Genomic DNA, 227,750 nt, shown 5'->3' with positions numbered 1-227,750 from the left:
CGTAGAGAAGCGTGGGCTACTCACCGGTAGTACGACCGGCGGGACAAGCACCGGGCTCGCGCGCGTACGCACGACATCCTCCTCCCCGAGCCTTTACGGAGCCGTCGCCATGGGGCACTACAAGTCGAATCTCCGCGACATCGAGTTCAACCTCTTCGAGGTGCTCGGCCGCGACAAGGTGTACGGCACCGGGCCGTTCGAGGAGATGGACGTCGAGACCGCCAAGAGCATCCTCGACGAGATCCGCCGCCTCGCCGAGAACGAGCTCGCGGAGTCCTTCGCCGACGCGGACCGCAACCCGCCGGTCTTCGACCCCGAGACCAACACCGCCCCCGTACCGGCCACCTTCAAGAAGTCGTACAACGCCTTCATGGAGTCCGAGTACTGGCGCCTCGGCATCCCGGAGGAGATCGGCGGCACCGTCTCCCCCCGCTCCCTGATCTGGGCGTACGCGGAACTGCTCCTCGGCTCGAACCCGGCCATCTGGATGTACTCCTCCGGCCCCGCCTTCGCCGGCGTCCTCTACAACGAGGGCAACGAGGCGCAGAAGAAGATCGCCCAGATCGCGGTCGAGAAGCGCTGGGGCTCCACCATGGTCCTCACCGAGCCCGACGCCGGCTCCGACGTCGGCGCCGGCCGCACCAAGGCCGTCCAGCAGGAGGACGGCTCCTGGCACATCGAGGGCGTCAAGCGCTTCATCACCTCCGGCGAGCACGACATGGAGGAGAACATCCTCCACTACGTCCTCGCCCGCCCCGAGGGCGCAGGCCCCGGCACCAAGGGCCTCTCCCTCTTCCTCGTCCCCAAGTACGAGTTCGACTGGGAGACCGGCGAGCTGGGCGCGCGCAACGGCGTCTACGCCACCAACGTCGAGCACAAGATGGGCCTCAAGGCCTCCAACACGTGCGAGATGACCTTCGGCGACCAGCACCCCGCCAAGGGCTGGCTCATCGGCGACAAGCACGACGGCATCCGCCAGATGTTCCTCATCATCGAGTTCGCCCGCATGATGGTCGGCACGAAGGCGATCTCCACCCTCTCCACCGGCTACCTCAACGCCCTGGAGTACGCCAAGGAGCGCGTCCAGGGCACCGACCTGGCCAACTTCATGGACAAGGCCGCGCCCAAGGTCACCATCACGCACCACCCCGACGTCCGCCGCTCCCTCATGACGCAGAAGGCGTACGCCGAGGGCATGCGCTCCCTCGTCCTCTACACGGCCTCCGTCCAGGACGAGATCGCGATCCAGGAAGCGGCCGGCGAGGACACCAAGGCTCTCCACGGCCTGAACGACCTGCTGCTCCCGATCGTCAAGGGATACGGCTCCGAGAAGGGCTACGAGCAGCTCGCGCAGTCGCTCCAGACCTTCGGCGGCTCCGGCTTCCTCCAGGAGTACCCGATCGAGCAGTACATCCGGGACGCCAAGATCGACACCCTCTACGAGGGCACCACCGCCATCCAGGGCCAGGACTTCTTCTTCCGGAAGATCGTCCGCGACCAGGGCGCCGCCCTGAACACGCTGTCCGAGGAGATCAAGAAGTTCCTCGCGGTCGGCACCGGCGGCGACGACCTGGCCGGCGCCCGCGACGCGCTCGCCAAGGCCGCCGTCGACCTGGAGGGCATCGTCGGCACGATGATCACCGACCTCACCGCCACCGGCGAGGACGTCAAGAACATCTACAAGGTCGGCCTCAACACCACCCGCCTGCTGCTCGCCTCCGGCGACGTCGTCGTCGGCTACCTGCTGCTGCGCGGTGCCGCCGTCGCCGCCGAGAAGCTGGCCGCCGGCGCCACCGGCAAGGATGTCGCCTTCTACCAGGGCAAGATCGCGGCCGCGAAGTTCTTCGCCGCCAACGTCCTGCCCGGCGTCTCCGCCGAGCGCGCGCTCGCCGAGGCCATCGACAGCTCGGTGATGGACCTGGACGAGGCCGCGTTCTAACACGCGCCCACGTCCTGCAGGGAACGGCCCGTCCCCGGGGAGGGGGGCGGGCCGTTTTGCTCTCTTTTCAAGGCTCGGTTCGCCTCCGGGCGCTGAGAGCCGGGGGAACAGGGCCGACCGTGCTCGACCCGCTCGTTCCTCACGGGCCTCCGCGCGCTCGGCCCTGTTCCCCCGGCGCGCCCTTCGGCTCACTCGCCGGGTCCTACCGGTGGACGCGACCGGGCCCCTCCCCGGCGCACCGGCCCGCTCACGAGTGGGCAGGAGTGGTCATCCCGCCACATCACGGGGAGCCCCGCTGCGTAAGGTGAGTCCATGAGCAGCGCAGCTTCCCGTCCTACCGCCGGCGCCTTCGACCGCGGACACACCGACGACCTCATGGCCTTCCTGACGGCCTCGCCCACGCCGTACCACGCGGTCGCGAGCGCCGCCGAGCGGCTTGGGAAGGCCGGCTTCCGGCAGGTCGAGGAGACCGCCGCCTGGGACGGAACGCACGGCGGGAAGTACGTGATCCGCGGCGGCGCGATCATCGCCTGGTACGTGCCGGAAGGCGCCGCCGCCCACACCCCGTACCGCATCGTCGGCGCCCACACCGACTCCCCCAACCTGCGCGTCAAGCCGCGGCCCGACATGGGCGCGCAGGGCTGGCGCCAGGTCGCCGTCGAGATCTACGGCGGCAGCCTCCTCAACACCTGGCTCGACCGCGACCTCGGCCTCGCCGGCCGCCTCACCCTCCGCGACGGAAGCCACCACCTCGTCAACGTCGACCGGCCGCTGATGCGCGTCCCGCAGCTCGCCATCCACCTCGACCGCGGGGCGAACGACGGCCTCAAGCTGGAGCGCCAGCGCCACATGCAGCCCGTCTGGGGCATCGGCGACGTCCACGAGGGCGACCTGATCTCCTTCGTCGCCGCCGAGGCCGGCGTCGACGCCGAGGACGTCAGCGGCTGGGACCTGATGGTCCACGCCGTCGAGGCGCCCGCCTACCTCGGCCGCGACCGCGAGCTCCTGGCCGGCCCGCGCATGGACAACCTGCTCTCCGTGCACGCCGCCACCGCCGCGCTCGCGTCCCTCGCGGGCCGCGACGACCTCCCGTACATCCCGGTCCTCGCCGCCTTCGACCACGAGGAGAACGGCTCCGAGGCCGACACCGGCGCCCAGGGCCCCCTCCTCGGCAACGTCCTGGAGCGTTCCGTCTACGCCCGCGGCGGCTCGTACGAGGACCGGGCGCGGGCCTTCGCCGGCACCGTCTGCCTGTCCTCCGACACCGGCCACGCCGTCCACCCCAACTACGCGGAGCGCCACGACCCGACGCACCACCCGCGCGTCAACGGCGGCCCCATCCTCAAGGTGAACGTCAACCAGCGGTACGCCACCGACGGCAGCGGCCGGGCGATCTTCGCCGCCGCCTGCGAGAAGGCCGGGGTGCCCTGGCAGTCGTTCGTCTCCAACAACGACATGCCCTGCGGCACGACGATCGGCCCGATCACCGCCGCCCGCCACGGCATCACGACCGTCGACATCGGCGTCGCGATCCTGTCCATGCACAGCGCCCGCGAACTCTGCGGCGCGGCGGACCCGTACCTCCTCGCGAACGCGCTGGTCGCCTTCCTGGAGGGCTGAGCCCACCGGGAAGGCGACCGGGCATCGCTCCTCAGTCGTCCATGCCCGCGAGGATCAGGGGGAGGCGGGCGGTACCGGTGGTCGTGACCTTCACCGGAACTCCCCAGTCCTGCTGGTGGACGTGGCAGGCCGGGTACTCGTTGGCAGGGTCGTCGTCGCAGGACGCGGCCATCGCCGAGACGTGCAGGACGCCCTCCGTGAGCTCCGGGTTCAGGTCGAGCTCACGGAAGAGGTCCGTGCCCGTGCCCTCGCCGCCGAGCAGCAGCTCGGGCGGGGTCGAGGAGACCAGGAGCCGCGTCGAGGGGCCGTAGCGCTCGTCCAGCTTCTGGCCCGTGGGGGCCTGGAAGACGACGTCCAGGCGGAGGCGGCCGGGGGCGACCTCGGTGGCCTCGCGCTTGGTGCGGTGGGCGACCGCCTCGACCCGGACGGCCTCCTCGGGGAGCCGCAGCCGGGTCAGCCGGTGCCGGGCGGACTCGACGACCACGATGTCGCCGTCGACGAGGACCGCGTCGCTCGGCTCGCGCAGATCGGTGGCGAGCGTGGTGACCTCACCGGTGGCGGGGTCGTAACGGCGCAGGGCGTGGTTGTACGTGTCGCTGACCGCGACCGAGCCGTCGGGCAGGGCCGTCACGCCCAGCGGGTGCTGGAACAGGGCCTGGCCCGCGGCGCCGTCGCGGTGACCGAAGTCGAAGAGGCCGGTGCCGACGGCGGTGCGGACGACCCCCTCGGGGTCGATCCAGCGCAGGGAGCTGGTCTCGGAGTCGGCGATCCACAGCCGGTCGTCGGTGGCCGAGAGCCCCGAGGGCTGCGCGAACCAGGCCTCGGCGGCGGGCCCGTCGACGAGGCCTTCGTTGGTGGTGCCGGCGGCGACCTCCACCGTCCCGGCCTCGGGGTCGTACGTCCACAGCTGGTGGACGCCGGCCATGGCGATCCACACCTTGCCCTGCCACCAGGCCACGTCCCACGGCGAGGACAGGTCGACGTCGAGGGCGGGCCCGGAGGTCGGGGACCCCTGCCACCACTGCTTCCCGGTACCGGCGACGAGCTCGATCGCGCCGGTCTCGGGATCGAACACGCGCAGGGCGTGGTTCACCGTGTCGGCGACGACGATCCTGCCGTCGGGCAGCTGGGCGAGGCCCTGCGGCTCCCGGAAGACGCCGTCGCCGATCCGCCGCACGACGGTCTCGCCGTCCGCGGCGAGCTCGACGAGCTGGTGCCGGGTGGTGTCGGAGACGAGGAGGTTCCCGGACGGCAGCAGGATCGCCTTGCCGGGGAACCGGAGGTCGGTCGCGACCGGCTCGGGCGCCACGTACGGCCCGTCCCCGCGCCGCAACGTGCCCTTGGCCTCGTGCTCGGCCTCCAGTTCCTCGACGAGCGTCCGGATCGCGTTGGCGTGCCCCTCACCGGCGTGCTGGGCGACGACGTACCCCTCGGGGTCGATCACGACGAGCGTCGGCCAGGCGCGCACGGCGTACTGCTTCCAGGTCGCGAGCTCCGGGTCGTCCAGTACGGGGTGGTGCACCTCGTACCGCTCGACGGCGTCGACGACGGCCTGGTGCTCGGCCTCGTGCACGAACTTCGGCGAGTGCACCCCGACGATGACGAGCGTGTCCCGGTGCTTCTCCTCAAGCTCCCGGAGCTCGTCGAGCACGTGCAGGCAGTTGACGCAGCAAAAGGTCCAAAAATCGAGCAGAACGATCTTTCCTCGCAGGTCGGCGAGGGTCAGGTCGTCTCCTCCCGTGTTCAGCCAGCCCCCCTTGCCGATCAGCTCAGGGGCACGGACACGGGCACGGCGGGGCGGGGTCGCGGGCGTGGAGTCGTTCATGGGTCAAGGGTGCCGTACGGGTGGAAAGTCGGGGCGGGGTGGGGCGGGGCTGCGTGTCCGGGGACGGGGTCGGGGTGGTCGGTGGCCAGCATGGCGGGCATGATGGAGCGCTTTGTCAGATCATCGGACTTTTTGCTGCCGACGGCTACACGGTGGCTTCTGGTGGTGCTGCTTGTTGTGCCCTGTCTGGCCCTGCCCACCACCGCGGCCCGGGCCGGTGGGGTCGGGGACGGGGACCTGCGGGTCACCGTGACCGTGAACGGGCGGGGGCAGACCGGGCGTCGGCCGCCCGCTCTCCGGGCCGGCGGGCAGGTCGTGAAGCGGTACCGCCTCGTGAACCGCGGGGAGGCGCACCTGTACGGGGTGCAGGTCGTCGACCCCCAGGTCCCCTCCGGGTCCGTGCGCTGCCCCGGCGGGCCGCTCACCGCGCTCGGGGAGCTGGAGTGCGTGGCCAGGTTCCGCGCGGCGCCCGGGGCGCACCGCGGGACCGTCCGCGCGGAGGGCGCCGTCCCCTCGCTCCGGCGGCGCCTCACCGCGACCGCCCGCACCGGGTACACCGGGGTCGTCGGGGGCCTCGCGCTCACCGAGCGGGTGACGTTCGGGGCCCCGGGGCGCGGCGGCGCCGGGGCGCCGGGTCGGGCGGCTCCCGGGGCTTCCGGGGCTTCCGGGGCTTCCGGGGCTTCCGGGCGGGGCGCGGCCACCCTCACGTACACCGTGACCAATCGCGGGAACCGGCCCCTTCACGCGGTGCGGGTCGAGGACACCGCCCTCGGGCTGCGCGGCGGTGCCGTGGACTGCGCGGGGCGGCCCGGGACCGTTCCGGTGCTCGCCCCCGGCGCCTCGGCCCGCTGTACGGCCACCGTGCGGCGGCCTCCGGGCACCCACCGGAGTACGGGGCTCGTCTCCGGGAGCGACCGGGTGACCACCTACGGGCCCGGCGGCGGACGCGTACGGGCGCCGACGCTCGTCGCCCGGTCGTCCGTCGTCTTCTCGGTGGCGCCCCACCAGGCTTCCGCACGGAAGCCCGTACCGGGGAGTGGTGGGTCGGTCGGGGACGCTGGCGGCCTTGGCGTGAGGGGTCCCGGGGCCGCCGGGGCTGATGGGGTCGCTGGGGTCGCCGCCGGGGCTGATGGGGTCGCTGGGGCCGCTGGGGCCGCTGGGGCTGCCGCCTTGCCCGAAAGGGTCGCCGGGGTGGGGGCCGGGACCGGGGCCGCCCCGCCTCCCGCTGCAGCACCTCCTCCCGTCGCCGTGGCCCCTGGCGTCATGCCTCAGGGGCCTCCCCTCGACCCGCCCGGCGGCGAGGCCGCGGTCGGCGCCGCCGGGGTCGGCCCTGGCGCCGGCGTGGGGGCCGGCGTGGCGCCTGTTGCGGGGGCCGGGGCCGGCGGTGTCGGTGTCGGCGATGTCGGTGTCGGTGCCGACCGCGCCGCCGACCCTCCCTCCCCTCCCTCCGCCCACCGGGCCGCCGCGCTCGACTCCGAGGGGTTCCTCGGGCGGGTGCGGCGGCGGGGGCGCGAGGCGAGTGAGCTGGGGGTCGCGACGACGCTCCTGCTGCTCCTGATCCCGGCGGCCGTCGCGGCCGCCCTCCTCGGCAACCGGAGAAGCTGACCGTGGTCCTGCTCGAAACGCTCGTCGTCGTCCTCGGCGTCGCCCTCGTCGCCGCCCTCGCCGTCGTCGCCAAGACCCGGCTCTTCCCGCTCGGCGCGGACGAGGAGCCGCGAGAGGACGTCGCCGAGTACATCGCGATGATGGTGTCGGTCCTCTACGCCGTCGTCCTCGGACTCTGCCTGGTCTCCGTCTGGGACACCCGCTCCTCCGCCGCCGACCACGTACAGGACGAGGCGAGCGCCCTGCACCAGACGTACCTGCTCGCGGACGCCCTCCCCGCCGACCGGCGGCAGCCGCTGCGCGACGCGGCCCGGACGTACGCCGGTCACGTCGTGTCCGTCGAGTGGCCGGTGATGGCGGCGCGCGAACCGCTCGACCAGACCGGCTGGCAGCTCCTCGAACGGCTGCGGCAGGCCGGCGAGGTGGGGGAGACCGCGAAGGTGCCCCACCAGATCGCCGCCCAGGAGGTCCTGGCCCAGCTCGGCTACGTCGACGACGCCCGGCGCGGCCGGGAGGCGGCGGCGCAGGAGCGCCTCTCCCCCGTGCTGTGGACGGGCCTCATCATCGGCGGCGCGCTGACGCTGGCGTTCATGTTCCTCTTCGGGATCAGGCGGAGCGCGACCCACGTGGTGATGGTGATGGGCCTGGCCGGTTTCATCGCGTTCACCGTGCTGCTGATCCATCAGCTCGACTCGCCGTTCGGCCCGGTGCTCGGGGCGACGCCGGACGCGTTCACCCGCTACTTCGGGTGAGAAGCACCGCTCGTACGGGCAGGCATACCGGCGTGAAATATCTCGTACGGGACAAGATCTTCGCGATCGGCGACGACTACTGGATCGAGGACGAGCAGGGCCGCCACGCCTTCCTCGTCGACGGCAAGGCGCTGCGGCTGCGCGACACCCTGGAGCTGAAGGACCCCGACGGGCGGGTCCTGATCACGCTGCGGCAGAAGATGTTCAGCCTGCGGGACGCCATGACCATCGAGCGCGACGACCGGCCGCTCGCGTCGGTCCGCCGCAAGCGGCTCTCGCTGTTGCGCAACCACTTCCGGGTGACGCTCGTCGAGGGCACCGAACTGGACGTCAGCGGCCGGATCCTGGACCGGGAGTTCACCGTCGAGTACGAGGGTGAACTCCTGGCCCACATCTCCCGCCAGTGGTTCCACGTCCGCGAGACGTACGCGGTGAACGTGGTCCGCGAGGACGCGGACGCCGCCCTGCTCGTCGCCGTGGCGGTGTGCGTGATCCGGATGGCCGAGCGGGAGCGGGAGGACTGAGCGGGAGGACTGAGCGGAGGCCTTCTTCAGGGGTTACGCGGCCTTCTCCAGCGCCTGTTCCAGGTCGTCCCACAGGTCCTCGACGTGCTCGATGCCGACCGAGATCCGGACCGTGCCGGGGCCGATCCCGGCCGCCGCCAGGGCCGTCGCGTCGAGTTGGTGGTGCGAGGTGGAGGCCGGGTGCATCACCAGGGTCTTCACGTCGCCGAGGGAGACGCTGAGGGCGGCGAGCCGCACCGCCTCGACGAAGACGCGGCCTGCCTCCCGGCCGCCCGCCAGGTCGGCGGAGACGACGCCGCCGCCTCCGCGGGGCAGCAGGCGTGCGGCGATCTCCCGGTCCGGGTGGCTCGCGAGCGCGGGGTGGCGGACGGCTTCGACCGCGGGGTGCGCGGCGAGCCTGGCCGCGAGGTCGGCGGCGCTCGCGCACTGCCGTTCCATGCGCAGGGACAGGGTCTGCATGCCGCGCAGGGTGAGCCAGGCGGCGAACGGGTCGGTGGACGCGCCCTGCTCGACGGCGTGGTGGCGGACGCGCCCGTACAGCTCCGGGTTCCTGAAGACGGCGACGCCGCCGAGGACGTCCGCGTGCCCGGCCAAATACTTGGTGGCGGAGTGGACGACGATGTCGGCGCCGTGGTCGAGGGGCCGGCAGAGGAGCGGCGACGCGAAGGTGTTGTCGACGGCCACCGGGACCCCGGCCCCGGCGGCGACGGCGGCGAGCGCGGGCAGGTCGGAGACGCGGGTGGTCGGGTTGGCGATGGTCTCCAGGTAGAGGAGCCGGGTCGTGGGGCGCAGGGCCGCGCGCACCTCGTCCGGGTCGGTGCCGGAGACGTACGTGACGTCGACGCCCCAGCGGGTGGCGAGGTCGGTGAGGACCGCGTACGTACCGCCGTACAGGCAGGACTGGGCGATGACGTGGTCGCCGCTGGAGAGCAGGCCGAGCAGGACGGCGTTGACGGCGCCCATGCCGGAGGCGAAGGAGAGGGCGGTGGTGCCGCCCTCCAGGCGGGCGACCGCGTCCTCCAGGGTACGGACGGTGGGGTTGCCGAGGCGGCTGTAGAGGAAGGCGTCGCCGGAGGTGAAGGCGGTGGCGAGGGCGTCGGCCGAGTCGAAGGCGAAGACGTGGCCCTGGTGGAGGGGGACCCCGAGGGGCCGGCTGCCCGTGATCTCGACGTGCGGCGGGTGGACGGCGAGGGTCTCGGGGCGGACCCCGGGGCGGACCTCGGCGTGGAGGGTGGCTTCTTCGGAGTCGGCGTGGCTCATGTGATCAGTCTGTGGACGGGCTGTTTGCCTTCCCAGGTCCAATACCGGCAGATTGGTTCGGCAATGGAGCCAATCGACGCGTCCGTCACCGACCTGACCGCCCGGCTCGGCCGCTGGTCGGCCGGACGCGGGCCGCTGTACCTGCTGCTCGCCGCCCGGCTCGCCGCCTGATCGACGAGGCCGCGCTGCCCCCTGGCACCCTCCTGCCGCCCGACCGGCGGCTCGCGCAGGCCCTGTCCGTGGGCCGTACGACGGTGGTCGCCGCCTACGACACCCTGCGCCAGGAGGGGCGGCTCGTACGGCGGCAGGGCAGCGGGACCCGGGTCGCGCGCGCGGCGCTCGCTCCGGAGACGCCCCGGGTGACGGAGACGTCGAACCCGCTGTTCCTGCACCTCCTGGAGGCGCCGGACGACGTGATCCTGCTGAGCTGCGCCGCGCCCACCCAGCCGCCGCCCGCACTGGCGGAGGCGTACCGCACGCTCGTCCTTCCCGACGGCGACATCGGCTATTACCCGGCCGGTCTCGCGGTGCTGCGGACGGCGGTCGCGGCGCGGTACGCGGCGCGGGGGGTGCCGACCGAGCCGGGGCAGATCCTGGTCACCACCGGGGCGCAGCAGGCGCTGTCGCTGCTCGCCCGGCTGCTCCTCGCGCCCGGGGACGGGGTGCTCGTGGAGGCGCCGACGTATCCGGGGGCGCTCGACCTGTTCCGGGAGGCGGCCGCCGTACCGCTGCCGGTGGCGGTGGGGCCCGACGGCCTCGACGTGGCGGAGGCGGTGCGGGTGATGGAGGATCACCGGCCGTCCCTGGCCTTTGTGGTGGCCCGGTTCCAGAACCCCACGGGGACGGTCCTCCCGCCGCTCGCGGGGCGCCGGCTCGTGGAGGCGGCGAACGCGCTGGGGGTGCCGCTCGTCGACGACGAGGTCCTCGGCGACCTGGCGTTCGACGCCGACGCCACCGACGGGGTCCTCGAGTCGTCCCACCCCTCCCTCTCCTCGTACGGCGAGGTGATCGCCGTCGGCTCGCTCAGCAAGGTCGTGTGGGGCGGCCTGCGCATCGGCTGGGTGCGCGGCCCGGCGCCCCTGGTCTCCCGGCTCGCCCGCCTGAAGGCCCTGCACGACCTGGGCTGCGACGTGGCGTCCCAGCTGGTCGCGGCCAGGATCCTCGACGGGTTCACGGCCGTACGGGACGCCCGGCTGCGCGATCTGCGCGCGGGTCACGCCCACCTCCGCGCGGAGCTGGCCCGGCTGCTGCCCTCCTGGTCCTGCGCGCCGGCGACCGGCGGCCAGACCCTCTGGGTGCGGCTCCCGCACGGCGACGGCGTCTCCTTCGCCCAACTCGCCCTCCGGCACGGGGTGGCCGTCCTGCCGGGCGCGACGACCGACGCCCTCGGCGGCAGCGTGCGGCATCTGCGCCTGCACTTCCTGCTGCCGCCCGAGGGGCTCACGGAGGCGGTGGTCAGACTGGCGGCGGCCTGGGCGGAGTACACGCCGGGTCCGGCACCCGTGCGGGCCTCCCTGCGGGGCATCACGCTCTGATCAGGCACGGGAGATCGCACCTTGCGTCTCGGGCGTCGCCACGGAAACATACGGTGCACCTGCAAAGTGATGATCTTTTTTTTCATGGGGGCGCAGCGACATGGGCTTTGACGAGGACTGGGCCGGAATGCGGTCCGGCACGACGCCGCAAGACCCGGTCGGTACGCGGCTGAACCAGCTCGACGGTGGCGGCGGTGGAGGCGGCGGGGGTGCTTCGGGCGGTGCGCCGAACCTCGCCACCGCACCAGCAAAGAAGAAGGCCGCGGCGAACACCATCGAGAACGAGCTGGAGCCGGACACGGCGAAGGCCGCCAAGTGGGCCGACGCCGCCACGACCGCCGCCGTCAGCGGATTCGAGGGCTGGGCCACCGCCGCCGGTCTGAAGACCGTCGAGACCACATGGGACAACCAGGTCAAGAACCTCCTCGCCCGGCTCGCCTCCGAGAAGACCGCCCTGCGCGGCGCCGCCCTCTCGTTCGGCCAGCAGGAGATCGACACCCGCGCCCGTATCGCGGGGGTCCGGCCGACCTCGCGCATCGAGCAGTACTGAGAGGGCCGCGGACATGCTGACGTACTCCGAGATCATGACGACCGACCTGGGCAAGCTCTCCGCCACCGCCGACAAGTGGACCGAGATGGCGGCCGAGCTGCACAAGGTCGAGGAGCGCTACCGCGACAGCGTGCAGTCGCTGACGACGGCGCAGACCTGGCTGGGCGAGAGCGCGACCGCCGCCCACACCAACTTCACGGCGACCCGCTACGAGTACCAGGCTGCCCAGACGCAGGCGAAGGCCACCGGGACGCTGCTGCGCAACGCCCACGAGCAGTTCACCGAGCTGAAGAAGCAGCTGGAGAACGCCCGCGCCGACGCCGTCAAGGCCGGGATGAAGGTGTCCGAGCAGGGCAGGGTGGCCTACGACTACGAGCGGCTCTCGCCGAGCGAGCGCAGCGCGCTGCACCACGACCCGGACGGCGCCAAGAGCGTCCGCGATGCCGAGGCCGCCTGGACCGAGCACCTGGCCGGCTGCGTGAAGGCCTTCGACCTCGCCGACCAGGACCTGAAGAAGGACCTGGAGGCCGTCGTCAAGGACGGCTACGGCAACAAGAACGACGAGACGCTCGGCACCGGGTTCAACGGTGACGCCGGCAAGGTCTCCGCGGCCGACGACAAGGCCAAGGACGACCGGATGAACCTCGCCTGGCTGAAGATGAAGGATAACGAGACGCTCGACGACTACGTCGCACGGCTCCAGCGCGACGGCATCGCCAAGCTCACCGGCAACGAGAAACTGGCCGACCTGGTGGCCGGGTTCACCAAGGGCACCATCACGGCGGGCGCGTTCGCGGGCGCCCTGACATCGGCCGGCCTCTACTCGTACAAGCTGTCCAAGGCGATCCGGCCGCCGTTCGTCCATCCGACCGCGCCCGGCACCTTCCTGTCCAAGCACTTCAACATGCGGCTGGCCGGGGCGGCTCCCGGCAGCATGCTCAGCAAGGTGCCGCCGGGTCTCGCGACCGCGCTGACCGGCTCCGACGAGGCCGCCATGCTCGGCGGGTTCATGCGCAACGGCGCCTTCTTCATGCCGACCGCCGCCGAGGCCAACCTGGTGAAGGTCGCGCAGAACGGCGGACTCGCCAACGCCGCCAAGGCCGCGGGCTGGATCCGCGGCGCCGGTGTCGTCGGCGGTGTGGCCGCCACCGCGTACGGCGTGGCCAACCTCGCCACGTACAACACGGACATGATCAAGGCCGATCCGGCGAAGTTCGCCTCCGACCTCACCGGGACGGCGTTCAGCGCCTCCATGACGGCCCTGACGGTGGCCCCGAACCCGGTCACCCTCGGGCTCGCCGTCGGCACCGGCGTGGCCTACGGTGCCGCGCTGATCTGGGACAACCACGAGGCCATCGGGAAGGGTCTGGATCAGGCCGGCGACTGGATCGGCGACAAGGCCTCCGACGTGGGGTCGGGGATCGCGAGCGGTGCGAAGAAGCTGGGCAGCGCGCTGAACCCGTTCGACTGAGCCCGTTCGACTGAGCCCGTTCGACCGAGCCCGATGCCGGCCGCGCCCGTGACCGTGACCGTAAAGGAATCCGTTCATGCACACCAACGTCACCCCGTTCGAGCTCCAGGCGTGGAAGGAGGGGAACCGGCACGACTACCGCGCGGGCTGGCGGGGCGTCTCGCCGGAGTTCGGCGAGATCGTCCTGACCTGTCCCATGACCCGCACCACGCCCGAGTCGATCGTCTCGGAGGTGCGCGGCGGGCTGCTGCCGACCACCTCCTTCGAGTCGCGCGGGATGCACGCCGAGGGGCTCAAGCTGCCGACCCTGAACCGGTCCACGCTGCGGGTCGGCGACCGGATGGTGTACGTGGACCGGAACCGTTTCGGCGCCACCCTCGAACAGCGCGCCCTGACGATGCGGTACGCGGGCGACCACTACCGGCTCGCGGCCCTCGACAAGAGCGGCTACGTCCTGACCCGCCAGGCCGACGACGAGGACCCCGGGGTCACGATCACCGTCCGCGAGTCCGGACGCGGCAAGAACCGCAGGCTGTCCGTCCAGGTCTCCGGGCGCGCCGAGGGCGGGGACCTGGCCCTCGCCCTGATCTTCGCGGGCGTCGACCGCTCCGTCCTGACACGGGTCGGCGCGGTGAAGGCGGGCATCTCCCGCGCGACCCATTTCTGGACCGAGTCCCAGTACTGAGCCCCATAGGACCCAACGGCCCCACCGGCCCCCGTCCCCACCCGACCTACATGAGTGAGCGACACATGCCTTCCTTCGACGTGACCCGATCCCGTTTCCGGCTGAACGACGACGAGGTCTTCGTCCTCGCCCAGCTGGCGACCGGTCAGCCGGTCCCGGAGTCCATGGCGCCCGCCGCGGCGCGACTGCGGGACTGCGGGCTCACGAACGGGGCGGGGGAGCTGTCCGCGCTCCTGCTGCCCCTGATGCAGACCCTCGTGCAGCCGGCCGTGATCGTCTCCCTCGAGGCGGGCGGCCGGCAGGGCACGCTGCACCACGGGGTGCTCATCGGCGCGGACCACGTCGTCTGCCACGAGACCTGGCCCGGCCAGGAGGAGGCCGAGTACCGGCTCGTCGAACCGCGGACCGTGGTGTGGACGCTCGCCGACCTGATCGGGCTGCGCCGGTCCGGTGCGGCGGAGGCGGGCGGCGAGGTGGTCGAGACGACCGTGGGCGTCCTGGAGGCGGGGCTCGCGGCCCTGGAGAAGGCCGCGTCGGCGCCCGGCGCGGACGAGCGGGTCCAGGTCGCCGAGGCGCTGCGCGCGGCCGGGGCGGCGGACGGTACCGCCGTGCGGCTCGCGGAGCTGATCGTGGAGCTGCGCTCCAACTGGCGCATGACCGCGGCCTGGCAGGGCCGTCAGGACGGGGTGCAGGGGGTGTCGGCCCGCGCGGTCGCCGCCTGGGACTGCGGTCCGCTCGGCTACTGGCTCCGCGAGCTGCCCGCCGAGCCGATGGCGGAGGGCGGGGCGAGCGCGGGCAGCCCGTTCCGGCTGCGCCACGTCGCCCCGAAGGACATCTGGCAGGAGCTGACGGGCCTCCTCCCGGACGAGGGCGAACTCGTCCGGGAACAGGCACCGGCGCAGGCGTGAGGCCCGGCGGGGTCGCCGCAGGCGTGAGGCCCGGCGGCAGCGACGCAGGCGTGAGGCCCGGCGGGGGCGGGGTCTCAGGCCCGCTTCGGCGCCGCGACCCCGAGCACCCGGTCCTTCAGGGCCGGGAACTGCTCGCGGGTCGTGGTGACCTTCGCCGGGTCGAGGACGACCCTCAGGATCTCCTCGTCGGGGCCCGCCTCCGCGAGGACCTCGCCCCACGGGTCGACGACGACGGAGTACCCGGCCTGCTCGACGCCGGCGTGCGTGCCCGCCGTACCGCAGGCGAGGACGTACGCCTGGTTCTCGACGGCGCGGGCCCGCGCGAGCAGGCTCCAGTGGGCGCGGCGGCGGGCCGGCCAGCCGGCCGGGACGACGAAGGCCTGGGCGCCCGCGTCGACGAGCCCGCGGAAGAGCTCGGGGAAGCGCAGGTCGTAGCAGGTGCCGACGCCGAGGGTGAGCTGGGGCAGATCGACGGTGACCAGGTCCTCGCCCGCGGCCATCATCACCGCCTCGCCCTTGTCGAAGCCGAAGCGGTGGATCTTGCGGTAGGAGGCGGCGAGTTCGCCGTCGGGGGAGAGGACGAGCGAGGTGTTGTAGAGGGCACCGCCCTCGGCCTCGACGAAGGACCCGGCGTGCAGCCAGACCCCGGCGTCGCGCGCGGCGGCGGCCATCGCCCGGTGCGTGGGGCCGTTCAGCGGCTCCGACTCGGCGGCGAAGGACTCGTACGCGAAGGCGCCCATGGGCCACAGTTCGGGCAGGATGACGAGGTCGGCGCGGCCGGATTCCGCCCGTACGAGACGGGCCACGCGGGCACGCCTGGCGTCGACCGGTTCGTCCGGGTCTACCGCGATCTGGATCAGCGAGGCGCGCACACTACCACCGTCCTGGCATTCGAGCCGTCAACACAGGCCTACGATCGTCACACGAAAGCACTGCCGGGGTGCCTCCGGGCAGCGTAACTTAGCGTCCGAGCCTCCCACCCAGTCGTGTTTTCAGCCCGCGCACCGAAGAACCGCCGAGGGGTCCCGTGACCGTCCATCCCAGCCTCCAGAACTACGCCGACGCCTGGACCCACTCCATCGAGGCGATAGCCGAGCTGGTGCAGCCGCTCGTGGAGGGCGAGTGGAACCGGCCGACACCGTGCATCGGCTGGTCGGTTCGGGACATCGTGTCCCATGTGATCGGCATGGAGACGGAGATGCTCGGCGATCCGCGGCCGATCCACTCCCTGCCGCGCGATCTGTACCACGTACGCAGTGACTTCGCGCGCTACATGGAGGTCCAGGTCGATGTGCGGCGGCACCACACCGCGCCGGAGATGACCTCCGAGCTGGAGTACATCCTCATCCGCCGGGCCCGGCAGCTCCGCAACGAGAACCGCTCCCCCGAGCATCTGATCCGCGCCCCCCTCGGCGCCGAGCAGTCCCTGGAACTGGCCTACCGGATGCGCGCCTTCGACGTGTGGGTGCACGAGCAGGACCTGCGGGTCGCGCTCGGTGTGCCGGGCAACCTGGACTCGGCGGGCGCGCACGTGACGCGGGACGTGCTCCTGGAGGCGCTGCCGAAGGTGGTCGCCAAGGACGCGGGCGCGCCGCCCTCCTCGGCGGTCGTCCTCGACGTGAGCGGTCCGGTGGAGTTCCTGCGGACGGTACGGGTCGACGCGGAGGGCCGCGGTTCGATCGACGGCGCACCGTCGCTGGGCCCCGCGGTGACGCTCGCGACGGACTGGGAGACGTTCGTACGGCTCGCCTGCGGCCGGGTCCGGCCGGCCGACGTGGCCGACCGGGTCAAGACCGAGGGCGACGAGGGGCTCGCGGCGGCGATCCTCGACAACTTCGCTGTGACGCCCCGCTAGGGCCTGTCGTTTGGATCAGGCCTTGGGCGCTACACGGGGACGTGCACGGCCTCCACGCGGCTGGCGACGAGCCGTTCCCGCTCCCTGCGGTGGGTGCGGGCCTTGAGGCGCAGGATCTGCACGACGCCGACCGCCTCCAGGACGAAGACGGACGAGAACGCGATCCGGTAGTCGTCACCGGTCGCGTCGAGCAGGACGCCGACGGCGAGCAGCGTCGTCATCGAGGCCGTGAAACCGCCCATGTTGACGATGCCCGACGCGGTGCCCTGACGCTCCGGCGGGTTCGCCGGACGGGCGAAGTCGAAGCCGATCATCGAGGCAGGACCGCAGGCGCCGAGGACCAGGCAGAGCGTGACGAGCAGCCACATCGGCGCGTGGTCGCCGGGGTACGCGAGGGTGGCCGCCCACAGCAGGGCGGTGGCCGCGACCGTGCCGAGGGCGAGCGGGGCGCGGGCCGCGTGGTGGCGGGCGATGACCTGCCCGTACGCGAGGCCGACGACCATGTTCGACAGGACGACCAGGGTGAGCAGGCCCCCGGCGGTCGACCGGGAGAGACCCTGCGCCTCGACGAGGTACGGCAGTCCCCAGAGCAGCAGGAAGACCATCGCGGGGAACTGGGTGGTGAAGTGCACCCACATGCCGAGCCGGGTGCCGGGCTCCCGCCAGGACTCGACGATCTGACGGCGGACGAAGGCCGCGCCCGCGTGGGTGGCCGGCTGGGGCTCGTACCCCTCGGGGTGGTCCTTGAGGAAGAGCAGCAGCAGGACGAGGACGACGACGCCCGCGAGGGAGCTGCCGACGAAGGTGGTCGTCCAGCCGAGGCCGTGCAGGGCGCGGGCGATGACGACGGTGGAGACGAGGTTGCCGGCGACGCCGAAGAGCGCGGCGACCTGGCCGATGAGCGGGCCGCGGCGGGCGGGGAACCAGCGGCTGCCGAGCCGCAGGACGCTGATGAAGGTCATGGCGTCGCCGCAGCCCAGGAGCGCGCGGGCGGCCAGGGCCGTGCCGTACGAGGGGGAGAGCGCGAAGCCCAGCTGGCCGATGGTGAACAGGACGACACCGAGGACCAGGACCTTCTTCGTGCCCAGCCGGTCGACCATGAGGCCGACGGGTATCTGCATGCCCGCGTAGACCAGCAGCTGGAGGATGGAGAAGGTGGAGAGCGCGGAGGCGTTGATGTCGAAGCGCTCGGCGGCGTCGAGTCCGGCGACACCGAGCGACGTACGGAAGATGACGGCGACGAAGTAGACGGCGACGCCGACGCCCCAGACGAGGGCGGCGCGGCGGCCGCCGGGCGGGTCGCCGGGGAGGGTGACGGCGGAGCCGTGGGACCTGCTCACCGGTCCTCCCCCCGGACCAGGACCTTGACCCAGGTGAGGTGCTGGCGGACGCAGTGCGCGGCGCCCTCCACGTCACCGGCCTTGATCCGGTCGAGGATCTCGGCGTGCTCGGTGATGTTCTTGGCGACGCGGTCCGGCTGGGACTGCATCACGGCGACGCCCATGCGCAGCTGGCGGTCGCGGAGCTGGTCGTAGAGGCGGGACAGGATCTGGTTCCCGGCGTGGCGGACGATCTCGGCGTGGAAGCAGCGGTCGGTGACGGCGACCTCGGCGAGGTCACCGGCCTCGGCGCGCTGCTTCTGCTCCTCCAGGAGTTCTTCGAGCCGCTCGACGAGCGAGGCGGGCGCGGGCACGGCCCGGCGGACGGCGAACTCCTCGACGAGCAGCCGGGTCTCGACGACGTCGGCGATCTCCTGGGCGGAGACGGCGAGGACGAGGGCGCCCTTCTTGGGGTAGAGCTTCAGCAGCCCTTCCATCTCCAGCTTGAGCAGCGCCTCGCGGACGGGGGTCCGGGACACCCCCACGGCGAGGGCGAGTTCGCCTTCGGTGAGGAAGCTGCCTCCCTCGTAGCGCCGGTCGAGTACGGCCTGCTTGACGTGCATGTAGACACGGTCGGCCGCGGCGGGCGGCTTGACGGGGGCGGCTGGCATGCGCACAGCATAGATACAACAGAGGTGCAACAAACAGGCCCGTCCGCATCGCGGACGGGCCTGTTTCACGTGAAACGGTCTCAACGGCCCCAAGGGGGACTGTTAGGGACTGTTTCACGTGAAACGGTCAGACGGGAGTGTCACGCCCAGGTGATGAGCCGCTTCGGCTGCTCCAGGATCGCGGCGACGTCCGCCAGGAACTTGGAGCCGAGCTCGCCGTCGACCAGTCGGTGGTCGAAGGAGAGGGCCAGCGTGGTGACCTGACGCGGCTTCACCTTGCCCTTGTGCACCCACGGCATGAGCTTGATCGCACCGACCGCGAGGATCGCGGACTCGCCGGGGTTGAGGATGGGCGTACCGGTGTCGACGCCGAAGACGCCCACGTTGGTGATGGTGAAGGTGCCGCCCTGCATCGCCGCAGGGGTCGTCTTCCCCTCGCGGGCTGTGGAGATCAGCTCGCTCAGGGACGCCGAGAGCTCGGGCAGGGTCTGCGCGTGCGCGTCCTTGATGTTCGGCACGAGCAGACCGCGCGGGGTGGCCGCGGCGATGCCCAGGTTCACGTAGTGCTTGAGGACGATCTCCTGCGCCGCCTCGTCCCAGGCCGCGTTGATCTCCGGGTTGCGCCGGACCGCGACCAGGACGGCCTTGGCGATGAGGAGCAGCGGGTTGACCCGCAGGCCCGCCATGTCCTTGCCGGCCTTGAGCTCCTCGACCAGCTTCATCGTGCGCGTGATGTCGAAGGTCACGAACTCGGTGACGTGCGGAGCGGTGAAGGCCGAACCGACCATCGCCGCCGCCGTGGCCTTCCGTACGCCCTTGACGGGCACACGGGTCTCCCGGGCCTCCCGGCCCTCGGCCGACAGGGCGGGCGCGGGCGCCGCGGCCGGAGCCGGAGCCGCAGCCGGAGCCGCCACTGGCGTCGGGGCCGGGGCCTCGACGGCCGGCGCGGGCGCCGGAGCGGCCGCCGCGTGGACGTCCTCACGGGTGATGACGCCGTCCGGGCCGGTCGGGGTGACCGTCGCCAGGTCGACGCCGAGGTCCTTCGCGAGCTTCCGGACCGGCGGCTTGGCCAGCGGCCGCCCGGCGGCCGGCCCGTGCCCGTTGAGCTGCTCCGGTACGGAGACGGCGACGGGCGCCACGGGTACGGCGGCGGCCGGGACCGCAGCCGCCGGGACCGTGCCCGCCGGCGCCTTGCGCGCACGGCGCTTGGTGGAGCTGGCGGCCACGCCGTAGCCGACGAGGACGGGCTGACGGCCCTTCGGCTCCTCGTCCTCCTGGGCCGGCACGGGCGCGGGTACGGGTGCGGCTGCCGGAGCGGCCTCGGCCACGGGGGCCGCGGGGGCCTCCGGGGCCCCGCCGCCGACGTTCACCGAGATGATGACCTGGCCGACGTCGACCGTCGTCCCCTCGGGGAAGCACAGCTCGTGGACGGTGCCGTCGAAGGGGATCGGCAGCTCGACCGCGGCCTTGGCCGTCTCCACCTCGCACACGACCTGGCCGTCGGTGACCGTGTCACCGGGCTGGACGTACCACTTGAGGATCTCGGCCTCGGTCAGACCTTCGCCCACATCGGGCATCTTGAATTCGTGGATCGTCACGGTGCTCTCCTCAGTACGCCAGCGAGCGGTCGACGGCGTCGAGCACGCGATCGAGACCCGGCAGGTACTCCTCCTCCAGGCGCGCCGGCGGGTACGGCGCGTGGTAGCCGCCGACCCGCAGGACGGGGGCCTCCAGGTGGTAGAAGCAGCGCTCCGTGATCCGGGCGGCGATCTCCGCGCCGGAGCCGAAGAAGACGGGCGCCTCGTGGACCACGACCAGGCGGCGGGTCTTTTCGACCGAGGCCTGGATGGTGTCGAAGTCGAGCGGCGAGATGGAGCGCAGGTCCACGACCTCGACCGACTTGCCCTCCTCGGCGGCGACGGCGGCCGCCTCCAGGCAGGTCTTCACCATCGGGCCGTAGGCGGCGAGGGTGAGGTCCGTGCCCTCACGGGCGACACGGGCCTTGTGCAGCTCGCCGGGGAAGGCCTCGGTGTCGACCTCTCCCTTGTCCCAGTAGCGGCGCTTGGGCTCGAAGAAGATGACCGGGTCGTCGCTCTGGATCGCCTGCTGGAGCATCCAGTAGGCGTCGGAGGAGTTCGCCGGGGTGACGACCTTGAGGCCCGCGACGTGCGCGAAGAGCGACTCGGGGGACTCGGAGTGGTGCTCGACCGCGCCGATGCCGCCGCCGTACGGGATGCGGATGACGACCGGCATCTTCACCGTGCCGAGCGACCGGGCCCGCATCTTCGCCAGCTGGGTGACGATCTGGTCGTACGCCGGGAAGACGAAGCCGTCGAACTGGATCTCCACGACCGGCCGGTAGCCGCGCAGGGCGAGGCCGATCGCGGTGCCGACGATGCCGGACTCGGCGAGCGGGGTGTCGACGACCCGGTCCTCGCCGAAGTCCTTCTGCAGGCCGTCGGTGATCCGGAAGACACCGCCGAGCTTGCCGACGTCCAGGCCCATGATGACGACCTTGGGATCGGTCTCCAGGGCCTTGCGCAGCGACTCGTTGAGCGCCTTCGCGAGAGGAAGATTCTGAACAGCCATGATTACTCGCCCTCTCCGGCCGCGAAGGACGCCTGGTAGGCGGCGAACTGCGCGCGCTCCTCGTCGACGAGCGCGTGCCCGTCCGCGTACGTGTGGTCGAAGATCGCCATGTGCTCCGGTACGGGCATGGCGCGGACGACCTCGCGGACGTTCTTGCCGAGCGCCTCGCTCTCCGCCTCCAGCGCCTCGAAGAAGGCCGCGTCGGCGTGGCCCTCGTTCTCCAGGTACGCCTTCAGACGCAGGATCGGGTCCTTCGCCTCCCACTCCGCGCGCTCCGCGTCACGGCGGTAGCGGGTCGGGTCGTCGGAGGTGGTGTGGGCGGCCATGCGGTACGTGAACGCCTCGATGAGGGTCGGGCCCTCGCCACGGCGGGCCCGCTCCAGGGCGGAACGGGTCACGGCCAGACAGGCCAGGACGTCGTTGCCGTCGACGCGGACACCGGGGAAGCCGAAACCGGCGGCGCGCTGGTAGAGCGGGACGCGCGTCTGCTTCTCGATGGGCTCGGAAATGGCCCACTGGTTGTTCTGGCAGAAGAACACGACGGGGGCGTTGTAGACCGCGGAGAAGACGAACGACTCGTTGACGTCACCCTGGCTGGACGCACCGTCACCGAAGTACGCGAGCACGGCGGAATCCGCGCCGTCCTTGGCGATACCCATGGCATAGCCGGTGGCGTGCAGGGTCTGCGAACCGAGAACGATCGTGTACAGGTGGAAATTGTTGCTGCTGGGATCCCAGCCACCGTGGTTCACACCGCGGAACATTCCCAGCAGATTCGTCGGGTCGACGCCCCGGACCCACGCGACGCCGTGTTCGCGATAGGTCGGAAAGACGTAGTCGTCGTCCCTCAGGGCCCGGCCGGAACCGATCTGGGCCGCCTCCTGGCCGAGCAGCGAGGCCCACAGGCCCAGCTCGCCCTGGCGCTGAAGCGAGGTCGCCTCGGCGTCGAAACGACGCGTGAGAACCATGTCGCGGTACAGACCGCGCAGCTCCTCGGCGCTCAGGTCGATGTCGTAGTCGGGGTGCTGGACGCGCTCTCCCTCGGGCGTCAGCAGCTGGACCAGCTCGGGCTCCGTGGCTTCCGCCCCGGCGCGCGTGCTCGTCTTCTTGGTGGTGCTCGTGCTGGCGCTAGCGGTGCGCTTGGTGCCGCTGCTGCGTCGCGTCGTCTTGCGCGCGGCAGTGCTCTCCACGGTCACGTGCGTGCTCCTCCGTCGGTCCGGCCCCCGGGTTCGCCGGGCAAGGCCAGTGCGGCTCTCCGCCTTATCCGTACCCTTCGCACGGGGTGGGTGCGACGCGGCCGGGGTCGGGCGTGACAGGTGCCCCGGCGAGCGCCCTGTCATAGGCACGTTACCCACAGCGCGGCATTACCGCGAAACCCCACTTGACCTGCGATTTTGCTTGGATTTCCAAGTAAATCGAGAAAAGCGGGAACAGCGGCTGGTCAGCGCGTCGGCAACGGCCGAGAGGGCCGCCGGAACATCCGGCACGTTATCCCGCGCACCCCGGGCACGGGAAGAGCCAATATGTGAGACTGACCGCGTGCGCGAAGAAGGAAAAATCCGGGTATTTCTGCTGGACGACCATGAAGTGGTCCGGCGCGGCGTCCACGAGCTGCTCTCCGTGGAGGACGACATCGAGGTGGTCGGCGAGGCCGGGACGGCGGCGGACGCGCTGGTCAGGATCCCCGCGACCCGCCCGGACGTCGCTGTGCTCGACGTCCGGCTGCCGGACGGCAGCGGGGTCGAGGTGTGCCGGGAGATCCGTTCGCGGGACGAGGACATCAACTGTCTGATGTTGACCTCGTACGCCGACGACGAGGCGCTCTTCGACGCGATCATGGCCGGGGCCTCGGGTTATGTCCTCAAGGCCATCCGCGGCAACGAACTCCTGAACGCCGTACGGGACGTGGCGGCCGGCAAGTCGCTGCTCGACCCGGTGGCCACCGCCCGGGTCCTGGAGCGGCTGCGCGACGGCAACAACCCGAAGCGTGACGACAGGCTCGCCAACCTGACCGACCAGGAGCGCAGGATCCTGGACCTGATCGGCGAGGGCCTCACCAACCGGGTCATCGGCGAGCGGCTCCACCTCGCGGAGAAGACCATCAAGAACTACGTCTCCAGCCTGCTGTCGAAGCTGGGCATGGAACGGCGCTCGCAGGCGGCGGCGTACGTGGCACGGCTCCAGGCCGAGCGCCACTGACGGGACGCGGCCCGCATCGCACTGGCGCGGCCCGCATCGCACTGAGGTGCGGGCCGTTTCTTCACCCGTACGGGCCAGCAGAGCCCCTGGGGCCCCATTCGGGACCTACGTCCTTCCGAAGGCGGGGCGGGGGCCCCTTTCCCGACACGGTGTCGCTGGCGGAGAGTGGATGCCATGTCCACCGACGAGATCCGCGCCCTCGAGCTGCTGCACCGCGTCTCCTACGGCCGGGTGGCGACGAGCATGCGGGCGATGCCGTTCGTCGCCCCCGCCCGCCACATCGTGGTCGACGGCCGCGTCCTGCTCCTGATGCACCGGGGGCTCGGCTACCACCGCGCCTGCAGCGGCAGCGTCGTCGCGTACGGCGCGGACAACTTCGACTCCGGCTCCGAGCACCTCTGGTCCGTGCAGTTCACCGGCACCGCCGAGATCGTCGAGCCGACCGAGGAGGAACGCGCGGCCTTCGGTCCCGAGCCCGAGCTCGTGGACGGCGAACCCTTCACCCCGGTCTACATGCGGATCGAACCTCAGTTCGTGACGCTCCACGCGCTCGACTACGCGAGCGAGACCCCGGCAACCCGTCCCGCCGCCCGTTCCGTGCGGCGACACCTCCACCACGTAGCGTGATCTAACATCTGGCGGGTGCCGCGCTCATCTGAAACGCTCGCCTCGCCGGCCGCCCGGCTCCCCGGCGCCCCACCCGCTCGCCCCGGTGCCATCCCACCCGCCCGACCCGGTGCCATCCCACCCGCCCGACCCGGCATCCCAGCCGCCCGGCCGGCCGCCGGACCCGTCCGGCCCGCCGTCACACCGGTCCAGCCCGCCGCGGCACCCGCCGTCCGGCCCGCCGCAGCGCCCGTCCGGCCCGCCGTCCCCGCGCCCGGCAGGGCCCCCCACGCCACACCCGCCCCGCCCGTCGGCGCCCTGCTGCGCCGCCACCGGCACGCCGGGGAGCCCCTGGCGTGCGTACCCGTCGCCGAGGGGCTCCTCAACCGGGGCTTCCGCCTCTCCACCACCCGCGGCACCTACTTCCTCAAGCAGCACCTCGACGCCCCCACCGCCGACCGCGCCACCATCACCCGCCAGCACCGCGCCACCCAGCGGCTGCACGCCCTCGGCCTGCCCGTCGCCCCGCCCCTGCCCGACGCCACCGGGCGCACGGTCGCCGTCATCGACGGCCACTGCTACGCCCTGCACCCCTGGATCGACGGCCGCCACCGCGACGGCACCCAGCTCTCCACCGGCTGCTCCCGGCGCCTCGGCACCCTCCTCGGCCAGGTCCACACCGCCCTGGACCGGGTGATGGAGCCACCGGAGCACCCGGGGCCCGACGGGACGTGCGGGGCCGACGACGGCGGGCGTGCGAGCGCCGACCTCCAGGACACGTTCCTGGCCATCGATGAGCTGATCCGTCTCGCCCGCGCGCACCGCCCCCACGACAGCTTCGACGCGCTCGCCGAGCACCGGCTCAGGGAGCGGCGCAGGCTCCTCGCCCAGCACGCCCACCACCGGCCGCCGCCCGCCGAGGCCGCCGGCTGGGTGCACGGCGACTTCCACCCCCTGAACCTGCTCTACCGGGGCGCGGAGCCCGCCGCGATCGTCGACTGGGACCGGCTCGGCGTCCGCCCCAGGGCCGAGGAGGCCGTCAGGGCCGCCGCCATCTTCTTCGTACGGCCCGGGGGTGAGCTGGCCCTGGAGAAGGTGCGGGCGTACGCGCGGGCGTACCGGCGGGCGACGGGCGCCGACCGCGCCGAGCTGGCGGCGGCGGCGCACCGGGTGTGGTGGGAGCGGCTCAACGACTTCTGGACGCTGCGCTGGCGCTACCAGCTGCACGACCGAAGGGCCGACCCGCAGTTTCCCGCGGTGTCGGCCCTGGCGGTCTGGTGGACCCGTGAGTACGAGGCGGTACGCGACGCCTTCACGGGGTGAGACCGGGCGGGAAGGCCCCGCCCGTACCGGTCATTCGGTGCCGTTGTCGTCGCCCGTCGGGGGCGGGTCCTGGTTGCCGCCGTCGGTGGCGCCGGTCGACGTGCCGGTCGACGGCTCGCCCGTCGGCTCGGTCGGCGGCGCGGTCGTCTTCGTCGGATCGCCCGTGGGGTCGGTGGGCGGCGCGGTCGTGGTCGTCGGCTCGCCCGTGGGCTCGGTGGGCGGCGGGGTCGTGGTCGGCGGCGTCGTCGTCACCGGCGGCGGGGTCGTGGTCCAGGTCTGGTCGCCGGTCCACGTGCCCGGGTCCGACGACGGCTGCTCGGACGGCTCCTCCGAAGGAGCGGGCTCCTCGGAGGCCTTCGAGGGGGTGTTGCTGACGGTCGGCTTGTCGACGCCCGTCTTCGTGCCGTTCTCGCCCGCCTTGTCGAGGGCGAAGAAGACACCGGCGACCACGGCGATCACCGCGAGCGCGGCGAACAGCCACACCTTGCCCCGGCCACCGCCACCACTGCCACCGCCCTGCGGGCCGTAGCCACCGCCGCCCGTACCGCCGCCGTCGTATCCGCCGTACCCGCCGTCGTCCGGGTTCATCGGCGGAAGGAGCGGGCCCTGCGCGGTCTCGCCGTGCATCGGGTGGCCCATGGCGCTCGTCGCGGCCATGCCGCCGACGGGGGTGTGCCCACCCTCGTGCATCACGACGGGTCCGGTGTTCCACGTGCCGGTGTGGCCGCCCTGCTGCTGGAGCATCTGCAGGCCGTACTGGATGAGGCCGCGCATCTCCTCTGCGCTCTGGAACCGGTCGTCCGGGTCCTTCGCGAGCGAGCGCATCACCAGGCCGTCCAGCTCCGGCGGCACGGAGTGCGTGACGTCGGACGGCGGGACCGGTACGTCCTGGACGTGCTGGTACACGACGGACAGCGGGGTCTCACCGGTGAACGGGGGACGCAGCGCGAGCAGTTCGTAGAGGAGGCAGCCCGTCGCGTAGAGGTCGGAGCGGTGGTCGACGGCCTTGCCGAGCGCCTGCTCGGGGGAGAGGTACTGGGGCGTGCCCATGACCATGCCGGTCTGCGTCATCGTCGACTGCGCGCCGTGCAGGGCGCGGGCGATGCCGAAGTCCATGACCTTCACGGCGCCGGCGTGGGTGATGATCACGTTGGCGGGCTTGATGTCGCGGTGCACGATGCCGTGCTGGTGCGAATAGGCCAGCGCCTCCAGGACTCCGGAGACGATGATGAGGGCCTGCTCGGGCCCCGGGGCCTCCGCGCTGAGCAGCAGGTCGCGGATGGTGCGGCCCTCGACCAGCTCCATCACGATGTACGGCACGGGGCGGCCGGCCACCAGGTCCTCGCCGGAGTCGTACACGGCGACGATGGCGTGGTGGTTGAGACCGGCGACGGACTGGGCCTCGCGGGTGAAGCGCGCCTTGGACACCGGGTCCTCGGCGAGATCGGCGCGGAGTAGCTTGACGGCGACCGTGCGCCCGAGGCGTACGTCCTCGGCGGCGAAGACCTCTGCCATGCCGCCGCGGCCCAGACGGTGCGTCAGCCGGTAGCGGCCGTCGCCGACGACGCCGCCGACGCCCCAGGACTCCGCTGACGCGTCCGGCACACCGCCACCTGATCCGGATTCGGGTGCCATCAGTCCTCGCCGTCGTCTGTCGTGCCGTGTCCAGTCGTCACGCTACAGGCTCCGTACGACATCACGGTCCGAGATGGACCGGCCATCCAACCCCGCCCACGTACGCCTGTGCAAATTCGGCGGGTTTCCTCCGCCACTTCGGAAACGGTTCGGCGAAGCTTCCTGTGCGGAGGGTCACGGAACGGGCACCCGGCTTGACGTGTCACTGCCCTGGGGCAGACTTGGCCAGTAAATTCCGGATCAACGCCGCCACGCGCGCCTAGGGGGAAGCACAGATGAGCCAGGACGGCGCACAGGGCCGCTATGCGGGCGGTTCGGTCGCGGGCGGCCGGTACCAGCTGCGCGACCTACTCGGCGAGGGCGGCATGGCGTCGGTGTACCTGGCCTACGACAGCGCGCTCGACCGGCAGGTCGCCATCAAGACGCTGCACACCGAGCTCGGCCGGGAACAGTCCTTCCGCGAGCGCTTCCGGCGCGAGGCGCAGGCGGTCGCGAAGCTGTCGCACACCAACATCGTCTCGGTCTTCGACACCGGCGAGGACACCCTCGACGGCGCCGTCATGCCGTACATCGTCATGGAGTACGTGGAGGGGCAGCCGCTCGGCTCGGTCCTCGCCGCGGACGTGCAGCAGTACGGCGCGATGCCGTCGGACAAGGCGCTCAAGGTCACCGCCGACGTCCTCGCCGCCCTCGAGGTCAGCCACGAGATGGGGCTCGTCCACCGCGACATCAAGCCCGGCAACGTGATGACGACCAAGCGCGGCGTGGTCAAGGTCATGGACTTCGGCATCGCGCGGGCCATGCAGTCCGGGGTCACGTCGATGACGCAGACCGGCATGGTCGTCGGCACCCCCCAGTACCTCTCCCCCGAGCAGGCCCTCGGGCGCGCGGTGGACGCCCGGTCCGACCTCTACTCGGTCGGCATCATGCTCTTCCAGCTGCTCACCGGCCGTCTTCCCTTCGACGCCGACTCCCCGCTTGCCATCGCGTACGCGCACGTGCAGGAGGAGCCGGTCGCCCCGTCCACCGTCAACCGGGCGGTGACGCCGGCGATGGACGCGCTCGTCGCCCGCGCGCTGCGAAAGAACCCGAACGAGCGGTTCCCGAGTGCGGCGGCGATGCGCGACGAGTGCCTGCGGGTGCTCTCGGCCGGTCAGACCGGCGCCCCGGTGATCGTCCAGGGCGGCCCGGTCACCAGCGGCGCGGGCGTCGGATCCGCGGTGTTCCCGCCCGTCGGCCAGACGCCGCCGCCCACCCCGCACGGCGTGCAGCAGCCCTACCAGCCGGGACCGTACGGCCCCGCGACCCCCGCGCCCGCCCCGTCGTACGGCTACCCGCAGCAGGCGCCGACCCCTGTGCCGGCGTACCAGACCTCGGCTCCCGCGCCGGCGCAGTACCAGACCCCGGCGCCCGCCCCGTACGCCCCGGCGCACACTCCCGCCCCGAGCGGCGGCGGCTCCCGGCGGAACACGCCGGTGCTGGTGGGCGCGATCGTCGTGGCCCTCCTCACGATCGGCGGCGTCTTCCTGATCGTCAACCAGAAGGACGACGACCCGAAGGCGGGCGGCACCGGGGGCACGGGCACGACCACGGAGACCCAGACCGCGGCTCCCGGCCACAAGGGCCCGGACCTGACCAAGACCATCGACCCGAAGAAGTGCACCCAGCCGACGGAGTCGAACGACGACCCGGAGAAGTTCGAGGTCCCGAACTTCACCTACAAGAACTTCCAGTCGGTGCAGGCCTGCGTCCAGGCGGCCGGGTGGAAGATCATGGTCCAGACCCCGGTGGACGAGGCGACGTACGGCGAGGGCACGGTCCTGCAGCAGTACCCGCCGGCGGGGGAGGACATCACCGCCAAGGACGCCGAGTTCACCCTCAGCATCTCCACGGGCAACCCGCCGCAGTAGGCCGGACGCCCACCCGGGCCTTCCTCCGCCCCTGCGCGTACACCCGCTGCCGCCGTCCCGGATGCCGGAAATCTCCCGTCATGTGACGCTGAATCGACCAGTCGGCGCCTCGGTACGGGAGGGGGTCACCCGGTGACTCCAGCATTCCGCAGGGCACGAGCGCGGGCTCTCGGCCCCGCGCTCACCTGCGTGTTCGCCTGCGCGTGCACCCTGTACGCCGCGCCCCCCGGACACGGGGAGAGCCCGGCGTACGGGGCGGGGGCGACCGGCACATCGGTGGGAACCACGGCGCCACCGCCACCCATCGGCACCACCCCGGCGGCGCCCTCCTCGCCGCCTCCCCCGTCGCCCTCCGCGCCCCCCTCCTCCGGCGCGCCGTCCGCGACCGCCACCCGCTCCGGGACGCCCGCCGCGACCCGCCCCGGCACGCCCTCGGGCTCCGCCTCTCCCGGGCAGACCGGAGTCACCGGTACGCCTCCGCCCCCGGCGCCCGCGCCGACCGGCACCGGGGCACCCGCCGCGTCCGCGTCGACCGCCGGGCCCAGCGACGCCCCCGCCCCCAGCGGCTCCGCCTCCCTGGCCGGCAGGCCGGCCGGTGAGGGGCGGCCCCGGCCTGGCCGCTCCGTGCCGCCCAGCCCGTCCGAGACCGCCACGGAGCCCTCCGCCGACGCCTCTCGTACCGAAACGGCAACAGACCCCGGCGCCCAGGAGATCGAAGAGGACGAGGCCGAAGCGGTACGCGAGGAGGACCCCGTCCGGACGGAGGCGGTACCCGCCAGCCGGCCCGCCGCCGCGCCGCGCATGGCGGCGGAAGCGACGCCGCCCCTCGTCGACCAGCGGATTCCCGTCCTCACCCTGGGCGTGGGACTGTCCTTGATGGGGCTCGGGATCGGTTTCCTCGGGGTGCGGATGCGCCGCCGCTGAGCCTTCCGGCCCGCCCGGGTCCCCCTTGAGGCGGACCCGCCGCTTCCGTCTCAGGACGGTTGTCGTCGCGGACATACCCGGTATACATACTGAGTATGTCGATCCGCCACGGGCTCCTCGCCCTCCTCGAACACGGCCCTCGGTACGGCTCCCAGCTCCGTACGGAGTTCGAGTCGCGCACCGGTTCCACCTGGCCGCTCAACGTCGGCCAGGTCTACACGACCCTCAGCCGGCTGGAGCGCGACGGCATGGTCGCCCAGGGCGGCGAGGACGCGGCCGGACACGCGCTCTACGCGATCACCGACAGCGGTCGCGCCGAGCTCAGGGCCTGGTTCGAGGAGCCGGTCGACCGCACCAGTCCCGCCCGTGACGAGCTGGCCATCAAGCTCGCCATGGCCGTCGGCGCACCCAACGTAGACATCCGCGACGTCATCCAGTCCCAGCGCCACCACACCGTGAAGGCGATGCAGGACTACACCCGCCTGAAGGCCCAGGCGCTCGTCACCGTCGAGAACGGCGGCGCACAGGAGCGGGGCGACGTGGCCTGGCTGCTCGTCCTGGAGCAGCTGATCTTCCAGACGGAGGCCGAGGCACGCTGGCTCGACCACTGCGAGTCCCGGCTGATCCGCCTGTCCGCGACAGCCGCGAGGACCACGACGACCACTTCGACCGCGGACACCCGGGGCACACCGGCCGCGCCCGCCCCGGCCACACCGCCCGCGGCCGGGGCGCGCTGACCGCACGACGGCGCCCGCCCCGTACCGCTCTCGCACCACCTTCCACCGCTCGTTCCCGTACCCGGCCGACCGCCGGGTGCGTCCAAGGGGGACCCCTCATGTCCGCACAGCAGCCCGTGCTGCAACTCCAGAACCTGACCCGCGTCCACGGCGCGGGTGCCACCGAGGTGCACGCCCTGCGCGGCATCGACCTCGCCGTGTACCCCGGTGAACTCGTCGCCGTCATGGGCCCCTCCGGCTCCGGCAAGTCCACGCTCCTGACCATCGCGGGCGGCCTCGACACCCCCACCTCCGGCCGGGTGATCGTCGAGGACACCGACATCACCACCGCGAGCGTCAAGGAACTGGCCGCCCTGCGCCGCCGCAGCATCGGCTACGTATTCCAGGACTACAACCTCATCCCGGCCCTGACCGCCGCCGAGAACGTGGCCCTCCCCCGTGAGCTGGACGGCACCTCCGCCCGCAAGGCGCGCGTCGAAGCCCTCAAGGCACTGGAGGAGATGGGGCTCGGCCACCTCGCCGACCGTTTCCCCGACGAGATGTCCGGCGGCCAGCAGCAGCGGGTCGCCATCGCCCGCGCCCTCGTCGGCGACCGGCGGCTCGTCCTCGCCGACGAGCCGACCGGTGCCCTCGACTCCGAGACCGGCGAGTCCGTGCTCGCCCTGCTCCGTTCCCGCTGCGACGCGGGTGCCGCCGGTGTCCTCGTCACCCACGAGCCGCGGTTCGCGGCCTGGGCCGACCGTGTCGTGTTCCTGCGGGACGGCGCGATCGTCGACCAGACCGTGCGCAACGACGCCGAGTCCCTGCTGTCGGGCCAGGTGGCCGAAGCGTGAAGACCTGGCTCCACTCCTGGCGGGCCGCGATCCGCATCGCCCGGCGCGACGCCTGGCGTTCCAAGGGCCGCAGCGCCCTCGTCCTGGCGATGATCGCCCTGCCGATCCTGGGTGTCAGCGCCCTCGATCTGACCTACCGCAGCTCCGAACTCTCCCCCGCCGAAAGGGTGGAGCGGTCGATGGGCGCGGCCGACGCGATATTCCGGGACGCCCAGGTCGAGGGCGTTCCGATCCTTCAGGACCCGCAGGGCGAGATGCACACGCCGGCCAAGGACTATAAGGACCAGGCGTGGCCGAACGGCCCCACCGACGTCACCAAGGCGATCCCGGCGGGTTCCACCGTCCTCACGGACCGCTCCGCGCAGGCCAAACTGACCACGGCCCACGGTCTGCTCACGACCGAGGTCCGTGAGCTGAAGGCGTCCGACCCGATCACCCGCGGCATCACGACCCTCCTCTCGGGGCGTTACCCGGAGAAGACCGACGAGGTCATGGCGACCTCGCACTTCCTGGAGGCCAGCGGTCTGTCGGTCGGATCGACCCTTTCCGCCCGCAACTTCGACCGTACGTATCGGATCGTCGGCTCCTACGAACTTCCCGACTCGCTCGCCACCGCCCAGGTCAACGCGCTGCCGGGAGCCTTCCTCGCCCCGTACGCGAAGGCGGTCGAGAAGTCCGGTCTGCCCGCCCCCGGCAACTCCACCGCGTACCTGGTGAAGAAGTCCGGTGGTTTCACGTGGAACACGGTCCAGCAGATCAACACCAAGGGCGTCGCGGTCACTTCCCGTGCCGTCCTCCTCGACCCGCCCGCCGAGTCCGAGGTGCCGCTGTACGCGAAGGACGGCTGGGGGTCCTGGGACTCCAGCCCGGGGGCCGACGCCGCCGAACTCGCCGCCGTCGCCACCGTCGTCGGCCTGGCCATGCTGGAGATCTGCCTCCTCGCCGGACCCGCCTTCGCGGTCGGCGCCCGCCGCTCGCGCCGCCAGCTCGGTCTGGTCGGGGCCAACGGCGGTGCCCGCAGCCACATCCGCGCCATCGTGCTGAGCGGCGGTCTCGTCATCGGCGTGGCCGCGGCCGTCATCGGCACGGTCCTCGCCGTGATCCTCACGCTGGCGTTGCAGCCGGTCCTCGAGGACGTGATGGAGCAGCGGTTCGGCGCCTTCGACGTCCGGCCGCTCGAACTCCTCGGCATCGCGCTGCTCGCCGTCCTGACCGGTCTGCTCGCCGCCATCGTCCCGGCGGTGACCGCCTCCCGGCAGACCGTCCTCGCCTCCCTCACGGGGCGGCGCGGTGTCCGTCGCAGCAGCCGCGTCCTGCCCCTGATCGGCCTCGCGGCCGTCCTCCTGGGCGGCGCGATCGCGCTCTTCGGCTCGATCGCCACGGAGTCGTTCGTCATCGTCGGGGGCGGCTCCGCCATCGCCGAGCTGGGCGTCGTCGCCATGACCCCGGCCCTGGTGGGCCTCTTCGGCCGGACCGGACGCTGGCTGCCGCTCTCGCCGCGGCTCGCGCTGCGGGACGCCGTCCGGAACCGTGGGCGTACGGCCCCCGCCGTCGCCGCCGTCCTCGCCGCCGTCGCGGGCACGGTCGCCGTCTCCACCTTCATGGCCAGCAGCGAGGCACAGAACAGGGCCGCCTACGAGGCCCGCCTGCCGCACGGAGCGGTCTCCACCTTCGTCATGGAGGAAGGCGGGCGGGACGTCCCCGCGGTCCGCGAGGCGGTCCAGCGCTACCTCCCCGTCGACGTCCGCGCCGACGTCGAGCGGGTCTCGGTCGGCAAGCCCGGCTGCGACCCCTGGGGCGGCGGCGGCCAGGGCTGCGGCCGCTACGAGGTCGTGCTTCCCAAGGCGAACGAGTGCCCGCTGTACGCCACCGGCCTGCCCGGCGCCGGCGACCCCAGCGAGAAGTACACCCCCGACCAGCGACGCAAGATGATCACCGAGGACTGGCGGTGCGCCCAGTCCTCCGGCGGTGGCTGGGTCTCCGTCGACGGCGGCCTGCTCGTCGGTGACGCGAAGGTCCTCCAGGTCCTCGGCGTCGACGACCCGGGGGCCGTGAAGGCCCTCGCCGAGGGGAAGATCGTCTCCTTCTCCCGGGCCGAGATCGACAAGAACGGCACCGTCGGGATCAAGCAGGTCACCGACATCGCCGCCGCCGACAAGGCCATGGAGAAGGGCCTGCCCGCACCCGGGAAGGTCAGCTCCGTCCCCGCGTACCTGGTACCCGAGGGGCAGAAGTCCTACGGCGTCCAGCTGCTGATGACCCCGGCCACCGCGAAGGCCGCCGGACTCGCCACCCTGCCGGCGGGTGCGTACTTCAGCACCGAGCGGATGCCGGGCACCGAGGAGCGCCAGAAGCTCGACGGGGAGCTCGCCAAGCTCGGCAGCAACGTCGATCTGCACGTGGAACAGGGCTTCGTCAACGACGACAGCCTCTTCCTGATCGCGCTGGCGATCTTCGCCGGCCTCGTCACCATCGGCGCCGCCGGCATCGCGACCGGCCTCGCCCAGGCCGACGCGGAGGCCGACCTGAAGACGCTCGCCGCCGTGGGCGCCCCGCCCCGGGTCCGCCGTACGCTCAGCGGCTTCCAGTGCGGAGTCGTCGCGGCGATGGGCGTGATCCTCGGATCGGCGGCCGGTGTGCTGCCGGCGATCGGACTCCGGCTCACCGAGGAGCGCGAGGCGATCGGCTTCTACGAGGAGGCGATCCGCCAGGGCTGGGACAACGGCCTGTCGGGCCCGCCCTACGTCCCGATCGTCATCCCCTGGGAGACCCTCGCGGGCCTGCTCGTCGCCGTACCGCTGGGTGCCGCCCTGCTCGCCGCCCTGGTGACCCGTTCGCGCGGCGCGCTGGCCCGGCGCGCGGCGACCTGACGTTCTTCGTTGCCGTCCTGTGCCCCTGTACGAGGGTGGATCACCCTCGTACAGGGGCACACCGTGTGGTGACGCGTATGTACGAGAGAATGGCGGCATGGAGATGCCGAGGAATGACAGGTCGCAGGAGAGCCCCCAGGTCCTCATCGTGGGACAGGACGGGATGGCACTCGGCGGCGTTCAGGGCGACGACGAACCCCGCGAGGTCCCGGTGACGGAAATGGTCGAGCAGCCTGCGAAGGTCATGCGGATCGGCAGCATGATCAAGCAGCTCCTGGAGGAAGTGCGCGCGGCACCTCTCGACGAGGCCAGCCGGGTCAGGCTCAAGGACATCCACGCCAGCTCCGTGAAGGAACTCGAGGACGGGCTCGCGCCCGAGCTGGTCGAGGAGCTGGAGCGTCTCTCCCTGCCGTTCACGGACGAGGCGATCCCCTCCGAGGCCGAGCTGCGCATCGCGCAGGCGCAGCTGGTGGGCTGGCTGGAGGGTCTCTTCCACGGCATCCAGACGGCGCTTTTCGCCCAGCAGATGGCGGCCCGCGCGCAGTTGGAGCAGATGCGCAGGGCGCTGCCGCCGGGCGCGTCCCACGACGATGACGACGACGACCGCGGCAACGGTCACGCGATCCGCTCGGGGCCGTACCTGTAGGACGTCACCCCACGAACGAGAGGGGCCCGGCACCGTGGGTGCCGGGCCCCTTCCTCGTAGCGCCTCAGGGCCTGTCCGACCCTGATCCGCCGGACAGGCCCTAAGGGGCGAGCAGTAGGACCTTGCCGACGTGGGTACCGGATTCCAGGGCTCGGTGGCCCTCGGCGGCGTCCCTCAGCGGCACCGTACGGTCGACGACCGGCCGGACCGTGCCCGCGGCCACCAACGGCCAGACGTGCTCCCGGACGGCGGCGACGATCGCCGCCTTCTCCTGCTCAGGGCGGGACCGCAGCGTCGTGGCGAGCACGGCGGCGCGCTTCGCGAGGAGCGCCCCGAGGTTCAACTCGCCCTTCACGCCGCCCTGGAGGCCGATGATGACAAGGCGGCCGTTCACGGCCAGCGCCTTCACGTTCCGCTCCAGGTACTTGGCGCCGACGATGTCCAGGATGACGTCCGCACCCACCCCGTCGGTCGCCTTGTGCAGCTCCTCGACGAAGTCCTGCTCGCGGTAGTCGATGAGGATGTCCGCGCCGAGATCGGCGCAGCGCGCCAGCTTCTCGGGGCCCCCTGCGGTGACCGCGACCCGTGCCCCGACCGCCTTCCCCAGCTGGATCGCCATCGTGCCGATCCCGCTCGCCCCGCCGTGCACGAGCAGCGTCTCGCCCGGCCGCAGGTGCGCGATCATGAAGATGTTGGACCAGACCGTGCAGGCCACCTCGGGAAGCGCCGCGGCCGTGGCCAGGTCGACGCCCTCCGGCACGGGGAGCAGCTGGCCGGCCGGGACGACGACCTTCTCCGCGTAACCGCCGCCGGCGAGCAGTGCGCACACCTCGTCGCCGACGGACCAGCCGGACACCCCGGGGCCGAGGGCGGCGATCCGGCCCGAGCACTCCAGACCCGGGTACGGGGAGCTGCCCTGCGGCGGGTCGTAGAAGCCCTGGCGCTGGAGCAGATCGGCGCGGTTGACGGCGCTCGCCACCACCTCGACGAGCACCTCGCCCTCGCCGGGTACGGGATCGGGCACCTCGGCCCAGACGAGGGCCTCGGGGCCACCGGGTTCCGGAATCGTGATCGCATACATGGCGGCGAGGCTACTCCCGCCGCCGCGCCGCGGTCCGGTGCCGGGTGCTCAGTCCTCCGGCGGCGTGGTGAGCGGGGTGACGGCGGCGGCGCGCACGATGGTGATCACCCGGTCGGTGAGCTGGAGCGGGCTGGCCGCGGGGTCGTCGTAGCCGAGCAGCCGGTGGCCCCGGAGCACGCTCACCACCAGGTCGCCGGTCTCCCGCACGCTCTTGCCGACCTCGCTCTTGGTCACCGGGCGCTCCACCAGGTCCAGGCCGGAGCCCTGCTGGATGAGGTCCTCCATCACCGTGCCGGCGCTGGGGCTCAGCACGGACAGGCCGAGCAGGCGCCCGGCGGCGCTGGCGCTGGTGATGACCGCGTCCGCGCCGGACTGGCGCAGCAGCGGCGCGTTCTCCTCCTCGCGGACGGCGGCGACGATCTTCGCGCCCCGGTTGAGCTGGCGGGCCGTGAGGGTGACCAGGACCGCCGTGTCGTCGCGCTGGGTGGCGATGACGATCTGCCGGGCCCGCTGCACCTCGGCGCGGAGCAGCACGTCGCTGCGGGTCGCGTCGCCGATGACGCCGACGAACCCGTCCGCGTTCGCCGTCTCGATCACCTTGTTGGAGGGGTCGACGATGACGATCTGGTCCTTGCTCAGCCCGGTCGAGCAGAGGGTCTGGATCGCGGACCGCCCCTTGGTGCCGAATCCGACGATGACGGTGTGGTCGCGCAAGGTGGACCTCCAGCGGTTCAGCCGGAACTCCTCGCGGGTCCGCTCGGTGAGGACTTCGAGGGTGGTGCCGACCAGGATGATCAGAAACAGCACGCGCAGGGGCGTGACCAGCAGGATGTTGGCGAGCCGCGCCGTGTCGCTGTACGGGACGATGTCGCCGTATCCGGTGGTGGAGAGCGTGACGGTCGCGTAGTAGGCGCAGTCGAGGAAGTCGAGCGTCCCGTTGGCGTTGTCGTGGTAGCCGTCGCGGTCGACGTAGACGATGAGGATGGTCAGGAACAGCACGCCGAGCGCCATGAGCAGCCGTTTGCCGACCTGGCGCAGCGGCCTCTCGACGACCCGGCGGGGCAGGCTGACCCGGGGGCCGGCGATCCGCTCGTCCGCGTGGCGTGCCATGACGTCACGACTGGGAAGTTTCACGTGAAACACGCTCCTTGGGCCGGTACGGCCCCCTCTGCCGCCGGCCAGGGAAGGTCGAGGACATCCAGCTCCTGGCCGGGACGTGCTCCGCCCGGCGGGACGACGGCCAGGCCGTCCGCGGCGGCGATGCCCCGGAGCATGGCAGGTCCGTTGTAACGCAGGGGTACGGCCCGTCCGCCGCGGCGGACGACGGGGACGAGCCGCGTGTCGTGCGGATGCCCGTGCACCTCGTCCTGGACGGGTACGCGGGTGACCTCGTTCCCGGGTCCGAACCCCGGCCCGGGTCCGAACCCCGGCCCGGGTCCGGACCCGGCTCCGGGCCCGGCCTCGGCGAGGGCCGTGAGCAGCGGCTCGGCGAGGGTGAGGAGGCCGGAGACGGCGGCGAGCGGGTTGCCGGGAAGTCCGACGAGATGCCGGACGGGGCCGGTTCCGGTGGGCTCGGCGTCGAGGCGGGCGAGCAGCATCGGATGGCCGGGCCGGACCTTCACCCCGTCGACCAGGAGGGCGGCTCCGGCCCTGTCGAGCACCCTGTGGACATGGTCCACGGGCCCGGCGGCGGTCCCGCCGGTCGTGACGACGAGGTCGGCGCCGGAGCCGGTGACGGCGGCGTACAGCGCGTCGGCGTCGTCGCCGATCCGTCGGGTGGCGAGGACGTCGGCGCCGAGCGCCGTCAGCCAGGGGCCGAGCATCGGGCCGAGGGCGTCCCGGATGAGCCCGTCGTGGGGGAGTCCCTCCGTGAGCAGCTCGTCGCCGAGGACCAGGATCTCCACCCGGGGCCGGGACGGTACGGGCAGCTCGTCGTATCCGGCGGCGGCGGCGAGGCCGAGGACGGCGGGGGTCACACGGGTGCCCGGCGGGAGCAGCTCGTCGCCGGAGCGGCACTCCTGTCCACGGGGGCGGATGTCCTGCCCGGGTACCACCTCGCGCAGGGCGTGCAGCACGGTGGCGCCGCTCGCGGCACCCGCTCCTCCCTGTGCGGTCCGGGAGTGCTCCGTACGCACGACGGCGGTGGTCCCGGCGGGGACGGGGGCTCCGGTGGCGATCCGCACGGCCTCGCCGGCGGCCGGCGAGGCGGCGGGCGCGTGTCCGGCGAGCACGGCGCCGTCCTCGCGAACGGTCCACGGGCCCGGCCCGGCGACCGCCCAGCCGTCCATGGCGGAGGTGTCGAAGGGCGGCAGGTCGGTGAGGGCAAGGAGCGGCCCGGCGAGGACCTGTCCGAGCGCCTGGCCGAGCGGAACGCCCAGCGGCGCCCGTCCGGCCCGTGCGGCGGCGCCGGCGCGGACGGCGACGGCGCGCGCCTCCGGCCACGCGGTCGCCCGGTGCGGCTCTCCGGCCAGTGCATCGGCGGCTGTTCCCGGGGCCACCGGGAGGGGATCCTTCAGGTTCATCCGGCCTCGTCCTGCTCGGCCGCCCAGCGCTGGGCGAGCGCGGCGGCCTTGCGGGCGGCCTCCGCGACCGCCTCCGGACCGCCCTCGGCGCCCGCGCGGGCCGCCGCGTACCCGACCAGGAAGGTGGTCAGGGGCGCGGCGGGGCGGGCCACCCCGTGGGCGGCGTCGCGGGCCAGATCGAGCAGCACGTCGGTGTCGACGTCCAGCTCGATGCCCAGTTCGTCCTTGACTGCGGTGATCCATTCATCCAGCACGGTTCCATGCTCCCTGATGCGCGCGCGGGCCGTGGCGATGTCCTCCCAGGTGTCGCAGTCGAAGGAGGCCGATGGTCCGGCGGTGAGCCGGACGGGGCGGAGGACCTGGGTGAGGTGGCGCAACGGCATGTGGGCCAGGCCGCGGTGATCGTGCGTGAGTCGGACCAGCTCCCGGCGCAGCGGTTCCGTCCGGTACGCGGCGACGAGCGGCTGGTCCCGTCCCTCGCTGTCGGTGAGGAGGGCGACGTCCGCCTCGGGTGTCTCGTCGAGCGCCGCGAGGAGGCGCCGGACGGTGTCCCGGTCCAGGAAGGGCAGGTCGGCGGAGAGGACGAGGAGGGTGGCGGCGTCCGTCTCCCGGACTCCGGCGTCGAGGGCGGCCACCGGGCCGCCGCCGGGCGGCTCCTCGCGGGTCCAGCGGACGGGACGGAGCGTGGGGCGCGGATCGCCGACGACCACGGTGATGCCCGCGTCGGGGCAGGCGGCGAGGACCCGGTCGAGGAGGGTCCGTCCTCCGACGCGTACCGCGGGCTTGTCGGAACCGCCGAGGCGCCGGGCGGCGCCTCCGGCGAGCACGACGGCGTCGTATGCGGGGGTCATCCCAGCAGTATGGGGCGCGCGGCCCCACGGCCGCGCGCCCCGTCCCACTCAGAGAGACGGACCGGGCCCGCGGGCCGGAGGGACGGGCCGTCCGGGCCGTCCGGGCCGTCCGGGCCGTCCCTGGAGGGGGCGGCCCGGGCCGGCGTGGGCCGCCGCCGGAGGGACGGACGGGCCGTCAGAGCGTGCGGAGCAGGACCGCGGGCTGCTCGACGCAGTCCGCCACGTACCGCAGGAAGCCGCCGGCCGTTCCGCCGTCACAGACGCGGTGGTCGAAGGTGAGCGACAGCTGCACCACCTGACGGACGGCCAGTTCGCCCTGGTGCACCCAGGGCTTGGGGATGATCCGGCCGACACCGAGCATGGCGGCCTCGGGGTGGTTGATGATCGGCGTGGATCCGTCGACCCCGAACACCCCGTAGTTGTTCAGGGTGAACGTGCCGCCCGTCAGATCGGCCGGGCTCAGCGCCGACTGCCGGGAGGCCTCCGTCAGCCGGGCGAACTCCGCCGTCAGCGACTCCGCCGTGCGCGTCCCCGCGTCCTTGACCACGGGCACGACGAGCCCGCGCGGGGTCTGGGCCGCGAAGCCGAGATGCACGGACGGCAGCCGGACGATCTCCCGGGCTGCGGTGTCCACGGTGGAGTTGAGCTCGGGGAACCGGGCAAGGGCGTGGACGCAGATCCGGGCGAGGAGTGCGAGCAGCGAGATCTTCGGCCCGCCCGCCGCGTTCATCGCCGCGCGCGCGGCCATCAGCTCGGTCGCGTCCGCGTCCACCCAGCAGGTCGCGTCCGGGATCTCCGTACGGCTGCGTGACAGCTTGTCCGCCACGGCGCCACGGACGCCCCGCAGCGGGATCCGCTCACCGGCCGCAGCGGCGACCGACGGCGCGGGGGTGGCGACGGGCGCGGGCGCCTGCGCCACCGCCGGACGCTCCATGGCCGCAAGGGCCAGCTCCACGTCGGCCCGCAGGATCAGCCCCTCGGGCCCTGATCCGCGGACCTCCCGCAGGTCGAGCCCACGGTCCCTGGCCAGCTTCCGTACGAGCGGCGAGATGACCGGCACCGGGCCCTCGTGACCACCGGCACCCACGGCGACGGACCCCGGAGCGGCCACCGGCACGGGCGCGGGAACAGGAGCGGGAGCGGGGGCCGGGGCGGCGGGCGCGCGCTTCTGCGCCACGGCCGGCGCCACGGCCGGGCTCTCGTGCCGTACCCGACGACGGCGGGCGGCGGGCTCCGCCGTGCCGTACCCCACCAGCACGTTGCCCGACTGCTCCGAAGACCCGGAGGAAGCGGACCCCTCGGAGTCGGCTGAGACGGCAGGGGCGGCTGAGGCGGCGGCCCCGGACGCTGCCGTGCCACCCCCCACCGCGACCGTCAGGAGCGGAGCCCCGACGGGCAGTTCGGTGCCCTCCTCGCCGTAACGGGCGGTGACGACACCGCCGTACGGGCAGGGCACCTCGACCATGGCCTTGGCCGTCTCGACCTCGACGACCGGCTGGTCGATGGCGACGACGTCGCCGACGCTGACCAGCCAGCGGACGATCTCCGCCTCGGTGAGTCCCTCACCGAGGTCGGGCAGCTTGAACTCGAGCACCTGAGCCATCAGTTTCCCGCCTCCCACTGCAGCCGCGCCACCGCGTCGAGAACCCGGTCCACGCCCGGCAGGTGGTGGCGCTCCAGCATCGGAGGCGGGTACGGGATGTCGAAGCCCGCGACCCGCAGCACCGGCGCCTCCAGATGATGGAAGCACCGCTCGGTCACGCGCGCGGCGATCTCCGCGCCTGGCCCGCCGAAGCCGGTCGACTCGTGGACCACGACCGCGCGGCCGGTGCGCCGCACCGAGGCACAGACGGTCTCGTCGTCGAAGGGCACGAGCGAGCGCAGGTCGACGACCTCCAGGTCCCAGCCCTCGGCCTGCGCGGCCTCCGCCGCCTCCAGACAGACCGGCAGCGAGGGGCCGTAGGTGATCAGGGTGGCGCCGGTGCCCTGCCGCCGTACGACGGCCTTGCCGATCGGCTCCACGGGCGCGGGCGCCTCGGGGGACCAGTCGGACTTGGACCAGTAGAGCCGCTTGGGCTCCAGGAAGACCACCGGGTCGTCGGACGCGATGGCCGCACGCAGCAACCCGTACGCGTCCTCGACCGTGGCCGGGGTGACGACGTGCAGTCCGGGGGTGGCCGTGTAGTAGGCCTCGGAGGAGTCGCTGTGGTGCTCGACGCCGCCGATCCCGCCGCCGTACGGGACACGGATGACGATCGGCATCGGCATCGCGCCGCGCGTCCGGTTCCGCATCTTCGCCACGTGCGAGATCAGCTGCTCGAACGCCGGGTAGGCGAACGCGTCGAACTGCATCTCGACGACCGGCCGCAGGCCGTACATCGCCATGCCGACGGCCGCGCCGAGGATGCCGGCCTCGGCCAGCGGGGTGTCCGTGCACCGGTCCTCGCCGAACTCCTTGGCGAGCCCGTCCGTGACCCGGAAGACGCCGCCGAGCGTGCCGACGTCCTCGCCCATCACATGGACGGTCGGGTCCTCGGCCATCGCGTCGCGCATGGCGCGCTGGAGCGCCTGCGCCATCGTGGCCGGCTTGGGCTTTCCGGCGCTCGCGGCGGTCCTGCCCGCCGCGGGTCCGGTGGTCGCCGTCGTCATCACGCCTCACCCTCGGCTTCGAGCTCGGCGCGCAGCTGCGCCGCCTGTTCGCGCAGCTGTGTCGTCTGCTCCGCGTAGACGTGGGAGAAGAGGTCCATCGGGTCGAGCACCGGGTCGGCGTTCATCCGTTCGCGCAGCTCCGCGGCCATCGTCTCGGCGGCCTCCGCCGCCGCGCGCCTGCCGTCCTCGTCGAGCAGGCCACGCTCCGTCAGTTCTCTTTCGAGGATCAGGATCGGGTCGTGCGCCCGCCAGGTCTCGACCTCGCCGGCCGCGCGGTAGCGGGTGGCGTCGTCGGCGTTGGTGTGGGCGTCGATCCGGTACGTGATCGCCTCGACCAGGGTGGGGCCGCCGCCGCGCCGCGCGCGGGCCACGGCCTCGGTCAGCACCTGATGGACGGCGACCGCGTCGTTGCCGTCGACGAGCCGGCCGGGCATCCCGTATCCGACGGCCTTGTGGGCCAGCGAGGGCGCGGCGGTCTGCTTGGCGAGGGGCACGGAGATCGCGAAGCCGTTGTTCTGGACGAAGAAGACCACGGGGGCCTGCCAGACGGCCGCGAAGTTCAGCGCCTCGTGGAAGTCGCCCTCACTGGTGCCGCCGTCGCCGACCATGGCGAGCGCGACCACGTCGTCGCCCTTGAGCCGGGCGGCGTGGGCCAGGCCCACCGCGTGCGGCAGCTGGGTGGCGAGCGGGGTGCAGAGCGGCGCGATGCGGTGCTCGTGCGGGTCGTACCCGGTGTGCCAGTCGCCGCGCAGCAGCGTCAGCGCCTGGACCGGGTCGAGGCCGCGGGCGACGGCCGCAAGGGTGTCGCGGTACGAGGGGAAGAGCCAGTCCCGCTCCTCCAGGGCGAGGGCGGCGGCGATCTCGCACGCCTCCTGGCCCGTGGTGGACGGGTACACGGCGAGGCGGCCCTGCTTGGTGAGAGCGGTGGCCTGCGTGTTGTACCGGCGGCCGCGGATCAGCTCCGCGTAGAGCCGGAGCAGCAGCGCGGGGTCGGCGTCGGCCACGGCGTCCGTGCCGAGCACGCGCAGCGGCTCGGCGTCGGGCAGCAGCGGGGCGGGATCGGTACGCGGCTGCCAGGCCGGCGGCGGGGTGGGCCGGTAGGCGGGAACGGCACCGGGCGGCTCTTGGACTGTCGAACTGCGCTGTTGCAACGAGTCCACCTCCTCGTGGGAGCGGGCATAAGACCCGAAGGCGGGTGGCGCGAGTGTGGCGCGCCTCACCTACCGATTGTTCGGTCGTGGAGGCATTTTGGCTACAGGCACCTTCAGCCTGTGGACAAACGGTTCTCCACAGCCTGGGATAGAAGCAGGTCGTCCAGCGGAGAGAGGCGGGGGGACATGGCGGATGAACAAATGGCCGTCGACCGGAGCGGGGTTCCGGGCGACGAACCGGGCAGCACCCTCGGCGGGAGCGACGGAGAAGTGGCCGGCGAGGTCCTGAGCGCCCCCGTCGGCACCCCGACGGGCGCGCTTCCGGCACGCCCGCTGGACGCGATCGACCGGGACATCCTGCGCCTGCTGCAGACGGACGGCCGCGCCTCGGTACGCTCCGTGGCCGAACGGGTCCACGTGTCCCGCGCCAACGCCTACGCGCGCATCAACCGGCTCATCGACGACGGGGTGATCCGCGGCTTCAGCGCCCGCGTCAACCACGAGCGGGCCGGCCACGGCGCCTCGGCCTACATCACGCTCAAGATCGTCCAGAACTCCTGGCGCACGGTCCGCGAGCAGCTCAGGGCGCTGCCGGGCGCCACGCACATCGCACTCGTCAGCGGCGACTTCGACGTGCTGCTGCTGGTCCACACGCCGGACAACCGGACGCTGCGCGAGCTGGTCCTCACCAGGCTCCAGGCGATCCCCGAGGTGCTGTCCACGCGCACGCTGCTGGTCTTCGAGGAGACGGACCTCAACACGGACCCGCGCGCCTGAGCCCTGAAGGGCCGCTCCGGAGCCCGAGCCCTGAAGGACGGGTCTGAGCCCGGAAGGACGGGCCTGAGCGCGGAAGGACCTCGCCTCCGGAGCCGGACGGCCTCAGCGGGCCGTCCGCAGCCCGTCGAAGGCCAGGTGGGCGACGGTCTCGGCGAGCTGCTCGCGCTCCGCCGTCGCGTCCGGATGGGGCCGGTACCACTCCACGAGTGAATTGATCATGCCGAAGAGCAGCCTGGTCGCGAGCCGTATGTCCACATCGGCCCGCAGATCGCCCTCGTCGGCGGCCGCCCGCAGCAGCTCGGACACCCTGTGGTCGAACTCGCGCCGCCGCTCCATCGCCCACCGCTCGGTGCCCGTGTTGCCGCGCACCCGCAGCAGCAGCGTCACGTACGGCAGCTCCGCGATCAGCACCTCGACCGTCCGCCGCGTGACGTACTCGACCCGCTCGACGGCCCGGCCCCGTCCTGCGCCCGGCTCGTCGAGGATCGCGAAGAGCCCGTCGAGCGCCCGGCTGACCGCCCGCCGCAGCAGCTCCTCCTTGCCGGACACGTGGTGGTAGATCGACGACTTGGAGATCCCTGCCGCCTTGGAGAGGTGCTCCATGGAGGTGCCGTCGTAACCGCGCTCGTTGAAGACCCGCACGGCGACCGAGAGCAGCGTCTCGGGGGTGTACGTGTCACGCTTCGCCGTGGTCATCAGGAGTCCTCCCTGCCCTCGGCGTATCCCCGGCGCACGAGGGCGACGCTCGGCGCGTACCGCCCCGTCGGATACCGCTCGTGCAGCTCCCCGAGCAGGCCGCACGTGCGCTGGTAGCCGATCGTTCCGGCCCACTCCAGCGGACCGACCGGATAGTTGACCCCGAGCCGCATGGCCGTGTCGACGTCCTCGGCGGTGGCGACGCCCCGGTCGACCGCGTCGGCCGCGACGTCGGCCAGCATGGCGACCGTACGGGCCACGATCATGCCGGGCACGTCGCCGATCACGGAGACCTTCTTGCCGAGGGCCTGGAAGAGACCCACGGCCTCGGCGAGGGTCTCGGGCGAGGTTCCCTCCCTGGCGGAGAGCACGATCCGGCTCGCGCGCGCGTAGTCGAGCGCGAGGTCGAAGTAGACGATCTCCTCCCTGTGGTACTCGAAGGAGCTCTCGCCGTCCGCGAGGTTGAGCTCACCGCCACCCGGCAGCGTGATGTACCCGCCGTCGCCCTTCTTGCGCCGGACGGTGATCCCGGCCTCCTCGAAGAGCCCCACCAGCGGCTCCGCGGGTCCCAGGTCGCCCCGGACGACGATCTTCGCGGGCGCCTCGGCCGGCGCCGCCGTGTGCGGTTCGGGCCGCTCGGCGCCCTCCGCGTACGCGAACCAGCCCCGGCCCGTCTTGCGGCCGAGCCGGCCCGACTCGACGAGCCGCCGCTGCGCGAGCGAGGGCGTGAACTTCGGGTCCTGGTAGAAGGACTCCCACACCGAGCGGGTGACCGCCTCGTTCACGTCCTGTCCGATGAGGTCGGTCAGCTCGAAGGGGCCCATGCGGAAGCCGCCGCACTCGCGCAGGGCGGCGTCGATGGTGGCCGGGTCGGCCGCGCCCTCCTCGTAGACCCGCAGGGCCTCGGCGTAGAAGGGGCGGGCGACCCGGTTCACGATGAAACCGGGGGTGTCCGCGCAGCGGACCGGCGTCTTGCCCCACTCCTTCACCGTCGCGTACGCGCGCGTGGCGACGTCCGGGTCGGTGGCGAAGCCGCTGACGACCTCGACGAGCGGGAGCAGCGGCGCCGGGTTGAAGAAGTGCAGGCCGACGAACCGGCCGGGCAGCCGCAGCCCGCCGGCGATGGCGGTGACGGAGAGGGAGGAGGTGTTGGTGGCGAGGACCGCGTCGTCGCCGACGACCTTCTCCAGGTCGGCGAAGAGCTGCTGCTTGACGGGCAGCAGCTCGACGATCGCCTCGATGACGAGGGCCGCGTCCGCGAGCTCGTCGAGCCGTCCGGCGGCGTGCAGCCGCCGGACGGCGTCCTCGCGCGCGGGGGCGTCCAGACGCCCCTTCTCGACGAGCCGGTCGAGGCGGGCGGTGAGAGCGGCCACGGCCTCCTCGGCGCGGCCGGGCGCGCTGTCGTAGAGGCGCACGGGGTGGCCGGCGACCAGGGCGACCTGGGCGATCCCCTGGCCCATGGTGCCGGTGCCGACGACGGCGACGGTGCGGTCCCGGCCGACGGCCCGGGCGGCCTCGGTGACCGCCTCGGTGGCCTCGGCGGCCCCTGCGGCTCGGGTTCCTGCGGTCTGCGCGGCGGTGGGCTCACTGGCGGTCACGTCGTCGCTCCCCCTGACGGTCACGTTGGCGCTCATAGGGGTGATCCTCCCCGATGGGTTTTCCACAGGATCGACGGACCCCCTTGTCCCGACCGATCGTTCGGTTACTCTAACTCCGTACGTGTCTCCCTGCCCAGCTCGACGAGGAGTTGGTCCTTCCATGGCCATCGCTCAGCTGACCACCGACCGTCTGGCCGACAAGCACCGGTCCACGCTCGACCAGGCGCTCGACACCATCCGGACCCGCGCCTACTGGTCGCCGCACCCGGAGCACCCGAAGGCGTACGGGGCGGACGGCTCGCTCGACGCCGCGGCCGGTCTCGCCGCCCACCAGGCCGCTCTGAACAGCCGCTTCGAGCTCGACCAGCCCGGTACGGACGGCTGGACCGGCCACGAGACCTCGCCGTACGGCCCGTCCCTCGGCATCGAGTACCCGCACGCCGACATCGACGTCCTGCTCCCCGCGATGCGCGCGGGCATGGGCGCCTGGCGCGACGCCGGGGCCGAGACCCGGGCCCTGGTCTGCCTGGAGATCCTCGCCCGGATCTCCGCCCGCACCCACGAGTTCGCCCACGCCGTCATGCACACCAGCGGACAGGCGTTCATGATGGCGTTCCAGGCCGGCGGCCCGCACGCCCAGGACCGCGGCCTCGAAGCCGTTGCCTACGCGTACGCGGAGCAGACCCGCACCCCCGCCGGGCGGGCCGACTGGTCCAAGCCCCAGGGCAAGCGCGACCCCCTGCAGCTGAGCAAGGAGTTCACCCCGGTCGGCCGCGGCATCGCCCTGATGATCGGCTGCAACACCTTCCCCACGTGGAACGGCTACCCGGGCCTGTTCGCCTCCCTCGCCACCGGCAACCCGGTCCTGGTCAAGCCGCACCCGCGCGCCGTCCTGCCGCTCGCCCTGACCGTCCGCGTCGCCCGTGAGGTGCTCGCCGAGGCCGGCTTCGACCCGAACCTGGTCGCGCTCGCCGTCGAGCGGCCGGGCGAGGGCATCGCCAAGACGCTGGCCGTGCGCCCCGAGATCCGGATCATCGACTACACCGGCTCCACCGAGTTCGGCGACTGGCTGGAGGGCAACGCCCGCCAGGCGCAGGTCTACACCGAGAAGGCCGGCGTCAACACGGTCGTGGTCGACTCCACCGACGACTACAAGGGCATGCTCGCCAACCTGGCGTTCTCGCTGTCCCTGTACAGCGGCCAGATGTGCACCACCCCGCAGAACCTGCTCATCCCCCGCGACGGCATCACCACCGACCAGGGCCCCAAGTCGTACGACGAGGTCGTCGCCGACCTCGCGGCGGGCGTCGGCGGTCTCCTCGGCGACGACGCCCGGGCGAACGGCATCCTCGGCGCCCTGGTCAACCCGGACGTGAAGGCACGCCTGGAGGCCGCCGCGGGCCTCGGCGAGGTGGCGCTCGCCTCCCGCGAGGTGGTCAACCCGGAGTACCCGGACGCGGTCGTGCGTACGCCGGTCATCGTGAAGCTGGACGGCTCGAAGCCCGACGCCCAGGCGGCGTACTTCTCGGAGTGCTTCGGCCCGGTCTCCTTCGCCGTCTCGGTGGAGTCCACCAAGGAGGCCGTGGAGCTGCTGCGCCGCACGGTCCGGGAGAAGGGCGCGATGACGGTCGGGGCCTACACGACGTCGGAGGAGACCGAGCGCGCGGTGGAGGAGGTCTGCCTGGAGGAGTCGGCCCAGCTCTCGCTGAACCTCACGGGCGGGGTGTACGTGAACCAGACCGCCGCGTTCTCCGACTTCCACGGCTCGGGCGGCAACCCGGCGGCGAACGCGGCCCTGTGCGACGGCGCCTTCGTCTCCAACCGCTTCCGGGTGGTGGAGGTCCGCCGCCAGGCCTGACGACGCGCGCGTGGAGGCCCCCCGGGGCCTCCACCTCGTGTCAGGGGCTCTCGATCTCCGCGTAGCGCTGCACCCACGCGTGCATGGCGATCGCGGCGGCCGCCCCCGCGTTGATCGAGCGGGTCGAGCCGAACTGGGCGATCGAGCAGACCATCTCCACGTGGGCGCGGGCCTCCTCCGTGAGCCCCGGGCCCTCCTGTCCGAAGAGCAGCACGCAGCGGCGGGGCAGCACGGTCCGTTCCAGCGGGACGGCGCCCGGCAGGTTGTCGATGCCGATGACCGGGATGCCCTCGGCCGCCGCCCACGAGGTCAGCGACTCGGTGTCCGGGTGGTGCCGGACGTGCTGGTAGCGGTCGGTGACCATGGCGCCGCGCCGGTTCCAGCGCCGTCGGCCCACGATGTGGACCTCCTTCGCCAGGAACGCGTTGGCGGTCCGTACCACCGAGCCGATGTTGAAGTCGTGGCCCCAGTTCTCCACGGCCACGTGGAAGTCATGGCGCCGGGTGTCCAGGTCGGCGACGACCGCCTCCCGCGTCCAGTACCGGTAGCGGTCCACGACATTGCGCCGGTCGCCGCCGGCAAGCAGCTCGGGGTCGTACCGCTCGCCCTCGGGCCACGGCTCCGGGTGCGGTCCCACGCCGATCTCGGCGCCGAAGCCCTCGTCGTACTGGACCGGCTCGGCGGCCCCGGCTCCGGCCTTCTCGTCAGTGGTACTGGTGGTGGTGCTCACCCGACGAGGGTACGGGGGCCGTGCTCCTCACCCGTACGGCGCTGCTCGGGCAGCGTCCCGGCGGGCGCCCGCCGCAGCAGCCGGTCCCTGCTCCGTACGACCCACGCGCCGAGCCCGGCCAGGAACGCCGTCGGCAGGAACACGGCGTCGGCGGAGATCATCGCGAGCGAGAAGACCGGCAGGCCGAGGAGCACGGCGATCCCGGCGTGCTCCAGCATCATCGCGACGAGCAGCACGTTCTTGACCTTGCGGTGGAAGAGCGTGAAGGGGAAGGCGACCTGGACGATCACCGTGCCGTAGGTCACCAGCATCACCATGACCCCGCTGGCGGCGAGCAGGCCGGATAGCGCGGGCCAGGGCGTGAAGTAGTCGAGGTGGAGCGGGTAGAACAGTGCGGTGCCGTCCTGCCAGCGCGAGCCCTGCACCTTGTACCAGCCGGCCGTGGCGTAGATCAGACAGACCTCCGCCATGATCACGAGAAGGGCGGCGTTGTGCGCGAGGTGGGCCAGGGCGTCGAGCAGGGTGCGCGGCTCGCCGGGCGCGAACCGGCGGACCAGCCACCAGAGGCCGTTCCCGAGCCACAGGACCCACAGCAGCACGGGCAGCCACCACTCGCCGGAGACCTCGCTGAACCACGTCGTGGCGAGCAGGAGGCCGCCGAGCACGGTCCACAGCAGCGGGCCCGTGCGATCGGCGCGGGGCAGCCCGCCGGCATGGGCGGCGCGGGCCTCGCGGGCCGCCCGCCGGGCGTCGAGGGACCACACCTGGGAGCAGCGGGTCAGCACGAGGTAGATCGCGGCGAGGTGGAGGACGTTGTCGCCGCCGTCCCCCACGAAGACGGAGCGATTCTGCAGCGAGAGCACCCCGACCATGAAGACCACCGAGACAGCCCGGGTGCGCCAGCCGACCAGGAGGAGCACGGCGGAGAGCGCGGCGAGGCCGTAGACGAGCTCGAACCAGAGCCGGCCGTCCGACCACATGAGCACGCTGAAGGACCGGTTGTCGGCGATCAGCCGGCGGGCCATCTCCCAGGACCAGGGGCTGTCGGGGCCGTACAGCTCGTGCCGGAACGGCAGCTCGCGCAGCAGGAAGAGCAGCCAGGTCAGCGAGAAGCCGATCCGTACGATCGCCGTCTGGTACGGGCCGAGGGAGCGGCTCGTGACGGTCTGGACGGCGCGGGCGAGCCGGCGGTCGAAGGGCTCGCGGGCTGCCGTCGGGGACGGCAGTGGGGTGGGGCCCGGCAGGGGTGCAGGGGATGGGAGGGGTGCAGGGGACGGCTGGGGTGGTGTGGGGGTGGTCATCGGGCCGCCTCCGTACCGCTTCGGTGGGCCCCTGCGGGCCGGTCGGCTTCGGTGACCTGCCACCACGGGAGGTCGCGGTAGGTGGGGGCCGTGTCGGTCTCCTCGGAGCTCCACCGGGGGGCGGCCACGGGCCGGGTGACGGCCCGGAGCTGGACACGCCGCACGTCGCCGGCGAGCGCCCGCCCGTCGGGCCCCCGGAGGGCGGGAAGGGCGTCGAGGCGGTGCATCGCGATCCGGCGCATGTACTCCTCCGAGAGGCGGCCGCGCAGCCCTTCGGGGCGCTCGTCGTCGGAGTGCGAGTGGAGGTAGAAGTCCACGGCCCGGCGGAGTTCGTTCTGCTGGGCGTGGCTGGGCATCGGGTTGTGGCGGATCGCCTCGGTGTCCTGGGCCGTGAGGTCGATCCAGTCGGTGGTGCGCAGGTCGCCGTCCGGGGCGGCGAGCTCGGCACGGACCTCGACGGAGATGTTCTGCTGGAGCGGATTCGGCGCGAACAGCTTCCAGTTCTGTTCGAACTCCGGATAGACCCAGTCGTCGACGGCCTGGCCGTGCCGTTTGGTCAGCGTGTTGGACGGCGCCACGTGCAGGAACACCATCGCCAGGTGCACACAGGCGAACACCCCGGCGACGGCGAGCGCCACCGCGAGAACGACCTGGTAGGGCAGCGAGAGGGCCATGATCCCGGTGGCTGCGCCCTGGGCGTCGGGGGGCGCGTGCGGCGTGATCGCGTGGGGCGCCTGGGGGGTGATCGCCTCCGGGTCCGCCTGGGCTGCCGGACGGTCGTCGTTCACGTCAGCCGCGCCCTTTTCGACGTCCGCGTCCATCCCGCCCCGATCCCGATCGGCCCACTCGGTTATCCACAGGGTTGACACCATACGGGCCGCCGACTCACCATTGAAGTCATTCAACCGAACGATCGGTCGGTAGGGGGTCCGATGACCGCAGTGACGGCAGATACGACAGGGACCACGGGCGTGCCCGGCGTGTCGGACGCGGCCGTGGCGGCGGAGCAGGCCGCTCACGAGGCCGTGTTCGACGCCGCGGTGGCCGCCGAGGAGCGGATCGAGCCGCGCGACTGGATGCCCGAGGCCTACCGCGCCTCGCTCGTCCGGCAGATCGCGCAGCACGCCCACTCCGAAATCATCGGCATGCAGCCCGAGGCGAACTGGATCACCCGCGCGCCCTCGCTGCGCCGCAAGGCGATCCTCATGGCCAAGGTCCAGGACGAGGCCGGCCACGGCCTCTACCTGTACAGCGCCGCGGAAACCCTCGGCACCAGCCGCGACGAGCTGCTCGACAAGCTCCACTCAGGCCGCCAGAAGTACTCCTCGATCTTCAACTACCCCACGCTGACCTGGGCCGACGTCGGCGCCATCGGCTGGCTCGTGGACGGGGCCGCGATCACCAACCAGGTCCCGATCTGCCGCTGCTCGTACGGGCCGTACGCCCGCGCGATGGTCCGGGTCTGCAAGGAGGAGTCCTTCCACCAGCGCCAGGGGTTCGAGGCGCTGCTCGCCCTCTCCCGGGGCACCGAGGCCCAGCACGCCATGGCGCAGGACGCCGTGGACCGCTGGTGGTGGCCCTCCCTGATGATGTTCGGCCCGCCCGACGACGAGTCGACCCACACCGCCCAGGCCATGGCCTGGAAGATCAAGCGCCACACCAACGACGAACTGCGGCAGCGCTTCGTCGACATCGCCGTGCCACAGGCCGAGGCCCTCGGACTCACCCTCCCCGACCCCGACCTCCGGTGGAACGAGGAGCGCGGGCACTACGACTTCGGCGCCATCGACTGGACCGAGTTCTGGGACGTCCTCAAGGGCAACGGCCCCTGCAACGACCAGCGGCTCAGCAAGCGGCGCCAGGCCCACGAGGACGGCGCCTGGGTCAGAGAAGCCGCGGCCGCCCACGCGGAGAAGCACAAGCACACCGGCAAGCACGGGGAGGCACAGGCATGACGAGCGACGGTTGGCCGCTGTGGGAGGTGTTCGTGCGCTCCCGCCGCGGACTGTCCCACACCCACGCGGGCAGTCTCCACGCGCCCGACGCGGAGATGGCCCTGCGCAACGCCCGCGACCTGTACACCCGCAGGAGCGAAGGCGTGTCGATCTGGGTCGTCCCCTCCACCGAGATCACCGCCTCCTCGCCCGACGAGAAGGACCCCTTCTTCGAACCGGCCGCGGACAAGCCCTACCGCCACCCGACGTTCTACGAGATCCCGGACGGGGTGAAGCACCTGTGAGCAGCACCCCCGACACCCACGGGACCGCCACGTCCGCCGGTGCCGCCCTCGCCCTCGGCGACGACGCCCTCATCCTCTCCCACCGCCTGGGGGAGTGGGCCGGCTCCGCCCCCGTCCTGGAGGAGGAGGTCGCCCTCGCCAACATCGCACTCGACCTCCTCGGCCAGGCCCGCGTCCTGCTGTCCCTCGTCGGCGACGAGGACGAACTGGCCTACCTCCGCGAGGAGCGTTCCTTCCGGAACGTCCAGCTGGTCGAACAGCCCAACGGCGACTTCGCCCACACCATCGCCCGCCAGCTCTACTTCTCCACCTACCAGCACCTCCTGTACGGGCAGCTGGCCTCCGGCGACGGACCCTTCGCCGGACTCGCGGCCAAGGCCGTCAAAGAGGTCGCCTACCACCGGGACCACGCCGAGCAGTGGACCCTGCGCCTCGGCGACGGCACCACCGAGAGCCACGAGCGCATGCAGCGCGCCTGCGACGCGCTCTGGCGGTACACGGGCGAACTGTTCCAGCCCGTCGAAGGACTCGACGTGGACCACGCCGCCATGGAGAGCGCCTGGCTCGCGTCCATGACCGACATCCTCGGCAGGGCCACCCTCACCATGCCCTCCGGCCCCCGCACCGGCGCCTGGGCCGCCGGAGCCGGCCGCCAGGGACTGCACACCGAATCCTTCGGCCGGATGCTCGCCGAGATGCAGCACCTGCACCGCAGCCACCCGGGGGCGACATGGTGACCATGACCGCCCTGGAAGAGGAACTCAGCCGGATCGCCGGCGCCGTCCTCGACCCCGAGCTGCCCGTCCTCACCCTGGCTGAGCTCGGCGTCCTGCGAGGCGTCCAGGTCACCGGCCCCGGCAGCGTCGAAGTCTCCCTCACCCCGACGTACACGGGCTGCCCCGCCGTCGAGGCCATGTCCTCGGACATCGAGCGCGCCCTCCACGAACACGGGGTGCCCGACGTCTCCGTCGTCACGGTCCTCGCGCCCGCCTGGTCCACCGACGACATCACCGAGGAAGGCCGCCGCAAACTCGCCGAGTACGGCGTCGCCCCGCCACGCCCCCAGGGCCCGGCCGGCGGCCCGGTACCGCTCACCCTCGCGATCCGCTGCCCCCACTGCGGCTCCACGGACACCGAGCTCCTGAGCCGCTTCTCCTCGACCGCGTGCAAGGCACTGCGCCGCTGCACCACCTGCCGCGAACCGTTCGACCACTTCAAGGAGCTGTAGATGGTGTCCTCAGGCGCCACCGGACGGGCCGGGTTCCATCCGCTCCGCGTGAGCGAGGTCGAACGGCTCACGGACGACTCCGTGGCCGTCACCTTCGCGGTCCCCCCAGAACTCCACGAGGCGTACCGGCACCTCCCCGGCCAGCACCTCGCCCTGCGCCGCACGGGCGAACACGGCGAGGAGATCCGGCGCACGTACTCGATCTGCGCCCCCGCCGCCCCCACCGGCGAGCCCCCCGTCCTGCGCGTCGGCATCCGGCTCGTCGACGGCGGCTCCTTCTCGACGTACGCGCTCAAGGAACTCGCCGTCGGCGACCTCGTCGAGGTCATGGAACCCATGGGCCGCTTCACCCTCACCCCACGCCCCGGCCACTTCGCCGCCGTCGTCGGCGGCAGCGGCATCACCCCGGTCCTGTCGATCGCGGCCACCCTCCTCGCCCAGGAGCCGGAAGCCCGGTTCTGCCTCATCCGGAGCGACCGCACCGCCGCGTCCACGATGTTCCTCGACGAGGTCGCCGACCTGAAGGACCGCTACGCCGACCGCTTCCAGCTGGTCACCGTGCTCTCCCGGGAGGAGCAGCAGGCGGGCCTGCCGTCCGGCCGGCTCGACGGCGAGCGGCTCGCCGAACTGCTGCCCGCGCTGCTGCCGGTCGACACCGTCGACGGCTGGTTCCTCTGCGGCCCCTTCGGCCTCGTACAGGGCGCCGAGCAGGCGCTCAGCGACCTCGGGGTCGGCCGCGGCCGGATCCACCAGGAGATCTTCCACGTCGACGACGGCTCCGCGCCCACCGCGGCCCCCACGGCCGACACCCCCGCGCACGCCACCCTGACCGCGACCCTGCACGGCCGGTCCGGCACCTGGCCGGTCGACCGGGGCGAGACGCTCCTCGAGACGGTGCTGCGCTCCCGAGCCGACGCCCCGTACGCCTGCAAGGGCGGAGTGTGCGGCACCTGCCGCGCCTTCCTCGTCGGCGGAGAGGTGCGGATGGACCGCAACTTCGCACTGGAACCGGAGGAGACCGAAGCCGGATACGTACTGGCCTGCCAGTCCCACCCGGTCACACCCGACGTGGAGTTGGACTTCGACCGCTGACGCGTCCGGAGACCGCCGCCGCCATTCCCTTCCACTAGAACCTGTTCTATCTTGACGGACCGTCATACAGAGCGGGGCTCAGCAACGGGAGGACAGGACAGTGGACTTCACCTTCACCGAGGAACAGCAGGCGGCCGTCGACGCGGCCAAGGCGGTCTTCTCGACCGTCACACCCGACGCGGTACCGAGCCCCGCCCTCACACCGGGCGCCGTCTCCGAGGACCTGGACCGGCCCCTCTGGTCCCGCCTCGCCACCGCCGACCTGCTGAGCCTCGTGGTGTCCCCACGCCACGGCGGCGCCGGACTCGACCCCGTCGCCCTCTGCCTCGTCCTGCGCGAGTCGGCCCGCGTCCTCGCCCGCGTCCCCCTCCTGGAGACCAGCGCCGTCGCCATGACCATCGAGAGGTACGCCCCCGAGCACACCGCCGCCGCACTCCTCCCCCGCGCGGGCCGCGGCGAACTCGTCCTCACCGCCGCCTCCCAGGGCCGCACCGGCCACGACCCGGCCGAACGCGCCGTCACCGCCCACCGTGACGGCACCGACTGGATCCTCGACGGCCTCCAGACCGCCGTCCCCTGGGCCCACGGCGCCGACATCATCGCCGTACCCGCGCACACCCCCGAAGGACGCGCCGTCCTCGCCCTGGTCCCCCGCGCACACGAAGGCCTCGGCCTCGCCGCGCAGTACTCCACCAGCGGCGAACTCCTCGCCGAGCTACGGCTCGACTCCGTACGCCTCGACAGCGCCGACGTCATCGACGCCGAAGACGCCTGGGAGTGGCTGCGCGGAATGCTCACCACCGGCACCTGCGCGCTCGCCCTCGGCCTCGGCGAAGCCGTACTCACCATGACGAGCCAGTACACCGGCAAACGGGAACAGTTCGGCCACCCCGTCGCCACGTTCCAGGCCGTCGCCGTCCAGACCGCCGACCGCTACATCGACCTGCGCGTCATGGAAGCCACCCTCTGGCAGGCAGCCTGGCGCCTCACCGGCGCAACCGAAGCGCCGCTCCCCGCGGCAGGGGACATCGCCGTCGCGAAGATCTGGGCATCCGAAGGAGTACGGCGCGTGGTGCAGACCGCACAGCACCTGCACGGCGGCTTCGGCGCCGACACCGACTATCCCCTGCACCGCTACCACGCCTGGGCCAAGCACCTGGAACTGTCCCTCGGCCCCGCCGCCGCCCACGAAGAAGCCCTGGGCGACCTGCTGGCCGCCCACCCCCTGGGCTGACGGCCGCCGACCGTCAGAGCACGAAGGCCGGGCTGCCGTTCCCCGTCACCATCGGGCGCCCGGCACCGTCCCACGCGAGCATCCCGCCGTCGACGTTCACCGCGTCGAAGCCCTGCTGCACCAGATACTGCGTGACCTGCGCCGACCGGCCACCGACCCGGCACATCACATAGGCGCGACCGCGCTCGGCCATGGCCTCCGTCACCTCACCGAAGCGGGCCACGAAGTCGCTCATCGGCACGTGCAGCGCACCCTCGACATGACCGGCCGCCCACTCGTCGTCCTCCCTGACGTCCAGCACCAGACCGTCGGCCGGCACGGAAGCCGCGTCCACCGAGGGCAGCGGGGAGAAATTCATGGGAACGGCCTTCTCTCGTCAGTACCGCCCGGCGGGAATCCGAGCGCACGGAAAAACCTACTGCACCAGCCCGGCCAGCTCGTTCTCACGCTCGGAGACCTGCGTGAGCAGCTGCTCCGCGATCTCCTCCAGGAGCCGGTCCGGGTCGTCCGGCGCCATCCGCAGCATCGCGCCGATCGCACTATCCTCCAGCTCGCGCGCCAGCGCCGACAGCATGTCCTTGCGCTGGGCCAGCCACTCCAGGCGCGCGTACAGCTCCTCACTCTCGCTGAGCCGCTCCTCGGCCGGCACGGGACCGGCCTCCCACTCCGCGGACAGCTCGCGAAGCAGCGCCTCGTCGCCACGGGCGTACGCGGCGTTCACCCGCGTGATGAACTCCTCGCGCCGCTTCCGCTCGTCCTCCTCGCGGGCCAGATCGGGGTGGGCCTTACGGGCCAGCTCCCGGTAGAGCCTGCGTACCTCCTCGCTGGGGCGGACGCGCTTCGGCGGCTGCACCGGCCGGTCGGTGAGCATGGCCGCCGCCTCGGGGGAGAGGCCGTCGGAGTCGATCCAGTCGTGGAACAGCTCGTCCACGCCCGGCATCGGCAGAACCGCCGCCCGCGCCTCCTCCGCCCGCCGCAGATCCTCGGGGTCACCGGTGCGCGCCGCCCGCGCCTCGGCGATCCGCGCGTCGAGCTCGTCGAGACGCGCGTACATGGGGCCGAGCTTCTGGTGGTGCAGTCGCGAGAAGTTGTCCACCTCGACCCGGAAGGTCTCGACGGCGATCTCGAACTCGATCAGGGCCTGCTCGGCCACCCGCACGGCCCGCTCAAGCCGCGCCTCGGGCCGCTCGTCACCGGGGCGCACGTCGCCGGGCAGCTCGTCGCCGGGGCGCACGTCACCGGGCTCCTCGTTCACACCCTGGTCCTCGGTCACGTCCACGCCCGCCCAGTCCTCGTTCCGCCTCGTCCCACCCAGCCTACGGTCCTCGGGGGGCCTCCCCCCTCCCTCCCCCTCCCCTCCCTCCCCCTCTTGCCCTTCCCCCGGTCATGCCCCTGCCCCTGGTCATGCCCCTGCCCCTGGGCACGCCGTTCTCGCAGCGGTCGGCAGAGCTCGGTTCGGCCGCCGGTCAGGCGCCTGACGCCGCTGGCGTGTCAGACGCCCAGTTCCGCCGGTATGCGGCCCGTGCGGACGGCCGTGAGCAGGTCGGCGTGGTCGGCGGTGGTGCGGTCCGCGTAGGAGACGGCGAAGGTGGCGACGGCGTCGTCGAACTCCTCGTTCTTTCCGCAGTACCCGGCTATGAGGCGCGGGTCGGCGCTGTGGGCATGGGCGCGTGCGAGAAGGGCGCCGGTCATCCGGCCGTAGTCGTCGACCTGGTCGGTGGTGAGCGCGGCGGGGTCGACGCTGCCCTTGCGGTTGCGGAACTGGCGCACCTGGAAGGGGCGCCCGTCCACCGTGGTCCAGCCGAGCAGGATGTCGCTGACGACCTGCATCCTCTTCTGTCCGAGCACGACGCGCCGTCCCTCGTGGCCGGGGTCGGGCACGGTGAAACCCGCAACCGGCAGGTGGGGCAGCAGGGCGGACGGCCTGGCCTCCTTCACCTGGAGCACCAGCGGCTCGCCCCGGTGGTCGAGGAGCAGGACGACGTAGGAACGGGTGCCGACGCTGCCGGTGCCGACGACCCGGAAGGCCACGTCGTGGACGGCGTACCGCGCGAGCAGCGGCAGCCGGTCCTCGGACACGGTCTCCAGGTAGGGGCCGAGGGAGGAGGCGACCGCGGCGGCCTCGGCGTCCGGGATTCTGCGCAGGACCGGCGGTGCGGCCGTGAATCTGCGGCCGCCGCCGTCCGCGTCGGTCAGGGCCTCGGTCGACCGGGCGGCGAATCTGGCGCTGGTGTTGTTGCGGGCCTTGGCGGAGACCCGTTCGAGGGTGCCGAGGAGGTCGCGGGCGTCGGTGTGCGAGACGAGTTCCTCGTCGGCGATCGCGTTCCAGGCGTCGAGGGCGGGCAGCCGGGCGAGGAGCCGCATGGTGCGCCGGTAGGCGCCGACGGTGTCGAAGGCTGCGGCCCGGCATTCCTCCTCGCTCGCGCCCACTTCCCGGCCGGCGAGCACCAGGGAGGTGGCGAGGCGCTTGAGGTCCCATTCCCAGGGGCCGACGACGGTCTCGTCGAAGTCGTTGAGGTCCATGACGAGCCGGCCGCGGGCGTCGCCGTAGAGCCCGAAGTTGGCGGCGTGCGCGTCGCCGCACAGTTGGGCGGCTATGCCCGTGACGGGGGTGTCGGCGAGGTCGTGGGCCATCAGTCCGGCGGATCCGCGGAGGAAGGCGAACGGACTGGCCGCCATCCTGCCGACGCGTATCGGCGCGAGCTCGGGGACGCGGTCGCGGCTCGACTCCTCGACGGCTCGGACGGCGTCAGGGCGGTCGGCGGCGAGGGCCGGCCGACGGTGTGCGGAGCGCGGGATCCGCTCGCGGAGTTCCTTGGCCCATTCCTTGGGTGCGGTCCCGGCGCCGGTGACGGCGCGGTGCGCGAACCCCGGCACGTGCGGCACGCGTACGTCGGCCGGTGCCGCGTCCCTGTCGCGCTGTCCCGGCACCACGACCTGGGTGTCGTCCATGCCTTGCCCTCCCCCGATGCGATGTCCAACATCATCCGGCCCTGACCGTACCGCCGGGTCCGAGGGGCCGTCTCCCCCTGTGGACAGCGCCTGTGGACAACTCTCAGACCGCGACCGCCTCCTCGATCTCCTCCTCCGCCTCCTTCTCTGCTTCCTTCTCTGCTTCCTTCGCGCTCGCGGTGGGGGTCGCTGCCGGGTCGGGCCGGTTGTTCGCGGTCCTCCGGCGGGTCTCGGTGAGCCCGGCGGCGACGACGAGGGCGATTCCGGCGAGGAGCCAGAGGGCGAGGACGAGGACGTGTCCGCCGAGCGCGTGCCCGTCGAAGTACACGTGGGCGCGGACGCCCTCGATGAAGCCCGCGCCGTTCCAGAAGGCGTGGAGCGCGCCGAAGAAGCCGGGCTGGAGTTCGGGTCGGTAGATGCCGCCGGAGCTGGTGAAGTTGAGCATGACGAAGAGCACCATCACGCCGAGGGTGGTCCAGCGGCGCAAGAAGGTGTGGAGGCCGACGCCGACGAGCAGGATGCCGGCCGCGTAGAGCCAGGACAGTGCCCAGACGCCGCCGAGGCCCTGATCGACCAGGTGGAAGAGCGGTCCGGCGAACAGGGTGCCGATGAGGCTGACGACGAGCGACATCCCGGCGGCGAGAAGGGCCCTGATCCGCAGGGGGAGGACGGCTCCGGCTCCGCCGATGACGGCGACCGAGGCGTACGCGCCGATGCTGAGGGCGACGAGCAGGAAGAAGAGGCCCTGTCCTGTGGGGTCGCTGGAGGCGAGGGGTGCCACGTCGGTGACCTTGAGCGGGGCGTCCTGCGCGGCGGCGACCTTGGTGAAGACCTTCTCGACGGCCATGGCGCTGGTGTCGGAGGAGGCCGAGGCGACGAGCAGTTCGGGCTTCTCGCCGGGGACGTAGGCGCCGTAACTGTCCTGCTCGCGCAGGGCGGTGATCGCCGCGTCCCGGTCGGCGACGGTACGGACGTCGAGGGCGCCGGCGCCCTTGTCGTGGAGGGTCTGTGCGAGGACCTGGGCGGTGGGTCCGGAGCCGACGACGTCGACGCGCAGGTCGTGGGCTTCGGGGGCGTGGAAGGCGCCGAGGTAGGCGAGTCCCATGCCGAGGCACATCAGCAGCGGGGTGAGCAGATGTCCGAGGACGTGCCGCAACGCCGTCCCGTAGCTGTTCGGTCCTGTGGGCACTGGAACCTCCATGGTTGGCTTTTACAACTAAATAACCGTTGTACTATACAACCGAAAGTGCGGGACGGGCGAGCCGCCCCAGAACCACGAGGGAGCCCCCATGACCGGCGCCGACCCACAGCAGCCACCGCGCGAGGCATCGGTGGACGTCATCCAGCGCGAGCTGACGGCGTTCGCCCGCCGGGCCCGGGCCGCGGCGGCCCGGGTCCACCCCGAACTGCCGCTCGTCTCGTACACCCTCCTCGCCCACATCGAGGAGCAGCGCGGCTGCCGCGCGACCGACCTCGCGGCCCACTACCTGCTGGACAAGTCGACGGTCAGCCGCCAGCTCGCGGGCCTGGAGAAGCTCGGCTTCGTCGAGCGGCGCCCTGCGCCCGACGACCATCGCGTCCAGGTCCTGCATCCCACCGAGGCCGGGACCAAGGTGCTGGCCACGGCGCAGACCAGCCGGCTCGCGGCCTATCAGGAACGCCTCAAGGACTGGTCCGCCGACGACCTGGCCGGCTTCGCCGCCTATCTGCTCCGCTACAACGCGGAGGGCACGGGCGGCCTCCCGGACCCGCGCCGGTAGCGGCGCCCAGGGCAGGCGCCGAGACCCGCGGCAGGTCGAGCCGCAGGGCCGCGCCCTACAGGCCCGCGTCCCGTGCCAGCAGCGCCGCCTGCACCCGGTTCTCGCAGTCCAGCTTGGCGAGGATCCGGCTCACGTACGTCTTCACCGTGGCCTCGCTCATGTGCAGCCGTCTCCCCGCGTCCGCGTTGGAGAGCCCCTCCCCGAGGAGCGCCAGCACCTCGCGCTCCTTCTCGCTCAGCGCCGCGACCCGCCCCCGGGCCTCCTCGGCACGGGCGGCCTCCCGGCCCCTGGCGAGCCGCTCCACCACGTGCCGGGTCGCCGCCGGCGACAGATACGCGTCGCCCGCCGCGGCCGCCCTGACCGCCCGGATCAGCTCCGCGGGCGCCGTGTCCTTCAGGAGGAAGCCGGCACTGCCGTGCTCCAGCGCCCGCAGCACGTTCTCCCGCTCCCCGAAGGTCGTCAGGACGATCACCCGGGCCTCCGGCACCGCACGGCGGAACTCCGGCAGCGCCGAAAGGCCGTCGAGCACCGGCATCTGGATGTCGAGCAGCACCACGTCCGCGGCGTGCGCCCGCGCCGCCTCGACCGCCGCCCGGCCGTCGGCGGCCTCGCCGACGACCTCGATCTCCGGGTCCGAGATGAGGATCATCCGGATCCCGGCCCTGATCAGAGGCTCGTCGTCGGCGATCACGACCCTGATGGGCTGGCCTGCCACAGCTGTTCCCCCACGGCTTCGGTACGGGCCGGTGCGGCGCTACCGCGCCTCGACCTCGTACGACTTCTTCTCGATCAGCTTGCCGTCCTTGAAGCAGAACCGGAAAACCGGCTCCGTGTCGAAGCTGTCGCCCACCTCCGAGGACATCAGCACCAGGCAGTCGGCGCCGGCCGGCATCGCGGGTCCCTTGCCGTTCAGGCCGGCGGTGGCGATCGTGTCCCCCGACGGGAGCTGCTCGCGGACCTTCTGCTCGGACTCCCCCACCACGATGGCGTCGTACTGCTCCGGGTCGATCATCCCCTTCTGCACCGAACCCATCAGGAAGTAGAGACCGAAGCCCGCCGCCACCACAAGGAGCACGAGGGCCGCGAACGCGATCCCGCAGCCCAGTGCGATCGAACCGCCCGTGCTTCTGCCCCTGCCCCCGTGTACCGCCATCGCAAGCTCCCGCTCCGTGAACGTCCAGTCGGCCGGTCCGACCACGACCGGACGACCATCGCCCGCCAGCGGCTTCGTGGTCTGCTGCCGGAAGTCGTCGGCCGCATCGACCAAAGGCGCCGCGTTCGCGACGGGCGCCGCCCCGTACGGCAGCATCCCGGCCACCCGGAACCCGCCGCCGTCGGCAGGGCCCGCGTGGCACATGCCGCCCACGAGCCGGGCCCGCTCGGCGAGTCCGGTGAGGCCCTGCCCGCCGCTCACCACGTCCTTCGAAGGCCCGCCCACCGGCTGCTCGTTGAGCACCTCGACCACGAAGGTGTCGGGCTCGTACCGCAGCTCGACGCCGATCGGGGCCCCCGGCGCGTACTTGTAGGCGTTCGTGAGAGCCTCCTGCACGATCCTGTACGCCGCGTGGTCGGCCGCCGGTTCCAGTGCCCGCTCGTCCCCCGCCCGTCTCAGCGCGACCGACGTGCCTGCCGCCCGCGCCGCCTCCACGAGCCCTTCGATGCCCGCGATCCCCCGGGCAGCCCTCCCCGTCTCGTCCCCGGCCCGACCGGGGGCCGCCGCGGTCCCGTCGGCGGCCTCGACGCCGTCGCGGAGTATCCCGACGACCTCCCGCAGCTCGTGCATCGCCGTCACCGACGCGTTCCTCAGCACGCCGACCACCTCACGCTGCCGTTCGCCCAGGTCCCGGTCCACCTCCAGGGCCCCCGTGTGCACGGCGATCAGGGCCAGCTGATGGCCGAGGCTGTCGTGCATGTCCTGGGCGATCCGCTGCCGCTCCCGCAGCCGCGCCTGCCAGGCCACCATCGTCCGCTCCCGCAGCAGTTGGGCGTTGCGCTCCTGCAGCGCGTGCAGCAGGGTCCGCCGCTGCGCCCAGTAGCGGTGGGCGAGCGCGGGGGCCAGGGTGGTGCCCAGGTAGTAGAGGGTCGCCATGAGCGCCATGGCGAGCAGCCGCTGACGGTCCCAGGTCTCGACGAGGCTGCCCCCGACGTTCACGACGAAGGCGGCGATGAACGCGGCGAGGGCGTGCCCGGCACCCGCGATGTACCGGCCGGAGGACCAGCCGACCACGAGCAGCAGCGGCCCGAGGCCCGGCACGAAGGGCGCGAGCCCCGCGGTGAGGACGAGCACGCTCGCGGGAAGTCTGCGCCGCACCAGTGACAGCACTGCGGAGGCGGCGGCGACTCCGGCCGGCCGCTGCCAGCCCTCGGCGCCCAGCAGGTCCTCGGTCCCGGCGCCGAGCAGCGCGACGACCGCGGCGAGTGCCACCTCTCCGGTGGTCCTGCGCGCCGACCACTGCCCCGGCACCACGAACCAGGCCCACGCGGCCGCGAGCACCGCCCCGATCCCGTACCGACCCAGACCCTGGTTCCCACCTGGGTCCTGGCCCTGGCCCCGGCCCTTACTCTGACCCCGGCTCCGGGCCCCCGACTTCGACATGACGTCCACGCTCGCACCGTAGGCCGCGCCCCGGCCCCCGGGCTTCCCTCTTTCGTCTCGCCCTCCGACGACGAAAGTCGACGCCGGAGGGGTGAGTTGCCGAGATCACGGACCGCCGGACGAGGTCGTGGACGGCGAGTAGACGAAACGGGCCGGCAGCGACGTCACGCGCAGAGCCATCTCCGGCCCCTCCACCGCGACCGCCGCGGCATGCCGCCCGTCCACGGGGACGTTCGAGACGCACCATCCCGCGGGGGAGGGCGCCCGGCCGGTCTCGCCGAGATAGTCGGCGTCAAGGGCCCGCCCCAGGCCCGTACCGAGTCCCTTGAGGTAGGCCTCCTTGCGGGTCCAGATCCGGGCGAACGTCTCCGGTGAGAACGCGTCGTCGGCGATCTCGCCGCGCTCCAGCGGATGGAGGGACGGCGTGAGATCGCGTACGCCGGCGGCGGACGGAACGGCCTCGACGTCCACGCCGACCGGGCGGGGCGCCATCCCGATCAGCACCATGTCCCCGCCGTGCGAGAGGGAGAAGTGCGGTGCGCCGGCTCTCCCGAGCACGGCCGGCCTGCCGTGGGGCGCCCCGCAGCAGGGGCACGGCTCCCGGTGATAGCCGACCTCGGCGGGCGCCATGCCCAGGCGCGCCGCAAGCAGCCGGCGCAGCGCGACGTGGGCGGTTCCGAACAGCACCCGGTCCTGCGCGCGCTGCAGGCCCTCGAACCGTCCGAGCTCCGCGGCGTCGAGTTCGGAGAGGTCGAGGTCGTTCTCCGTGATCCCGCGCACCCGGATCGACCACAGGTCGACCCCGACCGCGGGAACGCCTCCCGTCGATGCGGCGGCCCGCGGTGTGGACCCGGTCACCGCCACGGAGCGGCGCCCACGATGTCGCGGACCGCGGACAGGTGGTCGTCGAGGTAGAAGTGGCCGCCGCCCAGGACGTGTGCCGCGTAGGGCCCGCTCGTCTCGCTCCGCCAGCTCTCCATCTCCTCGACCGGCACCCGCGGGTCCTTGTCCCCGACGAGGCTGATCAGCGGGCAGGCGAGCGGAGCACCGGGCCGGTACGCGTACCGGCCGAGCATCCTGAAGTCGGAACGGACCACGGGCAGCGCGAGTTCCAGGAGGCCCGGGTGGGCCAGCAGCTCGTCGACGGAACCGCCGAGCAGCCGGAGCTCGTCCACGAGGGCTTCGTCACTCGCTTCGGCCAGCGTGCGGGCCCGAGGGCCGATGCCCGTGGACGAGGGCCCCCGGCAGGCCGAGACGAACAGCGCCGCCGGTACGCGCTCGGCACGCTCCAGCCGACGCGCCGCCTCGAAGGCGAGGAGCGCCCCCATGCTGTGCCCGAAAAGCCCGAACGGCCTGCCGTCCGCAAGGACCGGGAGCAGTTCGCTCCACAGCCCGTCGACCAGTTCTCCCAGCCCGTCGGCCGCCGGTTCCGCGATGCGGTCCTGCCGGCCGGGGTACTGCACGATCAGGACGTCCGTCCGGCTGTCCCCGAGCGACTGCGCCATCGCCCGGTAGGCGCTCGCCGAACCTCCCGCGTGCGGAAAGCAGATCAGCCGCCGGTCGGGCTGCGACACAGGGAAGAACTGCCGTATCCACACACTCATCGCTGCTGCTCCAGGTATGCGTCGTCGTACGCGGTCCGGGAATGCGAAACGGTCGGCATCGTGATCACGATGCCGACCGTTTCGGTACTGCCTGGTGCGCGAGGGGGGAGTTGAACCCCCACGCCCTTTCGGGCACTGGAACCTGAATCCAGCGCGTCTGCCTATTCCGCCACCCGCGCATTGGGTGTGCTCCGGGCTCTCTCACTTGCGGTGCGAGCGCCTGGCGACATCAGAAGATTAGCACGTCGCAGACCGTGGATTCACATCCGTTGTTTCGGCTCCGCTCGGGCAGACCAAGGTGAGGGAGGGATGGAAGGACGGAAACGGGCAGGAGGGAAGGAGCGGGTGGGGACGGAGGAGCGGGACCGGGGGGAGAGACGGCGGAGAGACGGCGGCCGAGGGGGAGGCGGCGGGGGAGGAGAAGGGGGAGGAAGGGGACGGACCGCCCGCCGACCCGGCACCGCGCCCCCGCTCGCACAGCCGGGTGCGGGACACTGTCCACAGGCCGCCTCTACGATCCGTGGGGAAAGCCTGTGAGAGGTGTGACACTCGTCCACAGGGCAGGGAAGGGGAACCAGCCGATTTCCCGACGCGTGGATACGATCAGTAAGCAGTACCAGGACGACAACGACCGAGGAGGTGCCCCATGGGAGTCATGAAGCGTTTCGAGCAGCGTCTCGAAGGTCTGGTCAACGGCACCTTCGCCAAGGTCTTCAAGTCCGAGGTCCAGCCGGTCGAGATCGCCGGCGCGCTCCAGCGCGAGTGCGACAACAACGCGCAGATCTGGAACCGCGAGCGGACCGTCGTCCCCAACGACTTCATCGTGGAACTGAGCACGCCCGACTACGAGCGCCTCAGCCCCTACTCGGGCCAGCTCGGCGACGAGCTCGCCGGCCTGGTCAGGGACTACGCGAAGCAGCAGCGGTACACCTTCATGGGGCCGATCAAGGTCAACCTGGAGAAGGCCGAGGACCTCGACACCGGCCTGTACCGCGTACGCAGCCGCACACTGGCGTCGAGTACGTCACAGCCGCAGCCGCCCGCGGGCGGACCGCAGCACCACCAGCAGCAGGGCCAGGCACAGGGCCGCGGCGGCTACGGGTACCCCCCGGCCGGCGCCCCGCCCATGCCCGCCGCCCCGCCTCCCGGCGCCCCCGGCCACCGGCCGCAGGCGGCGCCTCGTCCGGCGGCCCCCGGCCCCGGTACGCACGGCGGAGCGGGCACCCATGTCCGCCACTGGATCGAGATCAACGGCACCCGCCACCAGATCTCCCGCCCGACCCTGGTCCTCGGCCGCAGCACCGACGCGGACGTGAGGATCGACGATCCCGGCGTCTCCCGCCGGCACTGCGAGATCCGGACCGGAACGCCCTCGACGATCCAGGATCTGGGATCCACCAACGGCATCGTGGTGGACGGGCAGCACACCACCCGCGCTACGCTCCGCGACGGCTCGCGGATCGTCGTGGGCAGCACCACCATCGTTTACCGGCAAGCCGAAGGGTGAAGCGGGGGCAATGTCAGAGCTGACCCTGACGGTCATGCGGTTGGGTTTCCTGGCCGTTCTGTGGCTGTTCGTCATCGTGGCCGTCCAGGTCATCCGCAGCGACCTCTTCGGTACGCGGGTGACCCAGCGCGGTTCGCGGCGCCAGGAGGCGCGACCGCAGCAACAGCAGGCGCGGCAGGCCGCCGCGCCACCGCAGCAGCGCGGCCAGCAGAACACGGGCGGGGGCGGGCGGCAGCGCCGCGGCGCCCCGACCAAGCTGGTCGTGTCCGAGGGCACCCTCACCGGCACGACCGTCGCCCTCCAGGGCCAGACGATCACGCTGGGCCGGGCGCACGACTCCACGATCGTCCTCGACGACGACTACGCGTCGAGCCGGCACGCCCGGATCTACCCCGACCGGGACGGCCAGTGGATCGTCGAGGATCTCGGGTCCACCAACGGCACGTATCTCGACCGGACCCGCCTCACCACCGCCACACCCATTCCGCTGGGCGCGCCGATCCGCATCGGCAAGACCGTCATCGAGCTGCGGAAGTAGTGCTACATCATGAATAGGCGCGAGCGGAGCGAGCGAGACGGGACGGTCCCCGCCAAAGGCCGTGCCGCGCTCCCGACCGGAGCGACTGAGGCGACCGGCGTGACCGGAGCGACCGGAGGGTGGGCAGTGTGGGTCGAGACCGGCCGTACCCCGAAGCAGCGGCGACAGGGCAGGTGCGCATGAGTCTGTCCCTGCGATTCGCCGCGGGCTCCCACAAGGGCATGATCCGCGAGGGCAACGAGGACTCCGGCTACGCCGGTCCCCGGCTGCTCGCCATCGCCGACGGCATGGGCGGCCAGGCCGCCGGCGAGGTCGCCTCCTCGGAGGTGATCTCCACCCTCGTCACGCTGGACGACGACGTCCCCGGCTCCGACATCCTCACCTCGCTCGGTACGGCGGTGCAGCGCGCCAACGACCAACTGCGCATGATGGTCGAGGAGGACCCGCAGCTCGAAGGCATGGGCACCACGCTCACCGCCCTGCTGTGGACCGGTCAGCGTCTCGGCCTCGTGCACGTCGGCGACTCCCGCGCGTACCTGCTCCGCGACGGTGTCCTCACCCAGATCACGCAGGACCACACCTGGGTCCAGCGGCTCGTCGACGAGGGCCGGATCACCGAGGAAGAGGCCACCACCCACCCGCAGCGCTCGCTCCTCATGCGCGCGCTCGGCAGCGGTGACCACGTCGAACCCGACCTCTCCATCCGCGAGGTCCGCTCCGGCGACCGGTACCTGATCTGCTCCGACGGCCTGTCCGGCGTGGTCTCGCACCAGACGCTCGAGGACACCCTCGCCAGCTACCAGGGCCCGCAGGAGACCGTGCAGGAGCTGATCCAGCTCGCGCTGCGCGGCGGCGGCCCCGACAACATCACGGTGATCGTCGCCGACGTCCTCGACGTCGACGGCGGCGACACCCTCGCGGGTCACCTCAGCGACACCCCGGTCATCGTGGGCGCGGTCGCCGAGAACCAGGCCCAGCTGAACGACGGCGGGGCGATGCAGACCCCGGCCGGCCGCGCCTCCGGGCTCGGCCGCCCTGCCCCGCACCAGCAGCCGCCCGCCGGTGGCTTCGGCCCGCCCGGCAGCGGCGACGGCCACGGCTACGGCGGCATGCCCCCGCAGGGTTCCTTCGAGTCGTACACGGACGACGACTTCGTGAAGCCGCGCACCGGCCGCAAGTGGCTGAAGCGCTCCTTCCTCCTCGTCCTCGCCCTCGCCGTCCTCGGCGGCGGCGCCTACGGCGGCTGGCGCTGGACGCAGACCCAGTACTACGTCGGGTCCAAGGACCAGCACGTGGCGCTGTACCAGGGCATCAGCCAGGACCTGGCCTGGGTCTCGCTCTCGAAGGTCCAGAAGGACCACCCCGAGATCGAACTCAAGTACCTCCCCGCCTACCAGCGGAAGCAGGTCGAGGACACCATCACGGGCGGCAGCCTCGGCAAGGCCGAGACGAAGATCGCCGAGCTGGCGGCGCAGGCCTCGGCCTGCAAGAAGACCGAGCAGCGCCGTGCGGCCGCCGAGAAGGCCGCCGACCAGGCGAGCAAGCCGCCGGCGACCCCGAAGCCCGGCGAGACCGCCACCCCTGACCCCAAGCCCACCACAGCCGCTCCGTCCCCGGGTCCCACCCTCACCGCGGAGGAGCAGAAGCTGGCCTCGAACTGCGGCAAGCAGTAAGCACCCGTAGGGGGCCTTTCACCACCATGAGCGTTGTCACCAACACGACCACCATCGGCGCGATCGAGGCGCCGAGCCGCCGCAACACCGAGCTGGCGCTGCTCGCGTTCGCCGTCGTCATCCCGGTGTTCGCGTACCTCAACGTGGGCCTGGCCATCGACGGCAAGGTCCCGGCCGGCATGGCCGGGTACGGGCTGGGCCTCGCCCTGCTCGCGGGCGTCGCGCACCTCGTGGTGCGGAAGTGGGCCCCGTACTCGGACCCGCTGCTGCTGCCCCTCGCGACCCTGCTCAACGGCATGGGCCTGGTGCTGATCTGGCGGCTGGACCAGTCGCCGCGGCTGATCGCCAAGTCGATCAACGACTTCGGCAGCTTCAGCCCGGACGCCCCGAAGCAGATGATGTACTCGGCGATCGGCATCGCCATGTTCGTGGGCGTGCTGCTGCTGCTGAAGGACCACCGGGTCCTTCAGCGGTACACGTACATCTCCATGGTGGTGGCGCTCGTCCTGCTGCTGCTGCCGCTCGTCCCGGGGCTCGGAAGTCCGGTCTTCGGTGCCAAGATCTGGATCAACATCGCCGGCTTCTCCATCCAGCCCGGTGAGTTCGCCAAGATCGTGCTGGCGGTGTTCTTCTCCGGCTACCTCATGGTGAAGCGGGACGCCCTGGCTCTGGCCAGCCGCCGCTTCATGGGGCTCTACCTGCCCCGTGGCCGTGACCTCGGCCCGATCCTGACGATCTGGGCCGTCAGCCTCCTCATCCTGATCTTCGAGAACGACCTCGGTACGTCGCTGCTGTTCTTCGGCATGTTCGTGATCATGCTGTACGTGGCGACGGAGCGGACCAGCTGGATCGTCATGGGTCTGCTGATGTCCATCGCGGGTGCGGTGGGTGTGGCATCCTTCGCGAGCCACGTCCAGGCCCGTGTCGACGCCTGGGCCGACCCCTTCTCCTGCGCGGACAAGGTCAACGCCTGTGACCAGATGACCGAAGTACTGATGTCCTTCGGCTCCGGCGGCATCCTCGGCACCGGCCTCGGCCAGGGCAACTCGGACCTCATCGGCTTCGCCGCCAACTCCGACTTCATCTTCGCCACCGTCGGCGAGGAACTCGGCCTCACCGGTGTGATGGTCTTCCTGCTCCTCTACGGGCTGATCGTCGAGCGCGGTGTCCGCACCGCCCTCGCCGCCCGTGACCCCTTCGGCAAGCTGCTCGCGATGGGCCTCTCCGGCGCCTTCGCGCTCCAGATCTTCGTCGTCGCCGGCGGCGTGATGGGCCTCATCCCGCTCACCGGTATGACGATGCCGTTCCTCGCGTACGGCGGATCCTCCGTGATCGCCAACTGGGCCCTGGTCGGCATCCTGATCCGGATCAGCGACACGGCGCGCCGTCCCGCGCCCGCGCCCGCCCCGTCCCCCGATGCCGAGATGACCCAGGTGGTCCGTCCGTGAACAAGCCGCTGCGCCGGGTCGCGATCTTCTGCGGCCTGCTCATCCTCGCCCTGCTCCTGCGCGACAACTGGCTCCAGTACGTCCGCGCCGACGAGCTGAACACCCACTCGAGCAACAAGCGCGTGCAGATCGAGCGGTACGCCAACCAGCGCGGCAACATCATCGTGGACGGCAAGCCGATCACCGGATCCGCCGACTCCAAGGACCCGTACTACAAGTACAAGCGGACCTACACCGACGGCCCCATGTGGGCCCCGGTCACCGGCTACGCCTCGCAGGCCTACGACGCCAACCAGATCGAGAAGATCGAGGACGGCATCCTCACCGGCAACGACGACCGGCTGTTCTTCGACCGCACCCTCGCCATGTTCACCGGTGAGGAGAAGAAGGGCGGCGACGTCGTCACCACCCTCAGCGGGGCCGCGCAGAAGGCCGCCTTCGAGGGACTCGGGGACAACACCGGCGCGGTCGTCGCCATCGAGCCGAAGACCGGCAAGATCCTGGCGCTGGCCTCCACCCCCTCGTACGACCCCTCCTCCTTCGCCGGCTACTCCGGCAAGGACGAGAAGGCCTGGGTGGCGCTGGAGAAGGACAAGAGCAAGCCGAAGCTCAACCGCGCGATCCGCGAGATCTACCCGCCCGGCTCCGTCTTCAAGGTCGTCACCGCCGCCGCCGCCCTCGAGAACGGCAAGGTCACCGACATCGATGCGGCGACCGACACTCCCGAGGGCTGGAAGATCCCGCTCTCCACCAAGCCGATGGTGAACCACGCCAAGGGCTGCGCCAACGCCAGTCTGAAGCGCGCCCTCGACATCTCCTGCAACTCGGTCTTCGCGAAGCTCGGCGACGATGTAGGCGTCGAGAAGATGACCGAGATGGCCGAGAAGTTCGGTTTCAACGCCGAGCAGTTCACCCCGGTCCGCTCCGCCGCCTCCGTCTACGACAAGAAGGCCGACCGCGGCGGCAACGCGCTCTCCTCCATCGGCCAGTTCAACACCGCGACCACCCCGCTCCAGATGGCGATGGTCACGGCGGCGATCGCCAACGACGGCAAGCTGATGAAGCCGTACATGATCGACCAGCTGCGCGCCCCGAACCTCGACGTCATCAAGCAGAACGAGCCGGAGGAGATGAGCCGCCCGGTCTCCGCGCAGAACGCGCAGCTCCTCCAGCAGATGATGGAGAGCGTCGTCACCAACGGCACCGGCGGCAACGCCGACCTGAACATGGACGGCGTGAAGGTCGGCGGCAAGACGGGTACGGCGCAGCACGGCGACAAGAACGCGAAGCGCCCGTACGCGTGGTTCATCTCGTACGCGAAGACCGCCGAGGGCTCCCCGGTCGCGGTCGCCGTGATCGTCGAGGACTCGGCGGGCACCGACCGCGAGGACATCAGCGGTGGCGGCCTCGCGGCCCCGATCGCGAAGGCCGTGATGAAGGCGGTCATGAAGAACCGCGGCTGACGTTCCGGGCCCGTACCTGCCAGGTACCGGTCGGGTATCAGCTACCGGCCCCGGGTGGATCGTCTTCCCGGGGCCGGTACCGTATGCGCGAACAGCACACACCGCCGGACCACCCATGGGTGCGGTCGGGACAGACGGAGAGGGCTGGATTAGCTATGGAAGAGCCGCGTCGCCTCGGCGGCCGGTACGAGCTGGGCTCGGTGCTCGGCCGTGGTGGCATGGCCGAGGTGTACCTCGGACAGGACACCCGGCTCGGCCGCACCGTCGCCGTGAAGACGCTGCGGGCCGACCTGGCCCGCGATCCGTCCTTCCAGGCCCGGTTCCGCCGTGAGGCACAGTCCGCCGCCTCGCTGAACCACCCGGCGATCGTCGCGGTCTACGACACCGGCGAGGACTACGTCGACGGGGTCTCCATCCCGTACATCGTGATGGAGTACGTCGACGGGTCGACCCTGCGTGAGCTGCTTCACTCCGGGCGCAAGCTGCTGCCCGAGCGCACGCTCGAGATGACGGTCGGCATCCTCCAGGCGCTGGAGTACTCGCACCGCGCCGGCATCGTGCACCGTGACATCAAGCCGGCGAACGTCATGCTGACGCGCACCGGCCAGGTCAAGGTCATGGACTTCGGCATCGCGCGCGCCATGGGCGACTCGGGCATGACCATGACGCAGACGTCCGCGGTCATCGGCACGGCCCAGTACCTCTCCCCCGAGCAGGCCAAGGGCGAGCAGGTCGACGCCCGCTCCGACCTGTACTCGACGGGCTGCCTCCTCTACGAGCTCCTCACCGTCCGGCCCCCGTTCATCGGCGACTCTCCGGTCGCGGTCGCGTACCAGCACGTCCGCGAGGAGCCGCAGCCGCCGAGCAACTTCGACGGCGAGATCACGCCCGAGATGGACGCCATCGTCCTCAAGGCGCTGGTCAAGGACCCCGACTACCGCTACCAGTCCGCCGACGAGATGCGCGCGGACATCGAGGCCTGCCTCGACGGCCAGCCGGTCGCGGCCGCCGCCGCCATGGGCATGGGGATGGGCATGGGGGCGCCCGCGTACGGCGGTGGCTACGGCGGCTACCCGCCGGAGGACCAGCCGACCACGGCGCTGCGCCAGGCCGACCCGGCCGGCCAGACCTCGATGCTGCCCCCGATCAACCCGGACGACGGCGGCTACGGCTACGACGACCGCCCCGACCGGCGTCGCGGCGGCCAGAAGAAGTCGAACACCTCGACGATCCTGCTGGTCATCGCGGGCATCCTGGTGCTCGTCGGCGCGATCTTCATCGGCGTCTCCCTCATGGACAAGAAGGACGGCACCCGGCAGGTCAACGCGCCGCGGCTGGTCGGCCAGACCGTCGAAGCGGCGACGGATCTCGCGACCAACGCCGGCGTGAAGCTGCAGCAGGCCGGCACCGAGCGCTGCGACCAGCCCAAGGACGCCATCTGCCGCCAGGACCCGGCCGCGGACGTGAAGATGGACACCGACGGCACGGTCCAGGTGTTCGTCTCCGAGGGTGCTCCGCTCGTGGAGGTCCCGGACGTCATCGAGCAGTCCCAGGAGCGGGCCGAGGAGAGCCTGAAGGCCAAGGGCTTCAAGGTCAAGGTCGAGCAGGAGGAGTCCGACGAGGAGCCGGGCACGGTCCTGCGGACGAACCCGGACGGCGGCACCAAGGCGGAGAAGAACTCCGAGATCACCATCACCGTCGCGAAGAAGAAGCTGTCCGAGCTGCCCGACCAGAAGGGCCGGACCTACGACCAGGCCGTCCAGCAGCTGACGCAGCTCGGCTTCACGAAGGTGTCCAGGGAGGACGTCGACTCGGAGCAGCCCGCGGGCACCGTGATCGACCAGACCCCGGCGGGCCCGTCGAACCAGCCGAAGGACGTCCAGATCACGCTGAAGGTCTCCAAGGGCCCGCAGCAGCCGCAGCAGGTCCAGCTCCCGACGGGGCTCGCCAACAGGCCGTTCAAGGACGTCAAGGCGCAGCTCGAGGCCATGAACCTGAAGGTCACCCAGGTGGGCTCCGACAAGGACGACGCTCTGGTCGTCGGGACGAACCCGGGCGAGGGCTCGATGGTCACTCCCGGTCAGGAGATCAGCGTCTACACCGTCGGTGGCGGTGGCGGCAACGGCGGTGGCGACAACAACGGTGACGGCGGGGACGGCGGCATCTTCGGCTGAGCCCCACCCCTTCCGGACGTGGGAGAGCCCCGGCATCCAGTGGATGCCGGGGCTCTCCCATGTCCGGATGCCCGACTGTCCGGACGTCCGGATCTCCGGCTGTCCGGATGTCCTGGTCGGGTCAGCGCAGCTCCGCCGGTGGGGTGCGGTCGCGGTCGACCTTCTCCGTGCGCTCCAGTTCGCCCCAGACGATGTAGCGGTAGTCGGAGGTGTACATCGGGGTGCAGGTGGTCAGCGTGATGTAGCGACCCGGCTTGGTCTTGCCGGACTCCTTCGGTACGGGCTGGAGGACGTCCACGTTGTACTTCGTGGTCTCCGGGAGGGTCTTGTAGACCTTGTAGACGTACCAGGTGTCCTTGGACTCGAAGACGATCGCGTCCCCGGTCTTCAACTTGTGGATGTTGTGGAACTTCGCGCCGTGGCCGTCCCGGTGGGCGGCGAGCGTGAAGTTGCCCTTCGCGTCCTGCGGGAGGGCGGACTTGATCGGGTCCGTGTAGTAGCCGGCGACGCCGTGGTTGAGGATCGCGCTGGTCGTGCCCCGCTTGATCAGTATGTCGTCGTCGCCCATGGCCGGCACGTGCAGGAAGCCGATGCCGTCCTTGGTGTCCAGCGCGCCGGGACCGTCGGCCCAGTTGTCGCGGACCTGGGCGCCGTCCTGGTCGGCGGCGCGGTCGGCGAGGACGTTGGTCCACCACAGGGAGTAGACGACGAAGAGGCCGAGCACCACGCCCGCCGTGATGAGGAGTTCGCCGAAGAGGCTGATGATCCCGGCGATCCGATTACGCACGCGTGCCACTAGGTTCGTCCCGTCGTCCCGTCCGGAGGTGTCGGGTCTCAGCCTACGAGCGCTTTCGGCTTTCCCTTGCTGCGCGGGCGTTCCTCGACCAGCCTGCCCCACACGATCATCCGGTACGTGCTGGTGAACTCGGGCGTGCAGGTGGTCAGGGTGATGAACCGGCCGGGTTCCGTGAAGCCCGAGCCCTTCGGCACCGGGTCGATCACGGAGACGTTCGAGGGCGAGGTCTGCGGCAGGATGCTCGCCATCTCGTAGGTGTAGTAGGCGTCCTGGGTCTCGACGACGATCGGGTCGCCGGGCTCGAGCCGGTTGATGTACCGGAAGGGCTCGCCGTGGGTGTTGCGGTGGCCCGCGACCGCGAAGTTGCCCTGCTTGTCGGAGGGCATGGCGGTCTTCAGCTTGCCGTCGGCGTAGTGGCCGACCATGCCCTTGTCGAGGACCTTGGTCTTGTTGATGCCCTCGGCGACGGGGACGACGACGTCCAGCTTGGGGATGTACATGATGGCGAAGCCCTCGCCGGGCTCGAAGGTGTCCGGCTTGCTGTCGCCCTTGGCCCAGGTGTCCTCGATCTGTTCCTTGGCCTGGTCGGTCTCCTGGCCGGCGAGGACGTTCGTCCACCACAGCTGGTAGGTGACGAAGAGGAGCATCACGACGCCGAAGGTGATGAAGAGTTCGCCGACGGCGCGGCTGGCGACGACGCCGACGCTGTCCTTGGCGGCGCGGGCGGCCTGGCGGGCCTCGACGCGGGAGAGCGGACGTCCCGGCGGCGGGGTCGGCGGGGTGCTCGCGGGCGTCTCGGGCTCGGCGCCGCCCCGGTTCCTGCCCCGGCCGCCCTTGGCGGCGCGGCGGCGCTCGGCCCTTCCGGGCCCGGGAGGCGGCTCTACGGCCTGGAGAGCCATCGTCTCGGCCGGGGAGGGCCCCGGGGGCTCCCCGGACTCGGACGGGTCGTACGGGGGCGCGTAGGGGCTCTCCTGGGCCGCGACCTCGTAGGGGGCGGCGGCGGGTGCCTCGTACGTGTACGGCTCGGCCGGGGCGTAGGGCTCCGCGGCGGGGGCGTACGGCTCGGCTCGCGCGTACGCGTCAGCGGGGGCGTACGGCTCGGCCGGGGGGTACGCGTCCGCCGGCGCGTACGGGTCGGCCGGGGCGTACGGGGCCGCGGGTACCGGCTCCGGTGCCGGGGTGTTCGTCGGGTGGTTCGGCGGCTCGTTCGGCGGGTCGTTCGTCGGGCGGAACCACGGAGAGCCCGTCGTCACGCGACGGCCTTGCCCACCACCGGGGCGAGCCCCGCCGACCGTCCGACCGCCCCCTTGTCGCCGCACTGCTCCAGCCAGTTGGCGAGCATCAGGTGCCCGTGCTCGGTGAGGACCGACTCGGGGTGGAACTGGACGCCTTCGACGGGCAGTTCGCGGTGGCGCAGGCCCATGATGATGCCGTCCTCGGTCCGCGCGGTGACTTCGAGCTCGGCGGGGAGGGCGGCGGGCTCGGCGGCCAGCGAGTGGTAGCGGGTGGCGGTGAACGGCGAGGGCAGACCGGCGAAGACGCCCTTGCCCTCGTGCGTGACGGGGGACGTCTTGCCGTGCAGCAGCTCGGGCGCGCGGTCGACGACGCCTCCGTACGCCACGGCCATCGACTGCATGCCCAGGCAGACGCCGAAGACGGGCACGCCGGTGTCCGCGCAGTGCCGCACCATGTCGATGCAGACTCCGGCCTGCTCGGGGGCGCCGGGGCCCGGCGAGAGCAGGACGCCGTCGAAGCCGTCCTGGGCGTGGCTCAGCTCGACCTCGTCGTTGCGGAGGACTTCGCACTCGGCGCCGAGCTGGTAGAGGTACTGAACGAGGTTGAAGACGAAGCTGTCGTAGTTGTCGACGACGAGAATTCGCGCGCTCACTGGCCGTCCACCGTCACATCGTTGAACGGAAGCAGAGGCTCCGCCCAGGGGAACACGTACTGGAAGAGGACGTAGACGACCGCGAGGACCAGCACGATCGAGAGCAGCGCCCGCACCCACGCGTTGCCCGGCAGATGCCGCCAGATCCAGCCGTACATGACGTCGACCGCCCCTTCCGTTCGTTACGGGGACCAGAGTACGGGGCGAGGGGGCCGGGAGGGGTCAGCTGCCCAAAGCCTGTGGACGGCCGTCGGCGACCGGGCGGGTGGCGTCGAGGTGGGCCCAGGCGATCAGGCGGTGGCTGCTGCCCCACTCGGGCTCGCAGGTGGTGAGGGTGAGGTAGCGGCCGGGGCCGTCGAAGCCGGCCGGGTTCCGTCCGAAGGACGTCGGCAGCGGGGCGACGACCCCGACGTCGGTGGGCACGGTCCGGTAGGGCGCGCGGACGATCCGGTACGTGAACCAGGTGGTCCCGTCGGTCAGGACCACCGCGTCGCCCGCGCGCAGCCGGGGGAAGTCCTTGAAGGGGTCGCCGTGGGTGCGGCGGTGGCCGGCGACGGCGAAGTTGCCGGTGGCGCCGAGCCGGGCGGTGGCAGGGTAGTGGCCGAGGCCCTTCTTGAGGACGCCCGGGCCGGTGCCTTCGAGGACCGGCCACCTCCAGTCCCTGCCGAGCCGGGGGACGTACATGACGGCGATGCCCTTGCCCGGGGCGTACGCCGGGGGCGTGGAGGGGTTCCCGGGGGCGGGCGGGGGCTCGACCGGGGTGCTCGTCCACGCGCGCTGGAGGGTGTCGATCTGGTCGGCGCTCGCGCTCCCGGCCTGGACGCCGGTCCAGTACAGGACGTACACGACGAAGAGGACGATCAGGGTGCCGAGGGTGAGGCACAGCTCGCTGAGGGTCCTCACGACGAGACGCAAGCCCCGCAAGCCGCCCTCCCCCTGTCAGCTCACCGGCGGTCTGCTCACCGGCTGTCAGCTCACCGGCTTCGCGTGGTGGAGGTCCACTGTGCCCGAGTAGCCGGGCAGAGTCACCGCCCTGTGCTCGTCGACTTTCCAGCCGAGCCCGTACGCCTTCACGTACAGCTGGTAGTTCTGGATCGCCGGGGAGTTCGCGAGCGCCTTGTTCAGCCTTCCCCGGTCACCTACGGCGGTGATCTTGTACGGGGGCGAGTAGACGCGGCCCTGGAGGATCAGGGTGTTGCCGACGCAGCGCACGGCGCTGGTGGAGATGAGTCGCTGGTCCATGACCCGGATGCCCTCGGCGCCGCCCTGCCACAGGGCGTTGACGACGGCCTGGAGGTCCTGCTGGTGGATGACGAGGTCGTTGGCCTGCGGTTCGGGGTAGCCGGGGGCCGCCTGGGCGTTCGGCGGGGCGTCGTCGAGGGTGACGGTGAGGCCGGAGCCGTCGACCTCCGTCGTGCCCGCCTTCGCCTCCAGTGCGTCGAGTCGCTCGTCCTCCGCGCGGGTGGATCCGTCGTCGCGGGCGGCGAGCGAGTCGACCTGGGAGCGGAGGGCGGACGTGGACTCGTCGAGGCCGGCGTTCTTGTGGCTTCGCTGCTCGATCAGGTCGGAAAGCCGCAGGAGAGAGGCGTCCGTGCGGATGTTGGTGCCCTTGGCGGTGTTGAAACTCGTCACGAAGATCAGGCCTGCGAGGGCGAAAACGGCAAGGGTGAGGACCCGGACGGGGCGCCATCTCGTGGGGCGGCCCGGCCCTTCGGGAGTGCCGTCGGAATTGCTCAACGTACCCTGATCCCCTTCGGTGCCGCGGAACCACTACGCTAACGGACGCCTGGGGGACACAGACGTCCTCCTTCGTCACATCCCGGCGCCAGCCACAGTTCCCTGCGCGGTCACGCAGCGCATCGACAGGAGAGTCCCTCGTGCCGAAGTCACGGATCCGCAAGAAGGCCGACTTCACGCCCCCGCCGGCGAAGCAGGCCACCAGTATCAAGCTGACCAACCGCAGCTGGGTGGCGCCTGTGATGCTGGCGCTGTTCGCCATCGGTCTGGTGTGGATCGTGGTCTTCTACGTCACCGACGGTTCCCTGCCGCTGGAGTCGATCCGGAACTGGAACATCGTGGTGGGCTTCGGCTTCATCGCGGCCGGCTTCGGTGTCTCCACGCAGTGGAAGTAGCTGCTCCGCACAGGGGAAGCAGCCGCTCCACGCAGAGGGACGGCGGCGATGTAGCGCCCTCGCGGGGGCCTCGTCAAGCTCTCCCCTGAACTTATCCACAGCGTTGTGCACAGCACTGGATAACTTACGAAGATCTGTGGATAACTCGCACGAGGTTGACGCCGGTATGACCGGTGTCACCCCCGTCGGAAACCACGACACCCCTCGCCTCCCTGGAGAAACACCAGGTGAGAGGCGAGGGGTGAGGTCTTTCCCCACAGAGGGCGGAGCACCCGCCACGCACTGTGGATAACTCTGGGGAAAGCTCACAGAAGAGCTCGTCCACAGCCCTCCGCGCTCAGGTGAGCGCGGCCGAACGGGCGAGGACGATCCCCAGGTCGATCAGGAACACCAGCCCGCAGGCCCCGTACTGCACGAGGTCCCGGCGGGCCCGCGGCGCGTGCACCAGGACGTAGGTCACGAGGGCGCCCGCGACCAGACCGCCGACATGGGCCTCCCAGGAGATCCCCGGCCGGGTGAACGTCATGAGCAGCGAGAGGGCCACGAAGAGGACCACGGGCCGCATGTCGTGGCGGCGCCGGCGGGCCAGCACCACCCAGGCGCCGATCAGGCCGTAGACGACGCCGGAGGCGCCGAGCGAGGGCTGGTTGGGCGCGGCGACGAGATAGGCCAGCGCGGAGCCGGAGAGACCGGAGAGCAGGCACAGGGTCGCGTACCGGATCCGGCCCAGCTCGGGCTCGACGATGCCGCCGATCACCCACAGGCCCAGCACGTTGAAGAGGATGTGCCAGACCTCCTGGTGGAGGACGGTCGCGGTGAGCAGCCGGTACCACTCGCCGTCCGCGACGCCGACGACCTCGCCGAGCGCCGGACTGAAGGCGTACCCGATGAGCACCAGTTCGTCGACGAGCCGGTCGCCGAGGACCAGTACCGCGAGGTACACGGCGAGGTTGACGCCGATGAGGATCTTGGTGACCAGGTGCTGGTCACTCGCCACCTTGCCGCCCGCGAGCGTCCTGGGCTGGTTCGCGTCGGCGGCGTGGCCGGTCCCCGAGCCGTTGCGCACGCAGTCGGGGCACTGGAAGCCGACCGAGGCGGAGATCATGCACCGGGTGCAGATCGGCTTGTCGCAGCGGGTGCAGCGGATGCCGGTCTCGGCCTCGGGGTGGCGGTAGCAGCGCGGCGGACCGGCGTCCGGGTCCGGGGAGGGTCGCTGGTCCACGGGCGGTTCCGTCCCTTCCACCTCAGCGCTTCTCGATCACCACGGAGTCGATGACGACGTCCTTGAGCGGTCGCTCGGTGTGCGGGTCGGTCGCCGTGGCGGCGATCGCGTCCACGACCGCGCGGCTCGCCTTGTCGGCGACCTCGCCGAAGATCGTGTGCTTGCGGTTCAGCCAGGTGGCGGGGGCGACGGTGACGAAGAACTGCGAACCGTTGGTGCCCGGGCCCGCGTTGGCCATGGCCAGGAGGTAGGGGCGGTCGAAGAACAGCTCCGGGTGGAACTCGTCGGCGAAGGAGTAGCCCGGGTCGCCGGTGCCGTCCCCGAGGGGGTCGCCGCCCTGGATCATGAAGCCCTTGATGACCCGGTGGAAGACCGTGCCGTCGTAGAGCGGGTCGGAGGAGACCTTGCCGGTGGCGGGGTGCGTCCACTCGCGCCCGCCGGTGGCGAGCTCGACGAAGTTCCGGACCGTCTTCGGGGCGTGGAACGGCATCAGCCGCACCTCGATGTCACCCAGGCTGGTCTTGAGGATCGCGTACAACTGCTCGGCCACGGTCGCCTTCCGTCCACGTCATGTCGCGTCATGTCACGTCTGTTCCTGGCGTGACCGATCCTCGCATGCCGTGGATCCACGCTCCGGGCGCATGCCCCGGATGCCCGCCCCGCATGCCGGACCCGGCTCGGGCGGGCATGATTCCGAAAAGGATGGAAAGGTGAAAAACCGACATCGTCGCCACCGAGGAGGAGGAATCCTGTGACCCGCATGGACAGCGTGCGCGCCGCGACAGATTCGGCGAAGGAGAGTGTCATGCACGCCGCGGAAGTGGTGGCGCCGTATGCCGAGACGGCCAAGGACCAGGCCTCGCACTACGCCCACGAGGCGCGCGAGATGATCGCGCCGAAGGTCTCCAAGGCCGCGCTCGTGGCCCGCAAGCAGGCTCGTGCGCAGTACGACTCGTATGTCGCACCGCATGTACCGCCGCGGGTCGACGCGGCCGCACATCGTGCGGCGGTCAAGACCCGCCTGGCCGCCCGTCAGGCGGCCGACTACACCGTTCCGCGTGTCGAGCACGCGGTCGCCGCGACCGGTCCCGTCCTGGTGGAGGCCGGGTCGCGTTCCACGGCGGCCATGGCCGCGCTGCGCGGTCAGGTCACGCCGAAGGAAATCCGGAAGATCGTGAAGAAGCACGAGCGTCGGGCCAGGGCCGGACGCCTCGCCAAGGGCCTCGTGGTCCTCGGCATTCTCGCCGGCGGCGCGTTCGCCGCCTGGAAGTGGTGGGACAAGCAGGCCAATCCCGACTGGCTGGTGGAGCCGCCCGCTCCCACCGACGTGGACGAGGGCGCCGTACTGACGTCCGTCGACGACAGTGAGGAATCGCCCCTCGACCCGGAGGTGGAGGCCAAGGAGACCGAGGCCGACGCCGCAGCCGCAGCCGAAGAGGCCGCCGAGCGCGACGAACGTCGCCGCTGACCGACCGGTGTCCTGCCGGGTTCACGCCGGATCCTGCTGAGCACTGTGGGTGAGGCTGGGTACTGCTGAGTACTGCGGATCCTGCCGGTACTGCGGTGAGGCCGGGTTCTGCCGAGTACCGCGGTGTGGGTTCTGCCGGAGCGTGGGGAGCACGTACGCGTGGTCGTCTCCCCGCGCTCTACGCCGCCGCGGACAGCGCCGGCGCCGCGAGTGCGGCCTGCTCGTCGCTCTCGGCGCCGGCGGTCACGCCGGCCTTGGAGCGGTGCCGGGCGGCCGGGGAGGAACCGTGGGCCTCGGCGGCGATGCGCTGCTTGATGGTGGGCGGCAGGGAGCGGTCCCCGGCGAGCGGCCACCGGTGTGTCCGCTGTGCCGGTACGGAGGCGAGGGCGGCGCGCTCCCTGGCGACGGGGGCGGCGGCGGAACCGGCCGGCTCCTCGGGCTGCTGCACGGCCGTCCGGTTCGCCGCGGCGGCGGTGCCCGTCAGGCCGACGGAGGCGAGCAGGGCGAAGAGGACGGAGATGAAGGCGGTCCAGAACTGCTTGACCTTGGCGGTGGCCATGGCCCCTCACTTTCGTGACGTTCTCGGATGGTTCATTTCGGATTGCGCGCTTTTCGTACCTTCCTCATGATGTGGATGCGCCTCCGATTTCCGGGGAACGTCGCCGCCGCCGCGCAGTTCTTCCGATGAACACCACCCGTCCGGACCAGCGGTCCGGTGATCTCCCAGGTCAGCCGATGCGGGCCAGGCCGCGGGCGTCGCGCCGCCGGGCGCCGCGGGAGACGGCCAGCGGGTCCCAGTCCGCGGCGCGGCCCGGGAGCAGGTCGGGGTCGCCGAGGACCGCGCCCCGGTGGACCTCGGGGAGCAGCCGGCGTTCCAGGATCTGCGCGGCGCAGGCCATGCCGCTGACGGCGGCGCCCGCGATGCCGCTGCCGTACCGGGTGCTGGCGCCGACGACGTGCAGGCCCTCGATGGTGCTGCGGGTGTCGGGGCGGCTGCCCGCGGTCCCCCACCGGGCGAGCCCGTAGGGGGTTCCGCCGGAGGCGAGGGTGTACCGCTCGTGGGTGAGGGGCGTCGCCGTCTCCAGGTGCGTGATGTGGTCGCGCAGCGGGCCGAGCGCGGTCTCGGCCGCGCTGAGGAGGGATTCGGTGAGCTGGGCCTTGCGGTCCTGGTAGCCCTGGTTGCGCCGGTAGCGCTCGCCGGCCGCCGGGCCGGTCTGCGCGCCCCAGTACCCGTAGCCGGGCGGGCAGAGCGTCATCACCTGGAGGTTGCTGTGGCCGGGCGGGCAGACGTTGCGGGCGCCCGGGTCCTTCAGGGAGGCGAAGGAGACGAAGAGGAAGGGCACCGGGCCGGAGCGCTCCTCGGCGAGGCGCCGGTAGGCGGTCTCGATGTCGTCGTCCCTGAACCACCACAGGTTGGCGTTCGGGCGGTCGGGCAGTTCCCGGTCGAGGCCCAGGTAGAGCGTGGCGAACGGCAGCGCCATGCGTGACCGCCGGGTCTTGTCCGCGGTGCGGCGGCCGAGGTGTTCCTCGCCGACGAGTTCGAGGACGGTACGGGTGTAGTCCGCGTTCGACACGACCAGCGGGGCCTTGAGGAGTGCGCCGTCCGTGGTCCCCACGCCGGTGACCCGGCCGTCCTCGACGAGGATGCGCGCCACCCGGCACTTGGTCCGCAGTTCGCCGCCGTGCGCTTCGAGGGCCTCGACGAGCGCGGCCGGGAGGACCTGGCCGCCGCCCTCGGGGTAGTAGGCGCCGCGGAGGTAGTGGTCCGTGACGGCGGCGTGCCGGGAGACGACGGCCTCGTGCGGTCCCATGCCGTAGTTGGGGGACTGGGCGGCCAGTACGGTGCGCACGCGGGGCGGGAGTCCGCAGTGGTCGAAGAGCTCGGCGAGCGTACGGCGTCCCCAGCGGACCGTGACCGCGGTACGGGCGAGGAGTTCGGTGCCGGTCAGGTCGCCGTCCGACAGCATCAGGAAGCGGGCCTCCGCCGCGACGCCGGCGCAGATGCCGGTGAACCGGGTGATGCCGTCCGCGTACTCCGGGAACGCCCGGGTGAGCCGCTCCGTGTACCGCTCCCAGCCGACCGGGACGTCCAGGGTGAGGCCCGGCAGCGTGATCCGGTCGAATCCGTCCCGGTCCATCTCGCGGTAGGTGACGCGGCCGGCGAGGCCGAGTCCGGAGAAGATCGCGGGCAGTACGCCGTCCGGGCCGCAGTCGCCCAGGTAGTGGACGCCGACGTCGAACTCGTAGGCCCTGCGGCGGCGGAAGACGTGGCTGTTGCCGCCGGCCACGTCGTGCTGTTCGAGGACGAGCACGCGGCGGCCGGCGGCGGCCAGGTAGGCGGCGCAGACCAGGCCTCCCATGCCGCTGCCGACGACGATGGCGTCCCACTCGTCCTGCTCGTCCTGCTTCGCCATGCGGTCGACCGTCCTCTTCTCGCGGTTCACGGGTTCGGGTACGACGACGGCCCTTCCGGACCGGGTCCGGAAGGGCCGTCTTCTTCGGCTGAGCCGCGTCACGCCTTCGCGCGGCGGACTCCTTCGAGGGCGGCGACGGTGATGCCGCCAACCAGCAGGTGCATCACGGCGATGGTGATCGCGGTGCCGCCGTCGGTCTTCAGGGTCAGCGGACCGACGAGGCTGACCAGCGTCGTGACGGCGGCCAGGATCTGGGCCACCCGCAGGAAGCCCGGCTTCCACCGCGCGATGAGAAGCGAGGCGGCGATGCCGATGGCCGGCGCGAGCACGGACATGATGACGACGTCGGCCGCGCCGATCTCGTCCGGCTTGCCGTTGAGCTCCAGGACCAGCGAGGCGCCCGCGGCGTCGCCGACGATGAGCACGATCACGTTGACGATGGCGGCGATGACGGCGGCGCAGACCACGGCCAGCCAGGCGGGCAGCCCGCGTCGGCCGTGGACGGATGAGGTGGCGGCGGGGTTGGTGCTGGCCATGGGGCCCTCCGGATGTCGTGTCGCGCCGGGGAGGGGCGTGACCTCCCCCGGTGCGGTGGGTCGATGCGGTGCCCGGCGCCCGAGGGCGTCAGACGCCCAGACGCGCCGCGATGCCGTCGAGGACGCAGTCCAGGCCGGTCTCGAACTGCCACTGCAGGTCGTCCTTGCGGGTGGCCTCCCCGATGTACCGGTTGTACTTCGGGTAGCGGCCGGTGTTCATGAGCCAGGCCATCTGGGACGCGAGGCCCGAGCGGGCCTCCTCGCGGCTCGACCAGCCCCGTACGCGCAGCATCCGCGTCTGGCCGATCTCCAGGTCGACGGCGCCGTGCACGTACGCGGTGACGGTGGTGCAGACCGCCATCGCCGTGTCGGCGTCGAGACCGACGCCGTCGAGCGCGGCGAGCGCGCTCTCCGGCACGGCCAGCTGGTGGGGGGTCGGCGCGCCCCAGCTCACCCGGGCCACCCAGGGGTGCGTGAGCAGCACCTCGCGGATGCGCAGGGCGAGCGTCCGCAGGGCCTCCCGCCAGTCGGCGTCGGCGTCGGGGAGCTTCAGCTCCGCGTAGACGAAGTCGACCATGAGCTCCAGGAGCTCGTCCTTGCCGGAGACGTAGCGGTACGCGGCCATGGGGGCGACGCCCAGCTCGGTGGCCAGGCGTCGCATGGTGACGGCGTCGATGCCCTCGGCGTCGGCGATCCCGACCGCGGCCGTGGCGATCCGCTCGGGGGTGAGCGTCACGCGGGGCGCGGGGGCCGGACGGTCGAGCCGCTCCCACAGGGAGACGCGGTCCTCGTCCTCGCTCGGGGGCTTTCCCTCCTGGGCAAGCATCGCTGGGCTCCTTCCGACGCCTTGTGTACAACGTATCAGAAGCTAGACAGCGTACGCAGGAGATACGGGACAGCCCTCGGCAGCTCCCGGGACCCGGGAGGGCCGCGCCCTCCTCAGCCGCAGGTCAGGCGCTGCGGACACCCGTCCGCAGGGCGCGGTACAAGGTCTCCTCCGGCTGCGTGCCCGTCATCGGCGGCACCCCGTCGACCACGATCACCGGCACTCCGGTCACCCCCTGCCCGCGCACCCGGCCGAGCCGCTCCTTCAGCTCACCCGCGCTGTCACGGGCCGCCTCCTCGTCGGTCCGCACGCCCACCTCGGCCGCGAGCGCGGCCAGTACGTCGGGGTCGCCGATGTGCAGACCGTCGGTGAAGTGCGCCCGGAACAGCCGCTCCGCCATCGGCTCCGCCAGGCCCTGCCTGCCGGCGAGCAGGATCAGCCGGTGCGCCTCGAAGGTTCCGCTGGCCAGGGCGTTCTCGTAGTCGAAGCGCAGCCCGTCGGCGACGGCCCGCTCGGCGAGGGCGAGCGCGTCGGTGACGGCCCGCTCGCCGAAGACGTGCCGCAGCACGGCGAGGAGCGGCTGCCCGGTGGTCGGCGCGCCGGGCGCCAGCTCGAAGGGCAGGACCTCGATCCGGACGTCGACGCCCTCCTCGCGCAGCCGGCCGGCCGCCCGGCCGAGCCGGGTGAAGCCGATGTAGGAGTGGGCGCAGATCACGTCGGCCACGATCTGCACGCGTACGGTCTGCGGGTTGCCGGTCTGAGAGTCGGCGGTCTGCGGGTTGCTGCTGGTCTGAGAGTCGGCGGTCTGCGGGTTGCTGCTGGTCTGCGAGTCGTCGGTCTGCGGGTTGTCGTACTGCGGTGCCATCTGGCGGTCCCCTCGGTGTGTGGACTGACCCGGTCGGTCCACGGTGTCGTGCCCCGGCCCGCGGCCGATCATGCTCCCCGGCCGACGGCGGACCGGCGGACCGCGTCGAGCAGCGCCGCCTGCCGGACCACGGCGGGGTCGGGCGCCGCCCGTTCCCGTACGGCGGTGACGAAGGCGTCGACGGCCGCGGCGACCTGGTCGAAGGGATCGAGCCGGATCCGCTCGACGCCGCCGCCCCGGTGCACGGTGATCTCCGGGACCTGGTCGGCCGGCGGGGTGAAGGCCCGGTCGACGTGGATCTCGCCGTCGCTGCCCCGCAGCCGGTACTCCGAGCGGTACGCGTGCGCCATCCCGAACTCCACCTGGGCGACGACGTCGTCCGGGGTGCGCAGCAGCGCCGCACCCGTGGTCTCGACGCGCCGGCCGGGGCCTGCGGCGAGGTGGGCCCCGACGGTCTCCAGGCCGTCGCCGAGGAGGTGGAGCGCGGCGCGCAGCGGGTAGAGGCCGATGTCGGCGAGGGCGCCGCCGCCCAGTTCCGGTGCGTAGCGGATGTCCCCGTCGGCGGGCGCGGGAATCGTGAACGCGGCCTGCATCGACCGCAGTTCGCCGATCGTGCCGTCGGCGACGAGCTGACGTACCGCGGTGTGGCGCGGGTGGTGGACGAACATCACGTTCTCGACGAGGGCCAGGCCCGCCGACCGGGCCAGGTCGCACAGCCGGGCCGCCGTCGCCGCGTCCGGAGCGGCGGGCTTCTCGACGAGGACGTGCCTGCCGGCGGCGAGGGCGGCCTCCGTCCAGGCGGCGTGCAGGGCGGCGGGGAGCGGGATGTAGACGGCGTCGAGGGTCTCGTCGGCCAGGAGTGCGGCGTACCCGGTGAAGGGTCTGGCGCCGAACCGCTCGGCCGTGCGCCGGGCCTGGTCCGCGTCCCGGCTCGCCACGGCCGTGACCACGGCGCCGGGGTGGGCGGCGAAGGCGGGCAGCATGCGGCGGAGCGCGATGTCCGCGCAGCCGAGCACGCCGATCCGCACGGGGCCGGTCATACGACCTTCTCGGGCAGCGCGTTGAGGATGGCGAGCAGCGTGCGGGCCTGGACGTTCAGGTAGTGGCCGTGCCGCACCAGCGTGGAGAGCTGGGCGGGTGTGGCCCAGGCGTAGCCGGGGGGCGGGTCGGCGGGCGCGGTCTCCTCGTCCGCGTCGACGACGAGGTAGCGGCTCTCCGCGTGGTGGAAACGGCCGCCCTCCTCGGCGTGCAGGGCCTCGTACCTGACGCGCTCGGGACCGGCCGCGAGCACGGTGCCGAGGAAGGCGGGCTGCCGCTCAGGGGGCAGGTGGGCGTGGTTCCCGGGGGTGCACTGGACGGTCGGCCCGAGTTCCACGGTGTCGAGGAAACCGCCCTCCACGCGCGCGTGCACGAGGACGTGCGGCACCCCGTCGAACTCCCGCGTCAGGAAGGCGGTGACGCCCCGGCCGACGGGGGCGAACAGCGGCTGGGTCCAGCCGGACACCTCGCGGCTGTCCGCCCGTACGTCGACGGCGACGACCTCGAAGTACCGGCCCTCGTCGTGGCCGATGGCGTCGTCGCGGAGCGTCCAGCCGGGCAGTCCGGCGAGCGGGACGGTCTCGGCGCGGACGTGGTGCCGGGACCGCTCGCCGGTGAGCCAGGAGAGCAGTTCGGTGTCGCCGAGCAGGGCTGACGCCTCGTGCGCGGCCGGGCCGCCGAAGAGGGTGGGGTACGAGGCCGGCGGCAGGCAGGCCAGGACGGTGCGGGAGTCCATGTTGACGGTGTTGTCGCGGTGCAGCAGGGCATGCAGCTGACCGAGGGTCAGCCAGCAGAAGTCCTCGTGCGGCTCCACGTCGCCGAGCGCCTCCACCACCATGTTGCGGTTGGACTTCCGGAAGAACCAGGAGCCGTGCTCCGACTGAAGGCTGTCGACGAGCACCCTGCCCCGGCCGGGCCCGAAGAAGTGGTCGATGTGGCGGACGGCGGCGCCCCGGTGGGCCTTGGTGTAGTTGCTGCGGGTGGCCTGCACGGTGGGCGAGAGCTGGAGCAGGTTGGGATTGCCCGGCTCCATCTTCGCCTGCATGAGGAAGTGCAGCACGCCGTCGAACTCCTTGGCCAGGATGCCGAGGAGGCCGACTTCGGGCTGCCGGATCGTCGGCTGGAACCACTCGGCGGCGGGGCCTTCGCCGTGCGGCTCGCCCTTCTCCGTGACGTGCAGGCCCTCGACGCTGAAGAACCGGCCGGTACGGTGCCGCAGATTGCCCGTCACTTCCTCGAACGACCAGCCGTCGAGCGCCGCGAAGGGGATCCGTTCGACCCGGAAGGCGTGCTCGCGGCCGCGGCCGTCCAGCCAGCCGGTGAAGTCCGCGGTGCGCAGGTGCGATCCGTCGGGGGCCGCGGCGGAGGCGGCGAGGCGGTCGGCGAGCGTCCTGTCCTCGCGCGGCTTGAGCCCGGTGCGGACGAGGGTCCGGATGGTCCGGTGCGGCATGGGAGCTCTCTCCTGGGGTTCGGGAGGTGGCGGGCGGGACGGGTGGGACCGGTGAGACCAGTGGGACGAATCGCTGAAACGTGTGAGACGGGTGGGACGGGTGCGGCGGCCCGCGGGTCAGACGGGGACCGTCGCCGTGTACGCGTCGAGGACCCCGCGGAAGTAGTCGGGCCCGGCCCCCGGGGTGTCGGCCCCCGGCAGGAGCCGGTGCAGCTTCGCGACCGAGACGGTGTGCGCGTGGATCGGTCCCGCGTCCACCTGGTCGACGCGCGCGGACCCGTTCAGGCGCAGCCGGAGGTGGTCGACGATCTCCATGACGGGGACGGCCGTGCCGGAGGCGACGTTGACGGTGCCGGAGCGCAGACCGAGCCCGAGCAGCCGGTCGATGACCCTGATCACGTCGTCGACCGCGATCAGGTCCCGGGTGGCGCCCCTGTGCACCTGGACGACGCCCTCGCGCAGGTGCCGGACCAGGGTCGGCAGCAGCTGGTGCTCGGGCTGGCCCGGGCCGACGAGGTGGCTCAGGCGCAGGATCAGGTGGTCGGCTCCGCTCGCCCGCAGCAGCTCCTCCTGGGCGAGCTTGTGGGCGCCGTAGGCCGTCGAAGGGGTCGCCGGCCCGTCCTCGCGGGCCGGGCGGTCGAGGGGACCGTAAAGACCGGCGGAGGAGGTGGAGAAGAAGAGGAGGCGCCGGCCGGTGTCGGCGCAGCGGCGGGCGGTGTCGGCGAGCAGCGCGCGTTCCCGGGCGAACTCCTCCTCGGAGACGCAGCTCGCCCAGGAGACGCCCGCGGCGAGGACGACGGTGTCGGGATGGCGGTCGGCTAACGGCTGCAGGCTCCGGGCGAGGAAGCCGTTCCCCAGGATGTGCATTGCGCTGGCTCCTGTTCCTGTGCGGGAGGGTCGGAGGCGGGAGCCCCCGTACGGGAGGCCGGGGCGTCGGGGGTCAGGCCGTGCCCCGCGGCGGGCGTCAGGCCGTGCCGTGCTCCGCCCGGTGCTTGGCGGGCTTCCACCATTCCGGGTGGTCCCGGTACCAGTCGACGGTGTCGGCGAGGCCCCGGGCGAAGTCGATCGCCGGCGCGTAGCCCAGCTCCTCGCGGATCTTCGTCTCGTCGACCGAGTAGCGCAGGTCATGGCCCTGCCGGTCGGCCACCCGCCGGATCATCTCCGGTCCCGCGCCGAGCAGTTCGAGCAGCTGGTGGGTGATCTCCAGGTTGGTGTGCTCGTTGCCGCCGCCGATGTTGTACACCTCGCCCGCCCGGCCGCCGTCGAGGACGAGCGCGATGCCGCGGCAGTGGTCGTCGACGTGCAGCCACTCGCGGACGTTGCGCCCGTCGCCGTACAGCGGGACCGGACTGCCTTCGAGCAGGTTCGTGACGAACAGCGGGATCAGCTTCTCGGGGTGCTGGTACGGCCCGTAGTTGTTGGAGCAGCGGGTGACCGACACGTTCAGGCCGTGGCTGCGCCAGTAGGCGCGGGCGACCAGGTCCGAGGACGCCTTGGAGGCCGCGTACGGCGAGTTGGGCAGCAGCGGCATGTCCTCCGTCCAGGAGCCCTCGGCCAGCGAGCCGTACACCTCGTCGGTGGAGACGTGGACGACGCGGGGCGTGCCCGCGGCGACGGCCGCGTCGAAGAGGGTCTGCGTACCGAGGACGTTGGTGCGGAAGAAGTCCGTGGCGCCCTGGAGGGACCGGTCCACGTGCGACTCGGCGGCGAAGTGCACGACGGCGTCGTGGCCGGGCAGCAGGTCGCGCAGCAGCGCGTGGTCGCAGACGTCGCCGTGGACGAACTCCAGGCGGGGGTGGGACGCGGGCAGGTTGTCGCGGTTGCCGGCGTACGTGAGCTTGTCCAGGACCGTGACGTGCGCGTCCGCCCAGCGCGGGTAGTGGTTCGCGAGCAGCCCGCGGACGAAGTGGGAGCCGATGAAACCGGCGCCGCCGGTGACGAGGATCCTCATGAGGCCACCTCCACGCGCGTGTGGTCGCCGACGACGAGCCGTACGTGGTCCGCGCCGCCGCCGGTCGGGCCGACCGAGGCGGACCGGCCGATGACGGAGTGCCGCAGGCTGCGGATGCCGGTGACGGAGGCCCCGTCGAGGGCGATGGAGTCCTCCAGGCGGCTGCCCACCACCAGGCAGTCGCGGCCCACCGAGGTGTACGGGCCGAGGTGGCTGTCCCGGACGACGGATCCCGCGCCCACGACGACCGGCCCCGTGACGCGGGAGCGCACGATCCGCGCGCCCTCCTCGACGACGACCGGGCCGATGAGTTCGCTGCCCTCGTCGACGTGGCCCGCGACCGAGCCGCGTACGGCGTCGAGCAGGTAGCGGTTGCAGTCCAGGACGTCCTCGACCCGGCCGGTGTCCTTCCAGTAGCCGGCGTAGTGGTGGGCGCGGACGGGGGCGCCCGCGCTCACCAGCCACTGCACGGCGTCGGTGATCTCCAGTTCGCCGCGCGGGCCGGGCTTGATCGCGGCGACCGCCTCGTGCACGGCGGAGGTGAAGAAGTACACCCCGCACAGGGCGAGGTCGCTCCGCGGGTCCTGCGGCTTCTCGACCAGGCCCAGCACCTCGCCGTCCGGGCCGAGCTCGACGACGCCGAACGCGCGCGGGTCGGCGACCTTGTGCACGAGGACCTGCGCGGCGGGCCGCCGTGCGGTGAACTCGGCGGCCGCGTCGGCGATGCCGTCGGGGAGCATGATGTCGCCGAGGTACATCGCGAAGTCGTCGTCGCCGAGGAAGTCACGGGCGATGGCGACGGTGTGGGCGAGGCCGCGCGGCGCGTCCTGCCGCAGGTAGGTGACGCGCGCGCCGAACCGGGAGCCGTCGCCGACGACCGCCTCGATCTCGGCGGCACGGTCGCCGACGACCACGCCGATCTCGGTGACGCCCAGGTCGGTGATGTTGCGCAGGACGTGGACGAGCACCGGGGTGTTGGCGACCGGGATCAGCTGTTTGGGCATCGAGTAGGTGAAGGGGCGCAGGCGCGTGCCTGACCCGCCTGAGAGCACCAGGGCCTTCATAGGGGTGGTCCTTTCGCTTCCGGCGTCAGTCGCGCAGGAGTCGTTCGAGTGCGGGGACGAGGGCCGCGGGGGACGGCATCCCGGCCACCTCCGCGGCGAGCTCGCCCGCCCGCGTGCGGTAGGAGGGCTGCTCAAGAAGGTTGTGACACGCCTCGGTGACCGCGGCGGGGGTGTCCTCGCCGGGCAGCAGGGTGACGGCCGCGCCCTGGTCGGCGACGCGCTGCGCCGGGACGCAGAGCACGGCGCCCTTGGGGATGAGGAGCTGGGGCACGCCCGCGGTGAGTCCGGTGAGGGTGGAGACACCGCCGGCGTGGTGCACGAACAGGTCGCAGGTGGGCGCGACGACGTCCAGCGGCAGCCAGCCGAGGCGTACGCCGGGCAGCTCGGGGCGCAGCGCCTCGGCGACGGCCTCGGGGGCGGCGACGACCAGCTCGGCGTCCCAGCCGGCCAGGTCGCCGGCGAGGGTGCGCAGGAACTCGAAGTTGTGGTCGTAGCTGTCCTTGGCGACGCGGCTGCCGGAGGTGACGAGGATCCTGGGGCGGTCGCCGCGCGTGTACATCCACGGTTCGAGGCGGCCTGACTGCCGGGTGACGGAGACGTGCCGCATCGGCAGGGCGGGGGCGGCGTCGGCGGGGCGGAGGCTGGGCGGGCAGATGTCGATGAGCAGGTCGGGCGTGGACAGCCCGTCGAGGCCGAGGTCCGGCAGGTCCGAGACGAGTTCCGCCTCGGCGCCGCGGTGGATCTCGTCCGAGTCGACGCCGTCCCAGGTCTGCCGGACGTGCGGGACGCCGAGCCGGGCCGCGAGCAGCGGCGCGACGTAGCTGAGGGTGCCGCCGACGACCACGTCGGGCCGCCACTGCTCCGCGAGCGCCGTGAGCCGGTCCAGGCCCGCGAGGGCCATCCGGGCGAACCAGGCGCCGGTGAAGTGCGCCTGCTCCAGCGGGTCGGCGGGGATGTCGAGCGGCTTCCCGTGGCGGTCGGTGGTGATGAAGTGGCGGATGGGCAGGTCGGTGGTCGGGACGCCGGGCAGGGCCATGGACGCGACGACGGGCATCATGTCGTCGTTGGCGGCCATGATCACCTGGTGACCGGCATTGCGCGCCGCGGTGGCCAGCGGTGTCAGGGCGAACACCGTGGCGGGGCTGCCCGCGGCCACGAAGAGGATCTTCACGCTGTTTCTCCTGAGGGGCCTGAGGGTTTCTTGGAGACGGGCGGGCGGTCCGCTCGGTCGCCGCGCAGTCCGGTGAGGGCCGTGAGGACGCCGGCGGCGGCGAGCGCCGTGAGCAGCGCGAGCGGCGCCCGCAGTCCGTCGCCGACCGTGGAGAGGACGGCGACCGCCGGCAGGACGAGGACCACGCCGAGCTGCACGCCCGCCTGGTACAGCGGCACGGCCGCCGGGCGCTGCGGCGCCGGAACCGAGGCCAGGGCCTGCAGGTTCAGCGCGGCGAAGGAGAGCACGAACGCGGCGCCGATCAACAGCAGGCCGGGCAGGACTCCGGCCGCGTAGTCGTCCAGGGCGCCCGGCCGCAGGTGGAGCGCCTGACCGAGCAGCGCCGCCGCGGCGCCCGCCGCGACGAGCCGGGCGGCCCCGAACCGCTCGACGAGCCGCCCGGCGAAGGGCAGCGAGAGCACGAGCGGCAGGCAGGCGGGCAGGAAGGCGAGGGCCGTCCGCCAGGCGTCCCAGCCGAACCGGGCCTGGAAGTGGAGGGTGAGCAGGACGAGCAGGCCGAGATAGGTGCCGTTGAGGAGGGCGGCGCCGACCGCCGAGCGGAGCAGCGGGCCGTGCCGCAGCAGGGCTGTCGTCGGGCGGGGGCCGTTGCGTACGGACGCGTCGTCCGCCGGGAGCAGCCGGAGCCCGAACAGCAGCAGGACCAGGGCGACGGGCCCTGGCAGGACGACGTCCCACCGCCAGCTCAGGCCGGTGAGGGCGCCGGCCGAGAGCAGCCCGATGGTGAACCCGGCGGCCCCGAACAGGGAGTAGACGGAGACGGCCCTGCGCCGCTCCGCCCCTTCGGGGAAGGCCGTGCTGATGATGGCGAGGCCGGTGGGCGCGGTGAGCGCCGCGCAGGCCCCGGTGACCACCCGGGCGGCGATCAGGACGGCGCCGTCCTCGGCGAGCCCGCCCACCACCGAGGCGGCGGTGAACACCGGGAGCGAGAGCAGGTAGACACGGCGCCGGCCCCATCGCGCGGTGATGCGCGGGCCGAGCAGCAGCAGCGCGGCGAAGCCGAGGGCGAAGCCGCTCATCACCCCCTGCGCCTGCCACACCGCGAGTCCGAGGTCGGCGCGGACGGCCGGCAGGGCGACGAGTACGACGGAGACCTCGAGCGCGTCGATGAGCATGTTGCCCGCGAGGACGAGCAGCAGGGCCCGTTCGCGCAGCCGCCACCGGGGGGACGCGGCCGCCGGCGGGGCCTCGGCGGGACGGACGGTCGTCGGCATCCGGGAGTCACCCTCCTCGGGCGGGGTCGGGGGATCGGGGCGGACGTCCCCGGGGCGCCACGCCCCAGGGGTGTGAGCGTTTCAACCGAGCAGCGTGCCGCCGCTCGCGTCCAGGTAGGAGCCGGTGATCCAGCGCCCGTCGGGGCCGGCGAGGAAGGCGACGACGTCGCCGACGTCGGAGGCCTCGCCGACCCGGCCGAAGACGGAGTACGAGGACATCTGCTCCACGGCCTCCGGGTTGTCGAAGATCGCCGATCCGTTGTCGGTGATGCCGGGACCGACGCTGTTGACGGTGATCCGGCGCGGCCCCAGGTGCTTGGCGAAGTGCAGGGTGAGCTGGTCGATCGCGCCCTTCGTCATCGCGTAGGCGATCTCCTGCGGGTTGGCGACGCGGGTCAGGCCGGAGGAGATGTTGATGATCCGTCCGCCGTCGGGGATGAGGCTCAGGGCGCGCTGCACGATGAAGTACGGCGCCTTGGCGTTGACGGCGATGAGCCGGTCGAACCCGGCGGGCGTGAGGTCCTCGGGGGCTACGCCGCCCATCACGCCGGCGTTGTTGACGAGGATGTCGAGGGTGGTGGAGCCGGTGCGCTCCTTCAGGCCCTGCTCCAGGCCGAGGAAGAGGGCGTGCACGTCGCCCGCGACGCCGAGTTCGGCCTGTACGGCGAAGGCGCGGCCGCCCTCCTTCTCGATGGTGGCGACGGTCTCGTCGGCGGCTTCCCGGTGCTGCGAGCAGTGGACGGCGACCAGGGCCCCCTCACGGGCCAGGCGGATGGCGGTCGCACGGCCGATGCCGCGGCTGGACCCGGTGACGAGCGCGGCCTTCCCGCTGAGCTTGCCCATGGTGTTGCTCCTCCTGCGTCGCTTCGTGTGGTCGGTGGTACGTGCGGGGGCGGCGGCGCCTGTGCCGGTGCCGGTGCCGGGGGCGGCCTGCAGGGGCCGGTCGAGGCCGCTGATCATGGCGGCCAGGTGCCGTCGGGCCGCGGGCAGTTCGAGCAGCTCGCCGACGAGCCGCCGCATCGGGTCCAGTCCGGAGGGACCGAACAGCAGCAGCGCCTGGGCCCGGATGTTGCCGAGCACCCGGGCGGCCGCCGGACGGCACTCGGCGTCGTACGCGTCGAGGACGTCGTGCGCCTCGGCGAGAGACCCCCCGGCGCTCCCGGTCGCGACGGCCGCGAGCCGGCCGCCGAGTGCGACGGCCTCCTGGAGGGCGAGGTTGAGCGCCTGTCCGCCGACGGGCAGCTGGACGTGCGCGGCGTCCCCGGCGAGCAGCACCCGGCCCTCCCGGTAGCGGGTGACCTGCCGGCAGGCGTCGTCGAAGGCGTCGATCCACAGGGCCCGCCCGCCGGAGAGGTCCTCCCCGGTGATGCGGGCCCACAGGGCGCACACCTCGGCGAAGTCCGGCGGCCGGACGCGGGCCCCGGGGTCGGAGCCGTGGGCGTGCAGCATGAGCCGGGTGACGCCGTCCGGGCCGCGGCGGGCGTTCGCCACGCCTTGCGGGTGCCGTTCGAAGCGGCGGTCCGCGATGTCGACGCCCGTCAGGTCCACGCGGATCAGTTCCCGGCCGGCGTCCTCGCCGGGAAAGGCGAATCCGGCCAGGTCACGGACGGTGCTCCGCATGCCGTCGCAGCCCACCGCGTACGCGGCGCGGAACACGCGCGTGGCGCCGTCCGGGCCGCGCGCCTCGACGCGTACCCCGTCGGGACCGTCGTCCAGGCCGGTCACGGTGTGGCCGCGGAGCACGGTCGCGCCGAGCCCGGCGGCCCACTCCCCCAGCACCTTCTCGACGAGGGTCTGCGGCGCCTTCCACAGTCCGGCGTACGGGCTGTCGCCGGCTTCGGCGAGGTCGAGGCGGAGGCCGCCGAAGTGGCCGGGGCCGACGTTCGGCGGCGGTCCCAGGCGGCCGAGGAGCCCCCGCGCGTCGAGGAGTTCCATCGTGCGCGCGTGCAGCACCGACGCCCGGGACTCGTCGGTGGCGGCGGTCAGCCGCTCCAGGACCGTGACCCGGGCCCCGCCGAGGCGCAGTTCACCGGCGAGCATGAGGCCGGCCGGACCCGCACCCACGACGAGCACGTCGGTGTCACGCACACCGGTGTCACGCACCCCGGTGTCACGCCCGTCGGTGTCCCGTACAGCGGAGACGCGCACCTCGGAGCCGCGCGGCTCGGTCCCGGAAGAGCCTCCCGTCGCGGCCACGGTTCAGCGCCGCGCTTCCGCGTACTCCTTGGCGTACCCGAGGGTCGCCCGGCTGTTGCCGCCGAGGGCCTCGCGCAGGAAGGCGCGCGCCTCGGGCACCCCGGCGTCGGCGCCGAGGATGCGGGTGATGTTCTCGGTGTTGACGACGACGGTGTGGTGGGAGGTGACGGTGGTGGTTCCCTCGCCGTCCTCCTCGACCGTCCAGAGCCCGGTGTGCAGGTTCATCAGGGCGGGCAGCGTCGTCTGCTTGTACGCGATGCGGCTGTGCGGGAAGCAGACCCGGACGGACTCGGTGGTGTGCGAGTCGCCGTTCTTGGTGAGCGTGTCCATCCGCAGCGTCTGGAGCCCGGGCGAGGTCTCGGTGAGGACGACCTTCGCGACGTGCGGCAGGCGCTCCTTCCAGAGGTCCGCCTCGTTCAGGAAGTCGTAGACGTCCTTCGCGGCGCCCCGCACGGTGACGGCGTCGGCGAAGGAGAACCGCAGCTCGTCCTCGGCGGCGACGCGCTCGACGTTGGCCTTCAGGGCGGCCAGCTCCGAGCGGCTGTTGCGGTCGACGGCCTCGTCGATCCATGCGAGCTTGGCCGGGTCGTCGTCGATCGCCCGGTAGTCGTGCAGCAGCCGGACCCGGCAGGCGTCCGCTCCGGCCGGCTCGATGACCCAGGCGCCGCCCATCGCGGCGACCGGCTCGGCGGGCACCTCCTGGCGGAAGGTGATCCGCCGGGCCTCGGCGTCGAGGGTGCGGCGCGAGGTCCAGTTCTTGACGTCGTCGTTGGCGGTGGCCCAGATGCGGATGCGCTCCTCGCGCTCACCGCGCTCCACGTGGTCGACGTAGATGGTCGGCGGGAAGATCAGCGGCCAGTTCTCGACCTCCGCGATCAGCTGGTAGACCCGCTCGACCGGGGCCGCGACGGTGATCTCGTGTTCCACTTCGCGCACGGTCATCGATGCCATGCCTCCTTGATCCGGGTGGGGTGTACGGGGTGGGTGGAAGGGTGCGGGGCGATCAGAAGTTGCCGAGGCCGCCGCAGACGTTGAGCGCCTGCGAGGTGATGGAGGCGGCGGTGTCGGAGGCCAGGTAGCCGACGAGACCCGCGACCTCCTCCGGGGTGGAGTACCGGCCGAGCGGGATCTTGGCCTGGAACTTCTCCAGGATCTGGTCCTCGGTGGCGTCGTACGCGGCGGCGTAGCCCTGCCGGACCCGCTGCGCCATGGGCGTCTCGACGTAGCCGGGGCAGACGGCGTTCACGGTGATGCCGGTCGGCGCGAGCTCGTTGCCGAGGGCCTTGGTGAAGCCGACGACCCCGTGCTTGGAGGCGGAGTAGGGGGCGCCGAGGACGACGCCCTGCTTGCCCGCGGTGGAGGCGATGTTGATGATCCGGCCACTGGTCTTGCCGGACATGCCGCCGGCGTTCAGCACCTCGCGGGTCATCCGGAAGACGCTGTTGAGGTTGGTGTCGATGACGTCGAGCCACAGCTCGTCGTCGATGCCGGCGGTCGGCCCGCCGCCGCTGCGCCCCGCGTTGTTGACGAGGACGTCCACGGTGCCGAAGCGCTCCACGGCGAGCCGCACGAAACGCCGGACGTCGTCGACGGAGCGGACGTCGCAGGCGGCGCCGTCGACGTCCAGGCCCTCCTCGCGCAGCTCCTTGACGGTCTGCGTGACCCGCTCCTCGTCACGGGCGCAGAGGAAGACGCGGTGCCCGTTCGCGGCGAGCAGCCGGGTCACGGCGAGGCCGATGCCGCTGGTCGCACCGGTGACGAGGGCGGTTCTCGGGTTCTGCTGGGTCATGGGGGACTACTCCTGTGGGCGTGGACGTGTACGGGGGCGTGAGCCGAGACCGACGGTCGTGGCTCGTGCGGGGCCAGGAGGCGCCGGACACCGACCAATAGGTCAGCCGGTCGGTAAGTCAGCCGACCAGTAGGTCAGTCGGCCAGTAGGTCAGCCGGTCAGTCGGTCCGGGCGTGGGCCAGCTGCGCGCCGACGGCGTCGATGAGCTGCCCGGGCGTACCGGCGCTGGCCAGGATGTCGTCGTCGAGGGTGATGCCGTACTCGCGCTCGATGCGGCCGATCGTCTCCAGCAGGGCCAGCGACTCGTAGCCGAGGCTCTCGAAGTCGGTGTCGCGGATGTCGCCGCCGAGGTCGGCGGACTCGTCGGCGCCGGCGCCCTCGCGCAGGATGTGGACGAGGTTGTCGAGGGTGAACTCAGTGGAGGACACGGGGTGTTCCTTTCGTGTGCGACCTGGGTCGGTGCTCAGGGGCGGGCGTTCCAGTCGTAGAAGCGCTGGGCCATGGCGTCGGCCGGGGACCGCCAGGTGGCCGGGTCGTAGGCGGTGATGAACGGCTTGAGGTCCTCGCTGATGCCGACGAAGCGCGGGTCCGTCTTGGCCTGCTCGATCCGCTCGCCGCCGTCCTCGCCCGCGAAGTCCTGGAGGTGGAAGTAGAGACCCCGGTAGGAGAAGAGCTGGCGGCGGAGCGTGCCCATGCGGTGCGGCATCTCCGTCTCGTCGAAGGCGCCGAAGAGCTTGGCCACGTCCACGGCCGAGCCGGGCTCCATCCGGGCCACGATGAGGGTGCTGTGCATGTCCGTCTCCTATCGGTCCGACTCGTGCCGGGACGGTCCGAACCACCGGCCGAGCGCCATGGGAAGGTCGTGATGGCTGCCGGGCGCGACCCAGGCCACGTGCCCGTCGGGCCGCACCAGGACGGCCGAGACGCCGGCGAGCGGGCCGGCCGGGTCGACGCCGTGCGGCGCGGCGGTGACCAGGTCGACCCGGTCGGTCCAGCCGTCGGCGCGGCGCCGCAGCTCGGCGTTGTCCTCCAGGTCGAGGAGGATGCCGCGGCCGGCGTGCAGCAGCGCGGTGCTGCTGGTCTTGGCGGTGTCCGACACCAGCTCCAGGTGCGGCATGCGCAGGCCGAGGAGCGGGTTGGTGCCGGTCCCGACGTCGTAACGGATCTCCAGGCCGCTCACCATGCCGGAGAGGTGCCGGGCGACCTCCTCGTGCGTGAGGAGTTCGCCGATCACGTCGCGCAGCGGCTGGATCTCGGGGCCGCCGAGGAACAGCAGACCCTGCGCCCTGGTGTTCATCATCAGCCGCTGCCCGACCGGGTGGCGCTCGTCGTGGTACGTGTCGAGCAGCGCCTCGGGGGCGGTGCCGCGGACGACGGCGGCGAGCTTCCAGCCGAGGTTGACGGCGTCCTGGATGCCGGTGTTCATGCCCTGACCACCGGCCGGCAGGTGGATGTGCGCGGCGTCGCCGGCGAGCAGTACCCGGCCGCGGCGGTACTCGGTGACCAGCCGGGTGGCGTCGCCGAAGGCGCTGACCCAGACGGGCTCCGCGTGTGAGATGTCGATGCCGGTGAGGCGCTCCCAGGCGGCGGCGACCTGCGCGTACGGCGGCGGGGCGTCGCGCCGCTGGGGCGGGGTGCCGCGCTCGCAGACGATGATGCGGTTCACGCCGTCGCCGAGCGGGCCGACCATGACCATGCCGCCGGGGTACGTCTTGCCGATCAGCTGGGGTTCGAGGTCCACGCCTCGGATGTCGGCGAGGTACATCTCCAGGGTGGCGGCGGTGCCGGGGAACTCGGACCCGATGGCCTTGCGGACGAGGCTCCGGCCGCCGTCGCAGCCGACCAGCCAGCGTGCGGTGAGCGTCTGCCGCTCGCCCTCCGGATCGCGTACGTCGATCTCGACGCCGTCGCCGGTGTCGCGCAGCGCGAGCAGTTCGGTGCCGCGGCGCAGGTCGACGCCGAGATCCGTGGCCCATTCCTCCAGGACCGCCTCGGTGACGTGCTGCGGGACGGACTTCGCGGCCTGGTGGTTGCTGCCGAGGATGCCGAAGTCCATCGGGAGGCCGCCGAAGTGGCCGGCGTTGCTCGTCACCATGTCGCCGAAGCGGGGCAGCAGGCCGCGCTGGTCGAAGACCTCCATGGTGCGGATGGTGAAGCCCAGGCCGCGGGACTCGCCCGTGGGCTCGGCGAGGCGCTCGACGACGATGACGTCGACGCCGGCGAGCCGCAGTTCCGCGGCGAGCGCGAGACCGGTCGGACCGGCGCCTGCGACGATCACGGAAGCATCCATGTACCTCTCCTTCAAAGGGACTTGCCGACGTGCCACGGGTCCGGCGGATCTGGTGGTCCGGTGGGTCCGGTGGATCACTGCGGCGGGTTGCCGTGCTTGCGGTGGGGAAGTTCCGCGTGCTTCGCGGCGAGCATGGTGACCGCCCTGCAGAGCACGGCCCGGGTCTCGCGCGGGTCGACGACGTCGTCGACGAGGCCGCGTTCCGCCGCGTAGTACGGGTGGACCAGTTCCCGGCGGTACTCGTCGATCTTCTGCGCGCGGACCGCGTCGGGGTCGTCGGCGGCGGCGATCTCGCGCCGGAAGACGACGTTGGCGGCGCCCTCGGCGCCCATGACGGCGATCTCGTTGAGGGGCCAGGCGAGGGCGATGTCGGCGCCGATGGAACGCGAGTCCATGACGATGTAGGCGCCGCCGTACGCCTTGCGCATCACGACGGAGATGCGGGGCACGGTCGCGTTGCAGTAGGCGTAGAGCAGCTTGGCGCCGCGCCGGATGATGCCCTCGTGTTCCTGGTCGACGCCGGGCAGGAAGCCGGGCACGTCCACCAGGGTGACGAGGGGGATGTTGAACGCGTCGCAGAACTGGACGAAGCGGGCACCCTTCTCGCTCGCCCGGATGTCGAGGACACCCGCGAAGGCCGCGGGCTGGTTCGCGACGAAGCCGACGACGTGCCCGTCGAGGCGGCCGAGCGCGCAGACCAGGTTCGGCGCCCAGTCGGCGTGCACCTCCATGAACTCGCCGTCGTCCGCGAGCTCCTCGACGACGCCGCGGACGTCGTACGAGCGGTTGGCGTCGGCGGGTACGAGGGAGAGCAGGCGGTCGTTCGCGCGGTCAGCCGGGTCGCCGCTCTGGACGACGGGCGGCAGGTCGCGGTTGTTGGACGGCAGCATCGACAGCAGGTAGCGGACGTCGGCGAGGCAGGACTCCTCGTCGTCGTGGACGAAGTGGGCCACACCCGAGACGCCGCCGTGGACGTCGGCGCCGCCGAGACCGTTCTGGGTGATCTCCTCACCCGTGACCGCCTTGACGACGTCCGGTCCCGTGATGAACATCTGCGAGGTCTCGCGGACCATGAACACGAAGTCGGTCAGGGCCGGCGAGTAGGCGGCGCCGCCGGCGCACGGGCCGAGCATCACGCTGATCTGCGGGATGACGCCGGACGCCTTGGTGTTCCGCTGGAAGATCCCGCCGTATCCGGCGAGCGCGGAGACGCCCTCCTGGATACGGGCGCCCGCGCCGTCGTTGAGGGACACCAGCGGCGCCCCGGCCGCGATGGCCATGTCCATGATCTTGTGGATCTTGGCGGCGTGCGCCTCGCCGAGGGCGCCGCCGAAGATCCGGAAGTCGTGCGCGTAGACGAAGACCGTACGGCCGTCGACCTCGCCCCAGCCGGTCACCACCCCGTCCGTGTAAGGACGGTTGGACTCCAGACCGAAGCCGGTCGCCCGGTGCCGCCGCAGCGGTTCGATCTCGCAGAAGCTGCCCTTGTCGAGCAGCAGCTCGATCCGCTCGCGCGCGGTCAGCTTGCCCTTGGCGTGCTGGCGTGCGGTCGCCTCGGGGTTGGGGCCCTCGTCGGCCAGCGTCTTGAGCCGCTGGAGTTCGTCGAGCCGGGCCCCGGTCTCGGCGTCGGGGGGAACGGCTGCCGTCATGGCATGTCCCTTCCTGTTCGCTGGGTGGGTGAAGGCGGGTCGGCGGGTCGTGTTCGCCCGGGGGACGAAGGCGGGTCGGTGGGTCGCAGGCAGTCCTCGGCGAAGGCCAGGGCCCGCAGGTGGTAGGCGCGGGCCGCCCAGCCGAGGCTGATGTTGTGGCCGGCCTGCGGCTGGCGCTCGACGAGCACGCGCGGCGCGGCCGTGAACGCCGACGCCAGCTCGGCCAGCTCGGAATCGTCCTGCCTCCACCACGCCTCGTGGGCGGCGAACGTCAGGCGTACCGGTACGCGGACGCGCTCCGCCACGCCGGGAAACAGGTCCGCCCAGGCACCGGCGTCGCCCCGCTCGCGCTCCGGCACCGGCCCGACCAGCGTCTGGCTGGAACGGAACGTGTCCGGCGGATAGCAGCGCAGGGGGCCCCAGTGCCGGGCGGTCCTGCGCAGCGAACCCTCCGGCGGGACCGGGTCGACGGCCAGGCGCCGGCCGCAGCCCGAGACGTCCACACCGAGCAGCGGCACGCCGGAGGCCGTGCCACCGCCCGCCAGGCCGTCGGCGGCGGCCGTGAGGGCGAGCATCCCGCCGTACGAATGCCCCAGCAGGAACATCCCGGCGCCGGTCTCGTGGGTCGCCGCGAACTCCGCGAGGGCGGCGCGCAGCAGGGCGGACTGCTCCTGGCGGTCGCAGCCCCGGGGCAGTACGGGAGCGGAGTCGCCGTAGCCGGGGCGGTCGACGGCGAGCACGGCATAGCCGAGGCGCGCGCCGAGTCCGAGGAGCGAGGCGTCCGGGTGCGCGGAGCCGTCGAAGTAGCCGCCGCTCATCCCGGCGCCGTGCAACGCCACCACGGTGGCGCGGGGCGGGACGTCGTCGGGGAGCGCGAGCAGCGCGGACAGCGGGACGCCCGCCCCGTCGAGGACGGTGCGACGGGCGGCCGTCCGGGGGAGCCGGTTCGGCAGGGTGGCCGTCATGGTCGGTGGGGGCCTCTCGGGGTCGGACGGATGGCGGCGGGCGCCGCGCGCGTCAGCCGGGCGGCCCGGGGCCCGGGCCGGGGGCACGGCCGGTGGGTCACGGGGGCCGTGAGGACCGCGAGGGCCATGTGGGTCACGGTCCCGAGGTGGGTTTCTGGCCCCACGTGGGTCACTGGCGCCATGTGGGCCACTGGCCCCACGTCGGTCACTGGCTCCGTGTGGGCCACTGGCCCCGCCTCGGTCACTGGCGCCATGTGGGCCACTGGCCCCGCCTCGGTCACTGGCGCCATGTGGGCCACTGGCCCCGCGTCGGTCACTGACCCCACCTCGGTCACTGGCTCCGTGTGGGCCACTGACCCCGCGTGGGTCACGCCGGTCACTGCGCGCTCTTGATCTCGCACACGGGCGCACCGGAGGTGAGCGCGCCGCCGACCTGCGCCGAGAGCCCGGTGACGGTGCCGGACTTGTGGGCGTTGAGGGGCTGTTCCATCTTCATGGCCTCCAGGACGACGATGAGATCGCCCTCCTCGACCGTCTGCCCCTCCTCGACCGCGACCTTCACGACCGTGCCCTGCATCGGTGAGGCGAGGGTGTCGCCGGAGGCGGCAGGACCGGACTTCTTCGCCGCACGGCGCTTCGGCTTGGCCCCCGCGGCCAGGCCCGTTCGGGCCAGCGCCATGCCGAGCGAGGACGGCAGGGAGATCTCCAGGCGCTTCGCCCCGACCTCGACGACGACCGTCTCGCGGCCCCGCTCCTCGTCGTCCTCGCCGTCGCCGGGGACCGTGAAGGGCGGGATGCCGTTCGCGAACTCGGTCTCGATCCACCGGGTGTGGACCGTGAACGGACTTTCGTCACCGCCGAGTTCCGGCGCGAACGCCGGGTCGGCGACCACCGCGCGGTGGAACGGTACGGCCGTCGCCATGCCCCCGACCTCGAACTCCGCCAGGGCGCGGGCGGCCCGCTGGAGGGCCTGCTCGCGGGTGGCTCCGGTGACGATCAGCTTGGCGAGGAGCGAGTCCCACGCCGGGCCGATGACCGAGCCGGCCTCGACACCGGCGTCGACGCGGACGCCGGGGCCGGTCGGCGGCTGGAAGACGGTGACGGTGCCGGGGGCGGGCAGGAAGCCCCGGCCCGGGTCCTCGCCGTTGATGCGGAACTCGAAGGAGTGGCCGCGTACCACCGGGTCGCCGTCCTGGAAGTGCGGCGAGGCGCCCAGCTCCTCGCCGTCGGCGATGCGGAACATCTCACGGACCAGGTCGATGCCGGTGACCTCCTCGGTGACCGGGTGCTCCACCTGGAGACGGGTGTTGACCTCCAGGAAGGAGATCGTGCCGTCGGCGCCGACGAGGAACTCGCAGGTGCCCGCGCCGACGTAACCGGCCTCCTTCAGGATCGCCTTGGAGGCGTCGTACAGGTGCTTGACCTGCACGTCCGTCAGGAACGGCGCCGGAGCCTCCTCGACCAGCTTCTGGTGGCGGCGCTGGAGGGAGCAGTCGCGGGTGGAGACGACGACGACGTTGCCGTGGCTGTCGGCCAGGCACTGCGTCTCGACGTGCCGGGGCTTGTCGAGGTAGCGCTCGACGAAGCACTCGCCGCGCCCGAAGGCCGCGACGGCCTCGCGCACGGCGGAGTCGTACAGCTCGGGGATCTCCTCCATCGTCCGGGCGACCTTCAGTCCGCGCCCGCCGCCGCCGAAGGCCGCCTTGATCGCGATCGGCAGACCGTGCTCCGCGGCGAAGGCGACGACCTCGTCGGCCCCGGAGACCGGGTCGGGGGTGCCGGCCACGAGCGGGGCACCGGCGCGCTGGGCGATGTGCCGGGCGGCGACCTTGTCGCCGAGGTCCCGGATGGCCTGCGGCGGCGGGCCGATCCAGGTGAGACCGGCGTCGATCACGGCCTGCGCGAACTCGGCGTTCTCGGAGAGGAACCCGTAGCCCGGGTGGACCGCGTCCGCCCCCGACTCCCGCGCGGCCCCGAGCACCTTGGCCATGTCGAGGTAGCTGGTCGCGGGGGTGTCACCGCCCAGGGCGAACGCCTCGTCGGCCATCCGGACGTGCAGGGCGTCCCGGTCGGGCTCCGCGTAGACGGCGACGCTCGCGATCCCGGCGTCCCGGCAGGCACGGGCGACACGAACAGCGATTTCGCCACGGTTGGCGATGAGCACCTTGCGCACGACGGCTCTCCCTTTCGGCGGGTGTGGGACGGGACGGTCTCGGCCCTTGCTTCGCGGGGGCGGCCGGGGGATCTCCCCACCGCCCTCCGGTTCGTGGTGCGCGACGCTCAGCGCTGTCGCTGCCGCTGCCAGCTCCGCGGCCCGCCGAAGCCGCGGGACCTTTCGAGCCGGGCCCAGCGGGCCCCGGCCTCGTCAAGGCCGCGCGAACCGTCCGGGTCCGCGGGGCCCGCCTGGGTACGGGTGAGGAGGACGGCGACGAGGGCGGCGGCCTCGTCCTCGTCGAGGCTGCCGCGTTCGACGCGGATCAGGTGGGGGAGGGTTCCGGCGTTCATCAGCTGCTCCTTCGGTCGATGGCGGGCCCGGGCCGTTCGATGACGGCCACGGGCCGGTCGATGGCGGCCACGGGCCGTTCGATGACGGGCACGGGATTCGGGCCGTTCGACGACGGACCCGCCGTTCCACGACGGACCCGGGTCGTCGGCTCGTACGCTCCGGGGCGCGTGACGGGGAAGGCCCCCTCACGCCGCAGCCGGGAGGGCCGCCCCCGGCAGGTCGGCGAGGGCCACCGCGGCGGCGTGCCCCGGGGCGCACGGAACGTCGAGGACCGCCCAGCCGGCGGGGCGGCCGGGCCTTCCGGGCCCGCCGTCGCCCAGGTAGTCGGCGTCCAGGGCCCGCCGGAGGCCGGTGCCCAGGCCCTTGAGGTACGCCTCCTTGCGCGCCCAGAGCCGGGCGAAGCCCTCCGCCCGGTCGGCGGGCGGCCGGGCGGCGAGTTCCGCCCGCTCGGCCGGGTGCAGACGGCGACCGCACAGTTCCGCCGTCGTCACTCCGGGCACGAGCTGGACGTCCACGCCGACCGGCCGCCCGGCGATACCCACCAGGGCCAGGCCACCGCTGTGCGAGAGGGAGAAGTGCACAGCGGCCTGCCCGGCCACCACCGGCCGCCCGCCCGCCTCGCGGCGCAGCGGCACGTCCTCGGGAAGGACGCCGAGGCGCTCTCCCAGGAGGTGGCGCAGGGCCGCATGGACGGAGACGTACAGCGCGGCCTGCGCCGGACGGCGGAACGCGGCGGCGCGCCGGCGTTCCGCCGCGTCCAGGACGGCGACCTCCGCCGCGCCGGGCGGCTCACCGGTCCTGACCAGCCACAGCTCCACGTCTTCCCGCACGGGGAACGGCAGCCGTACGGCGCCTGGCTCACGTGCGAGAAGGGGAAGCCGGTCGTCAGTCCGCACGGGTGACGACGAGGGCGGAGTTGAAGCCGCCGTAGCCGCGCGCCAGGACGAGCACGGTGCGCAGCGACGTCTCGCGGGGCCGCCCGGTGACGAGGTCCAGGCCGTGGCCGGGGTCCGCCTCCACGTGCACGGTCGGCGGGATCACCTGGTCCCGGAGGGAGAGCAGGGCGGTGGCCACGTCGAGCGGCCCCGCGCCGGAGTTGAGCCGGCCTGTCATGGTCTTGGGCGCCGTGACGGGCACCCCTCGTACGCCGAAGAGGTCGCGCAGGGCGGCCGCCTCCGTCTCGTCGAGTTCGGGAACCGCGGCGGCGTCCGCGAAGACGACGTCGACGTCCGCCGCGGTGACGCCCGCGTCGGCGAGCGCGAGGTCGATCGCGCGGCGGAGCCCCGGTTCGCGGCCGCTGCCAGGGCGCGGGTCGAAGGTGGTGCCGTAACCGGCGATCCGCCCGTAGGTGCGGGCGCCGCGGGCCGCCGCGCTCGCGGCGTCCTCGACGATGAGGAGCGCCCCGCCCTCGCCGACGACGTGCCCTGCGGCGTCCGGGTGGAACGGCCGGTAGGCGGTGGCCGGGTCGGGGTCGGTGCTGAGCCGGCCGCTGGTGAGCAGGGCGGCCCAGCCCCACGGGCAGATCGAGGAGTCGACGCCGCCGGAGACGACGAGCGGCGTGCCGTTGCGGATCAGCCGCCGGGCCTGGGCGAGGACGTCGAGGCCGCCCGCCTGGTCGGCGACGAGGACGCCGCTGGGGCCGCGCATGCCGTGCCGGATGGAGATCTGGCCGGTGTTGACGGCGTAGAACCAGGCGAAGGACTGGTAGGCGCTGACGTACTTGCTGCCCTGGCTCCACAGGGCCTTCAGCTCGTTCTGGCCGAAGGCGAAGCCGCCGGCCGAGCTGGCCGTGACGACGCCCATGCCGAACGAGTCCGTCTCGCCCGGTTCCACCTGGGCGTCGGCGAGGGCCCAGTCGGCCGCGACGAGCGCCATCCGGGTCATGTGGTCCGTCTGCGGAAGCAGCCGGCTGGGCAGGTGCTCGGTGGCTTCGAAGTCGCTCACCTCGCCGGCGAGGCGCGCCGGGTAGGAGGCCGGGTCGAACCGCTCGATGGGGCCGATGCCGCTCCGGCCTTCGAGGGTGGCCGCCCAGAAGGCCTCGGTGCCGAGGCCGTTGGGGGCGACGATGCCGAGGCCCGTCACGACGGCGCTCGCGCGCGCGGCGGTCGTCGTCTCGGCGGGCAGGGTGACGGCGGTGGTCATCGCGGGCTCCTCTCCGGCCGGCTGAGCACGATGGCGCTCTGGAAGCCGCCGAAGCCGCTGCCGACGCTGAGCACGCTGTCGAGTCGCCGTTCCCGGGCGGTCAGGGGGACGTAGTCGAGGTCGCACTCGGGGTCCGGGGTGTGCAGGTTGGCCGTCGGCGGTACGACGCCGTACTCCATGGCCAGCGCGCACGCCGCGATCTCGATGGAGCCGATGGCGCCGAGCGAGTGACCGACCATCGACTTGATGGAGCTGACCGGCGTGCGGCGGGCGTGCTCGCCGAGGCTGAGCTTGAACGCCGCCGTCTCGTGCCGGTCGTTCTGCTTGGTGCCGGAGCCGTGGGCGTTGACGTAGTCGATCGCCTCGGGGGCGAGGCGGGCCTCGTCGAGGGCGATCCGGATGGCCTCCGCCATCTCCAGTCCGTCCGGCCGCAGTCCGGTCATGTGGAAGGCGTTGCAGCGGGAGCCGAACCCGGCTATCTCCGCGTAGATGTGGGCGCCCCGCCGCCGGGCGGACTCCAGCTCCTCCAGGACGAACACGGCCGAACCCTCGCCGAGGACGAAGCCGTTGCGGGTCCCGTCGAAGGGCCGGGAGGCGTGCGCCGGGTCGTCGTGGCGGGGCGTGGTGGCCTTGATCGCGTCGAAGCAGGCCATGGTGATGGGCGAGATCGGCGCGTCGGTGGCGCCGGCGATCATCACGTCGGCGCTGCCCTCGCGGATCAGCTCGGTGGCGTGGCCGACGGCGTCGAGGCCGGAGGTGCAGCCGGTGGAGACGACGGTGGCGGGTCCCTCCGCGCCGGTGGCCCAGGCGACCTCGACGGCGAACGAGCTGGGCACCAGGTGGTTGTACAGGTGGGGCACCGCGTACTCGTGGTCGACGAGCTCCAGGCGCCCGTCGTCGCTGACGACCCGGTACTCCTGGTCGAGGCCCATGGTGGCGCCGACGGCGCTGCCGAGGCAGACACCGGTGCGGTACGGGTCGCCCTCGGCCATGTCGAGGCCGCTGTCGGCGAGCGCCTCCCGGGCGGCCACCACCGCGAACTGCGCGGCGCGGTCCATGCGGCGGATCTCCTGGGGCCGCAGACCGTGGTCCGCGGGGTCGAAGTCGATCTCGGCGGCGACCCGCGAGCGGAACGGCGAGGGGTCGAAGAAGGTGATGCCGCGGGTGGCGGTACGGCCCTCGCTGAGGAGGCTCCAGAAGTTCTTGGCACCGATGCCACCGGGAGCGAGGACGCCGATGCCGGTGATGACGACGCGCCGCTTCATCGTGTCCGGCTGCGTCGAGGGTCGGGGTGTGCTGTGCATGATCGGGGTCTCCTAGGGGAATCGCGGGCCGGGGCGCGCGGCTCAGATCGAGAGTCCTCCGTCGACCGTGAGGACGGTGCCGGTGACGTACTCCGCGGTCAGGAGGTAGGCGACGGCGTCGGCGACCTCCTCCGCGCGGCCGAATCGGCTCAGGGAAATGCCTTTCCGCGCCTTCTCCCGGTGGTTTTCGGAAAGCCCGGACACCATGTCGGTGTCGATGAATCCGGGGGCCACCGCATTCGCGCGGATCCCGTACCTGCCGACCTCTTTGGAGAGGGCCTTGGTGAATCCGATGATTCCGGCCTTGGTGGCGGAGTAATTGGTCTGCGTCGCGTTCCCGTACAGACCCGCGACGGAGGAGAGGTTCACGACGCAGCCGGATTTCCGCTTCATCATGCCGAAGACGGCCGCCCGGGTGACGTGGAAGGTGCCGGTCAGGTTGACGTCGACGACGTCCCGCCAGTCACCGTCCTCCATCATGACGAGCGGCGTGTCGCGGACGATGCCGGCCGAGTTGACGACGACCTCGATCGGCCCGAGTTCCGCCTCGGTCCGCTGCACCCAGGCCTTGACCTGCGCGGCGTCGGTGACGTCGACCTGGCTCGCCACGACCGTGGCGCCCAGCTCGGCGGCCTCCTTCTCCAGGCTCCGCGCGGCCTCGGACGGAGTCTGGTGACAGAAGGCGACCTGGTGGCCGTCGCGGGCCAGCCGCAGCACCACGGCGCGTCCTATGCCCCGCGATCCGCCGCTGACGAGCGCGGTCCTCCGGTTTTCCTGAGCCATGTGGATACTCCCTGAAAAAGGCCTCGGCCGCGGCGGACACACACCACCGGAGCCTGGTGAAATCATTCTTCGGAATGCCGGTTAAGTTCAATGCGCTACCGGCTAAGTTTGCGCTAAATGCTTTCCGCCACGACGGGATCGACCCCCGCCTTCCGGTCCGTTCCCTCTCCGGGTACGGGCACCCGTGGCCGCAGCAGCCACGCCGCGGCGCAGCCGATCGCGGCCAGGACGCCGGCGCCGATCACCAGGCCGTGCAGTCCGTCCACCGCCGCCTCGCGGAAGGCCGCGAGGGACGCGGCGGGCAGCTGCCGCAGCGCCTCGGGGTCGAGATGCTGGCTGGACGCCGCGAGGGCGCGGGCCTCCGCGGCGCCGAGCCGCTCCGTCAGGGTGGACTCGGACACGGCGGTGTAGACGGAGCCGAGCAGGGCGACGCCCAGCGAACCGCCCACGGCCCGGAAGAGGTTGAGCAGCCCGCTGGCGACGCCGATGTCGCGCTCCTCGGTGCTGCCGAAGGTGATGACGAGGGTGATCTGGAGCACCAGGCCGATGCCGAAGCCGGCCACCACGCAGACGGACGCGGCGAGGCCCGCCGAGGTGCCGGTGTCCAGGAAGGTCAGCAGGGCGAGCCCTGCGGTCGCCGTGGCGGAGCCGGCGAGCGCCGGCAGGCGGATCCGTCCGCTGCTCAGCACGAGCCGGGCGGCGAGGAGCTGCGCGGTGATCATGCCGCCCATGAAGGGCAGGAGCAGGAGGCCGCTGATCGTGGGCGACACGCCCTGCACGGTCTGCAGGTAGAGGGGGAGGTGGACCATGACGGCGAGCTGGCCTGCGGCGAGCAGCAGACCGAGGACCTGCGCCAGGTTGAAGTCCCGCGAGCGGAACAGCCGGGGCGGCAGCATCGGTTCGGCCGCGTGGCGCTCGACCCGGACGAGGACCGCCAGGGCCGACGCCGCGACGACGGCCAGGCCGATGATCTGCCAGGAGCCCCAGGCGTACCGCGTACCCGCCCATCCGGCGAGCAGGGTCACGGCGACGACCGCGACCGTGAGCAGGGCGGCGCCGATGTAGTCGATACGCGCCTTGGCGCCCCGCGCGACGGCGGGGACGCCGAGGGCGGTGGCGGCGAGCGCGACGGCGCCGACGGGCACGTTCAGGTAGAACGCCCAGCGCCAGTCGGCGTGTTCGGTGAGCACGCCGCCGAGCAGCGGTCCTCCGACGAGCGCGACGGGGATGACGGCGCCGATCACGGACTGCACCTTGATCCGCCCGGCGGGATCGCGGACGAGGTCCCCGACGAGGCCGAAGGCGCCGACGAACAGACCGCCGGCGCCGAGCCCCTGGAGGGTGCGGAAGCCCACGAGCTGCGTCATGTTCTGGGCGAGGCCGGCCGCCATCGAGCCGACGAGGAAGATGCCGATGGCGGCCATGAAGGTACGGCGACGACCGTAGAGGTCGCCGAACTTGCCCCAGAGCGGGGTGGTGACCGCGGTGGCGAGGCCGTAGGCAGTGACGACCCACGGCAGGAGGCTGAGGCCCCCGAGTTCGCCGACCATGGTGGGCAGAGCGGTGCCGACGATCACCTGGTCGAGGACGGCGAGCGTGATGCCGAGCACGAGCGCGAGCACCCCGAACCCGACCCGGCCGCCCCTCTCGGGGGTCTCCTCCGGCATGACGCTGTTCTCGCTTTCCACGATCAGGAACGGACGGCGTCGACAGCGACGTCGGCGGAGTCGATGTCCACACCCGAGTCCGCGTCCGAGTCCGAGTCGGCCGGATAGTGACCGAGCACGACGATCGCGTTGTTGCCCGCGAACGCGAGCCCGTTGTTCTGCACCACACGAAGCCGCGCCGGGACCGACTCGTTCGGCACGCAGTCGATCTCGCACTCGGGATCCGTCTCCCGGTGGTTGATCGTCGGCGGGATGAACCCCTCCGTGAGCGCCACCGAGCAGGCCACCGCCGCCAGCGCACTCGCCGCGCCCATCGTGTGACCGAGCATCGACTTGAGCGAGACGGTGCGGGGCGGGGCGCTGTCGTACACGTCCCGGATGGCCCGCGACTCGGTCACGTCGTTCGTCCGCGTTCCGGTGCCGTGCGCCGAGATGAGGTCGACGTCCTGCGGGGCCACGCCCGCGTCGTCGAGCGCCAGTTGCATACAGCGGGCGATGCTCGACTGGTTGGGCTGCACCGGGTGGTGGGCGTCGCAGGTCAGCCCGTATCCGAGCACCTCGGCGTGGATCCGCGCGCCGCGCGCGAGGGCCGAGTCGAGGCGCTCCAGGACGAGGACACCGGCGCCCTCGCCGGTCAGGATGCCCTGCCGGTCCTTGTCGAACGGCCGGCAGAAGTCCGGTGCGATGGTGCCGAGCCGGTAGAAGGCCGAGAAGGACTTCTGGCACATGGCGTCGGCGCCGCCGCACAGGGCGATGTCCGCGTCGCCGACCCGCAGGGCGTCGAGCCCCATGCCGATCGCGTAGTTGCCGGCCGAGCACGCGGTGGCCAGGGTGACGGCCTCGCTGTCGGTCAGGCCGAACTCGGAGGCCACGGCGGCCGAGAGGCGGCCCGCGCCCACGCGCCGGGCGGTTTCCGGGTCCCAGGTCTCGGGCCCGGCGGCGACCCAGTCGGCGGCCAGCCGGTCAAGGTCCTGCGATTCGCCGTCCGTGGTGCCGACGGCGACCTGGACGCGCCGGGCGCGCAGCTCCTCGTCGGTGAGACCCGCGTCGGCGACGGCCATCCGCGCCGCCGCCACGGAGAACTGGGCGGTACGGCCCAGCTCGTCCTGCTTCCACCGGCGCAGCCACGGCGTGGGGTCGAAGTCCCGTATCTCGCAGCCGTTGGCGTGGTCGAAGCCGGTGGTGTCGAAGGCGGTGATCGGCGAGACGCCGTTCCGCCCGGACCGCAGTCCGTCGGTGAACTCCTCCACCCCCACGCCGATGCTGGAGAACACGCCGAGGCCGGTCACCACCACGCGGTCGTACGCGGGCCGCTGCCCGCCCGCCGCACTCACGTCATCCATGTCGAGCTTCCTCTTCCTCGGTGCTGCCCGCAGGCGGTTCGCTTTCGTCGTCCAGGTCACGCAGTACTGCGAGGTGGCCGGTGCCGGTGGCCGTGTCGACGGCGCACAGCGCGACCGTGGCGTACCGGCCCCGCCAGGACTCCGCCTCCTGGGCGAGGAGTCGCCACACGGCGGTGCAGGAGCTGTCCGCCGGTGCCGTACGGACGTCGGTGCGCTCGGCGGGGGCGGCTCCCGGGTCGGTGCCGGGCCCGAGGACGAGCAGCAGCCGGCCCTTTTCGGGTACGAGCTCCGCCCACGCCCCGGCGAGCCGGTCGACGGGCACTGCCACCGTGTCGGCCAGGGCGAGTCCCCCGCGCCCCTCGGGTCCACCAGATCCACCGGGCCCGTCGGATCCACCGGGTCCGTCGAGTCGGAGCAGGACACCGGACGCGGCACTCGCCCCGGCCGTGCCGCCGCTCTCCACGACGGCCACCAGGGGCGCGGTGCCCCGGCCGGTCCTGGCGTACGCGCCGGCCACCCGCAGCGCGATGAACGGACCACCGACGCCCTGGTCGGTCAGGGCGAAGCCGTGCGCGGCACCGCCGGTGCGGTGGTTGAGGTGCGAGGCCGTGGTCTTGTGGCCCTGGGGGTCGGCCACCGCGTAGACCAGGGCCACCAGGTCGGGGGCCGGTGCGTCCGGCTCCTCCGGTACGCGGGCGAGCAGCCGTTCCACGAGTTCCGTGTGCTGCGGCGGTGCCGCGTCGGCGGCGGGCGTCTCGACGTGCTCCACGGCGGAGCGCAGGCGCAGGCTCATCGGGCCACCGCCCCGTGCTCCGTCCCGGGGACGACGACCATCGCGGAGAAGGTCATCCCCACGCCGATGGCGACGAGCATGACCGGCCGGTCCGGTTCAAGGCGTTTCTCCTCGCGCAGGGTCGCGTAGTTGGCCAGGACGTCGGCGGCCAGGCAGTGGCTGTAGCGCGGGATGTTGTCGAGGAAGAAGCGCGCCCGCAGCTCGTCGTCCGGGACGGCGTCCTGCCAGAACACCAGGTTGGGGCTGGGCGGGACGAACCACTGGACGTCGTCGAGCGTGCAGCCGGCGCCCCGTACGGCCTCCTCCATCACTTCCGCGAGCACCCGGGGCCGCGCCTCGGCGGCGGCCCGGAAGGTCTCGGGGGTGGAGAGGACACCGTCGGAGAACTGCCCGAGGGTGCGGGTGGCGAAGGAACGGACGGGGACACCGGGCCCGTCGTTCGCCACGAGCGCGGCTGCGGTGCCGTCCGCCACGACGCAGGTGTTCATGATGAGCTGCGCCTCCTGGGTCAGCGGCTTGTCGCCGACGACGACGAGCGCGCGTGCGGCCGGATCCTGCTCGGCCTGGAGCAGCGTGCCCGCGATGTCGAGCGCGGACATCGACACGGCGCAGTTCTGCTGGGTGACCGCGAACGCGTTGGCGTGCTCCAGGCCGAGGCGACGGGCGACCTCCCGGAGGGTGTCGGGCGACAGCTGGTCGGCGCCGTGCAGGGCGTGGGCGAAGACCAGGTGGCGTACGGCGGCCGGCGAGGTGCCGGCGAGGGCCCGTTCGGCCGCCGGCACCAGCTGGTCGACGATGCCGAGGGAGGGCTCGTACCGCATGCGGTCGATTCCGAAGTGGCGGCGGAACATGTGCGTCTGCTCCGCGGTCAGACCGAGTTCGGCCGCGCGGTCCTCGACCGAGACCGTGCGTGCGGGGAAGTGGGACTCGATCGCTTCCAGGGTGATCATCGTGCAGACCTCTTTCGTTGCCGCGACGACCCGGAAACCGTCCTGGGGGTGTCCCTGTCGATCGGCTCGGGACCGCGCCCGGCGTGATCGGCGGGACACCCCCAGGGGGACCGGTGGTTTCTCAGTGGTGCCGCAGCAGTGCGGCGGCGACGGTGCCGGCCTCGTCGGTGGTGGTGACGAGGGAGAGACGGCCGGTGGACCGTTCGTCGGTCTCGGCACGGCTCAGTACGGCGGCCAGCTGGAACGCGGCGGAGGCCGCGTGGCCCTCGCCGACAAGAGGGGCGACCGGCATCTCGATGCCGCCGGCCGCGGCCAGCTCCTCCGCGACGGCCTGCTCCGCGTCGCCGCCGGGGCCCGCGGCGCCCGACGGGCTGACCGCCCAGACGTCGGTCGGCTTGGCTTCCGCGTCGCGCAGCACCTGCTCGACACAGCGCCGGACGACCGCGGCCCAGTTCCCGTCGCTGCACGTCATGGCCTTGACGCCGACGAGCGACGCGGGCGCGGGCGGGGCGTCCGCCGGGGCGGCGGCGAGCGCGAACATCGCGCAGCCCTCGCCGAGGAGCGGTTCGCCCGCGGCGGGGTCGGCGGTGTGCCGGGCCAGCCACGCTCGGGCGGTCGAGTACTCCTCGGCGGCGCCGCAGAGCACGACCCCGGCCCGGCCGGTGAGCAGCAGCCGCCGCGCGTAGCTCAGGGCGAGCACTCCGGCGGAACGCCCCGCGGCCAGGGTGGCGTTGGGGCCCTTCAGCTCGTGCCAGATGGCGACCTGTCCGGCGGCCCCGTTCATCACGCTGTACGGGATGAGGCCTGGTTCCACGTGAAACGGCCGCTCGCCGGAGAGGGAGCCACGGGTCAGGTCCAGGGTGCTCTGCACGCTGCCACCGGTGGTGCCCAGCACCATGCCGGTGGTCTCGGGCGTGAGCGCCGACCGGTCCATGTCGGCGAGCAGCTCGCCGACCGTGCCGACGGCCAGTCCGGTCACCCGGTTCATCATCCGGGTGCCCTTCTTGCCGAGCACCGCGCGGACGTCGAAGTCGGGGACCAGGCAGGCGCGACCGGCCGGAACCTGCCACTGCTCGTGGTCGAGGGCCGTCGCGGTGGCCCGGCCCTCGCGCAGCCCCTCGGCGAAGGCGGACCGGCCGATGCCGTACGGCGAGGTCGCCGACCAGCCGATGAGGTCCAGCCGGGGACGCCTTTTATCGCCGGTCATCGATTGGATTCCGAAACGACCTCGTACACGCCGGCCAGATTCACCATCCGCGCCATGTCGGCCTGCTCCAGGGTGACCTTCAGATTAAGTTCGAGTGAGGAGAGTATTTCAATCAGACGCATGGAGTCGGCGTCGTGCTCCTCCACAAAGAGACTCGTCTCCGTGATTTCATCCTCCTCCAGTTCGAGGATGTCACAGACGATCTTCTTGATCTGCTGCCTGTCGTCCGTCGTGATCGCAGCCATCTGTCGCCTCCGCTTGTCCGTCGACCCGTTCCCGGAATCAATTCACGGGACATTACGCAGTAGCTTCTTCGGCGGCCGCGCAAAGAACAAGCAGCTCTTTTCTATGTTTTCACTAGGTTCCGGCGACCAAGCGCTGAACGGCGCCGACGGAAGGCCCGGAAACGCGGACGGGCGAGGGTGCCGCCGTGTCACGGCGCCACCCTCGCCCACCTGCCATGAGACCCGGCTCAGACCCGGCTCAGACCCGGCTCGGCACTCTGCCCGGCCACCTGGCCAGCGACCTGCCCGGCGACCTGTCCGGCACCGGCGCCGACGCGGGCCGGCCGCGTCACGCTCAACCGGAAGCCGATGCCGCGGACCGTCTCGACCAGCGACGCGATGCCCAGTTTCCGCCGCAGCCCGACCATGTGCACACCGAGCGTCCTGGTGTCGCCGGCGCCGTCATGACCCCAGACCTCCCGCATGATGTCCTCCCGGGTGAAGACCCGTCCCGGGGCGGACGCGAGAAGCGCCAGGATGTCGAACTCCTTGCGGGTGAGCGCCACTTCACGCCCGTACACCGCGACGACCCGGCTGCGCAGACCGATCCGCACCGCACCCAGGTCGCTGACCTGTTCGCTCTGCGCGGCCACGCCCTTCCAGGGCTGCCAGGTGTCGCCGACCCGCCGGACGACCGCTTCCAGCCGGACCACCAACTCCCGCGTGGTGCACGGCCGGACGACGTAGTCGTCGACGCCGAGCTTGAAACAGAGCACGCGGTCGAATTCGTCGTCACGCACATCGGTGACGATGAGTGGCACCGAGGATGCGGAACGTATCGCCCGGCACACCTCGAAGCCTTCGGTTCCGGATAAGCTCAGATCGAACAGGACGGCGTCGACGTCCTGCGAGCGGGCGAGCACCGCGCCGAGCCCGTCCGCCTTCTCCACCCTGTGGCCGCCGCTCTCCAGATCCCTGGTCACCTCGACGGAGAATTCTCTGTCTCCCGCCACCACCAAAATCAGCATCTAGGCCCACTCTCGTCCAGATCCCTGCACTTGGAATGCACCGGAAACGGCATGACCCGTCGCCATGCCACAGGAAAAGGGGAGAGCACGGAAACACTTCGTTGTTTTTCCGCACAGAGCGCGCATGTGCGGGTTTGAAATGGATGCGCCACACAAGCCCCCGTTCGCTAGCACAATCGGAGTCTAGGCGAGTGCCCAATCAGCCATCAAGATGGCTGGTGTGAGCTGCATCACTCAGAGTATGTCAATCGGAATATTTCATACCGCTCCCCTGAACAGGACGTCGTCAAAGGAGCGCACCACGATATCGGACAGGTGCCGCACGGCCCTCATGGCTTAGTGAAAGCTTAGAACTGAGCGCATTGTCGGGGCCCGAGCGGGCTGCCTACCGTCGGACCATGGACACGCCTCACGTGGAACGGAAAGCGGCGGTACGGCTCTGCGGCGGAGCCGGGTGCGCGGCCCGCGAACCCCGCCCCGCCCTCGGAAGAAGCCGGCTGTGCCACGTCTGCGCACAGCGGCTGGCCGCCGACCTGGAGCGGCTCCCCGGCCTCTACGGCTCCTGCGAGTCGGTGCTCGAGAACAGCCGTGGCGGCGCCATGACGGCAGGCAGCCGCGGCACCGGCGGCCCGGCGCCCGGCATCCGCCTCAACATCCGCGCCACCGAGGTACGGGCGTCGATCCTCTCGGTGCTCGGCTCGTGGGGCGGCCTCGTGGCGCACGAGCGTCGGGTCGCGCCCCCGTCCCGCACGGTCCCGGCCCTCGCCGGCTTCCTCCGCCTGCACGTCACCTGGCTGGCGGCGCACGACACGGCGGCCGACGCGAGCGGCGAGCTGAGCCGGCTGGTCCACGCCGCCCGCCGGATCGTCGAACCGGAGCCGGTCCGCCGGCTCGAGGTCGGCACGTGCGCCGAACCCGACTGCTCCGGCAGCCTGGTGGCGCGGGTCCACACCGGCGGCGGCGCCGCCCTGTCGGACATCGTGTGCACCGCGACCCCCGCACACCGCTGGCCCGCGGCGGAGTGGACCCGCCTCGGCCGCCGCCTCGACGCCGAGAGCCGCCCGGAAGGCACGAGCACGGGCACGGAGACGAGCACGGGCCCCACGGACGGCACGGGCCGGCCCGTGCCCGCCCGCCACCCGCTGGGCGCCCGGCGGGCCTCGGAGTGGCTCAGCCCCGCCGAGGTGGCCCATCTGCGGGGCGTCCCCTCCGGCACCGTGTACAGGCTCGCCAGCGAACAGCGGTGGCGCCGCGAGAGGCGGGGCGGCCGGACCTACTACTGGGCCGAGGACGTGGAGCGGACGTTCCACGCCGTCGGCAGGGCGCCCCGGTGACCCCCACGGCAGGCACGGCCGCCACGGTGCGGACCGGCTCACCCGCGAGGCCCGCCCACCTCACGATCGGCGAACTCGCCGCCCGCAGCCGCGTACCGACCTCCACGCTCCGCTTCTACGAGCGCCGCGGCCTCATCACCAGCGAACGCACCCTGGGCAACCAGCGCCGCTACCCGCGGGACGTCCTGCGCCGGGTCACGTTCATCCGCATGTCCCAGCAGCTGGGCATCCCGCTGGCGGAGGTACGGGCCGTCCTCGGCCTCCTCCCGGAGGGCCGGACGCCGACGGCGGAGGACTGGGCACGGATCTCCCGGTGCTGGCGGAAGGACCTCGACGCCCGGCTGGGCCGCCTGACGGAGCTGCGGGACCGCCTTGAGGAGTGCATCGGCTGCGGCTGCATGTCCTTCAGCGGCTGCCTCCTGGCCAATCCCGACGGGGTCCGGCCCGGCCCGGCCGGGCCCGACCGGCCGGGGACCGACCGGGCCGATCCCGCCGGAGCCGACCCGGCCGACCCCGGCGGGGCCTGATCCGTCACACCGTGTACGGGCTGACGGCGCGCGCCTCGCTGAGCGCCACCGCCCACCACCGCAGCCGGTCGATCATCAGCTTGGCCGCGCTGCCACAGCTCTCCGCGTCGGTCGGCGCGCCGTCCGCGTCGAACTGCGACCAGGCGTTGTGGAAGCTGACGGTGTCCCGGACGGTGACCGCGTGGACCTCGGCGAAGACGGGGCGGAGCTGCTCGACGGCGCGCAGACCACCGGCCATCCCGCCGTAGGAGACGAAGCCGACGGGCTTGGCGTGCCACTCGACGTTGTGCCAGTCGATGAGGTTCTTCACCGAGGCAGGGAAGCTGTGGTTGTACTCGGGCGTGACGACGACGAAGGCGTCGGCCGCCGCGAGCCGTCCGCGCACCGCCTCGGCGGCCACGGCGGTGTCCCCGGCCGGCTGGGCACCGAACGCGGGGAAGGCCATCGGCAGCCCCACCTCGGCGAGGTCGATCGTGTCCACCTCCAGGTCGGCGTGCTCGCCCAGCTGGTCGACGAACCAGCGCGCGACGACCGGCCCGAACCGTCCCTCCCGGACACTGGCGATGACGACGGCGATACGCAGGCGCTTCTCGGGCACGGCTGTTTCCCCCATGAGGTCGGCGGTTCCGACGACTTCTCGACTGGGCAGCACGCTAGGAGTTGAACCAAGGTTCAGGTCAAGCCAGGTCTGGCCCCTGACACGAAAAATGCCCTCTGAACTGCGTTTTCGCAGTTCAGAGGGCATTCACCGGTGGAGCCTAGGGGAGTCGAACCCCTGACATCTGCCATGCAAAGACAGCGCTCTACCAACTGAGCTAAGGCCCCGGAACGAGGACAGCGTACCGGGTCACCCCCCATGTCCGGCAAAAGGATTGGGACTCCCGGTCAGCGACCACTCTCCGTAAGATGCTGATCGAGGTTCGCAGTGGCGAACCGCAGGGATGGGGAGAAGTGATGGACGCAGCGCAGCAGGAAGCCACGGCTAGAGCCAGAGAGCTTCAGCGCAGTTGGTACGGAGAGCCGCTGGGGGCGCTCTTCCGCCGGCTGATCGACGATCTCGGGCTCAATCAGGCCAGGCTCGCGGCCGTGCTCGGGCTGTCCGCGCCCATGCTGTCCCAGCTGATGAGCGGCCAGCGCGCCAAGATCGGCAACCCGGCCGTCGTCCAGCGCGTCCAAGCCCTCCAGGAGCTCGCCGTGCAGGTCGCCGACGGCACTGTCAGCGCCGCCGAGGCCACCGACCGCATGGACGAGGTCAAGAAGTCGCAGGGCGGCTCCGTCCTCACCAGCACGGTTAACACCAGCACCGGCTCCGGCGCTCCGACCGTCCGCCGGGTGGTCCGCGAGATCCAGTCGCTGCTGCGCTCCGTAGCGGCGGCGGGCGACATCATCGACGCGGCCGACTCCCTCGCCCCCGCCCACCCGGAACTGGCAGAGTTCCTCCGGGTGTACGGCGCCGGGCGCACCGCGGACGCGGTCGCGCACTACGAGTCGCACCAGAACTGACGCGGTCGGCGGCCGGCCGGCATCGCCGAGAGACGAATCGACGGGGAGCGGGCGCAGCACGATGGGTGAGGTCTTCGCCGGACGGTACGAGCTGGTCGATCCGATCGGGCGGGGCGGGGCGGGCGCGGTATGGCGTGCCTGGGACCACCGGCGCCGCCGCTACGTGGCGGCCAAGGTGCTGTTGCAGAGCGACGCGCACACCCTGCTCCGCTTCGTCCGCGAGCAGGCGCTGCGGATCGATCACCCGCACGTCCTGGCCCCGGCCAGCTGGGCCGCCGACGACGACAAGGTCCTGTTCACCATGGACCTGGTCGCCGGCGGCTCTCTCGCCCACGTCATCGGCGACTACGGCCCGCTGCCGCCCCGGTTCGTCTGCGTCCTGCTCGACCAGCTGCTCTCGGGCTTGTCCACGGTGCACGCCGAGGGGGTCGTGCACCGGGACATCAAGCCCGCGAACATCCTCATGGACGTCACCGGCACCGGACGGCCGCACCTGCGGCTGTCCGACTTCGGCATCTCCATGCGCAAGGGCGAGCCGCGCCTGACCGAGACCAACTACGTCGTGGGCACGCCCGGGTATTTCGCGCCCGAGCAGCTCCTCGGCGCCGAGCCCGACTTCACCGCCGACCTCTTCGCCGTCGGCCTGGTCGCGCTCTACCTCCTCCAGGGCCGCAGGCCGGACTCCCAGGCCCTCGTCGAGCACTTCCGCGCGTACGGCACTCCGAGCGCCCCCGAGGGCATCCCGGAGCCCCTGTGGCAGGTCATCGCCGGACTGCTCCAGCCCGACCCGCAGGCCCGCTTCCGGACGGCCACGGGCGCGCGCAAGGCGCTGACCGCCGCCGTCGAGATGCTCCCCGAACCGAGCGCCGACGAGCAGCCGGTCGAGATCTTCGACCAGCTCGGCCCCCTCCCGCCGGGCTTCGGCCCCCAGGGCCCCACGGGCCCCTCCGACGCGGTGGCCCCCGGTGCCGCTCAGGCCGCCCAGGGCCGGCCCCCGGCCGCCGTACCGTCGACGCCACCCACGCCGCCCGCACCGCCCCGGCAACAGCCCCCACAGCCGCAGTACCAGGCCAAGCACGGCCCCTCGGAGACGGGCAGCTTCCATCTGCCCCCACCGGTCACCCACCCGACCCCCTCCTTCGAACAGACCCCCACCGCGGGAGTTCCGTACGGACAAGCCCCCACTTATCCATACACCGCTCACCCCGATCAGGTTCCCGGGCAGCCCACCCCACCCGCCCCGGTACGCCGACCGGGACCGCCCCCGAAGGTGACGATCCCGGTCCTCCTGCTCGCCCTTGCGTGCTTCGCGGTCGGCTTCTGGGCCCTCGGCCAGACCTGAGCCCCGCGCGAGCGATCCGCCCGCGGCCCCGCGAAAGGCCCCTACGCCGCCCGCAGCCCCGCGAAAAGGCCCTACGCCGCCCGCCGCCGCGCCACCAGCGTCCACGCGCCGAGGCCGAGCAGCAGCACCGTCCCGCTGCCGATCCCGGCCATCGCGACGACCTCCATGGAGCCGTTCCGCTCCGCCGCACGCGCCCCACTGGCGCCGTTCGCGGCGGCCTCCTTGTCGTCGGCGGTCACCTTGAACGGCCCCGGGTCCCCGTCGTAGCCGGGTCCCGGCTTCGCACTGCCCCGTACGGAGACCCGCAGGGTCAGCGGCACCGCCTTGTCCCCGTACTCCGCGGCGATCTCCGGGCTGAGCGTGGCCGCCAGGTAGTACCAGCCGGCGAACCGCATGCCGCTGGTGGCGTCCTGGTACGAGGTGCGGTTCTCGTGGGCCACCGGCCGCAGCGCGTCCAGCTCCAGGGTCGAGGGCTTCCCGTCGTAGCTGGCGGTCTTCTCGTCGACGTGTCCGAGCGCCGGGTTCTCCAGGGAGAGGACCAGGGCGTTGCCGACGTACTCGTCACCGCTGGCGCTGCTGCCGAGTTCGGCGCTGGCGAAGAGCTGCTGCCCCCAGTCGACCGGCACCCGGTAGAACAGCGTCTGTCCCGGCCGGATGTCGGACCGCCACTCGCCCTGCGTCAGCGAGGTGGCGTCATGGATCCCGGAGCCGCCCTGCCGCTTCACGGGCTCGCTCGCGGGCGGCGCGGGCGTGCCGGAGGCCCAGACCTCGGGCAGTTCGGTCGGCCCGGCCTTCTTCAGGCCGGGCTCGGCCGCGTACCGGATCTCCAGGTCCCAGTCCTCCTGGCCGGAGGTCGGCTTCGACTCCCGCTCGACGAGCACGTAGTAGGCGCCCGCGCGCTGGCAGCTGGAGCTGTCGGCGTCGACGATCCGGCGGGCGTACGCGGCGAGCGGCCGGGTGTACTCGGCCGAGGAGAAGTTCACCTGCTGGTAGCCGCATTCGGTGCCGGAGCCGTCCTGCATGCTGATCTTGACGCCGTCGCCGTACTCGACCTTGCCGCCGCTCCTGGGGACGGCGACCACGGAGACGTACGCGTTCCGCTTGTCGTCGAGGTCGACCCGGTAGTAGACCTTGCCGTCCTTCCTGAGCGTGTCGCGGTAGGTCTGCCCGGTCTTCAGCGGCACGGCGTCGGAGCTCGAAACGGCCCCCTGGACCCGCTGCGCCGCACTGTCGAAGGTGTACGGCGGCAAAGGGGCCCCTTCAACGGACAAGGCCCTCCCCGGCGCCGCCACCTGACCGGGCAGCGCCACCGCCTGACCGGGCAGCGCCGCGACCGTTCCCACCGCCGCGGCCGCCGTGATCAGGGCCCCCGCCCTCCGACCGATCCCGGCCTGCGTCTTCACGCGCCCTCCACCCCTTCACTTAAGCAAGTCGACAATTTGCTCAGGCAAAGCAAAGCCCCGGCCCGCTCACGCGCGGCCGGGGCTTCACCCACAGACGGTCTTCGTCTCAGACACCCGAACCTGCGGGCACGGAGTCGGTCGCCTCCGTCCACAGGTCCTGCTCGGCGCGATCCGCCTGGATCTGGCGGTACACGAGGAGCCCGCCGATGGCGGCCAGTGCGACCAGGAGCAGCTTCTTCACCGCGCGACCTCGTCTTTCGTTGACGTAGGAGACTTCTGACGCCCACTCTACACATCGACCGATACCGATCGGTGACCTGTGCGAGCTTCAAACCCCCGACGCGCCCCGGAGGTCACCGACCAGGCCCGGGACAAACGAAATCGACCCGGACGGAGTAACCGTCCGGGTCGATCGATACTGTGGGGCTAACAGGATTTGAACCTGTGGCCTCATCCTTATCAGGGATGCGCTCTAACCAACTGAGCTATAGCCCCGCCGCGCTTTGCGGTGTGTGTCCCGCGCGCTGACTCCTGAAGATTAGCGCACGTGGGGGCCAGTCCCAAAATCCGTTCCCGGACCGGCCCCGCGCGTCCTACTCGTCCTCGGCGAGCGTGAGCTCCACACCGCCGACGAAGCCGGCCGACAGGTTGTAGATGAACGCGCCCAGCGTCGCCAGGGCGGTCATCAGGACCACGTCGATCACGGCGATCACCGAGGTGAACATCAGGACCCGGGGCAGCGAGAGGAACGACTGCAGGTCGAAGCCGTTGGACTCGTTCGAGCCCGTGGCCTCGCTGATCGTCCCGCCGACCGTCGAGAACACGCCCATGGCGTCCATGACCATCCACAGCACCGCCGCGGCGACGACCGTGCAGATGCCCAGCGCGATGGAGAGCAGGAAGCTCACCTTCATCACCGACCACGGATCCGCCTTGGCCACCCGCAGCCGCGCCTTGCGCGTACGGGGCGTCGTGCTCGCCCCCGTACGCGGCCGGCGTACGGCCCCGGTCTGGCCGCCCGCCGTGCCGCCCGGCGCCTGAGCGCCGTACGCCTGCGGCGGGTGATACGGCCCGCCCGGCTGCTGCGTGCCCGCACGCTCGCCGGGCAGCGGCCCGTTGTAGGTCTCGTACGAGGGCTGCTGCCCTCGAGTGTCCGTCACCGCAACCCCCTGGGAGTCCGTGGCGGGGCCACGGGCGCCGTTCGCTCCAGCACCAGCAGAAGCTCCGGCGGCCGCCGATCCGGCGCCCGTGGCTCCACTCACGCTCTTACTCCTCGTGCTCCCCGGCCGAGGGCTCCGTGCCCTCGACTGCCTCGGTCCCGACCGCCTCGGTCTCGACCACCACGTCCTCGGACGCCTCCACGGCGTCTTCGGCGCCGCCGATCTCGTCCGCGTCGTCGGCGTCCTCGTCCTCGCTGCCGGCCTCGGCGTTCCGTGCGATGCCGACGACGGCATCGCGCTTGCCCAGGTTGATCAGCTGGACGCCCATGGTGTCACGGCCGGTCTCCCTGACTTCGTTGACTCGCGTACGAATCACACCGCCGGACAGCGTGATGGCGAGGATCTCGTCCGTCTCCTCGACCACCAGCGCGCCCACGAGAGAGCCACGGTCCTCCACGATCTTGGCGGCCTTGATACCGAGGCCGCCACGGCCCTGGACGCGGTACTCGTCGACGGGGGTGCGCTTCGCGTACCCGCCGTCGGTCGCGGTGAAGACGAACGTACCCGGCCGGACGACATTCATCGAGAGCAGTTCGTCGTCGGCGCGGAAACTCATCCCCTTGACACCCGAGGTGGCGCGTCCCATCGGACGCAGCGCGTCGTCGGTGGCGGTGAAGCGGATCGACTGCGCCTTCTTGCTGATGAGCAGCAGGTCGTCCTCGGCCGAGACCAGTTCCGCGCCGATCAGCTCGTCGTCGCCGCCGTCCTCCGTCTCCCGGAGGTTGATCGCGATGACACCGCCCGAACGAGGCGAGTCGTAGTCCTTCAGCGCGGTCTTCTTGACCAGGCCGGCCTTGGTGGCGAGCACCAGGTACGGCGCGGCCTCGTAGTCGCGGATCGCCAGGATCTGGGCGATCTGCTCGTCCGGCTGGAAGGCGAGCAGGTTGGCCACGTGCTGGCCGCGCGCGTCCCGGCCGGCGTCGGGCAGCTCGTACGCCTTGACCCGGTAGACCCGGCCCTTGTTGGTGAAGAAGAGCAGCCAGTGGTGGGTCGTGGAGACGAAGAAGTGGTCGACGATGTCGTCCTGCTTCAGCTTCGTGCCCCGCACGCCCTTGCCGCCGCGCTTCTGCGAGCGGTAGTCCTCGGTCTTCGTCCGCTTCACGTAGCCACCGCGCGAGATGGTGACGACGATGTCCTCCTCGGCGATCAGGTCCTCGATGGACATGTCACCGTCGAAGGGCACGAGCTTGGAGCGGCGGTCGTCGCCGAACTTCTCGACGAGCGCGGCCAGCTCCTCGCTGACGATCGAGCGCTGGCGCTCCGGGGAGGCCAGGATCGCGTTGTACTCGTTGATCTTCGCCTGGAGCTCGTCGTGCTCGGCGACGATCTTCTGGCGCTCCAGGGCGGCGAGCCGGCGGAGCTGCATCTCCAGGATCGCGTTGGCCTGGATCTCGTCGATCTGCAGCAGGTCCATCAGGCCGCCGCGGGCGATCTCGACGGTGTCGCTGCGCCGGATGAGGGCGATGACCTCGTCGATGGCGTCGAGAGCCTTGAGCAGACCGCGCAGGATGTGGGCGCGCTCCTCGGCCTTGCGCAGCCGGAACTTGGTCCGGCGGACGATGACCTCGATCTGGTGCGTCACCCAGTGGCGGATGAACGCGTCGAGCGAGAGGGTGCGCGGCACGCCGTCGACGAGCGCCAGCATGTTCGCGCCGAAGTTCGTCTGCAGGTCGGTGTGCTTGTAGAGGTTGTTCAGTACGACCTTGGCGACGGCGTCGCGCTTGAGCACGATGACGAGGCGCTGGCCGGTCCGGGACGAGGTCTCGTCGCGGACGTCGGCGATGCCGCCGATCTTGCCGTCCTTCACCAGGTCGGCGATCTTCTGCGCGAGGTTGTCCGGGTTGGTCTGGTACGGCAGCTCCGTGACCACCAGGCACTGGCGGTTCTGGATCTCCTCGACCTCGACGACCGCGCGCATCGTGATGGAGCCACGGCCGGTGCGGTATGCCTCCTCGATGCCCTTGCGGCCGACGACGAGCGCGCCGGTGGGGAAGTCCGGGCCCTTGATCCGCTCGATCAGGGCGTCGAGGAGCTCCTCGTGGGTGGCCTCGGGGTGCTCCAGGGCCCACTGGGCGCCGGCCGCGACCTCGCGCAGGTTGTGCGGCGGGATGTTGGTCGCCATACCGACGGCGATGCCGGCGGAGCCGTTGACCAGCAGGTTAGGGAACCGGGCCGGCAGGACGGTCGGCTCCTGGTTGCGGCCGTCGTAGTTGTCCTGGAAGTCGACGGTCTCCTCGTCGATGTCCCGGAGCATCTCCATCGACAGCGGGATCATCTTGCACTCGGTGTACCGCATGGCGGCGGCCGGGTCGTTGCCCGGGGAACCGAAGTTGCCGTTGGAGTCGACGAGCGGCATCCGCATCGACCAGGGCTGGGCGAGGCGGACGAGCGCGTCGTAGATCGAGGAGTCGCCGTGCGGGTGGTACGTACCCATGACGTCACCGACGACGCGGGCGCACTTGTAGAAGCCCTTCTCGGGCCGGTAGCCGCCGTCGTACATCGCGTACAGCACGCGACGGTGGACGGGCTTGAGGCCGTCCCGTACGTCGGGCAGCGCGCGGGACACGATGACGGACATCGCGTAGTCGAGGTACGAACGCTGCATCTCGGTCTCGAGCCCGACGGGCTCGATGCGGACCACGGGGCCCTGCTCTTCGGTGGTGCCGGGAGTGATTTCGTCGGCCATTGCTGGTCGTCAGTCCTTTCGTACGGTCAGCTGAGACCGACTCAGATGTCGAGGAAGCGAACGTCCTTGGCGTTGCGCTGGATGAACGAGCGCCGCGCCTCGACGTCCTCGCCCATCAGCACCGAGAACAGGTCGTCGGCCTGCGCCGCGTCGTCCAGGGTGACCTGGCCGAGCACGCGGTGCTCGACGTCCATGGTCGTGACGCGCAGCTCCTCGGCGTTCATCTCACCGAGACCCTTGAAGCGCTGGATCGAGTCTTCCTTGATCCGCTTGCCGTTCTGCTTGCCGAGCGTGACGAGCGCGTCCCGCTCCCGGTCCGAGTACGCGTACTCGAAGTCGTCCCTGCCCCACTTGATCTTGTAGAGCGGCGGGCGGGAGAGGTAGACGTGACCGGCCTCGACCAGCGGGCGCATGAAGCGGAAGAGGAAGGTGAGCAGCAGGGTGTTGATGTGCTGACCGTCGACGTCGGCGTCCGCCATCAGGATGATCTTGTGATAGCGGAGCTTCTCGATGTCGAAGTCCTCGTGCACACCGGTGCCGAAGGCCGAGATCAGGGCCTGGACCTCGGTGTTCTGCAGGATCTTGTCGATCCGGGCCTTCTCGACGTTCAGGATCTTGCCTCGGATCGGCAGGATGGCCTGGTACATCGGGTTGCGGCCGGACTTGGCCGAGCCGCCTGCGGAGTCACCCTCGACGATGAAGATCTCGCACTTGGCGGGGTCGTTCGACTGGCAGTCGGACAGCTTGCCCGGCAGCGAGGCCGACTCCAGGAGCCCCTTGCGGCGGGTCAGGTCGCGCGCCTTGCGGGCGGCCACGCGCGCGGTGGCGGCCTGGATCGACTTGCGGATGATGTCCGCGGCCTCGACCGGGTTGCGGTCGAGCCAGTCGTTGAGGTGCTCGTAGACCGCCTTCTGGACGAAGGTCTTCGCCTCCGTGTTGCCCAGCTTGGTCTTGGTCTGGCCCTCGAACTGCGGCTCGCTCAGCTTGACCGAGATGATCGCGGTCAGACCCTCGCGGATGTCGTCGCCCGTGAGGTTGTCGTCCTTCTCGCGGAGGAACTTCTTGTCGCGCGCGTACTTGTTGATCAGCGAGGTCAGCGCCGCACGGAAACCCTCCTCGTGCGTGCCGCCCTCGTGGGTGTGGATGATGTTGGCGAAGGAGTACACGCCCTCGCTGTAGCCGCTGTTCCACTGCATCGCGACTTCGAGGGAGAGGGCCTTGTCCTTGTCCTCGGCCTCGAGGTCGATCACGGTGGGGTGGATCAGCTCGCCCTTGCGCGAGTTGAGGTACTTCACGAAGTCGACGATGCCGCCCTCGTAGTGGTACTTCACCGTGCGGGCGGTGGGCTCGGCGGCCTCCGCCTCGGGGTCGTCCGCACCGACCGTGGCCTTCGCCGACTCGCGCTCGTCCGTGAGCGTCAGGGTGAGGCCCTTGTTGAGGAAGGCCATCTCCTGGAAGCGGCGCGCGAGCGTCTCGAAGGAGTACTCGGTGGTCTCGAAGATGTCCGGGTCGGCCCAGAAGGTGACCGAGGTACCGGTCTCCTCGGTCGCCTCGTGCTGCTCGAGGGGCGCGGTGGGGGCGCCCATCTTGTAGTCCTGGGTCCAGCGGTGGCCGTCGGTCTTGATCTCGACGGCGATCTTGGTGGAAAGGGCGTTCACGACGGAGACACCGACACCGTGCAGACCGCCGGAGACCGCGTATCCGCCGCCGCCGAACTTGCCGCCCGCGTGCAGCACGGTCAGGACGACCTCGACGGCCGGCTTGCCCTCGGACGCGACGATGCCGACGGGGATACCGCGGCCGTTGTCGACGACGCGCACGGCGCCGTCGGCCAGGATCGTCACGTCGATGGTGTCCGCGTGACCGGCCAGGGCTTCGTCGACCGAGTTGTCGACGACCTCCTGCACCATGTGGTGCAGACCGCGCTCGCCGGTCGAGCCGATGTACATGCCAGGGCGCTTGCGCACCGCATCCAGGCCTTCGAGGACCTGGATGTTGCTGGCGGTGTACTGGTTGTTCTCGTTGGGGTTGCCGGAATCGGCCACGAAGCGCCCTTTCTGGCACAGCACAAGCCGTTCTCCGGGCATACGGGAGCGGCTGCGTCGTTCGACATGTTCCGCAGGGTGGCGGGATTGTCTCCCAGTCTACCGGTAGCTCCGACACTCATGGGGGTTTGCCGGTCCCTGAGTCCGCATGTGCCGCCCTGTCCGGGAGCGAGACGACTCCCCATATCCGGACAGGGGCTTCAGAGCCCTCTGACGGCCACCCAGCGCTTCGACCCGTAGCGCGCTGTGCGGACCCCCGACACCGACTTCCGACCACGTCGCGGATCCGTTCGCCCCACGTCGTGGGCACGCGTTCCGAACCCACGTTGTGGGCATGCGTTCCGCCGGGGCGATGGGGGTGCCCCCTGCTCGAGCGAAGCCGAGAGCTTGGGGGAGGGTGGGCACAACGCCCCTAGCGCAGCGCCCTCTGCTTGCACCCGCACCCCATGCACCGTCACCCCGTACCGCCCGCACGCACCGCTCGGCACCCCTGCGGCCCGGCGCTCTAGCCGTACGTATCTCCGGGCCCGACAGACCCCGGCGCCCTGAGCGGCCCGTACCCCCGCCGAGGCGCCCCCGGCCCCAGCACCTTGATCACCCGCACCGTCCCGTGCCCGAGGTCCTCGTTGAGCCGGGCGACGAGCCGAGGCGCGAGCAGCCGCAGCTGCGTGGCCCAGGCCGTCGAGTCGCACTGCACGGTGAGCACCCGCGCGTCCGGCTCCTCGTCGTACTTCAGCGGTACGCAGTGCTTCGCAAGGTCCTCGCCGACGATCTGCGGCCAGCGGCCCATGACCCCGCCGACCGCCGCCGGCGTCTCCCAGCCCCGCTCGGTGATGAGCCGGTTGATGGCCGCGCCGAGCGCCATGGGGTCGCGCCCGTCGGCGCGCGCGCCGGAGCGCAGTCCGCCCCCGCGCCGGGCCTGCTTCTTCTGCTGGGCGGCCGCGCCCCTGGCCTTGGCCTGTTCCTTGGCGGCGCGCAGCGCGACCCGTGCGAGATCGACCCCCGAGGACTCGGCGATCTGCGGAGCCGCCGGCTTGTCCACAGGCTGGGGAAGCTGTTCGTCGCTCATGCCCGCTCCACCGTCCCTCCGGCGACCGTGTACCGCGTCCCCGCGAGCACCCCGGGTACGTCGTCGTCCACAGCAGCCGTCACGAGGACCTGCTCGCCGCCCGCCACCAGCTCCGCGAGCCGTTCGCGCCGCCGCGCGTCCAGCTCGGCGAACACGTCGTCGAGGACGAGGACGGGTTCGTTGCCCTCGGAACGCAGCAGGTCGTACGAGGCGAGCCGCAGCGCCAGCGCGTACGACCAGGACTCGCCGTGACTGGCGTACCCCTTCGCCGGCAGGTCGCCGAGCTTGAGCAGCAGTTCGTCGCGGTGCGGTCCGACCAGCGTGACGCCCCGCTCGATCTCCTGCTTGCGCACCTCCGCGAGCGCGGCGATCAGCTGCTCGTACAGCTCCTCGCGGGTGTGCCCGGTGCCCGGCGCGGAGGGCCGGTACTCCAGCAGAATCGGTCCGCCGGCCGGCGCGAGCTGGTCGTACGCCTTGTCGGCGAGCGGCTGCAGTACGGCGATCAGGTCGAGCCGCTGGGCGAGCAGCTCGGCTCCGGTCCGCGCCAGGTGCTGGTCCCAGACGTCGAGCGTGGACAGGTCCATGCCGCGCCCGCCGTGCCGCCGTGCCATCGCGGCCGACTTCAGAAGTGTGTTGCGCTGCTTGAGCACGCGCTCGTAGTCGGAGCGCACGCCCGCCATCCGCGGCGTGCGGGCCGTGATCAGCTCGTCGAGGAAGCGCCGGCGCTCGCCGGGGTCGCCCTTGACCAGGGCGAGGTCCTCGGGCGCGAACAGCACGGTCCGCACGATGCCGAGCACGTCACGCGGCTTGACCTGCGAGGACCTGTTGATACGGGCCCGGTTGGACCGGCCGGGGTTGAGTTCGAGCTCGACCAGCTGGGAACGCTCGCCCTGGGTGACGGCGGCTCGGATGACCGCGCGCTCCGCCCCCATCCGGACGAGCGGGGCGTCGGAGGCGACGCGGTGGCTCGAGAGGGTCGCGAGATAGCCGACGGCCTCGACCAGATTGGTCTTCCCCTGGCCGTTGGCGCCCACGAAAGCGGTGACGCCCGGGTCGAGCGGGACCTCGACCCGGGCGTAGGAGCGGAAGTCGGCCAGCGAGAGATGCGTGACGTGCATGGTTGGGCGCCGACCTTCTTCCCCCGGCGGCTGCGCACCGCGGGGTGCACAGCCTGTGGATTACTTCTTGGACTCGACCGCGTGGCCGCCGAACTGGTTGCGCAGCGCGGCGATCATCTTCATCTGCGGGGAGTCGTCCTGACGCGAGGCGAACCGCGCGAACAGCGAGGCGGTGATCGCCGGCAGCGGTACGGCGTTGTCGATGGCGGCCTCGACGGTCCACCGGCCCTCGCCGGAGTCCTGAGCGAAGCCGCGCAGCTGGTCCAGGTGCTCGTCCTCGTCCAGCGCGTTGACCGCGAGGTCCAGCAGCCAGGAACGGATGACCGTGCCCTCCTGCCAGGAGCGGAAGACCTCGCGCACGTCGGTGACGGAGTCGACCTTCTCCAGGAGCTCCCAGCCCTCGGCGTAGGCCTGCATCATCGCGTACTCGATGCCGTTGTGGACCATCTTCGCGAAGTGGCCGGCGCCGACCTTGCCCGCGTGGACCGAGCCGAACTCGCCCTCGGGCTTGAGGGCGTCGAAGATCGGCTGGACCTTCGCCACGTCCTCGGCGGAGCCGCCGTACATCAGGGCGTAGCCGTTCTCCAGGCCCCAGACACCGCCGGAGACGCCGCAGTCGACGAAGCCGATGCCCTTGGCCGCCAGCTCCTCGGCGTGCTTCTCGTCGTCCGTCCAGCGCGAGTTCCCGCCGTCCACGACGATGTCGCCGGGGGAGAGCAGGTCGGCCAGCTCGTCGACGGTGGACTGGGTCGCGGCACCGGCCGGGACCATCACCCACACGACGCGCGGACCCTTGAGCTTGCCCACAAGCTCTTCGAGGCTGTGGACATCGGCGAGGTCCGGGTTGCGGTCGTATCCGATGACGGTGTGGCCTGCGCGGCGGATGCGCTCACGCATGTTGCCGCCCATCTTGCCGAGACCGACGAGACCGAGCTCCATCAGAGATTCCTTAAGCGTCGTGTGCGGTTTACCCGGGTCCGAGCCTACGCCCGGACCCCGGCGCACACCTGTGGGGTCAGCCGCTCAGGCGATGCCCCGAAAACCGCCTCAGCCGGAGAGTCGCACCGGCATACTGCGGCCTTCCCGGGGGGCGACCCCCGGACCCCCGGGGTAGACAGCCAGGGCCTCAGCCGGAGAGTCGCACCGGCATGATCAGGTACTTGTAGGCCTCGTCCGCCTCGGCGTCCACGGCCGGCTTGCCGCTGAGCAGCGCCGGCTTGGTGGAGGTCGTGAAGGAGAGCTGGGCGACCGGGGAGTCGATCGCGCTCAGACCGTCGAGCAGGAAGGTCGGGTTGAAGGCGATCGAGATGTCGTCACCCTCCAGCTGCGCGTCCACGCGCTCCACAGCCTGTGCGTCGTCGCTGGAGCCGGCCTCCAGGATCAGCACGCCCTGCTCGAAGCTCAGCCGGACCGGGGTGTTGCGCTCGGCCACCAGGGCCACACGCTTCACGGCCTCGACGAAGGGGGCGGTCTCGATCACCGCGACCGAGTTGAACTCGGTGGGGAAGAGCGTCCGGTACTTGGGCAGGTCGCCTTCGAGCAGCCGGGTGGTGGTGCGGCGGCCCGCGCCCTCGAAGCCGATCAGGCCCTCGCCCTTGCCGGAGCCCGAGAGCGCCAGGGTGACGGTGTCGCCGCTGGTGAGCGCCTTTGCGGTGTCCAGGAGGGTCTTCGCGGGCACCAGGGCGACCGCGGAGGCGTCCGGGGACTCCGGCTTCCACAGGAACTCGCGGACCGCGAAGCGGTAGCGGTCGGTGGAGGCCAGGGTGACCGTGTCGCCCTCGATCTCGATGCGCACACCGGTGAGGACGGGCAGCGTGTCGTCACGGCCGGCGGCGATGGCCACCTGGGCCGCGGCGGAGGCGAAGACCTCACCGGGGACGGTGCCGGTCGCGGTGGGCATCTCCGGCAGCGCCGGGTACTCCTCCACAGGCAGGGTGTGGAGGGTGAAGCGGGAGGAGCCGCAGACCACGGTCGCCCGTACACCGTCTGTGGAAATCTCCACCGGACGGTTGGGGAGGGCGCGGCAGATGTCGGCGAGCAGCCGGCCGGAGACTAGGACGGTGCCGTCCTCCTCGACCTCCGCCTCGACGGAGACGCGGGCCGAGACCTCGTAGTCGAAGCTCGAGAAGCTCAGCGCGCCGTCCTCGGCCTTCAGCAGAAGGCCCGCGAGAACGGGCGCCGGCGGACGGGCCGGAAGGCTACGGGCCACCCAGGCCACCGCCTCCGCGAGTACATCGCGCTCCACCCGGATCTTCACCGGAACCGCCTCCTGCTGTTGCTGGCTCTTCGTCGACTGCGGGAACCAGTCTGACGTACGCCGCCGACACTCGGTGCGGCTCGGGGTCAAGTCGCGACGAGGGCGCGTCGGAGTTCCGGCGCCGAGTTGTGCACAGGCCCCACTTCGAAGCGGATTCCTAGCTAACTCTAAGTGGGAGTAGTAGTAGGGCCTGTGGAAACGGTGGATAACGTCGTTTTCGCAGGTCAGGTCCTGTTTTTTGTCCACCGAGCCTGTGGGTGGAGCCGGTGGACAACTGGGGTTCTCTGTGGACACCCGAAAGTTCTGCACACCCGGTACACAGGCCATGGGGAGTTCTCCCCAGCGCTGTCCCCAGCTTTCCCCAGGTTCCCCACAGCCCAAACGTCTCCCTTGGTGTGACCGCTTTCACTCGGGCCGGTGAGCGGGGGTGTTTCGTTGCCGAACAGTGGACAGCGGTGTGGAGAAGCTGTGGGCAACCTGCCCTTCCCTGTGGGTTGCCGGTGGACAACCGCGGGGGCCCCCTGTGGACGAAAAGTTCATCCACAGCCTGTGGAGATCTTTTACCAACAATTCCACAAGGGCCTGACCTGGGGTGATGATCTGTCAGGAGGCCAGCCTGTGGACACGTTCCGGATAACTCGACAGTCCCCACCCTGTGGACGGGAGATCATCCCCCAATCTGTGGAGAACCCGCCACCGAAACGGAGTAATCGAACAGCCCGATCGGCGTACAGGCGCAGGGGAAGGCCCGCGGAGCCGCCGAGCAGCCCTCCGTGAGGGCCGAAACGGGCTCCTCGCTCACGGCCCGGGAACGCCGAAGGGCGCCCCGGGAGGTGTCCCGGGGCGCCCTTCGGGGGCCGCTGAAGCGGTCCGTCAGCCGTTCTTGATGCGGTTGGTCAGCTCGGTGACCTGGTTGTAGATGGAGCGCCGCTCCGCCATCAACGCGCGGATCTTCCGGTCCGCGTGCATCACCGTCGTATGGTCACGGCCGCCGAACTGCGCGCCGATCTTCGGCAGCGACAGGTCCGTGAGCTCGCGGCACAGGTACATGGCGATCTGCCGTGCCGTCACCAGGACCCGGCTGCGCGAGGACCCGCAGAGGTCCTCCACCGTCAGACCGAAGTAGTCGGCCGTCGCCGCCATGATCGCCGGCGCCGTGATCTCCGGCGACGAGTCCTCGCCCCCCGGGATCAGGTCCTTGAGGACGATCTCGGTCAGACCCAGGTCCACCGGCTGCCGGTTGAGGCTCGCGAAGGCCGTCACCCGGATCAGCGCGCCCTCCAGCTCACGGATGTTCCGCGAGATCCGGGACGCGATGAACTCCAGTACCTCCGGCGGGGCGTTGAGCTGCTCCTGCACCGCCTTCTTGCGGAGGATCGCGATGCGCGTCTCCAGCTCGGGCGGCTGCACATCGGTGGTGAGCCCCCACTCGAAGCGGTTGCGGAGCCGGTCCTCCAGGGTCACCAGCTGCTTGGGCGGCCGGTCCGAGGAGAGCACGATCTGCTTGTTCGCGTTGTGCAGGGTGTTGAAGGTGTGGAAGAACTCCTCCTGCGTCGACTCCTTGCTCGCGAGGAACTGGATGTCGTCGACGAGCAGGATGTCCACGTCGCGGTAGCGCTTGCGGAAGGCGTCGCCCTTGCCGTCGCGGATCGAGTTGATGAACTCGTTCGTGAACTCCTCGGAGCTCACGTACCGCACGCGCGTACCCGGGTAGAGGCTCCGCGCGTAGTGCCCGATCGCGTGCAGCAGGTGGGTCTTGCCGAGGCCCGACTCCCCGTAGATGAAGAGCGGGTTGTACGCCTTCGCCGGCGCCTCGGCCACCGCGACCGCCGCCGCGTGCGCGAAGCGGTTCGAGGAACCGATGACGAAGGTGTCGAAGAGGTACTTGGGGTTCAGCCGCGCGTGCTGCTCACCCGGGGCGCCGGAGCCCTGCCCGGAGGACTGCGAACCGTGGCCGCCGCCCGGGACGCCCCCCGGCCGCTGCCCGGGACCGCCCGGCCGGGGACCGGGACGGGCGCCGTGGCCCTGCGGGTCGGAGTGATCGCCGCGCTCGGGGCGCTGCTGCTCGTATCCGCGGGGCGGCTCGTCGTACCGCGACTGCCGGGGCTGCTCGGGACCGGTGTACGGAGCCCGCTCCTGGTAGCCGCCCATCCGGGGCTGCTGCCAGGACAGGTCCTCCTGGGTGCGCGGCCAGGCGCCCGGGTCGGGACGCTGCTGCTGCGGGTAGTCCGGGTAGGCCGGGCGTGCGGTGGGCAGCCCGTCGTCGGGCATCGGCCGGTGGCCGTACCCGTCGTACTTCTCGTACGGCTCGGGCTGCGCGCGCTCGTCGTAGCGGGACTGCTGCGACTGCTGCAGCGGCGGCGCGGGAGGCGTCGGCTCGCCGACGGAGTCGTCGACGGTGATCGCGATGCGGATCGGGCGACCGCACTCACGGCTCAGGGTCTCGCTGATCAACGGCGCGAGCCGTCCTTCGAGGACGCGCTTGCCCCATTCGTTGGGCACGGCGAGCAGCGCCGTGTCGGCGACCAGGGCGAGCGGCTGGCAGCGCTCGATCCACTGCTTGTCCTTCGGCTCGATCCCCTGCTGGCCCTCGGCGAGAAGGTGCTCGATGACCCGTGGCCACACTGCGGCAAGATCGGCAGGTACGTCAGCCACGGGGCACGCTTTCTCGCAGGTCCCACGATGGTGTGGTTCTCGGGGACGGTGGGTCGGTGTCCGTGAGGACAGGTCCGTGAGGACAGGTGAGGACAGAACGGAAAAGATGTGGAGTCCGTCCACGGTAGTCGTGGCGGCTGACGTGGTTCAAGTTTTGTCCACAGCCTGTGCACAATGGAGGCTGGCGACAGGTCGGTTTGACCGGATGGCGTAGCCGCGCGTACCGTAACCAGGTCGAGTTGTCGATGGCTGCTGCCGCCTGCCTCCGATGGGCAAAGATCACGATCTGTGGTCGCGAAGCGGTGCACTCGGGCGAATGCGAGCTACTCGTGGGCGCACGGTGACAGCCAGGCGATGTCCCGCCACCACCCGAATCATTTCTGGAGCCCCCGAGTGAGCAAGCGCACCTTCCAGCCGAACAACCGTCGTCGCGCGAAGACCCACGGCTTCCGCCTGCGCATGCGCACGCGTGCCGGTCGAGCCATCCTTGCGAACCGCCGTTCCAAGGGTCGCTCTGAGCTGTCCGCCTGATCCGCTTAAACGGGTCATGACGTGCTGCCTACCGAGAATCGGCTGAGGCGGCGCGAGGACTTCGCAATCGCGGTACGCCGAGGGCGCCGGGCCGGTCGCCCGCTCCTCGTCGTCCACCTACGCAGCGGTGCAACGGACCCGCACGCGCCTGGGGAGAGCGCTCCCCCGGCACGTGCGGGTTTCGTCGTGAGCAAGGCCGTGGGCGGTGCGGTCGTACGCAACCAGGTGAAGCGACGTCTGCGCCATCTCGTCCGCGACCGGCTCTCCGCGCTGCCCCCCGGTAGCCTGGTGGTCGTACGGGCGTTGCCCGGAGCCGGCGACGCCGACCACGCACAGCTGGCCCGAGACCTGGACGCCGCTCTTCAGCGGCTGCTGGGAGGGGGCGCGCGATGAAGTACCCGCTGCTGGCTCTCATCAAGCTGTACCAGTGGACGATCAGCCCGCTCCTGGGCCCCGTCTGCCGGTACTACCCGTCGTGTTCCCACTACGGATTCACGGCCATCGACCGGCATGGCGCGATCAAGGGCACGGCCCTGACCGCCTGGCGCATCCTGCGGTGCAACCCGTGGTCGCCCGGCGGTGTGGACCATGTCCCCCCGCGTAAGCGCCCCCGCTGGCACGAAATGCTGAGGAACGCGCTGCGCGGCGACAAGGGCGGGTCCACCGCCGAGACGAGCCCGGCCGCAGAGACCTCGCCCAATGCTCAAGGAGCCTGATTAGTGGACACGATTGCCAGTTTTTTCAGCTTCATCACCACACCTGTCTCATGGGTGATCGTCCAGTTCCACAAGCTGTTCGGGGCGATCTTCGGGCCTGACACGGGCTGGGCCTGGGGCCTGTCGATCGTGTGCCTGGTGGTGCTGATCCGTATCTGTCTGATCCCGCTGTTCGTCAAGCAGATCAAGTCGACGCGGAACATGCAGGCGCTCCAGCCGAAGATGAAGGCGATTCAGGAGCGCTACAAGAGCGACAAGCAGCGTCAGTCCGAAGAGATGATGAAGCTGTACAAGGAGACGGGCACCAACCCGCTCTCCTCGTGCCTTCCCATCCTGGCGCAGTCGCCGTTCTTCTTCGCCCTGTACCACGTGCTGTCTTCGATCGCCTCGGGCAAGGAAGTCGGTGTCATCGACGGCCCGCTGCTCGCCAGCGCCCGTCAGGCCCACATCTTCGGTGCCCCGCTCGCCTCGAAGTTCACGGACAGCGCCGCCTCCGTCGCCGCGCTCGACGCCTCGATCACGTCGGTCCGCATCGTCACCGCGATCATGATCATCATGATGTCGGCGTCGCAGTTCTTCACCCAGCGCCAGCTGATGATGAAGAACGTCGACCTCTCGGTGAAGACCCCGTACATGCAGCAGCAGAAGATGCTCATGTACATCTTCCCGGTGATCTTCGCCGTCATGGGCATCAACTTCCCCGTCGGCGTCCTCGTCTACTGGCTGACCACCAACGTGTGGACCATGGGCCAGCAGATGTACGTGATCAACCAGAACCCGACCCCGGGCAGCAAGGCGCAGGACTCCTACCTCCAGCGTCTGCTGAAGAGCATCACCACCCACGGCGAGGTCCGCGGCCGGCGCCGCAAGACCATCGTGAAGGTGATCGTCGCCAAGAGCAGCAGCGACCGCAACGAGAACGAGCGCCGCTTCTTCTCGGGCCTGACCAAGGCCGGCTTCGCCGCCCAGCCCGACGGCACCGTGATCAAGAGCGACACGATCGAGGCCGAGGCCGAGGGCGGTGCCGCCGCACGGCGTCAGCAGCCCAAGCGCCAGACCAAGGCCCAGCGCCAGGCCGCCGCTGCCCAGCAGGCCGCGGTGAAGGACACCGAGGAGGACTCCGAGCCGGCCGCCGAAACGGCGACCACCTCGCTCGAGAAGAAGCCCCAGGGCCCGGCCAAGACCGCCGCGAAGGACGAGACGAAGGACGAGGCGGGCGACAAGCCGGCGCGTCCGAGCCGTGCCAACTCCGGAGGCTCCCGCCAGGGCAAGTCCGGTCAGCGCAAGGGCCAGCAGCGGCCCAAGCACCCGTCCTCCAAGAAGTAAGCCTCCAGGCCTCCAGGCCTCGCCGAAGCAAGAAGGAGTCCATCCGTGACGGAAGGCACCACCTCCGCCGCCGCCTCCGCCGCCGCCGAGGGTGGCGACACCCTGACCCGCCTGGAGCAGGAGGGTGAGATCGCGGCCGACTACCTCGAGGGTCTGCTCGACATCGCCGACCTCGACGGCGACATCGACATGGACGTCGAGGCGGACCGGGCCGCGGTCTCGATCATCAGCGACGCCAACAGCCGTGAGCTGCAGAAGCTCGTGGGCCGCGACGGTGAGGTCCTGGAGGCCCTCCAGGAGCTCACCCGGCTGGCCGTGCACCGGGAGACCGGTGACCGCAGCCGTCTGATGCTCGACATCGCCGGCTTCCGCGCCAGGAAGCGCACCGAGCTCGCCGAGCTGGGCGCCAATGCCGCGGTCGAGGTGAAGTCCACCGGTCAGCCGGTGAAGCTGGACCCGATGACGCCGTTCGAGCGCAAGGTCGTGCACGACGCGATCGCCGCCGCCGGTCTGCGCAGCGAGTCCGAGGGCGAGGAGCCGCAGCGCTTCGTCGTTGTTCTCCCGGCCTGAACCCTCACGTAGTGTCGGCCCCGTCTGCTCGCAGGCGGGGCCGATCTTTGTCAGCCCGATAGTCAGCCACCACAGTGCGCTCGCACGCGATGCGTGCGGTACGGAAGGACGGTTCCCGTGACGGAGGCAGCGGAGCTCCCCGAGGCTCCGGAGCAGGCACGCACAGTCTTCGGTGAGTACTTCCCGGAGGCCGTGCGGTATGCGGAGCTTCTCGCGGACGCGGGTGTGAAGCGCGGCCTGATCGGCCCGCGCGAGGTCCCGCGACTGTGGGAGCGCCACCTCCTGAACTGCGCTGTCCTCGCGGAAGCCGTCCCCGAGGGCGTCACCGTCTGCGACGTGGGCTCGGGAGCCGGCCTTCCCGGCATCCCGCTGGCTCTGGTCCGGCGTGATCTGAAGATCACGCTCCTGGAACCGCTCCTTCGCCGGACGAACTTCCTCCAGGAGGTCGTCGAGCTGCTCGGCCTCGACCACGTGACCGTGGTCCGAGGACGTGCGGAGGAGATGCTCGGCAAGATCACCCCCGTGCACGTGGTGACCGCTCGCGCGGTGGCTCCCCTTGACCGGCTGGCCGGCTGGGGTGTCCCCCTGCTCCGCCCCTACGGCGAGATGCTGGCGCTCAAGGGCGACACCGCGGAGGAGGAGATCAACGGTGCTCGCGCCGCGCTCTCCCGGCTCGGTGTGGTGGAGACCTCGGTGCTCCACGTGGGCGAGGGGATCGTCGATCCACTGACCACGGTGGTCCGGGTGGAGGTCGGTGAGAGCCCGGGTGGCGTGCGGTTCGCGGCGAAGCGCGCCAAGGCGGCCCGGACGAGCAAGACCCGCCGACGCCGCTGAGCGTCCCATACGTACCATTTCGGAGTGTCGAACGGTCCTGGCCGGGCAGCAGGGGCATGGTGTTTCACGTGAAACGTCGCTCACTGCTGCAGGGGATCATCAGCCGCGGTCGCGCGGCTGCCACGCCCCGGGACCGTCGACCCCGCGTGAAGCCACCCGCGAGGGTTACGGAGATGTCCACAGAGGTGGATTCACCCACAGAACCACCGGCCTCGCTGGTTCACGACCCCGAAAGCATGGCAGGCTCTCCCCATCGCGAGCCTGAAGCCGAGGAGAGTGAATCCTTGCGGTCCAACGCCAACATCGCGGGACCGATGACCGATCCGGTCCCCGGTCCCCGAACCGAATCGGCGGGGGAGGATGTTTCACGTGAAACACCGCCCCCGATGGACGACACCCCCATTGGTCGTGCTGCCCAACTGGCAGTAGAAGCCCTGGGTCGTGCCGGTGAGGGACTTCCCCGCCCGGCTCAGACTCGCGTGATGGTGGTCGCCAATCAGAAGGGCGGCGTGGGCAAGACGACCACGACGGTCAACCTTGCCGCGTCCCTGGCCCTGCACGGGGCCCGGGTCCTGGTCATCGACCTCGACCCGCAGGGCAACGCCTCCACGGCGCTCGGTATCGACCACCACGCCGAGGTCCCTTCGATCTACGACGTGCTGGTGGACAGCAGGCCGCTCTCCGATGTGGTCCAGCCCGTCATGGACGTCGAAGGCCTCTTCTGCGCCCCCGCGACCATCGACCTCGCGGGTGCGGAAATCGAGCTGGTGTCGCTGGTGGCCCGCGAGAGCCGTCTGCAGCGGGCCATCCAGGCCTATGAGCAGCCGCTGGACTACATCCTGATCGACTGCCCGCCCTCGCTCGGCCTCCTCACGGTCAACGCCATGGTGGCCGGTGCAGAGGTACTGATCCCGATCCAGTGTGAGTACTACGCGCTGGAGGGACTCGGTCAGCTCCTGAGGAACGTCGACCTGGTCCGGGGGCACCTGAACCCCGCACTCCATGTCTCGACGATTCTGCTCACGATGTACGACGGCAGAACGAGGCTCGCGTCCCAGGTCGCGGACGAGGTGCGGACCCACTTCGCCGAAGAGGTGCTGCGGACCAGCATCCCGAGGTCCGTCCGGATCTCCGAGGCACCGAGCTATGGACAGACGGTCCTCACCTATGACCCGGGCTCCAGCGGCGCCCTGTCGTACCTCGAAGCGGCCCGGGAGATCGCCCTGCGGGGGGCGGCCGTGCACTACGACCCGCAGCACGCCCATGGAGGGCACGCCCCCGCCGGGCACGCCCCCGTGGGGCACCAGAACAACCAGCGCAGCATGTCGGAGGGGATCCAGTGAGTGATCGACGTAGGGGACTGGGGCGTGGGCTCGGTGCGCTGATCCCCGCTGCTCCCCAGGAGCGTCAGGCGTCGACGGTCGGCGCTGGGGCGGGTCTGGCCTCCCCCGGCGCGGTCCCGGCCCTGCCGGCGGACCGAGGTGTGGCCGCCGCCAAGCTGGCGACGCTTCCGCAGAGCGCGCAGTCCCCGGAGTCCACGGTGTCGTGGAACGCATCCGAGGGCGGGGTCCGGCCGGAGCCGCCGGCGGGTGCCTACTTCACCGAGCTTCCGATCGAGTCCATCGTTCCGAACCGGCATCAGCCGCGTGAGGTCTTCGACGAGGACGCCCTGGCGGAGCTGGTCGTCTCCATCACGGAGGTCGGCCTGCTGCAGCCCGTGGTCGTGCGCAAGGTCGATGATGAGAGCTACGAGCTCGTCATGGGTGAGCGTCGTCTTCGAGCGTCCAAGACGGCTGGTCTGGAACGGATTCCGGCGATCGTCCGGGACACCGACGACGAGAAGATGCTCCTGGACGCGCTCCTGGAGAACCTTCACCGTGCCCAGCTGAACGCGATCGAAGAGGCCCACGCCTACGAGCAACTGCTCAAGGACTTCGGCTGCACCCACGACCAGCTCGCGGAGCGAATCGGGCGTTCCCGCCCGCAGATCTCCAACACCCTGCGTCTCCTGCGGCTCTCGGCGCCGGTGCAGCGGAGGGTCGCCGCCGGAGTGCTGTCCGCCGGCCACGCGAGGGCTCTGCTCGGTGTGGAGGACCCGGAGGCCCAGGACAAGCTGGCCTACCGGATCGTCTCCGAAGGCCTCTCGGTGCGCACGGTCGAGGAGATCGTCAGTGTCATGGGCTCCGAGGAGTCCGCCGGTACGGTCAAGCCGAAGGGCCCGCGAGCGGGTGGCCGCGTCTCGCCCGCGCTCACGGACCTCGCCTCCCGGCTCTCGGACCGCTTCGAGACCCGGGTGAAGGTCGACCTGGGGCAGAAGAAGGGCAAGATCGTCGTCGAGTTCGCTTCGCTGGAGGATCTGGAGCGGATCCTGTCGACCCTGGCCCCCGGTGAGGGACGGGTCATGGACCAGAAGAACGCCGAGAAGGGCGCGGAGGGCTGATCCTCCGTCCTCTGAGGCCGCCCAGGGCGGGCCGTGCTCCGGTCTTCACCGGAACGCGGCCCGCCCTTTGCCTGTGAGCGGTGTCCTCCCGATCGCCCGATCGATACGATCGAAGAGGCCTATCCGTTCAAAAAGCACGGTCGTGCTCGATGGCGAGGGAAGTGAGGAGCGGACGTGGGGCGTCGGCTCGTACCGCTCACGCTGGACAACCTTCCGGACCTGCCCAAGCGGTGTCGCTCCTGTGTCTTCTGGGAGCTCGATCCGGTCAGCGGAGAGGCCGCGGTGAAGGCGGGCCGCCCGGAGCTGGAGAAGGAAGCCTGGATCTCCGGAGTCCTCCTGGAGTGGGGATCCTGCGGCCGGGTGGTCTATGTCGACGACGTACCGGTCGGCTACGTCCTCTACGCTCCCCCGGCTTATGTGCCGCGCTCGACCGCCTTTCCGACGAGCCCTGTGGCCGCCGATGCGGCGCAGTTGATGACGGCCTGGATCATGCCCGACTACCAGGGGCAGGGGCTGGGCCGGGTGATGGTGCAGACCGCAGCCAAGGATCTGCTGCGGAGGGGGTTCAAGGCCATCGAGGCGTTCGGCGACGCCCGGTGGAAGGAGCCCGCCTGCATGCTGCCGGCCGACCATCTGCTGGCGGTGGGCTTCAAGACCGTGCGGCCGCATCCGGCCTTCCCCCGTCTGCGGCTGGAGCTCCGGACGACGCTCTCCTGGAAGGAGGACGTCGAGATGGCCCTGGACCGCCTTCTCGGCGCGGTACAGAAGGAGCCCGCCCTGCGCCCCCTCTGATGCCAGGACACGAGAACGGCCCGCCCCTTCCGGGGCGGGCCGTTCACTGTTTCACGTGAAACAACGCTGCTGTTTCACGTGAAACAGCAGCGGAGCATCAGGCCTTGCTCGGCTCGACGAAGTCCGCGAGGTCACGCAGGATGGCGGCCTTGGGCTTGGCGCCGACGATGGTCTTCACGACCTCGCCGCCCTTGTAGACGTTCAGCGTCGGAATGGACATGACGCCGTACTTGGCAGCCGTGGCCGGGTTCTGGTCGATGTTGAGCTTCACGATCTCGATCTCACCGCCGTGCTCGGCGGCGATGGCCTCGAGCGACGGGGCGATCTGGCGGCACGGGCCGCACCACTCGGCCCAGAAGTCCACCAGGACGGGCTTGTCGCTCTTGAGGACATCCTCTTCGAAGGAAGCGTCAGTCACAGTCTTCAGGGCCACAGCGGCCTCCTTGATCTCGCGGGGTGTGGGGTGGGGAGTGGGACGGGTCAGACCGCGGGGGTCTCGGCCAGCTTCTCGCTGTCGGCGAGGGCGGCCAGGAAGCGCTCGGCGTCCAGCGCCGCGGAGCAGCCGGTGCCGGCGGCCGTGATGGCCTGGCGGTAGGTGTGGTCGACGACATCGCCGGCGCCGAAGACACCCGTGAGGTTCGTGCGCGTCGAGGGGGCGGCCACCTTGAGGTAGCCCTCCTCGTCGAGGTCCAGCTGGCCCTTGAAGAGCTCGGTGCGCGGGTCGTGGCCCACCGCGATGAAGAGGCCGGTGACGGCGAGCTGACGGGTCTCGCCGGTCTTCGTGTCCCGCAGGGTCAGACCGCTGAGCTTCTGCTCACCGTGGATCTCGGTGACCTCGCTGTCCCAGGCGAAGGAGATCTTCGGGTCGGCGAAGGCGCGCTCCTGCATGGCCTTCGAGGCACGCAGGCTGTCGCGGCGGTGGACGATCGTGACGGACCTGGCGAAGCGCGAGAGGAAGGTGGCCTCCTCGATCGCGGTGTCGCCGCCGCCCACCACGGCGATGTCCTGGTCCTTGAAGAAGAAGCCGTCGCAGGTGGCGCACCAGGAGACACCGCGTCCGGAGAGCACGTCCTCGTTCGGCAGGCCGAGCTTGCGGTGCTGGGAGCCGGTGGTGACGATGACGGCCTTGGCGCGGTGCACGGTGCCGGCGGTGTCGGTGACGGTCTTGATGTCACCGGTCAGGTCCACGGCGATGACGTCGTCGGGGACCAGCTCGGCGCCGAAACGCTCGGCCTGGGCCCGCATGTTGTCCATCAGGTCCGGGCCCATGATGCCGTCACGAAAGCCGGGGAAGTTCTCGACCTCGGTCGTGTTCATCAGGGCGCCACCGGCGGTGACGGCTCCCTCGAAGACCAGGGGGTTCAGCGACGCCCGGGCCGTGTAGAGCGCAGCGGTGTAACCCGCGGGCCCGGAGCCAATGATGATCACGTTACGGACGTCGCTCACGGGTGTCTTCCTCGTCTCTGCAGACTGCCACTGCCTACGGGGGCGGTTGTCTCGGTCGCTCTCACCCCACCCAACGGATCCTAAGGGGCGTACATTCCCGGGACCGCCGCGCGGCACCGTGGCCGCGCGGGGAGCGAGGTCAGGAGCGGGGGTAGGTCTGACTGAAGAGGAGCTCGGCGGCCGGGCTTCCGCTTCCCGTGGTCCGGTCCGCGCAGGAGGCGTCGAGCACATAGGCCTGGACCCGGGTGCTGTCGGCGGGGTCCGCCAGGACGACCAGATAGGCGGAGGTCCCCTCGTATTCGCCCCGCTCCTGTCCGAGCGTCGCATCGGTGCGGCCTGTGCCGGCCAGCACACAGGCGGGGACGGCGGTGTCCCTGTTCCGCTGGGGAGACGGGGTGGCAGCCTCGGCTGACATCGACTCGGGTCCGACACCTCGGGGCGTCGTGAGGGTGCTCTCGTCGGCCAGGAGTGCCTGGACCCTGTCCTCGACCGGAGAGCCGGAGAAGGGGCTCAGAGCCGTCTTGGCGGCGTCGGCCTTCATCGTGTCCCCCGCCGGGTCGCCGGCCTGCATGGTGCCCGTCTGGCTGAGGTAGAGGCTCGTTCCCAGGACCACGGCACCGAAAGCGGCGCCGATCGTGGACAGCAGAGCGAGCCTGCTGCGACGGCGGGGCCGTCCGGTCCGGCCGGGGCCGGTAGCGGCGCCGGGGCGGCCCGCAGGGCGGTCGGCGACGGGGGTACGGGCCGGGGAGGGAACGGTCTCGGATGGCGCGGGCGATGTTTCACGTGAAACGGGGGCGTCGTTCTCCGGCGTGGTGGAGTCGAGGAGGGCTTCGGCGGCGAGGGCGGCGTCGATCCGGCCGGCGATCTCGGCAGGCATACGGGGCGGGCCGGGCAGGGTGCCCAGGAGACCGCGGATCTCCTCCAGGGAGGTCCGTACGTCGGCGCAGAGCGGACAGGAGTCCAGGTGGCGGCGTACGGCGGCGGAGCGGCTCGGCGAGAGCAGCCCCTCGGTCAGATCGGAGATCTCCGAGACGTCCGGGTGCTGTGTTGTGTCGGCCTTGCCGGTCGTGGAAGTCACGCGCGCCCACCTCCGCCCTTCACAGCAGCTGGATCAGTCGGTCCGGTGTCCGTCGGCCCCGGCACCGGTGGGACGGATGTCCCCGGCGTCCGGTTCCTTCCCCCATCGGGGGCCTCGTTACCCACCGTATCGACGCGCAGATGAGTGACCATCGGCAGCAGGCGTGCCCGCCCGCGCGCGCAGCGGCTTTTCACCGTGCCGGTGGGAACGCCGAGGATACGGGCGGCCTCCGCGACCGGATAACCCTGCATGTCCACCAGGACAAGGGCGGCGCGCTGGTCTGCGGGGATCGCGGCGAGTGCGGCAAGGACCTCCCGGTGGACGTCCTGCCGTTCCACGGGCGCCTCGGCCGACTCGTGGGGTTCGAGGAGCTGCTCGAACCGGTCGGTGTCGTTGACGGGCGAGGTCCTGCGGGAGGCGGTCTTGCGCGCCCGGTCGAGACAGGCGTTCACGGTGATGCGGTGCAGCCAGGTGGTGACGGCCGACTGGCCCCGGAAGGTGTGGGCGGCCCGGAAGGCCGAGACGAGGGCGTCCTGAACGGCGTCAGCGGCCTCCTCGCGGTCCCCCAGGGTCCGCAGGGCCACAGCCCAGAGCCGATCCCGATGCCGCCGCACCAGCTCACCGAAGGCGTGGGGATCCCCGGCGACGTGACGTGCCAGAAGGTCGTCGTCCGTCGCCGTCCGGGAATCGTCAGCCGCAGGTGCCACGGTTCCCCTCCTTGCTCGGCAGCCGTGCAGGCATTCAATCCGGTCCGTGCCCGGAAGTAAATGAGCGCCGAGCTGGGCTCGGCGCTCATCGGTGAGGCGTGGTCGGTGGCTAGGGTGCGGTCCCCTGGAACGACACGTCGGTGATGGCCTGCTTGTAGCCGGCCCCGAAGTACTGGTCACCGCCGGAGTACGGCACCGAGGTCATCCAGAGGAGGACGTAGCGGGTCTTGACCGGTGTCTTGGTCGCCGGCTTCGCCGTCGTGTCCGAGGTCTCGACCGTGGCGATCTTCTTCATGGAGTCCGGGGTGCCGGAGGGCGAGGGCGAGTCCGCCGCGTACAGCGTGACCGTGGTGTTCGGCCCGCCGTAGCGGAGCGCTATGGAAGCCGACGCGACGTTCTGCTCGCTCCCGAGGTCGTAGACGATGCCGACGCCCTGCTTGTACGGGGCAAGGACGGGCCCGTCGACGAAGGTCTTGGTACGCCAGTACGTCGAGCCGTCGCTGTCGTAGGTGTCGCCCACTCCCTGGCGGTTCTGCGGCAGGCCGTCAGGTGCGTACTCCTCGGCCGACCGGACCGTGAGCGGCTTGGGCGGCTCGGGCTTCTCGTCGTCGATCGTCGGAGACGGGGTCGGGGTCTCGGTCGTGTTGTCCTGGCCGAGGAGACGGTCCGCGATCTGCCAGCTGCCGAGGCCCAGCGCGGCGATCAGGAGGGCCGAGACGGCCCACTTCAGGGCCCTGCCGGTGCGGCTCTGCAGCGGAGGCGGCGGGATGACCACCGGCTGGGTGGCCTGGGGGCGGAGCTGGGGGCGGCCGTACGTGCCCTGTTGGTACGTCGTGCGCTGGTACTCGGGCGGCGCGGCGAACTCGGGCTCCGGCGGCTTCACCCGGGGCATCGCGGCGACGGCCTTGGCCAGCTCGTCCGGAGTGGTGCAGGGCGGCTCCTGGCGCGAGGCGGTGGCCCCGTCGTTGGCCAGGGCGCGCATGGCGATCTCGGAGAGGCCGCGGTGGACTCCGGCACGGACCTGGTCGGGCGCGAGCAGCCCGACGCCCTTGGGGAGGCCGGAGAGCCCGTAGGCGTCGCTGTCGTACGGCCAGCGCTGGGTGAGCGCGGCGTACAGGAGCGCGCCGATGGCCTCGGTGTCGCTGCGCTGCGGACGCTCGGCGGTGATGCCGCGCAGGGCCGCGTTCACGGCCAGGCCGCGGATCCGGTACTGGCCGGTGGAGCTGCGCAGGACGGCGCTGGGGGTGAGCCGGAGGTGGGCGAGGCCTTCGCGGTGGGCGGCGGCCATGGCCTGGGAGACCTGGCTGACGAGCTGGTAGGCGTCGTGGGGCTCCAGCGGGCCGGCCGCGAGCAGCGCGGTCAGCTCGGTGGAGTCGGGCAGCCATTCGTGCACGACGTACACGAGGTCGTTCTCCTCGACGGCGTCGAGGACCTGGACGAAGCGGGGGTCGCCGAGGAGGGCCGAGGAGCGGGCCGCGGCGAGGACCGAGCGGGCCCGCGGGTGGTCGGCGGGCAGGAGATGGACCCCGACGGCACGCCGCAGTTTCTCGTCGACGGCACGCCAGCTGCTGAAGCCGTCCAGACGGGTGACGCACTCCTCCAGCCGGTAGCGTCTGGCCAGCTTGTGGCCGCTGTGCAGTTCCGGTGCCGTGAGGGAGGGCTGTTCGCCGCTCTGTCGTTCGACCGCCTTCTTGTCCGTGCCTTCGGCGGACGTGTCCGCCGTCTTCTGCTCTTCCGCCACCCCGTCGGTCGCGGCCGTGCCCGCCTTGGCGGTCAGCGGGTCGTCACCGCTGTTGTCGGCCACGTCGACGGCAGCCGTGCTACGTTCCGCCACCGTCGTTCCTGCCTCCCCATCCGTTGCGCCACATCCAACAGCCAAGCCAATTGTGCCCACAGTCGGACGCTATGCACGACACGCGGTTCCCCCCGATGGTTGTGCGGGGCCCGCAGGTTCAGCGTCCCAGGCGTCCGCGGACCATGCCGACCAGGGTGTTCAGTTCCGCGATCCGCATGCGCTTGGCCGCGATGAAGAAGACCCCGAGGAGTACCGCTCCGCCGACGAGGAGGGCGACGAGTGAGCCCAACGCGCCTTCGCCCAGGAGCTTCAGCAGACCGAAGCCGACGGCGCCGGAGACGACCGCGGCAGGTACGGAGGCCATGCAGAGGCGCGCGTAGGTCCGCATCACATGGGTGCCGTCCAGGTCGCCGCCGAGGCGGGTGCGCAGGCGGCGCCACGCGATGCCGACACCGACGGCGTAGGCGAGCCCGTACGAGGCGGCCATGCCGACGACGGCCCACTGGGCGGGGAGGACGACATAACAGAGGGCCGACGCCGCCGCGTTGACGGCGGCGACGATGACCGTGTTGTAGAAGGGCGTCCGGGTGTCCTCGTAGGCGTAGAAGCCGCGGAGCACGACGTACTGGACGGAGTAGGGGATCAGGCCGAGGCCGAAGGCCATCAGGATGAAGCCCATGCCCCGGGCGGCCTCCAGGCCGCTGGAGGCGTACAGCAGGGTGGACATCGGGACGCCGAGCGCCAGGAAGGCGAAGGAGACCGGGACGATGGCGACGGCCGAGTTGCGCAGACCCTGCGAGATGTCGTCACGTACGGCGCCGGGGTCGCCGTCGTGGGCGGCGCGGGAGATCCGCGGCAGCAGCGCGGCCATGACGGAGACGGTGATGATGGCCTGCGGCATGCCCCAGATCAGCTGGGCGTTCGAGTAGGCCAGGAAGCCGGCGCCGTCCTTGCCCGACTCCGCGCCGGCGGCCGTGGCGAGCTGGGTGACCACCAGGACGCCGGCCTGGTTGGCGAGGACGAAGAGGACGGTCCACTTGGCGAGCTTGACCGTCTTGCCGAGCCCGTGGCCCTTCCAGTCGAAGCGAGGGCGGAAGCGGAAGCCCGTCTCGCGGAGGTACGGGATCATCGCCAGGGCCTGCACGACGAGACCGAGCAGGGTCCCGATGCCGAGCAGGCGGATGCCGTCGTCCGGGATGGTCTGCACACCCATCTGGGACTCGGCGGAGGTGCCGTAGACCCAGATGAAGAGACCGAAGGTGACGATCATGACGATGTTGTTGAGGACCGGCGTCCACATCATCGCGCCGAACTTGCCCCGCGCGTTGAGGATCTGACCCATCACCACGTGCACGCCCATGAAGAAGATCGTGGGCAGGCAGTAGCGGGCGAAGGTCACGGCCACGCTGTTGGCCGCGGCGTCGTCGGCGATGGTGCTCGACATCAGCCGGATGAGCACCGGCGCCGCGAAGACGGCGAGGACCACGATCGCGCCGAGCGCCACCATGACCAGGGTGAGCAGACGGTTGGCGAAGGCCTCGCCGCCGTCCTCGTCGTTCTTCATCGAGCGGACGAGCTGGGGGACGAAGACCGAGTTGAGGCCGCCGCCGACGGTGAGGATGTAGATCATCGTCGGCAGGGTGTAGGCGATGGTGAAGGTGTCACCGAGCAGGGCCGCGCCGAGGGCGCCGGTGATCACCAGGCTGCGGACGAATCCGGTGAGCCGGGAGACCAGGGTGCCCGCTGCCATCAGCGCACTCGACTTCAGCAGCCCGGAGGCACGGCCGGACTTCTTGGGGGCGGGGGCGGGCATGGGGTCCGGCTCCGGGGCGGGGGGCGGTACCTGGCCGGGCGTCTGCTGGTCCCGGTAGAGGTGCGCGAAGGCGTCCGGCTCCGGCTGTTCGTCGCCGGCCCGGGTCACCAGGTCGTCGACGCCGGTGAACTGGACCGTCCGGGCGTCGTCGCCGTACGGAAGGTGGCGCGAGGTGCCGTCGGGCTCCGGTGCGGGGGTCTGCGCCCACACCCGGGGGTCGGGCGCGTGCTGGGGCGCGGCGGGCTGCTGGTAGAGCGGCTGCGGCTCCTGGTAGGTGCCGGGCGGGGGCGGTGGATGCGCGGCGCGGTCGTAGAGCGCCTCGCCCACCGGATCCTGCGCGGAGAGGTCCTGGGCCCGGTACGGGTCATGGGTGAAGACGTCCTGGACGTAGGGGTCCTGGGCGTACGGGTTCTGCGGGTGGACACCCTGTGCGTAGGGGTCCTGTCCCTGCGGGCCGGGCGTGTCCTGCTGGGGCGGCATCGGCGGGTAGCCGGAACCGGGGGGTGCCGAGGGCGTCCCACCGGACGGCGCGGGGCCGCCCGCGCCCTGGCCGCGGTCACCGTCGTACGGCGCGTTCATGGTTACCCCACCTCATCGTCCCCGGCCGACCGGCCACGACATCGCTCAACGGTCCACTTTCTCACCCGTGCCCGACGGGTCGCCGCTTTCGGGCCCGGTGTCCGGTGTCGGGTCACTCGGCTGCTCGGGTTCGTGCCCGCCGGCCTCCGGCTGCGGCGCCGTCGCCTCCGTACCCGCCGCCGCCCCGGTCTCGTCCGGCTCCGTGTCCGTCGCCGCCGCCTCGGCCTCGGCCTTCCGCGCGGCCACCCGCTTGCGCTGGCTGTACATCCGGACACCGGCAAGGACGAGGAGGAGGACGCCGCCGGCGATCACCAGCATCACCGTGGCGGTGATCTCGGAGACCTTCACGTTGAAGGTCATCGGCTGTCCGTACGGGGTGCCGTCCTCGGTGTAGAGCTGGGCCGTCATCGGCACCTGGCCGTTGACGTTGGCCGAGGCCTCGAACTTCACCGACTGGCTGTGCCCGCCGTTGACCTTCACCGGCAGTTCGGAGAAACCGTCGCCGTTGAGCTGCAGCCGGTTCTTGTTGCCGGAGGTGAGCCGCAGCACCAGATGCACGTCCTGCAGCAGCTGATTCTGGACGGTCACGGGGATCGTGGCGCTGCGGCCGGAGAGCACGAGGTCCGACTTGTCGACGAGCTGGACGCCCTCGGTGAGGGTCTGCAGGTAGTCCAGGACGTCGCCGCGGTAGATCGCGGCCGCCCGGGCCTGGCCGCGCCACGAGGTCGACATCTCGCGGTTGATCGCGTTGCCGAACGGGGTCACGACGCGGTCCGGCGCGGTCAGGATGACCTTGAAGTCGTCGAGCTCGTCGCGGGTGGTCTTCATGTCCCGGAAGGCCTGGACCGGCAGTTCCTGGTCGCGCAGCTTCTTCGGGTACCGGGAGCTGCCGGGTACCGCGGTGGACGCGTCCGGGTCGGGCTTGGCCGCCGCGGCCACCAGGAGGTCGACGGGCTGGCTCCAGCGCCGGGCGGAGAGGCCGTGCAGGGCGGTCGCCATGGTCTGCGCCTGGGCGACGGTGGGCACCCGCTGGGGGGCGACCACGATGCTGCGCTGTTTCTCCGGCTGTTCCAGGGTGATCGCGAGGGACTGGGCGAGGAACTCCTGGACCGCGAGCGTCGAGTTCTCCGCGCGCACCATGTCGCCGTCGAAGGCGGTGGACAGCAGCGCGTCGCTCACCACGGCCGTGGTGCTGCCGTCGCCGAAGGGGCGGGCCGCCGTCGGCGTGTAGGGCAGGTCGTCCCGGACGCTGTCGCTGCGGGCGATCACCTTGTCGGCGCCGGCCGAGGTCGCCACCGCCACGATCGAGCGGTCGACGGCGCCGTCGGCGGGCCAGGCGAAGTCGGTGGACGGCTGGACGTGGAGGACGGTCTCCACCGTCCCCGCGGCGAGGGCGGTCGCCGACTGGAGGTGTCCGAGCGAGCCGGGGACGTCCTTGCCGCGGTGGGCGAGTGAGGCGAGGTCGGGGTCCGCGAAGGGGAGGGCGACGACCTTGCGGCCCTGCACCGCCTTCTCCAGCGTGTTCAGCCACCGCTCGGCGACGGCCTGGTTCTTGCCGGGGACGTCCAGGGTGCCGTCCTTGACGCGGTAGCCGTTCGCCATGGCGTCGACGGAGGCCAGCAGGTCGGGGTCCACCACCCAGGTGACCGGGAGGTCCTTGCCCAGCGAGACGAGCTGATCGAGCCGGCCGCCCGGCTTCAGCTCGGCCGCCAGGGTGTCGTCCTCGAAGACCGGCGTCTGCTGATCGTCCGTGCCCGTCTCCGCCGAGACGTGCGAAGAGGAGATCAGCGGCCAGAGGTAGGTGAGCTGGGTCTTCTTCTCGGTGGGCTCGGGCTGGTACGGCACGAAGGTCCGCTCGATGCCCAGCACCCGGTCATAGGGCTTGTCCGAGGTCTTGCCGGTGAGGGAGACACCCAGCTGGTAGACGCCCGCCTCGTCGAGTTCGAGTGCGGAGACCGGCACGGAGAGGGAGAACTCCGCGCTCAGGCCGGCGCCCAGCCGGGCGATCTCGACGGTGGGGGCGTCTTCGAGGGGCGCGGGGTCGCTGTCGCTCCGGAAGCCGGTACGCCCCGTCACCTGCTCGATCTCGCTGCGGCTCGTCATGCGCGGTCCGACGCGGAGGTCCACGGACGCGTCGGTGATCGTCTTCTTGCCGCGGTTGGTCACCGTTCCCGTGACGGTGACGGTGTCCCCTTCGACGGGGGTGCTCGGAGCCAACGTGTCGAGGGACACATCGACGGTCTTCGATCCGGTGGCCTCTTCGGCGGCGACCGCCGGGGAGGTGGCGGCCGGGGCCTGGAGCAGCCCGGCGAGGAGCGGCGCCCCGAAGGCGACGGTGATTGTGCGCCGCAGCCATCGGCGGGCAGGTGAGGGACCGGTTCCCTGGGTTTCTGCCGCCTCGGCCACGCGTTCGCCCGTCCTCGTCGTTGTCTCTGGTGCCAGTGGTGTAGGTGGTTCCCGGTTGCTGTGTCCAGGCATGGTAACGAGGCACGCTGGGGCCAAGTGCCGGGGACTGCTCCAGCCGATCTCCCGCCGACTCCTCGGCGGACGGCTGCGGACGCCCGGCCCACCGGAAAACGGGGACGTCACGGGGGGCCGGGGCACGTACCCTTTTCTGTTGTGCCGAACGCCAACGAAGACACCCCGACTGCACTGAGCCAGGTGCAACGCCGCGCGGTCAGCGAACTGCTGCGTGTGTCCCCTGTCGCCGACGACCTCGCCCGCCGTTTCCAGGAGGCCGGGTTCAGCCTCGCGCTGGTCGGCGGCTCGGTACGGGACGCGCTGCTCGGCAGGCTCGGCAACGACCTGGACTTCACGACCGACGCCCGCCCCGAGGACGTTCTCAAGATCGTCCGTCCGTGGGCCGACGCCGTGTGGGAGGTCGGCATCGCCTTCGGGACGGTCGGCTGCCAGAAGGACGCCCACGTCGGAGACGCTGTCCAGCGCTTCGAGATCGAGGTCACCACGTACCGCTCGGAGGCGTACGACCGGACCTCGCGCAAGCCCGAGGTCTCCTACGGCGACTCGATCGACCAGGACCTCGTCCGGCGCGACTTCACGGTCAACGCGATGGCCGTGGCTCTGCCCGAGAAGGAGTTCATCGACCCGTACGGCGGCCTTGAGGACCTCGCCGCCCGCGTGCTGCGCACACCGGGTACGCCGGAGGAGTCGTTCTCCGACGACCCCCTGCGCATGATGCGGGCCGCACGGTTCGCCGCCCAGCTGGACTTCGAGGTCGCCCCCGAGGTCGTCACGGCGATGAAGCAGATGTCCGGCCGGATCGAGATCGTCTCCGCCGAGCGGGTCCGGGACGAGCTCAACAAGCTGCTGCTCTCGGCCCACCCCCGGAAGGGCCTCGGGCTTCTCGTGGACACGGGGCTCGCCGACCATGTGCTGCCCGAGCTGCCCGCGCTCCGTCTGGAGAGCGATGAGCACCATCGCCACAAGGACGTCTACGAGCACTCCCTCACGGTGCTCGACCAGGCGATCGACCTGGAGGAGGACGGGCCCGACCTGGTGCTCCGCCTCGCCGCCCTGCTCCATGACATCGGCAAGCCGCGCACCCGCCGCTTCGAGACGGACGGCCGGGTCTCCTTCCACCACCACGAAGTGGTCGGCGCGAAGATGACCAAGAAGCGCATGACCGCGCTCAAGTACTCCAACGAGATGATCAAGGACGTCTCGCGGCTGGTGGAGCTGCACCTGCGCTTCCACGGGTACGGGACCGGCGAGTGGACCGACTCGGCCGTGCGCCGGTACGTCCGTGACGCCGGACCGATGCTCTCGCGTCTGCACAAGCTGACCCGCTCTGACTGCACCACCCGCAACAAGCGCAAGGCGAGCGCGCTCTCCCGGGCCTACGACGGCCTGGAGGACCGCATCTCCCAGCTCCAGGAGCAGGAGGAGCTCGACGCGATCCGCCCTGATCTCGACGGCAACCAGATCCAGGAGATCCTGGGCATCGGTCCCGGTCCCGCCATCGGCCAGGCGTACAAGTTCCTGCTGGAGCTCCGGCTCGAGAACGGCCCGATGGAACACGACCGGGCTGTGGCCGCGCTCAAGGAGTGGTGGGCCACGCAGAGCTGAGCCGCGTCTCGGCGCAGCGATGTTTCACGTGAAACAGCGCGGCCGACGACAGCTGTGAGGGGTGGTGTTTCACGTGAAACATCACCCCTTTGCGCGTTCCCGTCGCAACGCCAGCGCGATCACCGCGTAGATCACGGCGACGAGCCCGATCAGCAGCGGGGACCGCCCGTCGGGCGGCAGCATCAAGGCCGCGAGGCCTGCCGCTGCCACGAAGGCGACGTTGAACAGCACGTCGTACAGCGCGAAGACCCGGCCTCGGAAGGAGTCGTCCACGGAGGTCTGCACCACGGTGTCCGTCGCAATCTTGGATCCCTGCGTGATGAGCCCGAGGACGAAGGCGGCGACGAGGAAGGGAGCGGGGGCGAAGGTCAGGCCGAGCGTCGGCTCGAGCACCGCCGCCACGGTCGCGCAGATCGTCATCCAGCCGAAGGGCCCGAACCGTCCCACCGCCCACGGGGACAGGACGGCGGCTGCGAAGAAGCCCGCTCCGGAGGCCGCGACGGCGAGTCCGAGGAGCCCGAGTCCCTCGGACTCCGTGGAGCTCCAGGCGTAGCGGCTGAGCATGAGCACAGTGACGAGCAGGGCGCCGTAACAGAAGCGCATGAGGCCCACCGCGATGAGCGCACGAGCGGCGGGTCGCCGCTCGGCGAGGTGGCGCAGCCCGGCGACCAGGCCCCGGGCGGTCGAGGCGAGCGCGGAGGTGATGCGCTGCGGCACGAGGTCCGGGTCGGGACCGAGGAGCTCCCGGGACATGCGCAGGGAGGCGAGGGCGGCGCAGAGGTAGAGGACGGCCCCGAAGGTCACCACTGCCGCGTCGGAGTCGGCCCCGATGAGCTGGATGCCGAAAGCGAGTCCGCCGCCCGCGGTCGCGGCGAGGGTGCCCGCGGTGGGCGAGAGCGAGTTCGCCACGACCAGCCGTTCGTCGTCGACGACCCGGGGGAGGGAGGCGGAGAGCCCCGCGAGGACGAAGCGGTTGACGGCCGTGACGGAGAGCGCGGAGGCGTAGAAGAGCCAGTCGGGGACGGAGACCAGCACGAGCACGGCGGTGCCTCCGGCGAGCAGGGCGCGCAGGAGATTGCCGTACAGGAAGACCTGGCGCCGCTGCCAGCGGTCGAGGAGGACGCCTGCGAACGGGCCGACGAGCGAGTACGGCAGCAGCAGGACCGCCATGGCGGAGGCGATCGCGGCCGGAGAGGTCTGCTTCTCGGGGGAGAAGACGACGTACGTGGCGAGGGCCACCTGGTAGACGCCGTCGGCGCACTGGGAGAGCAGCCGGACGGCGAGCAGGCGGCGGAAGTTCGTCAGGCGCAGGAGTACGCGCAGATCACGTACGACGGACATGGCAGCAAGACTCACATACGAAGAGGGCCCCCGGGCAGTGCCTCGGGGACCCTCGATCGACAAGCGTGGCGAGCCTTAGCGCTCGACCTCACCCTTGATGAACTTCTCGACGTTCGCGTAGGCCTCGTCGTCGAAGTACTGCACCGGCGGGGACTTCATGAAGTACGAGGACGCGGAGAGGATCGGGCCGCCGATGCCGCGGTCCTTGGCGATCTTCGCGGCGCGCAGGGCGTCGATGATGACACCCGCCGAGTTCGGGGAGTCCCACACCTCGAGCTTGTACTCGAGGTTCAGCGGGACATCGCCGAAGGCGCGGCCCTCGAGGCGCACGTACGCCCACTTGCGGTCGTCCAGCCAGGCCACGTAGTCCGACGGACCGATGTGGACGTTCTTCTCGCCCAGCTCACGGTCGGGGATCTGCGAGGTGACGGCCTGGGTCTTGGAGATCTTCTTGGACTCCAGGCGGTCGCGCTCCAGCATGTTCTTGAAGTCCATGTTGCCGCCGACGTTGAGCTGCATCGTGCGCTCAAGACGGACACCACGGTCCTCGAACAGCTTCGCCATCACACGGTGCGTGATGGTCGCGCCGACCTGCGACTTGATGTCGTCGCCGACGATCGGGACGCCCGCCTCGGTGAACTTGTCCGCCCACTCCTTGGTGCCGGCGATGAAGACCGGAAGGGCGTTGACGAAGGCGACCTTGGCGTCGATGGCGCACTGGGCGTAGAACTTCGCAGCCGCCTCGGAACCCACCGGCAGGTAGCAGACGAGAACGTCGACCTGGCGGTCCTTGAGGACCTGGACGACGTCGACCGGCTCCTCGGCGGACTCCTCGATGGTCATGCGGTAGTACTTACCGAGACCGTCGAGCGTGTGACCACGCTGGACCGTGACGCCGCTGTTCGGGACGTCGCAGATCTTGATGGTGTTGTTCTCGCTGGCGCCGATGGCGTCGGAGAGGTCGAGGCCGACCTTCTTCGCGTCGACGTCGAAGGCGGCGACGAACTCGACGTCACCGACGTGGTACTCGCCGAACTGGACGTGCATCAGGCCGGGCACCTTGGCCGCCGGGTCGGCGTCCTTGTAGTACTCGACGCCCTGCACCAGCGAGGCGGCGCAGTTGCCCACGCCGACGATGGCTACGCGAACCGAACCCATTCCGGTTGCTCCCTGTGTGATCTTGGAAGCCCTGCTGTAGCAGGGTTTCACTTGGCGGTGTCGTCGGACGGATCCGGCCGGGTACTGCCCCCGTGCCGGGGCAGGCCGCCCGTTTCTCCAGAATCGTTGTCGTGCTGAGCGGGGGCGTCGGAGCCGGATCGCTGATCCCGTCCTGCCCGCTCGCTCTCGATGAGCTCGTTCAGCCAGCGCACTTCGCGCTCCACGGACTCCATGCCGTGGCGCTGCAGCTCAAGCGTGTAGTCGTCGAGGCGCTCGCGGGTCCGGGCCAGGGAGGCGCGCATCTTCTCCAGACGCTCCTCCAGCCGGCTGCGGCGTCCTTCGAGGACGCGCATCCGCACCTCACGCTCGGTCTGTCCGAAGAAGGCGAAGCGTGCGGCGAAGTGCTCGTCCTCCCAGGCGTCCGGGCCGGTGTGGGAGAGGAGCTCCTCGAAGTGCTCCTTGCCTGCGGCCGTCAACCGGTAGACGATCTTGGCTCGGCGTCCTGCGAGTGAAGCGGCGAGGGCCTCCTCGGGTGCGCTGCCCGGTTCCTCGATCAACCAGCCGTTTGCGACCAGCGTCTTGAGGCAGGGGTACAGCGTTCCGTAGCTGAAGGCCCGGAAGACGCCGAGCGAGGTGTTGAGCCGCTTCCGCAGCTCGTACCCGTGCATGGGGGCCTCGCGCAGCAGGCCGAGAACGGCGAACTCGAGGATGCCGGAGCGTCTGCTCATTCGTCGTCTCCTCCTCCGCTCTCGGGGCCCTTATGCCGCTCTGATGTATCGACTCGATACATCAGCACGATAGAACGGCCCGTCTGTCTCGACAAGTGGGACCGCCGTGACCGGCGTCACATCGTCAATTCACAGCGAACGACTTGCCTGATTTGGGGTGAACTCCGGCCCTAGGTGGGTTTTGGCCGTGCGTAGTCTGTGCGGCATGCAGAACACCGGGAACCGAGAGATGCCGTGGGGCGTCAGTGCTCGGGGTGACCGGCTGCGGTACGGAGGGGCCTCCGATGGGGCTTCGTCCGTGCGCATTTCGGGGGGACCGGAACTCAACTGCCGCTTCCAGGCGCCTGTGCGCCTGCCCGAGGAGTAGTCGTTCGATGAGCGAGCATCGTCGCAAAATGCCGCCGCAGCAGCCGCCGACGGGCGGTCGCGCGGCGGCACGGCGCGCTGCCCAGCAGCCGGTGGGCCGCAGGTCGGCCCCGGCCCAAGACGTCGGTACGGGGGCCCCTTCGGCCTCGTACGGGCCTGCTTCCTCCCACGGGGAGGAGCAGCGGCCCTACGGGGGCCGCGCGGAGGCCCGCAGGGCCGCCCAGCGCGGCACCCGCCGGAAGGGGGCGGATGTCGGCCCCGGGGGCCCCGGCGGTCCCGGAGGCGGACGGCGCGGAGGTGGCGGAGGCGGCCGGGGCAGTGGTCCCGGACGTGGCTCCGGCGGGCCCCCGCCCGGCAAGAAGCGCGTCATCGACTATCCCCGTTACGGAAAGTACGGCTGGCGTCGCTGGATGCCGTCGTGGAAGCTCGTGACGGGCACGTTCCTGTTCTTCACGGCGGGCCTGATGGGCGCGGCCGCGATCGCGTACTCCCGCGTGGAGATCCCCAACGAGGCCCTGACCGCGACCTCGCAGAACAACATCTACTACTGGGCCGACGGCACCCGCATGGTCGCGACCGGCAGTGGCCAGAACCGCCAGATCGTGCCGTTCGCGGAGATCCCGAAGTCCATGCAGAACGCGGTGATCTCCGCAGAGAACAAGACGTTCTGGGACGACTCCGGAATCGACCCCATGGGCATCGGCCGCGCCGTGTGGAACATGGCCAAGGGCGGCGATACCCAGGGTGGCTCGACCATCACCCAGCAGTACGTGAAGAACAACCGTCTTGACGACCAGTCGCAGACCGTCACCAGGAAGGTGAAGGAACTCTTCATCTCCATGAAGGTCGGCGATGAGGTCGATAAGGACGACATCATGGCCGGATACCTGAACACCTCGTACTACGGACGGGGCGCGTACGGCATCCAGGCGGCGGCCCGTGCGTACTTCAACAAGGACGCCAAGAACCTCGACCCCAGCCAGTCGGCGCTTCTCGCCGCGGTGCTGAAGGGTGCGACGTACTACGACCCCGCCGGCTACCCCGAGGTCGACCCCCGGGCCACGCGCGAGGCGAACACCAAGCGGGCCACCGACCGGTGGAAGTGGATCCTCGACGAGATGCAGAAGGACGGGCATCTCACCGCCGAGGAGCGCGCGAAGTACTCCGCCTTCCCCAAGGTGCAGGGTCCTCGGAAGAGCGCCAACCTGAGCGGTCAGATCGGCTACCTGGTCAGCACCGCCAACCTGAACATGCAGAACCAGTTCGGCATCACCGAGAAGGAACTGGAGCGCGGCGGCCACGAGATCTACACCACCTTCGAGAAGCCGAAGGTGGACGCGATGGAGGACGCGGTCCAGAAGATCATCAAGGAGAACATCGACCCGGAGAAGCGTCCGAACGACGACACGCACGTCCAGTTCGGCGGCGCTTCCGTAGACACGGCGACCGGGAAGATCGTCGCCATCTACGGCGGTGTCGACGCCACCAAGCACTTCAGGAGCAACGCCGACACCACCGGTGCCCAGGTCGGATCGACGTTCAAGCCCTTCGTGCTCGCCGCCGCGATGAAGGACGGCGTACGGGACCCGGATCTCGGGCCGGATCAGGACGCCTCCCAGCGCACGATCGTGGACCCGGACAAGAGCCGTTACTCCGGCAAGAACGATCTGACGGTCCGTAGGTACAACGGCGAGATCTGGCGGGATGAGGACGGTGACGAGTGGAAGCAGAGCAATGACGAGAACGCCGACTACGGCCCCATCTCCCTGCGCTACGCCATGATCAAGTCGGCCAACTCGCCGTACGTGCAGCTCGGCATGGACGTCGGCATCGACAAGGTCCGCGAAGCGGCCATCAGCGCCGGCCTCCATGAGGGCTCCCTCGTCAAGGGTGAGGTGCCCTCCTTCTCCCTCGGTGTCTCCAGCCCCAGCGCCATCCGTATGGCCGGCGCGTACGCCACCTTCGCCAACCAGGGGGAGCAGAACGACCCCTACTCGGTCGAGAAGGTGAAGAGGAGCGGCGTCGTCATCGCCAAGCACGAGGCCAAGGGCAAGGTGGCCTTCAGTCCGGCCATCGCCAGCAACGTGACCGACGTGCTGCGGGACGTCGTGGACGACGACCGCGGCACCGGCACCAAGGCGCGGATCCCGGGCCGCGCGGTTGCCGGCAAGACCGGTACGACCGACGACAACATGTCGGCCTGGTTCGTCGGCTACACCGCGCAGCTGGCGACCGCCATCGACATGTACCGCTTCGACGACGACGAGACCAAGAAGAACCGCGAGTTCCTGGAGATGTACGACACCGGTGGCCAGGAGAAGATCCACGGTTCGTCGTTCCCCTCGCGGATCTGGAAGGACTACATGACGGACGCCGTGGCCGGCATGCCGGTCGTGGACTTCCCGAAGCCGGAGAAGCTGGAGGGCGCCGAGCCCGTCTTCGGTGGCGGTGCGCCGAGCCCGACGCCGACCCCGACGGCCACGCCGACGCCCACCGAGACCACGCAGATGCCGACGACGACTCCCCCGGCCACCGCGACGACCACGCCTCCCCCGGCGACCAAGACGCCGAAGCCGGGCAAGACGACCTGCAGCGTCTGGGACCTGGACTGCTACAACACGGGGGAACCGGGCGGCCCCGGTGGCAACACCGGGGAGCCCACCACCACGCCGCCCCCCAGCAGCACCACACCGACGCCGTCCACATCGTCGTCGGACGACGGGAACGGCCCTGGCGGCAAACCCGGTGACCAGGCCTGGATGCCCTGATCCCGGACTGATTCCGGACTGATTCCGGACTGATCTGGGACTGATCCTGACCCGGGAACTTCCTGAGGGCCGCCGCGTCCGCTCCGTACCTTCCGTACGGACCAGCCGCGGCGGCCCTCGCCGTTTTCCCGGGGACGTACGGCAGGATGTCCCCCATGCCGAGCCTCCAGAAGACGAGCGCGCCGCAGGACCGGTCGCAGGGCCGCCAGCGGACGGTCATCCCCACCCACCGGGACAAGGTGGCCGCCGCGGGCAGCGAACTGATCGGCGGCCCGTACGGCCGCCGGGCCTCGACCGGCACCGGGCAGCTGACGCCGGTGCGGGTGATCGCCCTCGTGGCCATCGGCATGTTCGCGCTCGGCATGGTGCAGAAGCTGCCCTGCTACAACTGGGCCTGGTTCCGGGGCACGACCTCCCAGTACACCCACGCCTGCTACTCGGACATCCCGCACCTCTTCTCGGGGCGGGGCTTCGCGGACGGCCTGGTGCCCTACTTCGACCGGCTGGGCGGCGACATACCGTTCCTGGAGTACCCGGTCCTGACGGGGCTCTTCATGGAGGTCGCGGCCTGGCTGACGCCGGGCGGCGGCGACACGATGCAGCAGGAGCAGGCGTACTGGCTGGCCAACGCGGGCCTGCTGATGGTCTGCGCGGCCGTCCTCGCGGTCTGTGTGGCCCGTACGCACCGCCTGCGCCCCTGGGACGGGCTCCTGGTCGCCCTGGCACCCTCGGTCGCGCTCACCGCGACGATCAACTGGGACCTCCTGGCCGTCGCGCTGACCGCCGCCGCGGTCCTGATGTGGTCGCGCGGGCGGCCGCTGGCCTTCGGCATCCTGCTGGGTCTCGCCACCGCCTCCAAGCTCTATCCGGTGCTGCTCCTCTGCCCGTTGCTGATGGTCTGCTGGCGGGCCGGGAAATGGCGGGAGTACGGGACCGCGGTGCTCGGAGCGGGCAGCGCGTGGCTGGTGGTGAACCTGCCGGTGATGCTGCTCGCGCCGGAGGGCTGGAAGCAGTTCTACGTCTTCAGCAGGCAGCGGAACGTCGACTTCGGGTCGGTCTGGCTGCTGGTCAGCCAGCGGACGGGCATCGCGATCCCGCCGGACCGGGCCAACCTGTACGCGCTGCTGCTGATGCTGGCCGCGGTGGCGGGTCTCGCCTACCTGGCGTTCACGGCACCGCGCCGGCCGCGCTTCGTCCAGCTGGCCTTCCTGATCGTCGCCGCGTTCGTGCTGACCAACAAGGTCTACTCACCGCAGTACGTCCTGTGGCTGGTCCCGCTGGCAGTCCTCGCACGGCCGCGCTGGCGCGACTTCCTGGTCTGGCAGGCGTGCGAGGTCATGTACTTCGTGGGCGTGTGGATGTACCTGGCGTTCACGACCAGCGGCAACAAGCAGGGCCTGCCGGTGGACGGCTACCAGTTCGTGATCGTCCTGCACCTGGCCGGCACCCTGTACCTGTGCGCGATGGTCGTGCGCGACATCCTGAGGCCCGAGAAGGACCCGGTCCGGCAGGACGGCGCCGACGACCCCTCGGGGGGCGTCCTGGACGGCGCGGAGGACGTCGTCGTGGCGGGCAGGGCCGCCCATCCGGCCCGGCACGCGGCCCCGGCCGTCGACGACGGGCCGCGGGTGGAATGGGGCACCCCCGGAGAGCAGAGCTCCCGGGGGTGAAGGAAGGGCCGGCCGGTGTACGGCAGGGTCGGCCGGTGTACGGATAGGGCCGGCCGGAAGGGAGACAGACCGGCAGGCTCAGCGCCCGGTGCCGGCGCTCAGCGCTCGACGAGCCGGTCGAACTGCGTCGTGGTGTGACGCAGATGGGCCACGAGTTCGTCGCCGACCCGGGGCTCCTCGGCGTCGGCGGGCACGAACAGGATCGACACCTGCATGTGCGGCGGCTCGGCGAACCAGCGCTGCTTCCCGGCCCAGACGAACGGCGACAGGTTGCGGTTGACGGTGGCGAGACCGGCCCGTGCGACGCCCTTGGCCCGCGGCATGACACCGTGCATCGCCTTGGGGGCCTCCAGGCCCACGCCGTGCGAGGTGCCGCCGGCGACGACGACCAGCCAGCCGTCCGACGCGGCCTTCTGCTGGCGGTAGCCGAACCGGTCTCCCTTGGCGACCCGGGTCACGTCGAGGACCGCGCCCCGGTACTCCGTGGCCTCGTGGTCGCCGAGCCACAGCCGGGTGCCGATCCGGGCGCGGAACCGGGTCTGGGGGAACTGCTGCTGGAGCCGGGCCTGTTCCTGGGCCCGCAGGTGGCTGACGAACATGGTGTGAAGCGGCAGCCGGGCGGCCCGCAGCCGGTCCATCCAGCCGATGACCTCCTCCACGGCGTCGGTGCCGTCCGGGCGGTCCAGGGGAAGGTGCAGCGCGAAGCCCTCCAGGCGGACGTCCTCGATGGCGGAGTGGAGCTGCGGGAGCTCCTCCTCGCGGACGCCGTGCCGCTTCATCGAGCTCATGCACTCGATGACGACACGGGCCCCCACCAGGGCGTGGACGCCGTCCACCGAGGACACCGAGCGGACGACCCGGTCGGGCAGCGGAACCGGTTCCTCACCCCGTCGGAAGGGGGTGAGGACCAGCAGGTCGCCGCCGAACCAGTCCTTGATTTTCGCGGCCTCGTACGTGGTCCCCACGGCGAGCATGTCGGCCCCGAAGCGGGCCGCCTCGTCGGCGAGGCGCTCGTGCCCGAAGCCGTAGCCGTTGCCCTTGCAGACCGGGATGACCCCCGGGAACTGGTCGATCACGGTCTTCTGGTGCGCGCGCCAGCGAGCGGTGTCGACGTAGAGGGAGAGCGCCATGGCCGGCCCGGAACCTTTCTGATGGCAGCGGTGTATCAAAGGTATGTACGAGACTACGGAAACTTCAGCGACGGGACACGCGTCAGCGGTACGTCATGCGTCGGCGGCGCGACACGCGTCAGCGGCGCGACATGTAGATGTCGAGCGCCTTGTGCAGAAGCTTGTTCAGCGGGAAGTCCCACTCGCCGACGTACTCGACGGCCTCGCCGCCCGTGCCCACCTTGAACTGGATGAGCCCGAAGAGGTGGTCGGTCTCGTCGAGCGAGTCCGAGATGCCCCGCAGGTCGTAGACGGTCGCACCCATCGCGTACGCGTCGCGGAGCATCCGCCACTGCATCGCGTTCGAGGGCCGGACCTCACGGCCGATGTTGTCGGAGGCGCCGTAGGAGTACCAGACGTGCCCGCCGACGACGAGCATCGTCGCCGCGGAGAGGTTCACGCCGTTGTGCCGCGCGAAGTACAGCCGCATGCGGTTGGGGTCCTCGTTGTTGAGGACGGTCCACATGCGCTGGAAGTACGACAGCGGGCGCGGCCGGAAATGGTCGCGGACGGCCGTGATCTCGTACAGCCGCTGCCACTCGGCCAGGTCCTCGTAGCCGCCCTGGACGACCTCGACACCGGCCTTCTCGGCCTTCTTGATGTTGCGGCGCCACAGCTGGTTGAAGCCCTTGAGGACGTCGTCCAGGGAGCGGTTCGCGAGCGGGACCTGGAAGACATAGCGGGGCTGCACGTCGCCGAAGCCGGCGCCGCCGTCCTCGCCCTGCTGCCAGCCCATCTTCCGCAGCCGGTCCGCCACTTCGAAGGCACGCGGCTCGACGTGGGAGGCCTGGACGTCCTTGAGGCGCTTGACGTCCGGGTCCTGGATGCCGGACTTGATGGCGGCCGAGTCCCAGCGGCGGATGACGACCGGCGGGCCCATCTTCACCGAGAAGGCGCCCTGCTGCTTGAGGTGCGCCAGCATCGGCTGCAGCCACTCGTCGAGGTTGGGCGCGTACCAGTTGATGACCGGGCCCTCGGGCAGGTAGGCCAGGTAGCGCTTGATCTTCGGCAGCTGGCGGTAGAGCACCAGGCCGGCGCCGACCAGCTCGCCGTTCTTGTCGAACCAGCCGAGGTTCTCCGAGCGCCACTCCGTCTTCACGTCAGCCCACGCCGGGACCTGGCAGTGGCTCGCCGAAGGCTGGCTCTGGATGAATCCCAGATGCTGCTCACGGCTGATGGTCCTCAGGGTCAGGCTCATGCGGGGCGCTCCTCGGCAGGTGTGTCCCCATCGGTCAGGGGCTCCGGCTCTCGCGCCGAAGCCTACTGTGACCGGGGAGCGCCCCGGATGGGCATGTGCGCCCTGACGTGCCGCTCGGCTCAGCCGGCGACGCCGCCGAAGAGACCGCCCTGGGCCATGCCGAGGTAGAAGCCCAGTGCTGCCGCGCCGAGTCCGACGATCAGAGCGAAGCGTTCCCGGGTCGTCACGGAGATGAACTGGCCGTAGGCACCGGTCAGGATGCCGATCAGGCCCGACCAGGAGCTCAGCAGATGCAGGTTGTGGAACTGCGCGGTGACGAAGGCGAGGATGCCCAGCACCAGTGTCACTCCGACCAGGGTGTCCTGGAGCGGATGGGGCTTGCCATCGGTTGCGAAGAGCGAGTGGCCCGGGCCGGGTCGCATTGCCTGTGCCATGGAGCACCTCCTGGCTGCCTGCGGGACGGCGGCGCATCCTGGCGCCGCCGACATCCGATGTGTACAGATTGCGTCCCCTCACCAGTGGATTTCAACCGCAGGCCGATGAGCAGGTACTCTGTACGGTCTGCAGCGGTGTCTGCCCTGGTCCTTCCTGGATCCCGGCGGTGTCCCTCGTTCGTCGAGGGGACTGTCAGTGGTGGCGGATACCGTTGTTAACGCATCACGACCCTCCTGCCACGGAACGACCGTGGCCGCTGAGTCCAAAGGAGGTGGGTTCCACATGCGTCACTACGAAGTGATGGTCATCCTCGACCCCGATCTCGAGGAGCGCGCTGTCTCCCCGCTGATCGAGAACTTCCTTTCTGTCGTCCGTGAGGGCAACGGAAAGGTCGAGAAGGTCGACACCTGGGGCCGTCGTCGTCTGGCCTACGAGATCAAGAAGAAGCCCGAGGGCATCTACTCGGTCATCGACCTGCAGGCCGAGCCTGCGGTCGTCAAGGAGCTCGACCGACAGCTCAACCTGAACGAGTCGGTCCTCCGGACCAAGGTCCTCCGTCCCGAGACCCACTGAGCTTCTAGCTCAGTGGTCATCGGGTCCGAGTAGCAACACAGCAGCCAGAAGCAATCCCGCCGAGAGGTTCCCCCATGGCAGGCGAGACCGTCATCACGGTCGTCGGCAATCTTGTCGATGACCCCGAGCTGCGCTTCACCCCGTCCGGTGCGGCGGTCGCGAAGTTCCGTATCGCGTCCACCCCCCGCACCTTCGACCGTCAGACCAATGAGTGGAAGGACGGCGAAAGCCTGTTCCTCACCTGCTCGGTCTGGCGTCAGGCGGCGGAGAACGTCGCCGAGTCGCTTCAGCGAGGCATGCGCGTCGTCGTGCAGGGCCGACTGAAGCAGCGGTCTTACGAAGACCGTGAGGGCGTCAAGCGCACGGTCTACGAGCTGGACGTCGAGGAAGTCGGCCCCAGTCTCAAGAACGCCACGGCCAAGGTCACCAAGACCACCGGTCGCGGCGGTCAGGGTGGGGGCTTCGGCGGCGGTGGCGGCGGCCAGCAGGCCGGCGGCGGTGGCAGCTGGGGTGGAAACTCCGGCGGTGGCCAGCAGGGTGGTGGCGGTGCTCCCGCCGACGACCCGTGGGCGACCGGCGGTCCCTCCCCCTCCTCCGGCGGCGGTCAGCAGGCCGGCGGCGGTGGCGGCTGGGGTGGGAACTCCGGCGGCGGCTACTCGGACGAGCCCCCCTTCTAAGGCGCAAGCCCTCGAAGCAGCTCGTACCCCCACTTCTTGATCACACAGGAGAAACACCATGGCGAAGCCGCCTGTGCGCAAGCCTAAGAAGAAGGTCTGCGCGTTCTGCAAGGACAAGACCGTGTACGTGGACTACAAGGACACGAACATGCTGCGGAAGTTCATTTCCGACCGCGGCAAGATCCGTGCCCGCCGCGTCACCGGCAACTGCACGCAGCACCAGCGTGACGTCGCCACGGCAGTCAAGAACAGCCGTGAGATGGCGCTGCTGCCCTACACGTCCACCGCGCGATAAGGGAAGGGTGACCGAAAAATGAAGATCATCCTCACCCACGAGGTCTCTGGCCTCGGTGCCGCTGGCGACGTCGTTGACGTCAAGGACGGCTACGCTCGCAACTACCTGGTCCCGCGTGGTTTCGCGATCCGCTGGACCAAGGGTGGCGAGAAGGACGTGGCGCAGATCCGCCGCGCCCGCAAGATCCACGAGATCGCGACCATCGAGCAGGCCAACGAGATCAAGGCCCGCCTCGAGGGTACGAAGGTGCGCCTGGCCGTTCGCTCCGGCGACGCCGGCCGTCTCTTCGGCTCCGTGACCCCGGCCGACATCGCCTCGGCGATCAAGTCCGCGGGTGGCCCCGACGTCGACAAGCGTCGCGTCGAGCTCGGTTCGCCGATCAAGACCCTGGGCTCGCACCAGGTGTCCGTGCGTCTGCACCCCGAGGTTGCCGCGAAGCTCGGCGTCGAGGTCGTCGCCGCGTAACGCTGCCCTTGGCAGTCTGCGCTCAGCAGTGAGGAAGGGCCGCACCCCTCGGGGTGCGGCCCTTCCGCCGTTCTCGGTCAACCGGCGGAACCGGGCGTTTCACGTGAAACATTCACCGTGTGGCGCCTGTGACGATCCAGCGGCCGGAGCGGGAGCGGAGCCAGAGCGTCGCCATCCGGACCGCCATCATCAGCGTCATGGCCCACCAGAGTGCCGTCAGCCCGCCGCCGAGCGCCGGGATGGCGAGGGCCACCGGGGCGAAGACCGCGAGAGTCAGCAGCATGGCCCACGCCAGATAAGGGCCGTCCCCAGCACCCATCAAGACGCCGTCGAGGACGAAGACGACACCGGAGATCGGCTGTGAGAGCGCGACGACGAGCAGGGCAGGAAGCAGCGTGTCCTGGACCGTGGTGTCGCTGGTGAAAAGCGGGATGAACAGCGGCCGGGCAACGATGACAAGGACGCCGAGGACCACTCCGGAGACCACACCCCACTGGACCATGCGGCGGCAGACCTGGCGGGCGCCGTCGGCGTCCTCCGCGCCGAGGTAGCGGCCGATGATGGCCTGACCGGCGATGGCGATCGCGTCGAGGGCGAAGGCCATCAGGCTCCACAGGGACAGGATGATCTGGTGGGCGGCGACCTCCGCGTCGCCGAGACGGGCCGCGACGGCCGTGGCGATCAGCAGAACCGCGCGGAGCGAGAGCGTACGGACGAGGAGCGGGGCACCGGCCTGGGCGGACGCACGGATGCCGACCGCGTCAGGGCGGAGGGAGGCCCCGTGGCGCCGGGCGCCCCGTACGACCACGAAGAGGTAGGCGGCGGCCATGCCGCACTGGGCGATGACCGTGCCCCAGGCGGATCCCGCGATGCCGAGGCCGGCCCCGTAGACGAGTCCGATGTTGAGCGCGGCGTTGGCCGTGAAGCCGGCGATGGCCACGTAGAGCGGCGTACGGGTGTCCTGAAGGCCGCGCAGGACGCCGGTGGCGGCCAGGACCACCAGCATGGCGGGGATGCCGAGGCTGGAGATGCGGAGGTAGGTCACGGCGTAGGGGGCGGCGGTGTCGGAGGCCCCGAAGAGGCCGACGAGCCATGGTGCCGCGGGGAGCGTCAGGGCGACGACGGCGGCGCCGAGGAGGAGGGCGAGCCAGATGCCGTCCATGCCCTGGCGGATCGCGGCCGGAAGGTCGCCGGAGCCGACGCGGCGGGCGACGGCGGCCGTGGTGGCGTAAGCGAGGAAGACGAAGACGCTGACGGCGGTGGACAGCAGGGCCGCGGCGATCGCGAGACCCGCGAGCTGGGGCGTCCCGAGGTGTCCGACGACGGCGCTGTCGACCATCAGGAAGAGCGGCTCGGCGACAAGGGCGCCGAAGGCCGGCAGGGCGAGGGAGACGATCTCGCGGTCGTGCTGCCGACGGACGGCCTTGGGGGTCGCGGGGGCCTGGGTCATGAGAGCAATCTAATCTTCCACAGGTAAGAGATGCAATGCCTATGGAGTCCTTACTTGCTGAGGGTAAGGGGCTTCGGGTGTGGGTCGTTTGTTCTGATCTTGGTCCAGGGTGAAAAGTTTTTCTCCCCCACAGCCCGTGGAAGCTAAAAGCCGAGGTCACGCGGGTGGAGGCGGAGGGTCTATGAGTTTGTCCACATGGCTGTCCCCCGCTCCGTGCACAGGTTCCGGGGAGTTCTCCACAGCATCTGGCCCTTCACCCACAGGCCCTGTGGATAACCGGATTGGCTGACGCCCCCGGCGGGCCTACCGTGGACCGGCGCCCGACGCGCCAGAAGCGGTCGCGAAGCCACTCTTTGATGAAGGCCGTGGCGTAAGAAAGAGTGGCATGGCGAGGTCCGCGGAGCGGACGGGAGGAGGTGGCTTGGTGAGCGTTACCGAGCCCTTGGACGACCCCTGGGCCGACAGCGGACCGAGCGACCGGCTGCCCGCCCGCACACGCGGCGACGGGCGCGGGCGCGGCAGGGGAAGGGACGACCAGCACGAGCGGGGCGGCGACGGTCCCTGGGACGGCGGTCTCTCCGGCTTCGAGCGTGTTCCCCCACAGGACCTCGACGCGGAGCAGTCCGTCCTCGGCGGCATGCTGCTCTCCAAGGACGCCATCGCGGACGTCGTGGAGATCATCAAGGGCAACGACTTCTACAAGCCCGCCCACGAGACGGTCTACGCCGCGATCCTCGACCTATACGCCAAGGGGGAGCCGGCTGACCCGATCACGGTCGGCGCCGAGCTCACCAAGCGCGGCGAGATCACGCGTGTCGGCGGCGCCTCGTACCTCCACACCCTCGTCCAGTCCGTACCGACCGCGGCAAACGCCTCGTACTACGCGGAGATCGTCCACGAGCGGGCCGTCCTGCGCCGCCTCGTGGAGGCCGGTACCAAGATCACGCAGATGGGCTACGCGGCCGACGGGGACGTCGACGAGATCGTGAACTCGGCGCAGGCCGAGATCTACGCGGTCACCGAGCAGCGCACCACCGAGGACTACCTGCCGCTCGGCGACATCATGGAGGGCGCGCTCGACGAGATCGAGGCGATCGGCTCCCGCAGCGGCGAGATGACCGGAGTGCCCACCGGCTTCACCGACCTCGACTCGCTCACCAACGGCCTGCACCCGGGTCAGATGATCATCATCGCGGCCCGTCCCGCCATGGGTAAGTCGACGCTCGCCCTGGACTTCGCCAGGGCAGCGTCCATCAAGCACAACCTGCCCAGCGTCATCTTCTCGCTCGAAATGGGCCGCAACGAGATCGCGATGCGTCTGCTCTCGGCCGAGGCCCGGGTCGCGCTGCACCACATGCGCTCCGGCACGATGACCGACGAGGACTGGACCCGCCTCGCCCGCCGGATGCCGGACGTCTCGCAGGCCCCGCTCTACATCGACGACTCCCCGAACCTGTCGATGATGGAGATCCGGGCGAAGTGCCGCCGGCTCAAGCAGCGCAACGGCCTCAAGCTCGTCATCATCGACTATCTGCAGCTCATGCAGTCCGGTGGCTCCAAGCGGCAGGAGAGCCGCCAGCAAGAGGTCTCCGACATGTCGCGAAACCTGAAGCTCCTCGCCAAGGAGCTGGAGCTGCCCGTCATCGCGCTGTCCCAGCTGAACCGTGGTCCCGAGCAGCGCACCGACAAGAAGCCGATGGTCTCCGACCTCCGCGAGTCCGGCTCGATCGAGCAGGACGCCGACATGGTGATCCTGCTGCACCGCGAGGACGCCTACGAGAAGGAGTCCCCCCGGGCAGGCGAGGCGGACATCATCGTGGGCAAGCACCGTAACGGCCCCACGGCCACGATCACCGTGGCCTTCCAGGGCCACTACTCCCGCTTCGTTGACATGGCCCAGACCTGACCGCATTCCTGTGGGATCTCATTTCCCGTGTCGGAATCTCACGGTCGATGTCGGATCGGAGTCGGATCCGACATCGACCGCGAGACAGCGCATGTCCTGTCGCAGCGCAGCTGGCAGATTCTGACTCGGTCTCATCCGAGCCGCCAGATTCTCACCGCGTCACGGTCGGCCGCCGGTTCGTCTCGTCGAACGCCGGGCGTACCACCTCTCCTACCATGGGGACATGAGTTCGAATACAGGCGCTGAGACGCGACCAGAGCTGAGTGCGGCGTTGAGCGGGGACGAGTTGTCCCGCTGGTACTGGACGCTGGCCGAACTGACCGTACTTGCCCGCGAGCTCGGGGTGCCGCGGGGCGGTGGGAAGGCGGCACTGACGGAGCGGCTACGGGCCGCATTGGACGGCGTCGCCCCGTCGGCCGCGCCACCCCGGACGCGCAGCGCCGGCCGCCAGCTCGCCGCGCCAGTGAACGGGTTCACCGTGATCCCCGAGGGCCAGCGGTGCAGTCAGGTGCTGCGGGAGTACTTCCGCCGCGAGATCGGCCAGGGCTTCCACTTCGACGCCTCCATGCGGACATTCGTAGCCGAAGGTGCAGGGCGCACCCTGGCCGATGCCATCGCCCACTGGCACGCCACGCGCCAGGCCGCTGCCCAGCTTCAGGAGATCGGCTCGCAGTTCGAGCTCAACCGCTTTCTGCGTGACTGGTATGCCGAGCATCCGGCTGGCAGCCGTGCCGAAGCGCTCGCCGCCTGGCGCGCTCAGCGCGACCGGCCTCGTCGCCCGGCCGCGGGATGACCGGTCCACAGCTATGTCTGGGCGCCGACTGCCTGGGAATCGGATCCGCGCCGCGCGATTCCTTCCGAGAAGGCCAACTCGTCTGAGAATGACACAGGACCGCATTACCAGGCCATCTGGCAGCCCCGCAGGTCAGAGCCGCACCACCTGGCAACTGGAATGCGACAGGACAGCGCAGTTCAGCGGGTCGCGCCGTCGCCATCAGTCGGCGGCGCCTTCGATTTCCGACACGGAGCTGAGACACCGAGCGTCCGACACGGCGTGAGACAGCGGACGAACCCGCAGGTCATGGGGCCGACATCCGACACGGGCCACGAGACCCCGCATTCCTGCCCCGCCCAGTCGTCGGGCCGTCCGTGGGAAAAGCGGGAAGCTTCGCGGAGGACCATCGAGTTGGATGGCCCTCATGACGACATCTTTCGAAGCCCTGTTGCCCGGCACCGAGCGGGCTCTGCTGCACCGCGTCGCGGTCGCCCAGTCCGAGGGGCGGTCGCCTTCCTTCGTGGGGGCGGTGGTGCGCGACGGAGCGCTGGTGTGGAGCGGTTCGCGCAGTTGCGTGGACGGGCACGCGCCGGACGCCGACACACAGTTCAGGATCGGCTCTCTCACCAAGGTGTTCACCGCCGTGCTGGTGATGCGGCTGCGGGACGAGGGGCTCCTCGGTCTTGACGACCCGCTGGAGCGGCACCTCAAGGGCACGGGCGCGGGGGAGGTGACGATCGCTCAACTCCTCACTCACAGCGGTGGTCTCGTGGCCGAGGCGCCCGGCGTCTGGTGGGAACGTTCGTCCGCCTTGCTGCGGCCGGAGCTCTCCGACGTACTGGGGGAGCAGCCCTTCCTCCAGACTCCCGGGCGTCGGCACCACTACTCCAACCCCGGTTACACCCTGCTGGGTTCGCTGGTCGAGACCGTGCGAGGTGTGTCCTGGGAAGAGGCGCTGCGACGCGAGATCCTGGAGCCCCTGGGGATGGGCCGTACGACGGTCGATCCGGTCGCCCCGCACGCCGGCGGCTGGGCGGTGCATCCCTGGGCCGACGTGATGCTGCCCGAGCCGTCCGAGTCGCTGGGGCTGATGGCACCGGCGGGGCAGCTCTGGTCGACGGCGGCGGATCTCGCCCGGTTCGCCGCGTTCCTGGCGGCCGGAGACGAGCGCGTGCTCGCCGTGGCCTCCGTGGAGGAGATGCGGGCTCCGGCTTCCCCGGCAGGGGAGGGGGACTGGGAGGGGAGCTATGGGCTCGGCCTCCAGCTGCTGCGCAAGGACGGCCGGACCCTGATCGGTCACACCGGCTCGCTGCCCGGCTTCGTCGCCGCCCTGTGGGTGAGCGTGGAGGACGGTCTTGCGGCGATCGCCCTCGCCAATGCCACTTCAGGGCCGCTGACGTCGGTCGTGGCCGCCGATCTCGTGCGGATCGTGGCGGAGGCGGAGCCGAGGTTCCCGGAGCCCTGGCGCCCGCTTCCGGAGGCCGAGGTCGACGAGGAGCTCCTCGCCCTGACCGGTACCTGGTACTGGGGTACGTATGGCTACGGGCTCCGGCTCGGATCCGAGCGGGGCGTGGTGCTGGAACCTCTGACGGGAGTCGGCCGGCGGGCCCGTTTCCGGGCGCTCCCCGACGGTGGCTGGGTCGGGCTGAACGGCTACTACGCGGGGGAGACGCTCCGGGTGGTCCGGCGCCCCGACGGCAGTGTGAGCCATCTCGACCTCGGCTCTTTCGTCTTCACGCGGGAGCCGTACGCGCCGGCGGACGCGGTGCCTGGTGGGGTGGACGAGGCAGGCTGGCGCGGTCTCTGAGCCGCTCTTGGGTGTTTCACGTGAAACGCGTGACCGGCGCGCCGGGGCCTGTGTCCCGGCGCGTGGCCGCCCCGTCCCGCGTCCGCCCTGTCCGAGGCGCCCGCCCCGCGCCCGCCTCGCTCCCCCGCCTCAGAGGTTCATCTTGAAGCCCAGGTGGGAGGCCTCGAAGCCAAGTCGCTCGTAGAAGCGGTGGGCGTCGGTACGGGTGGCGTCGGAGGTCAGCTGTACCAGTTGGCAGTTCTGGCGCCGGGACTCCGCGACGGCCCACTCGATGAACTGGGTTCCGAGACCGCTGCCGCGCTCATCGGCGTGGATGCGGACGCCCTCGATGACCGAGCGTGTGGCGCCCCTGCGGGAGAGTCCGGGAATGATCGTCAGCTGGAGGGTGCCGACGACCTTGTCCTCGCGGACGGCGACCACGACCTGCTGGTTGGGGTCGCTCGCGAGGCGCTCGAAGGCGGCGAGATACGGGCCGAGGTCGTCCGGGGACTCGCGCTGCGCGCCCAGGGGGTCGTCCGCGAGCATCGCGACGATGGCTTCGAGGTCACCCGTGGTGGCGGGGCGGATTTCAAGATCGCTCATGCCCGGCAGGGTACGCGGGTGCGCTCAAGAGGCCACCCGCGTCCGTTCCGGTCGCCGGTCAGGCGGGAACGCTCACGCCTTCCACGACCTGGACCAGCGGGGCCAGCTCCGGGTTCTTCGCGGCCTCGTCCAGGGCCTCGCGCAGCGCGGTGTCGTTGGTGGGGCGGGCCTCTTCCAGGAGCTTCTGGCCTGCCTCGGTGACATCGGTGTAGATGCCGCGACGGTCGGTGGCGCAGAGGTACCGGGTGAGCAGACCGCGGTCTTCGAGCCGGGTGACGAGCCGGGTGGTGGCGCTCTGGCTGAGCACGACGGCGTCGGCCACCTGCTTCATCTGAAGGTGGCCGCCGGGGCCGCTGTGCTGGCGGCTGAGGACGTCGAGGAGCGAGTACTCCCGAACGCTCAGACCGTGACGAGCCTCCAGCGCACGCTCGATGTGGGACTCGATCCTGCCGTGCAGCAGAGAGAGGGCGCACCAGCGCTGGGAGAGCGCGGTGAGTGCGGGGTCCGTCGCGGTCATGGTCTCTCCTCGATCTCTCCTCGGCACCGGAGTGGCTCTCGGCCCCAGGGTAGACGATGCGACGCAATAATGCGCGTGTGCAAGTAAATCGGGCTCTCGCTCTCCGTTGCCTCTCGCTCTCCGGGAGGCCCCCGGATGTGCCGGGGTTACCCGGCCGCGACCGTCAGAGGGGCGAAGCGGCGTCGCCAGTCGCCGGGAAGGTCGGGGAGGGAGCGGACCATCAGTGAGGTGGTGGCGATCGAGTCGATGCCGTTCTCCTTCGCCCACCGCAGCAGGGCGGTGTGCCGCACGTCGATGTCCGTCCGCAGCGGACGGTCACTGGCCGCTGCCAGCGAGGCGAAGAGGGCCTGAGCCGTGGGGGTGTCCCGGGCGACCAGCGGTCCGATGACATGCGTGTCCATGTTGGGCCAGGCCGCCGCGAAGCCCGTGATCTCGCCGTCCTCCTCCGCGACCCGGAGATGGTCCGCGAACGCGGGGAGCCGGGTGATCATGTGGGTGCGGTCGAGGCCGAAGATCTCGTGGTCCAGGCGCAGGACCGCCTGGAGGTCGTCCGCCGTCGCCGGGCGCACCGGAACGGCGGGGGCGGGCGTGCTGAAGGTGAAGTGCCCCCGCACCATCTCCGCCCGGGTCGTCTCCGTGAAGCCCAGCTGTTCGTACAGGGGCTGCCCGTTCGCCGTGGCGTACAGGGTGAGCGGTGTGTCCCCGGCTTCCTCGACGACGTGCTGCATGAGATGCCGTCCCACCCCTTGGCGTGCGTACCGCTCGGCGACGAGCACCATGCCGATCGCGGCGAGCCCCGGGCCGTACGACGTGACCACGGAGCAGGCGGCCAGCCCGGTTCCGGAGGGGTCGTCGATGCCGTAGCCGGTCCCGGCGGTGAGCAGCAGGCCCCATTTGTACTCCTCGCGGTACCAGCCCCGGTTCTCGGAGAGGTCGGCGCAGGCGAGGAGGTCGTCCGAGGTGAGACGCCGGATGGGGAGCTGTGCGAGGGGGGAGGAGATCGGCATGCTGTCAGGCTCTCCGACGCGGTGATCGTCCGTCCACCGCTTTACCGGATCTGGCCGATACCCGAGAGGGCGTTGCTTCCACCCCCTGGCATGGGGACGATGTTTCACGTGAAACCGCGTAGACAGCGACTGCACCTCTTCGATCTCGACGGCACCCTGATCCGGGGATCGGCGGCAGCCGTCGAGATCTCCCGGCAGCTGGACCTCGTGGACGAGATCGCCGCCCTGGAAGAGGGCTTCCTGCGGGGGCTCAGCCCGGACGAGTTCGCCGTCCAGGCCCGCGAGCTGTGGACCGCGCTCACCCTGGATCATGTCGCGGCCGCCTTCGAGGGGGCGCCGTGGCTGGCCGGCATTCACGAGGTCTGGGCCGACATCAGGGCTCGGGGTGACCGCTGTGCGGTGATCTCGCTCTCTCCCGACTTCTTCGTCGAGCGTCTTCTCGACTGGGGTGCCGACGCGGCACACGGTTCACGCTGGCCGTCGGTTCCTTTCACCGAGCCCATCCACCGGCCCGGCATCCTCGACGCGAGGGCGAAGGTACGGATCGCGGGGCGACTCTGTGCGGACTTCGGGGTGGATCCGGCCGACTGTGTCGCGTACGGGGACTCGATGTCCGACGCGGAGCTCTTCGCGATCGTGCCCGACAGCGTGGCCGTGAACGCGGACCACCATCTCGCCGGGCTCTCCCGTCACAGTTACACCGGCGGAGATCTCCGCGAGGCCTACGCCCTGGTCCAAAACCGCGCAGCTTAGCCAGAAACCCGGCCCTATGGCCCGAGAACGCCGCTTTCCGTCCGAAGCGGTGATCGGAGGGGTCATCCTGCGACCACGGAAGCCGGCCAGCGCGAGGGCGAGGCACATGATGGATGCTCCGACCACCACGAAGGCAGCGGAGGACGCGGACGGCCGCGAGCCGGGGGCGACGGACACGTACGACACCCGGGTGCCGGGCGGGAAGCACCTTCCGTCGGCGGGTGAGAAGAAGTCCGCGACGGCGGACGAGAACGAGCCTCGAATATCCGAGGGAGGGTCCGCCGACGCGGTGCTCGTGCGCCGCACCCTGGCGGAGATCGCCCCGGTCGCCGACCGGGTGACCTCGTACTTCTACGCGCTGCTCTTCATCCGGAACCCCGAGCTGCGCGAGATGTTCCCGGTGGCCATGGACACCCAGCGGGACCGGCTTCTGAAGGCCCTCCTCACCGCGGCGGAGCACATGGACGACACACCGGTGCTCACCTCGTACCTGGAGAACCTCGGCAGAGGGCACCGCAAGTACGGCACCCACTCCGCCCACTATCCGGCCGTGGGCGAGGCGCTCATCGGGGCGCTCGTCCGGTACGCGACGGCGACCTGGGACGAGGAGACCGAGGCGGCCTGGGTCCGTACGTACACGACGATCTCCCAGATCATGATCGACGCGGCGGCGGCGGACGAACGCTCGGCGCCTGCCTGGTGGCAGGCCGAGGTGGTCTCGCACGATCTGCGGACCCCGGACGTCGCCGTCGTCACGCTCCGGCCCGACCAGCCGTATCCCTTTCTCGCGGGGCAGTACACGACGCTCGAGACCCCGTGGTGGCCGCGGATCTGGCGCCACTACTCCTTCGCGTCGGCGCCCCGGCCCGACGGACTGCTCTCCCTCCACGTCAAGGCGGTTCCAGCGGGGTGGGTGTCCAACGCGCTGGTCCATCGGGCCCGCCCGGGTGACGTGCTGCGGCTCGGCCCGCCGGCCGGCTCCATGACGGTCGACCACGCCACGGACACCGGCCTGCTCTGTGTGGGCGGCGGCACCGGAATCGCGCCGATCAAGGCCCTGGTGGAGGACGTCGCCGAGCACGGGGACCGACGCCCGGTGGACGTCTTCTACGGAGCGCGCAGCGGGCACGACCTCTACGACATCGACACGATGCTGCGGCTTCAGAAGACCTTCCCCTGGCTCTCCGTCCACCCGGTCACCGAGGAGCAGGGGAAGCTTCCGGAGGCCGTCTGCCGCTTCGGTCCCTGGGGCGAACGCGACGCCTACCTCTCCGGCCCGCTCGGCATGGTCCGCCGCGGGGTGGACGCGCTCCGGGGAGCGGGTGTCCCCGCGGAGCGCATCCGGCACGACTTCCTGTCGGAGCTCGCCCCGACGCCCTCGGATCAGCCCAGGTCGGGGGCGTGCATGGCGCGGACGCCCTCGATGTTGCCGTCGAGGTAGTGGCGCAGGGAGAGCGGAACGAGGTGCACGGCGGCGATCCCCACCCGGCTGAAGGGCACCCGGACGATCTCGTACTCGCCGACCGGGTCGTCCATCTCGGGGCCGTGCCGCAGCGAGGTGTCCATGGAGCCGAGCCGGCACACGAAGAAGTGCTGGACCTTCACCCCGGAGACCCCGCCGTCGACGATGTGCTCGACGGTGTCGACGAAGCAGGGCACCACGTCGGTGATCTTGGCGCCGAGTTCCTCGTGCACCTCGCGGTGCAGGGCCTCGACGACGGTGGCGTCAGAGGGTTCCACGCCGCCACCGGGCGTGAGCCAGTAGGGATCCATCCCCGGCTTGGTGCGCTTGATGAGGATCAGGTCGTCCCCGTCGAGCAGGATGGCGCGTGCGGTGCGTTTGATCACGGGCCGTTCGTTCATGGGAAGAAAATGGCCCGTCCGAGGTGTCCTGAAACTCACCAGGGCGCGGCGGCCCGCAGCAGTTCCTCGTGAGCCCGCGCGATGGGCGACAGCGCCAGCGTGCCGGTGCGTACGACGAGGAAGTAGGTCCGCAGCGGAGGGACCGGCGGGTCGAGCAGTGCCACGAGCCGGCCTTGGGCGAGGGCCTCCTCGCAGAGGTAGCGGGGCAGGACGGCGAGCCCGGCGCCGGAGGCGGCGGATTCCCGTACGGCGCGCAGGTCGGGGGCGATCACCGTGGCGGCGACCGCTGGCTCGGTCTCGAAGACGCTCGCCCAGTAGCGGGCGACGAACGGCAGCGACTCGTGCACCTCGACCACCGGGAGCTGCTTGAGGACCACCGCGCCCTTGCGGAGGAGAATCTCGGGGGAGAGCCGGGCCGCCCAGCGCGGTGCCGCGACCAGGACGTGTTCCTCGTCGCAGAGCGGGGTGGCGACGAGCAGGCCGCCTCGGGGACGGGCGGTGGCGACGGCCAGATCGTGATGGCCCGCGGCGAGGCCGTCGAGGATCTCCTCCGTGTTGCCGAGGAACGACGCCCGTACGGCGAGCCCCTGGCCGACCAGGGGGGTCAGGGCCGGCAGGACGCGAAGAGCGGTGAACTCGGGGGGCCCGGCGACATGGAGGGTACGGAGACCGCTCTCCTCGTCGAGGCCGGTCTCGGCGATCTCGACGAGGGCGTCCAGATGGGGGGCGGCTCGGTGGGCGAGCTCGTCGCCGATGCTCGTCGGGGTGACCCCGCGGGCCTGTCTGAGGAAGAGGGGCCGCCCGAGTTGTCGTTCGAGGGTCCGGATCTGGCTGGTGACGGCGGGCTGGGAGAGGCCGAGGAGCGCGGCGGCGCGGGTGAAGGAGCCGGCCCGGTGCACCGTGACGAACGTGCGCAGCAGGGCAAGATCCATGCCCGCCCCCTCCCGGCCGTGCGGCCGTCCGGCTCAGGCGGTCGGCTGACTGCGCCTCAGGACCGTCCAACTATAAATAAGTCGATAGGTCGCTGTCGCTACCGTGATTGGACACTGACGCTCAGTCAACTAGCCTTGTTCAGGCGGTCTCCGCGCGTGGAACCGGGGGCGCTCCGAGCCACGAGGGGGGAGGCTCGGAGCGCCCCTTTCCGCGTGCACGCGGCGGTGGCGCCGGCCTCAGCCGGCGGATCCGGCCTCGTCGAGGGCCCGCAGCACGTCGGCGATCAGGTCCTCGGGGTCCTCGGCGCCGACCGAGAACCGGATGAATCCCTCGGCGACCGCGTCCCCGCCCCAGCGCCCACGCCGCTCCGCCGTGGAGCGCACACCGCCGAAACTGGTGGCGTCGTCCACGAGCCGCAGCTCTTCGAGGAACCGCTCGGCCCGCTTCCGGTCCACCAGCTCGAAGGAGACCACCGGCCCGAAGCGCCGCATCTGCCGGGCGGCCACCGCGTGCGAGGGGTCGTCGGGCAGTCCCGGATAGCGCAGCCCGGTCACGTCCGCGCGTCCGGCGAGCGTCCGCGCGAGCGTGAGGGCGGTGGAGCACTGCCGGTCGATACGCAGCTGGAGCGTGGCGAGCGAGCGGTGGGCGAGCCATGCCTCCATGGGCCCGGGGATGGCTCCGACGACCTTGCGCCAGCGCCGTACCTCCGCGGCCCGCTGGGGATCGCGGCAGCTGACGTGGCCGAGCAGGATGTCCCCGTGCCCGGTCATGCCCTTGGTGTCGCTGGCGACGGAGAAGTCCGCGCCCAGTTCGAGGGGGCGCTGGCCGAGGGGGGTGGAGAGGGTGTTGTCGACGGCCACGAGCGCCCCCGCCGCATGCGCCTCGCGCACCAGGCGCCGGATGTCGCAGACGTCGAGCCCGGGGTTGGACGGGGTCTCGATCCACAGGAGGCGGGCCCCGTCGAGGACGGCGAGCTGGCCGTCGTCGGCGGTCGGCGCGGTGCGGACCTCGATGCCGTACGCGCGCAGCTGCTCGTGGAGCAGGGGCAGGGCCTGGTAGCCGTCGGCGGGCAGCACGACCGCGTCGCCCGCCTTCAGCTGGGAGAGGAGGACGGCGGAGATCGCGGCCATGCCCGAGGCGAAGACCAGCGTCTCGACGTCCTGCTCCCCCGGCGCCTCCAGCTCGCCGATGGCCCGTTCCAGGTGGGTCCAGGTGGGGTTCTCGTCGCGGCCGTACGTGTACGGGCCCGTCGGTTCGCCCGGCAGGTGGAAGTGCGCGGCGAAGACCGGCCCCGGCAGGGTCGGCTCGTACTTCACGGGTTCGGGAAGTCCCGCCCGTACGGCGCGCGTGCCGTCTCCGTATGACTCGTCGGTCACGGTGTCCGCTCCTCGATCTCAAGGCGTACGGCCGTGAGCAGTCCCTCGCCTGCGGCCTTCACCATCTCCAGGCACTCGTCGAAGCCCTCGCGGCCCCCGTAGTAAGGGTCGGGGACGTCGAGCCGGTCCCCCGCGGCGGGGTCGTAGGAGCGCAGGAGCCGTATCCGCGCCGCCTCCTCGGGCGTGCGGGCGAGCTCGCGCAGCTCCCGCAGGTGCCCCTCGTCCAGTGCGATCACCAGGTCGAGATCGGAGAACCAGGAGGCCCGGAACCGGCGCGCGACGTGTGCGGAGGTGTAGCCGTTCTCGTCGAGGACGGCGACGGTGCGCGGGTCGGCGCCGTCCCCCTCGTGCCAGCCGCCGGTGCCGGCGCTGTCGACCTCCACCGCCGCGCCGAGGCCGGCGTCCTCCAGCTGGCTGCGGAAGACGTGCTCGGCCATCGGCGAGCGGCAGATGTTGCCCGTGCAGACGAAGCAGACGCGGTAGGTCATGGTCCCCACTCAGTCGTTGTCGGGGAGCACGACGTTCAGGGCCCACGACACGACGGAGATGATCAGGCCGCCCAGGACGGCGGTCCAGAAGCCCTCGACGTGGAAGCTGAGGTCGAACAGGTCGGCAAGCCAGGACGTGAGGAGCAGCATCAAGGCGTTGATCACGAGGGTGATCAGACCGAGCGTCAGGATGAAGAGCGGAAGCGCCAGCAGTTTGACGATCGGCTTGACCAGGAAGTTCACCAGTCCGAAGACCAGGGCGACGAGAATGAGGGTCAGGGCCTTCTCGCCGGTGCTCTCACCGGTCAGGCTGATGTCCGGTGAGAGCAACCAGACGGCGACTCCCAGGGCGCCCGCGTTGGCGAGCGTCTTGACTACGAAATTCATCATGTGTCTGATCGTGGCAGACATGATCGGACAGAGGCAGGGGCGGACGGGCGATGAAGGCATTCCGACTGGACGAACTCGAGGCGGAGCGCGCCGCGAACAAGGGCGCGTACCTCCAGTTCCTGCGGGAGCGGAACATGTCGGTGGGCCTGTACGCGCTGGACGCGGGGGAGCTCGACCCGCAGCAGCCGCACCGCCAGGACGAGGTGTACTTCGTGGTGAGCGGCCGGGCGGCGATCACGGTCGGGACGGAGACGACGCAGGTGGCGCGCGGCAGCGTCGTCTACGTGCCGGCGGGGGTGGAGCACAAGTTCCACCACATCAGCGAGGACCTGCGCGTGATGGTGGTCTTCTCGCCGCCCGAGAGCTGAGCGCCGCGGGCCGGGCCTGGTCCGCGTCGACCCCCTAGGGGTCGGATCAGGGGAGAGCGGGGGCCGTGGGGCCCCTGTGGGCCTCTTCGGGCCCCTAGCCTTGAAGTTGTTCGGCGCGGAGTGCGCGGAACGGATCTTCGAGAGCGAGGTAGGGACGATGGCCGTACGAGAGATTCTCGCGGGGATGCCCTGGTGGGTGAAGTGGGTCGCCATACCGGCGCTCGCCCTGCTCGTCTTCGGCGGACTGATCACCAGCGTCCTGGCCTTCGTGGTCGGGCTGCTCTTCAAGGTGCTGCTCTTCGTGGCCCTCGTCGCCGGACTGATCTACGTCGTGCGGAAGTTCAGCTCCTCCGACCGTCCTCGCGAGGACTGGTAGCACAAGCTACTGATCGGTATGAGGCCCATGGAGGCTATTAGCCCGCCTGGGGGAACGCGCCCGGCTAATCAGGGCGCGCGCCCTGGACCTGCCACTAGAGTGGAATCTCTCCGCCGCGTTGGGGACTACAGGCGTAGACCTCCGTACTGACCAGCGGTTTCCCAGGCCTGGCGGGCGCGCGGGGGCGGCCCCCGCGGGCGGGTGCAGTGCATCCGTCGTCACGCCTGGGGGTGACCTTTGGCCACGGCTACGCAGACGGCTGCGCCTACCCTGATCGGCTCGGTGCAGCGGGCGCTGAGACTCCTGGAGGCCGTGTCCTCCCACGCGGACGGCGCTCCCGCCAAACAGCTCGCCCGTGAGACGGGCCTTCCGCTGCCCACCACGTACCACCTGCTCCGCACCCTGACGCACGAGGGCTATCTGCGCCGTGAGAAGGGTGTGTTCGTGCTGGGTGAAGCCGCCGTCCGACTGGCCGGCGGCGAAGCTGTGCAGAATCGTCGCATCAAGATCGAAGACTCTCTTGCCCGCTGGCGGGACGAGATCGGTGTGCCGGTCTATTTCGCCCTCTACCGCGAGGGGGAGATCGAGCTCGTCGCCGTCGCCGACACCCCTTCCGCCCCCGCCGTGGAGGAATGGGCCGACTTCCGGCAGACCGCCCACGCCCACGCGATCGGGCAGTGTCTGCTGAGTCAACTCGATCCGAAATCCCGTCAAGACCACCTCGACCGTCATCCGGTGGAAGCGATCACGCCGTTCACCGTGCGTAATCGCCGTACGCTTTTGGAGCGTTTGGACGGTTTGGGGCGAATGGAGCCCCTGGTCGAGCGTCAGGAATATGCGCTCGGCACGGTCTGTGCCGCGATCCCCATCACCGCGGGCTCCGCAGCGGGTGCAATGGCCATTTCCCTCCCCCTCCACCAGGAAGAACGGTTGCTCCCGGCAGTCGAGCGACTACGCACAGAGATCGGAAGGCTCTTCAGCTCGCTCGCTTTCTCTATCAGTATCTGAAAAATCACTCCTTGTGATCTGCTAGCGCTTACAGCACGATTGCGTCAAGAGGGCCACGGGGGATCATTCCTGGCCGTTTCGGTCACAGCTTTCAGCAGCTGTGTTCACACAACTGCTTCATCTACTGCGGGGTACACGATGCGAGAGTCCGTTCAGGCCGAAGTCCTGATGAGCTTCCTCGTCTCCGAGGAGCTCTCCTTCAGGATCCCGGTCGAACTGCGGTATGAGTCCCGGGATCCCTACGCGGTGCGGATGACCTTCCACCTCCCCGGAGACGCGCCGGTCACCTGGGCGTTCGGCAGGGAGCTGCTGCTCGACGGAATCAACCGGCCGAGCGGGGACGGCGATGTGCACATCGCCCCGACCGAGCCGGAGGGTCTCTCGGACGTCTCCATCCGACTCCAGGTCGGCGGCGACCGTGCCCTCTTCCGGGCGAGCGCACCCCCGCTGGTCGCCTTCCTGGACCGCACGGACAAACTGGTCCCGCTCGGTCAGGAACGGACACTCGGCGACTTCGAAGACCACCTGGAGGCCGCACTGGGCCGGATTCTGGCCGAGGAGAACGCGGGCCCGGCCTGACGCGCCGGGCCCCTACGTCACTTGGCGCGGCGCCGACGCCCGCCCCGTACCGCCGCGGGTCGCTGTCCTTCGGACGCCGGCCGGTCGGCGGAGACCACCAGTGCCGCGAGTGCCGTGGTGACCGGCACGGAGGCGACCAGACCGATCGACCCGACCAGGGTGCGCACGATCTCCTCGGCGACGAGTTCGCTGTTGGCCACCGTCCCCATGCTGCTCTGAGCGATGGAGAAGAGCAGCAGCAGCGGGAGGGCGGCACCCGCGTAGGCGAGCACCAGGGTGTTCACGACCGAGGCGATGTGGTCGCGTCCGATGCGGATGGCGGCCCGGTAGAGCCCGCGCGGCCCCATGCCCGGATCGGCCTGGTGCAGCTCCCAGACCGCTGAGGTCTGGGTGACCGTCACGTCGTCGAGGACACCGAGCGAGCCGATGATGATTCCGGCCAGAAGCAGGCCCGACATGTCGATGCTCGGGTACAGGCCGTGGATCAGGCCGGTGTTGTCGTCGGTGTTGCCGCTCAGCGACGCCCAGTCGATGAAGACCGAGCCGAGCAGTCCGATCAGCAGCAGGGAGATCAGCGTCCCCAGCACCGCCACCGAGGTGCGCGCCGAGAGGCCATGGCACATGTAGAGCGCGATCAGCATGATCGCGCTCGACCCGACGATCGCCACGACCAGCGGATTCGACCCCTGCAGGATCGCGGGCAGGATGAAGAACGTGAGCACGAGGAAGCTCGCGACGAGGGCGATCAGCGCCATCACGCCCCGCATCCGGCCGACGAGCACGACGACGAGGGCGAAGATGCCTGCGAGCACCGCCAGCGGGATCTTGCGGTTCACATCGGTCACCGAGTACTGGAGGTCACGCGGCGCGTCGGGAGCGTACGCGACCACCACCCCCTGGCCCTCGTCCAGTTGGCGCGGTGCGTCCGGCTGCACGATCTCGGTGAACCTGCGCCCCTTCTCCGGGCCGCTGGTGACCTCGATGGTCGCCTTCTCGCACTGTCCCTGCTGGGCGTTGACCGCCTCGCGCCCCTGAGGGGTGGAGGTGTCGCCGGTCGGCGGGACCTGCGCGGCGTTCACGTCCGCGCAGTCGACCTGCTCGACGGCGACGACCTTGCCCTGCTCGGTCTGCCGGTCGAAGCCGACCCCGGTGCGCTCATGGGGCGGGGCGCCACCGGGCCACAGCACCATGAGCCCCACCACGACGGCTGTGGCGAAGGGGATCAGGACCGCGGCGATGACCTTGCGCAGATGCCGGGACACCGGTGCGGCGGGCCCGTGGTTGTGGCTGTGGCCGTGCCCCTGGGCGTGGCCGTGGGAAGGGCCTGGACCGTGGTCGTGGCCGTGCGGCTCGGGAGTCTGCTGGGGGGAAGTCACCGACCGATCATCGCAAGAACGGCGGGGGCCCACTGTTCAGCACGCCAGGGATGACGCTAGCGTGGTGGCACCTTTGCACACGCGGGAGCTCGGAGCACCGGGCTGAGAGGGCGCTGATCACCGTACGCACGTACGGGAGGAGGCTGCGCCGACCGCCGAACCTGTTACCGGGTAATGCCGGCGTAGGGAGATCGGTCTCATGACCATTCAGGATGCACGCACGCCTGCCTCCGACCAGGACGGCACCTCTGTCGACGGTGAGCGCACACCGGGCTGGCACAAGGGGTACGTCCAGGGCTCGCGGCCCGACCTCCGGGTGCCGGTCCGTCAGGTACACCTCACCAACGGCAAGGACGTCACGCTGTACGACACGTCCGGCCCGTACACCGACCCCACCGTCGACACCGACGTACGGCGGGGCCTCCCGCCGCTGCGCGAGAACTGGATCATCGGCCGCGGCGACACGGAGGAGTACGCGGGCCGCCCGGCCCGTCCCGAGGACGACGGCATCAAGCACACCTCGCCGCGCGGCGGCGGGCTGAAGAACCTCGACGCCGTCTTCCCCGGCCGTCCGCGCCTGCCGCGCCGCGGCCGCGACGGCCAGGCGGTGACCCAGCTCGCGTACGCCCGCCGGGGGGAGATCACCCCGGAGATGGAGTACGTCGCCATCCGCGAGAACGTCTCCCCCGAGGTCGTACGGGAGGAGATCGCCGCAGGTCGCGCGGTGCTGCCGGCGAACGTCAACCACCCGGAGATCGAGCCGATGATCATCGGCAAGCGGTTCCTGGTGAAGGTCAACGCCAACATCGGCAACTCCGCCGTCACCTCCTCCATCGAGGAGGAGGTGGAGAAGATGACCTGGGCGACCAAGTGGGGCGCCGACACGGTCATGGACCTGTCCACCGGCCGCAACATCCACACCACCCGCGAGTGGGTGCTGCGCAACTCCCCCGTCCCGATCGGCACCGTGCCGCTCTACCAGGCCCTGGAGAAGGTCGACGGCAGGGCCGAGGACCTGACCTGGGAGATCTACAAGGACACGGTCATCGAGCAGGCCGAGCAGGGCGTGGACTACATGACCGTGCACGCCGGCGTACTCCTGCCGTACGTGCCGCTCACCGCGCGCCGCAAGACCGGCATCGTCTCGCGCGGCGGCTCGATCATGGCCGCGTGGTGTCTCGCGCACCACAAGGAGAACTTCCTCTACACGAACTTCGAGGAGCTCTGCGAGATCCTCGCGACGTACGACGTCACGTACTCGCTCGGCGACGGCCTGCGTCCCGGCTCGATCGCGGACGCCAACGACGAGGCCCAGTTCGCGGAGCTGCGCACGCTCGGCGAGCTGAACACGATCGCCAAGCGCCACAACGTCCAGACGATGATCGAGGGCCCCGGGCACGTCCCGATGCACAAGATCAAGGAGAACATCGACCTCCAGCAGGAGATCTGCGAGGAGGCGCCGTTCTATACCCTCGGCCCGCTGACCACGGACGTCGCGCCCGCGTACGACCACATCACCTCCGGCATCGGCGCGGCGATGATCGCCTGGTGGGGCACGGCCATGCTCTGCTACGTCACGCCCAAGGAGCACCTCGGGCTGCCGAACCGGGACGACGTGAAGACGGGCGTCATCACGTACAAGATCGCGGCCCACGCGGCCGACCTCGCCAAGGGACACCCGGGCGCGCAGGAGTGGGACGACGCGCTCTCGGACGCGCGGTTCGAGTTCCGCTGGGAGGACCAGTTCAACCTGGCGCTCGACCCGGTCACCGCCCGCGAGTTCCACGACGAGACGCTGCCCGCGGAGCCCGCGAAGACCGCGCACTTCTGCTCGATGTGCGGTCCGAAGTTCTGCTCGATGAAGATCTCGCAGGACATCCGTCGTGAACACGGCGGTACGCAGCAGGAGATCGAGGCCGGCATGGCGGAGAAGTCCAAGGAGTTCGCCGAGAGCGGCAACCGCGTCTACCTGCCGCTGGCGGACTGACCCCCACCGGCGCTCGGCCGGCCCGCGACCCCGGGGGAGTCGCGGGCCGGCGGTGCGTCACGGCTGGGGCGTCGGCGGTGGGCCCGCGGGGGGCGCGGTGGCCGCGAGGGCGTCGCGCAGGAAGGGGAGGATCCCGCGTTCGAGAAGGGCGCGGCGCCAGGCCTCCCGGGCGCGGGACAGTTCGTCGTCCGGCGCGGACCCCGTGTGCACGGCGGCCGGACTGTTCCGCAGGGCCGTCATGAGGAGTCCGACGGCCGCGCCGAGCAGCCCGGCCGCGGCCACGGCGCCGAAGACCAGACCGGCCGTGAGGAGCGTCGCCCCGAACACCAGGGTGGGGGCGAGCGCGCGCAGGACCGCGCCGACCAGCAGGAAGATGACGGCGGCCGTGCCCGCGAGAACGGGCACCATGACGGTGAGGATCGCGACGACGCCCGGGCCGGGGCCGGGGCGGTCGGAGTTCTCCGCGGGTCGGGCCCCGAGGGTCGCGCGGTGCTGTTCGCGGACCTTCACGAAGTGGTCGTACTCGCTCGCCGCCGCGCTGGTGACCAGTGTCGTCGCGTTCAGCGTCATGGCGCGCAGCTGCGCGAGCGTGAGACGCGTGCCGGCTCCGGCGAGATCCGGACGTGCGTGGGCGGTGCTCAGTGCGTCGTCGAGGACCCGCTCGTACTCGGCGCGGTCCTCGGTCAGCAGGTGCGGAGCCACGTTCATGTGCATCCCCCGATGCTCCGTAGGCCCTGATCTGCCGTGGCAAACGGTCGGTTGGGCGGAAACGGAGGAGAGCCTGCTACGGATGGACCCCGATGGTATTGCGGTCGTGCCACGCGCTGACAGGGTGTTTCCGGAATTCGCCTTCCCCGGATGCGCAGCGTTATGCGTCAGCCGTTCAGGGGGAGTTGGACGACCAGCAGCTTTCCGGCCATGGTCACTCCGCCGTCCATGGCGATCGCCAGACCGTCCGCGTACACGTGCGGTCCGTCGACGACCGGGCCCGCGCTGTCCTCGCCCTCCTCCGCGCCGACCTGGCCGAGGAGGTACGGGATGGGGCTGTGGCCGTGCACGATCCGGTGGCCGCCGTAGGTGGAGAGCAGCTCCTGGACGGCCTGCGGGCCGCCCTCGTCCCGGAAGGCGAAGCGCTTGGTGAACTTGCGGAAGACGTCCCAGACCTCGTCGGCGTCGTTCCGGTTGAGGATCTCGTGGACCGTGTCGTTGACGTCCTCGATGGTCGCGCCGTAGTCGAGGTACGCGGTGGTGTCGGAGTGCACGAGGAGGTGGTCGTCCTCCCGGACGACGGCGTCGAGCCGGGACATCCACTGGAGGTGGACGTCCTGGAGGCGGTCCATGTCGTGCTTCTGGCCGCCGTTGAGCAGCCAGGCGGCCTGGAAGGTGGCGGTTCCCGCCCCGGAGTTGACCGGGGTGTCGCCGAAGCGCTTGGCGCCGATGAGCAGCAGCTCGTGGTTGCCCATGAGGGCCTTGCAGTAGCCGCCGGCGGCGGCGGCCTCGGCGGACAGCCGCATGACGAGGTCGATGACGCCGATGCCATCGGGGCCCCGGTCGGTGAAGTCGCCGAGGAACCAGAGGCGGGCGTTGCCCGCGGCCCAGCCGCCGTTCTCGTCGATGAGCCCCTGGGCGCGCAGGGCGGCGACGAGTTCGTCGAGGTAGCCGTGGACGTCGCCGACGACGTAGAGCGGGCCGGGTCCCTCGCCGCTCGCGGCGGCGGGCTCGGCCGCGGTGGCGGGTTCGGGGGTGACCGGGACCTGGACGGTGTCGCCGCGCTTGATGACCGGGAGGTCGCGCTCGGTCGGGGTGTACCCGTCCGGCATCCCGGCGCCGGGGAAGGCGTTGCCGGGGTGGCCGGTGGCGACGGAGACGATGGAGGAGCCGGCCGCCGCGGGGTACGCGGGGCTGGGACGGTGTCCCAGGTGGAGCGTCGGCTCGGCGGGCATGGGCGCGGTGGGCGCGGGCGGGCCCGCGGGCACGGCGGGTGCGGCCTGCGGCGGCACGGGCGCGGCGGCTGTCGCGGGTGCGGCGGGTGCCGCGGGTGCGACAGGGGCGGCAGGTGCCGTTCGCGGTGGTGCGGGAGCGGGTGGGTGCTCGGTCGGCGCGGGCACCGGCAGAGGCTCCGTGGACGTCGGTTCTGTGGCATGGCCCTGCTCGGTGGCATGGCCCTGTACGGGCACGCGGGCGTACGGCGGTACGCGGAAGTCACGCAATGTCGCCGTGCGCACCACGGGCTCCTGCCCGGCCCCCTGAGTCATGGACCCCTCCACCACCGTCGCGATGCCCTGCACATCGCGGACCGGCCTGGTCGGGGAGGTCCGCGGTGTCGTGCGCCCATCATAGGAATGAGGGTCCGCCTGTGTGACGCACCAGGGGTGGTGAATCCGGGTCCACTCCGGGTTCACCGGTTGTTTCGCCCGAATTGAGAAGGTCGAGTCCAGGGTTGAGGCCGGTTCGGTGGCTGGTTTCGCCGTCCTCGCCCACGGGCAGGGGCGGGGACGGCGGAACCGGTGAGGCGTGTCGGGCGGGATCAGTCCTTCGCGGGTTGGCGCGGTGGGCTGACCGTCGTGCGGGGCGGACGGCGCTGCGAGGAGGTGCGGATGATGAGTTCGGTCGGTATCACCTGCTCGACCGGGCCGTCGGTGTCGATCCCCTCGATGGCGTCGATGAGGAGCTGGACGACGGCCGTGCCGATCCGGCGCGGTTTGAGCGAGAGCGTCGTGATGGGCGGTTCGGTGGTGGCGTAGACGGTCGACTCGCTGCAGCAGACCAGCAGCAGGTCGTCCGGGACGCGCAGTCCGTAGCGGCGCGCGGCCGCGAGGAGGTCGGTTCCGTTGGGGTCGAAGAGGCCGTACACGGCGTCGGGCCGGTCCGGTCGGGCGAGCAGCCGGTCGGCCGCGACGGCGCCCGCGCACGGGTCGTGCGCCGGGTAGGCCTCGTAGACGGGGTCCTGGCCCACGCGTTCGCACCAGTTCAGGTACGCGGTGGTGGACAGGCGGGTGTAGGTGTCGGTGGTGGTTCCGGTGAGGAGGCCGATGCGGCGGGCGCCGGCGGCGGCGAGGTGGTCGAGCAGGTCGAGAACGGCGGCTTCGTGGTCGTTGTCGACCCAGGCGGTGACCGGAAGGGTGCCGGCGGGACGCCCGTCGGAGACGACGGGCAGGCCCTGGCGGACCAGTTCGGTGACGACCGGGTCGTGGTCGGAGGGGTCGATGACGACGGTGCCGTCGAGGGCGACGTTCGACCAGACGTCATGTCGGGAGGTGGCGGGGAGGATGACCAGGGCGTAGCCCCGCGCGAGCGCCGCCGATGTGGCTGCTCTGGCCATCTCCGCGAAATACGCGAATTCGGTGAAGGTGAAAGGTTCATCCCCGTACGTGGTCACGGTCAGGCCGATGAGTCCCGACTTCCCGGTGCGGAGCGTCCGGGCCGCCGCGGATGGGCGGTAGCCCAGCCGGTCGGCGACCTCGCGAACGTGACGTCGGGTGGCGTCGGGGAGTCGGCCCTTGCCGTTGAGCGCGTCGGAGACAGTCGTGATGGAGACCCCGGCGGCGGCGGCCACGTCCCGGATGCCTGCCCGGCCCTGCCGGCTTCCCCGGGTCTGTGCCCGGCTCACCTGGTGCTTCCCTGCTGCTGTCATGGCGAGCCGATAGTAGGGCGATGAGGGGCGGTCGAGACGGTCGCATATGCAGGCGTTGACAGGCACGTTTCTGCATGGCAACTCAGGCTCAATGGCCGGTGAATCCAAGGCAGTTAAGGCTTTCGGCATGGGGTCTGAGGCTGTCGAACGGTGTCGACCTGGCGAGGGGGCGAGGTCTCGAAGAGGTCTCAACTCACCTCTACGGGGGATGCGCGCCACCGCGCTCGCCACCGGCGCGCGCCACCCAAGTGCGCGCTCCCCCCTCTCCGGGCCGCTTCGGGCGGCCGTGTCCACAGCGTGTCCCTCCTGTTGTCCACAGCCCATTCGCAGCGGAGGGGAATCCTCTTAAGGTGAGGAGTATTGGCGGTATGGACGGTCGAGGAGGCCACACTGTGAGCGAGACCAGCGGGACGAGCACGGGCCCGAAGCTGCGCGCCGAGCTGGACGGCGTCCCCACGTACAAGCCGGGCAGGCCGGCGGCCGCGGACGGTCCCGTGGCCTTCAAGCTGTCCTCCAACGAGAATCCGTACCCGCCGCTGCCGGGCGTCATGGAGAGCACGCTGGCCGCGGCCGCGAACTTCAACCGGTACCCCGACATGGCCTGCACCGGTCTGATGGAGGAGCTGGCCGACCGTTTCGGCGTGCCGGTCTCCCACCTGGCCACGGGCACCGGCTCCGTCGGTGTCGCGCAGTCGCTGCTCCAGGCGACCTCGGGCCCCGGCGACGAGGTCATCTACGCCTGGCGTTCCTTCGAGGCGTACCCGATCATCACGCAGATCAGCGGGGCCACCTCGGTGCAGGTGCCGCTCACCGAAGGCGAGGTGCACGACCTCGACGCGATGGCCGAGGCGATCACCGACCGGACGCGGCTGATCTTCGTCTGCAACCCCAACAACCCCACGGGTACCGCGGTGCGCCGGGCCGAGCTGGAGCGCTTCCTCGACCGGGTGCCGTCCGACGTCCTGGTCGTGCTGGACGAGGCGTACCGCGAGTTCGTCCGTGACGCCGATATCCCGGATGGCATCGAGCTCTACCGTGACCGGCCGAACGTCGCCGTGCTGCGTACGTTCTCCAAGGCGTACGGCCTTGCGGGTCTCCGGGTCGGCTTCGCGGTCGCTCATGAGCCGGTGGCGGCGGCGCTGCGCAAGACGGCGGTGCCGTTCGGCGTGAGCCAGCTGGCGCAGGACGCGGCGGTGGCGTCGCTGCGGGCCGAGGACGAGCTGCTCGGCAGGGTCGGCTCGCTGGTGGCGGAGCGCGAGCGCGTCCACGCGGGGCTCGTGGAGCAGGGCTGGACCGTGCCGGACACCCAGGCGAACTTCGTCTGGCTGCGGCTCGGCGAGCGGACGGCGGCCTTCGCCGCTGAGTGCGAGCGGCACGGTGTGATGATCCGGCCGTTCGCGGGCGAGGGCGTGCGCGTCACGATCGGCGAGACCGAGGCGAACGACCTGTTCCTGAAGGCGGCGGAGGGCTTCCGCAAGGAAGGCTGACCCCTACGCGTCCGAGACCCCCGCGAGCCCTGTGCCCGCGGGGGTCTTTCCATGGGGGGACCCCGGGACCTCATACGGATTTCGTATGAGTGATAATAGCTTGTGAATGTGAACGCGTTCACAAGCGTGTCCCGGTTCGTCCCCTAATTTGTGGGATTAACGGGGCAAACTGCCGATGTGACCACGGCGATGTAAGGAGAAAACGAGGTGGACCTCGCTCTGGCGCCAGAGACCTTGGCGCGCTGGCAGTTCGGCATCACCACCGTCTACCACTTCCTCTTCGTCCCCCTGACGATCTCGCTCGCCGCGCTCACGGCCGGGCTTCAGACCGCCTGGGTGCGAACGGAGAACGAGAAGTACCTCAGGGCGACCAAGTTCTGGGGCAAGCTCTTCCTGATCAACATCGCCATGGGTGTCGTCACCGGCATCGTGCAGGAGTTCCAGTTCGGCATGAACTGGTCCGACTACTCCCGGTTCGTCGGTGACATCTTCGGCGCACCGCTCGCGTTCGAGGCGCTCATCGCCTTCTTCTTCGAGTCGACCTTCATCGGTCTGTGGATCTTCGGCTGGGACAAGCTCCCGAAGCGGATCCACCTCGCCTGCATCTGGATGGTGTCGATCGGCACCATCCTCTCCGCGTACTTCATCCTCGCGGCCAACTCCTGGATGCAGCACCCGGTGGGCTACCGCATCAACGAGGAGCGCGGCCGGGCGGAGCTCACCGACTTCTGGCAGGTGCTCACCCAGAACACCGCCCTCACCCAGTTCTTCCACACCATGACGGCGGCCTTCCTGGTCGGCGGTGCGTTCATGGTCGGCATCTCCGCCTTCCACCTGGCCCGCAGGAGGCACATCCCGGTGATGCGGACCTCGCTGCGGCTCGGTCTGATCACCCTGATCATCGCCGGCCTCGGCACCGCCATCAGCGGTGACATGCTCGGCAAGGTCATGTTCAAGCAGCAGCCGATGAAGATGGCCGCCGCCGAGGCACTCTGGGACGGCGAGGCGCCCGCACCCTTCTCGATCTTCGCCTACGGCGACGTCGAGAAGGGCCACAACACGGTCGCCATCGAGGTCCCCGGGATACTGTCCTACCTCGCCAACGGCGACTTCGACTCGTACGTCCCCGGCATCAACGACATCAACAAGGCCGAGCAGGAGAAGTTCGGCCCCGGCGACTACCGGCCCAACATCCCCGTCGCCTACTGGGGCTTCCGCTGGATGATCGGCTTCGGCATGGCCTCGCTGACGATCGGCATGATCGGCCTCTGGCTGACCCGGAGGAAGTTCATGCTGGCGCCCGGGATGCGGACCGGTGAGGACGAGGTGCCGAACCTGGTCCTGTTCAAGCGGAAGGCGCTCAGCCCCCGCCTGGGCAAGTGGTACTGGATCATCGCCCTCTGGACCATGGCGTTCCCGCTCATCGCCAACTCCTGGGGCTGGATCTTCACCGAGATGGGCCGTCAGCCCTGGGTCGTCTACGGCGTGCTGCGCACCCGGGACGCGGTCTCCCCCGGCACCACGACGGGCGAGGTGCTCACCTCGATGATCGTCTTCACGGCGCTCTATGCCGTCCTCGCCGTGATCGAGGTCAAGCTCCTCGTGAAGTACATCAAGGCGGGACCGCCGGAGCTCACGGAGGACGACCTCAACCCGCCCACCAAGATCGGCGGGGACTCTCGGGACCCCGACCGCCCCATGGCCTTCTCGTACTGAGGCTGAGGAGATCGAGGCATGGAACTCCACGACGTCTGGTTCGTACTCATCGCCGTCCTCTGGATCGGCTACTTCTTCCTCGAAGGGTTCGACTTCGGGGTCGGCGTCCTGACCAAGCTGCTCGCCCGTGACCGGGCCGAGAAGCGGGTCCTCATCAACACCATCGGACCCGTCTGGGACGGCAACGAGGTGTGGCTGCTCACGGCCGGCGGCGCCACCTTCGCCGCGTTCCCCGAGTGGTACGCGACGCTCTTCTCCGGCTTCTACCTGCCGCTGCTGATCATCCTGGTCTGCCTGATCATCCGGGGCGTCGCCTTCGAGTACCGGGCGAAGCGGCCGGAGGAGAACTGGCAGCGCAACTGGGAGCAGGCGATCTTCTGGACCTCGCTGATCCCCGCGTTCCTCTGGGGTGTGGCCTTCGGCAACATCGTCCGGGGCGTGAAGATCGACGCGGAAATGGAGTACGTCGGCGGCTTCTGGGAGCTGCTCAACCCGTACGCGCTCCTCGGCGGGCTGGTCACGCTCACCCTCTTCACCTTCCACGGTGCGGTCTTCGCCGCGCTCAAGACGATCGGTGACATCAGGACGCGGGCCCGCGCGCTCGCGTTCCGGCTGGGCCTCGTCACGGCGGTGCTCGCGCTCGGCTTCCTGGTCTGGACCCAGCTCGACACGGGGAACGGGTGGAGCCTCGCGGTGATGCTCGTCGCCGTGCTGGCCTTGGTCGGCGCGATCACGGCGATCAAGGCGGGGCGCGAGGGCTGGTCGTTCGGGCTCTCGGGGGTCACCATCGCCGCGGCCGTGGCGATGCTCTTCCTCGCGCTCTTCCCGAACGTCATGCCGTCTTCGCTCAACCCCGAGTGGAGCCTTACCGTGACGAACGCGTCGTCGAGCCCGTACACGCTCAAGATCATGACCTGGTGCGCGGCGGTCGCGACCCCGCTGGTGCTGCTCTACCAGAGCTGGACCTACTGGGTCTTCCGCAAGCGGATCGGCACCCAGCACATCGCCGACGCCCACTAGGGCCCCTCGTTGGGATCATGCCGGGCTCGCGGGGCCTGATCCAAGCGAAAGACCCTAGGACACATCCGGCGGATCACGGCAGCGGCTGTGGCCGTGATCCGCCGGGCACGCCCCGGCCGGCCCTCCACAGGGGAGCATGTTTCACGTGAAACCGATCGATCCACGCCTGCTCCGGTACGCCAGGGCCACCCGTGTCTTCCTGATCGCCGTGGTGCTCCTCGGCCTCGTCGGGGCGGGTCTGGTCATCGCCCAGGCGATGCTCATCGCCGAGATCGTGGTGGGGGCCTTCCAGAAGGGCCAGGCGGTTTCCGACCTGACCACCGCGGTGCTGCTGCTCGCGGGCGTCGCGGGTGCGCGGGCCCTCGTCTCCTGGCTCACCGAACTGGCCGCCCACCGGGCGAGCGCGGCGGTCAAGTCCGAACTCCGTGGCAGGCTCCTCGACCGGGCGGCCGCGCTCGGTCCTGGCTGGCTGAGCGGCCAGAAGGCCGGCTCGCTGATCGCCCTCGCGACGCGCGGCGTGGACGCCCTCGACGACTACTTCGCCCGCTATCTGCCTCAGCTAGGTCTCGCGGTGGTCGTGCCCGTGGCGGTCCTGGCCCGGATCGTCACCGAGGACTGGGTCTCGGCCGCGATCATCGTCGTCACCCTGCCGCTCATCCCGGTCTTCATGATCCTCATCGGCTGGTACACCCAGGCCCGGATGGACCGGCAGTGGAAGCTGCTCTCCCGGCTCTCCGGCCACTTCCTGGACGTCGTGGCCGGGCTTCCCACCCTCAAGATCTTCGGCCGGGCGAAGGCCCAGGCCGAGTCGATCCGCGAGATCACCTCGGAGTACCGCCGGGCGACGATGCGCACGCTGCGGATCGCCTTCCTCTCCTCCTTCGCCTTGGAGCTCCTCGCGACGCTGTCGGTCGCGCTCGTCGCCGTGAGCATCGGCATGCGGCTCGTGCACGGCGACCTGGACCTGTACACCGGGCTCGTCATCCTGATCCTGGCCCCCGAGGCGTACCTGCCGTTGCGACAGGTGGGAGCGCAGTTCCACGCGGCGGCGGAGGGACTCGCGGCGGCGGAGGGGATCTTCGACGTCCTGGAGCAGCCCGTACGCGAGGGTGGCACGGGCGCCGCCCCGGACTCCCTCAGGCTGGAGCTCGAAGGGGTGACGGTGCGGCACGCAGGGCGGGCCGCACCCTCCCTCGACGCGGTGACGCTGACGGTCGAGCCTGGCGAGACGGTGGCCCTGGTCGGCCCGAGCGGGGTCGGCAAGTCGACCCTGCTCGATGTGGTCCTCGGGTTCGCGGTGCCGGAGGACGGCGGTTCGGTACGGGTCGGGGGTGTCGACCTGCGGTCGCTGGACCTGGAGGAGTGGCGGTCCCGGATCGCCTGGGTGCCGCAGCGCCCGTACCTCTTCGCGGGAACGGTCGCCGAGAACGTACGGCTCGCCCGCCCGGACGCCACCGACGAGGCCGTACGGGAGGCCCTGCGCGACGCAGGGGCGGACGGGTTCGTCACGGGGCTGCCCCTGGGGCTCGACACGGCCCTGGGCGAGGACGGTGCCGGACTCTCGGCGGGACAGCGGCAACGCCTCGCGCTGGCCCGGGCCTTCCTGGCCGACCGGCCGCTGCTGCTGCTCGACGAGCCGACGGCCGCACTCGACGGCGAGACCGAGGCGGGTGTGGTCGACGCGGTCCGCCGCCTCGCGGCGGGGCGGACCGTGCTCCTGGTCGTACACCGGCCGGCGCTGCTGGCGGTCGCGGACCGGGTGGTCACCCTGGAGTCGGACGGTGCGCCGCAGGACGCGGGGACGGTCCGGCCGGAGACGCCCGGTGTGACCCTCCGGCGCGGCGCCGACACCGGCGCGGACGGGCGAGCCGACGCGCGCCCGTACACAGCGCCCCTCGCGGAACAGCCGCCCACGACCGGCGGGCCGCTCCTCACCCGCGTGCGCCGCATGGCCGGGGAGCTCAAGGGGCGGATGGCGCTCGCGCTGCTGCTCGGCAGCCTCGCCCTCGGCTCGGCCGTCGGGCTCATGGCCGTGTCCGGCTGGCTCATCTCACGCGCCTCCGAACAGCCGCCCGTGCTCTACCTGATGGTGGCCGTCACCGCCACGCGCGCCTTCGGTATCGGGCGGGCCGTCTTCCGGTACGCCGAGCGGCTCGTCTCGCACGACGCCGTCCTCCGCATGCTCGCCGAGCTCCGCGTCTCCGTCTACCGACGCCTGGAGCGGATCGCCCCGGCCGGGCTGCGCCGCACGCGCCGCGGCGACCTGCTCGCCCGGCTCGTCCAGGACGTCGACGCACTCCAGGACTACTGGCTCCGCTGGCTGCTCCCGGCGGGCGCCGCGCTGGTCGTGGGCGTCGCCTCCGTCGGGTTCACCGCCTGGCTGCTGCCCGAGGCGGGCGCCGTTCTCGCCGTGGGCCTGCTGGCCGCGGGGGTCCTCGTACCGGCCGCCGGTGGGGCGCTCGCCCGCCGGGCCGAGCGACGGCTCGCGCCCGCGCGCGGCGCCCTGGCGACCGCCGTGGCCGATCTGCTCCACGGCTGCGCCGAGCTGACGGTGGCCGGTGCGCTGCGGGACAGGACGGACCAGGCGCGGACCGCCGACCGGGCCCTCACCGGCATCGCCTCCCGGCAGTCCGCGGCCACCGCGCTCGGTGCCGGGCTGTCCGCTCTCGTCTGCGGCCTGACGGTCGTCGCCGCCGCGGTCGTCGGCGTCCAGGCCGTACGGGACGGGCGGCTCGACGGGGTGGCCCTCGCCGTGGTCGTCCTCACGCCCCTCGCCGCCTTCGAGGCCGTCACCGGGCTGCCGCTCGCCGTGCAGTACCGGCAGCGCGTCGAGCACAGCGCCGAGCGGGTCTTCGAGGTGCTCGACGCCCCCGTACCCGTACACGAGTCGGCCACGCCCGAGACTCCCCCGGCGAGCCCGTTCCCGTTGGAGCTGGCCGGGCTCTCCGCCCGTCACGCCGGGCAGGAGCGGCCGGCGCTGGCCGACTTCCGGCTCACCCTGGAGGCCGGGCGCCGGGTCGCGGTCGTCGGTGCGTCCGGCTCGGGCAAGACCACCCTCGCCCAGGTGCTGCTGCGGTTCCTCGACGTGGAACAGGGCATGTACCGGCTCGGTGGAGTGCCCGCCTGGGAGCTCGACGGCGACGCGGTCCGGCGCCTCGTCGGTCTCTGCGCGCAGGACGCGCACCTCTTCGACAGCTCGGTCCGCGAGAACCTGCGGCTCGCCCGCACCGGAGCGAGCGACGAGGAACTGCGCGAGGCGCTGCGCAGGGCCCGGCTGCTCGACTGGGTGGACGGACTTCCGGAGGGGCTCGACACCCTGGTGGGCGAGCACGGTTCCCGGCTCTCCGGCGGTCAGCGGCAGCGCCTGGCACTCGCGCGTGCGCTCCTCGCCGACTTCCCGGTCCTCGTCCTCGACGAGCCGGCGGAGCACCTGGACCTGGCCACCGCCGACGCGCTCACGGACGATCTGCTCCGCGCCACCGAGGGCCGTACGACCCTCCTCATCACCCACCGGCTTCACGGTCTCGACGCGGTCGACGAGGTACTGGTCCTGGACGAGGGCCGCACCGTGCAGCGCGGCCCGTACGCGGAACTGGCCGAAGCGGACGGCCCGCTGCGCCGGATGCTGGAGCAGGAGCGGGAGACCGACCTGCTCGCCACCTCCACGAAGGCCGGCACAGGACGGCCGACTTTTCTCGCCAAATAGGACTTACTAGGCTCAAGGTCATGACCGCCGCAGCGTCCGACGCCCCGGACCCCCTGGAAGCCGCCACCCAGGCCACCCGCAGCCTCCAGGGGCTGTCCACGGAGCTCACCGCCCGCGTACCGCAGCTCCTGGAGGCCATGCGCTCGGTCGGAACCGGGCTCGAACTCCACTCCACCCTCGACCGCATCTGCGAGACCGCCGCCGAGCTCTCCGACGCCCGCTACGCCGCGATCGGCGTCGTCGACGAGGAGGGCAAGGGCCTCTCCGACTTCGTCACCTTCGGCGTCGGCGAGGACGTGGCCCGCCTGATCGGGCGCCGCCCCGACGGCCATGCCGGGCTCCTCGGCGCGCTGATCCGCGAACCCCGGACCATCCGGCTCGCCGACCTGTCCACCGATCCACGCTCGACGGGCTTCCCGCCGGGACACCCCCCGATGCGGACCTTCCTCGGCGTCCCCATCCGGGTCCAGGGCGAGATCTTCGGCAATCTGTACCTCGCGGAGAAGCGCGGCGGCGGCGAGTTCAACGACTACGACCTGCACATGGTCCGCGTGCTGGCCACCGAGGCCGGGATCGCCATCGGCAACGCCCGTCTCTACGAGGCCGCCCGGCAGCGCGAGCGGTGGATCGACGGCTCGGTCGCCGTCACCACCGCACTGCTCTCCGGCGGTGACGCGGACGACGCCCTCACGGTCGTCGCCGAGCAGGCCCGCCGCCTCGCCGCCGCGGACGCGGGGATCGTGCTGCTGCCCGCAGAGGACGGCGGCCTGGAGATCGTGGCCGTGTCCTCACCCCGGCCCACGAAGTCGCTGGGCGTGGTGATCCCGCCCGAGAGCGCGGTGGTGCGACAGCTCCTGGAGGGGGACGCGGTCTTCGTGGCGGACGCGTCGACGGACCCCCGCATGATCAGCCGGCTGACCTCTCCGTACGGCCCGAGCATGATGCTGCCGCTGCAGAGCGGCGGTCGGGTGCTCGGCGCGCTCGCCACGCCACGGGTACGGGGCGCCCGTCAGTTCTCGGAGGCGGAGCGGACGCTCGCCACCCAGTTCGCCTCGCAGGCGGCGCTCGCCCTGATGATGGCCGACGCACAGCGGGACCGGGAACGCCTCGCCGTGTACGAGGACCGCGACCGGATCGCCCGCGACCTGCACGATCTCGTCATCCAACGTCTCTTCGCCACCGGCATGATGCTGGAGAGCGCCCAGCGCAGGTCGATCGTGCCGGCCGTGCGCGAGGGCGTGGGCAAGGCGGTGGACGAGCTCGACGTGACGATCCAGGAGATCCGTACGGCCATCTTCGCGCTCCAGCAGGGACCCGCCGAGGCGCCGTCGGGGCTGCGTACCCGCGTCCTGCGGGAGATCAACATGGCCGCCGTGCCGCTCGGCTTCAAGCCGGCGCACCGCTTTCTCGGCGCGATCGACTCGACGGTCGGCGACCTCACCGGCAAGAACCTCATCGCCGCCCTGCGCGAGGCGCTCTCCAACGCCTTCCGGCACGCGGAGGCGAGCCGGATCGAGGTCGCCGTCGACGCCGGCGTCACCCTGCCGGACGGCTCCGCCGGAGTACGGCTCTCGGTCGCCGACGACGGCATCGGCCTCCCGGCGGGCGGGCGGCGCAGCGGTCTGCGCAACCTGGCGCGACGGGCCGAGTCGCTGGGCGGCGCGAGCTGGTGCGGGCCGGGGATCGGGGAGGACGGGGGCGGTACGACGGTGGTGTGGGAGGCCCCGCTCTGAGACCGGCAGGCGGCTGAACCGGTCAGGAGCCGTGGTGCGTCCTAAAGCCGGTCGGTCCGGTCGTCGGCGGCGTTCAGCGCCTCGGCGACCAGCTGCTCGATGACGACGGCCACCCCGTCCTCGTTGTTGCCGGCCGTACGGCCGGAGGCGGCGGCGAGCACGTCGGGGTGGGCGTTGCCCATCGCGTACGAGCGGCCCGCCCAGGTCAGCATCTCGATGTCGTTGGGCATGTCGCCGAAGGCGACGACCTCGTCCGCCGTGATGCCGCGCTCGGCGCAGCACAGGGCCAGGGTGGAGGCCTTGGAGACACCGAGCGCGCTGATCTCGATGAGGGCGTTGGGGCTGGACCTGGTGAACGAGGCCCGCTCCCCGGCGGCCGCCCTGGCCATCGACAGGAACACGTCGGGGTCGAGCTCCGGGTGCTGGGCGAGCAGCTTCAGGACCGGGGCCGCGGCTCCGGGCGCCTCCTCGAAGAGGAGCTTCTCGGCGGTGGCGACTGTGGCGCCGGGGTCGAGGAAGAAGGGCGGGTACTGCGGCTCGTAGTGGATGCCGGTGGTCAGCTCGACCGCGAAGGACGTCCCGGGCGCGGCGGCGCGCAGTGCCCGTACGACGTCGAGGGCGATCGGCCGCTCCAGCGGATGGACCTCCAGGAAGGTGCCTCCGGCGTGCAGGTCGACGACGGCGGCGCCGTTGGCGCAGATCGCCAGACCGTGGCCGTGGACGTGGTCGCTGACGACGTCCATCCAGCGGGCCGGGCGGCCGGTGACGAAGAAGACCTCGATTCCGGCCTGCTCGGCCGCGGCGAGGGCGGCGACCGTGCGCTCGGAGACGGACTTGTCATCGCGCAGCAGCGTGCCGTCGAGGTCGGTGGCGATCAGCCGGGGCGCCGGGGCGGAGGTGCGCGGGGCACGGGGAGAGGTCACCGCACCATTCTTCCGCACCGGACGCACGGGCGTGCGGGGAGCCGCACATATGAGTGAGCGGACAATGCCGGTCGATCCCGCCGTGGTGTCGTGTCCGCGGCCGGTGTGTACGCCCCGACGTGGCCGTAAACGTCCGTTCGTTTTCGGAACGACGGGGAAGATCCCTGAGAGCTGATGGCTTCTCGAGGGGGCGGGGCATGGGCTCGGGCCGGCGAAGCGATGAATGCGACTCCTGCGGCGCGCCGTACGGGACGTGGGTCGCGAGCCTCGGCATGTTCCTGTGCCCGGGCTGCGAGGGGGTCGGAGCGGGGTTGCCGGCGCGTGACCCGGTGCTCGTGGGAGACGTTCTGGCAGGCCTGGTCGACCCCGTGACCTGCGCGGTTCGCCACCCTGGCGTCCCGGTGCAGAGGGCGCGGTCCGTCGACGTGGCGCCTCCGGGCGGCGCTGCTTGTCGGCGGTGCGGGGCGCGCGCCGAGTGGCACCGCACCGTGCGGGGCCGCTGGATCATGATCGAGCCCGGAGAGCTGAGAGCGGGTGTCGTCCCGGCGGGGAGCCGCTGGCGCGTCGCGGGGGACGGAACCGCGGTCAATCTGCGGTCCGCCGTGCCGTCCGACACGTGCCGGGTCAGCCACTTCGACGTCTGTGCGGCTGGTCCGGAACCGGTCGGCTCCCCGGTCCTGCTGGCCCTGTGGCGGGGCCATGCCCGGCGGATCGCCTGATCCGCCGGGCGGTGGGCGTGCGGGGCCCGTCATGCCGGGGCCACCGGCCCGGGGCAGTTCCTGCGCTCAGCCCAGCTGGGCGAGCGACTCGGTGGCGATCCGCTCGAAGACGGCCTGGTCGGCGGCGAAATCGGAGTCCGGGATCGGCCAGTGGATCACGATCTCGTCGAAGCCCAGCTCGCGGTGGCGTCCGGCGAAGTCGACGAACGCGTCCACGGACTCCAGGGGCCTGCTCCGGTCCGGGGTGAAGCCGGTCAGCAGGACCTTGTCGAGATCGTTCACCTCGCGGCCCGTCTCGGCGCACGCCTTGCCGAGCTTCTCGATCTGGGCGGCCAGCGCCGCCACCGACTGTTCCGGAGTGCCCTCGTCGAACAGCTTCGGGTCACCGGTCGTCACCCACGCCTGCCCGTAGCGGGCGGCCAGCTTCAGCCCGCGCGGCCCGGTCGCGGCAACGGCGAACGGCAGCCGGGGGCGCTGGACGCAGCCGGGGATGTTCCGCGCCTCGTCCGCCGCGTAGTACGTGCCCCGCTCCGTCACCGCTTCCTCGGTGAGGAGCCGGTCGAGCAGCGCCACGAACTCGCCGAACCGGTCGGCCCGCTCCTTCGGCGACCACGGCTCCTGACCCAGCGCGGTGGCGTCGAAGCCGCTGCCGCCCGCGCCGATGCCGAGTGTGATCCGCCCGTCGGAGATGTCGTCGAGCGACATCAGCTCCTTGGCGAGGGTCACCGGATGCCGGAAGTTCGGCGAGGTCACGAGCGTTCCGAGCCGGATCCGCTCGGTGGCCGTCGCCGCCGCGGTGAGCGTGGGCAGCGCCCCGAACCACGGGCCGTCCCGGAAGGTCCGCCAGGACAGGTGATCGTAGGTGTAGGCGGCGTGGAAGCCGAGTTCCTCGGCCCGCCGCCACTTCTTCTGCCCCTCGCTCCATCGGTGGATGGGGAGGATCACGGTACTCAGACGCATCTCGCCACAATACGCGCGCCGGTGTATGGCACCAGCCCGCGAGGACGGGCGATCAGCGGACCCGGCTGTTCATCCAGCCGGTGAGTGAGGCGCCTGGGACGAGTTCCTTGTACGTCTCGTCGCCGGGCAGGGGAACGATCAGCCACCAGCCGGGCGGGAAGAAGCGGCCCTTCACATGGGCGAGGCCGCCGTGGACCGAGCGGAGGAACGCGGGGACGGCGTCGCACGGTACGTCCGCGAACTCGATGCCGTCGACGGTGATCCTGGCATCGTCCTCGGGAAAGACCTGGACCGTGACGGAGGGGGATCCGCCCAGTTCGACGTAGGCCTCATGCGGCAGCGAGCCGTCCGGGTCGAGAACGGCGAACGCGCCGGAGGAGGTACGCCGGGACGTCCGGTCCGCCCCGATGTCGTCGGTCACCGTCATCTCCAGGCCGAACTCCTGGGCGATCTCGCGGATCGCGGTGACGGCGGCTTCGGTGCTCGGCAGGTGGGAGTGTGCCATGCGGACGATCATGCCGTATGGCTCGTCCGGGCAGGGCTCATTCCGGGCAGCGCAGGAACTCCGGGGGGACGGCGTCGGCCAGCCAGACTCCGTTGGCGCTGACGCGGAAGACGTGTCCGGCCCGGTGCATGGCGCCGGCGTCGACGCCGAGGACGACCGGCCGTCCGCGGCGCGCGCCGACCCGGGTCGCGGTCTCGCGGTCGGGGGAGAGGTGCACATGGTGGCGGGCCATGGGGCGCAGGCCCTCAGCCCGGATCGCGGGGAGGTGGGCCGCGACCGTACCGTGGTAGAGGTACGCGGGTGGTTCCGCGGTCGGCAGGTCCAGGTCCACGTCGACGGTGTGGCCCTGGCTGGCCCGGATGCGGGTGCCCTCGATCGCGAAGCGCTTCTTGTCGTTGGTCGCGACGACGTGGTCGAGTTCCTCGCGGGTGATCGGGAAGCCGTGGCGTGCCGTGGCGCCGAGCAGGGCGTCGATCTCGGTCCAGCCGTGGGCGTCGAGCACGAGGCCGATGCGCTCGGGCTGATGGCGCAGGTGCTTGGAGAGGTACTTCGAGACTTTCACCGTGCGGCGCTCGTCCGGCGGTTGTTGTCGGGTCATTCCGTCAGGATGCCGGAGCCCGGATCTTCCGACCATTGATTTTGGTACACAGGTTTGGTCCACAACCAAAGCGACTTATCCACAGGCCAGTTGGCGATTCTGTGGACAACGAGGCTTTGATATCAGGTGGATTGACCAAGCTGGTCCACTATTGGCCTATTTGAGACAAGGGTGTCCAATGCCCTTTTGTGAACCTCTCGTTCCGCAGCGGCCGCGACGAAGGACGCGACTCCTTCCGGACCCACCAGATCCTGAACTGCCCGTACGGTCGCGGCCGGAAGGGGGACCGGACGCGGCTCGTCGTCCTTCACCTCCGTCGCTTCCGGGGAGAGATGGAGCTGCAGATGCCGTGTGGCCAACAGGCGCATGGCCCGGGCCAGTTCCGCGTCCACCGTCTGTTGGGCGAGCGGCCGGAGCCGTCGCACCATGGTCGCCGCCTCGGCCGCGTCCGCGTCCGTCGGCGGCCGGTGCTCCAGATAGCGCGCGAAGACGTACTCGGTCGTGAACTCCAGGAAGCGGGACGCGATGTGCTCCACGTGATCGCGAAGCTCCCGCAGATGGCCGGTGATTGCCGCGAGCGGAACCCCCGCCGCATACAACTCGGCAGCCACCGCGAGCTCCTGGGGGCTCGGTACGAGGTACTCCTCCGTCTCCCGGTCCGGAAGGCGCTCCAGTACGCCCAGCTCGACGGCCTCCCGGATGGCCTCCTCGTCCGGCGTGCCGCCGAAGCGGGCGTCCAGCTCCGCACGGGAGATCCGGTCCGCCTCCTCGTCCGTCCACGGCCCGTGGACCTCCGCGACCAGACCGAGCACCCCGCCGAGACCGCGACCGGTGTCCCAGGCCTCCAGAAGCTCCTTGATCGAGGCCAGGGTGTAGCCCCGGTCGAGGAGGTCGGCGATCTGCCGGAGCCGCGCGAGGTGCGCGTCCCCGTACACGTTCGACCTGCCCCGGCGCTCCGGGCGGGGCAGCAGGCCGCGGTCCTGGTAGGCGCGGATCGTCCGGACCGTGGCCCCGCTGTGATGGGCGAGATCCTCGATCCGGTACTCCGGCTGTGCTGACTGCTCGGACAAACCCGCTCCCACCGACCGCTCGCTCCACCCCGCCGGCGCGGGGCCCCTCCTGGGAGGGATCGTACGGCCGCCACCCCGAACTCAACCCGACCCGAACCCAACCGCACCTGACGCGCCCGCTCCCTACGCCGGCGGCTGCCAGCGTGCGAGGGCCCGCAGTGCTCCGGGGCTCAGCCGGGACAGGAAATGGGCGCCCCGGGCCTCCGGCGTCACCGGTACGACCGCGCGGTCGTGCAGGACCGCCCCCAGGATCGCGTCCGCGACCTTCTCCGGCGGGTAGTTCCGCAGGCCGTACAGCCGCGACGCCTTCTTCTGGCGACGCTTCTCCTCCGCCTCGTCGGTGACCCCGGCGAACCGCGCGGTCGCCGTGATGTTGGTGTTGACGATGCCGGGGCATATCGCGGACACCCCGATGCCCTGGTCGGCCAGTTCGGCGCGCAGGCACTCGCTGAGCATCAGCACCGCCGCCTTCGACGTGCTGTACGCGGGAAGGGCCCGGGAGGGCTGGAACGCCGCGGCGGACGCGGTGTTCACGATGTGGCCGCCCTGGCCGCGCGCGGTCATCTGCGCCCCGAAGACACGGCACCCGTGGATCACACCCCACAGGTTGACGTCGAGAACGCGCTTCCACTCCTCGCTCGTCGTGTCGAAGAAGGAGCCGGTGAGCCCGATGCCCGCGTTGTTGACGAGCACGTCGACGGTCCCGTAGTCGCTCGCCACCTTGGCGGCCAGCTTCTCCATCGCCTGCTCGTCGGCGACGTCGACGGTCTCGCCCCAGGCCTCCGGCGCGCCGATCAGCCGGGCCATCTCCGCCGTGCGCACCGCGCCCTCGCCGTCCCGGTCCACGGCCACGACCCGGGCGCCGGCCTCCGCGAAGGCGAAGGCGGTGGCCCGCCCGATGCCGCTGGCCGCGCCGGTCACCAGGACCAGCTGGCCGCCGAACCGCTCCGCGTACTCCGGCTTCACCCCGTTCTTCGCCGCCGTCGCCGTGACGGGTCCCGGCGCCTTGGCCGCCGGTTCCTCGTTGGCCCTGACGAACGCGCCGATCCAGGCGGACAGCTGGTCCGGCCGGGTGCGCGGCACCCAGTGCTTCGCCGGCAGCGTGCGCCGGGTCAGGTCGGGCACCCAGGTAGCCAGGTCGTCGTAGAGCCGCTCGGAGAGGAAGGCGTCACCGGTCGGCGTGATCAGCTGCACGGGCGCGTGCGCGTACGCGTCCGTGCGCGGCCTGCCGAGCCGCGCGCGGACGTTGTCCCGGTAGAGCCAGGCGCCGTGCGCCGCGTCGCTCGGCAGCGACGGCGTCGGATAGTCACCGGCCGGCACCTTCTCGACGCGCTCCAGGATCTTCGGCCAGCGCCTGCCGAGCGGCCCGCGCCAGGCGAGCTCCGGGAGCACGGGCGTGTGCAGCATGTACACGTACCAGGACTTGGCGCCCTGGCCGAGGAGCTGGCCGACCCGGCGCGGGGTGGGCCGGGTCATCCGCTGCTTGATCCAGTGCCCGAAGTGGTCGAGGGAAGGTCCCGACATCGAGGTGAAGGAGGCGATCCGGCCCTCGGTGCGCGGGACGGTCACGAACTCCCACGACTGCACCGAACCCCAGTCGTGGCCGACGAGGTGCACCGGGCGGTCCGGGCTGACGGCGTCGGCGACCGCGAGGAAGTCGTCCGTCAGCTTCTCCAGGGTGAAGCCGCCGCGCAGCGGGGCCGGCGCGGTCGAGCGGCCGTGGCCCCGGACGTCGTACAGCACCACGTGGAAATCCTCGGCGAGCCGGCCCGCGACCTCCGACCAGACCTCCTTGGAGTCCGGGTAACCGTGCACGAGGAGGACGGTCGGCCTGTCCGTCTCGCCGAGCTCCGCGACGCACAGCTCGATCCCGCCCGTACGGACCCAGCGCTCCCGCGCGCCCTTGAGCCCCGTCGGTCCCGCCTGCCCCGTCTGGCTCGTCTGTCCCGTTCGGCCCGTCGGTCCCGTCACTCCACCGAACTCCGCCATCAGACCGTCCCCTCGTTCCAGCGCCGCACGTGCGGCAGATCGTCGTCCAGCCAGAACGCGCTCTGCTCGGGGTCCCTGGAGTCGGTGACGACCAGGATCTCCTCGAACTTCGCGCCCGTCCCCCGGAATCCGAGGTGCGGCTCGACCGCCCACAGGCCGGGCTTCGGCGGGTGGTCGGAGAACTTGTACGGCGACCAGAGCGGCGACCAGCCGTCCCGATGGCCGTGGATGGTGTCGCTCGCGAGGCCCTTCAGCGCCTGTGTCCCGAACCCGAAGAGCGTCGGGGACCACCGGCGCTCCTTCACCCGGTCGATCTTGTGGGCGATGACGCCGAAGGGATAGGCGCGGTGCCGGTTCGCGTATCCCTGGCGGACCATGAGCCGGTCCACGTCCTGGTAGATCTCGCGAAGGGTGCGGCGCTCGCGCACCTCGCGCAGGATCAGCTCGCGGTGGTCCTTGAGATCGGCGAGCAGCTTGTCGTGCAGGGGGTTCAGGCCCAGACAGCCGCTGTAGCCGATGTCGGCCGTGTATCCCCGGTGGACCGGAGCCATGTCGAGGATGAAGGGCATCCCCGCCTCAAGGCGCCGGTTCGTCGGGAAGAACTGCAACGGGATCCTGAAGTCCACGAAGGCCGTGCGGTCGCCGAACCAGGCGAAGGGCCGGTGGAACCAGTCCCGCACCCCTCTCTCGTACAGCCACTCCCGCTGCATCCGTGCGGCCTCGCGCTCGGTCACGCCAGGCTTGAGCTGCCCCGCGACGGCTTCCGCACACTCGTAGGAGAGCCGCTGTACTTCCCTGAAACCCCGCAGCTCCGCGGAGAGTTCCCCTGTCACTGCCGAGGCCATGCCACCCGCCGTCCCGTGTGAGCGCCTGATCGCACTACGCGTCCGTAACCTGCCATCGATGAATGTGACAATGCCCGACGGCTACGTCAAGGGGTCGGGCGCGGGCCTGTGGAAAAGTCCGGCGGCCGACCTCGGGGAAAGACTTTCGTCTCGACTCCCCTACTGGCTTGTACTCCTATGGTCGGAGACGGATCGAGCCGTTGGGCTGACGACCGCTGTGGCGCACACCACTACCGTCGAAGGCGTGACTGTGATCGCGACCGAAAGCCTCAGCAAGCGGTTCCCCCGGGTGACCGCTCTTGACCGGCTCTCCCTGGACATCGGGCCCGGTGTGACCGGACTCGTGGGTGCCAACGGAGCCGGCAAGTCCACCATGATCAAGATCCTGCTCGGCCTCTCCCCCGCCACGGAGGGCCGCGCCGAGGTCCTGGGCCTGGACGTCCAGACGTCCGGCGCCGAGATCCGTGAGCGTGTGGGATACATGCCGGAGCACGACTGCCTCCCACCGGACGTCTCGGCCACCGAGTTCGTCGTCCACATGGCGCGGATGTCCGGGCTGCCCCCGACCGCCGCCCGCGAGCGGACGGCCGACACCCTGCGCCACGTCGGTCTGTACGAGGAGCGGTACCGCCCCATGGGCGGCTACTCGACCGGCATGAAGCAGCGGGTGAAGCTCGCCCAGGCCCTGGTCCACGACCCGAAGCTGGTGCTCCTCGACGAGCCGACCAACGGTCTGGACCCGGTCGGTCGCGACGAGATGCTCGGACTGATCCGCCGGGTCTGGACCGACTTCGGCATCTCCGTCCTCGTCACCTCGCACCTGCTCGGCGAGCTGGAGCGCACCTGCGACCACGTCGTCGTCATCGACGGCGGGAAGCTGCTCCGCTCCAGCTCCACCAGCGACTTCACCCGGACCACCACGACGCTCGCGGTCGAGGTCACCGACTCCGACACCCACGCCGACGGCACGGCGGCGCTCCGCGCGGCCCTCGCCGAAGCGGGCGTCACGATCCACGCGGGCGTGGAGGAGGGACTCCCCGGCGCAGGCCACATCCTGCTCCTGGACGCGCCGGGCGAGGAGACGTACGACCTCGTGCGGGACACCGTCGCCGGCCTCGGCCTCGGACTCGTCCGCATGGAGCAGCGCCGCCACCACATCGCCGAGGTCTTCCGGCCCGAGGCGTCCCCGCAGCACGAGGAGGTGCCGGCCCGATGAGCACCCAGACCCCCCAGCCCTCCCAGGCCGCTCCCGACACGACCCAGATCCACAACATCGGCTATCGGAGCTACGACGGCCCGCGCCTCGGCCGGGCGTACGCGCGCAGGTCGCTGTTCTCGCAGTCGCTGCGCGGCGCCTACGGACTCGGCCGCAGCGCCAAGTCCAAGGTGCTGCCGATGCTGCTCTTCGCGGTGATGTGTATCCCGGCGCTGATCATCGTCGCGGTCGCCGTCGTCACCAAGCAGTCCAAACTCTCCATCGAGTACACGCAGTACGCGATCTTCCTCCAGGTCGTCATCAGCATCTACCTGGCCTCGCAGGCGCCGCAGTCGGTCTCCCGCGACCTCCGGTTCAGGACCGTGCCGCTGTACTTCTCCCGGCCGATCGAGCGCGCGGACTACGTGCTCGCCAAGTTCGGCGCGATGGCCTCGGCCCTCTTCATCCTCACCGCCACCCCGCTGCTGATCCTCTGGATCGGCTCGCTGCTCGCCAAGATGGACTTCGCCGAGCAGACCAAGATGTTCGGCCAGGGGCTGGTCTCCGTTGCGCTGCTCTCGGTGCTCTTCGGCGGCATCGGACTCGTCCTGGCGGCCCTCACCCCGCGCCGCGGCTTCGGCGTCGCCGCCGTGATCGCCGTCCTGACCGTCTCGTACGGCGCGGTCTCCACCCTCATGGGCATCGCCTTCGCGACGGACAACACGGGCGCCATCCAGTGGCTCGGCCTCTTCTCACCGATGACACTCATCGACGGCGTGCAGAGCACCTTCCTGGGCGCCCCTCCCGGCTTTCCCGAACTCGGGGGTCCGAGCACCGGTGCCGGCGTGATCTACGTGCTCGTCGTCCTCGCGCTCATCGCCGCCTCGTACGGCATCCTGATGCGCCGCTACCGAAAGGTCGGGCTGTGACCACGCTCCACATCGACCACGCCTCCCGCTGGTTCGGAAACGTCGTGGCCGTGAACGACGTCACGATGACGGTGGGCCCCGGGGTCACCGGCCTCCTCGGGCCCAACGGCGCCGGGAAGTCCACCCTGATCAACATGATGGGCGGCTTCCTCGACCCCTCCACCGGCACCGTCACCCTCGACGGGCAGACGATCTGGGGAAGCGAGTCCGTCTACCGCGAGATCGGCGTCGTGCCCGAGCGGGAGGCGATGTACGACTTCCTCACGGGCCGCGAATTCGTCCTGGCCAACGCCGAACTGCAGGGTCTCGGCGCCAAGGAGGCCCAGCGGGCCCTGGCCACCGTCGAGATGGAGTACGCGCAGGACCGCAAGATCTCCACGTACAGCAAGGGCATGCGGCAGCGCGTGAAGATGGCCTCGGCCCTCGTCCACGAGCCGTCCGTGCTCCTGCTCGACGAGCCGTTCAACGGCATGGACCCGCGCCAGCGCATGCAGCTGATGGACCTGCTGCGGCGGATGGGCGCGGACGGCCGCACGGTTCTGTTCTCCTCGCACATCCTGGAGGAGGTCGAGCAGCTCGCCTCCCACATCGAGGTGATCGTCGCCGGACGTCACGCGGCCTCGGGAGACTTCCGGAAGATCCGCCGGCTGATGACGGACCGGCCGCACCGCTACCTCGTCCGCTCCAGCGACGACCGGGCGCTCGCCGCGGCGCTGATCGCCGACCCGTCCACGGCCGGGATCGAGGTCGACCACGGGGACGGCGGTCTGCGGGTCCAGGCGGTGGACTTCGGACGGTTCACGGAGCTGCTGCCCAGGGTCGCGCGGGAGCGGGGGATCCGTCTCCTGACGGTCTCGCCCTCGGACGAGTCCCTCGAATCGGTCTTCTCGTACCTCGTCGCGGCCTGAAAGGAGCCTGACCGATGTACAACCCCACAGTCGCCCGGCTCACCTACCGGGCCCTCCTCGGCCGCCGCAGGGCCCTGATCCTCTTCCTGCTGCCCGCCATGCTGCTGGTCATCGCGGCGGCCGTGCGCGCCTTCAACGGCGCGGACGACCAGGTCGCGGCCGATGTCCTCGGCGGCTTCGCGCTGGCCACGATGGTGCCGCTGATCGGCGTGATCGCCGGAACGGGCGCGATCGGGCCGGAGATCGACGACGGCTCCATCGTCTACCTGCTGTCCAAGCCGGTGAAGCGCTCCTCGATCATCTTCACGAAGCTGATCGTGGCCATCGCCGTGACCATGGTCTTCTCGGCGGTGCCGACGTTCCTCGCCGGGTTCATCCTCAACGGCAACGGGCAGCAGGTGGCCGTGGCCTACACGGTCGCCGCCCTGGTGGCCTCCATCGCGTACAGCGCGCTGTTCCTGCTGCTCGGCACGGTCAGCCGGCACGCGGTGGTCATCGGCCTGGTCTACGCACTGGTCTGGGAGACCCTCTTCGGCTCCCTGATCGCGGGTGCGCGGACCCTCAGCGTCCAGCAGTGGGCACTGGCCCTCGCGCAGAAGGTCACCGGCGACGGCCTGATCACCTCCGACGTCGCGCTTCCCACAGCGGTGGCGCTCCTCGCGGCGGTCACGGTCGTGGCGACCTGGTTCGCCGGCCACAAGCTCAGCAGACTCACCCTGGCCGGCGAGGAGTAGAGGCGGGGCGCAGCACAGCAGGGAAGAACCACGATGCGGTACGACTCCGCGGGCCGACGCCCCTCCCCGGGAGCCCCACCCCGGAGCCGTACCGCAACCCCTTCCCCCCGGACCGCCCGATCCCGAGCCGCCTCGGCCCCCGACAGACACCGGACTACTGTGGGGCCGTACGCGGACCGAACACCCTCATCACCCTCGGGAGTCAGTCATGTCAGACCGCTTCGACGTCGTCGTACTCGGAGCTGGCCCCGGCGGCTACGTCGCCGCCATCCGCGCCGCCCAGCTGGGCAAGCGGGTCGCGGTCGTCGAGGAGAAGTACTGGGGCGGTGTCTGCCTGAACGTCGGCTGCATCCCCACCAAGGCGCTGCTGCGCAACGCCGAACTCGCCCACATCTTCAACCACGAGGCGAAGACCTTCGGCATCAAGGTCGACGGCACCGTCACCTTCGACTACGGCGACGCCTACCGCCGCAGCCGCTCGGTCGCGGACGGCCGCGTCAAGGGCGTCCACTTCCTGATGAAGAAGAACGGGATCACCGAGTTCACCGGCCGGGGCACGTTCCTCGACGCGAACACCCTCCAGGTGGCCAAGGCCGACGGCACCTCGGAGACGATCAGCTTCGACAACTGCATCATCGCCACCGGCGCCACCCCGCGACTGCTGCCGGGCACCGCCCGCAGCGAGCGCGTCGTGTCGTACGAGGAGCAGATCCTCGCCGAGGACGCCCCGAAGTCGATCGTCATCGCAGGCGCCGGCGCCATCGGCATCGAGTTCGCGTACGTCCTCAACAACTACGGCACCAAGGTCACGATCGTCGAGTTCCTCGACCGGATCGCCCCGCTGGAGGACGAGGAGGTCTCCAAGGAGCTGGCGAAGCAGTACCGCAAGCTCGGGATCGACGTCCTGACCTCCACCCGCGTCGAGACCATCGACGAGTCCGGGCCGCAGGTCCGCGTCACCGTCACCGGCAAGGACGGCGCCCAGAAGGTGCTGGAGGCCGACAAGGTCCTCCAGGCCATCGGCTTCGCGCCGAACGTCACCGGCTACGGCCTCGAGGCGACCGGCGTCGCCCTGACCGAGCGTGGCGCGATCGACGTCGACGGACGCTGCCGCACCTCCGTGCCGCACATCTACGCCATCGGTGACGTCACGGCGAAGCTGATGCTCGCGCACACCGCCGAGGCCATGGGCGTCATCGCCGCCGAGACCATCGGGGACGCCGAGACCATGGAGCTCGACTACCCGATGATCCCGCGCGCCACCTACTGCCAGCCGCAGATCGCCAGCTTCGGCTGGACCGAGGCGCAGGCCCGCGAGAAGGGCTTCGACGTCAAGGTCGCCAAGTTCCCCTTCGTGGCGAACGGCAAGGCGCACGGTCTCGGTGACGCCACCGGCTTCGTCAAGATCATCGCGGACGGGACGCACGGCGAGATCATCGGCGCCCACCTGATCGGCCCCGACGTCACCGAGCTGCTGCCCGAGCTGACCCTGGCCCAGCAGTGGGACCTCACCGTCCACGAGGTCGCGCGGAACGTCCACGCGCACCCGACGCTGGGCGAGGCCGTGAAGGAAGCGATCCACGGCATCGCCGGACACATGATCAATTTCTGAGGTTCTCCCGGCTTCAGGTGATAGGCACGGTCCCGTGCCTCCTGAGACCTCCCCGGGTGGCGAACCGTCCCGACCGATCAGGTCGTGGGTGCGTTCGTCACCCGGTACTCATCTCTGGCTGGCGATCATCGCGATCACCAGTCTCGTCATCGCGCTGTCCCCCGACGGCCTCGACACCTATCTCCTCCACCGCAACAGCAGCAATCTCCACCAGCTGTCGCACCACCCGCTGCGTGCCCTGCTCGGCAGCGCGTTCTGGATCGAGAACCCGGCCGACCTCCTGCTGTACGCGGCGCTCTTCGAGCTGATCCACGCCCCGGTCGAACGCTGGCTCGGCACCCCGACCTGGCTCTTCACCGTCGCCACCGCGCACATCGCGGCGACCCTCATCAGCCAGCAGGTCGTCCTCCTGGCCATCCGCGAGCACGACGTGCCGCGCAGCATGGCGCACGTCGTCGACATCGGGGTCAGCTACGGCCTCGCCGCCTCGGCGGGCATCCTCACCTACCGGCTGGCCCGCCCCTGGCGCCTGATCTACCTCGTGGGCGTGGTGGCCTTCTTCGTCGTACCGCTCCTCTGTGACCGCACGTACACCGACCTCGGGCACGCGATCTCCCTGGCGACCGGTCTCACCTGCTATCCGCTGACCCGCGGAAAACCAGTCGCTCACGAACGGCGGCGCGGCGCACACTAGTTGTACGGGGGAAACGGGGGATCTCCCGTCAGCGGCCGCTTCGAGCGCGCAGGACGTACGTCCGCGCGAGGCCGTGCACGGCGAAGGCCCGCTCCGGAGGGAGCGGGCCTTCGTACGCTTGCCAGGAGGCGGATTCAGGAGCAGAAGGCCGGTTCAGGCGGCCAGCAGGCGCTCCAGGACGAGCGCGATGCCGTCGTCCTCGTTCGAGGCGGTCACCTCGTCCGCGACCGCCCTCAGCTCCTCGTGCGCGTTGCCCATGGCCACGCCGTGGGCCGCCCAGCCGAACATCGGGATGTCGTTCGGCATGTCGCCGAAGGCGATCGTCTCCGCGGCCTTCACACCCAGCCGGCGCGCCGCGAGCGACAGACCGGTCGCCTTGCTCAGCCCGAGCGGAAGGATCTCCACGATGCCGGGGCCGGCCATCACGACGTCCACGAGACCGCCGACCGTCTGGCGGGCGGCCAGCGTCAGCTCGTCGTCCGTCAGCGTCGGGTGCTGGAGGTAGAGCTTGGTCAGCGGCGCCGCCCACAGCTCCGCCGGGTCCTCGTACGGCACGTAGGGCAGGGGCCCTTCATGGGCCTGGTAGCCGGGACCCATCAGGACCTCGCCGTCCAGGCCGTCGCGGCTCGCGGCCAGCGCCAGCGGGCCGACCTCCGCCTCGATCTTGGAGAGCGCGAGCCCCGCGAGCTGCCGGTCAAGCGTCAGCGAGGTGAGCAGCCGGTGCTCCCCCGCGTGGTAGACCTGCGCACCCTGCCCGCACACCGCGATCCCCTCGTAGCCGAGGTCGTCCAGGATGTGCCGGGTCCAGGGCACCGCCCGGCCGGTGACGACGATGTGCGCGGCACCCGCCGCCGTCACGGCGGCGAGCGCGTCACGCGTACGGCCCGAGATGGACTCGTCGGACCGCAGCAGCGTGCCGTCGAGGTCCGTCGCGACGAGGCGATAGGGGAAGGAGCTCACTTGGCGATCGGCTCCAGGACCTCACGGCCGCCGAGGTAGGGCCGCAGCATCTCCGGCACCCGCACCGAGCCGTCGGCCAGCTGGTGGTTCTCCAGGATGGCCACGATCGTGCGCGGTACGGCGCAGAGCGTGCCGTTCAGGGTGGCCAGCGGCTGCACGGTCTTCTTGCCGCCCTGCTCGTCGCGCATCCGGACGGAGAGGCGGCGGGCCTGGAAGCTGTTGCAGTTCGAGGCCGAGGTCAGCTCGCGGTACTTGCCCTGGGTCGGGATCCACGCCTCGCAGTCGAACTTGCGGGAGGCGGAGGCGCCGAGGTCACCGGTGGCGACGTCGATGACCTGGAACGGCAGCTCCAGACCGGTCAGCCACTGCTTCTCCCATTCCAGGAGCCGCTTGTGCTCGGCCTCGGCGTCGTCCGGCGCGACGTACGAGAACATCTCGACCTTGTCGAACTGGTGGACGCGGAAGATGCCCCGGGTGTCCTTGCCGTACGTGCCGGCCTCGCGGCGGAAGCACGGCGAGAAGCCCGCGTACCGCAGCGGCAGCTTGTCGGCGTCGATGATCTCGTCCATGTGGTACGCCGCGAGGGGCACCTCGGACGTGCCGACGAGGTAGTAGTCGTCCTTCTCCAGGTGGTACACGTTCTCCGCGGCCTGGCCGAGGAAGCCGGTGCCCTCCATGGCGCGGGGACGGACCAGCGCCGGGGTCAGCATGGGGATGAAGCCGGCCTCGGTGGCCTGGGCGATCGCCGCGTTGACCAGGGCGAGCTCCAGGAGCGCGCCGACGCCGGTCAGGTAGTAGAAGCGCGAGCCGGAGACCTTGGCGCCCCGCTCCACGTCGATGGCGCCGAGCGCCTCGCCGAGTTCCAGGTGGTCCTTGGGCTCGAAGCCCTCGGCCGCGAAGTCGCGGATGGTGCCGTGCGTCTCCAGGACGACGAAGTCCTCCTCGCCGCCGACGGGCACGTCCGTGTGGACGATGTTGCCGAGCTGGAGAAGGAGCTGCTTGGCCGTCTCGTCGGCCTCGTTCTGCTCGGCCTCGGCGGCCTTGACGTCGGTCTTGAGCTGCTCGGCCTTCTGGAGAAGCTCGGCGCGCTCCTCGGGGGTGGCCCTGGGGATCAGCTTGCCGAGCGCCTTCTGCTCGGATCGGAGCTCGTCGAAGCGGACGCCGGACGACCTGCGCCGTTCATCGGCGGAGAGCAGGGCGTCGACGAGCGCGACGTCCTCTCCACGGGCGCGCTGGGAGGCGCGAACACGGTCGGGGTCCTCACGGAGCAGGCGAAGGTCAATCACCCCACCAGGCTACCGGTGCGCGTTCGCCCGCCCCCACCGGATAACGTCACGCGTGTTGTTTTGCCCGAATTGGCACCCGGTGAATTGGTGTGATCCAGGCCCGCGCATTCAGTTATCCACAGGCTGTGCGGAAGATCTGTGGACTACGGGGAAGATCGCGTGGATTACCCGCTCCGCGCCTGGGAATTCCGTGATCAAACGTCATTGAGGCACTCATTTGGGTGGGAATTGCTCGCTCCAAAGAGTTGGTCGAGCGGAGTGAGCTGACGGTGAAGCCCCTAGACGCTGTGGACAGGCGCGATGCGGCAGGGGAGTGGCTAGGGCGATTTGTCGACCTTGTCGGGGCGGGCTGTCGACTTGTCCCCAGGCTGCGGGGAGCCCCTGTGGATAACTGCTGTGGGTAACTGAAAAAAATGCAGGTAGGACTATCGGTCCGCACCTGTGGACGAACGCTCCCGGCGAAGGGAGCGTTCCGTCACCATCGGGTCAGGCCCGACCGTCCTGGGCCCTCGCCAGCCAGTCGGAGGCCGCCATGAACTCCCCGTCCGAGGTGCCGCGCCGCAGCGCCCGTACGTCCCCGACCGCCACGCCCGCCCTCGGATACGAGCCGAGGAAGCGCACCTGGGGGCAGATCCGCTTGAGCCCCATCAGCGCCTCGCCCACCCGCCGGTCCGAGATATGGCCCTCGGCGTCCACGGCGAAGCAGTAGTTCCCGATCCCCGCCCCCGTGGGCCGGGACTGGATCAGCATCAGGTTCACCCCGCGCACCGCGAATTCCTGGAGCAGTTCGAGGAGGGCACCCGGATGATCGTCACCCAGCCACAGCACCACCGAGGTCTTGTCCGCGCCGGTCGGAGCCGCCGGCCTTGCGGGCCGTCCCACCAGCACGAACCGTGTCTCGGCGTTCTCCGCGTCGTGGATCTCGGTGACCAATGCTTCGAGGCCGTACGTGGCCGCCGCGAACTCCCCCGCGAAGGCGGCGTCGAAGCGGCCCTCCTGGACCAGCCGGGCGCCGTCCGCGTTGGACGCGGCCGACTCCCACAGGGCCTCGGGCAGGTTCGCCCGCATCCAGTTGCGGACCTGCGGCTGGGCCACCGGGTGACCCGTCACCGTCTTGATGTCCGACAGCTTGGTCCCCGGCCGCACGAGCAGCGCGAAGGCGATCGGCAGCAGCACCTCACGGTAGATCATCAGCGGCTCGCCGGAGGCCAGCTCGTCCAGGGTCGCGGTCACCCCGCCCTCGACCGAGTTCTCGATCGGTACGAGCGCGGCGGCGGCCTCCCCGTTCCGTACGGCGTCGAGTGCGGCCGGGACCGAGACCATGGGGACGAGTTCCCTCGTCGCGGCCTCAGGCAGCGTACGCAGCGCGGCCTCGGTGAAGGTGCCCTCGGGGCCGAGATACGTGTACCGGGTGGCGGACATACCGTCACCCTAATGGGCGCCGGGGTCGCGGGCCGCCCCTCCGAGGGGTCACGACTCCAGAAGCCGCTGCCCCACGTACTCGCCCTCGGCGGGGCCGCCCGGGACGGCGAAGAGGCCACTCGACTCGTGACGGATGAACGCGGACAGCGCGTCGCCCCGGTCGAGCTTGCGCTGCACGGGGACGAAGCCCCTGAGCGGATCCGCCTGCCAGCAGACGAAGAGAAGGCCGGCGTCCGGCGTCCCGTCGGGGCCGATGCCGTCATGGAAGGAGAACGGCCTGCGCAGCATCGCCGCCCCGCCGTTCTGTTCGGGGGCGGAGATCCGGGAGTGCGCGTTGTCCGGGATGACCAGCTCCCCGTCGGGACCGAACTTGTTCAGGTCCAACTCGGTGGTCTCCGTGCCGCCGGTGAGCGGAGCCCCGTCGGACTTCCGGCGCCCGATCACCTTCTCCTGCCGGTCGAGCGGCAGCTTCTCCCAGTCGTCCAGCAGCATCCGGATCCGGCGCACCACCGCGTACGAGCCGCCGGCCATCCACTCTTCCGCGCCGGTGGCACCGGCCGGTACGAAGATCCGCCGGTCGAAGTCGGGATCGGTCACCTTCGGGTTGCCGGTGCCGTCGACCTGGCCCATGAGGTTGCGGGCGGTCATGGGCTTCGCGGTGGCGCCGGCCGAGCGGTTGAAGCCGTTCATCTGCCAGCGCACCCGGGCGGCGTCGCCCGCGTCCTTCTGCAGCGCGCGCAGCGCGTGGAAGGCGACGAGGGCGTCGTCGGCACCGATCTGCACCCACAGGTCGCCGTCCGAGCGCCGGGGATCCAGGGCATCGGCGGAGAACGCGGGCAGCGGGTCGAGCTTGGTCGGGCGGCGCGCCGTGAGGCCGGTGCGGTCGAAGAACGTACGGCCGAACCCGAACGTGACCGTGAGGGACGAGGGACCCGCGTCGAGCGCGATACCGGTGTCGCCGGTCGGAGCCTTGCCCGACATCGCGGCCTTCGCCGTCGCCGACCAGCGGCGCAGCAGAGCGACGGCCTCCTTGCGGCCGGCGCCCGGCGTGAGGTCGAAGGCGATCAGATGGCCGCGCGACTGGAGGGGTTCGGTGATGCCGGCCTGATGTTTCCCGTGAAACATCACCTCGGTCGCACCGACCGTGGTCAGTGCCGGGGCGCCGCCCGCGCCGGTCCCGGCGGCGGTGTCCTCCCCCGACACGGCCGAGGCGACTCCGACGCCACCGGCCGCGCCGATGACGAGCCCGGCCGCGCCCGCGGCGCCGACGGTGCCGAGCAGGCGGCGTCGGGAGATCTCAAGGTTGTCGTTCTCGGTCACGGGTCAGCCGATCTTCACGTTCTTGTCGATGGTGGTCTGGTCGATCTCGGAGGTACGGACGGTCACCTGGATCCGCCACTCGCCCGACATCGGGATCTGGACGCCGCCGGCGGTCCAGTGGCCGGTCTGGATCCGGTCGGGGACCACGGGGAGCGGGCCGACGTTCTTCGCCTCCAGGGTGAAGGCGACCTTGATCTCGGGAACGTCCAGGGGCTTGCCGTTGGGGCGCTCGACGAAGAGGTGGAGCGCGTTGGCGCCGGTGCGGCCGGGGTCGAGGCTGAGCCGGACGACGCCCTTGCCGTCGACGCCGCCGGTGTCGAAGGGCATCCGGATGTCGACGGGCCGGTCGGGTACGGCGGCGGGACCGGAGGCGGCGGTGCCCTGCGCGGCTTCCTCCTCGGTGCGGCCGGGCTCGGTCGAGGTGAGGACGGTGGTCACGGCGAGGAGCACGACGGCGACGGCCGCCTCGGTCAGCACGGAGCGGCGCAGACCGGCCCGCTCGGGGTCGGCGTCCCGCTCCCGCTTGCGGCGCGCGGTGGCGACGGCGGCGCGCTGCCGGGCGAGTTGAGCGGCCCGTCGGGGGTCGACGGCTTCGGCCCCCGAGGCCGCCTCGTCGTCAGCGTCGTCAGCCTCCTGTGCCTCCTGTGCCTCCTGGGCCTCCTCGGCTTCTTCGGACGCTTCGGACGCTTCGGACGGCGTCGGGTCGGCGAGGCGCTGGATCCAGCGGCGCGAGATCCACGCGAGGCCGAGGAGGACGCACATCAGGCCGATCTTGACGAGCAGCAGTTGCCCGTAGCGCGTACCGGTCAGCGCCGACCAGGAACCGACCTGGCGCCAGGACTGGTAGAGCCCGGTGGCCGCGAGGACGGCCACCGCGCCGAAGGCCACCTTGGAGAAGCGCTCGACCGCCGAGCGTTCGACGGACGGCGCCCGGTAGAGGGACACGAGCAGCACCGTGAGACCGCCGAGCCAGGCGGCGACGGCGAGGAGGTGCAGGATGTCGACCGGCATGGCGATGCCCGGCTGGAGACCGGTCGAGGCGTGCTCGGCCAGCGCCCAGGTCCCGGCGATACCGGCCGCGACGACGCTGCCGCCGATGGCGAGTCCGAAAGTGAGGTCCTTCTTCTCCTTCGGGTCGGTGCGCCGGGCGTAGGCGCCGAAGAGGACGGCCACGAAGAGCGCGGCCGCGCCGAGCAGCAGCAGCCGGGAGGTGAGCGCGGCTCCGGTCTTGGTCTCCAGGACGGCCTTCAGGCCGGCCAGGTCGAAGGCGTCGGAGAGCTCGCCGGAGCCGGTGTACGGGTTGCGGAGCAGCAGCATGGCGAGGGTGGCGCCGGTGAGGGTCAGCCAGCCCCGGACGACCGTCTGCTGGACGGGCCGGACGCTCGCCCCGCGCGGCCAGCAGGCCAGGACGAAGGCGCCGCCGCCGACGAGGACGGCGAACCCGGCGTACGAGAGGTAGCGCGAGATGCCGTAGAGCGCGCCGACCAGGCCGCCGCCCGCCGTCCGGTCGGGCAGCGCGACGGAGGTCGTGGAGGGGGCGCCGATGGAGAAGGTGAAGGCGCCGGAGATGGGGTGGCTGTCGGCAGAGACGGTCTGCCAGGCGACGGTGTACGTGCCGTCGGGCAGACCGGCGCGGAGCCCCACCCCGTACCGGACGACGGAGCCGCTGCACAGGTCGCGTATCTCGCCGGTGTCGGCCCGGCGGCCCGCCGGGTCGAGGACCCGGATGGAGTCGGCGCTCATGGCGACCTGTTCGGAGAAGGTGAGGTTGACCTCCTTGGGCGCGGTGGCGACCACCGCCCCGTCCTTCGGATCGCTTCCGGTCAGCGCCGCGTGCGCGGACGCGGGGGCGGCACCGGCGAGCAGCGTGCCGAGCAGCGCGGCCGCGAGGATCAGCAGCCGGGCCACGGCGGTACCGAGGCGCGGGGCGGTGGTTGTCATCTCTGGGTCACTCCGTCAGTTCTGTCTGCATTCCGTCAACGCAGTCAGTGCGCTCAGTGCTGCCGCGGGTTGTGGTTGGCGGCTTCGACGGGAAGGTCGACCTTGATGGGGTCGGACTTCTCGAAGTGGAGCTCGATGCTGACCTTCTCGCCCTGCTTCGGCTTCTCCTTCAGCTCCATGAACATGATGTGGTTGCCGCCCCGTTCGAGGGAGAGCGCACCGTTGGCAGGGATGTCGAAGGACTCCACCTCCTGCATCTTCTGGTTCTTCGTCTCGTGGATCGTGACGTCGTCCGAGATCGGGCTGCTGACCGAGGTGAGCTTGTCCGCCGTGCCGCTGCTGTTGGTGATGGTGAGGAAGCCACCGGCCATGTCCATCACCGGCTGGGGCATGAACGCGCCGCTGACCTTGAGCTCGGGCTTGTCGCCACCCGACGAGGACGAACACCCGGTCAGCGCGAGAGCGGCGGCGAGCGCCACGGTGGCGGACAGGGCGGTGGTGCGGCGGTTCACGGGTTCTCCCCCTTGATGAGCTTCGGCAGGTCCTTGGCGTAGTCGTCGACGGTCGCGTCCTCGCCGTACAGGACGTAGCCCTGGTCGGTCGTGGGCGAGAAGGCGATCACCTGTGCTCCGTGCATGGAGATGACGGAGCCGCCCTTCCCCTTCTTCGGCGGGTCGATGCCGATGCCGATCTGCCGGGCCCCGGCCTGGATGGCGGAGAAGTCGCCGGTGAGACCGGTGAAGGAGGGGTCACCGGCGGCGGGCAGCCACTTGGCGAGCTCGGCGGAGGTGTCCCGCTCGGGGTCGGTGGTGACGAAGACGACCTGGAGCTTGTCCTGGTCGGCCTTGGGGAGCTGCTTCTTGGCGATGGCGATGTTGCTCATCGTCATGGGGCAGACGTCGGGGCAGTGGGTGTAGCCGAAGTAGATGAGCGTCGGCTTGCCCTTGGTCCGCTCGCGCAGGTCGTACTTCTCGCCCTTGGTGTCGGTGAGGACGAGCGCGGGCTTGGTGAAGGGCCGGTCGAGGACGGTGGCGGCCTTGGTGGGGTCGGTGCCCCCTGAGACCTCCGCGACCGCGCTGGAGCCGGTGCCGGAGGGCTTGTCGTCGTCGCTGCCGAGGCTGACGGCGGCGGTGATACCGAGGGCGGCGATGATCGCGACCGCGGCGACGATCAGCGGGGTGCGCCGCCCGGGACGGGCCGTGTCCGCCCCGGGCGTCTTCTCTGCAGACATGGTGCTTCTTTCGGGTTTCTCGGGTGGGTGCGGCCGTCAGAACGCGCGGCGACGACCGGCCAGGACGCCGAAGGCGACGCCGGCGACACCGACGAGGATGCCGATGACGCCGAGGATCCGGGCCGTGGTGTCGGAGGAGTCGGCGGCGGTCTCCTTGTGCGAGGCCGTCTTGTCCTCGTGACCGGCCTTCTCGTCCGCGGAGGCGGACGCGGACGCGGTCGGGGCGGCCGAGGCGGCCGCGTCCGGAGCGGCGGCGCCGCCGTGGTGGTCGGCGGAGGCGGCGGAGAGCTTCAGGACGGGGGCGGGGTTCTGCGGCTCCTCCGCACCCTCCTTCTGCTCCTCGATCCAGCGCACGACCTCCTTGTTGTCGTACGTCTGGATCGCCTTCAGGACCAGCTGGTCGGTGTCCTCGGGCAGCTGGCCGAGGGAGAGCGGGAACTGCTGGAACTGGCCGGGGCCGATCTTCGAACCGTCGGCGGTCCAGGTGACCTTGGAGACGGCCTCGTTGATCGTCTTGCCGTGCAGCTCCAGCGGCTTGCTGAGCTTGCTCCTCGTCACCTCGGCCTTCCAGCCGGGAACGGGCTGGGGCATGACGGAGGCGAGCGGGTGGTCGAGCGGGAAGTTGACCTCGACCTTCACGGTGGAGGCGTTGTCGCGTTCGTTCGGGACCTTGATGTTGACGGTCGCGTAGCCGCCCTTGGCGGCCTCACCCTGCGGCTGCACGCTCACGTGCGCGAAGGCCGTGCCGGACAGCAGCACGACGGAGGAGAGGGCGATGCCACCGGCGAGGGCGACACGGGAAGCCGAGGCACGGGAAGCGGAGACACGGAATACGGTCATGGCAGAAGACACTCCAGCTCGGAGAAGGACGGTGGGTTCCGGCACGCCGACGGAGGGAGAACTCCGAGACGTGCGGACGTGCGGACGAGCGCGGCCCCTGTTCCCGTCGAGCGGACCGCGCGCGATGGCTGCGGCGGACTCGGGCGGGCGCGGAGGACTGCGTCAGCCTGGTCAGGCTGCGAGGACGCAGTCGGCGGCGGGCGGGCCGCGCCTGATCACCGTGTTCTTGAGAGCTTCGGCCACCGGCGGAGATGACGCGTCGGAGGCCGTGAGGACCGTTCGCACCGGCCCCGTGTGCTGCGCCGTCGACAGCCCGCCGAGCAGCGCCCGTACGAGACGGAACGCGGCCCGCAGGGAGCGGACGAGGGTGCACTCGGCGAACTCCGTGGCGCCCTGCCCGGAGAGTTCGACGAGGCGGCTCAGAGCGCGGTCGCCGCGCCGCAGCAGCCAGCCCGTGGCGAGCGCGGCGAGCAGGTGGCCGAGGAGCATGGGCAGCCCGGGCAGCAGCTCACCGGCGGGCGCGGTCGCCGAGGCGGCCGTGTGTCCCGCGTGGGCCTGGGCGGCGGCCGTCCCCGCGGCGGCCGGGTCGAGACCGGCGTCGCGGACGATCCGGGCGGCGTCGGCCGAGCTGAGGGAACCGGTCCCGGCTCCGCACACCAGCCGGGCCGCCATCCGGACGAGGGCGTCGTCGGCCTGGGCGCTCAGGGCGAGTGACCGTTGGCCCAGGCCGAAGAGGACATGCAGGCCGAGCTGTCCACCGGCGAGGGCGCCGACGACGAAGCCGAGGGAGCGGTCCCGTCCGGTGAGGAGGAGGGTGATGCCGAAGACGCCGAGGAACCCGGCGAGCAGGGTCCACAGGGCGATGCCCGCGCAGGCGGCGATGGCGTGCCCGAGCGCGGCCAGCACGACGCAGACCGCGGTGAACACCGCGGCCCTCAGCAGCCGTGGAGCGAGCGCGGGGGCAGTCATGGCGGGCCCATCATCGCACCAGGGACCCCACCGGCATGAGGCAGGTCCATAAGGTCGCTCTTGGCCGCCTTCGGGCCGACATGCACCGGCGTTCGGCCCGACATACACCTCCCCCGGACCCGGTGCATCCGCCGAACGAGCGCTCTTGTCGCCTCCGGGCGCTTACGAAGCGTTCTGTCCGGCAATAGGTATCGGTATGTCGAGCCGCTGCCGGGAGGCTGGAGTATGAGCATCTGGTGGTCACTCCATCTGCGGCGCGAGGCCGCGAGCGTGCCGCTCGCCCGGCGGCTGCTGCTGGGCACGATGGAGACGGCGGGCGTCGACCCGGACGTGTCCTACGACCTGTCGGTCGCGCTGACCGAGGCCTGTGCGAACGCCGTCGAGCACGGCGGCGGCGGGCGCGGCCGGCCCCAGGGCGCGCCGACGGGGGCGTACCGGGTGACGGCGTACCTGGACGGTGAGACCTGCCGGATCGAGGTGGCGGATTCGGGGCCGGGCTTTCCCGGCGCCGAGGTGCCGACGGCTTCGGCGGACGCCGAGAACGGCCGGGGGCTGCGGCTGATCGAGGAGCTGGCGGACCACGTGCACTTCGGCAACCGCTCGGGCCGGGGCGGCGCCGTGGTCAGCTTCGACAAGATCCTGAAGTGGAAGGACACCCCTTCCCTGCTCATGGCGTGAGCCCGGCGGGTGGCGAAGGGGAAAGCGAAAGCGAAGGAAGAGGAAGCGAAGGGGGAAGGGCCCCCGCCGGTCGGTCGGCGAGGGCCCTTCGGTTCCAACGTACGCGGAGATCAGCCCTTCAGCGCGGCCATCCACGCCTCGACCTCGTCGGAGCGGCGCGGCAGCGCGTCCGAGAGGTTCCGGTTGCCGTCCTCGGTGACGAGGATGTCGTCCTCGATCCGGACGCCGATGCCGCGGTACTCCTCCGGCACGGTCAGATCGTCGGCCTGGAAGTACAGACCCGGCTCGACGGTCAGGCACATGCCCGGCGCGAGGGTCGTGTCGACATAGGCCTCGGTGCGCGCGGCGGCGCAGTCGTGGACGTCCATGCCGAGCATGTGGCCGGTGCCGTGCAGGGTCCAGCGGCGCTGGAGGCCCAGCTCCAGGACGCGCTCGACCGGGCCCTCGACGAGGCCCCACTCGACGAGCTTCTCGGCGAGGACGCGCTGGGCAGCGTCGTGGAAGTCGCGGTAGGCGGCGCCGGGCTTCACCGCGGCGATGCCGGCCTCCTGCGCCTCGTACACGGCGTCGTAGATCTTGCGCTGGAGCTCGGTGTACCGGCCGTTGATCGGCAGGGTGCGGGTGATGTCGGCGGTGTAGAGCTCGTTGGTCTCCACGCCGGCGTCGAGCAGCAGCAGGTCGCCGGAGCGCACGTCGCCGTCGTTGCGCACCCAGTGCAGGGTGGTGGCGTGCGGTCCCGCGGCGCAGATGGAGCCGTAGCCGATGTCGTTGCCCTCGACGCGGGCGCGCAGGAAGAACGTGCCCTCGATGTAGCGCTCGCTGGTGGCCTCGGCCTTGTCGAGGACCTTGACGACGTCCTCGAAGCCGCGGGCGGTGGAGGCGCAGGCCTTCTCCAGCTCCGAGATCTCGAAGGCGTCCTTGATGAGACGGGCCTCGGAGAGGTAGACGCGGAGTTCCTCGTCGCGCTCGGCGGTGACCTTGTCGGTCAGCGCGGCCTCGATGCCGGCGTCGTGGCCGCGGACGTTGCGCACCGGGCCGGTGGCCTCGCGCAGCGCCCCGGCCAGCTCGCGGACGTCCTTCGCGGGGACGCCGAGGAGCTGCTCGGCCTCGGTGAGGGAGTGGCGGCGGCCGACCCACAGCTCGCCCTGGCCGTCGAGCCAGAACTCGCCGTTCTCGCGGTCGGAGCGCGGCAGCAGGTAGATCGTCGCCTCGTGGCCGTCGGCCGTGGGCTCCAGGACCAGGACGCCGTCCTGGGTCTGGTCTCCGGTGAGGTAGGCGTACTCGGTGGAGGCGCGGAAGGCGTACTCGGTGTCGTTCGACCGGGTCTTCAGGTTGCCGGCGGGGATCACCAGGCGCTCGCCCGGGAAGCGGGCGGAGAGCGCGGCGCGGCGCGCGGCGGTCTTGTCGGCCTGGGCGATCGGCTCGAGGCCGTGCAGCTCCGTGTCGGCCCAGCCGGACTTCATGTTCTCGGCCAGCTCGTCGGACACGCCCGGGTACAGGCCGTTCTTCCGCTGCTTGATCGCCTGCTCTTCGGTCGTCTCTTCCGGGGTCTCCGGCGTGAGCTCCTCGGCCACGGGTCTGCCTCCTCTTGGTACGACACTGAACCCCCACCATCGTACGGTCGTACGGAAGGGGGCCCAGGGCCGGAAGACCCATTACCGGAATGTCACGCTCCGCTTAGTGGGGTTCACTCGAAACGTGCGGCCAGGAGGACCACGTCCTCCTCGTCCACGGCGGTGTCGAGGCCCTCGGGCAGCAGGGTCCGCAGGACGTGGTCGGCGACGGCGCCCGGGTCGCCCCGGTCGGCCTTCGGCACGCTCGCGGCCGCCGCGTGGAGGCGGGCGAAGGCGCGGTCCGTGGCGTCGCCGGTACGGCGCAGCAGCCCGTCGGTGTAGAGAAGCACCGTTTCTCCAGGTGCCGGGGACAGCTCCACGCTCGGAGCCTCCCAGCAGGAGAGCATCCCGAGCGGCGCCGAGAGCGAGGTCTCGACGAACTCGGTGCGGTGCTCGCCGATGATCAGCGGCGGGGCGTGCCCCGCCCCGGCGAGGACGATCCGGCGCTGCGCGGGTTCGGCGTAGGCGAAGAGCGCGGTCGCCGAGCGGGCGGGCTCGGTGAGCCGGAGGAGGAGTTCCAGGTCGGAGAGGACGGCGACGGGGTCCTCGCCCTCCATCACCGCGTACGCCCGGAGAGAGGCGCGCAGCCTGCCCATGGCGGCGAGCGCGCTGGGGCCGGTGCCGGAGACGGAGCCGACGGCGAGCCCGAGCGCGCCCTCGGGCAGCGGCAGCGCGTCGTACCAGTCGCCGCCGCCCCGGGGGTTGGTGCGGTGGCGGGCGGCGAGCTGTACGCCGGGGACGCGGGGGAGCCGGCTCGGGAGCAGCTCCTCGGCGATGGTGGAGACCTGGACGCGGGCGCGCTCGACCTGGAGGAGGCGGGCGAGGTGCTCGGTGGCGAAGCGGCCGTAGAGCCCGATGAGGTGGCGCTGGCGGTCGTTGGGTTCGGCGGGCTCGTCGTAGAGCCAGACGGCCGCGCCGAGCCGGCCGGCCTCCTCGGTGGCGAGGGGCAGGGCGTAGCTGGCGGCGTAGCCGAGGCGGGCGGCGACCTCGCGGTGGCGCGGGTCGAGGCCTTCCTCGGTGCGTACGTCGCGGATGGCGATCGGATCGGGGACGCGCTCGGGGTGGCCCGGATCGGGGAGGCCGTCGAGGAGGCGGCCGTAGCTGCTGGTGCCGCGCGGGACGGTCTCGATGGTGCCGAGGTCGGAGTGGGCGAGGCCGAGGCCGATGGTGGCGGCCGGGCCGAGTCCGTCGGCCGGTTCGAGCACGGCCATGCCGCGGCGGGCGCCGACGAGGGCGGAGCCGGCGCCGAGCACCTCGCGGAGGGCCTCGTCGAGGGAGGCGGTCCTGATGAGGCGTTCGGTGAGTTCGTGGAGGGTGGTGAGGTCGGAGACCCAGGTGGCGAGTCTGTCCTGGATCAGTGCCCCCGGTGGGGGGACGGTGTCGGAGGGGGGCGCCGCCGCGGGTACCCCGGGGCGGGGCGCCGTAGTGTGCGGGGGCCCGGGAACCGTGGAATCGATTCCAGCCACTTTCGGCATGTGTGGGGCGCTCATGTCAGTCGGCTTTCCGACCGGTGCGTTTGACGCCATAGCATCGCAAACCCCCATGTCATTCTGCGCCGCTCGATGCATCCACATGTACACGCACAAGAGGAGCGATGTCCAGCATTGTCCCCATGGGACTTGTGGTGTCCGTGGGGTTGTTCATGAGGTGAGACGCAAGGGTTGAAGTACGCGGCAAGTTGGCCGAAAATTGTCCCCGGTGTGCACCATTTGCGGTCGACTGGCGTCGTTTGAAAGCGCGTCATTCCGAGCGTGCTGGGTACGTAATCGATGACAGGCAGGGGCAGTTGGAGCTGCCCCGGAACGTGAAGCGAAAC

At 71.2% G+C, this 227,750-nt stretch carries 206 protein-coding genes, 3 tRNA genes and 1 riboswitch; of the genes, 81 read left to right on the top strand and 128 right to left on the bottom strand.

Annotated elements, in window-relative coordinates; translation table 11 throughout:
* The first annotated feature begins 109 nt into the window (after nt 1–109).
* Entirely contained in the window at nt 110–1,939 is a 1,830-nt protein-coding gene (locus ACIA8N_RS19135; RefSeq protein ID WP_365784355.1) for an acyl-CoA dehydrogenase, read from the top strand.
* 312 nt (nt 1,940–2,251) lie between these two features.
* On the top strand, nt 2,252–3,559 hold the full coding sequence (locus ACIA8N_RS19130; RefSeq protein ID WP_365787031.1) for a M18 family aminopeptidase: 1,308 nt from the start codon (nt 2,252–2,254) through the stop codon (nt 3,557–3,559).
* A 31-nt stretch (nt 3,560–3,590) separates the two neighbouring features.
* On the opposite strand, the gene ACIA8N_RS19125 is transcribed toward ACIA8N_RS19130, so the two are convergent.
* Nucleotides 3,591–5,384 carry an NHL domain-containing thioredoxin family protein gene (locus ACIA8N_RS19125; protein WP_365787029.1) on the bottom strand — a complete coding sequence of 598 codons (1,794 nt, stop codon included), beginning with the start codon at nt 5,382–5,384 and terminating at the stop codon, nt 3,591–3,593.
* 1,263 nt (nt 5,385–6,647) lie between these two features.
* Here ACIA8N_RS19125 and ACIA8N_RS19120 point away from each other — a divergent pair.
* Genes ACIA8N_RS19120 through ACIA8N_RS19110 form a run of 3 tightly spaced genes read left to right on the top strand, consistent with a single transcriptional unit; the run spans nt 6,648 to nt 8,265 of the window.
* Nucleotides 6,648–6,989: a hypothetical protein gene (locus tag ACIA8N_RS19120; protein WP_365787027.1), complete on the top strand. Its 342-nt coding sequence runs from the start codon at nt 6,648–6,650 to the stop codon at nt 6,987–6,989.
* A gap of 2 nt (nt 6,990–6,991) precedes the next feature.
* A complete protein-coding gene (locus ACIA8N_RS19115) occupies nt 6,992–7,741 on the top strand; it encodes a hypothetical protein (RefSeq protein ID WP_365787025.1) in 750 nt (249 codons plus the stop codon).
* 32 nt (nt 7,742–7,773) lie between these two features.
* Entirely contained in the window at nt 7,774–8,265 is a 492-nt protein-coding gene (locus ACIA8N_RS19110; protein WP_365787023.1) for an LURP-one-related family protein, read from the top strand.
* A 33-nt stretch (nt 8,266–8,298) separates the two neighbouring features.
* Here ACIA8N_RS19110 and ACIA8N_RS19105 read toward each other — a convergent pair whose 3' ends face one another.
* Nucleotides 8,299–9,525 (bottom strand): aminotransferase class I/II-fold pyridoxal phosphate-dependent enzyme, encoded by a 1,227-nt coding sequence (locus ACIA8N_RS19105; protein ID WP_365787021.1) that lies wholly within the window; start codon nt 9,523–9,525, stop codon nt 8,299–8,301.
* A gap of 167 nt (nt 9,526–9,692) precedes the next feature.
* Between ACIA8N_RS19105 and ACIA8N_RS19100 the strand changes: the two genes are divergently transcribed.
* The 5 genes from ACIA8N_RS19100 to ACIA8N_RS19080 all read left to right on the top strand — a co-directional run bounded on the left by ACIA8N_RS19100 (nt 9,693) and on the right by ACIA8N_RS19080 (nt 14,674).
* A complete protein-coding gene (locus tag ACIA8N_RS19100) occupies nt 9,693–11,060 on the top strand; it encodes a PLP-dependent aminotransferase family protein (protein ID WP_365787040.1) in 1,368 nt (455 codons plus the stop codon).
* A 100-nt stretch (nt 11,061–11,160) separates the two neighbouring features.
* A complete protein-coding gene (locus tag ACIA8N_RS19095) occupies nt 11,161–11,610 on the top strand; it encodes a hypothetical protein (protein WP_365787019.1) in 450 nt (149 codons plus the stop codon).
* 13 nt (nt 11,611–11,623) lie between these two features.
* Entirely contained in the window at nt 11,624–13,081 is a 1,458-nt protein-coding gene (locus ACIA8N_RS19090; RefSeq protein ID WP_365787017.1) for a hypothetical protein, read from the top strand.
* Nucleotides 13,082–13,157: 76 nt separating this feature from the next.
* A complete protein-coding gene (locus ACIA8N_RS19085) occupies nt 13,158–13,766 on the top strand; it encodes a hypothetical protein (protein ID WP_365787015.1) in 609 nt (202 codons plus the stop codon).
* Between the two features lie 50 nt (nt 13,767–13,816).
* Nucleotides 13,817–14,674: a histidine kinase gene (locus ACIA8N_RS19080; protein ID WP_365787013.1), complete on the top strand. Its 858-nt coding sequence runs from the start codon at nt 13,817–13,819 to the stop codon at nt 14,672–14,674.
* A gap of 74 nt (nt 14,675–14,748) precedes the next feature.
* Here ACIA8N_RS19080 and ACIA8N_RS19075 read toward each other — a convergent pair whose 3' ends face one another.
* Nucleotides 14,749–15,546, bottom strand: coding sequence for a carbon-nitrogen family hydrolase (locus tag ACIA8N_RS19075; protein WP_365787011.1), 798 nt, complete (start codon nt 15,544–15,546; stop codon nt 14,749–14,751).
* 155 nt (nt 15,547–15,701) lie between these two features.
* On the opposite strand from ACIA8N_RS19075, the gene ACIA8N_RS19070 reads away from it, so the two are divergent.
* A complete protein-coding gene (locus ACIA8N_RS19070; RefSeq protein ID WP_030210256.1) occupies nt 15,702–16,529 on the top strand; it encodes a maleylpyruvate isomerase family mycothiol-dependent enzyme in 828 nt (275 codons plus the stop codon).
* A gap of 29 nt (nt 16,530–16,558) precedes the next feature.
* Here the strand turns inward: ACIA8N_RS19070 and ACIA8N_RS19065 are convergent, their stop codons facing one another.
* The 5 genes from ACIA8N_RS19065 to pdhA (ACIA8N_RS19045) all read right to left on the bottom strand — a co-directional run bounded on the left by ACIA8N_RS19065 (nt 16,559) and on the right by pdhA (ACIA8N_RS19045) (nt 22,304).
* Nucleotides 16,559–17,869 (bottom strand): MFS transporter, encoded by a 1,311-nt coding sequence (locus ACIA8N_RS19065; RefSeq protein WP_365787009.1) that lies wholly within the window; start codon nt 17,867–17,869, stop codon nt 16,559–16,561.
* Complete coding sequence (locus tag ACIA8N_RS19060; protein WP_365787007.1) at nt 17,866–18,519, bottom strand: GntR family transcriptional regulator; 654 nt, start codon at nt 18,517–18,519, stop codon at nt 17,866–17,868. The genes ACIA8N_RS19065 and ACIA8N_RS19060 overlap by 4 nt, the downstream gene beginning before the upstream one ends.
* Before the next feature lie 140 nt (nt 18,520–18,659).
* Nucleotides 18,660–20,096, bottom strand: coding sequence for a dihydrolipoamide acetyltransferase family protein (locus ACIA8N_RS19055; protein ID WP_365787037.1), 1,437 nt, complete (start codon nt 20,094–20,096; stop codon nt 18,660–18,662).
* Between the two features lie 31 nt (nt 20,097–20,127).
* On the bottom strand, nt 20,128–21,108 hold the full coding sequence (locus ACIA8N_RS19050; protein ID WP_030555741.1) for an alpha-ketoacid dehydrogenase subunit beta: 981 nt from the start codon (nt 21,106–21,108) through the stop codon (nt 20,128–20,130).
* A 2-nt stretch (nt 21,109–21,110) separates the two neighbouring features.
* Entirely contained in the window at nt 21,111–22,304 is a 1,194-nt protein-coding gene (gene pdhA / locus ACIA8N_RS19045) for a pyruvate dehydrogenase (acetyl-transferring) E1 component subunit alpha (protein ID WP_030210270.1), read from the bottom strand.
* Nucleotides 22,305–22,647: 343 nt separating this feature from the next.
* Here pdhA (ACIA8N_RS19045) and ACIA8N_RS19040 point away from each other — a divergent pair, with 343 nt between their 5' ends.
* The 3 genes from ACIA8N_RS19040 (at nt 22,648) to ACIA8N_RS19030 (ending at nt 25,236) form a co-directional block, all read left to right on the top strand.
* On the top strand, nt 22,648–23,307 hold the full coding sequence (locus ACIA8N_RS19040) for a response regulator transcription factor (protein ID WP_365787005.1): 660 nt from the start codon (nt 22,648–22,650) through the stop codon (nt 23,305–23,307).
* A 174-nt stretch (nt 23,308–23,481) separates the two neighbouring features.
* Nucleotides 23,482–23,934, top strand: coding sequence for a pyridoxamine 5'-phosphate oxidase family protein (locus tag ACIA8N_RS19035; RefSeq protein ID WP_365787003.1), 453 nt, complete (start codon nt 23,482–23,484; stop codon nt 23,932–23,934).
* Nucleotides 23,935–24,231: 297 nt separating this feature from the next.
* Entirely contained in the window at nt 24,232–25,236 is a 1,005-nt protein-coding gene (locus tag ACIA8N_RS19030; protein WP_365787035.1) for a phosphotransferase, read from the top strand.
* 30 nt (nt 25,237–25,266) lie between these two features.
* Here ACIA8N_RS19030 and ACIA8N_RS19025 read toward each other — a convergent pair whose 3' ends face one another.
* Nucleotides 25,267–26,871, bottom strand: a complete 1,605-nt coding sequence (locus tag ACIA8N_RS19025) for a protein kinase (RefSeq protein WP_365787001.1) — start codon at nt 26,869–26,871, stop codon at nt 25,267–25,269.
* Nucleotides 26,872–27,146: 275 nt separating this feature from the next.
* On the opposite strand from ACIA8N_RS19025, the gene ACIA8N_RS19020 reads away from it, so the two are divergent.
* The 7 genes from ACIA8N_RS19020 to ACIA8N_RS18990 all read left to right on the top strand — a co-directional run bounded on the left by ACIA8N_RS19020 (nt 27,147) and on the right by ACIA8N_RS18990 (nt 34,791).
* Nucleotides 27,147–28,781: a protein kinase gene (locus ACIA8N_RS19020; RefSeq protein ID WP_365786999.1), complete on the top strand. Its 1,635-nt coding sequence runs from the start codon at nt 27,147–27,149 to the stop codon at nt 28,779–28,781.
* A gap of 203 nt (nt 28,782–28,984) precedes the next feature.
* Nucleotides 28,985–29,380, top strand: a complete 396-nt coding sequence (locus ACIA8N_RS19015) for a hypothetical protein (protein WP_399416703.1) — start codon at nt 28,985–28,987, stop codon at nt 29,378–29,380.
* Between the two features lie 25 nt (nt 29,381–29,405).
* Nucleotides 29,406–29,705: a hypothetical protein gene (locus ACIA8N_RS19010; RefSeq protein ID WP_399416701.1), complete on the top strand. Its 300-nt coding sequence runs from the start codon at nt 29,406–29,408 to the stop codon at nt 29,703–29,705.
* Nucleotides 29,706–29,800: 95 nt separating this feature from the next.
* On the top strand, nt 29,801–30,442 hold the full coding sequence (locus ACIA8N_RS19005; protein WP_365786994.1) for a PadR family transcriptional regulator: 642 nt from the start codon (nt 29,801–29,803) through the stop codon (nt 30,440–30,442).
* Nucleotides 30,443–30,540: 98 nt separating this feature from the next.
* Nucleotides 30,541–31,275: an ABC transporter ATP-binding protein gene (locus ACIA8N_RS19000; RefSeq protein WP_365786992.1), complete on the top strand. Its 735-nt coding sequence runs from the start codon at nt 30,541–30,543 to the stop codon at nt 31,273–31,275.
* Nucleotides 31,272–34,145 (top strand): FtsX-like permease family protein, encoded by a 2,874-nt coding sequence (locus ACIA8N_RS18995; protein ID WP_365786990.1) that lies wholly within the window; start codon nt 31,272–31,274, stop codon nt 34,143–34,145. Before ACIA8N_RS19000 ends, ACIA8N_RS18995 begins: the two co-directional genes overlap by 4 nt.
* A gap of 97 nt (nt 34,146–34,242) precedes the next feature.
* Entirely contained in the window at nt 34,243–34,791 is a 549-nt protein-coding gene (locus tag ACIA8N_RS18990) for a bacterial proteasome activator family protein (RefSeq protein WP_030210302.1), read from the top strand.
* Nucleotides 34,792–34,891: 100 nt separating this feature from the next.
* Here ACIA8N_RS18990 and ACIA8N_RS18985 read toward each other — a convergent pair whose 3' ends face one another.
* The 7 genes from ACIA8N_RS18985 to pdhA (ACIA8N_RS18955) form a co-directional block, all read right to left on the bottom strand.
* Entirely contained in the window at nt 34,892–35,872 is a 981-nt protein-coding gene (locus tag ACIA8N_RS18985; protein WP_365786988.1) for an NAD(P)H-quinone oxidoreductase, read from the bottom strand.
* A 48-nt stretch (nt 35,873–35,920) separates the two neighbouring features.
* Entirely contained in the window at nt 35,921–36,982 is a 1,062-nt protein-coding gene (locus tag ACIA8N_RS18980; RefSeq protein WP_365787032.1) for a potassium channel family protein, read from the bottom strand.
* A gap of 20 nt (nt 36,983–37,002) precedes the next feature.
* On the bottom strand, nt 37,003–38,394 hold the full coding sequence (locus ACIA8N_RS18975) for a molybdopterin molybdotransferase MoeA (protein ID WP_365786986.1): 1,392 nt from the start codon (nt 38,392–38,394) through the stop codon (nt 37,003–37,005).
* On the bottom strand, nt 38,391–39,245 hold the full coding sequence (locus tag ACIA8N_RS18970) for an NTP transferase domain-containing protein (protein ID WP_365786984.1): 855 nt from the start codon (nt 39,243–39,245) through the stop codon (nt 38,391–38,393). The genes ACIA8N_RS18975 and ACIA8N_RS18970 overlap by 4 nt, the downstream gene beginning before the upstream one ends.
* 175 nt (nt 39,246–39,420) lie before the next feature.
* Entirely contained in the window at nt 39,421–40,848 is a 1,428-nt protein-coding gene (locus ACIA8N_RS18965) for a dihydrolipoamide acetyltransferase family protein (protein ID WP_365776832.1), read from the bottom strand.
* Nucleotides 40,848–41,894, bottom strand: coding sequence for an alpha-ketoacid dehydrogenase subunit beta (locus tag ACIA8N_RS18960; RefSeq protein WP_365776830.1), 1,047 nt, complete (start codon nt 41,892–41,894; stop codon nt 40,848–40,850). Before ACIA8N_RS18960 ends, ACIA8N_RS18965 begins: the two co-directional genes overlap by 1 nt.
* Nucleotides 41,894–43,054, bottom strand: coding sequence for a pyruvate dehydrogenase (acetyl-transferring) E1 component subunit alpha (pdhA, locus tag ACIA8N_RS18955; protein WP_030210319.1), 1,161 nt, complete (start codon nt 43,052–43,054; stop codon nt 41,894–41,896). Before pdhA (ACIA8N_RS18955) ends, ACIA8N_RS18960 begins: the two co-directional genes overlap by 1 nt.
* Nucleotides 43,055–43,231: 177 nt before the next feature.
* On the opposite strand from pdhA (ACIA8N_RS18955), the gene ACIA8N_RS18950 reads away from it, so the two are divergent.
* Complete coding sequence (locus tag ACIA8N_RS18950) at nt 43,232–43,822, top strand: Lrp/AsnC family transcriptional regulator (protein WP_365776828.1); 591 nt, start codon at nt 43,232–43,234, stop codon at nt 43,820–43,822.
* A gap of 102 nt (nt 43,823–43,924) precedes the next feature.
* Here the strand turns inward: ACIA8N_RS18950 and ACIA8N_RS18945 are convergent, their stop codons facing one another.
* Nucleotides 43,925–44,518 (bottom strand): TetR family transcriptional regulator, encoded by a 594-nt coding sequence (locus ACIA8N_RS18945; RefSeq protein ID WP_030210323.1) that lies wholly within the window; start codon nt 44,516–44,518, stop codon nt 43,925–43,927.
* Nucleotides 44,518–46,152 (bottom strand): 3-hydroxyacyl-CoA dehydrogenase, encoded by a 1,635-nt coding sequence (locus ACIA8N_RS18940; RefSeq protein ID WP_365776826.1) that lies wholly within the window; start codon nt 46,150–46,152, stop codon nt 44,518–44,520. The genes ACIA8N_RS18945 and ACIA8N_RS18940 overlap by 1 nt, the downstream gene beginning before the upstream one ends.
* 124 nt (nt 46,153–46,276) lie before the next feature.
* On the opposite strand from ACIA8N_RS18940, the gene paaN reads away from it, so the two are divergent.
* On the top strand, nt 46,277–47,974 hold the full coding sequence (paaN, locus tag ACIA8N_RS18935) for a phenylacetic acid degradation protein PaaN (protein WP_365776824.1): 1,698 nt from the start codon (nt 46,277–46,279) through the stop codon (nt 47,972–47,974).
* Nucleotides 47,975–48,014: 40 nt separating this feature from the next.
* On the opposite strand, the gene ACIA8N_RS18930 is transcribed toward paaN, so the two are convergent.
* Genes ACIA8N_RS18930 through ACIA8N_RS18920 form a run of 3 tightly spaced genes read right to left on the bottom strand, consistent with a single transcriptional unit; the run spans nt 48,015 to nt 50,826 of the window.
* On the bottom strand, nt 48,015–48,704 hold the full coding sequence (locus tag ACIA8N_RS18930; protein ID WP_365776822.1) for a TrmH family RNA methyltransferase: 690 nt from the start codon (nt 48,702–48,704) through the stop codon (nt 48,015–48,017).
* The gene (locus ACIA8N_RS18925; protein ID WP_365776820.1) at nt 48,701–50,005 is read right to left on the bottom strand and encodes an HTTM domain-containing protein; all 1,305 of its coding nucleotides are present in this window, start codon (nt 50,003–50,005) and stop codon (nt 48,701–48,703) included. Before ACIA8N_RS18925 ends, ACIA8N_RS18930 begins: the two co-directional genes overlap by 4 nt.
* A complete protein-coding gene (locus tag ACIA8N_RS18920; protein WP_365776818.1) occupies nt 50,002–50,826 on the bottom strand; it encodes a DUF5819 family protein in 825 nt (274 codons plus the stop codon). The genes ACIA8N_RS18925 and ACIA8N_RS18920 overlap by 4 nt, the downstream gene beginning before the upstream one ends.
* 111 nt (nt 50,827–50,937) lie before the next feature.
* On the opposite strand from ACIA8N_RS18920, the gene paaA reads away from it, so the two are divergent.
* The 6 genes from paaA (at nt 50,938) to ACIA8N_RS18890 (ending at nt 55,798) form a co-directional block, all read left to right on the top strand.
* Entirely contained in the window at nt 50,938–51,960 is a 1,023-nt protein-coding gene (gene paaA / locus ACIA8N_RS18915) for a 1,2-phenylacetyl-CoA epoxidase subunit PaaA (protein WP_365776816.1), read from the top strand.
* On the top strand, nt 51,957–52,244 hold the full coding sequence (gene paaB, locus ACIA8N_RS18910) for a 1,2-phenylacetyl-CoA epoxidase subunit PaaB (protein ID WP_365776814.1): 288 nt from the start codon (nt 51,957–51,959) through the stop codon (nt 52,242–52,244). Before paaA ends, paaB begins: the two co-directional genes overlap by 4 nt.
* The gene (paaC, locus tag ACIA8N_RS18905) at nt 52,241–52,981 is read left to right on the top strand and encodes a 1,2-phenylacetyl-CoA epoxidase subunit PaaC (RefSeq protein ID WP_365776812.1); all 741 of its coding nucleotides are present in this window, start codon (nt 52,241–52,243) and stop codon (nt 52,979–52,981) included. Before paaB ends, paaC begins: the two co-directional genes overlap by 4 nt.
* Nucleotides 52,975–53,472 (top strand): 1,2-phenylacetyl-CoA epoxidase subunit PaaD, encoded by a 498-nt coding sequence (paaD, locus tag ACIA8N_RS18900; RefSeq protein WP_365776810.1) that lies wholly within the window; start codon nt 52,975–52,977, stop codon nt 53,470–53,472. Before paaC ends, paaD begins: the two co-directional genes overlap by 7 nt.
* Nucleotides 53,473–54,564, top strand: a complete 1,092-nt coding sequence (locus ACIA8N_RS18895; RefSeq protein ID WP_365776808.1) for a 2Fe-2S iron-sulfur cluster-binding protein — start codon at nt 53,473–53,475, stop codon at nt 54,562–54,564. It begins immediately after the preceding gene.
* A 100-nt stretch (nt 54,565–54,664) separates the two neighbouring features.
* Nucleotides 54,665–55,798: an acyl-CoA dehydrogenase family protein gene (locus ACIA8N_RS18890; protein WP_365776806.1), complete on the top strand. Its 1,134-nt coding sequence runs from the start codon at nt 54,665–54,667 to the stop codon at nt 55,796–55,798.
* Nucleotides 55,799–55,811: 13 nt separating this feature from the next.
* On the opposite strand, the gene ACIA8N_RS18885 is transcribed toward ACIA8N_RS18890, so the two are convergent.
* The 4 genes from ACIA8N_RS18885 to ACIA8N_RS18870 all read right to left on the bottom strand — a co-directional run bounded on the left by ACIA8N_RS18885 (nt 55,812) and on the right by ACIA8N_RS18870 (nt 59,951).
* Nucleotides 55,812–56,156, bottom strand: a complete 345-nt coding sequence (locus ACIA8N_RS18885) for a rhodanese-like domain-containing protein (protein WP_365776804.1) — start codon at nt 56,154–56,156, stop codon at nt 55,812–55,814.
* Nucleotides 56,157–56,213: 57 nt separating this feature from the next.
* Nucleotides 56,214–57,032, bottom strand: a complete 819-nt coding sequence (locus tag ACIA8N_RS18880; protein ID WP_365777625.1) for a hypothetical protein — start codon at nt 57,030–57,032, stop codon at nt 56,214–56,216.
* A gap of 257 nt (nt 57,033–57,289) precedes the next feature.
* Nucleotides 57,290–58,750, bottom strand: coding sequence for a DUF2252 domain-containing protein (locus ACIA8N_RS18875; RefSeq protein ID WP_365776802.1), 1,461 nt, complete (start codon nt 58,748–58,750; stop codon nt 57,290–57,292).
* A gap of 103 nt (nt 58,751–58,853) precedes the next feature.
* Entirely contained in the window at nt 58,854–59,951 is a 1,098-nt protein-coding gene (locus ACIA8N_RS18870) for a hypothetical protein (protein WP_365776800.1), read from the bottom strand.
* 88 nt (nt 59,952–60,039) lie between these two features.
* On the opposite strand from ACIA8N_RS18870, the gene ACIA8N_RS18865 reads away from it, so the two are divergent.
* Nucleotides 60,040–60,510: a MarR family winged helix-turn-helix transcriptional regulator gene (locus ACIA8N_RS18865; protein WP_365776798.1), complete on the top strand. Its 471-nt coding sequence runs from the start codon at nt 60,040–60,042 to the stop codon at nt 60,508–60,510.
* Between the two features lie 55 nt (nt 60,511–60,565).
* On the opposite strand, the gene ACIA8N_RS18860 is transcribed toward ACIA8N_RS18865, so the two are convergent.
* From ACIA8N_RS18860 to ACIA8N_RS18840, 5 genes are all read right to left on the bottom strand, one after another.
* Complete coding sequence (locus tag ACIA8N_RS18860) at nt 60,566–61,225, bottom strand: response regulator transcription factor (protein ID WP_365776796.1); 660 nt, start codon at nt 61,223–61,225, stop codon at nt 60,566–60,568.
* Nucleotides 61,226–61,264: 39 nt separating this feature from the next.
* A complete protein-coding gene (locus tag ACIA8N_RS18855) occupies nt 61,265–63,004 on the bottom strand; it encodes a histidine kinase (protein ID WP_365776794.1) in 1,740 nt (579 codons plus the stop codon).
* Between the two features lie 207 nt (nt 63,005–63,211).
* The gene (locus ACIA8N_RS18850; RefSeq protein WP_365776792.1) at nt 63,212–63,964 is read right to left on the bottom strand and encodes a 4'-phosphopantetheinyl transferase superfamily protein; all 753 of its coding nucleotides are present in this window, start codon (nt 63,962–63,964) and stop codon (nt 63,212–63,214) included.
* Nucleotides 63,961–64,710 (bottom strand): alpha/beta fold hydrolase, encoded by a 750-nt coding sequence (locus ACIA8N_RS18845; protein ID WP_365776789.1) that lies wholly within the window; start codon nt 64,708–64,710, stop codon nt 63,961–63,963. The genes ACIA8N_RS18850 and ACIA8N_RS18845 overlap by 4 nt, the downstream gene beginning before the upstream one ends.
* A gap of 92 nt (nt 64,711–64,802) precedes the next feature.
* Nucleotides 64,803–64,889: transfer RNA gene (locus ACIA8N_RS18840), tRNA-Leu, on the bottom strand.
* Nucleotides 64,890–65,356: 467 nt separating this feature from the next.
* On the opposite strand from ACIA8N_RS18840, the gene ACIA8N_RS18835 reads away from it, so the two are divergent.
* From ACIA8N_RS18835 to pknB, 6 genes are all read left to right on the top strand, one after another.
* Nucleotides 65,357–66,217, top strand: a complete 861-nt coding sequence (locus ACIA8N_RS18835; protein ID WP_030205215.1) for a DUF3662 and FHA domain-containing protein — start codon at nt 65,357–65,359, stop codon at nt 66,215–66,217.
* Nucleotides 66,218–66,227: 10 nt separating this feature from the next.
* Nucleotides 66,228–66,755, top strand: a complete 528-nt coding sequence (locus tag ACIA8N_RS18830; RefSeq protein WP_030205213.1) for an FHA domain-containing protein — start codon at nt 66,228–66,230, stop codon at nt 66,753–66,755.
* A 179-nt stretch (nt 66,756–66,934) separates the two neighbouring features.
* The gene (locus tag ACIA8N_RS18825; RefSeq protein WP_030549816.1) at nt 66,935–68,428 is read left to right on the top strand and encodes a Stp1/IreP family PP2C-type Ser/Thr phosphatase; all 1,494 of its coding nucleotides are present in this window, start codon (nt 66,935–66,937) and stop codon (nt 68,426–68,428) included.
* Nucleotides 68,429–68,454: 26 nt separating this feature from the next.
* Nucleotides 68,455–69,876 (top strand): FtsW/RodA/SpoVE family cell cycle protein, encoded by a 1,422-nt coding sequence (locus ACIA8N_RS18820; RefSeq protein WP_365776786.1) that lies wholly within the window; start codon nt 68,455–68,457, stop codon nt 69,874–69,876.
* Nucleotides 69,873–71,339: a penicillin-binding transpeptidase domain-containing protein gene (locus tag ACIA8N_RS18815; RefSeq protein WP_365776784.1), complete on the top strand. Its 1,467-nt coding sequence runs from the start codon at nt 69,873–69,875 to the stop codon at nt 71,337–71,339. Before ACIA8N_RS18820 ends, ACIA8N_RS18815 begins: the two co-directional genes overlap by 4 nt.
* 155 nt (nt 71,340–71,494) lie before the next feature.
* A complete protein-coding gene (pknB, locus tag ACIA8N_RS18810; RefSeq protein ID WP_365776782.1) occupies nt 71,495–73,513 on the top strand; it encodes a Stk1 family PASTA domain-containing Ser/Thr kinase in 2,019 nt (672 codons plus the stop codon).
* A gap of 121 nt (nt 73,514–73,634) precedes the next feature.
* Here pknB and ACIA8N_RS18805 read toward each other — a convergent pair whose 3' ends face one another.
* The 6 genes from ACIA8N_RS18805 to ACIA8N_RS18780 form a co-directional block, all read right to left on the bottom strand.
* A complete protein-coding gene (locus ACIA8N_RS18805; RefSeq protein WP_030549812.1) occupies nt 73,635–74,309 on the bottom strand; it encodes a class E sortase in 675 nt (224 codons plus the stop codon).
* 38 nt (nt 74,310–74,347) lie between these two features.
* Nucleotides 74,348–75,562 carry a class E sortase gene (locus ACIA8N_RS18800; RefSeq protein ID WP_365776780.1) on the bottom strand — a complete coding sequence of 405 codons (1,215 nt, stop codon included), beginning with the start codon at nt 75,560–75,562 and terminating at the stop codon, nt 74,348–74,350.
* A complete protein-coding gene (locus tag ACIA8N_RS18795; RefSeq protein ID WP_365776778.1) occupies nt 75,559–76,197 on the bottom strand; it encodes an aminodeoxychorismate/anthranilate synthase component II in 639 nt (212 codons plus the stop codon). Before ACIA8N_RS18795 ends, ACIA8N_RS18800 begins: the two co-directional genes overlap by 4 nt.
* Nucleotides 76,194–76,355 (bottom strand): hypothetical protein, encoded by a 162-nt coding sequence (locus tag ACIA8N_RS18790; RefSeq protein WP_017240377.1) that lies wholly within the window; start codon nt 76,353–76,355, stop codon nt 76,194–76,196. The genes ACIA8N_RS18795 and ACIA8N_RS18790 overlap by 4 nt, the downstream gene beginning before the upstream one ends.
* Before the next feature lie 64 nt (nt 76,356–76,419).
* A complete protein-coding gene (locus ACIA8N_RS18785; RefSeq protein WP_365776776.1) occupies nt 76,420–77,112 on the bottom strand; it encodes a class E sortase in 693 nt (230 codons plus the stop codon).
* 54 nt (nt 77,113–77,166) lie between these two features.
* Nucleotides 77,167–77,934 (bottom strand): DUF881 domain-containing protein, encoded by a 768-nt coding sequence (locus ACIA8N_RS18780; protein ID WP_365776774.1) that lies wholly within the window; start codon nt 77,932–77,934, stop codon nt 77,167–77,169.
* A gap of 140 nt (nt 77,935–78,074) precedes the next feature.
* Here ACIA8N_RS18780 and crgA point away from each other — a divergent pair, with 140 nt between their 5' ends.
* A complete protein-coding gene (gene crgA / locus ACIA8N_RS18775) occupies nt 78,075–78,329 on the top strand; it encodes a cell division protein CrgA (protein ID WP_030205181.1) in 255 nt (84 codons plus the stop codon).
* Nucleotides 78,330–78,666: 337 nt separating this feature from the next.
* Here crgA and ACIA8N_RS18770 read toward each other — a convergent pair whose 3' ends face one another.
* On the bottom strand, nt 78,667–79,551 hold the full coding sequence (locus tag ACIA8N_RS18770; protein WP_365776772.1) for a rhomboid family intramembrane serine protease: 885 nt from the start codon (nt 79,549–79,551) through the stop codon (nt 78,667–78,669).
* Between the two features lie 22 nt (nt 79,552–79,573).
* Nucleotides 79,574–80,101, bottom strand: a complete 528-nt coding sequence (locus ACIA8N_RS18765; protein WP_030549806.1) for a peptidylprolyl isomerase — start codon at nt 80,099–80,101, stop codon at nt 79,574–79,576.
* Nucleotides 80,102–80,302: 201 nt separating this feature from the next.
* On the opposite strand from ACIA8N_RS18765, the gene ACIA8N_RS18760 reads away from it, so the two are divergent.
* On the top strand, nt 80,303–81,019 hold the full coding sequence (locus ACIA8N_RS18760; protein ID WP_365776770.1) for a DUF5324 family protein: 717 nt from the start codon (nt 80,303–80,305) through the stop codon (nt 81,017–81,019).
* A gap of 178 nt (nt 81,020–81,197) precedes the next feature.
* Here the strand turns inward: ACIA8N_RS18760 and ACIA8N_RS18755 are convergent, their stop codons facing one another.
* The 33 genes from ACIA8N_RS18755 to ACIA8N_RS18595 form a co-directional block, all read right to left on the bottom strand.
* Nucleotides 81,198–81,578 carry a DUF6344 domain-containing protein gene (locus tag ACIA8N_RS18755; RefSeq protein ID WP_365776768.1) on the bottom strand — a complete coding sequence of 127 codons (381 nt, stop codon included), beginning with the start codon at nt 81,576–81,578 and terminating at the stop codon, nt 81,198–81,200.
* A 169-nt stretch (nt 81,579–81,747) separates the two neighbouring features.
* Entirely contained in the window at nt 81,748–83,433 is a 1,686-nt protein-coding gene (locus tag ACIA8N_RS18750; RefSeq protein WP_365776766.1) for an NAD(P)/FAD-dependent oxidoreductase, read from the bottom strand.
* Nucleotides 83,434–83,531: 98 nt separating this feature from the next.
* The gene (locus ACIA8N_RS18745; RefSeq protein ID WP_365776764.1) at nt 83,532–83,969 is read right to left on the bottom strand and encodes a DUF6069 family protein; all 438 of its coding nucleotides are present in this window, start codon (nt 83,967–83,969) and stop codon (nt 83,532–83,534) included.
* An 88-nt stretch (nt 83,970–84,057) separates the two neighbouring features.
* The gene (locus ACIA8N_RS18740) at nt 84,058–84,795 is read right to left on the bottom strand and encodes a TetR/AcrR family transcriptional regulator (RefSeq protein ID WP_365776762.1); all 738 of its coding nucleotides are present in this window, start codon (nt 84,793–84,795) and stop codon (nt 84,058–84,060) included.
* A gap of 124 nt (nt 84,796–84,919) precedes the next feature.
* Nucleotides 84,920–85,660, bottom strand: coding sequence for a DsbA family oxidoreductase (locus tag ACIA8N_RS18735; protein WP_365776760.1), 741 nt, complete (start codon nt 85,658–85,660; stop codon nt 84,920–84,922).
* 68 nt (nt 85,661–85,728) lie between these two features.
* Nucleotides 85,729–86,700 carry a Gfo/Idh/MocA family oxidoreductase gene (locus tag ACIA8N_RS18730; protein WP_365776758.1) on the bottom strand — a complete coding sequence of 324 codons (972 nt, stop codon included), beginning with the start codon at nt 86,698–86,700 and terminating at the stop codon, nt 85,729–85,731.
* Complete coding sequence (locus tag ACIA8N_RS18725; protein WP_365776756.1) at nt 86,697–88,148, bottom strand: NDP-hexose 2,3-dehydratase family protein; 1,452 nt, start codon at nt 88,146–88,148, stop codon at nt 86,697–86,699. The genes ACIA8N_RS18730 and ACIA8N_RS18725 overlap by 4 nt, the downstream gene beginning before the upstream one ends.
* A gap of 117 nt (nt 88,149–88,265) precedes the next feature.
* Complete coding sequence (locus ACIA8N_RS18720) at nt 88,266–89,015, bottom strand: NAD-dependent epimerase/dehydratase family protein (protein WP_365776754.1); 750 nt, start codon at nt 89,013–89,015, stop codon at nt 88,266–88,268.
* Nucleotides 89,016–89,112: 97 nt separating this feature from the next.
* Nucleotides 89,113–90,099: a dTDP-glucose 4,6-dehydratase gene (gene rfbB / locus ACIA8N_RS18715; protein WP_365776752.1), complete on the bottom strand. Its 987-nt coding sequence runs from the start codon at nt 90,097–90,099 to the stop codon at nt 89,113–89,115.
* On the bottom strand, nt 90,096–91,163 hold the full coding sequence (locus tag ACIA8N_RS18710) for a glucose-1-phosphate thymidylyltransferase (protein ID WP_365776750.1): 1,068 nt from the start codon (nt 91,161–91,163) through the stop codon (nt 90,096–90,098). Before ACIA8N_RS18710 ends, rfbB begins: the two co-directional genes overlap by 4 nt.
* A gap of 25 nt (nt 91,164–91,188) precedes the next feature.
* Entirely contained in the window at nt 91,189–92,334 is a 1,146-nt protein-coding gene (locus ACIA8N_RS18705) for a nucleotide disphospho-sugar-binding domain-containing protein (protein ID WP_365776748.1), read from the bottom strand.
* The gene (locus ACIA8N_RS18700; protein ID WP_365776746.1) at nt 92,331–93,605 is read right to left on the bottom strand and encodes an MFS transporter; all 1,275 of its coding nucleotides are present in this window, start codon (nt 93,603–93,605) and stop codon (nt 92,331–92,333) included. Before ACIA8N_RS18700 ends, ACIA8N_RS18705 begins: the two co-directional genes overlap by 4 nt.
* An 81-nt stretch (nt 93,606–93,686) precedes the next feature.
* Complete coding sequence (locus ACIA8N_RS18695; RefSeq protein ID WP_399416735.1) at nt 93,687–95,708, bottom strand: SDR family oxidoreductase; 2,022 nt, start codon at nt 95,706–95,708, stop codon at nt 93,687–93,689.
* Nucleotides 95,709–95,804: 96 nt separating this feature from the next.
* Nucleotides 95,805–96,743, bottom strand: coding sequence for an aromatase/cyclase (locus tag ACIA8N_RS18690; RefSeq protein ID WP_365777621.1), 939 nt, complete (start codon nt 96,741–96,743; stop codon nt 95,805–95,807).
* A gap of 61 nt (nt 96,744–96,804) precedes the next feature.
* The gene (gene fabG, locus ACIA8N_RS18685) at nt 96,805–97,590 is read right to left on the bottom strand and encodes a 3-oxoacyl-ACP reductase FabG (protein ID WP_365776744.1); all 786 of its coding nucleotides are present in this window, start codon (nt 97,588–97,590) and stop codon (nt 96,805–96,807) included.
* A 158-nt stretch (nt 97,591–97,748) separates the two neighbouring features.
* Nucleotides 97,749–98,018: an acyl carrier protein gene (locus tag ACIA8N_RS18680; protein WP_365776742.1), complete on the bottom strand. Its 270-nt coding sequence runs from the start codon at nt 98,016–98,018 to the stop codon at nt 97,749–97,751.
* 35 nt (nt 98,019–98,053) lie between these two features.
* The gene (locus tag ACIA8N_RS18675; protein ID WP_030205126.1) at nt 98,054–98,383 is read right to left on the bottom strand and encodes a TcmI family type II polyketide cyclase; all 330 of its coding nucleotides are present in this window, start codon (nt 98,381–98,383) and stop codon (nt 98,054–98,056) included.
* A 9-nt stretch (nt 98,384–98,392) separates the two neighbouring features.
* The gene (locus ACIA8N_RS18670) at nt 98,393–99,880 is read right to left on the bottom strand and encodes an FAD-dependent monooxygenase (protein WP_365776740.1); all 1,488 of its coding nucleotides are present in this window, start codon (nt 99,878–99,880) and stop codon (nt 98,393–98,395) included.
* A gap of 74 nt (nt 99,881–99,954) precedes the next feature.
* Complete coding sequence (locus tag ACIA8N_RS18665; protein WP_365776738.1) at nt 99,955–101,529, bottom strand: acyl-CoA carboxylase subunit beta; 1,575 nt, start codon at nt 101,527–101,529, stop codon at nt 99,955–99,957.
* Complete coding sequence (locus ACIA8N_RS18660) at nt 101,526–102,494, bottom strand: alpha/beta fold hydrolase (protein ID WP_365776736.1); 969 nt, start codon at nt 102,492–102,494, stop codon at nt 101,526–101,528. The genes ACIA8N_RS18665 and ACIA8N_RS18660 overlap by 4 nt, the downstream gene beginning before the upstream one ends.
* A 376-nt stretch (nt 102,495–102,870) precedes the next feature.
* Entirely contained in the window at nt 102,871–104,667 is a 1,797-nt protein-coding gene (locus ACIA8N_RS18655; RefSeq protein ID WP_365776734.1) for a biotin carboxylase N-terminal domain-containing protein, read from the bottom strand.
* 107 nt (nt 104,668–104,774) lie between these two features.
* Nucleotides 104,775–104,999, bottom strand: a complete 225-nt coding sequence (locus tag ACIA8N_RS18650; protein WP_365776732.1) for an acyl-CoA carboxylase subunit epsilon — start codon at nt 104,997–104,999, stop codon at nt 104,775–104,777.
* 186 nt (nt 105,000–105,185) lie between these two features.
* Complete coding sequence (locus tag ACIA8N_RS18645) at nt 105,186–105,830, bottom strand: 4'-phosphopantetheinyl transferase superfamily protein (RefSeq protein ID WP_365776730.1); 645 nt, start codon at nt 105,828–105,830, stop codon at nt 105,186–105,188.
* Nucleotides 105,831–105,885: 55 nt separating this feature from the next.
* Nucleotides 105,886–107,142, bottom strand: a complete 1,257-nt coding sequence (locus tag ACIA8N_RS18640) for a ketosynthase chain-length factor (RefSeq protein WP_365776728.1) — start codon at nt 107,140–107,142, stop codon at nt 105,886–105,888.
* On the bottom strand, nt 107,139–108,446 hold the full coding sequence (locus ACIA8N_RS18635; protein WP_365776726.1) for a beta-ketoacyl-[acyl-carrier-protein] synthase family protein: 1,308 nt from the start codon (nt 108,444–108,446) through the stop codon (nt 107,139–107,141). Before ACIA8N_RS18635 ends, ACIA8N_RS18640 begins: the two co-directional genes overlap by 4 nt.
* 42 nt (nt 108,447–108,488) lie before the next feature.
* Nucleotides 108,489–109,229: a 3-oxoacyl-ACP reductase FabG gene (gene fabG / locus ACIA8N_RS18630; RefSeq protein ID WP_030205090.1), complete on the bottom strand. Its 741-nt coding sequence runs from the start codon at nt 109,227–109,229 to the stop codon at nt 108,489–108,491.
* Nucleotides 109,230–109,342: 113 nt separating this feature from the next.
* Nucleotides 109,343–110,917 carry an MDR family MFS transporter gene (locus tag ACIA8N_RS18625; protein WP_365776724.1) on the bottom strand — a complete coding sequence of 525 codons (1,575 nt, stop codon included), beginning with the start codon at nt 110,915–110,917 and terminating at the stop codon, nt 109,343–109,345.
* 2 nt (nt 110,918–110,919) lie between these two features.
* A complete protein-coding gene (locus ACIA8N_RS18620; protein ID WP_365776722.1) occupies nt 110,920–112,239 on the bottom strand; it encodes a beta-ketoacyl-[acyl-carrier-protein] synthase family protein in 1,320 nt (439 codons plus the stop codon).
* Entirely contained in the window at nt 112,232–113,032 is an 801-nt protein-coding gene (locus tag ACIA8N_RS18615) for a hypothetical protein (protein WP_365776720.1), read from the bottom strand. Before ACIA8N_RS18615 ends, ACIA8N_RS18620 begins: the two co-directional genes overlap by 8 nt.
* Nucleotides 113,029–113,982 carry a 3-oxoacyl-[acyl-carrier-protein] synthase III C-terminal domain-containing protein gene (locus ACIA8N_RS18610; RefSeq protein ID WP_365776719.1) on the bottom strand — a complete coding sequence of 318 codons (954 nt, stop codon included), beginning with the start codon at nt 113,980–113,982 and terminating at the stop codon, nt 113,029–113,031. The genes ACIA8N_RS18615 and ACIA8N_RS18610 overlap by 4 nt, the downstream gene beginning before the upstream one ends.
* A gap of 121 nt (nt 113,983–114,103) precedes the next feature.
* Nucleotides 114,104–115,189, bottom strand: a complete 1,086-nt coding sequence (locus tag ACIA8N_RS18605; protein WP_365776717.1) for a beta-ketoacyl synthase N-terminal-like domain-containing protein — start codon at nt 115,187–115,189, stop codon at nt 114,104–114,106.
* On the bottom strand, nt 115,186–115,434 hold the full coding sequence (locus ACIA8N_RS18600; RefSeq protein ID WP_030205071.1) for an acyl carrier protein: 249 nt from the start codon (nt 115,432–115,434) through the stop codon (nt 115,186–115,188). The genes ACIA8N_RS18605 and ACIA8N_RS18600 overlap by 4 nt, the downstream gene beginning before the upstream one ends.
* 227 nt (nt 115,435–115,661) lie before the next feature.
* The gene (locus ACIA8N_RS18595; protein WP_365776715.1) at nt 115,662–116,441 is read right to left on the bottom strand and encodes a response regulator transcription factor; all 780 of its coding nucleotides are present in this window, start codon (nt 116,439–116,441) and stop codon (nt 115,662–115,664) included.
* A gap of 398 nt (nt 116,442–116,839) precedes the next feature.
* On the opposite strand from ACIA8N_RS18595, the gene ACIA8N_RS18590 reads away from it, so the two are divergent.
* Nucleotides 116,840–117,775 carry a hypothetical protein gene (locus ACIA8N_RS18590; RefSeq protein ID WP_365776713.1) on the top strand — a complete coding sequence of 312 codons (936 nt, stop codon included), beginning with the start codon at nt 116,840–116,842 and terminating at the stop codon, nt 117,773–117,775.
* Nucleotides 117,772–118,302 carry a redox-sensitive transcriptional activator SoxR gene (gene soxR / locus ACIA8N_RS18585; protein WP_399416677.1) on the top strand — a complete coding sequence of 177 codons (531 nt, stop codon included), beginning with the start codon at nt 117,772–117,774 and terminating at the stop codon, nt 118,300–118,302. The genes ACIA8N_RS18590 and soxR overlap by 4 nt, the downstream gene beginning before the upstream one ends.
* A gap of 4 nt (nt 118,303–118,306) precedes the next feature.
* Here soxR and ACIA8N_RS18580 read toward each other — a convergent pair whose 3' ends face one another.
* Both ACIA8N_RS18580 and ACIA8N_RS18575 read right to left on the bottom strand, forming a co-directional pair.
* Nucleotides 118,307–118,915 carry an NAD(P)H-dependent oxidoreductase gene (locus ACIA8N_RS18580; RefSeq protein ID WP_365777617.1) on the bottom strand — a complete coding sequence of 203 codons (609 nt, stop codon included), beginning with the start codon at nt 118,913–118,915 and terminating at the stop codon, nt 118,307–118,309.
* 139 nt (nt 118,916–119,054) lie between these two features.
* Nucleotides 119,055–119,127, bottom strand: a tRNA-Ala gene (locus ACIA8N_RS18575).
* 129 nt (nt 119,128–119,256) lie between these two features.
* On the opposite strand from ACIA8N_RS18575, the gene ACIA8N_RS18570 reads away from it, so the two are divergent.
* Together ACIA8N_RS18570 and ACIA8N_RS18565 are read left to right on the top strand one after the other, a co-directional pair.
* Complete coding sequence (locus tag ACIA8N_RS18570; protein ID WP_365776711.1) at nt 119,257–119,805, top strand: DNA-binding protein; 549 nt, start codon at nt 119,257–119,259, stop codon at nt 119,803–119,805.
* A 61-nt stretch (nt 119,806–119,866) separates the two neighbouring features.
* Nucleotides 119,867–121,147 (top strand): serine/threonine-protein kinase, encoded by a 1,281-nt coding sequence (locus ACIA8N_RS18565; protein ID WP_365776709.1) that lies wholly within the window; start codon nt 119,867–119,869, stop codon nt 121,145–121,147.
* A gap of 71 nt (nt 121,148–121,218) precedes the next feature.
* Here the strand turns inward: ACIA8N_RS18565 and ACIA8N_RS18560 are convergent, their stop codons facing one another.
* The 11 genes from ACIA8N_RS18560 to dnaA form a co-directional block, all read right to left on the bottom strand.
* Nucleotides 121,219–122,550: a hypothetical protein gene (locus tag ACIA8N_RS18560; RefSeq protein ID WP_365776707.1), complete on the bottom strand. Its 1,332-nt coding sequence runs from the start codon at nt 122,548–122,550 to the stop codon at nt 121,219–121,221.
* Between the two features lie 106 nt (nt 122,551–122,656).
* Complete coding sequence (locus ACIA8N_RS18555; RefSeq protein ID WP_003958712.1) at nt 122,657–122,791, bottom strand: DLW-39 family protein; 135 nt, start codon at nt 122,789–122,791, stop codon at nt 122,657–122,659.
* A gap of 180 nt (nt 122,792–122,971) precedes the next feature.
* Nucleotides 122,972–123,045 (bottom strand) — tRNA-Ile (locus ACIA8N_RS18550).
* A gap of 98 nt (nt 123,046–123,143) precedes the next feature.
* A complete protein-coding gene (locus ACIA8N_RS18545; RefSeq protein WP_365776704.1) occupies nt 123,144–123,710 on the bottom strand; it encodes a DUF3566 domain-containing protein in 567 nt (188 codons plus the stop codon).
* Nucleotides 123,711–123,816: 106 nt separating this feature from the next.
* Nucleotides 123,817–126,456: a DNA gyrase subunit A gene (gyrA, locus tag ACIA8N_RS18540; RefSeq protein ID WP_365776702.1), complete on the bottom strand. Its 2,640-nt coding sequence runs from the start codon at nt 126,454–126,456 to the stop codon at nt 123,817–123,819.
* A 41-nt stretch (nt 126,457–126,497) separates the two neighbouring features.
* Nucleotides 126,498–128,525 (bottom strand): DNA topoisomerase (ATP-hydrolyzing) subunit B, encoded by a 2,028-nt coding sequence (gyrB, locus tag ACIA8N_RS18535; RefSeq protein WP_365776700.1) that lies wholly within the window; start codon nt 128,523–128,525, stop codon nt 126,498–126,500.
* A 481-nt stretch (nt 128,526–129,006) separates the two neighbouring features.
* Nucleotides 129,007–129,570, bottom strand: a complete 564-nt coding sequence (locus ACIA8N_RS18530; protein WP_365776698.1) for a DciA family protein — start codon at nt 129,568–129,570, stop codon at nt 129,007–129,009.
* Nucleotides 129,567–130,688: a DNA replication/repair protein RecF gene (gene recF / locus ACIA8N_RS18525; RefSeq protein ID WP_365776696.1), complete on the bottom strand. Its 1,122-nt coding sequence runs from the start codon at nt 130,686–130,688 to the stop codon at nt 129,567–129,569. Before recF ends, ACIA8N_RS18530 begins: the two co-directional genes overlap by 4 nt.
* Nucleotides 130,689–130,748: 60 nt before the next feature.
* Nucleotides 130,749–131,627, bottom strand: a complete 879-nt coding sequence (gene gnd, locus ACIA8N_RS18520; RefSeq protein WP_031127006.1) for a phosphogluconate dehydrogenase (NAD(+)-dependent, decarboxylating) — start codon at nt 131,625–131,627, stop codon at nt 130,749–130,751.
* 187 nt (nt 131,628–131,814) lie between these two features.
* Nucleotides 131,815–132,945, bottom strand: a complete 1,131-nt coding sequence (gene dnaN, locus ACIA8N_RS18515) for a DNA polymerase III subunit beta (protein ID WP_030205035.1) — start codon at nt 132,943–132,945, stop codon at nt 131,815–131,817.
* 873 nt (nt 132,946–133,818) lie between these two features.
* Nucleotides 133,819–135,600, bottom strand: coding sequence for a chromosomal replication initiator protein DnaA (gene dnaA / locus ACIA8N_RS18510; RefSeq protein ID WP_365776694.1), 1,782 nt, complete (start codon nt 135,598–135,600; stop codon nt 133,819–133,821).
* A gap of 393 nt (nt 135,601–135,993) precedes the next feature.
* On the opposite strand from dnaA, the gene rpmH reads away from it, so the two are divergent.
* From rpmH to ACIA8N_RS18465, 9 genes are all read left to right on the top strand, one after another.
* Nucleotides 135,994–136,131 carry a 50S ribosomal protein L34 gene (gene rpmH / locus ACIA8N_RS18505; protein ID WP_030205020.1) on the top strand — a complete coding sequence of 46 codons (138 nt, stop codon included), beginning with the start codon at nt 135,994–135,996 and terminating at the stop codon, nt 136,129–136,131.
* Nucleotides 136,132–136,152: 21 nt separating this feature from the next.
* Nucleotides 136,153–136,524, top strand: a complete 372-nt coding sequence (gene rnpA, locus ACIA8N_RS18500) for a ribonuclease P protein component (RefSeq protein WP_365776691.1) — start codon at nt 136,153–136,155, stop codon at nt 136,522–136,524.
* Complete coding sequence (yidD, locus tag ACIA8N_RS18495) at nt 136,521–136,847, top strand: membrane protein insertion efficiency factor YidD (protein WP_015034858.1); 327 nt, start codon at nt 136,521–136,523, stop codon at nt 136,845–136,847. Before rnpA ends, yidD begins: the two co-directional genes overlap by 4 nt.
* 3 nt (nt 136,848–136,850) lie before the next feature.
* Nucleotides 136,851–138,173 (top strand): membrane protein insertase YidC, encoded by a 1,323-nt coding sequence (gene yidC, locus ACIA8N_RS18490; protein ID WP_365776689.1) that lies wholly within the window; start codon nt 136,851–136,853, stop codon nt 138,171–138,173.
* A gap of 45 nt (nt 138,174–138,218) precedes the next feature.
* Nucleotides 138,219–138,743, top strand: a complete 525-nt coding sequence (locus tag ACIA8N_RS18485) for a R3H domain-containing nucleic acid-binding protein (protein WP_365776687.1) — start codon at nt 138,219–138,221, stop codon at nt 138,741–138,743.
* A gap of 117 nt (nt 138,744–138,860) precedes the next feature.
* Nucleotides 138,861–139,577 carry a 16S rRNA (guanine(527)-N(7))-methyltransferase RsmG gene (rsmG, locus tag ACIA8N_RS18480; RefSeq protein ID WP_365776685.1) on the top strand — a complete coding sequence of 239 codons (717 nt, stop codon included), beginning with the start codon at nt 138,861–138,863 and terminating at the stop codon, nt 139,575–139,577.
* Nucleotides 139,578–139,813: 236 nt separating this feature from the next.
* A complete protein-coding gene (locus tag ACIA8N_RS18475) occupies nt 139,814–140,920 on the top strand; it encodes a ParA family protein (protein WP_365776683.1) in 1,107 nt (368 codons plus the stop codon).
* Nucleotides 140,917–142,017 carry a ParB/RepB/Spo0J family partition protein gene (locus tag ACIA8N_RS18470; RefSeq protein ID WP_365776681.1) on the top strand — a complete coding sequence of 367 codons (1,101 nt, stop codon included), beginning with the start codon at nt 140,917–140,919 and terminating at the stop codon, nt 142,015–142,017. Before ACIA8N_RS18475 ends, ACIA8N_RS18470 begins: the two co-directional genes overlap by 4 nt.
* Nucleotides 142,018–142,191: 174 nt before the next feature.
* The gene (locus ACIA8N_RS18465; RefSeq protein WP_030549759.1) at nt 142,192–142,809 is read left to right on the top strand and encodes a GNAT family N-acetyltransferase; all 618 of its coding nucleotides are present in this window, start codon (nt 142,192–142,194) and stop codon (nt 142,807–142,809) included.
* Between the two features lie 97 nt (nt 142,810–142,906).
* On the opposite strand, the gene trxA is transcribed toward ACIA8N_RS18465, so the two are convergent.
* The 7 genes from trxA to ACIA8N_RS18430 form a co-directional block, all read right to left on the bottom strand.
* Nucleotides 142,907–143,242, bottom strand: a complete 336-nt coding sequence (trxA, locus tag ACIA8N_RS18460) for a thioredoxin (RefSeq protein ID WP_365776677.1) — start codon at nt 143,240–143,242, stop codon at nt 142,907–142,909.
* Between the two features lie 47 nt (nt 143,243–143,289).
* Entirely contained in the window at nt 143,290–144,255 is a 966-nt protein-coding gene (gene trxB, locus ACIA8N_RS18455; RefSeq protein WP_365776675.1) for a thioredoxin-disulfide reductase, read from the bottom strand.
* A 139-nt stretch (nt 144,256–144,394) separates the two neighbouring features.
* Entirely contained in the window at nt 144,395–145,333 is a 939-nt protein-coding gene (locus tag ACIA8N_RS18450; protein WP_365776673.1) for an anti-sigma factor, read from the bottom strand.
* A complete protein-coding gene (gene sigM / locus ACIA8N_RS18445; protein WP_365776671.1) occupies nt 145,330–146,040 on the bottom strand; it encodes an RNA polymerase sigma factor SigM in 711 nt (236 codons plus the stop codon). Before sigM ends, ACIA8N_RS18450 begins: the two co-directional genes overlap by 4 nt.
* Nucleotides 146,041–146,149: 109 nt before the next feature.
* Nucleotides 146,150–147,874, bottom strand: coding sequence for a protein kinase family protein (locus ACIA8N_RS18440; RefSeq protein WP_365776669.1), 1,725 nt, complete (start codon nt 147,872–147,874; stop codon nt 146,150–146,152).
* A 118-nt stretch (nt 147,875–147,992) separates the two neighbouring features.
* Nucleotides 147,993–150,227, bottom strand: a complete 2,235-nt coding sequence (murJ, locus tag ACIA8N_RS18435) for a murein biosynthesis integral membrane protein MurJ (protein WP_365776667.1) — start codon at nt 150,225–150,227, stop codon at nt 147,993–147,995.
* A gap of 45 nt (nt 150,228–150,272) precedes the next feature.
* The gene (locus ACIA8N_RS18430) at nt 150,273–152,633 is read right to left on the bottom strand and encodes a DUF6049 family protein (protein ID WP_365776665.1); all 2,361 of its coding nucleotides are present in this window, start codon (nt 152,631–152,633) and stop codon (nt 150,273–150,275) included.
* Between the two features lie 213 nt (nt 152,634–152,846).
* On the opposite strand from ACIA8N_RS18430, the gene ACIA8N_RS18425 reads away from it, so the two are divergent.
* Entirely contained in the window at nt 152,847–154,313 is a 1,467-nt protein-coding gene (locus ACIA8N_RS18425; protein ID WP_365776663.1) for a CCA tRNA nucleotidyltransferase, read from the top strand.
* Nucleotides 154,314–154,394: 81 nt separating this feature from the next.
* On the opposite strand, the gene ACIA8N_RS18420 is transcribed toward ACIA8N_RS18425, so the two are convergent.
* The 3 genes from ACIA8N_RS18420 to ACIA8N_RS18410 form a co-directional block, all read right to left on the bottom strand.
* Complete coding sequence (locus tag ACIA8N_RS18420) at nt 154,395–155,654, bottom strand: MFS transporter (protein WP_365776661.1); 1,260 nt, start codon at nt 155,652–155,654, stop codon at nt 154,395–154,397.
* 75 nt (nt 155,655–155,729) lie between these two features.
* Complete coding sequence (locus ACIA8N_RS18415; protein WP_030204977.1) at nt 155,730–156,812, bottom strand: inositol-3-phosphate synthase; 1,083 nt, start codon at nt 156,810–156,812, stop codon at nt 155,730–155,732.
* 47 nt (nt 156,813–156,859) lie between these two features.
* On the bottom strand, nt 156,860–157,540 hold the full coding sequence (locus ACIA8N_RS18410) for a PadR family transcriptional regulator (RefSeq protein WP_030549751.1): 681 nt from the start codon (nt 157,538–157,540) through the stop codon (nt 156,860–156,862).
* A 374-nt stretch (nt 157,541–157,914) separates the two neighbouring features.
* On the opposite strand from ACIA8N_RS18410, the gene ACIA8N_RS18405 reads away from it, so the two are divergent.
* Together ACIA8N_RS18405 and ACIA8N_RS18400 are read left to right on the top strand one after the other, a co-directional pair.
* Nucleotides 157,915–160,674 (top strand): transglycosylase domain-containing protein, encoded by a 2,760-nt coding sequence (locus tag ACIA8N_RS18405; protein ID WP_365776658.1) that lies wholly within the window; start codon nt 157,915–157,917, stop codon nt 160,672–160,674.
* 155 nt (nt 160,675–160,829) lie between these two features.
* The gene (locus tag ACIA8N_RS18400; protein ID WP_365776656.1) at nt 160,830–162,344 is read left to right on the top strand and encodes a glycosyltransferase 87 family protein; all 1,515 of its coding nucleotides are present in this window, start codon (nt 160,830–160,832) and stop codon (nt 162,342–162,344) included.
* A 98-nt stretch (nt 162,345–162,442) separates the two neighbouring features.
* Here the strand turns inward: ACIA8N_RS18400 and ACIA8N_RS18395 are convergent, their stop codons facing one another.
* The 3 genes from ACIA8N_RS18395 to ACIA8N_RS18385 form a co-directional block, all read right to left on the bottom strand.
* Nucleotides 162,443–163,474: an alanine racemase gene (locus ACIA8N_RS18395; RefSeq protein ID WP_365776654.1), complete on the bottom strand. Its 1,032-nt coding sequence runs from the start codon at nt 163,472–163,474 to the stop codon at nt 162,443–162,445.
* 118 nt (nt 163,475–163,592) lie between these two features.
* A complete protein-coding gene (locus ACIA8N_RS18390; RefSeq protein ID WP_030549747.1) occupies nt 163,593–164,711 on the bottom strand; it encodes a peptidoglycan bridge formation glycyltransferase FemA/FemB family protein in 1,119 nt (372 codons plus the stop codon).
* Between the two features lie 119 nt (nt 164,712–164,830).
* Entirely contained in the window at nt 164,831–165,145 is a 315-nt protein-coding gene (locus ACIA8N_RS18385) for a hypothetical protein (protein WP_365776651.1), read from the bottom strand.
* A 283-nt stretch (nt 165,146–165,428) separates the two neighbouring features.
* Here ACIA8N_RS18385 and rpsF point away from each other — a divergent pair, with 283 nt between their 5' ends.
* The 4 genes from rpsF to rplI all read left to right on the top strand — a co-directional run bounded on the left by rpsF (nt 165,429) and on the right by rplI (nt 167,156).
* On the top strand, nt 165,429–165,719 hold the full coding sequence (gene rpsF, locus ACIA8N_RS18380; protein ID WP_015034882.1) for a 30S ribosomal protein S6: 291 nt from the start codon (nt 165,429–165,431) through the stop codon (nt 165,717–165,719).
* Nucleotides 165,720–165,793: 74 nt separating this feature from the next.
* Entirely contained in the window at nt 165,794–166,396 is a 603-nt protein-coding gene (locus ACIA8N_RS18375) for a single-stranded DNA-binding protein (protein WP_365776648.1), read from the top strand.
* Between the two features lie 58 nt (nt 166,397–166,454).
* Complete coding sequence (gene rpsR / locus ACIA8N_RS18370) at nt 166,455–166,691, top strand: 30S ribosomal protein S18 (RefSeq protein ID WP_003956534.1); 237 nt, start codon at nt 166,455–166,457, stop codon at nt 166,689–166,691.
* A gap of 18 nt (nt 166,692–166,709) precedes the next feature.
* Nucleotides 166,710–167,156 (top strand): 50S ribosomal protein L9, encoded by a 447-nt coding sequence (rplI, locus tag ACIA8N_RS18365; RefSeq protein ID WP_030204953.1) that lies wholly within the window; start codon nt 166,710–166,712, stop codon nt 167,154–167,156.
* Between the two features lie 112 nt (nt 167,157–167,268).
* On the opposite strand, the gene ACIA8N_RS18360 is transcribed toward rplI, so the two are convergent.
* Complete coding sequence (locus ACIA8N_RS18360) at nt 167,269–168,606, bottom strand: MATE family efflux transporter (RefSeq protein WP_365776645.1); 1,338 nt, start codon at nt 168,604–168,606, stop codon at nt 167,269–167,271.
* A 424-nt stretch (nt 168,607–169,030) separates the two neighbouring features.
* Here ACIA8N_RS18360 and dnaB point away from each other — a divergent pair, with 424 nt between their 5' ends.
* The 3 genes from dnaB to ACIA8N_RS18345 all read left to right on the top strand — a co-directional run bounded on the left by dnaB (nt 169,031) and on the right by ACIA8N_RS18345 (nt 173,094).
* A complete protein-coding gene (dnaB, locus tag ACIA8N_RS18355) occupies nt 169,031–170,512 on the top strand; it encodes a replicative DNA helicase (RefSeq protein WP_078623357.1) in 1,482 nt (493 codons plus the stop codon).
* A 223-nt stretch (nt 170,513–170,735) separates the two neighbouring features.
* Nucleotides 170,736–171,305 carry a DUF6434 domain-containing protein gene (locus ACIA8N_RS18350; RefSeq protein WP_365776642.1) on the top strand — a complete coding sequence of 190 codons (570 nt, stop codon included), beginning with the start codon at nt 170,736–170,738 and terminating at the stop codon, nt 171,303–171,305.
* Nucleotides 171,306–171,711: 406 nt separating this feature from the next.
* Nucleotides 171,712–173,094, top strand: a complete 1,383-nt coding sequence (locus tag ACIA8N_RS18345) for a serine hydrolase domain-containing protein (protein WP_365776640.1) — start codon at nt 171,712–171,714, stop codon at nt 173,092–173,094.
* A gap of 129 nt (nt 173,095–173,223) precedes the next feature.
* On the opposite strand, the gene ACIA8N_RS18340 is transcribed toward ACIA8N_RS18345, so the two are convergent.
* From ACIA8N_RS18340 to ACIA8N_RS18330, 3 genes are all read right to left on the bottom strand, one after another.
* On the bottom strand, nt 173,224–173,676 hold the full coding sequence (locus ACIA8N_RS18340; protein WP_365776638.1) for a GNAT family N-acetyltransferase: 453 nt from the start codon (nt 173,674–173,676) through the stop codon (nt 173,224–173,226).
* A 58-nt stretch (nt 173,677–173,734) separates the two neighbouring features.
* On the bottom strand, nt 173,735–174,193 hold the full coding sequence (locus ACIA8N_RS18335; protein ID WP_365776636.1) for a MarR family transcriptional regulator: 459 nt from the start codon (nt 174,191–174,193) through the stop codon (nt 173,735–173,737).
* 146 nt (nt 174,194–174,339) lie between these two features.
* A complete protein-coding gene (locus ACIA8N_RS18330; RefSeq protein WP_365776634.1) occupies nt 174,340–175,200 on the bottom strand; it encodes a GNAT family N-acetyltransferase in 861 nt (286 codons plus the stop codon).
* Nucleotides 175,201–175,299: 99 nt separating this feature from the next.
* Here ACIA8N_RS18330 and ACIA8N_RS18325 point away from each other — a divergent pair, with 99 nt between their 5' ends.
* A complete protein-coding gene (locus tag ACIA8N_RS18325) occupies nt 175,300–175,953 on the top strand; it encodes a haloacid dehalogenase-like hydrolase (RefSeq protein WP_365777615.1) in 654 nt (217 codons plus the stop codon).
* 109 nt (nt 175,954–176,062) lie between these two features.
* Nucleotides 176,063–177,394: a globin domain-containing protein gene (locus tag ACIA8N_RS18320; protein WP_399416734.1), complete on the top strand. Its 1,332-nt coding sequence runs from the start codon at nt 176,063–176,065 to the stop codon at nt 177,392–177,394.
* Here ACIA8N_RS18320 and ACIA8N_RS18315 read toward each other — a convergent pair.
* The 5 genes from ACIA8N_RS18315 to ACIA8N_RS18295 all read right to left on the bottom strand — a co-directional run bounded on the left by ACIA8N_RS18315 (nt 177,337) and on the right by ACIA8N_RS18295 (nt 181,003).
* Nucleotides 177,337–177,816, bottom strand: coding sequence for an NUDIX hydrolase (locus ACIA8N_RS18315; protein ID WP_365776630.1), 480 nt, complete (start codon nt 177,814–177,816; stop codon nt 177,337–177,339). The genes ACIA8N_RS18320 and ACIA8N_RS18315 overlap by 58 nt on opposite strands.
* Nucleotides 177,817–177,851: 35 nt before the next feature.
* Nucleotides 177,852–178,748, bottom strand: coding sequence for a LysR family transcriptional regulator (locus tag ACIA8N_RS18310; protein ID WP_365776628.1), 897 nt, complete (start codon nt 178,746–178,748; stop codon nt 177,852–177,854).
* Between the two features lie 237 nt (nt 178,749–178,985).
* On the bottom strand, nt 178,986–180,125 hold the full coding sequence (locus ACIA8N_RS18305; protein ID WP_365776626.1) for a cystathionine gamma-lyase: 1,140 nt from the start codon (nt 180,123–180,125) through the stop codon (nt 178,986–178,988).
* Complete coding sequence (locus ACIA8N_RS18300) at nt 180,122–180,613, bottom strand: low molecular weight protein-tyrosine-phosphatase (RefSeq protein ID WP_365776624.1); 492 nt, start codon at nt 180,611–180,613, stop codon at nt 180,122–180,124. Before ACIA8N_RS18300 ends, ACIA8N_RS18305 begins: the two co-directional genes overlap by 4 nt.
* A gap of 9 nt (nt 180,614–180,622) precedes the next feature.
* Nucleotides 180,623–181,003 (bottom strand): phage holin family protein, encoded by a 381-nt coding sequence (locus tag ACIA8N_RS18295; RefSeq protein ID WP_365776622.1) that lies wholly within the window; start codon nt 181,001–181,003, stop codon nt 180,623–180,625.
* Between the two features lie 50 nt (nt 181,004–181,053).
* On the opposite strand from ACIA8N_RS18295, the gene ACIA8N_RS18290 reads away from it, so the two are divergent.
* From ACIA8N_RS18290 to ACIA8N_RS18275, 4 genes are all read left to right on the top strand, one after another.
* Nucleotides 181,054–181,371, top strand: a complete 318-nt coding sequence (locus ACIA8N_RS18290; protein WP_030204915.1) for a cupin domain-containing protein — start codon at nt 181,054–181,056, stop codon at nt 181,369–181,371.
* Nucleotides 181,372–181,528: 157 nt separating this feature from the next.
* The gene (locus ACIA8N_RS18285; RefSeq protein WP_365776619.1) at nt 181,529–181,747 is read left to right on the top strand and encodes a DUF5326 family protein; all 219 of its coding nucleotides are present in this window, start codon (nt 181,529–181,531) and stop codon (nt 181,745–181,747) included.
* A gap of 237 nt (nt 181,748–181,984) precedes the next feature.
* Nucleotides 181,985–182,755 (top strand): helix-turn-helix domain-containing protein, encoded by a 771-nt coding sequence (locus ACIA8N_RS18280; protein ID WP_365776617.1) that lies wholly within the window; start codon nt 181,985–181,987, stop codon nt 182,753–182,755.
* A gap of 138 nt (nt 182,756–182,893) precedes the next feature.
* The gene (locus ACIA8N_RS18275; RefSeq protein ID WP_030204907.1) at nt 182,894–183,334 is read left to right on the top strand and encodes an SsgA family sporulation/cell division regulator; all 441 of its coding nucleotides are present in this window, start codon (nt 182,894–182,896) and stop codon (nt 183,332–183,334) included.
* A 17-nt stretch (nt 183,335–183,351) separates the two neighbouring features.
* Here the strand turns inward: ACIA8N_RS18275 and ACIA8N_RS18270 are convergent, their stop codons facing one another.
* Nucleotides 183,352–184,710, bottom strand: a complete 1,359-nt coding sequence (locus ACIA8N_RS18270) for a YibE/F family protein (protein ID WP_365776615.1) — start codon at nt 184,708–184,710, stop codon at nt 183,352–183,354.
* Between the two features lie 71 nt (nt 184,711–184,781).
* A riboswitch (TPP riboswitch) is annotated at nt 184,782–184,916 on the top strand.
* Between ACIA8N_RS18270 and thiC the strand changes: the two genes are divergently transcribed.
* Nucleotides 184,910–186,697, top strand: coding sequence for a phosphomethylpyrimidine synthase ThiC (gene thiC, locus ACIA8N_RS18265; protein ID WP_365776613.1), 1,788 nt, complete (start codon nt 184,910–184,912; stop codon nt 186,695–186,697). It overlaps the preceding riboswitch by 7 nt.
* Before the next feature lie 57 nt (nt 186,698–186,754).
* Here the strand turns inward: thiC and ACIA8N_RS18260 are convergent, their stop codons facing one another.
* From ACIA8N_RS18260 to ACIA8N_RS18250, 3 genes are all read right to left on the bottom strand, one after another.
* The gene (locus ACIA8N_RS18260; RefSeq protein WP_365776611.1) at nt 186,755–187,411 is read right to left on the bottom strand and encodes a hypothetical protein; all 657 of its coding nucleotides are present in this window, start codon (nt 187,409–187,411) and stop codon (nt 186,755–186,757) included.
* A gap of 161 nt (nt 187,412–187,572) precedes the next feature.
* Nucleotides 187,573–188,952, bottom strand: coding sequence for a metallophosphoesterase (locus ACIA8N_RS18255; protein ID WP_399416658.1), 1,380 nt, complete (start codon nt 188,950–188,952; stop codon nt 187,573–187,575).
* Nucleotides 188,953–189,224: 272 nt separating this feature from the next.
* Complete coding sequence (locus ACIA8N_RS18250; RefSeq protein WP_365776609.1) at nt 189,225–190,331, bottom strand: LacI family DNA-binding transcriptional regulator; 1,107 nt, start codon at nt 190,329–190,331, stop codon at nt 189,225–189,227.
* 392 nt (nt 190,332–190,723) lie between these two features.
* Between ACIA8N_RS18250 and hisC the strand changes: the two genes are divergently transcribed.
* From hisC to ACIA8N_RS18225, 5 genes are all read left to right on the top strand, one after another.
* Nucleotides 190,724–191,818, top strand: coding sequence for a histidinol-phosphate transaminase (gene hisC, locus ACIA8N_RS18245; RefSeq protein ID WP_365776607.1), 1,095 nt, complete (start codon nt 190,724–190,726; stop codon nt 191,816–191,818).
* A gap of 207 nt (nt 191,819–192,025) precedes the next feature.
* Nucleotides 192,026–193,534, top strand: a complete 1,509-nt coding sequence (locus ACIA8N_RS18240) for a cytochrome ubiquinol oxidase subunit I (protein ID WP_365776605.1) — start codon at nt 192,026–192,028, stop codon at nt 193,532–193,534.
* Nucleotides 193,535–193,552: 18 nt separating this feature from the next.
* Complete coding sequence (gene cydB / locus ACIA8N_RS18235) at nt 193,553–194,554, top strand: cytochrome d ubiquinol oxidase subunit II (RefSeq protein WP_365776603.1); 1,002 nt, start codon at nt 193,553–193,555, stop codon at nt 194,552–194,554.
* A gap of 145 nt (nt 194,555–194,699) precedes the next feature.
* On the top strand, nt 194,700–198,260 hold the full coding sequence (gene cydD, locus ACIA8N_RS18230; protein ID WP_365776601.1) for a thiol reductant ABC exporter subunit CydD: 3,561 nt from the start codon (nt 194,700–194,702) through the stop codon (nt 198,258–198,260).
* A gap of 20 nt (nt 198,261–198,280) precedes the next feature.
* Nucleotides 198,281–199,993 (top strand): GAF domain-containing protein, encoded by a 1,713-nt coding sequence (locus ACIA8N_RS18225; protein WP_365776599.1) that lies wholly within the window; start codon nt 198,281–198,283, stop codon nt 199,991–199,993.
* Nucleotides 199,994–200,034: 41 nt separating this feature from the next.
* Here ACIA8N_RS18225 and ACIA8N_RS18220 read toward each other — a convergent pair whose 3' ends face one another.
* Nucleotides 200,035–200,916 (bottom strand): Cof-type HAD-IIB family hydrolase, encoded by an 882-nt coding sequence (locus ACIA8N_RS18220; protein WP_365776597.1) that lies wholly within the window; start codon nt 200,914–200,916, stop codon nt 200,035–200,037.
* 197 nt (nt 200,917–201,113) lie between these two features.
* Here ACIA8N_RS18220 and ACIA8N_RS18215 point away from each other — a divergent pair, with 197 nt between their 5' ends.
* Entirely contained in the window at nt 201,114–201,635 is a 522-nt protein-coding gene (locus ACIA8N_RS18215) for a DUF6083 domain-containing protein (protein ID WP_365776595.1), read from the top strand.
* 66 nt (nt 201,636–201,701) lie between these two features.
* Here ACIA8N_RS18215 and ACIA8N_RS18210 read toward each other — a convergent pair whose 3' ends face one another.
* The 6 genes from ACIA8N_RS18210 to ACIA8N_RS18185 all read right to left on the bottom strand — a co-directional run bounded on the left by ACIA8N_RS18210 (nt 201,702) and on the right by ACIA8N_RS18185 (nt 207,602).
* Nucleotides 201,702–202,595 (bottom strand): LLM class flavin-dependent oxidoreductase, encoded by an 894-nt coding sequence (locus ACIA8N_RS18210; protein ID WP_365776593.1) that lies wholly within the window; start codon nt 202,593–202,595, stop codon nt 201,702–201,704.
* Nucleotides 202,596–202,647: 52 nt separating this feature from the next.
* Nucleotides 202,648–203,100, bottom strand: a complete 453-nt coding sequence (locus tag ACIA8N_RS18205) for a hypothetical protein (protein ID WP_365776591.1) — start codon at nt 203,098–203,100, stop codon at nt 202,648–202,650.
* A 37-nt stretch (nt 203,101–203,137) separates the two neighbouring features.
* Nucleotides 203,138–203,698 carry an RNA 2'-phosphotransferase gene (locus ACIA8N_RS18200; RefSeq protein WP_365776589.1) on the bottom strand — a complete coding sequence of 187 codons (561 nt, stop codon included), beginning with the start codon at nt 203,696–203,698 and terminating at the stop codon, nt 203,138–203,140.
* Between the two features lie 122 nt (nt 203,699–203,820).
* Nucleotides 203,821–204,768, bottom strand: a complete 948-nt coding sequence (locus ACIA8N_RS18195) for a MerR family transcriptional regulator (RefSeq protein ID WP_365776587.1) — start codon at nt 204,766–204,768, stop codon at nt 203,821–203,823.
* A 123-nt stretch (nt 204,769–204,891) separates the two neighbouring features.
* On the bottom strand, nt 204,892–206,757 hold the full coding sequence (locus ACIA8N_RS18190) for an SDR family oxidoreductase (protein WP_365776585.1): 1,866 nt from the start codon (nt 206,755–206,757) through the stop codon (nt 204,892–204,894).
* On the bottom strand, nt 206,757–207,602 hold the full coding sequence (locus ACIA8N_RS18185; RefSeq protein WP_365776583.1) for a M24 family metallopeptidase: 846 nt from the start codon (nt 207,600–207,602) through the stop codon (nt 206,757–206,759). The genes ACIA8N_RS18190 and ACIA8N_RS18185 overlap by 1 nt, the downstream gene beginning before the upstream one ends.
* 250 nt (nt 207,603–207,852) lie before the next feature.
* On the opposite strand from ACIA8N_RS18185, the gene ACIA8N_RS18180 reads away from it, so the two are divergent.
* From ACIA8N_RS18180 to ACIA8N_RS18155, 6 genes are all read left to right on the top strand, one after another.
* Nucleotides 207,853–208,818: an ABC transporter ATP-binding protein gene (locus ACIA8N_RS18180; protein WP_365777611.1), complete on the top strand. Its 966-nt coding sequence runs from the start codon at nt 207,853–207,855 to the stop codon at nt 208,816–208,818.
* Nucleotides 208,815–209,726: an ABC transporter permease gene (locus tag ACIA8N_RS18175; protein ID WP_365776581.1), complete on the top strand. Its 912-nt coding sequence runs from the start codon at nt 208,815–208,817 to the stop codon at nt 209,724–209,726. The genes ACIA8N_RS18180 and ACIA8N_RS18175 overlap by 4 nt, the downstream gene beginning before the upstream one ends.
* A complete protein-coding gene (locus ACIA8N_RS18170) occupies nt 209,723–210,634 on the top strand; it encodes an ABC transporter ATP-binding protein (RefSeq protein WP_030549710.1) in 912 nt (303 codons plus the stop codon). The genes ACIA8N_RS18175 and ACIA8N_RS18170 overlap by 4 nt, the downstream gene beginning before the upstream one ends.
* 14 nt (nt 210,635–210,648) lie before the next feature.
* Nucleotides 210,649–211,368, top strand: coding sequence for an ABC transporter permease subunit (locus ACIA8N_RS18165; protein WP_365776579.1), 720 nt, complete (start codon nt 210,649–210,651; stop codon nt 211,366–211,368).
* A gap of 208 nt (nt 211,369–211,576) precedes the next feature.
* Nucleotides 211,577–212,980 (top strand): dihydrolipoyl dehydrogenase, encoded by a 1,404-nt coding sequence (gene lpdA / locus ACIA8N_RS18160; protein ID WP_365776577.1) that lies wholly within the window; start codon nt 211,577–211,579, stop codon nt 212,978–212,980.
* Between the two features lie 88 nt (nt 212,981–213,068).
* The gene (locus ACIA8N_RS18155) at nt 213,069–213,674 is read left to right on the top strand and encodes a rhomboid-like protein (protein WP_399416650.1); all 606 of its coding nucleotides are present in this window, start codon (nt 213,069–213,071) and stop codon (nt 213,672–213,674) included.
* Nucleotides 213,675–213,827: 153 nt separating this feature from the next.
* On the opposite strand, the gene ACIA8N_RS18150 is transcribed toward ACIA8N_RS18155, so the two are convergent.
* The 9 genes from ACIA8N_RS18150 to ACIA8N_RS18110 all read right to left on the bottom strand — a co-directional run bounded on the left by ACIA8N_RS18150 (nt 213,828) and on the right by ACIA8N_RS18110 (nt 223,643).
* Complete coding sequence (locus ACIA8N_RS18150) at nt 213,828–214,634, bottom strand: HAD family hydrolase (RefSeq protein ID WP_365776573.1); 807 nt, start codon at nt 214,632–214,634, stop codon at nt 213,828–213,830.
* Nucleotides 214,631–215,920, bottom strand: a complete 1,290-nt coding sequence (serS, locus tag ACIA8N_RS18145) for a serine--tRNA ligase (protein ID WP_030204835.1) — start codon at nt 215,918–215,920, stop codon at nt 214,631–214,633. The genes ACIA8N_RS18150 and serS overlap by 4 nt, the downstream gene beginning before the upstream one ends.
* Nucleotides 215,921–216,406: 486 nt before the next feature.
* The gene (gene pheA / locus ACIA8N_RS18140; RefSeq protein WP_365776571.1) at nt 216,407–217,342 is read right to left on the bottom strand and encodes a prephenate dehydratase; all 936 of its coding nucleotides are present in this window, start codon (nt 217,340–217,342) and stop codon (nt 216,407–216,409) included.
* A gap of 48 nt (nt 217,343–217,390) precedes the next feature.
* Complete coding sequence (gene efeB / locus ACIA8N_RS18135; protein WP_365776569.1) at nt 217,391–218,662, bottom strand: iron uptake transporter deferrochelatase/peroxidase subunit; 1,272 nt, start codon at nt 218,660–218,662, stop codon at nt 217,391–217,393.
* 3 nt (nt 218,663–218,665) lie between these two features.
* Entirely contained in the window at nt 218,666–220,603 is a 1,938-nt protein-coding gene (locus tag ACIA8N_RS18130) for a copper resistance protein CopC (protein WP_365776567.1), read from the bottom strand.
* Between the two features lie 53 nt (nt 220,604–220,656).
* On the bottom strand, nt 220,657–221,115 hold the full coding sequence (locus ACIA8N_RS18125) for a copper chaperone PCu(A)C (RefSeq protein WP_365776565.1): 459 nt from the start codon (nt 221,113–221,115) through the stop codon (nt 220,657–220,659).
* On the bottom strand, nt 221,112–221,834 hold the full coding sequence (locus tag ACIA8N_RS18120; protein ID WP_365776563.1) for an SCO family protein: 723 nt from the start codon (nt 221,832–221,834) through the stop codon (nt 221,112–221,114). The genes ACIA8N_RS18125 and ACIA8N_RS18120 overlap by 4 nt, the downstream gene beginning before the upstream one ends.
* 36 nt (nt 221,835–221,870) lie before the next feature.
* Entirely contained in the window at nt 221,871–222,674 is an 804-nt protein-coding gene (locus tag ACIA8N_RS18115; RefSeq protein ID WP_365776561.1) for a YcnI family protein, read from the bottom strand.
* A gap of 171 nt (nt 222,675–222,845) precedes the next feature.
* Entirely contained in the window at nt 222,846–223,643 is a 798-nt protein-coding gene (locus ACIA8N_RS18110) for a hypothetical protein (protein ID WP_365776559.1), read from the bottom strand.
* Nucleotides 223,644–223,868: 225 nt separating this feature from the next.
* On the opposite strand from ACIA8N_RS18110, the gene ACIA8N_RS18105 reads away from it, so the two are divergent.
* Nucleotides 223,869–224,321, top strand: a complete 453-nt coding sequence (locus ACIA8N_RS18105) for an ATP-binding protein (protein ID WP_030549697.1) — start codon at nt 223,869–223,871, stop codon at nt 224,319–224,321.
* A 110-nt stretch (nt 224,322–224,431) separates the two neighbouring features.
* Here the strand turns inward: ACIA8N_RS18105 and ACIA8N_RS18100 are convergent, their stop codons facing one another.
* Both ACIA8N_RS18100 and ACIA8N_RS18095 read right to left on the bottom strand, forming a co-directional pair.
* Nucleotides 224,432–225,895 (bottom strand): aminopeptidase P family protein, encoded by a 1,464-nt coding sequence (locus ACIA8N_RS18100; RefSeq protein ID WP_365776557.1) that lies wholly within the window; start codon nt 225,893–225,895, stop codon nt 224,432–224,434.
* A 113-nt stretch (nt 225,896–226,008) separates the two neighbouring features.
* A complete protein-coding gene (locus tag ACIA8N_RS18095; RefSeq protein WP_399416645.1) occupies nt 226,009–227,460 on the bottom strand; it encodes a PP2C family protein-serine/threonine phosphatase in 1,452 nt (483 codons plus the stop codon).
* Nucleotides 227,461–227,750 lie beyond the last annotated feature (290 nt).

Source organism: Streptomyces sp. NPDC051822, assembly GCF_044452745.1.
Lineage (GTDB): Bacteria > Actinomycetota > Actinomycetes > Streptomycetales > Streptomycetaceae > Streptomyces.
The sequence above is the reverse complement of the archived record's forward strand: the minus strand, read 5'-3'. Positions and strand labels throughout refer to the sequence as shown.

Coding starts and splice junctions, on each gene's coding strand:
- ACIA8N_RS19135 (WP_365784355.1), top strand. CDS start 110: ATGGGGCACTACAAGTCGAATCTCCGCGACATCGAGTTCAACCTCTTC.
- ACIA8N_RS19130 (WP_365787031.1), top strand. CDS start 2,252: ATGAGCAGCGCAGCTTCCCGTCCTACCGCCGGCGCCTTCGACCGCGGA.
- ACIA8N_RS19125 (WP_365787029.1), bottom strand. CDS start 5,384: ATGAACGACTCCACGCCCGCGACCCCGCCCCGCCGTGCCCGTGTCCGT.
- ACIA8N_RS19120 (WP_365787027.1), top strand. CDS start 6,648: ATGCCTCAGGGGCCTCCCCTCGACCCGCCCGGCGGCGAGGCCGCGGTC.
- ACIA8N_RS19105 (WP_365787021.1), bottom strand. CDS start 9,525: ATGAGCCACGCCGACTCCGAAGAAGCCACCCTCCACGCCGAGGTCCGC.
- ACIA8N_RS19095 (WP_365787019.1), top strand. CDS start 11,161: ATGGGCTTTGACGAGGACTGGGCCGGAATGCGGTCCGGCACGACGCCG.
- ACIA8N_RS19090 (WP_365787017.1), top strand. CDS start 11,624: ATGCTGACGTACTCCGAGATCATGACGACCGACCTGGGCAAGCTCTCC.
- ACIA8N_RS19085 (WP_365787015.1), top strand. CDS start 13,158: ATGCACACCAACGTCACCCCGTTCGAGCTCCAGGCGTGGAAGGAGGGG.
- ACIA8N_RS19080 (WP_365787013.1), top strand. CDS start 13,817: ATGAGTGAGCGACACATGCCTTCCTTCGACGTGACCCGATCCCGTTTC.
- ACIA8N_RS19060 (WP_365787007.1), bottom strand. CDS start 18,519: ATGCCAGCCGCCCCCGTCAAGCCGCCCGCCGCGGCCGACCGTGTCTAC.
- ACIA8N_RS19055 (WP_365787037.1), bottom strand. CDS start 20,096: ATGCCCGATGTGGGCGAAGGTCTGACCGAGGCCGAGATCCTCAAGTGG.
- ACIA8N_RS19050 (WP_030555741.1), bottom strand. CDS start 21,108: ATGGCTGTTCAGAATCTTCCTCTCGCGAAGGCGCTCAACGAGTCGCTG.
- ACIA8N_RS19035 (WP_365787003.1), top strand. CDS start 23,482: ATGTCCACCGACGAGATCCGCGCCCTCGAGCTGCTGCACCGCGTCTCC.
- ACIA8N_RS19025 (WP_365787001.1), bottom strand. CDS start 26,871: ATGGCACCCGAATCCGGATCAGGTGGCGGTGTGCCGGACGCGTCAGCG.
- ACIA8N_RS19020 (WP_365786999.1), top strand. CDS start 27,147: ATGAGCCAGGACGGCGCACAGGGCCGCTATGCGGGCGGTTCGGTCGCG.
- ACIA8N_RS19005 (WP_365786994.1), top strand. CDS start 29,801: ATGTCGATCCGCCACGGGCTCCTCGCCCTCCTCGAACACGGCCCTCGG.
- ACIA8N_RS19000 (WP_365786992.1), top strand. CDS start 30,541: ATGTCCGCACAGCAGCCCGTGCTGCAACTCCAGAACCTGACCCGCGTC.
- ACIA8N_RS18990 (WP_030210302.1), top strand. CDS start 34,243: ATGGAGATGCCGAGGAATGACAGGTCGCAGGAGAGCCCCCAGGTCCTC.
- ACIA8N_RS18985 (WP_365786988.1), bottom strand. CDS start 35,872: ATGTATGCGATCACGATTCCGGAACCCGGTGGCCCCGAGGCCCTCGTC.
- ACIA8N_RS18980 (WP_365787032.1), bottom strand. CDS start 36,982: ATGGCACGCCACGCGGACGAGCGGATCGCCGGCCCCCGGGTCAGCCTG.
- ACIA8N_RS18975 (WP_365786986.1), bottom strand. CDS start 38,394: ATGAACCTGAAGGATCCCCTCCCGGTGGCCCCGGGAACAGCCGCCGAT.
- ACIA8N_RS18970 (WP_365786984.1), bottom strand. CDS start 39,245: ATGACCCCCGCATACGACGCCGTCGTGCTCGCCGGAGGCGCCGCCCGG.
- ACIA8N_RS18965 (WP_365776832.1), bottom strand. CDS start 40,848: ATGGCTCAGGTGCTCGAGTTCAAGCTGCCCGACCTCGGTGAGGGACTC.
- ACIA8N_RS18960 (WP_365776830.1), bottom strand. CDS start 41,894: ATGACGACGGCGACCACCGGACCCGCGGCGGGCAGGACCGCCGCGAGC.
- ACIA8N_RS18950 (WP_365776828.1), top strand. CDS start 43,232: ATGGCGGATGAACAAATGGCCGTCGACCGGAGCGGGGTTCCGGGCGAC.
- ACIA8N_RS18945 (WP_030210323.1), bottom strand. CDS start 44,518: ATGACCACGGCGAAGCGTGACACGTACACCCCCGAGACGCTGCTCTCG.
- ACIA8N_RS18940 (WP_365776826.1), bottom strand. CDS start 46,152: ATGAGCGCCAACGTGACCGTCAGGGGGAGCGACGACGTGACCGCCAGT.
- paaN (WP_365776824.1), top strand. CDS start 46,277: ATGGCCATCGCTCAGCTGACCACCGACCGTCTGGCCGACAAGCACCGG.
- ACIA8N_RS18925 (WP_365776820.1), bottom strand. CDS start 50,005: ATGACCACCCCCACACCACCCCAGCCGTCCCCTGCACCCCTCCCATCC.
- ACIA8N_RS18920 (WP_365776818.1), bottom strand. CDS start 50,826: ATGGACGCGGACGTCGAAAAGGGCGCGGCTGACGTGAACGACGACCGT.
- paaA (WP_365776816.1), top strand. CDS start 50,938: ATGACCGCAGTGACGGCAGATACGACAGGGACCACGGGCGTGCCCGGC.
- paaB (WP_365776814.1), top strand. CDS start 51,957: ATGACGAGCGACGGTTGGCCGCTGTGGGAGGTGTTCGTGCGCTCCCGC.
- paaD (WP_365776810.1), top strand. CDS start 52,975: ATGGTGACCATGACCGCCCTGGAAGAGGAACTCAGCCGGATCGCCGGC.
- ACIA8N_RS18895 (WP_365776808.1), top strand. CDS start 53,473: ATGGTGTCCTCAGGCGCCACCGGACGGGCCGGGTTCCATCCGCTCCGC.
- ACIA8N_RS18885 (WP_365776804.1), bottom strand. CDS start 56,156: ATGAATTTCTCCCCGCTGCCCTCGGTGGACGCGGCTTCCGTGCCGGCC.
- ACIA8N_RS18875 (WP_365776802.1), bottom strand. CDS start 58,750: ATGGACGACACCCAGGTCGTGGTGCCGGGACAGCGCGACAGGGACGCG.
- ACIA8N_RS18870 (WP_365776800.1), bottom strand. CDS start 59,951: ATGGAGGTTCCAGTGCCCACAGGACCGAACAGCTACGGGACGGCGTTG.
- ACIA8N_RS18865 (WP_365776798.1), top strand. CDS start 60,040: ATGACCGGCGCCGACCCACAGCAGCCACCGCGCGAGGCATCGGTGGAC.
- ACIA8N_RS18845 (WP_365776789.1), bottom strand. CDS start 64,710: ATGAGTGTGTGGATACGGCAGTTCTTCCCTGTGTCGCAGCCCGACCGG.
- ACIA8N_RS18835 (WP_030205215.1), top strand. CDS start 65,357: ATGGGAGTCATGAAGCGTTTCGAGCAGCGTCTCGAAGGTCTGGTCAAC.
- ACIA8N_RS18830 (WP_030205213.1), top strand. CDS start 66,228: ATGTCAGAGCTGACCCTGACGGTCATGCGGTTGGGTTTCCTGGCCGTT.
- ACIA8N_RS18825 (WP_030549816.1), top strand. CDS start 66,935: ATGAGTCTGTCCCTGCGATTCGCCGCGGGCTCCCACAAGGGCATGATC.
- ACIA8N_RS18820 (WP_365776786.1), top strand. CDS start 68,455: ATGAGCGTTGTCACCAACACGACCACCATCGGCGCGATCGAGGCGCCG.
- pknB (WP_365776782.1), top strand. CDS start 71,495: ATGGAAGAGCCGCGTCGCCTCGGCGGCCGGTACGAGCTGGGCTCGGTG.
- ACIA8N_RS18790 (WP_017240377.1), bottom strand. CDS start 76,355: ATGTACGGCTGGATCTGGCGGCATCTGCCGGGCAACGCGTGGGTGCGG.
- ACIA8N_RS18755 (WP_365776768.1), bottom strand. CDS start 81,578: ATGGCCACCGCCAAGGTCAAGCAGTTCTGGACCGCCTTCATCTCCGTC.
- ACIA8N_RS18750 (WP_365776766.1), bottom strand. CDS start 83,433: ATGGCGAAGCAGGACGAGCAGGACGAGTGGGACGCCATCGTCGTCGGC.
- ACIA8N_RS18745 (WP_365776764.1), bottom strand. CDS start 83,969: ATGGCCAGCACCAACCCCGCCGCCACCTCATCCGTCCACGGCCGACGC.
- ACIA8N_RS18740 (WP_365776762.1), bottom strand. CDS start 84,795: ATGCTTGCCCAGGAGGGAAAGCCCCCGAGCGAGGACGAGGACCGCGTC.
- ACIA8N_RS18735 (WP_365776760.1), bottom strand. CDS start 85,660: ATGGCACCGCAGTACGACAACCCGCAGACCGACGACTCGCAGACCAGC.
- ACIA8N_RS18730 (WP_365776758.1), bottom strand. CDS start 86,700: ATGACCGGCCCCGTGCGGATCGGCGTGCTCGGCTGCGCGGACATCGCG.
- ACIA8N_RS18725 (WP_365776756.1), bottom strand. CDS start 88,148: ATGCCGCACCGGACCATCCGGACCCTCGTCCGCACCGGGCTCAAGCCG.
- ACIA8N_RS18720 (WP_365776754.1), bottom strand. CDS start 89,015: ATGCACATCCTGGGGAACGGCTTCCTCGCCCGGAGCCTGCAGCCGTTA.
- rfbB (WP_365776752.1), bottom strand. CDS start 90,099: ATGAGGATCCTCGTCACCGGCGGCGCCGGTTTCATCGGCTCCCACTTC.
- ACIA8N_RS18710 (WP_365776750.1), bottom strand. CDS start 91,163: ATGAAGGCCCTGGTGCTCTCAGGCGGGTCAGGCACGCGCCTGCGCCCC.
- ACIA8N_RS18700 (WP_365776746.1), bottom strand. CDS start 93,605: ATGCCGACGACCGTCCGTCCCGCCGAGGCCCCGCCGGCGGCCGCGTCC.
- ACIA8N_RS18690 (WP_365777621.1), bottom strand. CDS start 96,743: ATGACCGTGCGCGAAGTGGAACACGAGATCACCGTCGCGGCCCCGGTC.
- fabG (WP_365776744.1), bottom strand. CDS start 97,590: ATGACCCAGCAGAACCCGAGAACCGCCCTCGTCACCGGTGCGACCAGC.
- ACIA8N_RS18675 (WP_030205126.1), bottom strand. CDS start 98,383: ATGCACAGCACCCTCATCGTGGCCCGGATGGAGCCCGGCTCGGCCGTG.
- ACIA8N_RS18670 (WP_365776740.1), bottom strand. CDS start 99,880: ATGGATGCTTCCGTGATCGTCGCAGGCGCCGGTCCGACCGGTCTCGCG.
- ACIA8N_RS18665 (WP_365776738.1), bottom strand. CDS start 101,529: ATGACGGCAGCCGTTCCCCCCGACGCCGAGACCGGGGCCCGGCTCGAC.
- ACIA8N_RS18660 (WP_365776736.1), bottom strand. CDS start 102,494: ATGACGGCCACCCTGCCGAACCGGCTCCCCCGGACGGCCGCCCGTCGC.
- ACIA8N_RS18650 (WP_365776732.1), bottom strand. CDS start 104,999: ATGAACGCCGGAACCCTCCCCCACCTGATCCGCGTCGAACGCGGCAGC.
- ACIA8N_RS18640 (WP_365776728.1), bottom strand. CDS start 107,142: ATGACCACCGCCGTCACCCTGCCCGCCGAGACGACGACCGCCGCGCGC.
- ACIA8N_RS18635 (WP_365776726.1), bottom strand. CDS start 108,446: ATGCACAGCACACCCCGACCCTCGACGCAGCCGGACACGATGAAGCGG.
- fabG (WP_030205090.1), bottom strand. CDS start 109,229: ATGGCTCAGGAAAACCGGAGGACCGCGCTCGTCAGCGGCGGATCGCGG.
- ACIA8N_RS18620 (WP_365776722.1), bottom strand. CDS start 112,239: ATGGATGACGTGAGTGCGGCGGGCGGGCAGCGGCCCGCGTACGACCGC.
- ACIA8N_RS18615 (WP_365776720.1), bottom strand. CDS start 113,032: ATGAGCCTGCGCCTGCGCTCCGCCGTGGAGCACGTCGAGACGCCCGCC.
- ACIA8N_RS18610 (WP_365776719.1), bottom strand. CDS start 113,982: ATGATCACCCTGGAAGCGATCGAGTCCCACTTCCCCGCACGCACGGTC.
- ACIA8N_RS18605 (WP_365776717.1), bottom strand. CDS start 115,189: ATGACCGGCGATAAAAGGCGTCCCCGGCTGGACCTCATCGGCTGGTCG.
- ACIA8N_RS18600 (WP_030205071.1), bottom strand. CDS start 115,434: ATGGCTGCGATCACGACGGACGACAGGCAGCAGATCAAGAAGATCGTC.
- ACIA8N_RS18595 (WP_365776715.1), bottom strand. CDS start 116,441: ATGCTGATTTTGGTGGTGGCGGGAGACAGAGAATTCTCCGTCGAGGTG.
- ACIA8N_RS18590 (WP_365776713.1), top strand. CDS start 116,840: ATGGACACGCCTCACGTGGAACGGAAAGCGGCGGTACGGCTCTGCGGC.
- ACIA8N_RS18580 (WP_365777617.1), bottom strand. CDS start 118,915: ATGGGGGAAACAGCCGTGCCCGAGAAGCGCCTGCGTATCGCCGTCGTC.
- ACIA8N_RS18570 (WP_365776711.1), top strand. CDS start 119,257: ATGGACGCAGCGCAGCAGGAAGCCACGGCTAGAGCCAGAGAGCTTCAG.
- ACIA8N_RS18565 (WP_365776709.1), top strand. CDS start 119,867: ATGGGTGAGGTCTTCGCCGGACGGTACGAGCTGGTCGATCCGATCGGG.
- gyrA (WP_365776702.1), bottom strand. CDS start 126,456: ATGGCCGACGAAATCACTCCCGGCACCACCGAAGAGCAGGGCCCCGTG.
- ACIA8N_RS18530 (WP_365776698.1), bottom strand. CDS start 129,570: ATGAGCGACGAACAGCTTCCCCAGCCTGTGGACAAGCCGGCGGCTCCG.
- recF (WP_365776696.1), bottom strand. CDS start 130,688: ATGCACGTCACGCATCTCTCGCTGGCCGACTTCCGCTCCTACGCCCGG.
- gnd (WP_031127006.1), bottom strand. CDS start 131,627: ATGGAGCTCGGTCTCGTCGGTCTCGGCAAGATGGGCGGCAACATGCGT.
- yidD (WP_015034858.1), top strand. CDS start 136,521: ATGAAGTACCCGCTGCTGGCTCTCATCAAGCTGTACCAGTGGACGATC.
- ACIA8N_RS18475 (WP_365776683.1), top strand. CDS start 139,814: ATGGCAGGCTCTCCCCATCGCGAGCCTGAAGCCGAGGAGAGTGAATCC.
- murJ (WP_365776667.1), bottom strand. CDS start 150,227: ATGAACGCGCCGTACGACGGTGACCGCGGCCAGGGCGCGGGCGGCCCC.
- ACIA8N_RS18420 (WP_365776661.1), bottom strand. CDS start 155,654: ATGTCCGTCGTACGTGATCTGCGCGTACTCCTGCGCCTGACGAACTTC.
- ACIA8N_RS18415 (WP_030204977.1), bottom strand. CDS start 156,812: ATGGGTTCGGTTCGCGTAGCCATCGTCGGCGTGGGCAACTGCGCCGCC.
- ACIA8N_RS18410 (WP_030549751.1), bottom strand. CDS start 157,540: ATGAGCAGACGCTCCGGCATCCTCGAGTTCGCCGTTCTCGGCCTGCTG.
- ACIA8N_RS18405 (WP_365776658.1), top strand. CDS start 157,915: ATGAGCGAGCATCGTCGCAAAATGCCGCCGCAGCAGCCGCCGACGGGC.
- ACIA8N_RS18400 (WP_365776656.1), top strand. CDS start 160,830: ATGCCGAGCCTCCAGAAGACGAGCGCGCCGCAGGACCGGTCGCAGGGC.
- ACIA8N_RS18395 (WP_365776654.1), bottom strand. CDS start 163,474: ATGGCGCTCTCCCTCTACGTCGACACCGCTCGCTGGCGCGCGCACCAG.
- ACIA8N_RS18390 (WP_030549747.1), bottom strand. CDS start 164,711: ATGAGCCTGACCCTGAGGACCATCAGCCGTGAGCAGCATCTGGGATTC.
- ACIA8N_RS18385 (WP_365776651.1), bottom strand. CDS start 165,145: ATGGCACAGGCAATGCGACCCGGCCCGGGCCACTCGCTCTTCGCAACC.
- rpsF (WP_015034882.1), top strand. CDS start 165,429: ATGCGTCACTACGAAGTGATGGTCATCCTCGACCCCGATCTCGAGGAG.
- ACIA8N_RS18375 (WP_365776648.1), top strand. CDS start 165,794: ATGGCAGGCGAGACCGTCATCACGGTCGTCGGCAATCTTGTCGATGAC.
- rpsR (WP_003956534.1), top strand. CDS start 166,455: ATGGCGAAGCCGCCTGTGCGCAAGCCTAAGAAGAAGGTCTGCGCGTTC.
- rplI (WP_030204953.1), top strand. CDS start 166,710: ATGAAGATCATCCTCACCCACGAGGTCTCTGGCCTCGGTGCCGCTGGC.
- ACIA8N_RS18360 (WP_365776645.1), bottom strand. CDS start 168,606: ATGACCCAGGCCCCCGCGACCCCCAAGGCCGTCCGTCGGCAGCACGAC.
- ACIA8N_RS18350 (WP_365776642.1), top strand. CDS start 170,736: ATGAGTTCGAATACAGGCGCTGAGACGCGACCAGAGCTGAGTGCGGCG.
- ACIA8N_RS18345 (WP_365776640.1), top strand. CDS start 171,712: ATGACGACATCTTTCGAAGCCCTGTTGCCCGGCACCGAGCGGGCTCTG.
- ACIA8N_RS18340 (WP_365776638.1), bottom strand. CDS start 173,676: ATGAGCGATCTTGAAATCCGCCCCGCCACCACGGGTGACCTCGAAGCC.
- ACIA8N_RS18335 (WP_365776636.1), bottom strand. CDS start 174,193: ATGACCGCGACGGACCCCGCACTCACCGCGCTCTCCCAGCGCTGGTGC.
- ACIA8N_RS18330 (WP_365776634.1), bottom strand. CDS start 175,200: ATGCCGATCTCCTCCCCCCTCGCACAGCTCCCCATCCGGCGTCTCACC.
- ACIA8N_RS18325 (WP_365777615.1), top strand. CDS start 175,300: ATGTTTCACGTGAAACCGCGTAGACAGCGACTGCACCTCTTCGATCTC.
- ACIA8N_RS18320 (WP_399416734.1), top strand. CDS start 176,063: ATGGATGCTCCGACCACCACGAAGGCAGCGGAGGACGCGGACGGCCGC.
- ACIA8N_RS18315 (WP_365776630.1), bottom strand. CDS start 177,816: ATGAACGAACGGCCCGTGATCAAACGCACCGCACGCGCCATCCTGCTC.
- ACIA8N_RS18310 (WP_365776628.1), bottom strand. CDS start 178,748: ATGGATCTTGCCCTGCTGCGCACGTTCGTCACGGTGCACCGGGCCGGC.
- ACIA8N_RS18300 (WP_365776624.1), bottom strand. CDS start 180,613: ATGACCTACCGCGTCTGCTTCGTCTGCACGGGCAACATCTGCCGCTCG.
- ACIA8N_RS18295 (WP_365776622.1), bottom strand. CDS start 181,003: ATGATGAATTTCGTAGTCAAGACGCTCGCCAACGCGGGCGCCCTGGGA.
- ACIA8N_RS18290 (WP_030204915.1), top strand. CDS start 181,054: ATGAAGGCATTCCGACTGGACGAACTCGAGGCGGAGCGCGCCGCGAAC.
- ACIA8N_RS18285 (WP_365776619.1), top strand. CDS start 181,529: ATGGCCGTACGAGAGATTCTCGCGGGGATGCCCTGGTGGGTGAAGTGG.
- ACIA8N_RS18275 (WP_030204907.1), top strand. CDS start 182,894: ATGCGAGAGTCCGTTCAGGCCGAAGTCCTGATGAGCTTCCTCGTCTCC.
- thiC (WP_365776613.1), top strand. CDS start 184,910: ATGACCATTCAGGATGCACGCACGCCTGCCTCCGACCAGGACGGCACC.
- ACIA8N_RS18260 (WP_365776611.1), bottom strand. CDS start 187,411: ATGCACATGAACGTGGCTCCGCACCTGCTGACCGAGGACCGCGCCGAG.
- ACIA8N_RS18255 (WP_399416658.1), bottom strand. CDS start 188,952: ATGACTCAGGGGGCCGGGCAGGAGCCCGTGGTGCGCACGGCGACATTG.
- ACIA8N_RS18250 (WP_365776609.1), bottom strand. CDS start 190,331: ATGACAGCAGCAGGGAAGCACCAGGTGAGCCGGGCACAGACCCGGGGA.
- cydB (WP_365776603.1), top strand. CDS start 193,553: ATGGAACTCCACGACGTCTGGTTCGTACTCATCGCCGTCCTCTGGATC.
- ACIA8N_RS18225 (WP_365776599.1), top strand. CDS start 198,281: ATGACCGCCGCAGCGTCCGACGCCCCGGACCCCCTGGAAGCCGCCACC.
- ACIA8N_RS18215 (WP_365776595.1), top strand. CDS start 201,114: ATGGGCTCGGGCCGGCGAAGCGATGAATGCGACTCCTGCGGCGCGCCG.
- ACIA8N_RS18210 (WP_365776593.1), bottom strand. CDS start 202,595: ATGCGTCTGAGTACCGTGATCCTCCCCATCCACCGATGGAGCGAGGGG.
- ACIA8N_RS18205 (WP_365776591.1), bottom strand. CDS start 203,100: ATGGCACACTCCCACCTGCCGAGCACCGAAGCCGCCGTCACCGCGATC.
- ACIA8N_RS18200 (WP_365776589.1), bottom strand. CDS start 203,698: ATGACCCGACAACAACCGCCGGACGAGCGCCGCACGGTGAAAGTCTCG.
- ACIA8N_RS18190 (WP_365776585.1), bottom strand. CDS start 206,757: ATGGCGGAGTTCGGTGGAGTGACGGGACCGACGGGCCGAACGGGACAG.
- ACIA8N_RS18185 (WP_365776583.1), bottom strand. CDS start 207,602: ATGGCCTCGGCAGTGACAGGGGAACTCTCCGCGGAGCTGCGGGGTTTC.
- ACIA8N_RS18175 (WP_365776581.1), top strand. CDS start 208,815: ATGAGCACCCAGACCCCCCAGCCCTCCCAGGCCGCTCCCGACACGACC.
- ACIA8N_RS18165 (WP_365776579.1), top strand. CDS start 210,649: ATGTACAACCCCACAGTCGCCCGGCTCACCTACCGGGCCCTCCTCGGC.
- lpdA (WP_365776577.1), top strand. CDS start 211,577: ATGTCAGACCGCTTCGACGTCGTCGTACTCGGAGCTGGCCCCGGCGGC.
- pheA (WP_365776571.1), bottom strand. CDS start 217,342: ATGTCCGCCACCCGGTACACGTATCTCGGCCCCGAGGGCACCTTCACC.
- ACIA8N_RS18130 (WP_365776567.1), bottom strand. CDS start 220,603: ATGACAACCACCGCCCCGCGCCTCGGTACCGCCGTGGCCCGGCTGCTG.
- ACIA8N_RS18120 (WP_365776563.1), bottom strand. CDS start 221,834: ATGTCTGCAGAGAAGACGCCCGGGGCGGACACGGCCCGTCCCGGGCGG.
- ACIA8N_RS18115 (WP_365776561.1), bottom strand. CDS start 222,674: ATGACCGTATTCCGTGTCTCCGCTTCCCGTGCCTCGGCTTCCCGTGTC.
- ACIA8N_RS18110 (WP_365776559.1), bottom strand. CDS start 223,643: ATGACTGCCCCCGCGCTCGCTCCACGGCTGCTGAGGGCCGCGGTGTTC.
- ACIA8N_RS18105 (WP_030549697.1), top strand. CDS start 223,869: ATGAGCATCTGGTGGTCACTCCATCTGCGGCGCGAGGCCGCGAGCGTG.
- ACIA8N_RS18095 (WP_399416645.1), bottom strand. CDS start 227,460: ATGGCGTCAAACGCACCGGTCGGAAAGCCGACTGACATGAGCGCCCCA.